Raw genomic sequence first — 176791 nt, forward strand, 5'->3', positions numbered from 1 at the left:
CACCAACAGATACAAATCCAGTTGCGCCAGTGACACCTGATAATAATGGAGGTTCTGGTCAAGATGCACCAACACCAGCTACTCCAACTCCAAATGCAGATCAGGTAGATACTAAGACTACTATGGATAATGGAGCTAAATCAAATGATTCTCAAAATGTATTGCCAAATACAGGAACAGAATCAAATGCGACTCTTGCATCTCTAGGACTTCTTGGACTATTGAGTGGATTTGGACTTGTAGCTCGCAAGAAAAAAGAAGACTAAAAAATTAGTCAGATGAACATTCATTCTGTGGTATTTTATGACAAAGTAGATTGGTTCTGGGAATCGTGTTAGTCATAAAATAAAAAGAATGATTAGATAAAGAAAGCGAACAATGCTAGGATTTTGTTAAACGGAATTCTAAGTATTGTTCGCTTTTTATGGTATAATAATTACTATGCAGAAAAAACCAACGTCAGCCTATGTGCACATCCCATTTTGTACCCAGATTTGTTATTATTGTGACTTTTCAAAGGTCTTCATCAAGAATCAGCCGGTAGATATCTATTTGGAACATCTGTTAGAAGAGTTTCGTTCTTATGATATTCAAAAGTTGCGAACCCTCTACATCGGTGGTGGGACACCGACAGCCTTGTCAGCTTCACAACTAGAGGTGTTGTTGAAGGGCTTGACTAAAAACTTGGACTTGTCTGCCTTGGAGGAGTTGACCATTGAAGCCAATCCAGGTGACTTGGATGCGGATAAGATAGCTGTGTTGAAGAACTCAGCTGTCAATCGTGTTTCGCTAGGCGTGCAGACCTTTGATGACAAGATGCTGAAAAAGATTGGGCGCAGTCATTTGGTGAAGGATATTTATGAAAATATCGACCGTCTGAAACTGGCTGGTTTTGACAATATTTCTATTGATTTGATTTATGCACTGCCTGGTCAGACAATGGAGCAGGTCAAGGAAAATGTGGCTAAGGCCATTGGGCTGGATATTCCCCATATGAGTTTGTATAGCTTGATTTTAGAAAATCATACGGTCTTTATGAATCGTATGCGACGAGGGAAATTACCTCTGCCTAAGGAAGAACTGGAAGCTGAGATGTTTGAGTACATCATCGCAGCGCTGGAGCGAGCTGGTTTTGAACATTATGAGATTTCTAATTTCTCCAAACCTGGTTTTGAAAGTCGCCACAATCTCATGTACTGGGACAATGCTGAATACTATGGCATCGGTGCTGGGGCATCTGGTTATGTTAATGGAGTGCGCTATAAAAACCATGGTCCCATTCGTCATTATCTCAGTGCGGTTGAGGAAGGCAATGCTCGTATCACAGAGGAGCACTTGAGTCAAAAAGAGCAAATGGAAGAAGAAATGTTCTTGGGACTTCGCAAGAAATCAGGAGTCTCCATGGTGCGATTTGAGGAAAAATTTGGACGGTCTTTCGATGGACTTTATGGAGAAATTGTCAAGGACTTGGTTCAACAAGGTCTCATGCAAATAGAGGGTGACCGAGTTCGTATGACAAAGAGAGGTCTCTTTTTGGGAGACACCGTAGCAGAACGATTTATTTTGGAGTAGGATGATGGGCTTAACTTATCAAATGAAAATGAAAATTCCTTTTGATATGGCTGATATGAACGGTCATATCAAGCTTCCAGATGTGATTTTGCTATCCCTGCAAGTTTCAGGGATGCAGTCTATTGAACTGGGAGTTAGTGATAAGACTATTTTGGAAGAGCATAATCTGGTCTGGATTATCACAGATTATGATATTGAGGTGGTTCGTTTGCCTCATTTTGCGGAAGAAATCACCATCGAAACGGAAGCTTTGAGCTACAATCGACTCTTTTGCTATCGTCGCTTTACCATTTATGATGAATCAGGGCAGGAGCTTATCCATATGATGGCGACCTTTGTTCTCATGGACCGAGACAGTCGAAAAGTTCATGCTGTCGAACCTGAGATTGTGGCTCCTTACCAGTCTGAATTTAATAAAAAGCTCATCCGTGGACCAAAGTATGAGACTTTGGAAGAGCCAATCAGCAAGGATTACCATGTTCGTTTTTACGACTTGGATATGAATGGCCATGTCAATAACAGTAAATACTTGGACTGGATTTTTGAGGTCATGGGAGCGGACTTTTTGACCCAATATATTCCCAAGAAAATCAATCTCAAGTATGTCAAGGAAGTTCGACCAGGTGGGGTGATTACATCGTCTGTTGAACGGACTGGACTGGAAAGCAAGCATGAGATTACAAGCGACGGGGCTACCAATGCCCAAGCTATCATCACTTGGCAAGAAATAAAAAAGGATTAGGGAAAATAGATGAAATATAAAGGCTATTTAATTGATTTAGACGGAACTATTTATAAGGGGAAAGACAGAATCCCAGCTGGAGAGGCTTTTGTCCATGAATTGCAAAAGCGGGACATTCCCTATCTCTTTGTGACCAACAATACAACCCGCACTCCAGAGAGTGTTCAGGAGATGTTGGCTCAGAATTTTAATATCGATACGCCCCTATCGACTGTCTACACAGCGACTTTGGCGACTATCGACTATATGAACGACTTGGGGCTTGAAAAGACGGTCTATGTCATCGGAGAATCAGGCCTCAAGGAAGCCATCAAGGCGGCTGGTTATGTCGAAGACAAGGAAAATCCTGCCTATGTAGTAGTAGGATTGGACTGGCAAGTCGACTATGAAAAATTTGCGACAGCAACTCTGGCTATCCAAAAGGGTGCTCATTTTATCGGAACCAATCCTGACCTTAACATTCCAACAGAACGCGGTCTTTTGCCAGGTGCTGGTTCACTGATTACCCTTCTTGAAGTGGCAACACGAGTGAAGCCTGTTTATATAGGAAAACCAAATGCCATCATTATGGATAAGGCGGTTGGGCACTTAGGTTTGGAACGTGAAGAATTAATCATGGTTGGGGACAACTACCTGACTGATATCCGAGCAGGGATTGACAATGGCATTCCAACGCTCTTGGTGACGACAGGTTTTACCAAGGCAGAAGAAGTGGCAGACCTGCCAATCGCACCGACTCATGTGGTTTCTAGCCTTGCGGAGTGGAACTTTGATGAAAACTAAACTGACCTTTTGGAGCTCTATGCTCTTTCTCCTCTCTCTTTCTATCCTTCTGACCATTTATTTGGCTTGGATTTTTTATCCGCTGGAAATTCAGTGGTTAAGTTTAACGGATCGGGTCTATTTAAAATCAGAAACCATTCAATACAACTTTCATATCTTGATGAATTATCTGACCAATCCTTTTAGTCAGGTCCTAGAGATGCCAGATTTTCGTTCGTCAGCAGCTGGTCTGCACCATTTCGCAGTGGTCAAGAATCTCTTTCATTTGGTTCAGCTAGTTGCCCTAGTTACCCTGCCAAGCTTCTATTTCTTTGTCAAAGGGATTGTGAAAAAGGGCTTCTTGTCTCTATTTAGTAAAGGGCTTTTGGCTCTAGTGGTTTTGCCTTTACTGATTGGGCTTGGAGGAGTGTTGATTGGTTTTGACCAATTCTTTACTCTTTTCCATCAAATTCTCTTTGTGGGAGATGATACCTGGCTTTTTGACCCAGCCAAGGATCCTGTTATACTGATTTTGCCAGAGACCTTCTTCCTTCATGCCTTCCTCCTCTTTTTTGCCCTCTATGAAAGCTTCTTTGGCTATCTTTATCTAAAAAGTCGTAGGAAGTGAAACGAAAGATGTTCTTATTTCACATGTATAAATTAGGTGTGTGATTCGAAACTATCGTTAAGAGTGAATTAACTAATTCAGAAATGTATTAATCGTTCGCAAACAGTCTATTTTTCTGGAAAAATAGGCTTTTTTTCTAAAAATCTCTAGTCAAGCGCTTTATTTTTTTGTATAATAGAGGTAGCAAAGTATAGATAAGAAGAGAAAAGCATGATTACACTATTTCTATCACCGAGCTGTACTTCATGTCGTAAGGCAAAGGCCTGGCTAGAAAAACATAAGGTGCCCTTTGAGGAACACAATATTATGACCAGTCCCTTAACAAGAAAAGAATTGCAACACATCCTTTCCTTGACCGAAAATGGTACTGATGACATTATTTCAACTCGTTCAAAAATTTTTCAAAAATTAGATATTGATGTAGAAAGTATTTCGGTATCAGAATTGCTTCATTTGATTGAGCAGTATCCTAGTCTTTTGCGTCGTCCCATTATTATTGATGCCAAACGTATGCAAATCGGTTTTAATGAAGATGAGATTCGTGCTTTTCTCCCTCGTAGTTATCGTAAGCAAGAACTAAAAGAAGCAAGAATGAGAGCTGGTATTAGTTAATGAACAAACAGTATAGTTACCCACTAGATTTGTCGTGGAGCACTGAAGAACTTGCTTCAGTGCTTTCTTTTTTTAATGATGTTGAAGCTGCCTATGAGGGCAAGGTAGAGGCTAAAAAGTTACTGGACTCCTATAAAGGATTCAAGGCGGTCGTGCCAAGTAAGAGCGAAGAAAAACGTTTGGGACGAGAATTTGAAACAGTTAGTGGCTATTCGCTTTACCGAGCGGTTCAGGCTGCCAAGGAAAAAGGGGAAGGAAAGATTTCTCTTGGAAAGTAAATTTGAATTTGCCAAAGAGCTTATCAAGAAGGCGGGCCAGTACATCCTTGACCATATGCAGGAAGACTTGTGTGTTGAGACTAAGACCTCTCCAACAGATTTGGTGACCAGACTGGACAAGGAAGTTCAGGAACTCTTGGTTGGTGAAATTCTATCCCGTTATCCTGAGGATAAGATTTGTGCTGAAGAAGGTTGTCTGAGAGCTTCGATTCAAGAGGGCAAGGTTTGGGTCATTGATCCCATTGATGGTACCAATAACTTTGTCGCCCAGAAGGAAGATTTTGCTGTTATGATGGCTTATTTTGAAAATGGTCAAGGACAGTTTGGTCTGATTTATGATGTGGTCAAAGGGGATTGTTATCACGGTGGTGGGGAATTTCCAGTTTGTCTAAATGATAGGCCCCTAGCTCCTTTTAAAACTAAACAACTTGGAGATTTTCTCATTGCAGGGAATAGTGGGATGTTGGAAACCAATGAATGGGGCTTGGCTGATTTGAGTCGAGCTGTACTCGGTGTACGTGTCTATGGGAGTGCGGCCATTAGTTTTGCCAAGATTTTGTCAGGACATTTGTTGACCTATGTCACCTATCTGCAACCATGGGATTATGCTGCGGCTAGTATTTTAGGGGAAAGTCTGGGCTATCAGGTTGTGACCCTATCTGGTCAACCGCTTGATTTTCAAACCAGACAGCCGGTCATGATGCTACCTCTTGAGATGCAGGAGGAAATTCAGTCCTATATTTACGAAAGGAAAAGAACTTAAATGCAATTTCCAGAAGGATTTGTTGAAAAATATGAAGAGATACTAGGAGATGAGGCAAGAGATTTTCTTGCCTCTTTTGAGGAGGAAGCGGTTTCGGCCTTTCGGGTCAATCCTTTAAAAGAAGCGCCAGTTTCCTTTCCTGATGCTATTCCTCAAACCCCTTGGGGCCACTATGGTAAGGTTTCAGGGAAATCGCCTGAGCATGCTACAGGCTTGGTTTATTCGCAAGAACCTGCTGCTCAGATGGTTGCTCAGGTAGCCCAGCCCAGTCCTGGTATGAAGGTTTTGGACTTGGCAGCTGCACCGGGTGGTAAATCAACTCAATTAGCAGCCTATCTAGCAGGGGAGGGTCTTCTCGTTTCCAATGAAATTTCAAGCAAACGGGCTAAGATTTTAGTAGAAAACATGGAGCGCTTTGGAGCGACAAATGTTGTGGTGACCAATGAATCTGCTGACCGCTTGGCCAAGGTTTTTAAGGGCTATTTTGACCTCATTGTCCTTGATGCCCCTTGCTCAGGGGAAGGGATGTTCCGTAAGCAACCAGATGCTATGGACTATTGGAGCTTAGATTATCCGAGTCAATGTGCTAGCTTGCAAAGAGAAATTCTGGAAGATGCAGTAACCATGCTAGCTGAAGGTGGTCGCTTGGTTTATTCAACCTGTACCTGGGCACCTGAGGAAAACGAAGAGATTGTCAATTGGTTGCTGGAAGAGTATGATTTTGACTTGTTACCAGTAGAGCATATCAATGGAATGGTAGCTGGTATTGACCTCCCAGAAACGGCTCGGATGTATCCTCATCATTTTAAGGGAGAGGGGCAATTTGTAGCCCATTTACAATTTAAAGGTGACAATCCAGCTCCTAAATTTAAGGCAAGTAAGAGTAACCTCAGCCGTGAACAAGTTACCTTGTGGCAGGAATTTGCCCAAAAACATTTGCAGGTCAATCTAAGGGGTATCTTGCAGACTTTTGGTGACCAACTTTATCTCTTGCCAGAACTCTTGCCAGATCTAGGGAAGCTCAAGATTGCTCGCAATGGCCTGCATCTGGGTACTTTTAAGAAGAAACGTTTTGAACCTAGTTTTGCTCTTGGTCTAGCCTTGAAACCGAGTCAGGTCAAGCAGTCGGTTGAAATTGACCAAGAAGCGTTTGTAAAGTATGTGGCTGGAGAAACCGTTCAGCTGGCGGAAAGTCTGCCAAATGGTTGGTACCAAGTTTTGGTTCAGGGCAATGGTTTGGGCTTTGCAAAGGTGACTGGAAATGTTTTGAAAAATTATTTTCCAAAAGGCCTCAGATTCAAGTGAAAATGCTAGTCAAAGTAGCTTGTCTATGTTATAGTGGAAGTATGGATTTTTTTCAAATTGTCTTTCATTTTAAGTCAAAATTGGTGGAGATGATAACTGAGTAAATTTCAAGTAAAACCAAGCTCAGAACTTCAGTTGGTTCCCAATTTTCAAAAGAAAAACATAAATAAATAGTTGAAAAAATTCACAGCATTCACCATTATTTTCAAGGAGAAAAACAGTGAAAAAAAGGAAAAAACTCGCTCTATCCCTTGCGGCTCTTTTGCTGGCAGGTTCTTTGGCGGGATGTGCTAGCTGGATTGATCGTGGAGAATCCATGACAGCTGTTGGCTCAACGGCTCTTCAGCCCTTGGTCGAAGCAGCAGCAGATGAATTCGGCTCTCTGCACGTTGGAAAAACAGTCAACGTCCAAGGTGGAGGATCTGGTACAGGTTTGTCTCAGGTTCAGTCTGGAGCCGTTGATGTAGGAAATTCAGACGTATTTGCCGAGGAAAAAGACGGTATCAACGCTTCTGCTCTAGTGGACCACAAGGTTGCTGTTGCAGGCTTGGCGGTGATTGTGAACAAGGAAGTTGACGTTGAAAATCTGACAACTGAACAACTCCGTAGCATCTTCACAGGTCAAGTGACCAACTGGAAAGAGGTTGGGGGGAAAGACCTAGCCATTTCTATTATCAACCGTGCGGCAAGTTCTGGTTCGCGTGCAACCTTTGATAGTGTTGTCATGGATGGCCAATCTGCCGTGCAGAGTCAAGAACAGGATTCAAATGGGATGGTCAAAAACATTGTTTCTCAGACACCAGGAGCCATTTCTTACCTAGCCTTTGCCTATGTGGATGACTCAGTTAAACGCATGAAATTGAACGGCTATGAGCCGATTGCAGAAAATGTTACAACCAATAACTGGCCTCTGTGGTCTTATGAACACATGTATACCCTAGGTCAGCCCAATGAATTGGTGGCAGAATTTCTCAACTTTGTCCTCTCAGATGAAGCGCAAAGCGGAATCGTTAAGGGAATGGGCTATATTTCTGTCAAGGAAATGAAGGTTGAAAAAGATGCTGTAGGAACGGTAACAGCACTAGAAGGGAGTCAATAATGAATCAAGAAGAATTAGCTAAAAAATTACTTTCTCCCTCAAAGAACTCTCGTCTAGAGAAACTAGGAAAAGGCTTGACTTTTGCCTGTCTGTCTTTGATTGTCATCATTGTGGCTATGATTTTGATTTTCGTAGCTCAAAAAGGTTTGTCGACCTTCTTTGTCAATGGAGTCAATATCTTTGATTTCCTTTTTGGCCAAACTTGGAATCCTTCAGGGAAACAATTTGGTGCTCTTCCCATGATTTTGGGTTCCTTTATTGTCACAATCCTATCAGCCCTTATCGCAACTCCTTTTGCCATTGGGGCGGCAGTCTTTATGACGGAAGTCTCACCAAAAGGTGCTAGAATCTTGCAACCAGCCATTGAATTGCTGGTCGGGATTCCTTCAGTCGTGTATGGATTTATTGGTTTGCAGGTCGTAGTCCCCTTTGTACGTAGTGTCTTTGGTGGAACTGGTTTTGGAATTTTATCAGGGATTTTCGTTCTCTTTGTCATGATTTTACCGACGGTAACCTTTATGACAACCGATAGCTTGCGTGCGGTGCCTCGTCACTACCGCGAAGCTAGTTTGGCTATGGGGGCTACTCGTTGGCAAACCATCTGGCGCGTGACCTTAAAGGCAGCACGTTCAGGGATTTTTACAGCAGTAGTCTTTGGGATGGCGCGTGCCTTTGGCGAGGCCTTGGCCATTCAGATGGTAGTTGGAAACTCAGCCGTTGTCCCAACTTCATTGACAACACCTGCTGCGACCTTGACCTCTGTGTTGACCATGGGTATCGGAAATACCGTTATGGGTACAGTTGATAATAACGTACTTTGGTCACTGGCCTTAGTCTTGCTTTTAATGAGTTTGGCCTTCAACAGTGTGATTAAATTGATTACGAAAGAAAGAGGAAAGAAAAACTATGCACGCTAAGAAATTAGATAAAATTGCAACAGCTGTCCTCTACTCAATTGCAGGAATTATCGTTGCCATCTTGGCATCCTTGATTCTCTATATCTTGGTTCGTGGTTTGCCCCACATCTCTTGGTCTTTCTTGACTGGCAAATCATCTTCTTACCAAGCAGGCGGAGGGATTGGAATTCAGCTTTATAATTCCTTCTTCCTCTTGGTCATCACCTTGATTATCTCTGTTCCCTTGTCTATGGGAGCTGGGATTTTCCTAGCTGAATATGCTAAAAAAGGTCCTGTGACCAATTTTGTCAGAACCTGTATTGAAATCTTATCTTCACTGCCATCAGTGGTTGTGGGTCTCTTTGGTTACTTGATCTTTGTAGTTCAGTTTGAGTATGGATTTTCAATCATTTCAGGTGCCTTGGCCTTGACGGTCTTTAACCTGCCTCAGATGACGCGTAATGTTGAGGACAGCTTGAAACACGTTCACCATACGCAACGTGAGGCTGGTCTGGCCCTTGGAATTTCTCGTTGGGAGACAGTTGTCCATGTGGTTATTCCAGAAGCCCTTCCAGGTATTGTGACGGGAGTTGTCTTGGCTTCTGGTCGTATCTTTGGTGAGGCTGCGGCTCTTATCTATACAGCAGGACAATCCGCTCCAGCCCTTGACTGGTCTAACTGGAATATTCTCAGTGTGACCAGCCCAATCTCTATCTTCCGTCAAGCAGAAACCTTGGCTGTCCACATCTGGAAGGTCAATAGTGAAGGAACCATTCCAGATGGAACTATCGTATCAGCAGGTTCTGCAGCCGTGCTCCTTATCTTTATCCTCATCTTTAACTTTGGAGCCCGTAAACTCGGAAGCTATCTACATAAGAAATTAACCGCTGCCTAAAGGAGAAGCCATGTCAAAATATAATTGGGATGAAAAGCATATCATCACCTTTCCTGAAGAGAAAGTGGCCCTCTCTACTAAGGATTTACATGTTTACTACGGTAAAAATGAATCCATCAAGGGCATCGATATGCAATTTGAAAAAAATAAAATTACAGCCTTAATTGGCCCTTCTGGTTCAGGGAAATCAACCTACCTTCGCAGTCTCAACCGTATGAATGATACCATTGATATTGCCAAGGTAACAGGTCAAATCCTCTACCAAGGGATTGATGTCAACCGTCCAGAAATCAACGTTTATGAAATGCGTAAGCACATCGGAATGGTCTTCCAACGCCCAAATCCTTTTGCCAAGTCTATCTATCGCAATATCACTTTTGCCCATGAACGTGCAGGGGTTAAGGACAAGCAAGTCTTGGATGAAATTGTAGAAACCTCTCTTCGTCAAGCTGCCCTTTGGGACCAGGTCAAAGACGATTTGCACAAGTCAGCCTTGACTCTATCTGGTGGTCAGCAGCAACGTCTTTGTATCGCGCGTGCTATCTCTGTTAAACCAGATATTCTCTTGATGGATGAGCCGGCGTCAGCTTTGGATCCGATTGCGACAGCCCAGCTGGAAGAAACCATGTTGGAATTGAAGAAGGACTTTACTATCATCATCGTGACCCACAGTATGCAGCAGGCTGCGCGTGCTAGTGATTACACAGGATTTTTCTACTTGGGTGACTTGATCGAGTACGATAAGACCTCTAATATTTTCCAAAATGCCAAACTACAGTCAACCAATGACTACGTAACAGGACACTTTGGATAGAAAGGAAACAGTATGACAGAAGCGATTTTACAGGTATCAGACCTGTCCGTTTACTACAATCAAAAAAAGGCCTTGAATAGTGTTTCCCTATCTTTCCAACCTAAGGAAATTACAGCCTTGATTGGTCCATCTGGATCAGGGAAATCAACCCTCCTCAAGGCTATCAACCGCATGGGGGATCTCAATCCAGAAGTGACCACAACTGGTTCGGTGGTTTACAACGGCCACAACATCTACAGCCCACGTACAGATACAGTTGAATTGCGGAAGGAAATCGGTATGGTTTTCCAACAACCAAACCCTTTCCCTATGTCTATCTATGAAAATGTTGTTTACGGGCTTCGTATCAATGGAGTGAAGGACAAGCAAGTTCTGGATGAAGCGGTAGAAAAAGCCCTACAACGAGCTTCTATCTGGGATGAGGTTAAGGATCGCCTGCATGATTCAGCTATCGGGCTTTCAGGTGGACAACAACAACGTGTTTGTGTTGCCCGTGTCTTGGCAACCAGTCCTAAAATCATTCTCTTGGATGAACCGACTTCAGCCTTGGACCCTATCTCTGCTGGTAAGATTGAGGAAACCTTGTATGGTCTAAAAGATAAATACACCATGCTCTTGGTTACGCGTTCTATGCAACAAGCCTCTCGTATCTCTGATAAGACAGGATTTTTCCTAGATGGAGATTTGATTGAGTTTAACGATACCAAGAAGATGTTCCTCAACCCACAACACAAGGAAACAGAAGATTATATTTCAGGAAAATTTGGATAAGGAGATAAATGATGTTACGTTCTCAATTTGAAGAAGATTTAGAGAAATTGCACAACCAGTTCTACGCTATGGGACAAGAAGTGCTATCCCAAATCAATCGTACGGTGCGTGCCTTTGTTACGCATGACCGTGATTTGGCCAAGGAAGTCATCGAAGACGATGCAGAAGTAAACGAATACGAAGTGAAATTGGAGAAGAAATCATTTGAAATGATTGCCCTCCAACAACCGGTTTCTCAGGACTTGCGTACTGTTTTGACAGTATTGAAGGCTGTATCTGACTTGGAACGTATGGGTGACCATGCCGTTTCCATTGCCAAAGCGGCAATTCGTATGAAAGGGGAGCAACGCATCCCAGCTGTTGAAGAAGAAATCAAGAGAATGGGCCGCGATGTCAAGAACTTCGTTGAAGCAGCCCTTGAACTCTATCTCAATGGTTCAGTAGACCAGGCCTATGAAGTAGCAGCCATGGATGAAAAAATCAACCATTACTTTGATAGCATTCGTGATTTGGCTACAGAAGAAATCAAGAAAAATCCAGATGCCATCGTTACAGGCCGTGATTACTTCCAAGTGATTGCCTTTTTGGAACGTATTGGAGACTATGCAAAAAATATCTGTGAATGGGTTGTTTACTTTGAAACAGGTAAGATTGTCGAACTATAAAATAGGTTCATTCTGTATAAAAAGGAGCTTGTAATCAACTGGAAGCTCCTTTTCTTGAATGAAAAAAATATTTTTAAGATAAAAATTCAAAAAATACTTGACAAGCATCTTGAATAGCGTTATAATTATACAAAATTAACAGAGAGGTTGTTTATTTATGAAATCAAAAAAATGGATATTTGTTTTATGTAGTTTTCTTGCAAGTTTCTTCTTAGTAGCTTGCCAGTCGGGTTCTAATGGTTCTCAGTCAGCTGTTGAGGCCATTAAGCAAAAGGGGAAATTAGTTGTGGCGACTAGTCCTGACTATGCACCTTTTGAATTCCAATCCTTAGTTGACGGAAAAAACCAGGTAGTCGGTGCGGATATTGATATGGCCCAAGCTATCGCTGATGAACTTGGGGTGAAGTTGGAAATTTCAAGCATGAGTTTTGACAATGTCTTGACCAGTCTTCAAACTGGGAAGGCTGACCTAGCAGTTGCGGGAATTAGCGCTACTGACGAGAGAAAAGAAGTCTTTGATTTTTCAATCCCTTACTATGAAAACAAGATTAGTTTCTTGGTTCGTAAAGCTGATGTAGAAAAATACAAGGATTTAACTAGCCTTGAAAGTGCTAATATTGCGGCTCAAAAAGGGACTGTTCCAGAATCAATGGTCAAGGAACAATTGCCAAAAGCTCAGCTGACTTCCCTAACCAATATGGGTGAAGCTGTTAATGAATTACAGGCTGGAAAAGTAGATGCTGTTCACATGGATGAGCCTGTTGCCCTTAGCTATGCTGCTAAAAATGCTGACCTAGCTGTCGCAACTGTCAGCTTGAAGATGAAGGACGGCGAAGCCAATGCAGTTGCTCTTAGAAAAAATAGTGCTGATTTGAAAGAAGTGGTGGACAAAGTCATCCAAAAACTCAAGGATGACGGTACCTACCAAAGCTATCTTGAAAAGGCAGCAAGCCTAACAGAAGTTGAACAATAAGAAAAAAGCAGAGTTGGAAGTCAGTCCAATTCTGCTTTTAAATAGTTTAAAACCTTTTCCAGATTGTCTAAGGACACCTTGGCAAATTGATAAGGGCAGGTATCCAAGTAAGCCTCCTCAAAGAAGTCCAATTTCAGCTGACTGTGTTTGAGGCTGGCGATTTTAGGATACTGTCTCAGGTCTAGCAATAAACCATCATGAAGCGGAAAGTGAGGAAGGGGACAAGGTGTTTTAGTTAAGCTTTCCTCAAGTTGTTTTTGGTAGGTTTCCTGATTGGACAAGCGAGCCAGACGGTTTTTCTCAAACAGTTGACTGTCAATATAGAGTGACAGGGCCTTTTGCATGATGAGGTTGCTATCGTAGTCTAGGATATTTTTGTAGGCCACAAAGGCTTCTTTGATAGCATTTGGCAGGATGAGTGCTGTTATCCGCAGGGCTGGAAAGAGGCTGGTTGAGAAGGACTTGATATAAATGACGCGCTCCTCTGTATCTAGATAGTGGAAGGTCTGGCCCTTCTTGGAGTCCAAATCCCCCAGATAGTCGTCCTCTACAATATAAACACCATACTTAGCTGCTAAGTCAAGAATAGCCCGTTTGTCCTGCTCTGAATAGGAATGCCCCAGAGGATAGTGAAAACGAGGAATGGTATAGAAAAACTTAATTTTTCCTGTTTTGAAGTGTCGCTCCAGCTCCTTCAAGTCAATCCCATCAATGCCTCGTTCAATCGTTTGATAGTCCAAGCCCTGAGCAATCAAGAGGCGATTCATCCGATGGTAGGTCGGCTGTTCTACCAAGATTTCCTTGGCTTGGCTAGGAAAGGAAATTTGAGAGAGGATAAACAAGGCTTGTTGGGTTCCAGAAGTCAGTACAAGTTGATCAGCCTTGCAGTAGAGAGCTTGGTCAAAGAGGAGTTGGTGAATGGATTGTCTTAAGTCTTCTAATCCTTCTTGGTTGTCATAGTAGTTGAAGAGGTAGTTTTCCCGGCCAACCAAGGTTTCATTGATACAGAGTCGGAAATCGTCATAGGCACTGGCATGTTCGTCCGTAACCTCAATTTCTAGGTCCTGGTGTTGCCCTTGTTCTAGGACATAGTAGCCACTCTGGGGCTTGGCATAGAGGTATTGTTCGTGTCGTAATTCCAGCAGGGCGCGTTGAATAGTGTCCTTGCTACAGTGAAAGTCAAGGCTCAGTTGACGGATAGAAGGCAGGCGACTTCCCGTCGGAAAACGTCCAGACTCGATACCATTTTTCAGATAGGAAACGACCTCTTGGTACTTGCTTTGTTTCTTCATTCCAGACCTCCCTTGATTTTGTTACATTGTACCCTTTTTTTTCCTTCTTGGCAATGTCTAGAGTGTTTCTCTCGTTCACATCTAGTGGCAAATGTGGTATACTTAGGAGTGAGATTTACAGAATAACAGACAAGAAAGTGAATGGATAAGAACGTGCAGGAACCAGTGAAATTATTTCAATACAATACCCTTGGAGCCTTGATGGCCGGCCTTTATGGTGGTACCATGACAGTGGGAGAATTGCTAGAGCATGGTGACCTTGGTTTGGGGACCTTGGATTCCATTGATGGGGAATTGATTGTCTTGGATGGCAAGGCTTATCAGGCCAAAGGATCAGGAGAGCAACCGGAAATTGTAGAAGTGTCACCAGATGCCCTTATTCCTTACGCAGCAGTAGTACCGCATCAGGCAGAAGTTATTTTCCGCCAGCGCTTTGAGATGACGGACAAGGAATTGGAAGAGCGAATCGAGTCTTATTATGATGGGGAAAATCTTTTCCGCTCTATCAAGATTCGGGGGGAATTTTCGCATATGCATGTGCGCATGATTCCCAAGTCGACACCAGATACCAAGTTTGCTGATGTCGCAACCCATCAACCTGAATATAGTCGTGACAATGTGGCGGGAACCATCGTTGGTTTCTGGACGCCAGAGATTTTCCATGGGGTTAGTGTGGCAGGCTACCATCTGCACTTCATCTCAGATGATTTGACCTTCGGTGGGCATGTCATGGACTTTGTCATCAAGGAAGGGATTATCGAGGTGGGAGCTGTTGACCAATTGGATCAACGTTTCCCAGTCCAAGACCGTCAATACTTGTTTGCTAAGTTCAATGTTGACGAGATGAAAAAAGATATTGAAAAGGCAGAATAGGAGAAGAAAATGACCATTCATATTATCATTACCATGGTACTGTTGCTGGCTTTCTTGATAGGAAGCATTTGGTATGCCAAAAAGAAATACCAGATTAATCTAGCTGTCTTGGGCTTGGGGGCTGTAGCCTTCTTTGTTTCTTCGCAGATTTTGGAAAAATTGGTGCATATCTTGGTTTTGCATCCTCAAAAAGACGGCAGTACTGCCCTCTTGCAAGATCATCCGCTTGTCTATATCATCTATGGCCTAGTCATGGCAGCATTTTTTGAGGAAACAGCACGTCTTATTTTCTTCAAATGGTTGGAGAAAAAGAGAAGTTTGGAAAAGGCAGACGCCTTGGCCTATGGGTTAGGGCATGGTGGCTTGGAGTTGATTTTCCTAGGTCTTACTAGTTTGCTTAATCTCTACTTCGTTCTCTCAGCAGTTCAAACGCAGGATCCACAGGTCATGCAATTACTGTCTGAAAATATGTTGAAAACTATTCAGTCGCTATCAGTCTGGCAGATTTATTTGCTTGCTTTTGAGCGAATCTTGGCGCTAGGTTTCCAATTACTCTTGACTGTTTGGGTTTATCAAGCTGTTCGTCAGAAGAAATGGATTTATCTCCTAGCAGCTTATGGCCTACACGCCTTCTTTGACCTGGCACCATCTCTAGTCCAAGTTGGCTGGCTGACAAATCCAGCCTTGGTTGAAGTGGTCCTAGCACTGGAGCTCGTTCTGGTTGCCTATGGAACAAAGGCAATCTTTTGTAAAAAATCATAAAAAGAGGGGAAACCTCTTTTTTGTTTAAAATAAGCCCAAGATTTTTTTAGGGTCGTCAAATGGTCTTAAAAATGGTATAATGGAATGAATTTTGTAAAAGGAAGAGTGACATGTCTGTAAGAGAAAAAATGCTTGAAATCTTAGAAGGAATTGATATCCGTTTTAAGGAACCCTTGCATAGCTATAGTTATACAAAAGTAGGTGGAGAGGCCGATTATTTGGTCTTTCCACGAAATCGTTTTGAGTTGGCGCGCGTTGTTAAATTTGCCAATCAAGAAAATATTCCTTGGATGGTTCTTGGCAATGCCAGCAACATCATTGTTCGTGACGGTGGGATTCGTGGATTTGTCATCTTGTGTGACAAGCTCAATAACGTTTCCGTTGATGGCTATACCATTGAAGCAGAAGCAGGGGCTAACTTGATTGAAACAACTCGCATTGCCCTCCGTCATAGTTTGACCGGCTTTGAGTTTGCTTGTGGCATTCCTGGAAGTGTTGGTGGTGCTGTCTTTATGAATGCAGGTGCCTATGGTGGTGAGATTGCCCACATCTTGCAGTCTTGTAAGGTCTTGACCAAGGATGGAGAAATCGAAACCCTGTCTGCTAAAGACTTGGCTTTTGGTTACCGTCATTCAGCCATTCAGGAGTCTGGTGCAGTTGTCTTGTCAGCTAAATTTGCCCTAGCCCCAGGAACCCATCAGGTTATCAAGCAGGAAATGGACCGTTTGACGCACCTACGCGAACTCAAGCAACCTTTGGAATATCCATCTTGTGGTTCGGTCTTTAAGCGTCCAGTAGGGCATTTTGCAGGTCAATTAATTTCAGAAGCTGGCTTGAAAGGCTATCGTATCGGTGGCGTAGAAGTGTCAGAAAAGCACGCAGGATTTATGATCAATGTTGCAGATGGAACGGCTAAAGACTACGAAGACTTGATTGAGTCTGTTATCGAAAAAGTCAAGGAACACTCAGGTATCACGCTTGAAAGAGAAGTCCGTATCTTAGGTGAAAGCAAGTAGGAAGCTTTAGCTAAAAAGCTGCTGCTATGTCATGGAAAGGGGGTGAAAGCCTATCGTTAGTGCAGAAGAATGTAGGCAGTTCAATCTCCTACACGAGGTAGTGGCGGCCTGACAGAGCCCTGATCTGTTAATCTATGAAAAAGAAGGAATAAATGACAATTGAAAAAACCAATTATTGAATTCAAAAACGTCTCAAAAGTTTTTGAAGACAGCAACACCAAGGTTCTCAAAGATATCAACTTTGAGTTGGAAGAAGGGAAATTTTATACCCTTTTAGGCGCATCTGGTTCAGGGAAATCAACCATCCTAAACATCATTGCAGGTTTACTGGATGCGACGACAGGAGATATCATGCTAGACGGTGTCCGCATCAATGATATCCCAACCAACAAGCGAGACGTCCATACGGTCTTCCAATCCTATGCCTTGTTTCCACATATGAATGTGTTTGAAAATGTTGCCTTTCCGCTCCGCTTGCGCAAGATTGACAAGAAAGAAATCGAGAAACGCGTAGCGGAAGTTCTCAAGATGGTTCAGTTGGAAGGGTATGAAAAACGTTCCATCCGCAAACTTTCTGGAGGACAACGTCAGCGTGTGGCAATTGCCCGTGCCATCATCAATCAACCCCGTGTGGTTTTGTTGGACGAGCCTCTGTCAGCGCTGGACTTGAAATTAAGAACAGACATGCAGTACGAATTGCGGGAACTGCAACAACGATTGGGCATTACCTTTGTCTTTGTTACTCACGATCAGGAAGAAGCTCTTGCCATGAGTGACTGGATTTTCGTCATGAATGATGGCGAGATTGTCCAGTCTGGAACACCTGTGGACATCTACGATGAGCCGATTAACCATTTTGTTGCGACCTTTATCGGTGAGTCAAATATCTTGCCAGGAACCATGATTGAGGACTACTTGGTTGAGTTTAACGGCAAACGCTTTGAAGCGGTTGATGGGGGGATGAAGCCAAATGAACCTGTTGAGGTCGTGATTCGTCCAGAGGACTTGCGCATTACCCTTCCTGAAGAAGGCAAGCTCCAAGTTAAGGTCGATACCCAGCTCTTCCGTGGAGTTCACTATGAAATTATCGCCTATGACGAACTTGGGAATGAATGGATGATCCACTCAACCCGTAAGGCCATTGTTGGTGAGGAAATCGGTCTGGACTTTGAACCAGAAGACATCCATATCATGCGTCTCAACGAAACCGAAGAAGAGTTCGATGCTCGTATCGAAGAATACGTGGAAATTGAAGAGCAAGAAGCAGGTCTGATCAATGCAATCGAGGAGGAAAGAGATGAAGAAAACAAGATCTAAACTCTTTGTAGTGCCCTACATGCTCTGGATTGCCCTCTTTGTCCTGGCACCCTTGGTCTTGATTTTCGGTCAATCCTTTTTCAACATCGAAGGCCAGTTCAGTTTAGAAAATTATAAGTCCTACTTTGCGTCACAAAACTTGACCTACCTAAAAATGAGCTTTAACTCTGTGCTTTATGCAGGAATTGTGACCTTTGTGACCTTGCTTATCAGCTATCCAACAGCCCTCTTTTTGACCCGTCTCAAGCACCGTCAACTCTGGCTTATGCTGATTATCCTGCCTACTTGGATCAATTTGCTCCTTAAAGCCTATGCTTTTATCGGGATTTTTGGTCAGAATGGCTCTATTAACCAATTCTTGGAATTTATCGGAATCGGCTCACAACAGTTGCTCTTTACCGATTTCTCCTTTATCTTTGTTGCAAGTTACATCGAGCTTCCCTTTATGATTTTGCCCATTTTCAATGTCCTGGACGATATGGACAACAATCTCATCAATGCCAGCTATGACCTCGGTGCGACCAAGTGGGAGACTTTCCGTCATGTCATCTTCCCTCTGTCTATGAACGGAGTGAGAAGTGGAGTTCAGTCTGTCTTTATTCCTAGCTTGAGTCTCTTCATGCTGACCCGTTTGATTGGTGGGAATCGCGTTATTACGCTGGGAACGGCTATTGAACAGAACTTCCTGACAAATGACAACTACGGTATGGGTTCAACCATTGGTGTGATTCTCATCCTGACCATGTTCATCACCATGTGGGTGACCAAGGAAAGGAGAGAACGATGAAAAAATTTGCCAACCTTTATCTGGGACTGATCTTTCTTGTCCTCTACCTGCCTATCTTTTACCTGATTGGTTATGCCTTTAATGCAGGAAATGACATGAATAGCTTTACAGGCTTTAGCTTGAGTCATTTTAAAACCATGTTTGGCGATGGTCGCCTCATGTTGATTGTGACTCAGACCTTTTTCTTGGCCTTTTTATCAGCCTTGATTGCGACCATTATCGGGACTTTCGGTGCTATTTACATCTACCAGTCTCGTAAGAAATACCAAGAAGCCTTTCTTTCACTCAATAATATCCTCATGGTTGCGCCTGACGTTATGATTGGTGCTAGCTTCTTGATTCTCTTTACTCAACTCAAGTTTTCACTTGGCTTTTTGACTGTTCTATCTAGTCACGTGGCCTTCTCCATTCCTATTGTGGTCTTGATGGTCTTGCCTCGTCTCAAGGAAATGAACGGTGACATGATTCATGCGGCCTATGACTTGGGAGCCAGTCAATTTCAGATGTTCAAGGAAATCATGCTTCCTTACCTGACTCCGTCTATCATTGCAGGTTATTTCATGGCCTTCACCTATTCGCTAGACGACTTTGCTGTGACCTTCTTTGTAACGGGAAATGGCTTTTCAACCCTGTCAGTCGAGATTTACTCTCGTGCTCGCAAGGGGATTTCGCTAGAGATCAATGCCCTGTCTGCCCTCGTCTTTCTCTTTAGTATTATCCTAGTTGTTGGATATTACTTTATCTCACGTGAGAAGGAGGAGTAAACATGAAAAAACTCTATTCATTTTTAGCAGGAATTGTAGCCATTATCCTGGTCTTGTGGGGAATTGCGACGCATCTCGATAGCAAAATAAATAGCCGAGATAGTCAAAAACTGGTTATCTACAACTGGGGAGACTATATTGATCCAGAACTCTTGGAGCAATTCACAGAAGAAACAGGAATCCAAGTCCAGTATGAGACCTTTGACTCCAACGAAGCCATGTATACCAAGATCAAGCAGGGTGGAACGACCTACGATATTGCCATCCCTAGTGAATACATGATTAACAAGATGAAGGACGAAGACCTCTTGGTACCGCTTGACTATTCAAAACTTGAAGGTCTTGAAAATATCGGACCAGAGTTCCTCAACCAGTCCTTTGACCCAGGCAATAAATTCTCCATCCCTTACTTCTGGGGAACCTTGGGAATTGTCTACAATGAAACCATGGTAGATGAAGCGCCTGAGCATTGGGATGACCTCTGGAAGCCAGAGTATAAGAACTCTATCATGCTCTTTGATGGGGCGCGTGAGGTACTGGGACTAGGCCTCAATTCGCTAGGCTACAGCCTCAACTCCAAGGATACCCAGCAGTTGGAAGAGACAGTGGACAAGCTTTACAAGCTCACTCCAAATATCAAGGCTATCGTTGCCGACGAGATGAAGGGCTACATGATTCAGAACAACGCTGCAATCGGCGTGACCTTCTCTGGTGAAGCCAGCCAAATGCTAGAAAAAAATGAAAATCTACGCTATGTAGTACCGACTGAGGCCAGCAACCTTTGGTTTGACAATATGGTCATTCCCAAAACAGTCAAAAACCAAGATGCAGCCTATGCCTTTATCAACTTTATGTTGAAACCTGAAAATGCTCTCAAAAATGCGGAGTATGTTGGCTATTCAACACCAAACCTACCAGCTAAGGAATTGCTCCCAGAGGAGAAAAAAGAAGACAAGGCCTTTTATCCAGATGCTGAAACCATGAAACACCTAGAAGTTTATGAGAAATTTGACCATAAATGGACAGGAAAATATAGCGACCTCTTCCTACAGTTTAAAATGTATCGGAAGTAGGAGTTAGCAATCACGAAACGAATCAGTTAAGCTGGTTCGTTTTCTTAATAGAAGGCAATTTTTGTAACTGTATGTTTTTCTATGGTAGTTGCTTATTTGCTTGCCCAGTAGTATACTAAGTTTAACCTTACAGAGAGCGGTAACAAATAATGAAAGTGTCTACTTTTTTCAAAAAAAGTTTCTGGCCAACCTTTTTGACTGTTCAGCAAACATATATACTATTTTATCTAAAGGATGGTTTGGATTGACAATACCTAACAACTGAGTCTATATATTTGGTGATAGGAAACTTTATATTTGCAAATATTTGCGTAGCTATATTTAGCAATTCGAAACTTTGGGATAAAAGTTGGGATAAAAAGAAAAATGGCAGTAAGAAAAAATATATCCTGAAAAAGTAATCTGAGATGTAGGGAATGGGTCTGATTCAACGGAGACGATTCCCAGTTGACGCAAGCTTAAAAAAACGTTATAATAAGAAAGTTGAGAATTGATTTTCACTTGTCTTAGTCCAGAGAAATGGCGGTGCTGCGAGCCATCTAAGCTAGGAAGTCATGCTACTCAATTTAACAATTGCATAAGAACAAGAGAATGACAAGTTCATTGAATGAAGGTGGTACCGCGGTTTTTCGCCCTTCGTGATATGAACTTGTCTTTTGATTTTTGGAGGTGTTGATGAAAACATTTCTTGTCAAACAAAAGTTTCGTCTTGGAGGCGAACGCTTCGCTATCAAGGATGACAGGGGAGAAATCGCCTATCAGGTAGAGGGATCATTTTTTAAGATTCCCAAAACTTTTACTATCTATGATGCGGCTGGTGAACAAGTTAGTCAGATCAGTAAAGAAATCTTGACCTTGCTTCCTCGTTTTGAGATTCAGCTTCGGGATGGCTCGAGTTTTGTCATTCGCAAGAAGTTGACCTTCTGGCGAGATAAGTATGAGTTTGATAATCTAGGTCTTCGTATCGAGGGCAGTATCTGGGATTTGAATTTCAAATTGCTGGATGATCGCGATCAGTTGATTGCGGAAATTAAGAAGGAACTCTTCCATCTGACCTCTACCTATAGCGTAACGGTTCTTGAGGATGCTTATGCAGACCTAGTCATTTCTCTCTGTGTCGCGATTGACTATGTGGAAATGCTGGAAAGCCAATCACATTAAACAAGTAAATAAGGAGACAATATGAAACAACTATCTAGTGCACAAGTACGCCAAATGTGGCTTGATTTCTGGGCAACCAAAGGTCACTCAGTAGAACCATCAGTGAGCTTGGTTCCTGTAAATGACCCAACTCTTTTGTGGATCAACTCTGGGGTAGCAACCCTTAAGAAATACTTTGACGGAACCATTATCCCTGAAAATCCACGTATTACCAATGCTCAAAAGGCTATCCGTACCAACGACATCGAGAACGTAGGGAAGACTGCACGTCACCATACCATGTTTGAAATGTTGGGGAACTTCTCTATCGGAGATTACTTCCGTGACGAAGCGATCACTTGGGCTTATGAGCTTTTGACAAGCCCAGAATGGTTTGATTTCCCAGCTGAAAAACTTTACATGACCTACTATCCAGACGATAAAGATTCATACAACCGTTGGATTGAAGTGGGAGTGGACCCAAGTCACTTGATTCCAATCGAGGATAACTTCTGGGAAATCGGTGCTGGACCTTCTGGACCAGATACAGAAATCTTCTTTGACCGTGGTGAAGCCTTTGACCCGGAAAATATCGGTCTTCGCCTGCTTGCAGAAGATATCGAAAACGACCGTTATATCGAAATCTGGAACATCGTTTTGTCACAATTTAACGCAGATCCTGCTGTTCCTCGTAGCGAATACAAGGAATTGCCACACAAGAACATTGATACGGGCGCTGGTTTGGAGCGTTTGGTGGCGGTTATCCAAGGGGCTAAGACAAACTTTGAAACAGACCTATTCATGCCTATCATTCGTGAAGTGGAGAAATTGTCTGGTAAGGTTTATGACCAAGATGGCGATAACATGAGCTTTAAGGTTATCGCTGACCACATCCGTTCTCTTTCGTTTGCCATCGGTGATGGTGCCCTTCCAGGAAATGAAGGTCGTGGTTATGTCCTTCGTCGTCTCCTTCGTCGTGCGTCTATGCATGGTCAAAAATTGGGTATCAACGAGCCTTTCCTTTACAAACTCGTTCCAACTGTTGGAAAAATCATGGAAAGCTACTACCCAGAAGTGCTTGAAAAACGTGACTTTATTGAGAAAATCGTGAAGAGCGAGGAAGAATCATTTGCCCGTACCCTTCACTCAGGTCAACACTTTGCCCAAGGCATCGTAGCTGACTTGAAAGAAAAAGGTCAATCTGTCATTGCTGGTTCAGATGTCTTCAAGCTTTATGACACTTATGGATTCCCAGTTGAATTGACTGAAGAAATCGCTGAAGAAGCTGATATGACTGTGGACCGTGAAGGTTTTGAAGCAGCCATGAAAGAACAGCAAGAACGCGCGCGTGCATCAGCTGTTAAAGGTGGTTCAATGGGTATGCAAAATGAAACCCTTCAAAACATCACAGTAGAAAGTGTCTTCAACTACAATGCTAGCCAATTGTCTTCTAAATTGGTGGCTATCGTGGCTGACAATGCAGAAGTAGAAGCTGTGTCAGAAGGAATTGCCTCTCTTATCTTTGCGGAAACGCCATTCTACGCTGAAATGGGTGGACAGGTAGCTGACCACGGTCAAATCTTGGATGCTGCAGGAAACCTTGTGGCTACTGTGACCAATGTTCAAAAAGCACCAAACGGACAAGCCCTTCACACTGTTGAAGTCCATGCACCACTTGCTTTGAACCAAGAATATACCTTGGCAATTGATACAAATCGTCGTCACCGTGTCATGAAAAACCACACTGCGACTCACTTGCTTCACGCTGCTCTTCACAACATCCTTGGAAACCACGCAACACAAGCAGGATCTCTTAACGAAGTTGAATTCCTTAGATTTGACTTTACCCACTTCCAAGCTGTAACTGCTGAAGAATTGCGTGCCATTGAGCAGCAAGTCAACGAAAAAATCTGGGAAGCTCTTGAGGTTAAGACAGTTGAAACTGATATTGACACTGCCAAAGAAATGGGAGCTATGGCTCTCTTTGGTGAGAAATACGGCAAGGAAGTCCGTGTTGTTACTATCGGTGACTACTCTATCGAGCTTTGTGGTGGTACCCACGTTGGCAACACTTCTGAAATTGGTCTCTTCAAGATTGTCAAAGAAGAAGGGATCGGTTCAGGAACTCGCCGTATCTTGGCAGTGACTGGTAAGGAAGCCTTTGAAGCCTACCGTGAACAAGAAGATGCTCTTAAAGCAGTCGCAGCAACCTTGAAAGCACCTCAACTTAAAGAAGTACCTCACAAGGTAGAAGGACTTCAAGAACAACTTCGTCAATTGCAAAAAGAAAATGCTGAGTTGAAAGAAAAAGCCGCAGCTGCAGCTGCAGGCGACATCTTCAAGGATGTGAAGGAAGTCAACGGTCACCGTTACATTGCTAGTCAAGTGTCTGTATCAGATGCCGGTGCCCTTCGTACCTTTGCAGATAATTGGAAACAAAAAGACTACTCTGATCTTCTTGTTCTAGTTGCCGCTATCGGTGACAAAGTCAATGTCCTTGTAGCAAGCAAGACAAAAGACCTTCATGCAGGAAACCTTGTCAAAGAATTAGCACCAATCGTCGATGGACGTGGTGGTGGTAAACCAGACATGGCCATGGCAGGAGGAAGCAACCAAGCTAAAATCCAAGAATTGTTGGATGCAGTAGCAGGTAAATTGTAATCAAGTAATACTCTTCGAAAATCTCTTCAAACAACGTCAGCTTCGCCTTGGATTTTATATGAGACTGACTTCGTCAGTCTTATCTACAACCTCAAAGCAGTGCTTTGAGCAACCTGCGGCTAGCTTCCTAGTTTGCTCTTTGATTTTCATTGAGTATAAAGATCTATCCATTTGGGTAGGTCTTTTTTTGACTACAAAAAAGCCAAATCCGATTGGATCTGGCTTGAATATTATGAACTATTAAATAGTATTGGCTGCCCAGACACTTACCGAAGCAGCTGAGACTGGGAATTGTCCATAACCTTCCTCATCAATTATAACTTGACCTTGGTGGTTTTCAAGTAAATCTACAAAGGTTTGGTTAGCCCATTCTTGGCCGACAAACATTGACTTGCTGTTTTCTTGGTCATTTGAGATAAGGACTGCGATTGGGGATTGATTTTCAGCACCTGAACGTACCCAACCGATACAGTTAGGGTCATCAAAGTAGTCATTTTGTTCTCCATAGGCCAAATTTTTTCGGATGGCTAGGAGGCGGTCAAGGACTTCTTTGAAATCTTGTTGAGCATATTGCCCTGAAATTCCATAGTAGTCGCCGTAAAAGACACATGGAAGGCCATTTTGGCGTAACAGAATGAGGGCATAGGCTGCTGGTTTGAACCATTCTTCAACAGTAGACTCAAGAGCCTGACCACGTTGGGTATCGTGGTTGTCGACAAAGGTTACAGCCTTGTAAGGTTTGAGTTCAACCAAGCTATCTGTAAAAATACCACGAAGGTCATAGTTGGAACCTGCTCGGCTAGCATCAAAGAGATTCTGGTGGAGACGAACATCGACAAGGTCAAAGCGTTCTTCCGTTTTTTCAAGATAGTCCAGATTGGCTTCCTTGTCTGGATTCCAAAATTCACCAAAAACATAGAAATCCTCACCGTATTTTTCCTTCATATCGCGGATAAAATTGCTCATGAAGAAAGAGTCAATGTGCTTAACGGCATCCAAACGGAAACCAGCAATACTAGTCGTCTCCATGAACCAGTCAGCCCAGTCATAGATATTTTGGATGACTTCAGGATGCTTAAAGTCTAGGTCGGCATACATGAGGTAGTCGTAGTTACCGTTTTCGTTATCGACCAATTCCTCGTTGGCCCAGCCCTTATTGTCCCCTTGGATCAGATAAATCCCAGACTTACGGCGTTTGGCATCGTAGTCTGTACCGGTGAAGTGGTACCAGTGCCAGTGGAAGTCATTGTAGGTATCTTGGCGACCATCGAAGGTAAAGCTAGTCCAGCCATTGATGGTGAAGGGTTCTCCAAGTTCAACTGTACGGTCTACAGGATCCACTTCAATAACCTGAAAAGCTTCCATGTGATCGGCCGCAGCCTTGTGATTGAGTACCACATCGGCCATAGGCTGGATTCCCTGTGCTTTTAGGGTTTGAATAGCTTGAAGATAGTCTTCTTTAAAACCATACTTGGTGCGGACAGTACCTTTTTGGTTAAACTCACCAAGGTCAAATAGGTCATAGACCCCATAACCTACATCTTTTTCATTGGTAGCCTTGAAAGCTGGTGGCATCCAGACGTGGCTGATACCGAGATCAGCTAGGTGTGGAGCATCTTCAGCCAGACGCGTCCAGTGCTGACCATCGTGGGGCAGATACCATTCAAAGTATTGCATGAGTGTTTGATTTTGCATGATGTTTCCTCTTACTTGTCAATCTTGTTCTTTATTCTATCATAAAGTATTGGTTAGCGCCAACGTTTGCATAAAATAGAAGGAAACTATTTTAACTACTTAAAATAAAGTATTGATTTTTTTGTATCAAAGTGCTAGTATAATAGTATGTAATATAGATAAAGATAGGAGTCATCCCATGATTGAATTTCAAAATGTTAGTAAGTTGTATGGTGATAAAGAGGCTTTGAGCAATCTCAATCTGCAGATTGAAAATGGGGAGATTATGGGCTTGATTGGCCATAATGGGGCTGGAAAATCGACCACTATAAAATCCCTAGTCAGTATCATTTCACCCAGCAGTGGTCGTATTTTGGTAGACGGTCAGGAGTTATCGGAAAATCGCTTGGCTATTAAACGAAAGATTGGCTACGTAGCAGACTCGCCTGACTTATTTTTACGCTTAACAGCCAATGAATTCTGGGAATTGATTGCTTCATCCTATGATCTGACTAGCTCTGACTTGGAGACTAGTCTAGCTAGGCTATTGAACGTTTTTGATTTTGCTGAAAATCGTTATCAGGTTATTGAAACCCTTTCTCACGGAATGCGTCAGAAAGTCTTTGTCATCGGAGCACTCTTGTCTGATCCTGATATTTGGGTTTTGGACGAACCCTTGACTGGTTTGGATCCCCAGGCTGCCTTTGATTTGAAGCAAATGATGAAGGAACATGCACAAAAAGGCAAGACAGTTTTGTTTTCAACCCATGTCCTAGAGGTAGCTGAGCAAGTCTGTGATCGGATTGCTATTTTGAAAAAGGGGCATTTGATCTATTGTGGTAAGGTAGAGGACTTGAGAAAAGACCACCCAGACCAGTCTTTGGAAAGTATCTACCTTAGCCTTGCTGGTAGAAAAGAGGAGGTTTCAGATGCGTCTCAAGGTCATTAAAAAATTAGTTGATATCAATATCCTCTATTCATCTCAAGAAGCTAATCTGGCTAACCTACGAAAGAAGCAAGCTAAGAATCCTGGGAAAAAAGTAAATGTTTCCGCTAGAGTCCTAAGTTCTTACATTTTTTCTAGTCTCTTGATGCTTTTCATGTTTATAAATATAGCCTTTCGTTTTCCTTTTGATGAAATGCCAAGTTTTTTTAGTAGCATGGTTGCTATTTTACTGGTGCTTGCCTTTTCAACTTCTTTCACTGCATTTTACAATGTCTTTTATGAGAGTAAGGATTTGGTATCGTATAGGCCCTATGCCTTTAAAGAATCAGAGATTATAATTGCTAAAGGACTGTCTGTTCTCTTGCCAGCTCTAGCTGGAATTGTACCAATCCTAGCTTATTTTCTAGTCCTCTATATTAGGCTAGCTCCTTCTCTTTGGCTGGGCTTGCCTTTGATGCTGCTGTCCTTGGCCTTATTATTTGTCTCTGTTACTTTAGTGATGGTAGTGGCAGTACATTTCTTGGCTCAGACTACGGTCTTCAGAAAGTATCAGTCTATTTTTTCGAATGTGATGATTGGGATAGGGGTTCTCATACCTTTAATATTTGTCCTCTTTCTACAGTCGACTTTTGGAAGTATTGTTGACAAAGTTAGAGACATTCCATTTCTCCTTTATCCTCTTCATATCTTTTACAAAATAGCAGTGGCTCCTTTTTCGACAGAAGCCATCCTGGGTCTACTCGCTTGGATAGGACTAACTCTCTTCCTACTTTACCTGACCAAAAAGAAGGTTCTTCCTCATTTTTATGACGTGATTCTGCTTAACAGTGAGGAGAAGGTCAAGAAAGAACGTCGCAATAAGGAGAGAATTTCAACTACTAATAAAAAGGGCTTTTTCCGTATGGTTTTACGCTACCACCTCACCCTCTTGGGACAGGGAACTGGCGTGATTACAGTGCTTTTTACAAGTGCCTTTCTTCCTTATCTCATGATGATCGGTCTGATTTCCAAAATTCGAGATTCTCAGATAGTTCCAGACATTCATCCTCCATACTGGTTACCCTTGTTTTTTATAGCTCTCTTTATAGCAGTTGTCAATAACAATATCACCAGCCTGCATTCAATTGCCTTGTCCTTGGAGAGGGAAAATGTTGATTTTCTGAAGAGTTTACCCTTTGACTTTGCTCGTTATGTGAAAGTGAAATTTTGGATTATATTTGCTGTCCAGTCCTTTTTACCAGTTCTGACTTTACTTGGCCTTTCTCTATATCTAGGCTTGCCCATCCTTTCGATGATTTATCTTCTTGTAGTCTGGATCCTTGCCAGTGTCATCCTTTCTTGCCACCATTACCTTAAGGACGTGAAAAATTTGTCAACAAATTGGAGTAACATTACGGACTTGGTGAACCGTTCAAATCGTATAGTCGCAATTGTTTTGATTTTTATTTATAGTGCAATCTTAATGGCCCTTGTAATAGGGAGCTTATTCTTGGTTCGCTCTCTCGCCCCTGTCCTTGCCATCAGCTTGGGAGTAGGAGTTCTTATCCTCTTGCTTGCTCTTGCTATTTTTGGCTATCATTACTACCTGTCACGCATATTGACAGAAATAGAAAAAAGATGAGCTAGTTGGTCGCTTGCTTGATAAATTTTATAAAAAGAAATGAGGCTGAGCAAAAAATCACTTCTAACTAGCAAAAAAACGAGCATTTCCGTAGATGGAGATACTCGTTTTTCTATGCCATTTTTCTTATCATAAAAACAAAACGACTAGAAATTTATAACAATGTATAAATCCTACAGCATCAATTGCTTAAATTTAGGATTAGATCTTATCTATGATGTTTTGAAGATTAATGGAGCTTGAGATGTTTGCTATTTATGGATAGCATACAAAATCATTGTTACTGGCGAGCTCTCTCATACTTCGGGGTTTGCCTTTCATCTAGTTATTCTTATAAAAATCCGTTTTATACTCAATGAAAAACAAAAATCAAACTAGGAAGCTAGCCTCAGGTTGCTCAAAACATCGCTTTGGGGTTGCAGATAAAGCTGACGTGGTTTGAAGAGTATTAGACTAATTTCCACTTTGGTCAGGCAAATGGAAGTTACTTTGAGAAGTTACCCTGAAATAATTCCTATTTGTAAAACTCTGATAAGTCTTGGCTGATTTGATAGAAATGTGGTATAATTTTCCTTATGGAAAAGATTATCATTACAGCAACTGCTGAAAGTATTGAACAAGTTAAACAACTGCTCGAAGCTGGCGTAGACCGTATCTATGTCGGTGAGAAAGATTTTGGCCTTCGTCTGCCAACAACCTTTAGTTATGACCAATTGCGTGAAATCGCTAAGCTGGTTCATGATGCTGGTAAGGAATTGATCGTTGCAGTCAATGCCCTTATGCACCAAGATATGATGGACCGTATCAAGCCCTTCCTCGATTTCTTGGAAGAAATCAAGACAGATTACATTACGATTGGGGATGCAGGTGTCTTTTACGTAGTCAACCGCGATGGTTATTCCTTTAAGACCATCTACGATGCTTCAACCATGGTAACTAGCAGTCGCCAGATTAACTTCTGGGGACAAAAGGCTGGCGCATCTGAGGCTGTTTTGGCGCGTGAAATTCCATCAGCTGAACTTTTCAAAATGCCAGAGATTTTGGAAATTCCTGCTGAAGTGTTGGTTTACGGTGCTAGTGTTATTCACCATTCAAAGCGTCCGCTCTTACAAAATTACTATAACTTTACGCATATAGATGATGAAAAGACTCGCAAGCGTGACCTCTTCTTGGCAGAACCAAGTGACCCAGAGAGCCACTATTCCATTTTTGAAGACAATCATGGTACCCACATCTTTGCCAACAATGACCTTGATTTGATGACCAAATTGACAGAATTGGTGGAGCATGGTTTCACTCACTGGAAACTAGAAGGTCTCTACACTCCTGGTCAGAACTTTGTTGAGATTGCAAAACTCTTTATCCAAGCGCGTAGCTTGATTCAAGAGGGAAACTTTAGCCATGACCAAGCCTTCTTGCTGGATGAAGAAGTTCGTAAACTTCACCCTAAAAACCGATTCCTTGATACAGGATTCTATGACTACGATCCTGATATGGTTAAATAAAGTAAATGATTCATTGAGAGAAGGAAAATTTAAAATTTCTTCTCTCAATTTTTCTTGTTTCCTCACCATTTTCAAAAATCAGCAGGCTAGGATGCTCGACTTACTGAGATTTTTAAGAAAAGTAACCTTCTTGAGTTTGAAAATTATCCCATGTTTGCAGGTGCCAAATGACCCTTTTTTTGGTATAATTTTTTATAATGAAAACGATTGGTAATCGCTATGTTGTGGTTGATTTAGAGGCAACTAGCACAGGTAGTAAGGCTAAAATTATCCAAGTGGGAATTGTCGTGATTGAGGACGGAAAAATCGTCGATCACTATTCGACGGATGTCAATCCACACGAACCTCTGGATGCTCATATTAAAGAATTGACAGGGCTAACTGACCAACGTCTGGCGCAAGCACCTGATTTTTCGCAAGTTGCTAGAAAAATCTTTGACTTGGTGGAGGATGGGATTTTTGTAGCCCATAATGTTCAGTTTGATGCTAATCTCTTGGCGGAAAATTTATTTTTTGAAGGTTATGAGCTAAGAAATCCTCGTGTTGATACGGTGGAATTGGCCCAGGTTTTTTTCCCAGAAATGGAAAAATATAGTTTGCCGATATTGTGTCGAGAATTAGGAATTCCTCTAAAGCACGCCCACACAGCCCTTTCAGATGCCCAAGCTACAGCGGAATTACTCCTTTTTCTTCGAGAAAAGATAGCCCAGCTCCCTAAAGGTCTCTTGGAACGCTTGCTGGAAATGGCTGACGCTCTCTTATATGAGTCCTATCTGGTTATTGAAGAAATTTATCGAAACCAATCTATCCTGAGTTCTCCAGACTTGGTCGAAGTTCAAGGACTGTATTTCAAGAAACCTGCAGCTCCTCTGAAGTCACGAAAGCTATCTCAAGACTTTTCTAAAAATATTTCTCTGTTGAATCTTGAAGTGAGGGAGGAGCAAGAAAATTTTGCTAAAGAGGTTGGCTTGCTATTGAAAGATGAGCCTGTCTCATTAATTCAAGCGCCGACAGGGATTGGGAAAACCTATGGCTATCTCTTACCCGCTTTGTCCCAAGTGGAAAATCGTCAGATTGTCCTTAGCGTTCCGACAAAGATTCTTCAAAATCAAATCATGGAAGAAGAAGGTAAACGTCTTAAAGAGGTGTTCCATACAGATATTCATTCTTTAAAGGGACCACAAAATTACCTGAAGTTGGATGCTTTTTATCGTTCCTTGCAGGAAAATGATGAAAATCGCTTATTTAGACGTTTTAAAATGCAACTCTTGGTCTGGTTGACAGAGACAGAAACTGGGGATTTGGATGAAATCGGCCAACTCTACCGCTACCAACATTTTCTGACAGACCTTCGTCATGATGGGAATTTATCTTCTAAAAGCTTATTTGTGACGGAAGATTTCTGGAAACGTAGTCAAGAAAGGGCAAAGGTCTGTAAGCTTTTAGTGACCAATCATGCCTATCTAGTAACCAGACTTGAAGATAATCCTGAATTTGTCAGCGACCGTTTATTGATTATTGATGAAGTCCAAAAAGTTTTGTTAGCTCTAGAAAATCTGCTTCAACAGACCTACGATATCCAGTCTATTATTGCTTTAGTTGATAAGGCTTTAGTGGAAGAAGAAAACAGGGTCCAGCAACGAATACTAGAAAGTATTCGCTTTGAGTGTCTCTACTTGATAGAACAATTTCAGTCTGGAAAATCTAAGAAGAGTATCTTGGATTCTCTTGCCAATCTCCACCAGTATTTTTCAGAATTAGAGGTAGAAGGCTTTGAGGAATTGGTTCGCTATTTTACTGCTGAAGGTGATTACTGGCTTGAAGCAACTGAAACTAGTCAGAAGAAAATTCAGATTTCTTCTACAAAATCAGGTCGAATCCTTCTATCTTCCTTAGTGCCAAATTCATGTCAAGTCTTGGGAGTGTCGGCCACTCTTGAGATCAGTCAAAGAGTTTCTTTGGCAGACCTTTTAGGTTACCCTGAAGCCAAATTTGTCAAGATTGAAGCTGGTAAAAAACAGGATCAAGAAGTGGTCTTGGTCAAAGATTTCCCTCTAGTAACAGAAACTTCCTTAGAAGTCTATGCCAAAGAGGTAGCTGATTTGCTAATGAATGTTCAAGCTTTCCAGCAACCAATTTTGGTTCTCTTTACTGCCAAAGACATGCTTCTAGCAGTATCGGATTTACTTCCAGTTAGCCATCTGGCCCAGTATAAAAATGGCGATGTTCATCAACTGAAGAAACGCTTTGAAAAAGGAGAACAACAAATCTTGCTTGGTGCAGCAAGTTTCTGGGAGGGAGTTGATTTTTCAAGTCATCCTTTTGTGATTCAAGTTGTACCAAGACTTCCTTTCCAAAATCCTCAAGATCCCTTGACGAAAAAGATTAATCAGGAATTGAATCAAGAAGGGAAAAATGCCTTTTATGATTATCAATTGCCGATGGCTATTATTCGTTTAAAACAGGCTTTGGGAAGAAGTATGAGACGTGAACACCAACGTTCCTTAACCCTCATTCTGGATAGAAGAATCGTCGGAAAACGATATGGCAAGCAAATAGTGACTTCTCTAGCAAAAGAAGCGACTGTTAAAACCGTCTCTCGATCCGAAGTTGATGAGGCTGTTGATAAATTTTTAAATGAACTTTGATAAATAGTATTGTATGAAAGTATAAGGTTAGTATATATGAAACGTTCTCTCGACTCTAGAGTCGATTATAGTTTGCTATTGCCAGTATTTTTTTTACTGGTTATTGGCGTGGTGGCTATCTATATAGCTGTTAGTCATGATTATCCAAACAATATTCTGCCCATTCTAGGGCAGCAGGTCGCCTGGATCGCCTTGGGGCTTGTGATTGGTTTTGTGGTCATGCTTTTTAATACAGAATTTCTTTGGAAGGTGACCCCCTTTCTGTATATTTTAGGCTTGGGACTTATGGTCTTGCCGATTGTCTTTTATAATCCAAGCTTAGTTGCATCAACGGGTGCCAAAAACTGGGTATCAATAAATGGAATTACCCTATTCCAACCATCAGAATTTATGAAGATATCCTATATCCTCATGTTGGCTCGTGTGATTGTCCAATTTACAAAAAAACATAAGGAATGGAGACGCACAGTTCCACTGGACTTTTTGTTAATTTTTTGGATGATTCTCTTTACCATTCCAGTCTTAGTTCTTTTGGCACTTCAAAGTGACTTAGGAACTGCCTTGGTTTTTGTAGCTATTTTCTCAGGAATCGTTTTATTATCAGGGGTTTCTTGGAAAATTATTATCCCAGTATTTGTGACTGCTGTAACAGGTATTGTTGGTTTCTTAGCCATTTTTATCAGTAAGGACGGCCGGGCTTTTCTCCATCAACTGGGAATGCCGACCTACCAAATCAACCGTATTTTGGCTTGGCTTAATACATTTGATTTTGCCCAAACAACCACTTATCAGCAGGCTCAAGGACAGATTGCCATTGGGAGTGGTGGCTTATTTGGTCAAGGTTTTAATGCTTCTAATTTGCTTATTCCAGTTAGAGAGTCGGATATGATTTTCACGGTCATTGCAGAAGATTTTGGATTTATTGGCTCTGTTCTTGTTATTGCCCTTTATCTCATGCTGATTTACCGTATGTTAAAGATTACTCTTAAATCAAATAACCAGTTCTACACCTATATTTCCACAGGTTTGATTATGATGTTGCTCTTCCATATCTTTGAGAATATCGGTGCTGTTACTGGCTTGCTTCCTTTGACTGGGATTCCTCTGCCTTTTATTTCGCAAGGGGGATCGGCTATTATCAGTAACTTGATCGGTGTTGGCTTGCTTTTATCGATGAGTTATCAAACCAATCTAGCTGAAGAAAAGAGTGGAAAAGTCCCTTTCAAACGGAAAAAGGTTGTTTTAAAACGAATCAAATAAGGAGAAAATCATGGTTAAAGTAGCAGTTATGTTAGCTCAGGGCTTTGAAGAAATTGAAGCTTTGACAGTTGTGGATGTTTTGCGTCGGGCAAATATCACTTGTGATATGGTTGGTTTTGAAGAACAAGTGACGGGTTCACATGCAATCCAAGTAAGAGCAGATCGTGTCTTTGATGGTGATTTATCAGACTATGACATGATTGTCCTTCCTGGAGGGATGCCTGGTTCTGCACATTTGCGTGACAATCAGGCCTTGATTCAAGAGTTGCAACGCTTCGAACGGGAAGGGAAGAAACTAGCAGCCATTTGTGCGGCACCAATTGCCCTTAATCAAGCAGGGCTATTGAAAAACAAGGAATACACTTGTTATGACGGTGTTCAAGAGCAAATCCTTGATGGTCACTACGTCAAGGAAACAGTAGTGGTAGATGGTCACTTGACAACCAGTCGAGGTCCCTCTACAGCCCTTGCCTTTGCCTATGAGTTGGTGGAGCAATTAGGAGGAGACGCAGAGACTTTACGAACAGGAATGCTCTATCGAGATGTCTTTGGTAAAAATCAGTAAAACGGGAGTCAAACTCTCGTTTTTTTATGCTGAAAACTCAGAGAAATCATCGCTTTTTTAAGGAAAAAATGGTATAATGAAAGCTATGAAATATCACGATTATATCTGGGATTTAGGTGGCACTTTACTGGATAATTATGAAGCTTCAACAGCTGCATTTGTTGAAACTTTAGCGCTGTATGGTATCAGAAAAGACCATGACAGTGTCTATCAAGCTTTAAAGGTTTCTACTGATTTTGCGATTAAGACATTCGCTCCCGACTTAGAGCATTTTTTAGAAAAATACAAGGAAAATGAAGCCAGAGAGCTTGAACACCCGATTTTGTTTGATGGAGTTTCTGACTTATTAGCAGACATTTCAAATCAAGGTGGGCGTCATTTTTTGGTTTCTCATCGAAATGATCAGGTCTTGGAAATTTTAGAAAAAACCTCTATAGCAACCTATTTTACAGAAGTAGTCACTTCTAGCTCAGGTTTTAAGAGAAAGCCAAATCCTGAGTCCATGATTTATTTAAGAGAAAAGTATCAGATTAGCTCTGGTCTTGTTATTGGTGATCGGCCGATTGATATTAAAGCAGGGCAAGCCGCTGGACTGGATACCCACTTGTTTACCAGTATCGTGAATTTAAGACAAGTATTAGACATGTAAGAAAAAGGAATAAGATGACAGAAGAAATCAAAAATCTGCAGGCACAGAATTATGATGCCAGTCAAATTCAAGTTTTAGAGGGCTTAGAGGCTGTTCGTATGCGTCCAGGGATGTATATCGGGTCAACCTCAAAAGAAGGTCTTCATCATCTAGTCTGGGAAATCGTTGATAACTCAATTGACGAGGCCTTGGCAGGATTTGCCAGCCATATTCAAGTCTTTATTGAGCCAGATAATTCAATCACTGTTGTCGATGATGGGCGTGGTATCCCAGTCGATATTCAGGAAAAAACAGGCCGACCTGCCGTTGAGACAGTCTTTACGGTTCTTCATGCTGGAGGAAAATTTGGCGGTGGCGGCTACAAGGTCTCAGGTGGTCTTCACGGAGTGGGGTCTTCAGTAGTTAATGCTCTTTCCACTCAGTTAGATGTTCATGTCCACAAAAACGGTAAAATTCATTACCAAGAATACCGTCGTGGTCATGTTGTTGCAGACCTTGAGGTGGTTGGAGATACGGATAAAACGGGAACAACAGTTCACTTCACACCAGACCCAGAAATCTTCACTGAAACAACAACCTTTGATTTTGATAAATTAAATAAGCGTATTCAAGAATTGGCCTTTCTAAATCGTGGTCTTCAAATTTCAATCACAGATAAGCGTGAAGGTTTGGAACAAACCAAGCATTACCACTATGAAGGTGGGATTGCTAGTTATGTTGAATATATCAACGAGAACAAGGATGTAATCTTTGATACACCAATCTATACAGACGGTGAGATGGATGATATCACAGTTGAGGTAGCCATGCAGTACACAACTGGTTACCATGAAAATGTCATGAGTTTCGCCAATAATATTCATACACATGAAGGTGGAACGCATGAACAAGGTTTCCGTACAGCCTTGACACGTGTTATCAACGATTATGCTCGTAAAAATAAGTTACTGAAAGACAATGAGGACAACCTAACAGGGGAAGATGTTCGCGAAGGCTTAACTGCAGTTATCTCAGTTAAACACCCAAATCCACAGTTTGAAGGACAAACTAAGACCAAACTGGGGAATAGCGAAGTGGTCAAGATTACCAATCGCCTCTTCAGTGATGCCTTCTCTGATTTTCTTATGGAAAATCCACAGATTGCCAAACGTATCGTGGAAAAAGGAATTTTGGCTGCCAAGGCTCGTGTGGCTGCCAAGCGTGCGCGTGAAGTTACTCGTAAAAAATCTGGTTTGGAAATTTCCAACCTTCCAGGGAAACTAGCAGACTGTTCTTCTAACAATCCTGCTGAAACAGAACTCTTCATCGTCGAAGGAGACTCAGCTGGTGGATCAGCCAAATCTGGTCGTAACCGTGAATTTCAGGCAATTCTTCCAATCCGCGGTAAGATTTTGAACGTTGAAAAGGCAAGTATGGATAAGATTCTAGCTAACGAAGAAATTCGTAGTCTTTTTACAGCGATGGGAACAGGATTTGGGGCAGAATTTGATGTTTCGAAAGCCCGTTACCAAAAACTCGTTTTGATGACCGATGCCGATGTCGATGGAGCCCACATTCGTACCCTTCTTTTGACCTTGATTTATCGTTATATGAAACCAATCCTAGAAGCTGGTTATGTTTATATCGCCCAACCACCAATCTATGGTGTCAAGGTTGGAAGCGAGATTAAAGAATACATCCAGCCAGGTGCAGATCAAGAAATCAAACTCCAAGAGGCCTTGGCCCGCCACAGTGAAGGACGTGCCAAACCAACTATTCAGCGTTATAAAGGTCTGGGTGAAATGGATGACCACCAATTGTGGGAAACAACCATGGATCCGGAACATCGCTTGATGGCCAGAGTTTCTGTGGATGATGCGGCTGAAGCAGATAAAATCTTTGATATGTTGATGGGGGATAGAGTAGAACCTCGTCGTGAGTTTATCGAAGAAAATGCTGTCTATAGTACACTTGATGTCTAAAAAATCGGGAGAAGTAGTTCCCTTGGTCTAAAAAATATGATATAATCATTACGATTGTTTCAAGTACAAAAGGAGTTTAATATGTCTGTTAGACTAGTAATTTATTTGATAATTGCAGTTGCAGTTTTATTGGTCATTGCTTATGCTATCGCAATCTATGTAAGGAAACGCAATGAAAGTAAACTAGCAATTTTAGAAGAGAAAAAAGAAGAACTGTACAATCTTCCAGTTAATGATGAAGTTGAAGCTGTAAAAAATATGCACTTGATTGGACAAAGTCAGGTGACTTTCCGTGAATGGAATCAAAAATGGGTTGATTTATCTCTTAATTCTTTTGCCGATATCGAAAATAATCTTTTCGAGGCAGAAGGCTACAATAACTCATTCCGTTTTTTCAAAGCGAGTCATCAAATTGATCAAATCGAGAGTCAAATTACCTTGATTGAAGAAGATATTGCGGCAATTCGCAACGCCTTGGCAGATTTGGAGAAACAAGAGTCTAAAAATAGTGGACGTGTTCTTCATACCTTGGACTTGTTTGAAGAGTTGCAACACCGAGTTGCTGATAATTCTGAAGAATATGGCCAAGGTTTATCTGAAATTGAAAAACAATTGGAAAATATCCAATCGGAGTTTTCTCAGTTTGTAACTTTAAATTCGTCAGGTGACCCAGTAGAAGCTGCTGTGATTTTGGATAATGCTGAAAATCATATCTTGGCTTTAACGCATATTGTTGATCGTATACCAGCAATTGTAGCAACATTATCTAAAGACCTACCTGATCAACTGGAAGATTTAGAAGATGGTTACCGTAAGCTTTTAGATGCTAATTATCATTTTGCTGAAACGGATATTGAAGCGCGTTTCCAACTGCTTTATGAAGCTCTCAAGAAAAATCAAGAGAATATTGCGAAACTAGAATTGGATAATGCAGAGTACGAAAATACTCAAATCCAAGAAGAGATTAATGCACTTTATGATATCTTTACAAGAGAAATTGCGGCACAGAAAGTAGTAGAAGGTTTAGTAGCAACACTTCCTACTTATCTTCAACACATGAAGGAAAATAATGCTTTATTGATAGAAGATATTGAGCGTTTGAGTAAAAGTTATTTACTTTCTGAGTCAGATGCAAGTCATGTTCGTCGTTTACAGTCCGAATTAGAAAGCTTTGAGACTGCTATTATTGAGGCAACTTCAAATCAAGATGAACCAACTCAAGCATATTCAATTCTTGAAGAAAATCTTGAATCTTTACAGGAAAATCTTAAAGAGATTGAAGACGAACAGATTGCAGTTAGTGAGCGTCTTGCACGAATTGAAAAAGATGATATCAATGCACGTCAAAAGGCAAATGTATATGTTAATCGTCTCCATACCATCAAGAGATATATGGAAAAACGGAACCTACCTGGTATTCCACAAACTTTCTTGAAGTTATTCTTTACAGCAAGTAATAATACGGAAGATCTAATGGCTGAATTAGAGCAAAACTTAGTCAATATAGAATCAGTTAACCGTATTCTTGAAATTGCAACGAATGATATGGAAGCTTTAGAAACGGAAACTTATAATATTGTTCAGTATGCAACCTTGACAGAACAACTCTTACAATATTCTAACCGTTACCGCTCATTTGATGAGCGCATTCAAGAAGCCTTTAATGAAGCTTTGGACATTTTTGAGAAAGAATTTGATTACCACGCTTCATTTGACAAGATTTCTCAAGCATTGGAAGTGGCAGAGCCTGGTGTAACCAACCGCTTTGTTACCTCGTATGAGAAAACACGTGAAACGATTCGTTTTTAATAAAAGAAAAAGATTTGATTGTGTGAGAAGCAGAATCAAATCTTTTTTATTATTTGTCTATAAAATCTGGCTCTTTGTCAACTGTAGTGGGTTGAAGAAAAGTTAAGATCTAGAAAGGACGAAATTTGTCCTTTCTTTTTTGATATTGAGAGCGATAAAAATTCGTTTTTTGAAGTTTTCAAAGTTCCGAAATCCAAAGGCATTTCGTTTGATAAGTTTAACGAGATTATTGGTCGCTTCCAATTTGGCGTTGGAATAGGGTAGTTGAAGGGCGTTGACAATCTTCTCTTTATCCTTTAGAAAGGTTTTAAAGACAGTCTGAAAAAGAGGATGAACCTGCTTTATATTGTCCTCAATAAGTCCGAAGAATTTTTCAGGTTCCTTGTTCTGAAAGTGAAAAAGCAAGAGTTGATAGAGATGGTAGTGGTGTTTCAACTCATCTGAATAGCTCAAAAGCTTGTCTAGAATCTCTTTATTCGTTAAATGCATACGAAAAGTAGGGCGATAAAATCGTTTATCACTCAGTTTATGACTATCTTGTTGAATGAGTTTCCAGTAGCGTTTGATGGCCTTGTATTCATGGGATTTTCGCTCAAATTGATTCATGATTTGGACACGTACACGACTCATAGCACGGCTGAGATGTTGGACAATGTGAAAGCGGTCGAGAACGATTTTAGCGTTAGGAAAAAGTTTACTGGCAATATCGTAGTAAGGGCTAAACATATCCATCGTAATGATTTTCACCTGACAACGAACAGCTCGCTCGTAGCGCAGAAAGTGATTTCGGATGATAGCCTGTGTTCTGCCTTCAAGAACAGTGATGATGTTGAGATTATCAAAATCTTGTGCAATGAAACTCATCTTTCCCTTAGTAAAGGCATACTCGTCCCAGGACATAATCTCAGGAAGACGAGAAAAATCATGCTTAAAGTGGAAATCATTGAGCTTTCGAATGACAGTTGAAGTTGAAATGGAAAGCTGATGGGCAATATCGGTCATAGAAGTCTTTTCAATCAGCTTTTGCGCAATCTTTTGGTTGATAATACGAGGAATCTGATGATTCTTCTTGACGAGAGAGGTTTCGGCGACCATCATTTTCGAGCAATGATAGCACTTGAATCGACGCTTTTTCAGGAGGATTCTAGTAGGCATACCAGTCGTTTTGAGGTAAGGAATCTTAGACGGTTTTTGAAAGTCATATTTTTTCATTTGACTTCCACAATAAGGACAAGATGGAGCATCGTAGTCCAGTCTAGCGATGATTTCTTTGTGTGTATCCCTATTGATGATATCTATAAATTGGATATTAGGGTCTTTGATATCGAGTAGTTTTGTGATAAAATGTAATTGTTCCATATGATTCTTTCTAATGAGTTGTTTGATCGCTTTTCATTATAGGTCATATGGGACTTTTTTTCGACACAAAAAAGGCTCCATAATATCCATAGGGGGTTACCCACTACAAATATTATAGAGCCTAAAATCTTGTATGATAAGATCTCAAGATAAAAAATTGGAGACAATTTAAAAAGCAAGTCAGAACCTATGTTTGGTCTATAAGGTTCAATAGCTTTCTAATCTCTCCAAAATTTTATTTGATTGGAATCGAAATCCCAATTAATTTTTCTGAGTAGAGGGTTTTGATATTGGCCTCATCAATAGAGTCCTTATCAATTTTACGTTTCAAGAAAAATTCTTGGATGGCTTCGATTTCAGTTTCTCGAATAGCACGGTGTTTATTTGAGATGAGGATTTCATAGTGAAGCGGAGCTTGGGTAAAAATAACATCTGTATTTCCAGCAGAATAGACCTCAACAAGAGTTGCATCTGTACTCTCTAGCTGGCTTTTTACAAGTTGCGAGTGTGAGTTTGTCGTATTGATAAGCTTCATAACATTTCCTCCGATTTTCTAATACTATTATAGCACTTTTTGAATAAAGTCGCTTGATTTAGTCAATCTTATGCTGTTTTTTCCAAGATTGAATGGCCCATTTATGGCTACCACGTTTGAGGTTCTCAATAGCCTCGTCAATAGGGAACCAGGCAATATGATTAAAGTCTTCTAGTGGCTTTTGCACTTCTTTGAAAGAAGTCGCTTCATAGAGGTAAGCAGGATTGTAGTAGTAGGTGTCACGGTGACGAGAGTAGAAATATTCGTCAGCTTGTCCGTAATAGGTACCAATTTCAGCTGTGAAACCAAGCTCTTCAATCAATTCACGCTTTAAGGCTTCCTGATGATTTTCACCTGCTTCAATTTCGCCACCTGGTAAGAACCAAGCACCATTAGGAGCTTGAACTAAAACTATTTGTTTTTGTTCAGCGTCAGGGATAACTGCATACACTCCATAGCGTGCAACATAGTCTGTATTCGCTTTTTTTTCTCCGAAAGTTGGGTTTGCCATTGCATTTTCCTCATTATCTAGTATCGTTATTATTATCATAATGGACAAAGGGCAAGCTGTCAAGAAATTACAGTTATTTTAGTAAAAAAGAAGCAGAAAATTTTCATTTTCTACTTCTTTTCTATAGTATTTATTTTTCTGTCTCAGAAGTTTTAACTTCTGCTTTTTTGGCAGATTTGATTTGAATCTTGCCCTTGCTGGTCATAACTGCCTTTAGGTCTTTTTCACTTGGATTTTCAAGGTAGTAGTCAGTGATTGCGTCTTCAATATAGTCTTGAATAGTACGACGAAGTGGGCGTGCTCCCATTTTTGGATCATAACCGAGGTCAACTAATTTTTCCTTGACCTTGTCAGTTACATCTAAATGAATGTTGTTGCTAGAGAGGCGCTTGTTAACGTCTGCTAGCATAAGCTCGACAATCTGAAGGAGGTTATCCTTGCTGAGAGCCTTAAATTCGATAATACCATCAAAACGGTTCATAAACTCTGGGCTAAAGAAGTTACCGAGTTCACCGAGAACAGAATTGGTACGTCCTTCTCTAGCAGCACCAAAACCAACGCTGGCTTCAGCCTTACCTGTCCCTGCATTTGAGGTCATGATAATGATGGCATCCTTGAAGCTAACGGTACGTCCTTGCCCATCTGTCAAACGACCATCGTCCAAGACCTGGAGGAACATGTGCATAACATCTGGATGGGCTTTCTCTACTTCATCCAAGAGAATAAGAGAATATGGATTGCGGCGAACTTTTTCAGTTAATTGCCCAGCCTCATCGTAGCCAACATAACCTGGAGGGGCGCCGACCAACTTAGCCACGCTGTGTTTTTCCATGTATTCGCTCATGTCAAAGCGTATCATACTGTCAGCAGAACCAAAGAGTTCAATGGCTAGTTGTTTGGAAAGTTCTGTCTTACCGACGCCAGTTGGTCCGACGAAGAGGAAGCTTCCGATTGGGCGGTTAGGCGTACCGAGACCGACACGATTACGGCGAATAGCCTTAGCGATCTTATCGACAGCATCGTCTTGCCCAATAACATGAGACTTGAGGTCTTCAGCTAGATGGATAAGTTGAGATTGTTCTTTCTCTTTCAAATCGCCAACAGGAATATTGGTTTTCTGCTCGATAATGTGCTCAATGGTTTTCTCACTGATGATAGGAGTATCTTGGTCTGTGACCTTTTTCTTTTGCATTTCCTTATACTTGGCAATCTGGTCGCGGAAATAGGCGGCCTTCTCAAAATCTTCTTCTCGTGTAGCTTGAGATTTTAGATTTTCAGCCTCAATCAAGCGTTGATCAATGACTTTAGGATCCACAAAATTTAAGGTCAAGTTCATTTTAGAACCAGCTTCATCTAGGAGGTCAATGGCCTTGTCAGGCAAGAAGCGATCTTGGATGTAGCGATTGGAAAGAGTTGCAGCTGCTTCAATTGCAGCATCGGTATACTGAACGTGGTGGTAGTCTTCGTATTTCTTTTGAATTCCTTTGAGGATAGTGATTGTTTCTTCCACTGTTGGTTCATCGACTTTGACAGGCTGCATACGACGCTCTAGGGCTGCATCCTTTTCAATGATACGGTATTCATTGAGGGTAGTAGCGCCGACCAGTTGCAGTTCCCCACGAGCAAGGGCTGGCTTGAGGATATTTCCTGCATCCATATTGCCATCGCCTGCAGAACCAGCACCGACAATTTCATGGATTTCATCGATAAAGAGGATGATGTCCTCACGTTTGCGAATTTCTTCCATGAGTTTTTGCATGCGTTCTTCAAATTGTCCACGGATACCCGTTCCTTGAACCAAGCTAACCACATCCAGACGGATGACTTGTTTGCCTTGTAGTTTATGGGGAACGTCGCCATCAACGATTTTCTGAGCTAGACCTTCGACAACGGCTGTTTTTCCGACACCTGGTTCACCGATAAGAACAGGATTATTCTTAGTTCTGCGATTGAGAATTTCGATGACACGAATAATCTCATCATCGCGTCCAATAACGGGGTCGATATCACCACGACGAGCAATCTCAGTTACATTGATACCAAATTCTTCCAGCAGGCCTTTTTCTTGGCTTGGAGGCGGAGTTTGAGAAGATCCACGATTTTGGGAACCATAACCACCGTTTCCACCGTAACCTCCACCTGATTGGGTTGGGGGAGTAGGAGGAGTGTTGTTAGAAGGTCTGAAATTGTTTAGGTCGTTGAAGAAATCACCAAAAGGATCAAAGTCACGATTGTTCAAATCTGTCATGCCTTTAAAGAGACTATTGTTAGGATCTGTCTTGATAATCTTATAGCAGTTTTGACAGAGGTCAATTTGTTTTTGTTTTCCATTGAGATTGGTGTAAAGATGAATTGTTGAGTCGTTAATTTTACAGTTTTGACAAAGCATACATCTACCTCATTTCTTTCTTTAGCCTGACCTGTTCAAAGGTCAAAAATAGTCAAATTTCTATACTCTCATTATAACAGGATTGGGGTGTAAAGCAAGTAAAAAGATTGCAGCTTTGAGAAGTTGTTACAATAAAAATTTTTATGAATTTGGACTATAAAAAAAATCCTATTTGTGAGACAAAAAGGATTTTGGTTAGACATGCAGGGACAATCCCAGCTTGTTTTACATTAGTAGAGGAGTTCGTAAATCTCCATTGCAATCAAGTCAATGCTATCAAAAGTATAAGTTTCGCGAGCTTCTACATCACGAAGGGTAAAGATTGAGCCGTTTTCTTCATCATGGCTGTATGCAACTTCTGCAACAACAACTCCTTCGCGTTCAAAATTACGTTTTAAATTTCCGCCGTCTTTTGCCATTGCTTCAAGGCGGTTGATGATTCTAACCAAATGTGATTCCATTTTGATTCTCCTTCATTTCTTATCGTTACTATTTTACCATAAAGGAGGCCAACTTGACTAGAAAAAACTAAGATTTCTCGCTAATTCTGCTAGTTTAAAGATTTTTAAATAAATTGGATAAAAGATTTGAATTTTAATTCAATACATGTTATAATCATACAGTACTCTATTTTAGAAAGCAGTGTGACTATGAATTTTTCTTTTTTACCTAAGTATTTACCTTATTTTAACTATGGGGCTGTTGTGACGGTTCTCATTTCTATCTGTGTTGTCTTTTTGGGAACTATTTTGGGGGTTGTCTTGGCTTTTGGGCAACGATCAAAGTTTAAACCGCTTGTTTGGCTCGCCAACTTGTACGTTTGGATTTTCCGTGGGACGCCAATGATGGTTCAGATTATGATTGCCTTTGCCCTTATGCACATCAATGCTCCGACTATTCAGGTTGGAATTTTGGGTGTTGACCTTTCTCGTCTGATTCCAGGGATTTTGATTATCTCTATGAACAGTGGTGCTTATGTTTCTGAGACTGTTCGTGCTGGGATTAATGCAGTTCCTAAGGGTCAGTTAGAGGCGGCCTATTCTTTAGGGATTCGTCCTAAAAATGCGATGCGCTATGTGATTTTGCCACAAGCTATCAAAAATATTTTGCCAGCATTGGGAAACGAATTTATCACTATTATCAAGGATAGTTCCCTCTTATCAGCTATTGGTGTTATGGAGTTGTGGAATGGGGCTACAACAGTTTCTACAACAACCTATCTACCTCTGACTCCACTTTTATTTGCAGCCTTTTACTACTTGATTATGACTTCTATTTTGACCGTAGCCTTGAAAGCTTTTGAAAAACGTATGGGACAAGGAGATAAGAAATAATGACAGAAACCTTGATAAAAATTGAAAATTTACATAAATCATTTGGAAAGAATGAAGTATTGAAGGGCATCAACCTCGAGATTAAAAGAGGAGAAGTTGTCGTTATCATCGGTCCTTCGGGGAGCGGGAAATCTACCTTGCTTCGCTCTATGAATTTGTTGGAAGAAGCAACTAAAGGGAAGGTTATCTTTGAGGGAGTCGATATTACAGACAAGAAGAATGACCTCTTTGCCATGCGTGAGAAGATGGGCATGGTTTTTCAACAATTCAATCTCTTTCCTAATATGACTGTGATGGAAAATATCACCTTGTCACCTATCAAGACCAAAGGTGAGAGCAAGGCTGTTGCTGAGAAGAGAGCCCAAGAGCTTTTGGAAAAAGTTGGTTTGCCAGATAAGGCAGATGCTTATCCACAGAGTTTGTCAGGTGGGCAGCAGCAACGGATTGCCATCGCGCGTGGGTTGGCCATGGAACCTGATGTTTTGCTCTTTGACGAGCCGACTTCAGCTCTGGACCCTGAGATGGTTGGAGAAGTTCTAGCTGTTATGCAAGACCTTGCCAAGTCAGGAATGACTATGGTTATCGTAACACATGAAATGGGATTTGCGCGTGAGGTGGCAGATCGTGTCATCTTTATGGCAGACGGTGTGGTTGTTGAAGATGGGACACCTGAGCAGATTTTTGAACAAACCCAAGAACAACGGACTAAAGACTTCTTGAGTAAGGTTTTATAATCTATTTTAAAATTTCAAGACAAGATTAGTAAAAAGCTCGACCAGAGCTTTTTCTTATAGTTTGAAACTATAGGATTGCCTAGGAAAGAAGTGTTAGAGGGTGCTGGCAGTTTTTGGTATAATGGAAGATATTTGAAAGAAAAGAGAAGTGATATGACACAGATTATTGATGGGAAAGCTTTAGCGGCCAAATTGCAGGGGCAGTTGACTGAAAAGACTGCAAAATTAAAGGAAGAAACAGGTCTAGTGCCTGGTTTGGTAGTGATTTTGGTTGGGGACAACCCTGCCAGCCAAGTCTATGTTCGCAACAAGGAGAGGTCAGCTCTTGCGGCTGGTTTCCGTAGCGAAGTAGTGCGAGTTCCAGAAACCATTACTCAAGAGGAATTGTTAGACTTGATTGGTAAATATAATCAGGATCCAGCTTGGCATGGGATTTTGGTTCAGTTACCTTTACCCAAACATATCGATGAAGAAGCGGTTTTGTTGGCTATTGATCCTGAAAAGGACGTAGATGGTTTCCATCCGTTAAACATGGGGCGTCTTTGGTCTGGTCATCCAGTCATGATTCCTTCAACACCTGCAGGAATTATGGAAATGTTTCATGAATACGGGATTGACTTGGAAGGTAAAAATGCGGTCGTCATCGGTCGTTCCAATATCGTCGGAAAACCGATGGCTCAGCTTCTTTTGGCCAAAAATGCGACAGTAACCTTGACTCATTCACGGACTCATAATCTTGCCAAGGTGGCTGCTAAAGCAGATATTCTTGTAGTAGCAATCGGCCGTGCAAAATTTGTGACTGCTGACTTTGTCAAACCTGGAGCAGTTGTTATTGACGTTGGGATGAACCGAGATGAAAATGGTAAGCTTTGTGGGGATGTGGATTATGAGGCAGTTGCACCACTTGCTAGCCATATCACGCCAGTCCCTGGAGGTGTCGGTCCTATGACCATTACCATGCTGATGGAGCAAACCTATCAGGCAGCACTTCGGACATTGGATAGAAAATAATAGAAACATTCGCTGAAGAGAGTGTATTCTCTATAGCTATATCTAAAATGACAGAAATGAATATTCAATTTTAGATATAAGATTACAAAAGGAGGTCTGCGCCTCCTTTTTGTTGTATAATAAATGCGAGAGGAAAAAAGATGAGAGTGATTGAGCAAACCTTACTAGAAAAAGTCATTATTGAACGTTCTCGTACCAGTCATAAAGGAGACTATGGCCGTCTGCTGTTGCTTGGTGGGACGTATCCTTATGGTGGTGCTATCATCATGGCTGCTTTGGCGGCTGTTAAAAGCGGTGCAGGATTGGTGACTGTTGGAACAGATAGGGAAAATATCCCAGCTTTGCACAGTCATTTACCTGAGGCTATGGCCTTTTCTCTTCAAGACCAGCAACTGTTAAAAGAGCAGTTGGAGAAGGCAGAAGTGGTCTTAGTGGGGCCTGGTTTACGAGACGATGCTTTTGGAGAAGATCTAGTAAAACAAGTCTTTGTTAATTTAAGCAAAAATCAGATTTTGATTGTAGATGGTGGTGCCCTGACCATTCTTGCTAGAACAAGTCGGTCATTTCCGTTTAACCAGCTTATCCTAACTCCCCACCAAAAGGAGTGGGAAAAACTGTCTGGAATTACGATTGAAAAGCAAAACGAAGCTACAACAGCTAGTGCCCTGACTTCTTTCCCTCAAGGAACAATTTTGGTGGAGAAAGGTCCAGCTACTCGTATTTGGCAAGCTGGCCAATCTGATTATTACCAGTTACATGTTGGCGGTCCCTATCAGGCGACTGGGGGAATGGGAGATACTCTGGCTGGGATGATTGCAGGATTTGCAGGCCAATTCCGACAGGCCAGTCTCTACGAGCGTGTAACCGTAGCGACTCATCTTCATTCAGCCATAGCCCAAGAATTAGCTCAAGAACATTATATGGTCTTGCCAACGGAAATTAGTAATTGTCTTCCTAAAGTAATGAATAAAATATCTCAAAAAAGACTGGGATAAAATTCAATTTTAGGAGAAAACGAAGTAAATATTACCACAATAAAACGCATAATATCAAGTTTTTTAATACCTGATACTATGCGTTTTTGACTTTAAAGACTTTTTGGTCTGTTTCTATTTTGGAGCAATCTTTTGCTCAGTATGTTTTATAATTTCTCGTTGATAAATCGGATAAACTGATTCCACCAAACTTTTAAGAAGAAGGCTTTTTCAACTTTCTTTTCTGCTACCATTTCGAAACTAGGACGTTCTGTGGTAATGTAACCTTGACCAATCAAATCCTTGTCTTCGTAAGTCAAATGGCCAACCACTGTTCCCGCTTCAAGTGGTGCGGGGATTGCTTTAGAATCAGGTGTGAATTGAATAGATTGGGAAGATTGATTCCCACCACGTTCAATTAGATAGATATCCTCTGGGGCCACTGCAGTGACCGTATCTTCTTTTCCATCTTGTACAGGGACTTTGCTATCTTGATAGGCATCGCCTTGCTGAACGACTTTGCGAAGTGTAAATGTAGAAGAAATATAATCCATTAGGGAAGATGTAGCTGTAAAACGAGAGTAAGGATTATTATCTTGATGATCTGCATTCAAAACAACTGTGATAACCCTCATGCCTTTTTCGACAGTAGTACCAACAAAAGACTCTCCAGCCTTATCTGTTGTTCCTGTTTTCAGTCCATCAAAACCACCACGGTAAGCAGGCATACCTTCTAACATGTAGTTGGTTGAAGTGATTGTCATTCCAGCAAAAGTAGAAGAAGGTTTTTTGGTAATTTCTAAGACTTGTGGGTATTTTTTGATGAGGTTACGAGCAACGATAGCAACATCATAAGCACTGAGCTTATTTTCATCATCTTTATTAGACCCTGGGTAAATGTTATCTCCGAGAGTTTCGTTATTCAGACCAGTTGTATTGACAACAGTGGCATCTTTGATTCCCCATTCCAAGAGTTTTGCTCGCATCATATCAACGAAGTTTTTTTCTGAGCCAGCAATTTTCTCAGCTAGGGCAATAGCGGCGCTGTTGGCACTAGATACCAAAGTTGCTTCAAGCAACTCTTCGACAGTATAATTACGGGCCTCCATAGGAACATTACTGGCTTCAGAATTTGTCGTCAATTGATAAGGATAATCAGAAATATCTACTGGGGTGGATAGTGTGATACTTCCATTTTCGAGTGCTTCATAGACCAGGTAAACGGTAAGCAGTTTTGTTATAGAAGCAATTTCGACAGGTTGAGTTGCATCTTTCTCATAGAGAATTTTACCAGTATTGGCCTCAACAGCAATCGCATGTTTAGCAGCAATATTAAAATCTTGGGCAGCAACAGTAGATGCTGATCCAATAAGGGATAGACTTAAGAGAGTTAAAATGATTTTTTTCATAGTAAGTTTATTCTAACATAAAGAAAAAAATATTCCCAGTTTCATGATAGAAGAAAGAAGCTTTTTTGAAAGTGTGGTAAAATAGATGAATGGAGGTAGCTCATGTTTCGTAAGAATAAATTATTTTTTTGGACCAGTGAAATTTTATTATTAACAATCATTTTTTATTTATGGAGAGAGATGGGGGCGATTATCACGCCTTTTGTAAGCGTAGCAAACACCATCATGATTCCTTTTCTTCTAGGTGGTTTTTTATATTATTTGACCAATCCTATTGTAAATTTTTTACAAAAATATTTCAAAATTAATCGTATCATTGGTATTCTACTAACCTTGTGTGCCTTGGTGTGGGGCCTTGTCATTGGGGTAGTCTATCTCTTACCGATTTTGGTTAATCAGTTGACCAGCTTGATTGCGACTAGCCAGACTATCTACAGTCGTTTACAAGATTTGATTATGGATTTATCTACTTATCCAGCCTTTCAAAATTTGGATATTCAAGCGACTATTCAACAATTAAATCTATCCTATGTAGATATTTTACAAAATATCCTAAATAGCGTTACCAATAGTGTCGGAAGTGTTCTATCAGCTCTCTTTAGTACCGTTTTGATTATTATTATGACCCCTGTGTTTTTGGTTTATTTTTTGTTAGATGGTAACAAATTTTTGCCGATGCTTGAGCGCACTGTTTTAAAGAGAGATAAGTTGCATATTGCAGGTCTTTTAAAGAATTTGAATGCAACAATTGCTCGCTATATTAGCGGAGTCGCAATTGATGCCATTATTATCGGTTGTTTGGCCTTTATCGGATATAGCGTGATTGGTTTGAAATACGCTTTGGTTTTCGCCATCTTTTCAGGATTGGCCAATCTCATTCCTTATGTGGGACCAAGTATTGGCTTGATTCCGATGATTATTGCCAATGTCTTTACGGATCCTCATAGAATGCTAATTGCAGTTGTTTACATGCTAATCATTCAACAAGTGGATGGCAATATCCTCTACCCTCGAATCGTTGGTGGCGTGATGAAAGTCCATCCAATAACAATTTTAGTATTACTTTTGTTATCAAGCAATATCTATGGGGTCATTGGCATGATTGTCGCAGTACCAACCTATTCTATCTTAAAAGAAATTTCTAAGTTCTTATCACGTTTGTATGAAAACCATAAAACAATGAAAGAACGAGAAAGAGAATTAGCTAAGTAAAAGTCAGGAAATTCCTGATTTTTCTTTTTCTTTAGGTAAATTATAGAAGTAGAAGTGCCATTTAGATTGGCCTATTAAGAATAATTCACAAAAACTTTGTAAAACACTTGCAATTTAGCTGAAATTTGATAAAATAGTAAGGAAAGTTAGACTGTATTGCCTACTGTCTATCTATAAAATATATTTTATTGGAGGCTTTTACTCAAATGGCAAAAGAAAAATACGATCGTAGTAAACCACACGTTAACATTGGTACTATCGGACACGTTGACCACGGTAAAACTACCCTAACTGCAGCTATCACAACTGTTTTGGCACGTCGCTTGCCTTCATCAGTTAACCAACCTAAAGACTATGCGTCTATCGATGCTGCTCCAGAAGAACGCGAACGCGGTATCACTATCAACACTGCGCACGTTGAGTACGAAACTGAAAAACGTCACTACGCTCACATCGATGCTCCAGGACACGCGGACTACGTTAAAAACATGATCACTGGTGCCGCTCAAATGGACGGAGCTATCCTTGTAGTAGCTTCAACTGACGGACCAATGCCACAAACTCGTGAGCACATCCTTCTTTCACGTCAGGTTGGTGTTAAACACCTTATCGTCTTCATGAACAAAGTTGACTTGGTTGACGACGAAGAATTGCTTGAATTGGTTGAAATGGAAATCCGTGACCTATTGTCAGAATACGACTTCCCAGGTGACGATCTTCCAGTTATCCAAGGTTCAGCTCTTAAAGCCCTTGAAGGTGACACTAAATACGAAGACATCGTTATGGAATTGATGAACACAGTTGATGAGTACATCCCAGAACCAGAACGTGACACTGACAAACCATTGCTTCTTCCAGTCGAAGACGTATTCTCAATCACTGGACGTGGTACAGTTGCTTCAGGACGTATCGACCGTGGTATCGTTAAAGTCAACGACGAAATCGAAATCGTTGGTATCAAAGAAGAAACTCAAAAAGCAGTTGTTACTGGTGTTGAAATGTTCCGTAAACAACTTGACGAAGGTCTTGCCGGAGATAACGTAGGTGTCCTTCTTCGTGGTGTTCAACGTGATGAAATCGAACGTGGACAAGTTATTGCTAAACCAGGTTCAATCAACCCACACACTAAATTTAAAGGTGAAGTCTACATCCTTACTAAAGAAGAAGGTGGACGTCACACTCCATTCTTCAACAACTACCGTCCACAATTCTACTTCCGTACTACTGACGTTACAGGTTCAATCGAACTTCCAGCAGGTACTGAAATGGTAATGCCTGGTGATAACGTGACAATCGACGTTGAGTTGATCCACCCAATCGCCGTAGAACAAGGTACTACATTCTCTATCCGTGAGGGTGGACGTACTGTTGGTTCAGGTATGGTTACAGAAATCGAAGCTTAATTCGATTTAGTTCCCAGAAGAACAATTATTTAAGTCAGACACTAAAAGAATCTTGCTTTGCAAGGTTCTTTTTTATGTGACTATTAGTCCGTCTCGCTCGGTTAGGTGCGAGACAAAAAAACCACCCGCTATGCGTGTGTGCGTCGAAGGTTATACCAAAAAAACTCCGAACGCGATACAATAAAGGTGTTCAAGCCAATTGTAAAGCGAAAGGAGAAAAATATGGCACAAAAGGCTCATAGTTTATCGCACACAAAGTGGCACTGTAAGTATCACATTGTGTTCACCCCTAAGTATAGACGAAAAGTTATCTATAATCAATATCGAAGTAGTTTAGGAGAAATATTTCATCGTTTGTGTAGTTATAAAGGAGTTGAAATTATCGAGGGTCACTTAATGCCAGACCATGTACATATGTTAGTAAGTATTCCACCAAGGATAAGTATTTCGAGTTTCATGGGCTATTTAAAAGGAAGAAGTTCACTCATGATGTTTGATAAACACGCCAACCTCAAGTACAAGTTTGGGAATCGGCATTTCTGGGCGGAAGGTTATTATGTAAGTACGGTGGGACTCAATGAAGCCACAATTAAGAAATATATTCAAGAACAGGAAAAGCATGATATAGCACTAGATAAATTAAGTGTAAAAGAATATGAGAATCCCTTTAGAGATAGTGGTAAGTAATACTAAAGCCTCTTTGAGAGGCAAGTGACGAGTCAAGAGCAATAAGGCTTGAACAAAGTGAAAGCCAGCGTCTTTAGGCGCTGGCTGGTAATTTGGGCTTATAGCCCTGGGACAAACCACCCGTTTGACGGGTGGTCATGATTTTCTACAGGATAATGGTTGGTCCGTAGAGACTTATACTCTTCGAAAACCAAAGAGCAAACTAGGAAGCTAGCCGAAGGATGCTCAAAACACTGTTTTGAGGTTGCAGATAGAACTGACGAAGTCAGCTCAAAACATGTTTTTGAGGTTGTAGATAAGACTGACGAAGTCAGTAATCATATATACCGCAAGGCGAAGCTGACGCGGTTTGAAGAGATTTTCGAAGAGTATAAAATTGAATTGCTTATAAAAAAGCTCTATACATCTGATGTGCATAGAGCAATGGGGATTATTTGATATAGAGTTCTTGGTTTTTCAAGACAATTTCACGGACACTTGCAAACTTCTTAAGTTTTTTGAGTTCTTCAGGATGGGTTACGAGAGTGATAACATAACCTTCCTTGCCCATACGGCCAGTACGGCCAGCACGGTGAGTGTAGGTTTCAATATCTCTAGGAACATCAAAGTTTACGACGCATTCTAGGCTATCGATATCAATTCCACGAGCCAAAAGGTCAGTTGCAAGAAGCAGGGTTAGTTGCTTGTCTTTAAACTTTTCTAAGATGACTTTTCTAAATTTGACATTGACATCACTAGCAAGGGAAACAGCCAAGATATCCCGATACTGTAGTTTTTCTTCTGAACTTCCAAGGTCTGATAGGCTGTTAAAGAAGACCAGACCACGGAAATCCTCTACATGAGCCAGTTTTCGTAGTATATCCACTCGGTGACGTTGATCTACCTGCATGTAGAAGTGCTGGATGTTGTCCAATTTTTGGTCAGAAAGATCAATGGTACATGTGTTAGGCGCAATCTTCTTTTGGTCAAACTTGGTTGTCGCACTCATATAGACAAGTTGGTGGTCACGAGGTGCGTAGTGAGTAATTTTCTCGACAAAGTGTATCTGAGAATCATCTAGCAATTGGTCAAATTCATCTAGAATGATGGTTTCCACATTCATCATCTTGATTTTTTTCAATTTAATTAGTTCAAAGATACGGCCAGGGGTTCCAATCAGAATTTCTGGTCCTTTTTTTAGGCGTTCAATCTGGCGTTTCTGACTCGAACCTGATAAGAAGAGTTGGGCAGTTAAGCCGATAGCTTCAGCCCACGTTTTACATACATCAAAAATCTGTCCAGCAAGCTCTGTATTTGGTGCTAGAATCAAGAGTTGTTGGGCTTTTTTCTTTTGTAGTCTGAGAAGACTTGGTAGAAGGTAAGCTAGGGTCTTACCAGTTCCTGTTGAGCTCACTCCTAGGAGGTTTTCTCCAGCAAGAAGGGGCTCAAATAGTTGAGTTTGAATGGGGGTGAATTCTTGGAAACCGAGTTGGTCACTCAGTTCTTGCCATTCAGTCGGTAGTTTGTTTTTCATTTTTCTGCCTCAAATCTAATGCCAGCAGTCTGGCGCATGGTAAATAGTAGTTCATGAACAGAACTTGCATCTTCCAGCCAAGTTTGGTAGAGATTCAGATCTGGTTGCTGGATCATGTGTGCAAATGCATCGACTTCCTCAGTCATCGTATGGGGAGCTTGTTGGATAGGGAGCTGGATTTGATTTCCTTGGTGGTCGGTAAAAATAGCTGAGCGAACATGCTCAATTGTGTTGAGCGTCAGGGTTCCATCTGTCGTATAAATCTCGCAAGGAAGATTGGAAGTGATGTTTTTCCCAGCCTTGATATGAACTTGAAAGTCTGGGTAGAAGAGGATACCGTCTCCATTTAGGTCCATGCTATTGTCAAGCTGTTGTCCTTGATAGGTCGCGTCCTCAGCTTTCCCAAAAAGACGAACGGCAGCGTAGAGAGGATAAATCCCCAAATCCATGAGAGCACCGCCAGCAAAACGATCTGAGAAGACATTTGGTGTTTCCCCAGCCAATAAGTTAGGCATTTTGGAAGAATACTTGGCATAGTTGAAATCTGCTCCCAAAATTTGTTTGTCTGCTAAAAAGTTTTTGATGATAGTGAAAGCTTTTTCATGGTAGTTCCGTGCCGCTTCGAATATAAAACAGTGATTTTTCTCAGCTGTGTGAATCAAATCTAGCCATTCTTGTGGCTGAGTGACGGCTGGCTTTTCAAGAATGACATGTTTACTTGCAGACAATGCAGCTTTTGCCTGAGCAAAATGCAAGGAGTTTGGGCTAGCAATATAGACCACATCAAAGGAGCTCTTGAAGAAGTCCTCTACTTGATCAAAGAGTTGGATATTCTGGTAGCGAGAAGCAAAGGTTGCCGCAGTTTCTAGTTTTCTAGAATAGACTGCGACCAGCTGGTATTTTCCACTGGCATGGGCTGCCTCTATAAAGCGATGGCTGATAGCGCCAGTGCCGATGACACCTAATTTAAGCATAGATACTCCTTTTCCGATTTCAAATCCTTCTTTCATTATAACATAGATAGACGTGACTATCCAACAGAGGGTAAAAAATTTCAAATAAGCTACTAGGTCTTTTCCAAAGAAAGTGGTACAATAATAAGATGAGTAAATGAAATAGGAGGGAAAATGAGGTTATTGCCTATAAGAAAAATATCACGTCAGTCTAAGAGGCTAGCGCTTTTTTTGACTTTTTGTGCAGGATATGTAGACGCCTATACTTTTATTGTGCGAGGGAACACTCTTGTCGCTGGACAAACTGGGAATGTAGTCTTTCTTTCAGTAGGTCTGATTCAACACAATGTGTCAGATGCCAGTGCCAAAGTAATGACATTGCTAGCTTTTATGATGGGGGTCTTTTTATTAACTGTTTATAAGGAAAAATTGAGAATTGTGAAAAAGCCTATTCTGTCACTGATTCCTTTGGCAATCTTATCAATCATTATTGGTTCTGTGCCACAAACTGTAGATAATATCTATCTAGTACCGCCCTTGGCCTTCTGTATGGGATTGGTGACAACTGCTTTTGGAGAAGTGTCGGGTATTGCCTATAATAACGCTTTTATGACAGGGAATATCAAACGAACCATGCTGGCTTTTGGAGATTATTTCCGAACCAAGCACACACCATTTTTACGTGAAGGGATTATCTTTGTAAGCCTGCTTAGTAGTTTTGTACTTGGCGTTGTCTTTTCAGCCTATTTGACGATTTTCTATAATGAAAAGACTATTCTTGGTGTTCCTATTATGATGAGTATTTTTTACCTCAGCATGCTTTTTGCCTCGTGGCGGAAAAAAGTAAAAGAAAAAGCTTCATTTTAGGTGTTATTACTTGTAAGAAAATAGGAGATATGCTATACTTTAAGAGTTGACTATGCACGTTCCTGTGCAACCGCACGAACATCGTTGCTCTAAGAGGTTCGTCCCACGATGCTAGGCGAGTCTTCACAAAAAATTCGGGGAAACCCATAAAAATCATAGGAGGTGCATAATGAGCACATACGCAATTATCAAAACTGGCGGAAAACAAGTTAAAGTTGAAGTTGGTCAAGCAGTTTACGTTGAAAAATTGAACGTTGAAGCTGGTCAAGAAGTTACTTTTAACGAAGTTGTTCTTGTTGGTGGTGAAAACACTGTTGTCGGAACTCCACTTGTTGCTGGAGCTACTGTAGTTGGAACTGTTGAAAAACAAGGAAAACAAAAGAAAGTTGTTACTTACAAGTACAAACCTAAAAAAGGTAGCCACCGTAAACAAGGTCACCGTCAACCATATACAAAAGTTGTCATCAACGCAATTAACGCTTAATTTTAAGGAGAACACATGATACAAGCAGTCTTTGAGAGAGCCGAAGATGGCGAGCTGAGGAGTGCGGAAATTACTGGACACGCCGAGAGTGGCGAATACGGCTTTGATGTCGTGTGTGCATCGGTTTCTACGCTTGCCATTAACTTTATCAATTCTATTGAGAAATTTGCAGGCTATGAACCAATCCTAGAATTAAACGAAGATGAAGGTGGCTATCTGATGGTTGAAATTCCAAAAGATCTTCCTTCACACCAGAGAGAAATGACCCAGTTATTCTTTGAATCATTTTTCTTGGGTATGGCAAACTTATCGGAGAACTCTTCAGAGTTCGTCCAAACCAGAGTTATCACAGAAAACTAACACGGAGGAAAACATTATGTTAAAAATGACTCTTAACAACTTGCAACTTTTCGCCCACAAAAAAGGTGGAGGTTCTACATCAAACGGACGTGATTCACAAGCAAAACGTCTTGGAGCTAAAGCAGCTGACGGACAAACTGTAACAGGTGGATCAATCCTTTACCGTCAACGTGGTACACACATCTACCCAGGTGTAAACGTTGGACGTGGTGGAGATGATACTTTGTTCGCTAAAGTTGAAGGCGTAGTACGCTTTGAACGTAAAGGACGCGATAAAAAACAAGTTTCTGTTTACCCAATCGCTAAATAAAAAGGTCCAGTGAACCTTTTTATCCCGAGCCTTGAAATATAAAGGCGAGGAAGCTAGAAGTGGCATTAAATAAGGCTTTCCGAGTTTTCGGAGAGCCTATTTTTTATTTTGATACCCATGATTTTTTCGTTCTTAGTGTAGATGAATTTTATGAGTGACATTATTTTTCTTCGATGGAAAACTTCTAAAATATGGTATAATGAAAAGATAAAGAAGTTGGGGGTAGAAGATGAACATTCAACAATTACGCTATGTTGTGGCTATTGCCAATAGCGGTACTTTCCGTGAAGCTGCTGAAAAGATGTATGTTAGTCAGCCGAGTCTGTCTATTTCTGTTCGTGATTTGGAAAAAGAGTTGGGCTTTAAGATTTTCCGTCGGACCAGCTCAGGGACTTTCTTGACTCGTCGTGGTATGGAATTTTATGAAAAAGCGCAAGAATTGGTTAAAGGATTTGATATTTTTCAAAATCAGTATGCCAATCCTGAGGAAGAAAAGGATGAATTTTCCATTGCTAGTCAGCACTATGACTTCTTGCCACCAACCATTACGGCCTTTTCAGAGCGCTATCCTGATTATAAGAACTTTCGTATTTTTGAATCAACTACTGTTCAAATTTTAGATGAAGTAGCGCAAGGGCATAGTGAGATTGGGATTATCTACCTCAACAATCAAAATAAAAAAGGTATTATGCAACGGGTTGAAAAGCTAGGTCTGGAGGTCATTGAATTGATTTCCTTCCATACCCACATTTATCTCCGCGAGGGGCATCCTTTGGCTCAGAAAGAGGAATTGGTTATGGAGGATTTAGCTGATCTACCAACGGTTCGTTTCACTCAAGAGAAAGATGAGTACCTTTATTATTCAGAGAACTTTGTTGATACCAGTGCGAGCTCGCAGATGTTCAATGTGACAGACCGTGCTACTTTGAATGGTATTTTGGAGCGGACGGACGCTTATGCAACAGGTTCCGGATTTTTAGATAGTGACAGTGTCAATGGGATTACAGTCATTCGTCTCAAGGATAACCTAGATAATCGCATGGTCTATGTAAAACGTGAAGAAGTGGAGCTGAGTCAAGCTGGGACTCTCTTTGTAGAAGTCATGCAAGAATATTTTAATCAGAAGAGGAAATCATGAAAAAAAGAGGAATAGTGGCAGTCATTGTACTACTTTTGATTGGGCTTGATCAGTTGGTAAAATCCTATATCGTCCAGCAGATTCCACTGGGTGAAGTACGCTCTTGGATTCCCAATTTCGTTAGTTTGACCTACCTGCAAAATCGAGGTGCAGCCTTTTCTATCTTACAAGATCAGCAGTTGTTATTCGCTGTCATTACCCTGGTTGTCGTGGTAGGTGCCATTTGGTATCTACATAAACACATGGAGGACTCATTCTGGATGGTCTTGGGTTTGACCTTGATTATCGCAGGTGGTCTTGGAAACTTTATTGACAGGGTAAGTCAGGGCTTTGTTGTGGATATGTTTCACTTGGACTTTATCAATTTTGCAATTTTCAATGTGGCAGATAGCTATCTGACTGTTGGAGTGATTATTTTATTGATTGCAATGCTAAAAGAGGAAATAAATGGAAATTAAAATTGAAACTGGTGGCCTGCGTTTAGATAAGGCTTTGTCGGATTTGACTGAATTATCACGCAGTCTCGCGAATGAACAAATCAAATCAGGTCAGGTCTTGGTCAATGACCAAGTCAAGAAAGCTAAATACACTGTCCAAGAGGGTGATGTCGTCACTTACCATGTGCCAGAACCAGAGGTCTTAGAGTATGTGGCTGAGGATATTCCGCTAGAGATCATCTACCAAGATGAGGATGTGGCCGTCGTTAACAAACCTCAGGGGATGGTGGTGCATCCGAGTGCTGGTCATACCAGTGGAACCCTAGTAAATGCCCTCATGTATCATATTAAGGACTTGTCTGGTATCAACGGGGTTCTGCGTCCGGGAATTGTTCACCGTATTGACAAGGACACGTCAGGTCTTCTTATGATAGCTAAAAATGATGAGGCCCATCTAGCACTTGCCCAAGAACTCAAGGATAAAAAGTCTCTCCGAAAATATTGGGCGATTGTTCATGGAAATCTACCCAATGATCGTGGTGTGATTGAAGCGCCGATTGGCCGGAGTGAAAAAGACCGTAAGAAACAGGCTGTGACTGCTAAAGGAAAGCCTGCAGTGACCCGTTTCCACGTCTTGGAACGCTTTGGTGATTATAGCTTGGTAGAGTTGCAGCTGGAGACAGGGCGTACCCATCAAATCCGTGTCCACATGGCTTATATTGGCCATCCAGTTGCTGGTGATGAAGTCTATGGACCACGCAAGACTCTGAAAGGGCATGGGCAATTTCTTCATGCCAAGACTCTGGGTTTTACTCATCCGAGAACAGGTGAGACCTTGGAATTTACAGCAGATATCCCAGAGATATTTAAGGAAACATTAGAGAAATTGAGAAAGTAACAATGAAAAAGAAATTGATTAGTTTAGCACTTGCAGGCACTTTTTTAAGTTTATCATGGTATGGGAATGTTCAAGCTCAATAAAGTTCAGGAAATAAAATCCACTTTATAAATGTTCATGAAGGTGGAAGTGATGCGATTATTCTTGAAAGCAATGGACATTTTGCCATGGTGGATACAGGAGAAGATTATGATTTCCCAGATGGAAGTGATTCTCGTTATCCATGGAGACAGGGTATCAATACCACTTATAAGCATGTTCTGACAGACCGTGTTTTTCGTCATTTGAAGGAATTGGGTGTCCAAAAGCTTGATTTTATTTTGGTTACCCATACCCACAGCGATCATATTGGAAATGTTGATGAATTACTGTCTACCTATCCAGTTGACCGAGTCTATCTTAAGAAATATAGTGATAATCGTATTACTAAGCCTGAACGTCTTTGGGATAATCTGTATGGCTATGATAAGGTTTTACAGACTGCTGCTGAAAAAGGTGTTTCAGTTATTCAAAACATCACACAAGGAGATGCTCATTTTCAGTTTGGGGACATGGATATTCAGCTCTATAACTATGAAAATGAAACCGATTCATCAGGTGAATTAAAGAAAATTTGGGATGACAATTCCAATTCCTTGATTAGCGTGGTGAAAGTCAATGGCAAGAAAATTTACCTTGGAGGCGACTTAGATAATGTTCATGGAGCAGAAGACAAGTATGGTCCTCTTATTGGAAAAGTTGATTTGATGAAGTTTAATCATCATTTAGATACAAAGAATTCTAATACAAAAAGTTTTATAAGAAATTTGTCTCCTGAGATAATTGTTCAAACTTCTTCCTCACCAATTGGTTCGTATGATAGCGGTCAAGAAATAAATAGGGAATATATTAGCTGGCTTGAATCAATGGGAATTCAACATATAAACGCAGCCAGCAAAGACTATGATGCGACAGTTTTTGATATTCGACAAGACGGATTTGTCAATATTTCAACCTCCTACAAGCCGATTCCAAGTTTTCAAGCTGGCTGGCATAAGAGTGCTTATGGAAACTGGTGGTATCAAGCACCTGATTCTACAGGAGAGTATGCTGTCGGTTGGAATGAAATCGAAGGTGAATGGTATTATTTTAATCAGAGGGGAATCCTGTTATATAATCAATGGAAAAAATGGAACAATCGTTGGTTTTATTTGACAGACTCTGGTGCTGCTGCAAAAAATTGGAAGAAAATCGCTGGAATCTGGTATTATTTTAACAAAGAAAACCAGATGGAAACTGGTTGGATTCAAGATAAAGAACAGTGGTATTATTTGGATTTTGACGGCTCTATGAAGACAGGTTGGCTTCAATATAAGGGGCAATGGTATTACTTTGCTCAATCAGGGGAAATGAAAACGGGTTGGGTAAAAGATAAAGAAACCTGGTACTATATGGATTCTACTGGTATCATGAAGACAGGTGAGATAGAAGTTGCTGGTCATCATTACTATCTAGAAGATTCAGGAGCTATGAAGCAAGGTTGGCTTAAAAAGGCAAACGATTGGTATTTCTACAAGACAGACGGTTCACGAGCTGTGGGTTGGATCAAAGACAAGGATAAATGGTACTTCTTGAAAGAAAATGGTCAATTACTTGTGAATGGTAAGACACCAGAAGGCTATACTGTTGATTCAAATGGTGCCTGGTTAGTGGATGTTCCAGTAGAGAAAACTGCTACAACTAAAGTTACAAGTAATTTAGAAACAAAAGAATCCAGTGAAGTAGTGAAAAAAGATCTTGAAAATAAAGTAACGACTCAGAACGAAAGTGTTACAAGTTCTTCAACTAGTCAAGATTTGACTTCAGTAATTTCGCAAAGCTCTGAAACGAGTGCAAACAAATCGAAATCAGAACAGTAGTAAAAAAGAAGGTTTTAGAGCCTTCTTTTTCCTATCAACTCTTTTCTATTTCCTGTTATTCATGTTATAATGGATAAATATGAAGAATCGGAGTGAGACTATGAAATACAAACGGATTGTCTTTAAGGTGGGAACTTCTTCTCTGACAAATGAGGATGGAAGTTTATCACGTAGTAAGGTAAAGGGTATTACCCAGCAGTTGGCTATGCTGCACGAGGCTGGTCATGAATTGATTTTGGTGTCTTCAGGTGCCATTGCTGCAGGTTTTGGAGCCTTAGGATTTAAAAAGCGTCCGACTAAGATTGCTGATAAACAGGCTTCAGCAGCGGTAGGGCAAGGACTTTTGTTGGAAGAATACACGACCAATCTTCTCTTGCGCCAAATCGTTTCTGCACAAATCTTGCTGACCCAGGACGACTTTGTGGATAAGCGTCGTTATAAAAATGCCCATCAAGCTTTGTCAGTTCTACTTAGCCGTGGGGCGATTCCTATCATTAATGAGAATGATAGTGTTGTTATTGATGAGCTCAAGGTGGGTGACAATGACACTCTTAGTGCCCAGGTAGCGGCCATGGTCCAAGCAGACCTTTTGGTTCTCTTGACAGATGTGGACGGTCTCTATACTGGAAATCCTAATTCAGATCCAACAGCTAAGCGCTTGGAACGAATCGAGACCATTAATCGTGAGATTATTGATATGGCTGGTGGAGCTGGCTCGTCAAATGGAACTGGGGGCATGCTAACAAAAATCAAGGCTGCAACTATTGCGACAGAATCGGGTGTTCCTGTTTATATCTGCTCATCCTTGAAGGCAGATGCCATGATTGAGGCGGCTGAGGAGACCAAGGATGGTTCCTACTTTGTTGCGCAAGAGAAGGGACTTCGTACCCAAAAACAATGGCTGGCCTTTTATGCTCAGAGTCAAGGTTCTATTTGGGTTGATAAAGGGGCTGCAGAAGCTCTCTCTCAACATGGCAAGAGTCTCCTTTTATCTGGTGTTGTTGAAGCAGAAGGCGCCTTTTCTTACGGTGATATCGTGACAGTATTTGACAAGGAAAGTGGAAAATCACTTGGAAAAGGGCGCGTGCAATTTGGGGCATCTGCTTTGGAGGATATGTTGCGTTCTCAAAAAGCCAAGGGTGTCTTGATTCACCGTGATGACTGGATTTCCATTACGCCTGAAATCCAACTACTCTTTACAGAATTTTAGAGGTAAACTATGGTAAGTACACAAGAACAATTTGAACAGGTACAGGCTGTTAAAAAATCGATCAACACAGCTAGTGAAGAGGTGAAAAACCAAGCCTTGCTAGCCATGGCTGATCACTTAGTGGCTGCTACAGAGGAGATTTTAGCGGCTAATGCCCTCGATATGGAAGCGACCAAGGGTAAAATCTCAGATGTGATGCTGGATCGTCTTTATTTGGATGCAAGTCGTATAGAAGCGATGGCAACTGGGATTCGTGAAATGATTGCTTTACCAGATCCAATCGGTGAAGTTTTAGAAACCAATCAGCTTGAAAATGGTTTGTTTATCACAAAGAAACGTGTAGCTATGGGAGTTATTGGTATCATCTATGAAAGTCGTCCAAATGTGACGTCTGACGCGGCTGCTTTGGCTCTCAAGAGTGGGAATGCGGTTGTTCTTCGTAGTGGGAAGGATGCCTATCAAACAGCTCATGCTATTGTCACAGCCTTGAAAAAGGGCTTGGAGACGACTACCATTCATCCAGATGTGATTCAGCTGGTGGAAGATACCAGCCGAGAAAGCAGCTATGCTATGATGAAGGCAAAGGGCTATCTAGACCTTCTCATCCCTCGTGGAGGAGCTGGTTTGATCAATGCAGTGGTTGAGAATGCTATCGTACCTGTTATTGAGACGGGGACTGGGATTGTCCATGTCTATGTTGATAAGGATGCAGATGAAGACAAGGCTCTGTCTATCATCAACAATGCCAAAACCAGTCGTCCTTCTGTCTGCAATGCCATGGAGGTTCTACTTGTTCATGAAGACAAAGCAGCAAGCTTCCTTCCTCGCTTGGAGCAAGTTCTAGTTGCAGAGCGTAAAGAAGCTGGGTTGGAACCAATTCAATTCCGCTTGGATGAAAAAGCAAGTCAGTTTCTTTCAGGTCAAGCAGCTGAAACCCAAGACTTTGACACCGAGTTTTTAGACTATATCTTAGCAGTTAAGGTCGTGAGCAGTTTAGAAGAAGCGATTGCCCATATTGAAGCCCACAGTACCCATCATTCGGATGCTATTGTGACGGAAAATGCTGAAGCTGCAGCATACTTTACAGATCAGGTGGACTCTGCAGCGGTTTATGTCAATGCCTCAACTCGTTTCACCGATGGAGGTCAATTTGGTCTTGGTTGTGAAATGGGGATTTCTACTCAGAAATTGCACGCGCGTGGTCCAATGGGCTTGAAAGAGTTGACCAGCTACAAGTATGTGGTTGCTGGTGATGGGCAGATAAGGGAGTAAGAGATGAAGATTGGATTTATCGGTTTGGGGAATATGGGAGCTAGTTTGGCCAAGGCTGTTTTGCAGGCCAAGACGGGTGCTCAGATTCTCCTTGCCAATCGTAGTCAAGCTAAGGTAGATGCTTTCATTGCAGACTTTGGTGGTCAGGCTTCCACCAATGACGAAATCTTTGCAGAAGCAGATGTGATTTTTCTAGGTGTTAAACCAGCCCAGTTCTCAGACTTGCTTTCTCAATGTCAGACCATTCTTGAAAAACGAGAGAGTCTTCTTTTGATTTCCATGGCAGCTGGATTGACTTTAGAAAAACTAGCAAGTCTTATCCCAAATCAACACAGAATTATTCGTATGATGCCAAATACTCCTGCTTCTATCGGTCAAGGAGTGATTAGCTATGCCTTGTCTCCTAATTGCAGGGTTGAGGACAGTGAGCTCTTTTGTCAGCTTTTAACTAAGGCTGGTCTCTTGGTTGAACTAGGAGAAGGCTTAATCGACGCAGCGACAGGTCTTGCAGGCTGTGGACCGGCTTTTGTCTATCTCTTTATTGAGGCCTTGGCAGATGCAGGTGTTCAGACAGGATTGCCACGAGAAATAGCTTTAAAAATGGCAGCACAAACTGTGGTAGGAGCTGGGCAATTGGTCCTTGAAAGTCAGCAACATCCTGGGGTCTTAAAAGATCAAGTTTGTAGCCCAGGTGGTTCGACTATCGCTGGTGTAGCAAGCCTAGAAGCGCATGCTTTTCGAGGAACGGTCATGGATGCAGTTGGTCAAGCATATAGACGAACACAAGAATTAGGTAAATAAGAGGTGGATGTGTCTGCCTCTTTTATGGTGGTTGAAATGAGAAGACAAAAAGATTGTCACAAACCCCTATTTTTTTGATAGAATAGAAGTAGTAAAAAAGAAATGAGTTAGACATGTCAATAGGATTTTTAGTCTCTCTTGAGGGACCAGAGGGAGCAGGAAAGACCAGTGTTTTAGAGGCTCTGCTACCAATTTTAGAGGAAAAAGGAGTAGAGGTGCTGACGACCCGTGAACCTGGCGGAGTCTTGATTGGAGAGAAGATTCGGGAAGTAATTTTGGATCCAAGTCATACTCAGATGGATGCGAAGACAGAGTTGCTTCTTTATATTGCTAGTCGCAGACAGCACTTGGTGGAAAAAGTTCTTCCAGCACTTGAAGCTGGTAAGTTGGTCATTATGGATCGTTTCATTGATAGTTCCGTTGCCTATCAGGGATTTGGTCGTGGCTTGGATATTGACGCCATTGATTGGCTCAATCACTTTGCGACAGATGGCCTTAAACCCGATTTGACACTCTATTTTGACATCGAGGTGGAAGAAGGACTGGCTCGCATTGCTGCTAATAGTGACCGCGAGGTCAATCGTTTGGACTTGGAAGGGTTGGACTTGCATAAAAAAGTCCGTCAAGGTTACCTTTCTCTTCTGGACAAAGAAGGAAATCGCATTGTCAAGATTGATGCTAGTCTCCCTTTGGAGCAGGTTGTGGAAACTACCAAGGCTGTCTTGTTTGACAGAATGGGCTTGACAAGATGAAACAAGATCAACTAAAGGCTTGGCAGCCAGATCAGTTTGACCGCTTTGTCCGTATCCTAGAACAAGACCAGCTCAATCATGCCTACCTCTTTTCAGGTTTCTTTGGAAGCTTGGAAATGGCGCAATTTTTAGCTAAGAGCCTCTTTTGTACAGATAAAGTAGGTGTTTTACCATGTGAGAAATGCCGAAATTGTAAGCTGATTGAACAGGGAGAATTTCCCGATGTTACCTTGATTAAGCCAGTCAATCAGGTCATCAAGACAGAACGCATTCGAGAATTGGTGGGGCAGTTTTCCCAAGCAGGGATTGAAAGCCAACAACAGGTCTTTATTATCGAGCAAGCTGAGAAAATGCATCCTAACGCAGCCAATTCTCTGCTCAAGGTCATCGAAGAACCCCAGAGTGAGGTTTATATTTTCTTCTTGACTAGCGATGAGGAAAAGATGTTGCCGACCATCCGTAGTCGAACGCAAATTTTTCACTTTAAAAAGCAAGAAGAGAAGCTCATCTTGCTCTTAGAACAAATGGGGTTGGTTAAGAAAAAAGCGACTCTCCTAGCTCAGTTTAGTCAATCACGAGCTGAAGCAGAAAAGTTGGCCAATCAGGCAAGTTTTTGGACTCTGGTCGATGAAAGTGAACGCCTGCTGACTTGGTCAGTAGCTAAGAAAAAAGAAAGTTATCTTCAAGTTGCCAAATTAGCTAGTTTGGCAGATGACAAGGAAAAACAAGATCAGATTTTACGGATTCTTGAAGTCCTCTGTGGGCAAGATATCCTACAAGCAAGAGTAAGAGTGATTCTACAAGATTTGCTAGAAGCTAGAAAAATGTGGCAAGCTAATGTCAGCTTTCAAAATGCCATGGAATATCTGGTCTTGAAAGAAATATAAACTAAAAAATGAATGATAAAGAAAGGAAAGGGCTGTTTTATGGACAAAAAAGAATTATTTGACGCGCTGGATGATTTTTCTCAACAGTTATTGGTGACCTTGGCCGACGTGGAAGCCATCAAGAAAAATCTCAAGAGCCTGGTAGAGGAAAATACAGCTCTTCGCTTGGAAAATTCTAAGTTGCGCGAACGCTTGGGTGAGGTGGAAGCAGATGCTCCCGTCAAGGCTAAACATGTTCGCGAAAGTGTCCGTCGCATTTACCGTGATGGATTTCACGTTTGTAATGATTTTTATGGACAACGTCGGGAGCAGGACGAAGAATGTATGTTCTGTGATGAGTTGTTATACAGGGAGTAGGCATGCAGATTCAAAAAAGTTTTAAGGGGCAGTCTCCCTATGGTAAGCTGTATCTAGTGGCAACGCCGATTGGCAATCTAGATGATATGACCTTTCGAGCTATTCAGACCTTGAAAGAAGTGGACTGGATTGCTGCTGAGGACACGCGCAATACTGGTCTTTTGCTCAAGCATTTTGATATTTCCACCAAGCAGATTAGTTTTCATGAGCACAATGCCAAGGAAAAAATTCCTGATTTGATTGGTTTCCTGAAAGCAGGACAAAGTATTGCTCAGGTATCCGATGCAGGTCTACCTAGCATCTCGGACCCTGGACATGATTTGGTCAAAGTAGCGATTGAGGAAGAAATTGCAGTTGTCACTGTTCCAGGTGCCTCTGCAGGAATTTCTGCCTTGATTGCCAGTGGTTTAGCACCGCAGCCGCATATCTTTTACGGCTTTTTACCGAGAAAATCAGGCCAGCAAAAGCAATTTTTCGACTCAAAAAAAGATTATCCTGAAACTCAAATTTTCTATGAATCGCCTCATCGTGTGGCAGATACGTTGGAAAATATGCTAGAAGTCTACGGTGACCGCTCGGTGGTCTTGGTCAGGGAATTGACCAAAATCTATGAAGAATACCAAAGAGGTACCATTTCTGAGCTATTAGAAAGCATTGCTGAAACGCCACTCAAGGGCGAATGCCTTCTCATTGTTGAAGGTGCCAGCCAGGATGTGGAGGAAAAGGGCGAGGAGGACTTGTTCTTAGAAATCCAAGCCCGCATCCAGCAAGGTATGAAGAAAAATCAAGCTATCAAGGAAGTAGCTAAGATTTACCAGTGGAATAAAAGCCAACTCTACGCTGCCTACCACGATTGGGAAGAAAATCAAGAAAATGACTAAACAGGGAAGTTTGCCTTCTTCCCTTTTTTTGTTATACTAGTAGAAGAAAAAATTAGAAAGATTTGTGGGAGTGAAAAAGTCCGGGGTACTTTTTCAGCCTGAGCCAAGAAACTCGGAAGCGAGTAAGTTCGGTTGGCTTTTTCAGCCTGAGCCAAGAAATTCGAAAGCGAGGAAAGTCCTGTAGACTTTTTCAGTCTGAGCCAAGAAACTCGAAAGCGAGGAAAGTCCTGTGGACTTTTTCAGCCTGAGCCAGGAAATTCGAAAGCGAGGAAAGTTCGGTTGGCTTTTTCAATGTGAAGCTTGTCTTTACACTCCCAAAGAGGTATTAGTGTCGTGTCTCAATCTTATATCAATGTTATCGGTGCTGGTTTGGCAGGTTCTGAAGCAGCCTACCAAATTGCAGAACGTGGTATTCCAGTTAAACTTTATGAAATGCGTGGTGTCAAGTCAACACCTCAACACAAAACAGACAATTTTGCAGAGTTAGTTTGTTCTAATTCTCTTCGTGGAGATGCTCTGACAAATGCAGTTGGTCTTCTCAAGGAAGAAATGCGTCGCTTGGGTTCTGTTATTTTGGAATCTGCTGAGGCTACACGTGTTCCTGCAGGTGGTGCGCTTGCGGTGGACCGAGATGGTTTCTCTCAGATGGTAACTGAGAAAGTGGCCAACCACCCTTTGATTGAAGTGGTTCGTGATGAAATTACAGAATTGCCGACAGATGTTATTACGGTTGTCGCTACTGGTCCTTTGACTAGCGATGCCTTGGCTGAAAAGATTCATGCCCTTAATGACGGCGATGGCTTCTATTTCTACGATGCGGCAGCGCCTATTATCGATGTCAATACTATCGATATGAGCAAGGTTTATCTCAAATCTCGTTATGATAAGGGAGAAGCGGCCTATCTCAACGCTCCCATGACCAAGCAGGAGTTTATGGATTTCCATGAAGCCTTGGTCAATGCGGAAGAAGCTCCGCTTAATTCTTTCGAAAAAGAAAAGTATTTTGAAGGCTGTATGCCTATCGAAGTCATGGCCAAACGAGGTATTAAAACCATGCTTTATGGCCCTATGAAACCAGTGGGGCTTGAGTATCCGGACGACTACACAGGACCTCGTGATGGAGAATTCAAAACACCTTATGCGGTTGTGCAACTGCGTCAGGACAATGCAGCTGGTAGCCTCTACAATATCGTCGGTTTCCAGACCCACCTCAAATGGGGAGAACAAAAGCGTGTCTTCCAAATGATTCCAGGTCTTGAAAATGCTGAGTTTGTTCGTTATGGTGTTATGCACCGCAATTCTTATATGGATTCACCAAATCTTCTTGAACAGACTTACCGTTCTAAGAAACAACCAAATCTCTTCTTTGCTGGTCAGATGACGGGTGTGGAAGGCTATGTTGAGTCCGCAGCGTCAGGCTTAGTTGCGGGAATTAACGCGGCTCGTCTCTTCAAGGGAGAAAGCGAGGCTATTTTCCCAGAAACAACAGCGATTGGAAGCTTAGCTCATTACATCACCCATGCTGACAGCAAACATTTCCAACCAATGAATGTCAATTTTGGAATCATCAAGGAGTTGGAAGGCGAGCGTATTCGTGATAAGAAGGCTCGTTATGAAAAAATTGCAGAGCGTGCTCTTTCTGACTTAGAGGAATTTTTGACTGTCTAATTTTTTTGAAAGAATTGCTCATGATACTATAAAAATCTTAGAAATTGTGATAAAATAGGTAGGATAAAAGAAGGAGAGTGAAAATGGCGAATCCCAAGTATAAACGTATTTTAATCAAGTTATCAGGTGAAGCCCTTGCCGGAGAACGTGGCGTAGGGATTGATATCCAAACAGTTCAAACAATCGCAAAAGAGATTCAAGAAGTTCATAGCTTAGGTATCGAAATTGCCCTTGTTATTGGTGGAGGAAATCTCTGGCGTGGAGAACCTGCAGCAGAAGCAGGTATGGACCGCGTTCAGGCAGATTACACAGGAATGCTTGGGACTGTTATGAATGCTCTTGTGATGGCAGATTCATTGCAACAAGTTGGTGTCGATACGCGTGTACAAACAGCTATTGCCATGCAACAAGTGGCAGAGCCTTACGTACGTGGACGTGCCCTTCGTCATCTTGAAAAAGGCCGTATCGTTATCTTTGGTGCCGGAATTGGTTCACCTTACTTCTCAACAGATACAACAGCGGCCCTTCGTGCGGCTGAAATCGAAGCGGATGCCATCCTTATGGCTAAAAATGGCGTAGATGGTGTTTACAATGCCGATCCTAAGAAAGACAAGACAGCCGTTAAGTTTGAAGAATTGACCCACCGTGACGTTATCAATAAAGGTCTTCGTATCATGGACTCAACAGCTTCAACCCTCTCAATGGATAACGACATTGACTTGGTTGTCTTTAACATGAACCAACCAGGCAACATCAAACGTGTCGTATTTGGTGAAAATATCGGAACAACAGTTTCAAATAATATCGAAGAAAAGGAATAAGAAAGATTATGGCTAACGCAATTATTGAAAAAGCTAAAGAGAGAATGACCCAGTCTCACCAATCACTTGCTCGTGAATTTGGTGGTATCCGTGCAGGCCGTGCCAATGCAAGTTTGCTTGACCGTGTACATGTAGAATACTATGGAGTCGAAACTCCTCTTAACCAAATCGCTTCAATTACGATTCCAGAAGCGCGTGTTTTGTTGGTGACACCATTTGACAAGTCTTCATTGAAAGACATCGAACGTGCCTTGAATGCCTCTGATCTTGGTATCACACCAGCTAACGATGGTTCTGTTATTCGTTTGGTTATCCCTGCTCTCACAGAAGAAACCCGTCGTGACCTTGCTAAAGAAGTGAAGAAGGTCGGAGAAAATGCTAAAGTGGCTGTCCGCAATATCCGTCGTGATGCTATGGACGAAGCTAAGAAACAAGAAAAAGCAAAAGAAATCACTGAAGACGAACTGAAGACTCTTGAAAAAGACATTCAAAAAGTAACAGACGATGCTGTTAAACACATCGATGACATGACTGCCAACAAAGAAAAAGAACTTTTGGAAGTCTAAAAATAAACAGAAAAACTCAGTTGGCATTGCTGGCTGAGTTTTATTCGAAAGAAGGAAATATGAATACAAATCTTGCAAGTTTTATCGTTGGACTGATCATCGATGAAAACGACCGTTTTTACTTTGTGCAAAAGGATGGTCAAACCTATGCTCTTGCTAAGGAAGAAGGTCAACATACAGTAGGGGATACGGTCAAAGGTTTTGCCTACACGGATATGAAGCAAAAACTCCGCCTGACAACCATAGAAGTGACTGCCACTCAGGACCAATTTGGTTGGGGAACTGTAACGGAAGTTCGTAAAGACTTGGGTGTCTTTGTGGATACAGGACTTCCTGACAAGGAAATCGTTGTGTCACTCGATATTCTCCCTGAACTCAAGGAACTCTGGCCTAAGAAGGGCGACCAACTCTATATTCGCCTCGAAGTGGACAAGAAAGATCGTATCTGGGGCCTCTTGGCTTATCAAGAAGACTTTCAACGTCTAGCTCGTCCTGCCTACAACAACATGCAGAACCAAAACTGGCCAGCCATTGTTTACCGTCTCAAGTTGTCAGGAACTTTTGTCTACCTACCAGAAAATAACATGCTTGGCTTTATCCATCCTAGCGAGCGCTATGCAGAGCCACGTTTGGGGCAAGTCTTAGATGCGCGTGTTATTGGGTTCCGTGAAGTGGACCGTACCTTGAACCTTTCCCTTAAACCACGTTCTTTTGAGATGTTGGAAAATGATGCTCAGATGATTTTAACCTACTTGGAAAGCAATGGCGGTTTCATGACCTTAAATGATAAGTCATCTCCAGACGACATCAAGGCTACCTTTGGTATTTCTAAAGGTCAGTTTAAAAAGGCACTTGGTGGCTTGATGAAGGCTGGCAAAATCAAGCAAGACCAGTTTGGGACAGAGTTGATTTAGGGTGGCATATGAGAAAATCATTTTACACTTGGCTCATGACTGAGCGCAATCCTAAAAGTAATAGTCCTAAAGCTATCTTGGCAGACCTCGCTTTTGAGGAGTCAGCCTTCCCAAAACACACAGATGATTTTGATGAGGTGAGTCGCTTTTTAGAGGAGCATGCCAGTTTCTCTTTTAACCTAGGAGACTTTGACGCCATCTGGCAAGAATACTTAGAACACTAGTATGATTCACTGGGTTTGGGCTAGTAATTTCTCCGCCCCTTTGCTATAATAAAAAGAAATAAAAGGATTAGAGAGGTTCTTTATTTGAAGGAACATTCAATTGACATTCAACTGAGTCATCCAGATGACCTGTTTCATCTTTTTGGTTCCAATGAGCGCCATCTTCGTTTGATGGAAGAAGAGCTCGATGTGGTGATTCATGCTCGTACGGAGATTGTCCAGGTTTTGGGAGAAGGGACTGCCTGTGAGGAAGCCCGTCAGGTTATCCAAGCTCTCATGGTCTTGGTAAATCGTGGGATGACTGTCGGTACACCAGATGTGGTGACTGCGATTAGCATGGTCAAAAACGATGAAATCGACAAGTTTGTCGCCCTTTACGAAGAAGAAATTATCAAGGACAATACAGGGAAGCCTATCCGTGTCAAAACACTGGGTCAAAAACTTTATGTGGACAGTGTCAAACAGCATGATGTGACCTTTGGAATCGGACCTGCAGGAACAGGGAAGACCTTCCTTGCAGTGACCTTGGCAGTGACTGCACTTAAACGTGGGCAAGTCAAACGAATTATCTTGACACGTCCAGCGGTGGAAGCAGGAGAGAGTCTAGGTTTTCTTCCGGGTGATCTTAAGGAGAAAGTGGATCCTTACCTTCGACCTGTTTATGATGCCTTGTATCAGATTCTGGGAAAAGACCAGACGACTCGTCTCATGGAGCGTGAAATTATCGAGATTGCGCCCCTTGCCTATATGCGTGGACGAACCTTGGATGATGCCTTTGTCATTCTCGATGAGGCCCAAAATACGACCATCATGCAGATGAAGATGTTTTTGACGCGTTTAGGCTTTAATTCTAAGATGATTGTCAATGGAGATATTAGTCAGATTGACCTGCCACGCAATGTCAAGTCCGGTTTGATTGATGCTCAAGAAAAACTCAAGAACATCCATCAGATTGACTTTGTTCATTTTTCAGCCAAGGATGTGGTTCGCCATCCTGTTGTCGCTCAGATTATCCGAGCTTATGAACCAGCTCCAGTTAAAAAAGAAGAGAGTGAAGAATTAGAGTCTCAACCTCTATCTGAAGAATAGTTATTTTGTACTTAAAATTATCTCAATACTAAGTATAAATTTGCTTTTTAAATATTTCATTCAATATCCTTATCTTAATTAGAAACTTTTCAAGTGGTGGAATCCTATGGAATCAATTTTTGTAAAATTTGCCCAGTATCCGTATATAGAAACCGAGCATTTATTGCTTAGACCTGTAACCTTGGATGATGCGGAAGCTATGTTTGAGTATGCCTCAGACAGAGAAAATACGCGCTACACTTTTCCAACAAATCAAAGTTTGGAAGAAACCAAGAATAACATTGCTCAGTTCTACTTGGCCAATCCCTTGGGACGCTGGGGAATCGAACTAAAAAGTAATGGTGAATTTATCGGAACTATTGATTTGCACAAGATTGATCCTGCTCTTAAGAAGGCGGCTATTGGCTACATTATTAATAAAAAGTATTGGAATCAAGGATTAACGACAGAAGCCAATCGTGCCGTGATTGAGCTGGCTTTTGAGAAGATTGGAATGAACAAGTTGACCGCCCTTCACGATAAGGATAATCCCGCATCTGGCAAGGTCATGGAGAAATCAGGCATGCGCTTTTCCCATGAAGAACCATATGCTTGTATGGACCAGCATGAAGAAGACCGAATCGTTACAAGAGTTCATTATGTCTTGACCAAGGAAGACTATTTTGCAAATAAATAAGCAGTTGAAAAGAAATTTTCGACTGTTTTTTCTTCCTCTTACGAATAATCTAAGAGAGGAGAAAATATGGAAGCAATTATCGAAAAAATCAAAGAGTATAAAATCATTGTCATCTGTACTGGTCTGGGCTTGCTTGTAGGAGGATTTTTCCTGCTAAAGCCAGCTCCACACACACCTGTCAAAGAAACGAATTTGCAGGTAGAAGTTGCAGCTGTTTCCAAGGATTCATTAACCGAAAAGGAAGTGAAGAAGGAAGAAAAGGAAGAACCCCTTGAACAAGATCTAATCACAGTAGATGTGAAAGGTGCTGTCAAATCACCAGGGATTTATGATTTACCAGTTGGAAGTCGGGTCAATGATGCTGTGCAGAAAGCTGGTGGCTTGACAGAGCAAGCAGACAGCAAGTCGCTCAATCTAGCTCAGAAAGTCAGTGATGAGGCTCTGGTTTACGTTCCCACTAAGGGAGAAGAAGCAACTAGTCAACAGTTTGGTTCGGGGACGGATTCTTCGACAAGCAAGGAAAAGAAGGTCAATCTCAACAAGGCCAGTCTGGAAGAACTCAAGCAGGTCAAAGGCTTGGGAGGAAAACGAGCCCAGGATATTATCGATCATCGTGAGACGAATGGCAAATTTAAGTCGGTTGATGAACTCAAGAAAGTCTCTGGTATTGGAGCCAAGACCATAGAAAAGTTAAAAGACTATGTTACAGTGGATTAAGAAGTTCCCCATTCCTCTAATTTACCTGAGTTTCCTGTTACTTTGGCTTTACTACGCTATTTTCTCAGCATCCTATCTTGCTTTGTTGGGCTTTGTTTTTCTGCTAGTCTGTCTTTTTATCCAATTTCCTTGGAAATCTGCTGGAAAAGTTCTAGTAATTTGTGGAGTCTTTGGATTTTGGTTTGTTTTTCAAAATTGGCAACAGAGTCAAGCGAGTCAAAATCTGTCGGATTCTGTTGAAATTGTACGGATTTTGCCTGACACTATTAAGGTTAATGGTGATAGTTTGTCCTTTCGTGGCAAGTCTGATGGACGCATTTTTCAAGTCTATTATAAACTCCAGTCCGAGGAGGAGAAAGAACAATTTCAAGCTTTAACAGATCTTCATGACTTGGAACTAGAAGGAAAACTTTCGGAGCCAGAAGGGCAGAGAAATTTTGGTGGCTTTGACTATCAAACCTATCTGAAGACTCAAGGAATTTACCAGATTCTCAATATCAAAAAAATCCAGTCACTTCAAAAGGTTGGCAGTTTGGATATAGGTGAAAATCTGTCCAGTGTACGCCGAAAGGCTGTAGTTTGGATTAAGATGCACTTTCCAGACCCTATGCGCAATTACATGACAGGACTCTTGCTAGGACATCTGGATACAGACTTTGAGGAGATGAATGAGCTTTATTCCAGTTTAGGAATTATCCACCTTTTTGCTTTGTCTGGTATGCAGGTAGGATTTTTCATGGATGGCTTTAAGAAACTTCTCTTGCGATTGGGCTTGACCCAAGAAAGGTTGAAATGGCTGACTTATCCCTTTTCCCTTATCTATGCAGGGCTGACAGGATTTTCAGCATCAGTCATTCGCAGTCTCTTGCAGAAGCTACTAGCTCAACATGGGGTTAAGGGCTTGGATAATTTTGCCTTGACGGTGTTTGTACTCTTTATTATCATGCCCAACTTTTTCCTGACTGCAGGAGGAGTTTTGTCCTGCGCTTATGCTTTTATCCTGACCATGACCAGCAAAGAAGAGGAGGGGCTTAAGGCTATTGTCAGAGAAAGTCTGGTTATTTCTTTGGGAATATTACCCATTCTATCCTTTTATTTTGCGGAATTTCAGCCTTGGTCCATCCTTTTGACCTTTGTCTTTTCCTTTCTATTTGATTTTGTCTTCTTACCGCTCTTGTCTATCTTATTTGCCCTTTCCTTTCTCTATCCAGTCATTCAGCTTAATTTTATTTTTGAATGGTTGGAGGGGATGATTCGCTTGGTATCACAGGTGGCAAGTAGGCCTCTAGTCTTTGGACAACCCAATGCATGGCTTTTAATTTTATTGTTAATTTCCTTGGCTTTGGTCTATGATTTGAGGAAAAACATTAAAAGGTTAACGGTATTGAGCTTATTGATTACCGGTCTCTTTTTCCTGACCAAGCATCCACTGGAAAATGAAATTACCATGCTGGATGTGGGGCAAGGCGAAAGTATTTTCCTACGTGATGTAACTGGGAAAACCATTCTCATAGATGTAGGTGGTAAGGCAGAATCTGATAAGAAAATCGAAAAATGGCAAGAAAAGGCGACGACCAGCAATGCTCAGCGAAGCTTGATACCCTATCTTAAAAGTCGCGGAGTAGCCAAGATTGACCAGCTGATTTTGACAAATATGGACAAGGAACATGTTGGAGATTTGTTGGAGGTGACCAAGGCTTTCCATGTAGGAGAAATTTTAGTGTCCAAAGGCAGTTTGAAACAGAAGGAATTTGTGGCAGAACTACAAGCGACCCAAACTAAGGTGCGCAGTGTGACAATGGGAGAGAACTTGCCAATTTTTGGAAGTCAGTTAGAAGTCCTATCTCCAAGGAAAATAGGAAATGGAGGTTATGAAGATTCCCTGGTTCTGTATGGAAAACTTTTGGATAAGCACTTTCTCTTCACAGGAAATTTGGAGGAGAAAGGAGAGAAGGAATTGCTGAAGCACTATCCAGACTTGGAAGTGGATGTTTTGAAAGCTGGTCAACATGGCAATAAAAAATCATCAAGTTCAGCCTTGCTAGAAAAACTCACACCAGAGTTTACTCTCATTTCAGTTGGAAAGAACAATCGAACGAAACTCCCCCATCAAGAAACCTTGACTCGACTGGAAGGTATCAATAGTAAAGTTTACCGAACTGACCAGCAGGGAGCTATACGCTTTAAAGGGTGGAATAGTTGGAAAATCGAAAGCGTTCGATAGGAAGGATAAATACTATATATTAGTAAAATAAACTAAAAATCTGTTGCATAATAATAATAAAAGCGATATAATGAAAGCGTCTTCAATATTAATGATATAAAACCATTAAAAATTAGTAAAAACCATTTAATTAGTTAGTTTATGATCTATTGGTCTTTTTTAGTCCAGTGTATCTGCTTTGACAGTCACTAAAAGTTATAGGTATTATTGGAATACCTACAATAAGTCTAGTATGAATTGCCAGAGATATAACTATATTAATCCCCTGTTATGGTATCGTTATGACAGCTATTTTGAGTATAAAGTTGGCGGAGGCTGGAAGTACAATCGTTATGAGGTACTAAACTACTTCAGTGGAGGCTATTAATCCCTAAAGAGTGATAAAAAGGAGGGCTAGGTATGTTGCAACTTACTCATGTGACCTTAAAAACGCGACAAGTCATCTTACAAGATGTTGATTTTACATTTGAAAAGGGTAGGATTTATGGTATTCTTGCTATCAATGGCTCTGGAAAGACGACACTGTTCCGCGCCATTAGCAATTTAATTCCTATAACTAGTGGAAATATTGTAGCCCCTCCTTCTTTGTTTTATTATGAGAGTATTGAATGGCTGGATGAAAATTTAAGTGGGATGGACTATCTTCGCCTCATAAAAAACATCTGGAAGTCAGACCTAAACTTGAGGGATGAAATTGATTACTGGGAAATGTCTGACTATATCAGTCTTCCCATTCGCAAGTATTCCTTAGGCATGAAGCAACGCTTGGTGATTGCCATGTATTTCCTCAGTCAGGCGAAATGCTGGCTTATGGATGAGATTACAAATGGCTTAGATGAGTATTATCGACAGAAGTTTTTTGATAGGCTGGCACAAATCGATAGACAAGAACAGCTGGTTCTTTTAAGTTCCCACTATAAGGAAGAGTTGCTTGATGTCTGCGATAGAGTAGTAACCATTCATCAGGGGCAAATAGAAGAGGTTTAGTTTATGAAAGATGTTAGTCTATTTTTATTGAAAAAAGTTTTCAAAAGTCGCTTAAACTGGATTATCTTAGCTTTATTTGTATCTGGACTCGGTGTTACCTTTTATTTAAATAGTCGGACTGCAAACTCACACAGCTTGGAGAGCGAGTTGGAAACCAGTCTTGTAAAAGATGAGAGAATCATCAATGAATATGAAGAGAAACTCTCCCAAATATCTGATACCAGCTCGGAGGAATATCAGATTGCTAAAAATAATTTAGACGGGCAAAAAAATCTTTCGACTCAAAAGACAGAAATTCTGACTTTATTAAAAGAAGGGCGATGGAAAGAAGCCTACTATTTGCAGTGGCAAGATGAAGAGAAGAATTATGAAATGATATCAAATAACCCGACTATTAGCTCTGACTTTAAAATGGCGGTTGACCGCCAACGAAAGATTTACCAAGCCCTGTATCCCTTGAACATAAAAGCACATACTTTGGAGTTTCCGACCCACGGGATTGATCAGATTATCTGGATTTTAGAGGCTATCATCCCAACCTTGTTTGTGATTGCTATTATTTTTATGCTAACGCAACTATTTGCAGAAAGATATCAAAATCATCTGGACACAGCTCAGTTATATCCTTTTTCAAAAGTGGCATTTGCCATGTCCTCCCTTGGAGTTGGAGTGGGCTATGTAACTGTGCTGTTTATCGGAATCAGCGGATTTTCTTTTCTAGTGGGAAGTCTGATAAGTGGTTTTGGACAGTTAGATTATCCCTACCCGATTTATAGCTTAGTGAATCAAGAGGTAACTATTGGAAAGATACAAGATATGTTATTTCCTGGCTTGTTATTAGCTTTCTTAGCCTTTATCGTCATTGTGGAAGTAGTGTACTTGATTGCTTACTTTTTCAAGCAAAAAATGCCTGTCCTCTTTCTTTCACTCATTGGAATTGTTGGCTTATTGTTTAGCATCCAAACAATTCAGCCTCTTCAAAGGATTGCACATCTGATTCCCTTTACTTACTTGCGTTCAGTAGATATTTTGTCTGGAAGATTACCTAAGCAGATTGATAATGTCAATCTGAATTGGGGTATGGGGCTAGTCTTACTTCCTTGCCTGATTATCCTTTTGTTAGTGGGGATTCTATTTATCGAAAGATGGGGAAGTTCACGTAAAAAGGAAGTTTTTAATAGATTCTAGCTTTCCTATACAGAAAATGAGAAAAAACTAACATAGAGAGGGAATCACCTTGGTTCTCTCTTTTTGATGCGGAAACCAAGACAAAATACAAACACAAACTTTTCAAAAAAATAACTTTTTATCTTGACAAGGGCTAGAAAACTTGGTATCATATAAAAGTTGAGAAAAGCAGAAGTGAGAGCTTCTCGCCTTGTGACATTAAGTTGCCTGGCCCTACGGATGAAAAGTTTCTAAGAAACGCTATCATAACGTGCGGGCTTGTATTATTACAAGTCCGCTATTGTTTTTCTCTAATAAAACAAAAGAGGTGAAAACCATAGCAAAGCAAGACTTATTCATCAATGATGAGATTCGTGTACGTGAAGTTCGCTTGATTGGTCTTGAAGGAGAACAGCTAGGCATCAAGCCACTCAGTGAAGCGCAAGCTTTGGCTGATAACGCTAATGTTGACCTAGTATTGATTCAACCCCAAGCCAAACCGCCTGTTGCAAAAATTATGGACTACGGTAAGTTCAAATTTGAGTACCAGAAGAAGCAAAAAGAACAACGTAAAAAACAAAGTGTTGTTACTGTGAAAGAAGTTCGTCTAAGTCCAACGATTGACAAGGGTGACTTTGATACAAAACTTCGCAATGCACGCAAATTCCTTGAAAAAGGAAATAAAGTTAAGGTATCTATTCGCTTTAAGGGTCGTATGATTACCCATAAAGAGATTGGTGCAAAAGTTTTAGCCGAGTTTGCTGAAGCAACTCAAGATATTGCCATCATCGAACAACGTGCTAAAATGGATGGACGTCAAATGTTCATGCAATTGGCGCCAGCGACTGACAAAAAATAATTGTCAGAAAGTTAAATAAAGGAGAAAAAATCATGCCAAAACAAAAAACACACCGCGCATCAGCTAAACGTTTCAAACGTACAGGTTCTGGTGGACTTAAACGTTTCCGTGCTTACACTTCTCACCGTTTCCACGGAAAAACTAAGAAACAACGTCGTCATCTTCGTAAAGCATCTATGGTGCATTCAGGAGATTACAAACGTATCAAAGCAATGCTTACTCGCTTGAAATAATAGCTTGACTGTAAGTAAACAATTCTAGGAAATATTTGGAGGAAATAAAACATGGCACGTGTTAAAGGTGGCGTTGTATCACGCAAACGTCGTAAACGTATTCTTAAATTAGCAAAAGGTTACTATGGAGCTAAACACATCTTGTTCCGTACTGCAAAAGAACAAGTAATGAACTCTTACTACTATGCATACCGTGACCGTCGTCAGAAAAAACGTGACTTCCGCAAATTGTGGATCACTCGTATCAATGCGGCAGCTCGTATGAACGGACTTTCATACTCACAATTGATGCATGGTTTGAAATTGGCTGAGATCGAAGTTAACCGTAAAATGCTTGCTGACTTGGCTGTTAACGATGCAGCAGCTTTCACAGCTCTTGCAGATGCAGCTAAAGCAAAGCTTGGTAAATAATAACAGATAAGACTGGAACAGGATTGTCCCAGTCTTTTTAAAAATAAAGGAGAAAATATGGCTTCAAAAATGCTACACACTTGCTTACGCGTAGAAAATCTTGAAAAATCAATTGCATTTTATCAAGATGCTTTTGGTTTTAAAGAATTGCGTCGCAGAGATTTTCCAGATCATGCCTTCACGATTGTCTATCTAGGACTTGAAGGTGACGACTATGAGTTGGAATTGACTTATAACTACGATCACGGTCCTTATGTGGTAGGAGATGGGTTTGCCCATATCGCCCTCAGTACACCTGATCTTGAAGCGCTTCATCAAGAGCACAGTGCAAAAGGATATGAAGTGACTGAGCCAAATGGTCTACCAGGAACTGCACCAAACTATTACTTTGTCAAAGACCCTGATGGCTACAAGGTAGAAATCATTCGTGAAAAATAATCTTGTGAAGTCAAGTAGAATCTTCGTTTTCTACTTGACTTTTTTTAGCTGAAAGAGTATACTAGTAAAAATTTAACCTTTAAGGGGAGTCCAGAGAGACTCACAAGGTGTCAGATAAAAGAATAGTACAATTTTCTAGAGGAGACTTTTTGAGTGTGCTCTCTTGTCTTGTACGATTTTAACTGAGGCCTTGCACTAGCAAGGTCTTTTCTTTGTCTGGACCCCTTAAAATTTAAGGAGGAAAAGTCATGAATCCCACATGTAAGAAACGTTTGGGTGCAATTCGTTTGGAAACCATGAAGGTGGTCGCACAAGAGGAAATCGCGCCAGCAATCTTTGAATTAGTCCTAGAAGGAGAAATGGTTGAAGCCATGCGAGCAGGCCAATTTCTTCATCTGCGTGTGCCTGATGACGCCCATCTTTTGCGTCGTCCTATTTCAATTTCGTCTATTGATAAGGTTAAGAAGCAGTGTCATCTCATTTACCGGATTGAGGGAGCTGGGACAGCTATTTTTTCAACCTTAACTCAGGGAGATACTCTTGATGTGATGGGGCCTCAGGGGAATGGTTTTGACTTGTCTGACCTAGATGAGCAGAGCCAGGTTCTCCTTGTTGGTGGGGGGATTGGTGTTCCGCCCTTGCTTGAAGTGGCCAAGGAATTGCATGCGCGTGGTGTGAAAGTAGTGACAGTCCTCGGTTTTGCTAATAAGGATGCTGTTATTTTAGAGGCGGAATTGGCCCAATATGGGCAGGTCTTTGTAACGACAGATGATGGTTCTTATGGTATCAAGGGAAATGTTTCCGTTGTTATCAAGGATTTAGACAATCAATTTGATGCTGTTTACTCATGTGGGGCTCCTGGAATGATGAAGTATATCAATCAAACCTTTTATGACCACCCAAGAGCCTATCTATCTCTGGAATCTCGTATGGCTTGTGGGATGGGGGCCTGCTATGCCTGTGTCCTAAAAGTGCCAGAAAGCGAGACGGTCAGCCAACGCGTCTGTGAAGATGGCCCTGTTTTCCGCACAGGAACAGTTGTATTATAAGGAGAAAATTATGACTAGAAATCGTTTACAAGTTTCTCTACCTGGTTTGGATTTGAAAAATCCCATTATTCCAGCATCAGGCTGTTTTGGTTTTGGCCAAGAGTATGCCAAGTACTATGATTTAGACCTTTTAGGTTCTATTATGATCAAGGCGACAACCCTTGAACCACGCTTTGGCAATCCAACTCCAAGGGTAGCAGAGACACCTGCTGGTATGCTCAATGCAATCGGTTTGCAAAATCCTGGTTTGGAAGTTGTTTTGGCTGAAAAGTTACCTTGGCTAGAAAGAGAGTATCCAAACCTTCCCATTATCGCCAATGTAGCTGGTTTTTCAAAACAAGAGTATGCAGCTGTTTCTCATGGGATTTCCAAGGCAGCTAATGTAAAGGCTATCGAGCTCAATATTTCTTGTCCCAATGTTGACCACTGTAATCACGGACTTTTGATTGGTCAAGGCCCAGATTTGGCTTATGATGTGGTGAAAGCAGCTGTGGAAGCCTCTGATGTGCCAGTTTATGTCAAACTAACCCCTAGTGTGACCGATATTGTCACTGTTGCAAAAGCTGCAGAAGATGCAGGGGCAAGTGGTTTAACCATGATCAATACTCTAGTTGGAATGCGCTTTGACCTCAAAACTAGAAAACCAATCTTGGCCAATGGAACAGGTGGAATGTCTGGTCCAGCAGTATTTCCAGTAGCCCTCAAACTCATCCGCCAAGTCGCCCAAACCACAGACCTGCCAATCATTGGAATGGGGGGAGTGGATTCAGCTGAAGCTGCCCTAGAAATGTATCTGTCTGGAGCATCTGCAATCGGAGTTGGAACAGCCAACTTTACCAATCCTTATGCCTGTCCTGATATCATCGAAAATTTACCAAAAGTCATGGACAAATACGGCATTAGCAGTCTAGAAAATCTACGCAAGGAAGTAAAAGAGTCTTTGAGGTAAACTGCAATCAATCTGTTATAAATTTTTTAATGATTAGTAAGTAAACAAGCTAAAAATCCTGATTTCAAGTCGAATCAGGATTTTTTCATGGATACAATTTTTTCGGGGTCTGGTGTGACACGGAGGGTCTTTTGTCCTGTGTAAGTGACAAAACCAGGTTTGCCACCAGTTGGTTTGTTGAGTTTCTTGACTTCAATCATATCTACCTGAACCAGATTTGACAGGCGACCTTGAGAGAAGTAGGCGGCTAGCTCTGCCGCGTCTGTTTTGACTTCATCAGATGGGTCAAGATTGCCTGAGATGACAACGTGGCTTCCAGGAATGTCCTTGGCATGGAACCAAAGTTCTTCCTTGCGGGCCATTTTAAAGGTTAGCTCCTCATTTTGCAGGTTATTGCGTCCGACATAGATGATGGTTTTGCCATCGCTGGCCAGATATTGTTCTGGTTTTTTGCGTTTCTGGATTTTTTCTCGCTGTCTTCTGCGGATAAAGCCGGTTTGGATCAATTCTTCACGGATTTCAGCGATTTCTTCTAGTCCAGCTTGGTTGAGGACGGTCTCGACACTTTCCAGATAGAGAATGGTTGCCTTGGTTTCTTCAATCAGATCAGTCAAGTATTTGACAGCTTCTTTGAGTTTCTGATAACGTTTGAAATAGCGTTGGGCATTCTGGTTGGGAGTCAAGGCCTTATCAAGCGCAATGGTGATAGGTTGGTTAGTATAGTAGTTGTCTAGGATAACCTGGTCTTGGTCGTTAGGCACTTGATGGAGGAAGGTTGTTAGCAATTCCCCTTTTTGGCGAAATTCCTCCGCATTGTCTGTTGCCAGCAACTCTTTTTCTTGTTTTTTCAGCTTATGACGATTTTTTTGAAGTTCATTTTCAACACGACGAATCAGTTCACTGGCTTGCTGTTTGACGCGGTCCCGTTCAGCCTTGTCCTTATAGTAGGTATCCAATAAATCAGAAAGATTAGTAAAAGGCTCTCCCACCTGATTAGTAAAAGGAACTGGACTGAAGGAAGTCTCTGTCAAGCAAGGCTTGGTTTCTTGATTGAAAAAGTTTCGGAAAGTGGACAGTTTATCACTAACTAGAATGTTTTCCAATTCATTTGCCGTGTCGCGTCCTAAACCTTGAAAGAGGTTTTGAAGATTTTTAGCTGTCGTTTCCTGTGTTTGCAGGATTTCAAAGAGTTTCTCGTCCTTGACCGTGAAAGGATTGAGCGAGTCCGTGCTTGGCGGAGCGATATAGGTCGATCCAGGCAACAAGGTGCGGTAGCTATTTTGTGAAAAGCCGACGTGTTTAATAACTTCGAGGATTTTATGACTGCTTTTATCAACCAGTAGAATGTTACTGTGTTTACCCATGATTTCGATAATCAAGGTAGCCTGAATATGGTCTCCAATCTCGTTTTTATTGGAAACTGTAATTTCCACAATACGATCATTTTCCACTTGCTCAATAGACTCAATCAGGGCCCCCTGCAAATACTTTCTCAAAACCATGATAAAGGTAGAAGGTTGGGCTGGATTTTCAAAAGTCGTTTGGGTCAGCTGAATGCGTCCAAAAACTGGATGGGCAGAAAGGAGCAGGCGATGACTTTGGCGATTGCTACGGATTTGCAAGACCAACTCTTGTTCAAAAGGCTGATTGATTTTCTGAATGCGACCATTCACTAACTCTCTTCGCAATTCCTCAACCATGTGGTGTAAAAAAAATCCGTCAAATGACATCGTTCTCTCCTTGTGATTGTATTCCATAGTATTATATCAAAAAGGTAGAATAAAATCATGGAAATGTGGTATAATAAAGCCAAGTAAAGAGAAACGAGAAGCACATGTATATTGAAATGGTAGATGAAACTGGTCAAGTTTCAAAAGAAATGTTGCAACAAACCCAAGAAATTTTGGAATTTGCAGCCCAAAAATTAGGAAAAGAAGACAAGGAGATGGCAGTTACCTTTGTTACTAATGAACGTAGTCATGAACTTAATCTTGAGTACCGTGACACAGATCGTCCGACAGATGTTATCAGCCTTGAGTATAAACCAGAATTGGAAATTGCCTTTGACGAAGAGGATTTACTTGAAAATCCAGAATTGGCAGAGATGATGTCTGAGTTTGATGCCTATATTGGGGAACTTTTCATCTCTATCGATAAGGCACATGAGCAGGCCGAGGAATATGGCCATAGCTTTGAGCGTGAGATGGGCTTCTTGGCAGTACACGGCTTTTTACATATCAACGGCTATGATCACTACACTCCGGAAGAAGAAGCGGAGATGTTCGGTTTACAAGAAGAAATTTTGACAGCCTATGGACTCACAAGACAATAAACGAAAATGGAAAAATCGTGACCTGATATCCAGTTTAGAATTTGCCCTCACAGGGATTTTTACTGCCATCAAGGAAGAACGCAATATGCGAAAACATGCAGTGACGGCTCTTGTAGTCATTCTTGCAGGTTTTGTTTTTCAGGTGTCACGAATCGAATGGCTCTTTCTCCTATTGAGCATTTTCTTGGTAGTAGCCTTTGAAATTATCAACTCTGCTATTGAAAATGTGGTGGATTTGGCCAGTCACTATCACTTTTCCATGCTGGCTAAAAATGCCAAGGATATGGCGGCTGGCGCGGTATTAGTGGTCTCTCTTTTCGCAGCCTTAACAGGCGCATTGATTTTTCTCCCACGAATCTGGGATTTATTATTTTAAACAGTAAGAGGAAATTATGACTTTTAAATCAGGCTTTGTAGCCATTTTAGGACGTCCCAACGTTGGGAAGTCAACCTTTTTAAACCACGTCATGGGGCAAAAGATTGCCATCATGAGTGACAAGGCGCAGACAACGCGCAACAAAATCATGGGAATTTACACGACTGATAAGGAGCAAATTGTCTTTATCGACACACCAGGGATTCACAAACCTAAAACTGCCCTTGGAGATTTCATGGTCGAATCCGCCTACAGCACCCTTCGTGAAGTGGATACTGTTCTTTTTATGGTGCCTGCTGATGAAGCGCGTGGTAAGGGAGATGATATGATTATCGAGCGCCTTAAGGCTGCCAAGGTTCCTGTGATTTTGGTGGTGAACAAGATTGATAAGGTTCATCCAGACCAGCTTTTGTCTCAGATTGATGATTTTCGTAATCAGATGGACTTTAAGGAAATCGTTCCAATCTCAGCTCTTCAAGGGAATAACGTCTCTCGTCTAGTGGATATTTTGAGTGAAAATCTGGACGAAGGTTTCCAATATTTCCCGTCTGATCAAATCACAGACCATCCAGAACGATTCTTGGTTTCGGAAATGGTTCGCGAGAAAGTCTTGCACCTAACTCGTGAAGAGATTCCGCATTCTGTTGCAGTTGTTGTGGATTCTATGAAACGAGATAAAGAGACAGACAAGGTTCACATTCGTGCAACTATCATGGTTGAGCGCGATAGTCAGAAAGGAATTATCATCGGTAAAGGTGGCGCTATGCTTAAGAAAATTGGTAGCATGGCCCGTCGTGATATTGAACTCATGCTAGGAGACAAGGTCTTTTTAGAAACCTGGGTCAAGGTCAAGAAAAACTGGCGCGATAAAAAGCTAGATTTGGCTGACTTTGGCTATAATGAAAAAGAATACTAAGTAGAGGTGGGCTCATGCCTGCTTCTTGTTTTTACAGAAGGAGGACTTATGCCTGAATTACCTGAGGTTGAAACCATTCGACGTGGCTTGGAAAAATTGATTTTGGGAAAGAAGATTTCGAGTATAGAAATTCGCTATCCCAAGATGATTAAGACGGATTTGGACGAATTTCAAAAGGAAGTGCCTGGTCAGATTATTGAGTCAATGGAACGTCGGGGCAAGTATTTGCTTTTTTACCTGACAGACAAGGTCTTGATTTCCCATTTGCGGATGGAGGGCAAGTATTTTTACTATCCGGACCAGGTTCCTGAACGCAAGCATGCCCATGTTTTCTTCCAATTTGAGGATGGTGGCACGCTTGTTTATGAGGATGTTCGCAAGTTTGGTACTATGGAACTCTTGGCTCCTGACCTTTTAGATGCCTACTTTATTTCTAAAAAATTAGGTCCTGAACCAAGCAAACAAGACTTTGATTTACAGGTCTTTCAAGCTGCCCTTGCCAAGTCCAAAAAGCCTATCAAATCCCATCTCCTAGACCAGACCTTGGTAGCTGGACTTGGCAATATCTATGTGGATGAGGTTCTCTGGCGAGCTCAGGTTCATCCAGCTAGACCTTCCCAGACCTTGACAGCAGAAGAAGCGACTGCCATTCATGACCAGACCATTGCTGTTTTGAGTCAGGCTGTTGAAAAAGGCGGCTCCACCATTCGGACCTATACCAATGCCTTTGGGGAAGATGGAACTATGCAAGATTTTCATCAGGTCTATGACAAGGCTGGTCAAGAATGTTCGCGTTGCGGCACCATCATTGAGAAAATCCAACTAGGCGGACGAGGCACCCACTTTTGTCCAAACTGTCAAAGGAGGGACTGATGGGAAAAATCATTGGAATCACAGGAGGAATTGCCTCTGGTAAGTCAACCGTGACAAATTTTCTAAGAAAGCAAGGCTTTCAAGTGGTGGATGCCGACGCGGTTGTCCACCAACTACAGAGACCTGGTGGTCGTCTGTTTGAGGCTCTAGTACAGCATTTTGGGCAAGAAATCATCCTTGAAAACGGAGAACTTAATCGCCCTCTCCTTGCTAGTCTTATCTTTTCAAATACTGAAGAACAGGAATGGTCTAAGCAAATCCAAGGAGAGATTATTCGTGAAGAGTTGGCTACTTTGAGAGACCAGTTGGCTCAGACAGGAGAGATTTTTTTCATGGATATTCCCCTGCTTTTTGAGCAGGACTACAGCGCTTGGTTTGATGAGACTTGGTTGGTCTATGTGGACCGAGATGTCCAAGTAGAACGCTTAATGAAAAGGGACCACTTGTCCAAAGATGAAGCTGAATCTCGTCTGGCAGCCCAGTGGCCTTTAGAAAAAAAGAAAGATTTAGCCAGCCATATTCTTGACAACAATGGCAATCAGGACCAGCTTCTCACTCAGGTGCGTATCCTCCTCGAGGGAGGTAAGCAAGATGACAGAAATTAACTGGAAAGATAATCTGCGCATTGCCTGGTTTGGTAATTTTCTGACAGGAGCCAGTATTTCTTTGGTTGTGCCTTTTATGCCCATCTTTGTGGAAAATCTGGGTGTAAGAAGTAATCAAGCTGCTTTTTATGCAGGTGTAGCTATTTCTGTCTCTGCCATTTCTGCGGCACTTTTCTCTCCTATCTGGGGCATCCTTGCTGATAAATACGGTCGAAAACCCATGATGATTCGTGCTGGTCTGGCCATGACTATCACTATGGGAGGCTTGGCCTTTGTGCCAAATATTTATTGGCTAATCTTTCTTCGTTTATTAAACGGTGTATTTGCAGGATTTGTTCCTAATGCAACTGCTTTGATAGCTAGTCAGGTTCCCAAGGAAAAATCAGGCTCTGCCTTAGGTACTTTGTCTACAGGCGTAGTTGCAGGTACTCTAACTGGTCCCTTTATTGGTGGCTTTATCGCAGAATTATTTGGCATTCGTACTGTCTTTTTACTGGTTGGTAGTTTTCTATTTTTAGCTGCTATTTTGACTATTTGCTTTATCAAGGAAGATTTTCAACCAGTAGCCAAGGAAAAGGTCATTCCAACAAAGGAATTGTTTACATCAGTTAAATATCCCTATCTCTTGGTTAACCTCTTTTTGACCAGTTTTGTCATCCAATTTTCAGCCCAATCAATCGGTCCTATCTTAGCTCTGTATGTGCGCGACTTAGGCCAGACAGAGAATCTTCTTTTTGTCTCTGGTTTGATTGTATCCAGTATGGGCTTTTCCAGCATGATGAGTGCAGGTATTATGGGCAAGCTAGGTGACAAAGTGGGCAATCATCGTCTCTTGGTTGTCGCTCAGTTTTATTCAGTCATCATCTATCTCCTCTGTGCTAATGCCTCTAGCCCCCTTCAACTAGGACTCTATCGTTTCCTCTTTGGATTGGGAACCGGTGCCCTGATTCCCGGAGTTAATGCCCTTCTCAGCAAGATGACGCCCAAAGCTGGTATTTCGAGGGTCTTTGCCTTTAATCAGGTATTCTTTTATCTGGGCGGTGTCGTTGGTCCCATGGCAGGTTCTGCAGTAGCAGGTCAATTTGGCTACCATGCAGTCTTTTATGCGACAAGCCTTTGTGTTGCCTTTAGTTGTCTCTTTAACCTGCTTCAATTTCGAACATTATTAAAAGTAAAGGAAATCTAGTGCGAGTAAAAATTAATCTCAAATGCTCCTCTTGTGGCAGTATCAATTACCTAACTAGTAAAAATTCAAAAACCCATCCAGACAAGATCGAGGTTTTAAAGTATTGTCCCAAGGAAAGAAAAGTAACCCTACATCTTGAATCTAAGTAGATTTTATGGTAAAATAATAGGGATTTTAAGGAGTTTGATATGTATAACCTATTATTAACCATTTTATTAGTATTATCTGTTGTGATTGTGATTGCGATTTTCATGCAACCAACCAAAAACCAATCCAGCAATGTATTTGATGCCAGCTCAGGTGATTTGTTTGAACGCAGTAAAGCACGCGGTTTTGAAGCTGTAATGCAGCGTTTGACAGGGATTTTAGTCTTTTTCTGGCTAGCCATTGCCTTAGCATTGACGGTATTATCAAGTAGATAAGAAAATAATGGGCAGGACTAGGTCTTTGCCTCTTTTTATTTTTAAAGGATGTTTGAGAAGGTTTTACAGTAAAAGAAAATTAAAAAATCTAGAAAGAAAATATGAAAGATAGAATAAAAGAATATTTGAAAGATAAGGGAAAGGTAACGGTCAATGACTTGGCTCAGGCTTTGGGAAAAGACGGTTCCAAGGATTTTCGTGAGTTGATTAAAACCTTGTCCCTAATGGAAAGAAAGCACCAGATACGCTTTGAGGAAGATGGCAGTCTGACCTTGGAAGTCAAGAAAAAACACGAGATTACTCTCAAGGGGATTTTTCATGCTCATAAAAATGGCTTTGGCTTTGTTAGTCTGGAAGACGAGGAGGACGACCTTTTTGTAGGAAAAAACGATGTCAACTATGCTATTGATGGTGATACCGTTGAGGTCGTCATCAAGAAAGTCGCTGACCGCAATAAGGGAACAGCAGCCGAAGCCAAAATTATTGATATCTTAGAACACAGTTTGACAACTGTTGTTGGCCAAATCGTTTTAGATCAGGAAAAGCCTAAGTATGCTGGCTACATTCGTTCAAAAAATCAGAAAATCAGTCAACCAATCTATGTTAAGAAACCAGCCCTAAAACTAGAGGGAACAGAAGTTCTTAAGGTCTTTATCGACAAATACCCAAGCAAGAAACATGATTTCTTTGTCGCTAGTGTCCTCGATGTGGTAGGGCATTCAACGGATGTCGGAATCGATGTTCTTGAGGTTTTGGAGTCTATGGACATTGTCTCAGAATTTCCAGAGGCTGTTGTCAAGGAGGCAGAAAGTGTGCCTGATGCTCCATCACAAAAGGATATGGAAGGTCGTCTGGACTTGAGAGATGAGATTACCTTCACCATTGATGGCGCGGATGCCAAGGACTTGGACGATGCGGTGCATATTAAGGCCTTGAAAAATGGAAATCTGGAGCTTGGTGTTCACATCGCAGATGTTTCCTACTATGTGACCGAGGGTTCTGCCCTGGACAAGGAAGCCCTTAACCGCGCGACTTCAGTCTATGTAACAGACCGAGTGGTTCCAATGCTTCCAGAACGACTGTCAAATGGTATCTGCTCCCTCAATCCCCAAGTTGACCGCCTGACCCAGTCTGCCATTATGGAGATTGATAAACATGGTCGTGTGATCAATTACACCATTACACAAACGGTTATCAAGACAAGCTTCAGGATGACCTACAGTGATGTCAATGATATCCTAGCTGGTGACGAGGAAAAGAGACAAGAATATCAGAAAATTGTTCCAAGTATCGAACTCATGGCCAAGCTTCATGACACTTTAGAAAACATGCGAGTGAAACGCGGAGCCCTCAATTTTGATACCAATGAAGCCAAGATTTTAGTGGATAAACAAGGTAAGCCTGTTGATATCGTTCTTCGTCAGCGTGGTGTTGCCGAGCGCATGATTGAGTCCTTCATGTTGATGGCCAACGAAACAGTGGCTGAGCATTTTAGCAAGCTGGATTTGCCTTTTATCTATCGAATTCACGAGGAGCCTAAGGCTGAAAAGATTCAGAAGTTTATTGATTATGCTTCGAGTTTTGGCTTGCGCATTTATGGGACTGCCAGTGAGATTAGCCAGGATGCCCTCCAAGACATCATGCGTACTGTTGAGGGAGAACCTTATGCAGATGTATTGTCCATGATGCTTCTGCGCTCCATGCAGCAGGCTCGCTATTCGGAGCACAATCACGGCCACTATGGACTAGCTGCTGACTATTATACTCACTTTACCAGTCCGATTCGTCGTTATCCAGACCTTCTTGTTCACCGTATGATTCGTGATTACGGCCGTTCTAAGGAAATAGCAGAGCATTTTGAGCAAGTGATTCCAGAGATTGCGACCCAGTCTTCCAACCGTGAACGTCGTGCCATTGAGGCTGAGCGTGAAGTCGAAGCCATGAAAAAGGCTGAGTTCATGGAAGAATACGTGGGTGAAGAGTACGATGCGGTTGTGTCAAGTATTGTCAAGTTTGGTCTCTTTGTCGAATTGCCAAACACAGTTGAAGGCTTGATTCACATCACTAATCTACCTGAATTTTATCATTTCAATGAGCGTGATTTGACCCTGCGTGGGGAGAAATCAGGTATAACATTCCGTGTAGGACAACAGATTCGCATTCGAGTTGAAAGAGCGGATAAGATGACTGGTGAAATCGACTTCTCTTATATTCCAAGTGAGTTTGATGTGATTGAAAAAGGCTTGAAACAGTCTAATCGTAGTGACAGAGGGCGTGGTTCCAGTCGTCGTTCAGATAAGAAGGAAGACAAGAGAAAATCAGGACGCTCAAATGATAAGCGCAAGCATTTACAAAAAGACAAGAAGAAAAAAGGAAAGAAACCTTTTTACAAGGAAGTAGCTAAGAAAGGAGCCAAGCATGGCAAAGGGCGAGGGAAAGGTCGTCGCACAAAATAAAAAGGCGCGCCACGACTATACAATCGTAGATACGCTAGAGGCAGGAATGATCCTGACTGGAACTGAAATCAAGAGTGTGCGAGCTGCTCGAATCAATCTCAAGGACGGCTTTGCCCAAGTAAAAAATGGGGAAGTCTGGCTGAGCAATGTTCATATCGCGCCATACGAAGAGGGCAATATCTGGAACCAGGAACCAGAACGTCGTCGAAAACTCCTGCTCCATAAGAAGCAAATACAAAAGTTGGAACAAGAGACCAAAGGGACAGGAATGACGCTGGTTCCCCTTAAGGTCTATATTAAAGATGGTTATGCCAAGCTCCTTTTAGGCCTAGCTAAAGGGAAGCATGACTACGACAAACGAGAGTCAATCAAGCAACGTGAACAAAACCGTGACATCGCGCGTGTTATGAAAGCTGTTAATCAGCGATAAAAAGAGGAATTGGAAATGGAAAAATTAGTTGCCTATAAACGTATGCCCTTGTGGAATAAAGAAACCATGCCAGAGGCGGTTCAGCAAAAGCACAATACCAAGATTGGGACTTGGGGCAAGATTACTGTTGTAAAAGGAGCCCTCAAGTTTATTGAATTGACCGAAGAAGGAGAAGTTCTAGCTGAACACCTCTTTGAAGCAGGAGCAGACAATCCAATGGCGCAACCTCAAGCATGGCACCGAGTGGAGGCTGTAACAGACGATGTAGAATGGTATTTGGAATTTTATTGTAAACCTGTGGATTATTTCCTTAAGAAATACAATACTAATCCTGTTCATTCAGAGGTCCTAGAGGCTATGCAGACAGTAAAACCAGGGAAAGCCTTGGATTTGGGCTGTGGTCAGGGGCGTAATTCCCTCTTTCTAGCCCAGCAAGGTTTTGATGTGACAGCTGTGGATCAAAATGAACTGGCCCTTGAAATCTTGCAAAGCATTGTGGAGCAGGAAGATTTGGATATGCCTGTTGGTCTTTATGATATCAATTCAGCCAGCATTGGGCAAGCTTATGATTTCATCGTATCGACAGTTGTTTTGATGTTTTTGCAAGCAGACCGCATTCCTGAAATTATCAAAAATATGCAGGAGAAAACCACTGTTGGTGGCTATAATCTTATTGTCTGTGCCATGGACACGGAGGATTATCCTTGCTCAGTGAACTTCCCATTCACATTTAAAGAGGGAGAATTGGCTGAATACTACAAGGATTGGGAGTTGGTCAAGTACAATGAAAATCCTGGTCATCTTCACCGTCGCGATAAGAATGGCAATCGCATTCAACTACGCTTTGCGACCATGCTAGCTAAGAAAATCAAGTAAACACACATGAAGATTAGGAAATTTCCTGATCTTTTTTCTTTTTTACGAATAATATAGAAAAGGAGGGAAATCATGTTTGTTGCGAGAAATGCTAGGGGACAATTGGTAAATGTGCTAGAGGATAAGCTCGAGAAGCAAGCATACACCTGCCCAGCTTGTGGAGGTCAGCTCCGTTTGCGGCAAGGACCAAGTGTCCGAACCCATTTTGCCCATAAATCTTTAAAAGACTGTGATTTTTCATTTGAAAATGAAAGCCCAGAACACTTGGCAAATAAGGAAGTCCTCTATAACTGGTTGAAAACAGAGGCTGAGGTGCAATTAGAATACCCGTTTCCAGAACTTAAACAGATTGCGGATGTATTTGTAAATGGCAATCTAGTTCTAGAAGTTCAGTGTAGTCCCTTGCCTCAAAAAATTCTTAAGGAGCGTAGTGAGGGTTATCGTAGTCAGGGTTACCAAGTACTGTGGTTGCTGGGAGAAAAACTTTGGCTCAAGGAGCGGTTGACTCGTCTACAAGAAGGTTTTCTCTATTTCAGTCAAAACATGGGATTTTATGTTTGGGAAGTAGACAAGGGAAAACAGGTTTTAAGGCTTAAATATCTCATCCACCAAGATCTCCGTGGCAAACTCCATTATCAGATTAAGGAATTTCCCTATGGTCACGGTAGTCTACTGGAGATATTACGTTTTCCCTATAAGAAACAAAAAATATCTCATTTTACAGTTTTTCAAGATAAGGACATCTGTCGCTATATCTGGCAACAACTGTATTATCAAAATCCCATTTGGATGAAAGAACAAGCAGAAGCCTATCAAAAGGGAGAGAATATCCTGACTTATGAGCTAAAAGCATGGTATCCCCAAATTAGACCACTAGTGGGCAAATTTTTCCAGATTGAACAAGACTTGAATAGCTATTATCAGCATTTTTACACCTATTATCAAGAAAATCCTCAAAATGATTGGCAAAAGCTTTATCCACCAGCCTTTTATCAGCAATATTTCTTGAAAAATATGGTAGAATAGAAAGGATGGAGGAATCTAATGGTATTACAAAGAAATGAAATAAATGAAAAAGATACATGGGATCTATCAACGATCTATCCAACTGATCAGGCTTGGGAAGAAGCCTTAAAAGATTTAACAGAACAATTGGAGACAGTAGCCCAGTATGAAGGCCATCTCCTAGATAGTGCGGATAGCCTACTCGAAATCACTGAATTTTCTCTTGAGATGGAACGCCAGATGGAGAAGCTTTACGTTTATGCTCATATGAAGAACGATCAGGACACGCGTGAAGCCAAGTACCAAGAGTACTATGCCAAGGCCATGACTCTCTATAGCCAGCTAGACCAAGCCTTTTCATTCTATGAGCCTGAATTTATGGAAATTAGCGAAAAGCAGTATGCTGACTTTTTAGAAGCTCAACCAAAATTGCAGGTTTATCAACACTATTTTGACAAGCTTTTACAAGGCAAGGATCACGTTCTTTCACAACGCGAAGAAGAATTATTGGCTGGCGCTGGAGAAATCTTTGGTTCGGCAAGTGAAACCTTCGCTATCTTGGACAATGCGGATATTGTTTTCCCTTATGTTCTTGACGATGATGGTAAGGAAGTGCAGCTCTCTCATGGAACTTACACACGTTTGATGGAGTCTAAAAATCGTGAGGTGCGCCGTGGTGCCTATCAAGCCCTTTATGCGACTTACGAACAATTCCAACATACTTATGCCAAAACCTTGCAAACCAATGTTAAGGTGCAAAACTACCGAGCAAAAGTTCGCAACTATAAGAGTGCTCGTCATGCAGCCCTAGCGGCGAATTTTGTTCCAGAGAGTGTTTATGACAATTTGGTAGCAGCAGTTCGCAAGCATTTGCCCCTCTTGCATCGTTACCTTGAGCTTCGTTCAAAGATTTTGGGGATTTCAGACCTCAAGATGTACGATGTCTACACACCGCTTTCATCTGTTGAATACAGTTTTACCTACCAAGAAGCCTTGAAAAAGGCAGAAGATGCCTTGGCAGTCTTGGGTGAGGATTACTTGAGCCGTGTTAAACGTGCCTTCAGTGAGCGTTGGATTGATGTTTACGAAAATCAAGGCAAGCGTTCAGGTGCCTATTCTGGTGGTTCTTACGATACCAATGCCTTTATGCTCCTCAACTGGCAGGACAATCTAGACAATCTTTTTACACTTGTTCATGAAACAGGACACAGTATGCATTCAAGCTATACGCGTGAAACTCAGCCTTATGTTTACGGAGATTATTCTATCTTCTTGGCTGAAATTGCCTCAACTACCAATGAAAATATCTTGACGGAGAAATTATTGGAAGAAGTGGAAGACGACGCAACGCGCTTTGCTATTCTCAATAACTTCCTAGATGGTTTCCGTGGAACAGTTTTCCGCCAAACTCAATTTGCCGAGTTTGAACACGCTATTCACCAAGCGGATCAAAATGGGGAAGTCTTGACAAGCGATTTCCTAAATAAACTCTACGCAAACTTGAACCAAGAGTATTATGGTTTGAGTAAGGAAGACAATCCTGAAATCCAATACGAGTGGGCCCGCATCCCACACTTCTACTATAACTATTATGTATATCAATATTCAACAGGCTTTGCGGCCGCCTCAGCCCTGGCTGAAAAAATTGTCCATGGTAGTCAAGAAGACCGTGAGCGCTATATCGACTACCTCAAGGCAGGTAAATCTGACTATCCACTTAATGTCATGAGAAAAGCTGGTGTTGATATGGAGAAGGAAGACTATCTCAACGATGCCTTTGCAGTCTTTGAACGTCGTTTGAATGAGTTTGAAGCCCTTGTTGAAAAATTGGGATTGGCATAAGATGGTTGAATCGTATAGTAAAAATGCTAACCATAACATGCGTCGTCCTGTTGTCAAAGAAGAAATTGTTGACTTGATGCGCCAGCGTCAAAAGCAAATCACAGGATCCCTGAAAGAATTGGAAGACTTTGCTCGTAAGGAAAATATTCCCATCATCCCCCATGAAACGGTAGCTTATTTCCGTTTTCTCATGGAAACTATGCAACCTAAAAATATTCTGGAAATTGGGACGGCTATCGGTTTTTCAGCCCTCTTGATGGCGGAACATGCTCCAAAGTCCAAAATTACAACCATTGACCGCAATCCAGAAATGATTGGTTTTGCCAAGGAAAATTTTGCCCAGTTTGACAGTCGTAAGCAAATCACGCTTTTAGAAGGAGATGCGGTAGATGTCTTATCTACCTTGACAGAGTCTTATGATTTTGTCTTTATGGATTCTGCTAAGTCTAAATACATCGTCTTTCTGCCAGAGATCCTCAAACACTTGGAAGTTGGTGGAGTGGTTGTCTTGGATGATATTTTCCAAGGTGGTGATGTTGCCAAGGATATCATGGAAGTTCGTCGAGGTCAGCGAACCATTTACAGAGGACTTCAAAGACTGTTTGATGCAACCTTAGACAATCCAGGACTCACAGCAACATTAGTACCTCTGGGGGACGGAATTCTCATGCTTCGTAAAAATGTAGCAGATGTTCAACTGCCTGAAAGCGAATGATTTTCAGAAAAATTTAAGAAAATATAGTAAAATAGATAGGGTAACACTTATCTCAAAGGAGTAGACATGAAGAAAAAACTATTGGCAGGTGCCATTACACTATTATCAGTAGCAACTTTAGCAGCTTGTTCGAAAGGTTCAGAAGGAGCAGACCTTATCAGCATGAAAGGAGATGTTATCACTGAACATCAGTTTTATGAGCAAGTGAAAAGTAATCCTTCAGCCCAACAAGTCTTGTTGAACTTGACCATCCAAAAAGTATTTGAGAAACAATACGGTTCAGAAGTAGATGAAAAAGAAGTCAACGACACTATTGCAGAAGAAGAAAAACAATATGGTGAGAACTACCAACGTGTCTTGTCACAAGCAGGAATGACCCTTGAAACACGTAAAGCTCAAATTCGTACAAGTAAATTAGTTGAGTTGGCAGTTAAAAAAGCAGCAGAAGCTGAATTGACAGATGATGCTTATAAGAAGGCCTTTGACGAGTACACTCCAGATGTAACGGCTCAAATCATCCGTTTGGACAATGAAGACAAGGCCAAAGAAATTCTTGAAAAAGCCAAAGCTAGTGATGCAGACTTTGCTCAATTAGCCAAAGATAATTCAACAGATGAGAAAACGAAAGCGAATGGTGGAGAAATCACCTTTGATTCTGCTTCAACAGAAGTACCAGAACAAGTTAAAAAAGCTGCTTTTGCTTTAGATGTAAATGGTGTTTCTGATGTCATCACAGCCACTGGCACACAAGCCTACAGCAGCCAATATTACATTGTAAAAGTCACTAAGAAAACAGAAAAATCATCTAATATCGATAACTACAAAGAAAAATTAAAAACTGTTATCTTGACTCAAAAACAAAATGATTCAACATTTGTTCAAAGTATTATCGGAAAAGAATTGCAAGCAGCCAATATCAAGGTTAAAGACCAAGCCTTCCAAAATATCTTTACCCAATATATCGGTGGTGGAGATTCAAGCTCAAGCAGTTCATCAAAAGAATAAAACAGAAAAGGGCCAAGTGCTCTTTTTCTTATGACAAAAATGGTCTATCTGATGGATAAGAGTTTTTTTCTTTCGGAAAAAATGGTATAATAGCAATCAAAACTAGAAAACAAACGGAATTTGGGAAGCAATTGTGTTGTTCTCATTAGATTGGTGATACTATGAAGATTAGTAAGAGGCACCTATTAAACTATTCTATTCTAGTTCCTTACTTACTGTTATCTATTTTGGGCTTGATTGTGGTTTATTCGACAACCAGTGCTATTTTAATTCAAGAAGGCCAAAGTGCACTGCAATTGGTCCGAAGTCAGGGACTATTTTGGATATTTAGTTTGATACTGATTGCCTTGATATATAAGTTGAAACTGAATTTTTTAAGAAACGAACGTCTTTTATTTATCGTTATGTTCGTTGAGCTGATTCTATTAGCTTTGGCTCGTTTGATTGGTATTCCGGTCAATGGAGCCTATGGCTGGATTTCAGTAGGACCTTTGACTATTCAGCCAGCCGAATATTTGAAAATTATTATTATTTGGTATTTAGCAAACAGATTTTCCAAACAACAAGAGGATATCGCTATTTATGACTTCCAAGTTTTGACACAAAATCAGTGGCTTCCTCGTGCTTTTAATGATTGGCGTTTTGTCCTCTTTGTACTGATTGGCAGCCTTGCTATTTTCCCAGATTTGGGGAATGCTACTATTCTAGCATTGGTAGCTTTGATTATGTATACAGTTAGTGGAATCGCTTATAGATGGTTTCTTGCTTTTTTTGGAATTTTAGTTGGAATTTCTGCCTTATCCTTATCACTTATTTCTTTTATAGGAGTTGATAAGTTTTCAAAAGTTCCAGTATTTGGATATGTAGCCAAGCGTTTCAGTGCTTATTTTAATCCCTTTGCTGATTTGGCAGGAGCAGGCCACCAACTTGCAAATTCCTACTTTGCCATGGTCAATGGTGGTTGGTTTGGTCTAGGTTTAGGAAATTCAATCGAAAAACGTGGCTATCTACCAGAAGCCCATACAGACTTTGTATTTTCAATTGTCATTGAAGAGTTTGGATTTGTGGGTGCCAGCTTGATTTTAGCACTTGTCTTTTTCCTCATTTTGCGAATTATCCTAGTAGGAATTCGTGCTAAGAATCCCTTTAATTCCATGATGGCGATTGGAGTTGGGGGGATGATGTTGGTACAGGTCTTTGTTAATATCGGTGGAATTTCTGGTATTATTCCTTCAACAGGGGTTACCTTCCCCTTCTTATCGCAAGGAGGGAACAGTCTCCTAGTCTTATCTGTAGCCATCGCCTTTGTCTTAAATATTGATGCAAGTGAAAAACGTGCCCAATTGTATGAGGAGTTAGAAGCTCACTCATCAAACTATATGTAGAGCTGATAGTGGAAAGGATTGCCTATGTCTCTTCAAAAATTAGAAAACTATAGTAATAAAGCTGTCGTGCAAGAAGAAGTATTGATTTTAACAGAATTGTTAGAAGATATTACTAAAAATATGCTTGCTCCAGAAACTTTTGAAAAAATCATGCAGTTGAAGGAATTATCAACTCAAGAAGATTATCAAGGCTTGAACCAATTGGTTACTAGCCTTACAAATGATGAAATGGCTTATATTTCACGCTATTTCTCTATCTTGCCTCTCTTGATTAATATTTCAGAAGACGTGGATTTGGCCTATGAAATCAACCATCAAAATAATATAGATCAAGATTATCTTGGTAAATTATCAGCAACGATTAAAATGGTTGCAGAAAAAGAAAATGCGGTTGAAATTTTAGAACATTTGAATGTTGTCCCTGTTTTGACAGCCCATCCAACACAAGTGCAACGTAAGAGTATGCTGGATTTGACTAACCATATCCACACCCTCTTGCGTAAGTACCGTGATGTGAAATTAGGCTTGATTAATAAGGAAAAATGGCATAATGATCTCCGTCGTTACATTGAGATTATCATGCAGACAGACATGATTCGTGAAAAGAAATTGAAAGTTACCAATGAAATCACGAATGTTATGGAATACTACAATAGTTCATTCCTGAAAGCTGTTCCTCATTTGACTGCTGAGTACAAGCGCCTGGCTAAAAAACATGGCTTGGAGTTGAAACATCCTAAACCAATTACCATGGGAATGTGGATTGGTGGAGACCGTGATGGGAATCCCTTTGTTACAGCAGATACCTTGAAACAATCTGCCATGACTCAGTGTGAAGTCATCATGAACTACTATGATGAAAAGATTTACCAACTTTATCGTGAATTCTCTCTCTCAACAAGTATTGTCAATGTCAGCAAGCAAGTCAGAGAAATGGCTCGCCAATCCAAGGATAACTCAATCTACCGTGAAAAAGAGCTTTACCGCCGTGCCTTGTTTGATATTCAATCAAAAATCCAAGCGACAAAAGCTTATCTGATTGAAGATAAGGAAGTTGGGGCTCGCTATGAAACGGCCAATGATTTTTATAAGGACTTAATTACCATTCGTGATTCCCTCTTGGAAAATAAGGGTGAAGCACTGATTTCTGGTGATTTTGTTGAGTTGATCCAGGCAGTTGAAATTTTTGGTTTCTATTTGGCATCTATTGACATGCGCCAAGATTCTAGTGTTCATGAGGCCTGCGTAGCTGAACTTTTGAAATCAGCAGGAATTCATTCGCGTTATAGCGAACTAAGTGAAGAAGAAAAATGCCAGCTTCTCTTGAAAGAATTAGAAGAAGATCCACGTATTCTTTCTGCCACTCACGTTGAAAAATCAGAGTTACTTGAAAAAGAATTGGCCATCTTTAAAGCTGCTCGTAAGTTGAAAGATAAGTTGGGTGATGATGTTATTCGTCAAACCATTATTTCACATGCAACCAGCGTATCAGATATGTTGGAATTGGCTATCTTGCTAAAAGAAGTAGGGTTAGTTGATAAAGAAAGAGCCCGTGTCCAAATCGTTCCTCTCTTTGAAACAATTGAGGACTTGGACCACTCAGAAGAAACTATGAGAGAATACCTTTCTCTTCCTCTTGCTAAGAAATGGATTGCTTCACGTAATAACTACCAAGAAATCATGCTTGGTTACTCTGATAGTAATAAAGATGGTGGCTACCTATCATCATGTTGGACCCTCTACAAGGCTCAACAACAATTGACTGCTATTGGAGATGAATTTGGCGTTAAGGTTACCTTCTTCCATGGCCGTGGTGGGACTGTCGGTCGTGGTGGTGGACCAACCTATGAAGCCATCACCTCCCAACCGCTCAAGTCAATCAAGGATCGTATCCGTTTGACGGAGCAGGGTGAAGTAATTGGCAATAAATACGGTAATAAAGATGCGGCCTACTATAATCTTGAAATGCTAGTATCTGCAGCCATTAACCGTATGATTACGCAGAAGAAGAGCGATACCAATACATCAAATCGTTATGAAGCCATTATGGACCAAGTAGTGGACCGTAGTTATGATATCTACCGTGATTTAGTCTTTGGTAATGACCATTTCTATGATTATTTCTTCGAGTCAAGTCCAATCAAGGCTATTTCAAGCTTTAATATTGGTTCTCGTCCAGCAGCTCGTAAGACGATTACTGAAATCGGTGGTTTGCGTGCCATCCCTTGGGTATTCTCATGGTCACAGAGTCGTGTTATGTTCCCTGGATGGTACGGGGTTGGTTCAAGCTTCAAGGAATTTATTGATAAAAATCCAGAGAATATTGCTATTTTACGAGATATGTACCAAAATTGGCCTTTCTTCCAATCGCTTCTTTCAAATGTTGATATGGTTTTGTCAAAATCAAATATGAATATTGCTTTTGAATATGCTAAACTTTGTGAAGACGAGCAAGTTAAGGCCATCTATGAGACTATTTTAAATGAATGGCAAGTTACTAAGAACGTTATCTTGGCTATTGAAGGACATGACGAACTCTTAGCTGACAATCCATATCTAAAAGCTAGTCTGGATTACCGTATGCCTTACTTTAATATTCTCAACTATATTCAGTTAGAGTTGATTAAACGCCAACGTCGTGGAGAATTGTCCAGTGATCAAGAACGATTGATTCATATCACCATCAACGGAATTGCGACAGGCTTGCGTAATTCAGGCTAATCATTTTCAAAAGTGAAGATCAAAAAAATTCTCAAAGAGTCTTGACAAGTAGTTTAAAAATGATATAATTTAACCATTCAGAAAAGTAATCATACAAACTTTTTAGAGAGTCTGTGGTAGCTGAAAACAGATAAGTGGTGATGATGAAAATTGGGCTGAATGTTATTTAGAATTTGAAATCATAAAAATTCGGTGAGCACACCTTACAGTGCATCTCGTTATTGCGAGACAGAGCGATAGGGAAATTCCCTATAATTGAGGTGGTACCGCGCATCGACGTCCTCACACAAGTTTTTTGTGTGAGGACTTTTTTGATGGAGGTTAGTATGGAAAGAAAACGATGGCGTCGCTTGTTTATACTCAATGAAAATCAAAAAGCAAACTAGGAAGCTAGCCGCAGGTTGCTCAAAGCACTGCTTTGAGGTTGTGGATAGAACTGACGAAGTCAGTAACCATAGCTACGGTAAGGTGAAGCTGACGTGGTTTGAAGAGATTTTCGAAGAGTATTAGATAAGTGAAGTATTTTAAAGGAATTAAAAAGGAGAAATAAAATGAAAAATAAACGTTTAATTGGAATTATTGCTGCATTAGCAGTCTTAGTAACAGGAAGCTTGATTTATTCTTCAATGAATAAATCAGAAGCTCAGAATAATAAGAATGAAAAGAAAGTTGCCAAAGTTGGTGTTCTTCAGTTTGTGAGCCATCCATCTCTTGATTTGATTTATAAAGGGATCCAAGATGGGCTTGCAGAAGAAGGTTATAAAGATGACCAGTTGAAGATCGACTTTATGAACTCAGAAGGTGACCAAAGTAAGGTTGCGACAATGAGTAAACAATTGGTTGCAAATGGAAATGACCTTGTGGTTGGTATTGCGACACCAGCTGCTCAAGGTTTGGCTAGTGCCACAAAAGACCTACCGGTTATCATGGCTGCTATTACAGACCCAATTGGTGCTAACTTGGTCAAAGATTTGAAAAAACCAGGTGGCAACATTACAGGGGTATCTGACCACAATCCAGCTCAACAACAAGTTGAACTCATCAAAGCTTTGACACCGAATGTGAAAACAATCGGAGCTCTTTACTCAAGTAGCGAAGACAATTCAAAAACACAGGTCGAAGAATTTAAGGCTTATGCTGAAAAAGCAGGTCTGACAGTGGAAACATTTGCAGTTCCTTCAACAAATGAAATTGCCTCAACTGTCACTGTTATGACTAGCAAGGTAGATGCTATTTGGGTTCCAATTGATAACACCATTGCATCAGGATTTCCAACGGTTGTCTCTAGCAATCAAAGTTCTAAGAAACCAATTTATCCAAGTGCGACAGCTATGGTAGAAGTAGGTGGTTTGGCATCCGTTGTAGTTGACCAACATGACCTTGGTGTGGCAACTGGAAAAATGATTGCGCAAGTCTTGAAAGGTGCGAAACCAGCTGATACTCCAGTCAATGTCTTTTCAACTGGTAAGTCAGTCATCAATAAAAAAATAGCACAAGAACTAGGTATTACGATTCCTGAGTCTGTTCTCAAAGAAGCAGGACAAGTCATCGAATAAATAAGGAAGGGAGGAGGAGACTCTTCCCATTTTTTAAAAAGATGAATATAGAAAGGATTAAATAAAATATGATTGTTTCCATTATTTCTCAAGGATTTGTCTGGGCTATTTTAGGTCTGGGAATCTTTATGACATTTAGGATTTTAAACTTTCCAGATATGACGACAGAAGGTTCCTTCCCTCTTGGGGGAGCTGTTGCTGTCACTTTGATAACCAAAGGTGTGAACCCCTTTTTAGCGACACTTGTTGCTATTGGAGCCGGTTGTTTGGCTGGAATGGCAGCAGGCCTTCTTTATACAAAAGGGAAGATCCCCACTTTGCTCTCAGGGATTTTGGTGATGACTTCTTGTCACTCAATCATGCTCTTGATTATGGGACGTGCGAATTTAGGCCTGCTTGGAACCAAGCAAATTCAGGATGTTTTGCCTTTTGATTCAGACTTGAACCAACTCTTGACAGGTCTTATCTTTGTCAGTCTTGTCATTGCTCTCATGCTCTTTTTCTTGGACACCAAACTCGGACAAGCCTATATTGCTACAGGTGACAATCCTGATATGGCTAGAAGTTTCGGGATTCATACTGGACGCATGGAGCTTATGGGCTTGGTCTTATCAAATGGTGTGATTGCCCTTGCAGGAGCTCTCATTGCCCAGCAAGAAGGCTATGCCGATGTATCTAGAGGAATCGGGGTTATCGTTGTGGGGCTTGCAAGTTTGATTATTGGAGAAGTTATCTTCAAGAGTTTGAGCTTGGCAGAACGTCTAGTTACCATCGTTGTAGGTTCTATCGCTTATCAATTCTTAGTGTGGGCAGTTATTGCGCTTGGCTTTAATACAAGTTACCTTCGTTTATACAGTGCCTTGATTTTAGCAGTCTGTCTCATGATTCCAACATTTAAGCAAACAATCTTGAAAGGAGCCAAATTAAGCAAATGACAGCAATTGTAGAATTAAAAAATGCAACCAAAGTCGTTAAAAATGGCTTTGATGAAGAAAAGATTATTTTAAATGATGTTTCCTTAGAAATTTTTGAACAGGATTTCATCACGATTTTAGGTGGAAATGGTGCTGGGAAATCAACTCTCTTTAACACTATTGCAGGAACCTTGTCATTAACCAGTGGAACCATCCGTATTTTGGGTGAAGATGTTACTAAGTTTTCACCAGAGAAGCGGGCTAAGTATCTGTCTCGAGTCTTCCAAGATCCAAAGATGGGGACAGCTCCTCGTATGACAGTGGCAGAGAATCTCTTGATTGCCAAGTTTCGTGGTGAAAAGCGTGAACTATTTCCACGACGCTTGACTAGTTATAAGGATGAGTTTCAGACAACAATTGAAAAAGTAGGAAATGGTCTTGAGAAACACTTGAATACACCGATTGAGTTTTTATCAGGTGGTCAAAGACAAGCCTTGAGTCTCTTGATGGCAACCTTGAAGCGACCTGAATTACTCTTGCTAGACGAGCATACTGCAGCTCTTGATCCAAAGACCAGTGTTTCCCTCATGGAATTGACAGATGAATTTGTCAAGAAAGATCAGTTGACAACTCTTATGATTACTCATCACATGGAAGATGCTCTCAAATATGGCAATCGTTTAATTGTCATGAAAGAAGGACGAATTATTCAAGATTTGAACCAAGAAGAAAAAGCAAAAATGAAAATCTCTGATTATTATCAACTCTTTGAATAAAGTAGGGAAAATGCGTGAAATGGTTTACTTTTTTTCTGAAATAAAGTATACTATATAAAGTAAACTATGATAACATGGAGGTATTGTGTATGGTTGACAAACAAGTCATTGAAGAAATCAAAAACAATGCCAACATTGTGGAAGTCATAGGAGATGTGATTTCTTTACAAAAGGCAGGACGGAACTATCTAGGGCTCTGTCCTTTTCATGGTGAAAAAACACCTTCTTTCAACGTTGTAGAGGACAAGCAGTTTTACCACTGTTTTGGTTGTGGTCGCTCAGGTGACGTCTTTAAGTTCATCGAGGAGTACCAAGGGGTTCCCTTTATGGAGGCTGTCCAAATCTTAGGTCAGCGTGTCGGGATAGAGATGGAAAAACCGCTTTATAGTGAACAGAAGCCAGCTTCACCCCACCAAGCTCTTTATGATATGCACGAAGATGCTGCCAAATTTTATCATGCTATTCTCATGACAACGACCATGGGGGAAGAGGCCAGAAACTACCTTTATCAGCGTGGTTTGACAGATGAAGTGCTAAAGCATTTTCGGATTGGTTTAGCACCTCCAGAACGAAACTATCTCTATCAACGTTTGTCTGGTCAGTATCGTGATGAGGATTTTCTAGATTCAGGGCTATTTTACCTATCAGATGCCAATCAATTTGTAGACACTTTTCACAATCGGATTATGTTTCCCCTGACAAATGATCAGGGAAAGGTCATTGCCTTCTCAGGTCGTATCTGGCAGAAAACGGATTCACAAACTTCTAAGTATAAAAATAGCCGATCGACTGCAATTTTTAACAAAAGTTACGAATTATATCATATGGATAGGGCAAAAAAATCTTCTGGAAAAGCCAGTGAGATTTATCTGATGGAAGGATTCATGGATGTTATCGCAGCCTATCGGGCTGGAATCGAAAATGCTGTGGCGTCCATGGGAACAGCCTTGAGTCGCGAGCATGTTGAGCATCTAAAAAGGTTAACCAAGAAGTTGGTTCTTGTTTACGATGGCGATAAGGCTGGGCAAGCTGCGACATTGAAAGCGCTGGACGAAATTGGTGAGATGCCTGTGCAGATCATCAGCATGCCTGATAACTTGGATCCAGATGAGTATCTACAAAAAAATGGTCCAGAAGACTTGGCCTATCTATTAACGAAAACTCGTATTAGTCCGATTGAGTTTTACATTCACCAGTACAAGCCTGAAAATAGTGAAAATCTACAGGCTCAGATTGAGTTTATTGAAAAAATAGCTCCCTTGATTGTTCAAGAAAAGTCCATCACTGCTCAAAACAGCTATATTCATATTTTAGCTGACAGTCTGGTGTCCTTTGATTATGCCCAGATTGAGCAGATTATTAATGAGAGTCGTCAGGCGCAAAGGCAGAATCGCATGGAAGGAATTTCCAGACCGACGCCAATCACCATGCCTGTCACCAAGCAGTTATCGGCTATTATGAGGGCAGAAGCCCATCTACTTTATAGAATGATGGAATCCCCTCTTGTTTTGAATGATTACCGATTGCGGGAAGACTTTTCATTTGATACACCTGAATTTCAGGTCTTATATGACTTGCTTGGTCAGTATGGCAATCTTCCTCCAGAAGTTCTAGCAGAACAGACAGAGGAAGTTGAAAGAGCTTGGTACCAAGTTTTAGCTCAGGATTTACCTGCTGAGATGTCACCGCAGGAACTTAGTGAAGTAGAGATGACTCGAAACAAGGCTCTCTTGAATCAGGACAATATGAGAATCAAAAAGAAGGTGCAGGAAGCTAGCCATGTAGGAGATACAGACACAGCCTTAGAAGAATTGGAACGTTTAATTTCCCAAAAGAGAAGAATGGAGTAATAATGGCAACAAAACAAAAAGAAGTAACAACATTTGACGTACAAGTAGCAGAATTTATCCGTAATCATAAGCAAAAAGGGACAGCAACAGACGATGAAATCAATGCTAGTCTTGTCGTTCCTTTTACCTTGGACGCTGATGGAATTGAAGATCTCTTGCAACGGATTCAGGATGCAGGAATTTCTATCACAGATAACGAAGGAAATCCAAGTGCGCGTGTTCTTAGCACTGAAGAAGAACCAGAACTCAGCGATGAGGACTTGATTGGTTCAACTTCTGCTAAGGTTAATGACCCTGTCCGTATGTACTTGAAAGAAATCGGGGTCGTTCCTCTCTTGACCAATGAAGAGGAAAAAGAATTGGCACTAGCAGTTGAAGCTGGTGATATCGAAGCCAAACAACGTCTTGCGGAAGCCAACCTTCGTTTGGTTGTTTCTATTGCCAAACGCTATGTTGGCCGTGGTATGCAGTTCCTTGACTTGATTCAAGAAGGGAATATGGGCTTGATGAAGGCGGTTGACAAGTTTGACTATTCTAAAGGGTTCAAGTTCTCAACTTATGCAACTTGGTGGATTCGTCAGGCTATCACTCGTGCTATTGCGGACCAAGCTCGTACCATCCGTATCCCAGTTCACATGGTTGAAACCATCAATAAATTGGTTCGTGAACAGCGTAACCTCCTTCAAGAATTGGGTCAAGACCCAACACCAGAACAAATCGCTGAACGTATGGATATGACACCTGATAAGGTTCGTGAAATCTTGAAGATTGCCCAAGAACCAGTATCTCTTGAAACTCCTATTGGTGAAGAGGATGATAGCCACCTTGGGGACTTTATCGAAGATGAAGTGATTGAAAATCCAGTGGACTATACAACTCGTATCGTCTTGCGTGAGCAGTTGGATGAGGTCTTGGATACTCTTACAGACCGTGAAGAAAATGTTTTGCGTCTGCGTTTTGGGCTTGATGATGGTAAAATGCGTACCCTTGAAGATGTGGGTAAAGTATTTAACGTAACCCGTGAGCGTATCCGTCAGATTGAAGCAAAGGCTTTGAGAAAACTACGCCAACCAAGTCGTAGTAAACCGCTTCGTGATTTTATTGAAGACTAAGAGTGAGGATGAATATGGCTTATACAGAAGAGCAAATTGAAAATATCAAAACACGAATTTTATCAGCCTTGGAAGAAGTTATTGACCCTGAGTTGGGAATCGATATTGTCAATCTTGGTTTGATCTATGAGATTCGTTTTGACGGCGACACAGGACAAACAGAGATTGATATGACGTTGACAACCATGGGTTGTCCCTTGGCAGATCTTTTGACGGATCAGATTTATGATGCTATGACAGAGGTTCCAGAAGTAACGGATACTGAGGTTAAATTAGTCTGGTATCCAGCCTGGACTGTTGAAAAAATGAGTCGCTATGCACGCATTGCCCTAGGCATTAAGTAAACATATAAAAGCATGTGAGAGATTATTGGAAGAGCGAGGAAATTTCCCCCTCTTTTCCTCTAGTCTCTCCTTTCTTTTGCTGATTTTATTCAAAGAAAATGATATAATAGTAGTTATGGAAAAAAAGAAATTACGCATCAATATGTTGAGTTCAAGTGAGAAAGTAGCAGGACAAGGAGTTTCAGGTGCCTACCGTGAATTAGTTCGTCTTCTTCACCGAGATGCAAAGGACCAATTGATTGTTACAGAAAATCTTCCAATCGAGGCAGATGTGACTCACTTTCATACCATTGATTTCCCCTATTATTTATCAACATTCCAAAAGAAACGCTCAGGAAGGAAAATTGGCTATGTGCATTTCTTACCTGATACACTTGAGGGAAGTTTGAAAATTCCATTTTTCTTAAAGGGAATTGTGAAACGCTATGTATTTTCTTTTTACAACCGGATGGAGCACTTGGTTGTGGTAAACCCGATGTTTATTGAGGATTTGGTGGCAGCTGGTATTCCACGTGAAAAAGTGACCTATATTCCTAACTTTGTCAACAAGGAAAAATGGCATCCTCTTCCGCAAGAAGAGATAGTCAGACTGCGAACAGAGCTAGGTCTTAGTGATAATCAGTTTATCGTAGTAGGTGCTGGTCAAGTTCAGAAACGTAAAGGGATTGATGACTTTATCCGTCTGGCTGAGGAATTGCCGCAGATTACCTTTATCTGGGCTGGTGGTTTCTCTTTTGGTGGTATGACAGATGGTTATGAACGCTACAAGAAAATGATGGAAAATCCCCCTAAAAATTTGATTTTTCCAGGTATTGTATCGCCAGAGCGGATGCGCGAATTGTATGCCCTAGCGGACCTTTTCTTATTGCCTAGTTATAATGAGCTCTTCCCTATGACGATTTTAGAGGCTGCTAGTTGTGAGGCTCCTATTATGCTACGTGATTTGGATCTTTATAAGGTGATTTTAGAGGGAAATTATCGGGCGACAGCAGATAGAGAAGAGATGAAAGAGGCTATTTTAGAATATCAAGCAAATCCTGCTGCCTTGAAAGACCTCAAAGAAAAAGCTAAGAATATTTCCAGAGAGTATTCAGAAGAGCATCTGTTACAAATCTGGTTGGACTTTTATGAGAAACAAGCTGCTTTAGGGAGAAAGTAAAAAGTGAGGTAATCTATGCGAATTGGTTTATTTACAGATACCTATTTTCCTCAGGTTTCTGGTGTTGCGACCAGTATTCGAACCTTGAAAACAGAACTTGAAAAGCAGGGACATGCTGTTTTTATCTTTACGACGACAGATAAGGATGTCAATCGTTACGAAGATTGGCAAATCATCCGCATTCCAAGTGTTCCCTTTTTTGCTTTTAAGGATCGCCGCTTTGCCTATCGAGGATTCAGCAAGGCGCTTGAAATTGCCAAACAATATCAGCTAGATATTATCCACACTCAGACAGAATTTTCTCTTGGCCTGTTGGGGATTTGGATTGCGCGTGAATTGAAGATTCCAGTCATCCATACCTATCACACTCAATACGAAGACTATGTCCACTATATTGCTAAGGGGATGTTGATTCGTCCGAGTATGGTCAAGTACTTGGTTAGAGGTTTCTTGCATGATGTAGATGGGGTTATTTGCCCGAGTGAGATTGTCCGTGACTTGTTATCTGACTATAAGGTCAAGGTGGAAAAGAGAGTTATTCCAACTGGTATTGAATTAGCCAAGTTTGAACGTCCAGAAATCAAGCAAGAAAATCTGAAAGAACTGCGTACTAAACTAGGGATTCAAGATGATGAAAAGATGTTGCTTAGCCTTTCCAGAATTTCCTATGAAAAAAATATTCAAGCAGTACTAGCAGCCTTTGCAGAAGTTCTGAAAGAAGAAGACAAGGTTAAACTGGTGGTATCTGGGGATGGTCCTTATCTGGATGACCTCAAAGAGCAAGCCCAGAAACTAGAGATTCAAGACTCTGTTGTCTTTACAGGGATGATTGCTCCTAGTGAGACAGCTCTTTACTATAAGGCGGCGGATTTCTTCATCTCGGCATCGACAAGTGAAACCCAAGGCTTGACCTACTTGGAAAGCTTAGCTAGTGGGACTCCTGTAATTGCACATGGAAATCCTTATCTGGACAATCTGATCAATGGCAAGATGTTTGGAACCTTGTATTACGGTGAACATGATTTGGCTGGTGCTATTTTGGAAGCCCTGATTGCAACACCAGACATGAATGAGCATACTTTATCAGAGAAGTTGTACGAGATTTCAGCTGAGAACTTTGGAAAACGGGTGCATGAGTTTTATCTTGACGCTATTATTTCAAATAATTTCCAGAAAGATTTAGCCAAAGATGATACGGTCAGCCAGCGTATCTTTAAGACAGTTTTGTATCTACCGCAAAAGGTGGTCGCTGTGCCTGTAAAAGGCTCTAGACGCATGCTGAGGGCTTCAAAAACACAGTTAATCAGCATCAGAGATTATTGGAAAGACCATGAAGAATAGAAAGAGGAATAGCTATGAAAAAACAATTAATGAGAAGCAGTCGTGATAAAAAGATTGCTGGTGTTTGTGCTGGAGTGGCCCATTATCTAGATATGGATCCAACTATCGTTCGAGTCATTTGGGGTGTCCTTGCTTGCTGTTACGGAGCGGGAGTTCTAGCTTATATCATTTTATGGATTATCGCACCTGTAGCAAGTGACTATTGAAAACTAGCTCAATTCATGCTAAGATAATAGAAAATAGAATGCAACGAAGGAGAGAAAAATGGCATTTGGAGATAATGGAAATCGTAAAAAAACTATGTTTGAGAAAATAACCTTGTTTATCGTGATTATCATGCTAGTAGCAAGTTTATTGGGAATTTTTGCAACTGCAATTGGTGCCCTTAGTAATCTATAGAATAGATTCAAGAAAATTTAGTGACTGGGATTTCCCAGCCCTTTTTTAAAGTGAGAAGAAAAAATGAGTATGTTTTTAGATACAGCCAAGATTAAGGTCAAGGCTGGTAATGGTGGTGATGGCATGGTTGCCTTTCGCCGTGAAAAATATGTCCCTAATGGCGGTCCTTGGGGCGGTGATGGTGGTCGTGGAGGCAATGTCGTCTTCGTTGTAGACGAAGGACTACGTACTCTCATGGATTTCCGCTATAACCGTCATTTCAAGGCTGATTCTGGTGAAAAAGGAATGACCAAAGGGATGCATGGTCGTGGTGCAGAGGATCTCAGAGTTCGTGTTCCACAAGGTACGACTGTGCGTGATGCGGAAACTGGCAAGGTCTTGACAGATTTGATTGAACATGGTCAAGAATTTATCGTTGCCCACGGTGGTCGTGGTGGACGTGGAAACATCCGATTTGCGACACCAAAAAATCCTGCACCTGAAATCTCTGAAAATGGAGAACCAGGTCAGGAACGTGAGTTACAATTGGAACTAAAAATCCTTGCAGATGTTGGTTTAGTGGGCTTCCCATCTGTTGGGAAATCAACCCTTTTAAGTGTTATCACATCTGCTAAACCTAAAATTGGTGCCTACCACTTTACGACCATTGTGCCAAATTTAGGTATGGTTCGTACTCAATCAGGTGACTCCTTTGCAGTAGCTGATTTACCAGGTTTGATTGAAGGTGCTAGTCAAGGTGTTGGTTTGGGAACCCAGTTCCTCCGCCATATCGAGCGTACACGTGTCATCCTTCACATCGTTGATATGTCAGCTAGCGAAGGACGTGATCCATATGAGGACTACCTAGCGATCAATAAAGAGCTGGAGTCATACAATCTTCGCCTCATGGAGCGTCCACAGATTATTGTAGCCAATAAGATGGATATGCCTGAAAGTCAGGAAAATCTTGAAGAATTCAAGAAGAAATTAGCTGAAAATTACGATGAATTTGAAGAGCTACCAGCTATTTTCCCAATATCTGGTTTGACCAAGCAAGGTCTGGCTACACTTTTGGATGCTACAGCTGAATTGTTAGATAAGACACCAGAATTCTTACTATACGACGAGTCAGATATGGAAGAAGAAGCTTACTATGGCTTTGACGAGGAAGAGAAAGCATTTGAAATTAGTCGTGATGATGATGCAACATGGGTGCTTTCTGGTGAAAAACTCATGAAACTCTTCAATATGACCAACTTTGATCGTGACGAATCAGTCATGAAATTTGCCCGTCAATTACGTGGTATGGGTGTTGATGAAGCCCTTCGTGCGCGTGGTGCTAAAGATGGTGACTTGGTCCGCATTGGTAAATTTGAGTTTGAATTTGTAGACTAGGAGATTGGTATGGGAGATAAACCGATATCTTTCCGAGATGCGGATGGCAATTTTGTTTCCGCCGCAGACGTTTGGAATGAAAAGAAATTGGAAGAACTATTTAATCGTCTCAATCCAAATCGTGCCTTGAGATTGGCACGAACTAAAAAAGACAATCCATCTTAAATACGTAAGATAAAACTCCAATTATCAGTCAAGTTAACTGTAACAAATAGAAGCTAAGATCGAGAAAGGGCAAAATTTGTCCTTTCTTTTCACTTATAAATTATAATATATTGAAATGGAATATAAACAAATAGACTAGGAAATTCAAATTAAATGACTAACAAGGCTTTATAAGTCGTGTTGTCCTATTCTAGCTTCAAGACATTGTATTTTTTCTATTGAAAAAGAATTTTTTTACAAAAATAGTTGGTTATTTAGTTTATTTATGCTATAATAGGAGCAATTATTTTTAGGAGGTGTCAGCATGTCTTATTTGTTTGAGATATTACCGAGTTTATTGAGCGGTGCAAGCATGACTTTACAGGTTTTTGTGCTGGTCTTGATTTTTTCTATTCCCTTGGGCGTTTTGATTGCCTTTGCCTTGCAAGTCCATTGGAAGCTCCTCCATCATCTGATTAACATTTATATCTGGATCATGCGAGGCACACCCTTGCTCTTGCAGTTGATCTTTATCTATTATGTGCTCCCAAGTATTGGGATCCGTTTGGACCGTCTTCCTGCGGCTATCATTGCCTTTGTTCTCAATTATGCGGCTTACTTTGCTGAAATCTTCCGTGGTGGGATTGATACTATCCCTAAAGGTCAATATGAGGCTGCTAAGGTCTTGAAGTTTACTCCCTTTGCCACAGTTCGCTACATTATTTTGCCTCAGGTAACCAAGATTGTTCTTCCTAGTGTCTTTAATGAAGTCATGAGTTTGGTCAAGGATACTTCTCTGGTCTATGCTCTAGGAATTTCAGATCTTATCTTGGCTAGTCGAACAGCTGCCAACCGTGACGCTAGCCTGGTTCCCATGTTCTTGGCAGGAGCCATTTACTTGATTTTGATTGGGATTGTGACCATTCTTGCCAAAAAAGTTGAGAAGAAGTACAGTTACTATAGATAGGAGGCTGCAATGTTAGAATTACGAAATATCAATAAGGGATTTGGTGAAAAGCAAATTTTATCTAATTTCAGTCTAAACATTCCTGAAAAGCAAATCCTAGCTATCGTTGGACCTTCTGGTGGAGGTAAAACAACTCTCTTACGTATGCTTGCGGGTCTTGAAACCATTGATTCAGGGCAAATCTTTTATAATGGAGAACCTTTAGAACTGGATGAATTGGAGAAGCGGAATTTATTGGGATTTGTATTCCAAGATTTTCAACTTTTCCCTCATTTATCAGTTCTAGATAATTTGACTTTATCACCTGTGAAAACTATGGGAATGAAGCAGGAAGAGGCTGAGAAGAAGGCGCGTGGACTCTTGGAACAGTTAGGACTAGCAGGGCACGCAGATGCCTATCCTTTCTCATTATCTGGTGGGCAAAAGCAGCGGGTGGCCTTGGCGCGTGCTATGATGATTGACCCAGAAATCATTGGCTACGATGAACCGACTTCGGCCCTAGATCCAGAATTACGCTTGGAAGTGGAAAAACTGATCTTGCAAAATAGGGAACTTGGGATGACGCAGATTGTGGTTACCCACGATTTACAATTCGCTGAAAATATCGCGGATCAGATTCTCAAGGTTGAGCCCAAGTAGGAGGTGCCAATGACTAATAAGAAAATTACTTTAGTATTGGTTTCACTCCTGACTCTCTTTTTAACAGCTTGTACTCAGAAGGCTAGTGATCCAAAGCAAGATAACTGGAATAAGTATCAAGAGCAAGGTAGTATAACCATTGGTTTTGACAATACCTTTGTACCCATGGGATTTGAAGAAAAGAATGGCCAATATACAGGATTTGATATTGACTTAGCACAAGCAGTTTCTGAAAAATTAGGTTTTAAGGTTCAATTTCAACCAATCGACTGGGATATGAAGGAGACGGAACTGCAAAATGGGACTATTGATGCCATCTGGAATGGTTATTCTGCCACTAATGAACGCCGAGAGAAAGTTGCCTTTAGCATTCCATATATGGAAAATCAGCAAGTTCTGGTTGCGAAGAAAAGCCAGCAAATTCATTCAGTAGAGGAGATGAAGGATAAGGCCTTGGGTGCCCAAGCTGGGTCCTCTGGTTATCTTGACTTTGAGGCCCAGCCAGATTTATTGAAAAATCGTGTCAAAGACCAGAAGGCCAATCAGTACCAGAGTTTTAATGAGGCCTTGATTGACTTAAAGAATGATCGGATTGATGCCTTGTTGATTGACCGAGTGTATGCTAATTACTATCTTCAGTCTGAGGGGATATTAAATGACTATAATGTCTTTTCGGCTGGATTTGAAAGTGAATCCTTTGCAGTCGGAGTTAGACCAGCTGACAAAAGATTACTACAAGCTTTAAACCAAGCCTTTATTGAACTATACCAAGAAGGAAAGTTCCAGGAAATCAGCCAAAAATGGTTTGGAGAAGATGTAGCAACCAAAGAAGTGAAAAGTAGAGATTGAGTTTTTACTCAGTCTTTTTTTTTGCATCAAAAAATCCTCTGGCAAGAACCAGAGGATAAGAATTTATTTCATTGTTGGGAAGAGCAATACGTCACGGATAGTAGTTGTATCAGTGAGAAGCATGCAGAGACGGTCGATACCGATTCCCAAACCACCTGTTGGAGGCATACCGTATTCAAGAGCCTCAATGTAGTCGTAGTCGATACCTGTCGCTTCATCGTCACCAAGTTCTTTAGCTTTAGCTTGGGCTTCAAAACGGCTAAGTTGATCGATTGGATCGTTGAGCTCAGTAAAGGCATTACCGTACTCCTTAGTCATGATGAAGAGCTCGAAACGGTCAGTAAAGCGTTGGTCTTCAGGATTTTTCTTAGCTAGTGGAGATACAGCTACTGGATGTCCATAGACAAAGGTTGGTTGGATTAAGGTTTCTTCAACAAACTCTTCAAAGAAGGCATTGATGATGTGGCCAACTTCAGTGTAGTGTTTCTCAACTGGAACTTTCTTCTCAGCAGCGATAGCTTTAGCTTCTTCCAAAGTCATGTCTTGCCAGAAATCTACACCAGTAATTTCTTTGATAGCATCCACCATGTGAACACGTTTAAATGGTTCATTGATTTTGATTTCAGTACCTTGGTAGTTGACTGGACCATCGCCTTTAACTGATTTAGCAGCATGTTGGATAATGCCTTCCGTCAAGTCCATGATATCTTGGAAGTCTGCATAAGCTTGGTAAACTTCGATAGAAGTAAACTCAGGGTTATGAGTAGCGTCCATTCCTTCGTTACGGAAGATACGGCCAATTTCATAGACGCGTTCCATACCACCGACGATAAGGCGTTTCAAGTGAAGCTCAGTCGCGATACGAAGCACCATGTCAATGTTTTGGGCATTGTGGTGGGTGATAAATGGACGGGCAGCCGCACCACCAGCTTCGTTGTGAAGAACAGGTGTTTCCACTTCAAGGAAACCTTTTTGGTCAAGGTAACGACGGATTTCAGAAATGATTTTTGAACGAGTGACAAAACGCTCGAAGCTTTCACGGTTCGAAATCAAGTCAAGGTAACGTTTACGGTAAATTGTTTCAACGTCTGTCAAACCATGGAATTTCTCTGGAAGTGGACGAAGTGCTTTAGACAAGTGAGTGATGTGAGTCGCCTTGATAGAGAGTTCTCCCATATCAGTACGCATTACTTCACCTTCGACACCAAGGAAGTCACCAAGGTCTGCTTTTTTGAAGATTTCATAGTTTTCTTCACCGACAGCATCCTTACGAACGTAAATCTGGATTTGACCTTCGCGGTCTTGAAGGTGGGCAAAACCTACTTTACCTTTACCACGTTTGGTTACCAAGCGTCCTGCGATAGTAGCTGTTTCGTTTTTATCGTGTAATTGTTCTTTATCGAGGTCAGCATATTTATCTTTTAATTCTTGTGAATTTGCAGTGCGTTCAAAGCGTTTTCCGAAAGGATCAATTCCTTGTTCACGGAGTGCAGCCATTTTTTCACGGCGAACGATCTGCTGGTCATTTAGTTCTTCCATATGTTCTGTTGACATGGGATCCTCCTAGTTTTACTCAAAATTGAATACGATGAGTCATTTTTGCGATACTCCCATTTTATCATAAATAAGCAAGAAATTCACGGATAATCTTTCAAAACTAAAAAGAACTTGACGCTAAAATCAAGTTCTGTTATTGATAGGAAGTATCATTCCAAGTATCGAGAGTGAATGTTTCAAAATCATGGGTTTCTAGAATGGTTAGGCTGGCATTTGCTAGACCGCCATCTTTACGAAGAAGTGGTTCTTTATAACCTAGAAGAGTACGAAGACTGGCAGTAAGATTAGCACCGTGACCGACAATTAGAATACGCTCAGCAGGACTATCTTTTAATGATTTGATAAATTGGATGGTCCGTTGCGTGGTGCTATAGAGGGATTCAGCTCTGAACATTTGAGTGTCAAACTTGGCAAGATTAGATCGGAAAGCCTGGATTTGTTGCGGGTAAATAGCTTCCAAGGTTGCAATTTTCAAACCTTCTAACTTCCCAAGTTGCCATTCACGGAGATTAGGGACACTTTTTAAAGGACAGGACACCTTGAGTTGACTTTGGATAATCTCGGCAGATCTGATCGCTCGAGGTAAATCACTTGAATAAATCTGATTAAAAGGAATTTCCTTGAGATACTGGCCAAGTTGTTTTAGGGTTTCAATGGATTCAGGAAGAAGGGGGGAATCTCCACTAGCACCTTGAAAACGACCTTCTTGGTTCCAGACAGTACGACCGTGGCGGACAAAGTAGAGTTTCATTACTTGCTGTCCTCCAAGATATCTGCAAAGTCAGCTTTTACAAAGTTAGCCAAGTCTTGTGGCGCGACGATAATGCTGTGACCGACCTCGCCTGCAGAGACAATCATTTGATCCAAGTCTAGGGCGTTTTTATCGATAAAAATGGGGTAATTGTGTTTCTGACGAATTCCGACAGGATTATTAGCTCCATGAATGTAACCTGTTGTTTTTTCCAAGTCCTTTTGTGGAATCATGCTCACTTTTTTATTGCCAGAAATTTTGGCTAGTTTCTTTTCCGACAAGTGTTGAGTGATAGGGACAATTCCGATAATCGGTCCTGTCTTGTCTCCTAAAAGAGCCAAGGTTTTGAAAATCTGATTTCGTTCATAACCTTGAGGAAGCTCTCCTTCCAGGGCATTGATTTGAATCCCCTGATGTGGGATACCTGCTTTAGACAGAATTTGTTCTACCAATGTTTTTTTGATTTTAACTTTTTTTGCCATTATTTATACTTATCCTCCAATTGGCTCATCCAAATACCAAGCCAGATTCCCAGTGCAAAGAAGAAGGCGATGATGACATACCCAACAAGAGAAAGGCCAGTGTATTGGATACTTTCAGCGTTTCCTGCATTTGGAATCAAGATCAAAAGAGTACTTGATAAGACGATTCCGATGATGAAATGATAGACGCGTGAGTGGTAGTTGTTTAAGGCATAATCCATCAATTTTGAAAAAATGATGAGAGTTGCACCTGCCCCGATTCCAATCGGGAAGAAAGTTCCCAAGAGGTCAAAGGTTTTAAAACCTGTCAACATAGGAGCATAGAGGCCCAAAATCAAAAGTAGATTTGATGGGCTGAGGCCAGGTACCAATACACCAAGAGCCAGCAGTGCACCAGCTAGGACGAAATTAAGAAAGCTAGCACTTAAGGTTCCAACGACAAAATTTAAGGCATAGAGACCTAGTCCAGAAATGATAAAGGTTGTCCAGAACCAAGCCAAATCAATCTTGTCTCTGTCAGATTCTCGAGTTGATTCTTTGAGGAGGCTAGGAACCGTACCAATGATGGCACCCGCAAAGCTCCATAAGACAAAGACCTGATAATTTTCAAGCAGGTATTCAATCGGGTAAGAAAATAGGCCAATTCCCAGAAGCATACCGATGGCAACTGGAATAAAGTACAAAACATTTTCTTTAAAGTCTTTAAAAGGGTGGGCAAGAAAGCCAATCATCCGTTCATAAATTCCTAAGATTGCTGCTAGAACCCCTCCGGAAATTCCCGGTAAGATAAATCCAAGAGCAATCACAATCCCTTTAATAATGCGCGCTAACCATGAGAGCATATAGTTCCTCCAACTATTTCTATTTCAAAAAATCCTTACTATATTGTATCACAATCAAACACAAAAAGAAAAAGCAAATGATAAACAAATGCTTTTAAGGTTTTAAAAAGATTTTTCTAAAGGTTTCTTCTTTGTTTTTTAAGGGAGAGATAACGTTGATATCCAAATCGTGGTCAAAGCCGGCAATTTTTCCTTTAGATGTGTATTGGTGAATATCATAATCTAAGTCAGTTTTAGGACTGCTCTCCAAAAATCCTGAGTTAGAGCCGTAGGACGGAATCCAAACAGAGGTAAACTTGCCTGTATCAATACTATGTTCTTCCATGAAATAGACCCCAACGTAGATTCCGATGTTTTTAGCACCTAGTGATGCTAGTTTTGCTCGAAAGGCTTCAACACCCTCGTTCATATTGGACATGGTTTTGTCTTCTACGTCTAGCCAGTAGTAACTAGGGCTGTAAGGAGAGGCTGCATTGTAGAAAACCTCAGCGGCTTTTTCCATTTCTTGGACACTTTTTCCAGCTACATAAGCGTAGACAGCAACTGGGACATTCCGCTTTTGAAGTTCAGTGATATGACTCTTATAGGCCTTGTCTATTCCATTGATAAAGGAAGCATCATTTTCTTTTGTCGTTTGAGCACCACTGTGAACACGAACAATAGCGCCTGAAATATTTTGTGAGAGGGCGTCGTAGTTGATTTCCTCAGGACGCTGCCAGCCAGAGAGGTCAATAATCGGTTTGTCTAAGTGTTTCAAAGCCTGTGCTTCAATCTGTGCTATATTGGATTTTGTTTTAAACGATTGGTTGTCATTAAGTGGGCGATTGATGATTAAAATGAAAATTATAATCCCAAAAAAACTAAATAAAATAAGTGGATGAATTTGTTTTCTCATATCTCATAATTTTACCCTAAAAATGAAAAAAAATCAAAAAAAATGGGTTAAGGAAAGGACTTTGGAGCATTTTTTCATTCAAGGGCGCGGAATGATTTGAAATATGGTATAATAAAAGGGAATTTCTAGAGAAAAGAGAAGATTATGTCAAATTATGCCATTATTTTAGCAGCGGGTAAAGGGACTCGCATGAAATCTGATTTGCCAAAAGTTTTGCACAAGGTTGCGGGTATTTCTATGTTGGAACATGTTTTCCGTAGTGTGGGAGCTATCCAACCTGAAAAGACAGTCACAGTTGTCGGACACAAGGCGGAATTGGTTGAAGAGGTCTTGGCTGGACAGACAGAATTTGTGACTCAATCTGAACAGTTAGGGACTGGTCATGCGGTTATGATGACAGAGCCTATCTTAGAAGGTTTGTCAGGTCACACCTTGGTCATTGCAGGAGATACTCCTTTAATCACAGGTGAAAGCTTGAAAAACTTGATTGATTTCCACATCAATCATAAAAATGTGGCCACTATCTTGACTGCTGAAACAGATAATCCTTTTGGCTATGGGCGAATTGTACGTAATGACAATGCTGAGGTTCTTCGCATTGTTGAGCAGAAGGATGCTACAGATTTTGAAAAGCAAATCAAGGAAATCAATACTGGAACATATGTCTTTGACAACGAGCGTTTGTTTGAGGCTTTGAAAAATATCAATACCAATAATGCTCAAGGTGAATACTATATTACAGATGTCATTGGCATTTTCCGTGAAGCTGGTGAAAAAGTTGGCGCTTATACTTTGAAAGATTTTGATGAAAGTCTTGGTGTAAATGACCGTGTGGCTCTTGCGACAGCTGAGTCAGTTATGCGTCGTCGCATCAATCATCAACACATGGTCAATGGTGTTAGCTTTGTCAATCCAGAGGCAACTTATATTGATATTGATGTTAAGATTGCTCCTGAAGTTCAAATCGAAGCCAATGTTACCTTGAAAGGGCAAACGAAAATTGGTGCTGAGACTGTTTTGACAAATGGAACGTATGTAGTGGATAGCACTATCGGAGCAGGAGCTGTCATTACCAATTCTATGATTGAGGAAAGTAGTGTTGCAGACGGTGTGACAGTCGGACCTTATGCCCACATTCGTCCAGGTTCAAGTATCGCTAGCCAAGCACATATTGGAAATTTTGTTGAGGTAAAAGGGTCTTCAATCGGTGAGAATACCAAGGCTGGTCATTTGACTTATATCGGAAACTGTGAAGTGGGTAGCCATGTTAATTTTGGTGCAGGAACCATTACAGTCAACTATGACGGCAAAAACAAATACAAGACAGTCATTGGCAACAATGTCTTTGTTGGTTCAAATTCAACCATTATTGCGCCAGTTGAGTTAGGTGACAATTCCCTCGTTGGAGCTGGTTCAACTATTACTAAAGACGTGCCAGCAGATGCGATTGCGATTGGTCGCGGTCGTCAGGTCAATAAAGACGAATATGCAACACGTCTTCCTCACCATCCTAAGAATCAGTAGGAGCTTATCATGGAATTTGAAGAAAAAACACTTAGCAGAAAAGAAATCTATCAAGGACCAATATTTAAACTGGTACAAGATCAGGTTGAATTGCCAGAAGGCAAGGGAACTGCCCAACGTGATTTGATTTTCCACAATGGAGCTGTCTGTGTTTTAGCTGTAACCGATGAACAAAAACTCATCTTGGTCAAGCAGTACCGTAAGGCTATCGAGGCTGTCTCTTACGAAATTCCAGCTGGAAAATTGGAAGTAGGAGAAAATATAGACCCTGTAGCAGCAGCCCTTCGTGAATTAGAGGAAGAAACAGCCTATACAGGGAAGTTAGAACTTTTGTATGACTTTTATTCAGCTATTGGCTTTTGTAATGAAAAGTTAAAACTATACCTAGCGAGTGACTTGACAAAGGTTGAAAATCCGCGTCCTCAGGATGAAGATGAAACCTTGGAAGTCCTTGAAGTGAGCTTAGAAGAAGCCAAGGAATTAATCCAATCAGGTCATATCTGTGATGCCAAGACAATTATGGCTGTTCAATATTGGGAATTGCACAAAAAATAGAGGAGGTCAGTATGGGTAAACCTTTATTAACGGATGAAATGATTGAAAGAGCTAATAGAGGCGAAAAAATTTCAGGTCCCCCTTTGCTAGATGATAATGAGGAGACCAAGATTTTACCAACCTCTTCTTCCCGTTTTGGTTATGCCAATCCTAAGGAACATGGTTTTAGCCAGGAAACCTTGAAGATTCAGGTCGAACCGTCTATTCATAAAAGCCGTCGCATTGAAAATACCAAGAGAAATGTCTTCAATTCTAAGTTGAATAAGATTTTATTTGCAGTCATCTTTCTCTTGATTTTGCTTGTTTTAGCAATGAAACTTTTGTAATCGAAAAGGAAGTGAAATGAAAATAGGAATTATTGCGGCTATGCCAGAAGAACTGGCTTATCTGGTTCAGCATTTAGACAATGCCCAAGAGCAAGTTGTTTTGGGGAATACTTATCATACAGGAACCATTGCCTCGCATGAAGTCGTTCTTGTAGAAAGTGGAATTGGTAAGGTCATGTCTGCTATGAGTGTGGCGATTTTGGCTGATCATTTTCAAGTGGATGCTCTTATTAATACGGGTTCAGCTGGGGCAGTAGCAGAAGGTATCGCTGTTGGGGATGTCGTGATTGCTGACAAATTAGCCTATCATGATGTGGATGTCACAGCTTTTGGTTATGCTTATGGACAAATGGCGCAACAACCACTTTATTTCGAATCAGATAAAACCTTTGTCACTAAAATCCAAGAGAGTTTATCTCAACTGGATCAAAACTGGCATCTTGGTTTGATTGCTACAGGAGATAGTTTTGTTGCAGGAAATGATAAGATAGAAGCGATTAAGTCTCATTTCCCAGATGTTTTAGCCGTGGAGATGGAGGGGGCAGCGATTGCTCAGGCAGCGCATGCCCTTAATCTTCCAGTTTTAGTTATCCGAGCTATGAGTGACAATGCCAACCATGAAGCAAACATCTCTTTTGATGAGTTTATTATCGAAGCTGGACGTCGCTCTGCCCAAGTCTTATTAGCCTTTTTGAAGGCTTTAGATTAAGCGGAAATTTGACAGTTTATCTAGCTTATGATAAGATTTAAATAAAGAAAAGCTAGAAAACGTTTCAGAGGATATTATGAGTATTGAAATGACCGTCAGTGAGATTGCAGAGGTCTTAGGATTATCTCGCCAAGCAATCAATAACCGTGTCAAAGAATTACCAGAAGAAGACACAGATAAAAATGACAAAGGGGTAACAGTCGTTACCAGAAGTGGCTTGATTAAGCTAGAAGAAATCTATAAAAAAACGATTTTTGAAGATGAGCCTGTCAGTGAAGATGTCAAGCAACGTGAACTGATGGAGATTCTGGTTGATGAGAAGAATGCAGAAATTCTTCGTCTCTATGAACAATTAAAAGCCAAGGATCGTCAGTTATCAGAAAAAGACGAGCAGATGCGCATCAAAGACCGTCAGATTGCTGAGAAAGACAAACAACTTGATCAGCAGCAACAATTGACCCTTCAAGCCATGAAGGATCAAGAAAATCTTAAGCTAGAGCTGGACCAAGCAAAAGAAGAAGTCCAATCCACTAAGAAAGGCTTTTTTGCTCGTTTATTTGGAGGATAATCAAGGAGCTGTTTAGGTTAAATGCTAACCTGATGGCTTCTTTTATTTGTGAATAGTATAGTTGCTCAAAATGAATAAGAAGATAGACAGTAGAGGAGAAGGATAGAATGGAACGATTAGAAGATTACATTGCTTTTGACTTAGAATTTAATCAGCACGAAGGACAAACACACTTGATTCAAGTATCAGCAGTGCGTTTTAGAGATGGTCAGGAAATCGACGCCTATGATTCCTATGTCCATACTAGTGTGCCTCTAAAGAGTTTTATCAATGGATTGACAGGGATTACAGCTGAGACCTTAAAAGATGCTCCACCAGTGGAGAAAGTTATCAAAGATTTCCAAGAGTTTGTGGGTTCTTTACCCATGGTTGGATACAATGCCGCTAAAAGTGATTTGCCTATTCTAGCAGAGCATGGTTTAGATTATAGCCAGCAGTACAAGGTAGATTTGTATGATGAAGCCTTTGAACGTCGGAGTTCGGATTTACATGGTATTGCCAATCTCAAATTGCAAACTGTTGCCTCATTTCTTGGATTTCAAGGTCAGTCTCATAATAGCTTGGAGGATGCTCGTATGACGGCGCGTGTTTACGAGTTCTTCTTAGAGTCAGATCAAGCTAGAGAATTATTAGGGACAGAAAGTAGTCTTTCAAACAATCCTTTTGGAGGCTTGGACTTGTCTCAATTATTTGACTAGGAGTGACTATGAAACCTGAAAAACCTAAAAATCTAGGTTTTAAGCAGATATACTTTAATCTAGATAAAATTCTCTTTCTCTTTTTCTTGATATTCATGATGATTGAGTTTGTCTGGTTACCACTTAATTCTTGGATTGCTGGACTTTTACTCCGTCAGACAGGTTATCTCTTTCTTTCATACAATAATATTTTTGCCATTATAAAAGGGTCGCCATTTGTTAGTCTTGCTTTATTTGTTCTGGTAATCGTTAATTTACTGATCGCCTATTACCAGATAGGACTTCTCTTTATCGGAGCTCGACACCTCCTCTATCACGAAAGGAGGACCTTGCTGGAGTACAGTCGCAAGGTCTTTCGCCAAAGTTTCTTATTTATGAGACAAGTGACGATTTCCAAAATGGCCTTTATCTTCTTTTATGTCATGATGCTCTTTCCATTGATTCGAAAGATTTTAAAGATTTATTACCTCAATAAAATTGTCATTCCGGACTTTATTGTTGATTATGTGGAAGACAAGTATTGGCTTGTAGGTATAGTGGTTACTATTCTGGCTTTACTTCTGTTTTATATTTCAGTGCGTTTCATGTTTGCCCTATCTCAGCTTTTATTTGAGAAAAAAACAGTCAAAGAAGCAGTCAGATACAGTCTAGAGAAGACAAGAAAGTACTCCTGGTTTTATATCTGGAACTTACTTTGGATTATCGTTAAAACGTATCTATTTTTCATTCTTCTCTTGATTCCAATTTTAGCAAGTCAGGCACTGATGGATGGTTTGACCCATAGGGAATCTCTTGTGCTGGGAATTATCAACTTTGTCTTGATTAAGAATTTCCACTATATGGCCTTGACTTACTTTCTCATTAAGTTTGTTTCCTTTTTGACAGGGGAGGAATTAGAAATCACACCAAGGAGAAAGAAAGACCACTGGATGAGATGGGGAGTGATGGGCTGTGCTTGTATCTTTTTCGCTCTTGAGGGTTATGTTTATTTAGAAGCTCCAGTTTCACATAAACCTTTAATTATCTCTCATCGCGGTGTTTCAGATAAAAATGGTGTTCAAAATACCGTTCAATCACTAGAAAAAACCGCTCAGTTATCTCCAGATTTCGTTGAGACAGATGTTCAGGAAACAAAAGATGGCCAGTTTGTCATGATGCATGATGCCAATATCAAGAATCTGACAGGAGTTAATGCCAATCCTCAGGATCTAACTTTGGATGAATTAACCAAACTTGATATTTCTGAAAATGGCTATCATACCAAGGTATCTAGTTTTGATGACTACCTTAACAAAGCCAATGAATTGCATCAGAAACTTCTTATTGAGATTAAAACCAGTCGAAAAGATAGCCCAGATATGATGAAACGATTTATGGAAAAATATGGCACGGTTCTTAAGCAGAATGGTCACCAAATGCAATCTTTAGACTACCATGTGATTGACCAGGTGTTGGCCTATGACTCACAAATTCCAGTTTATTTCATCCTACCTTACAATAGTATTTTCCCAAGAACTAAGGCTACAGGTTATACCATGGAGTATTCAACTTTAGATGAAAATTTTGTCAACAAGCTTTGGAATACCGATCAGAAATTGTACGTGTGGACCATCAATAGTTCAGAGTCTTTTGATAAATCTGTTCAGCTAGGAGCAGATGGCATGATAACAGATGACTTGGAAATGATTCAAGATCAAGTTACCATTGCCGAAGAAGACCCAGAGTATACTGAATTGCTTTTCAAACAGGCCATGGAATTCTTTAATTTTTAGTAAGCAAAAAGAGGTTGAGCAAAAAATCACCTCTAAAATATCAAAAAAACGAGCGATGTATCAGTTGGATATGCTCGTTTTATTATGCCATGGTTTATAATTGATACCCAATGAAAATCAAAGAGCAAACTAGGAAGCTAGCCGTAGGTTGCTCAAAGTACAACTTTGAGGTTGCAGATAAAACTGACGAAGTCAGTAACATACGTACGGTAAGGTGATGCTGACGTGGTTTGAAGAGATTTTCGAAGAGTATGAAATAAGAATAAAACAGGAAGTAATGCCTATGAAGTGGTTGAACTAGGTTATTTATGTCAGATGTAAAAGGGTTACTAACTTCTGCGTGAAGAAGGCTTTTGAATTTATGTCAAACAGAAAATGGATGTTTTCCCTTTTGGGGCAGATGAGAGAGTATTTTTGGCATGTGCAGAGTTTATGTTAGAAATAAATAAACTGTCATAACATCGCTAGGATTCATCTTTATGAGTATGAATCTCACAAAATTGGTCAAGAATCTAGCATCTAAAACATCAATTATACAAAAACACAGTTTCTCTTTAGCTTGATTGTGGTCAAGACAGAAGTTACTGCGCAGTTTTATTTTTTGAGTTGATTTTTCTTAGATCATGTGCTTACTGAGGATTGCTTTTATTTTCTGAAGTTGGCGGATTGACCTGTTTTTCGTTTTCAGTAGCAGGTTTACTTGGAGTAGGAGCAGGAGTAGAAGAATCCTGAGTTGATGTTTTCTGCTCTTCTTTTTTCTCTTCCTTGACGCTAGATTTTGGCGTTTCTTCTTGTTGTGTTTTTTCTTGAGAGGTGTGATTTTCCTTATTGGGACTAGTATTTTCCTTAGGGGATTCTTTTTGAATTTCTTTGACAATAGTTGTCGTCTGGCTTGTCGTAGGTTCTTTTTTAGTATTTTTGTTATTATCCAAGGCGTTCATGATAGTGATACTTGCGGTAATCAAGCCAAGGATACTAGCGATTGTAGCAACGGTTTTTTGAAAAATCGTGAAGCCTTTTTTGATGTGTTCTGTTTTTGGTTTTGAAGTTCTACGATAATTAGACATACATTCTCTCCTTTAATTAAAACTTATTATACCGCATTTCTTTAAAAAAATCTTAAAAAAAGAGGAATTGCCCTTTCTTGTCGCAGGCTCCGTTTCATGATACAATAGAAGAAGTGATTTTAGAAAGCGTGAGAAAACATGATTTACTTTGATAATTCGGCGACGACCAAGCCCTATCCTGAAGCACTTGAAACTTATATGCAGGTCGCTTCAAAAATTTTAGGAAATCCATCTAGTCTCCATCGTTTGGGAGACCAGGCAACACGAATTTTAGATGCTTCCCGTCAACAGATTGCAGATTTAATCGGTAAGAAAAGTGATGAAATCTTCTTTACATCTGGTGGAACAGAAGGTGATAACTGGGTTATCAAGGGTGTGGCCTTTGAAAAAGCCCAGTTTGGAAAGCACATCATTGTATCATCCATTGAACATCCGGCAGTCAAAGAGTCAGCCCTCTGGTTAAAAAGTCAAGGATTTGAAGTGGATTTTGCTCCAGTTGATAACAAAGGATTTGTGGATGTTGAGGCGCTAGCAGATTTGATACGACCAGATACGACCCTCGTTTCCATCATGGCAGTTAACAATGAAATTGGCTCGATTCAACCTATTCAAGCTATTTCAGAACTGTTGGCAGATAAGCCAACTATTTCCTTCCACGTTGATGCGGTTCAAGCACTTGCTAAGATTCCAACTGAAAAATATCTGACAGAACGAGTGGATTTCGCGACCTTCTCTAGTCACAAGTTCCACGGGGTTCGAGGTGTTGGTTTTGTCTATATCAAGTCTGGCAAGAAGATTACGCCTCTCTTGACAGGTGGTGGTCAGGAACGTGATTACCGTTCGACAACTGAAAATGTGGCAGGGATTGCAGCGACAGCCAAGGCTCTCCGCTTGTCTATGGAAAAGCTAGATATCTTTACTAGTAAGACTGGACAGATGAAGACAGTGATTCGTCAAGCCCTTCTGGATTATCCAGATATTTTTGTCTTCTCGGATGAGGAAGACTTCGCACCTCATATCCTGACTTTTGGAATCAAGGATGTTCGTGGAGAAGTCATCGTTCACGCCTTTGAAGACTATGATATTTTCATCTCAACAACCTCTGCTTGTTCGTCCAAGGCTGGGAAACCTGCAGGAACTTTGATTGCCATGGGAGTGGACAAGGATAAGGCCCAGTCAGCTGTGCGTCTTAGCCTAGACCTTGAAAATGATATGAGTCAGGTCGAGCAGTTTTTGACCAAGCTAAAATTAATTTACAATCAAACTAGAAAAGTAAGATAGGAGCATTTATGCAGTATTCAGAAATTATGATTCGCTATGGAGAATTGTCAACCAAACACAAAAATCGTATGCGTTTCATCAATAAACTTCGTAATAATATTTCAGACGTTTTGTCTATCTATCCCCAAGTTAAGGTAACCGCAGATCGCGACCGTGCCCACGCTTACCTCAATGGAGCTGATTACACCGCAGTAGCAGAATCTCTCAAACAAGTATTTGGAATTCAAAACTTCTCTCCCGTTTATAAAGTCGAAAAGTCTGTGGAAGTTCTTAAGTCTGCTGTCCAAGAGATTATGAAAGAAACTTACAAGGAAGGGATGACCTTTAAAATCACTGGAAAGCGTAGCGACCACACCTTTGAACTTGATAGTCGTGAACTCAATCAAACTCTTGGTAGTGCTGTCTTCAAGGCTATCCCAAACGTGAAAGCTCAGATGAAAAATCCAGATATTAATCTTCAGGTTGAGATTCGTGAGGAAGCGGCTTATATTTCCTATGAAACCTTTCGTGGAGCAGGAGGATTACCTGTGGGAAGTTCTGGTAAAGGCATGCTCATGTTGTCAGGAGGAATTGATTCACCTGTGGCGGGTTATCTAGCTCTTAAACGAGGGGTAGATATTGAGGCAGTTCACTTTGCCAGCCCACCTTACACGAGTCCTGGTGCTCTTAAAAAAGCCCAAGATTTGACTCGTAAATTAACCAAGTTTGGGGGCAATATCCAGTTTATTGAAGTACCTTTCACAGAGATTCAAGAGGAAATCAAGGCTAAAGCGCCAGAAGCCTATCTTATGACCTTGACACGCCGTTTTATGATGCGAATTACTGACCGTATTCGTGAGGTACGAAATGGTTTGGTTATCATCAATGGGGAAAGTCTTGGTCAAGTAGCTAGCCAGACCTTGGAAAGCATGCAGACTATCAACGCTGTGACCAGCACTCCAGTCATTCGTCCTGTGGTCACCATGGACAAGTTGGAAATCATTGACATCGCCCAAGTAATCGATACCTTTGATATTTCTATCCAGCCTTTTGAAGACTGCTGTACGATTTTTGCACCTGACCGTCCTAAGACCAATCCTAAGATTAAAAATGCAGAGCAGTATGAAAAACGGATGGATGTTAAGGGCCTAGTTGAGAGAGCAGTGGCAGGGATTATGATTACTGAGATTACACCGCAGGTTGAAAAAGATGAAGTCGATGACTTGATTGACAATCTCCTCTAATCAGAAAATCCAAAAGAATTTAGAAAAATAAATGAAAAAGTTAGTTTTTAATCCAAAAATGGAAGCAAAGCTAACTTTTTTTCTATAATTGTGATATAATGAGATAAAATTTTGAATATAGAGAGTTTTCTGACAATGAATCAATCCTACTTTTATTTAAAAATGAAAGAACACAAACTCAAGGTTCCTTATACTGGTAAGGAGCGCCGTGTGCGTGTTCTTCTGCCTAAAGATTATGAAAAAGACACGGATCGTTCCTATCCTGTGGTTTACTTTCATGACGGGCAAAATGTCTTTTATAGTAAAGAATCCTTTATTGGTCATTCATGGAAGATTATCCCAGCTATTAAGCGTAATCCTGATATCAGTCGCATGATTGTCGTTGCCATTGACAATGATGGTATGGGGCGGATGAATGAGTATGCGGCTTGGAAGTTCCAAGAATCTCCTATTCCAGGCCAGCAGTTTGGCGGTAAGGGTGTGGAGTATGCCGAGTTTGTCATGGAAGTGGTCAAGCCTTTTATCGATGAGACCTACCGTACAAAAGCTGATCGCCAGCATACGGCTATGATTGGTTCCTCTCTAGGTGGCAATATTACCCAGTTTATCGGTTTGGAATACCAAGACCAAATTGGTTGTCTAGGTGTCTTTTCATCTGCAAACTGGCTCCACCAAGAATCCTTTAACCGCTATATCGGTCGCCAGAAACTATCTCCTGACCAGCGCATCTTTATCTATGTGGGAACAGAAGAAGCGGATGATACAGACAAGACCCTGATGGCTGGTAATATCAAACAAGCCTATATCGACTCGTCGCTTCGCTATTACCATGATTTGATAGCAGGGGGAGTTCATCTGGATAACCTTGTCTTGAAAGTTCAGTCTGGTGCCATCCATAGTGAAATCCCTTGGTCGGAGAATTTACCAGACTGTCTGAGATTTTTTGCAGAGAAATGGTAAGTTAGAAAAGGAGAAAGCCAATGCATATTGAAAACCTTAGCCACTGGAGTGGCAATCTTAACCGTGAAATGTACCTTAATCGTTATGGACATGCTGGGATTCCAGTTGTGGTTTTTGCTTCATCAGGTGGTAGTCACAATGAATACTATGATTTTGGCATGATTGATGCTTGTGCTTCCTTTATAGAGGAAGGTCGTGTCCAGTTCTTTACCCTATCTAGTGTTGACAGTGAGAGCTGGTTGGCTACTTGGAAAAATGCTCATGACCAAGCGGAAATGCACCGTGCTTACGAACGTTATGTGATTGAGGAGGCCATTCCTTTTATCAAGCACAAGACAGGTTGGTTTGATGGCATGATGACGACAGGTTGCTCCATGGGAGCCTATCATGCACTCAATTTCTTCCTCCAGCATCCAGATGTTTTTACCAAGGTGATAGCTCTTAGTGGTGTTTACGACGCACGTTTCTTTGTCGGCGATTACTACAACGATGATGCTATTTACCAAAACTCGCCAGTAGATTATATCTGGAATCAGAACGACGGCTGGTTTATTGACCATTACCGTCAGGCAGAGATTGTGCTTTGTACGGGGCTTGGTGCTTGGGAACAAGACGGTCTACCGTCTTTCTACAAGCTCAAAGAAGCCTTTGAGCAGAAACAAATTCCAGCCTGGTTTGCTGAATGGGGACATGATGTCGCTCACGACTGGGAATGGTGGCGCAAACAAATGCCTTATTTCCTTGGAAATCTCTATTTATAAAAGGAGTTACCTATGAATTACCTTGTTATTTCTCCCTACTATCCGCAAAATTTTCAACAGTTTACAATTGAGCTAGCTAATAAAGGCATCACAGTCTTGGGAATTGGCCAAGAACCTTACGAACAATTGGATGAACCTTTACGCAATAGCCTGACCGAGTATTTCCGTGTAGATAACCTTGAGAACATAGATGAAGTCAAATGTGCAGCTGCTTTTCTCTTTTATAAACATGGCCCAATTGATCGCATCGAGTCTCATAATGAATACTGGCTTGAGCTGGATGCAACACTCAGAGAACAATTCAATGTCTTTGGTGCCAAACCAGAGGATCTCAAAAAGACGAAATTTAAGTCTGAAATGAAGAAACTCTTTAAAAAAGCAGGTGTCCCTGTGGTACCTGGAGCTGTTATCAAGACGGAAGCAGATGTTGATCAATCTGTGAAAGAAATCGGCCTTCCAATGATTGCCAAACCTGATAATGGAGTGGGCGCAGCGGCCACCTTCAAGCTTGAGACAGAAGACGATATCAATCACTTCAAGGCTGAATGGGACCATTCGACCGTTTATTTCTTTGAGAAATTTGTCACGTCTAGTGAAATCTGTACCTTTGATGGTCTTGTGGACAAGGATGGTAAAATCGTCTTTTCAACGACCTTTGACTACGCCTATACACCACTTGATCTCATGATTTACAAGATGGATAATTCCTACTATGTGCTCAAGGATATGGATCCTAAACTGCGCAAATATGGTGAAGCGATTGTTAAGGAATTTGGTATGAAAGAACGTTTCTTCCATATTGAGTTCTTCCGCGAGGGGGACGATTATATCGCTCTTGAGTACAATAACCGTCCTGCAGGTGGTTTTACCATTGATGTTTATAACTTTGCTCATTCTTTGGACCTTTATAGTGGCTACGCAGCTATTGTCGCAGGAGAAGAGTTCCCAGCGTCAGAGTTTGAACCTCAGTATTGTTTGGCTACTTCTCGCCGTGCAAATGCCCACTATGTTTATTCTGAGGAGGAATTGCTTGCCAAATATAGTCAGCAGTTCAAGGTTAAAAAAATCATGCCAGCGGCCTTTGCGGAACTTCAAGGAGATTACCTGTATATGTTGACAACTCCGAGTCAACAAGAAATGGAGCAAATGATTGCAGATTTTGGACAACGTCAGGCTTAAGGGACTATAGGGTTAGGGAAAATGACTTTCTTAATCCTTTTGTTTTTTATGAGAAACACAGCAGATTGAAACAAGAATAGGACGAAACAGCCTCGTAAAGAGGCTGGGACAAAAAGATTTTGATTTTAGGAATTCTTTATTATAAATTTTTAAAATCGATAGATTAGGAAAAAAGCGAACAAGACAAAATTCTGAATGTCAGATAACTCATTTTGTTCGCTTTTTATATTTAAGGTTAGACTTTTGTCCCAAACTCTTTTGAGGTGCTTTTTGATATGAGCCTAGGTTTTCTCAGTAAGATTGTACTCAGGTGAGTGGGGAGGAATAAGAAATAAAGCTACTTTTTCTGGGGCTTGTTCATAGTAGGTATGATTCTTTTTTTCGAGTGTAGCCCATAGCTTTGAGAGCATAGTGGATTGAAATAAGATGTGAACAAAGTGATTGAGAAAGTCAATTTTTTCTAGAAATATTTTAGCAACCGTAATGTACTACTCTAGATTCAATACGCTATAGTTGGATGACAGTCAAATTCAGAAGCTATTTCAGTCAAATAAACGTCTGGATTGTCAGTAAGATAGTTTTTAAGTCTATCTCTATCAACTTTTCTTGGTTTTGTTCCTTTTACTTGATGGTTTAGATCACCTATTTTCTCTTTTAGATAATGGGATTGCGTGAGATTTGGAAAACGTGTGATGCTTCTGTTATACTACCTGTTCGCTTACAATAGGCGAGAGTTTTTTTACGTAAATCTATTGAATATGGCATAAGATGACTGCACAACATTGTGTACTATCTTTAGTTCATTTTGTCATATCTCTGTCGAAACAGATTACTAATATTAATGCACGGGCTCTATGTATATCAAAAACAAGTTCAGTTATTGAACAGATTGCATCAAACGATATAGAAGAATAATTTGAGTTTTTTATGTAATTTTTATATAGGATTCATTACGACAGATACCTTAGATTCTTTTTATTGAAGAAATTTTCTGAAAATTACAAAATATGCTTGCTATTTTAGAAAAATAGTGTAGAATAAAAGAAATAGGTTTTTAGAATAAGGAGTGGAATATGACAGTAACGATTGATTGGGAAAATCTCGGTTTTTCCTATATGAAATTACCTTATCGCTATATTGCTCATTTTAAAAATGGACAATGGAATCAAGGAGAGCTTACAGAGGATGCAACTTTGCATATTTCAGAGTCTTCTCCAAGTCTCCACTACGGACAACAAGCATTTGAAGGATTGAAAGCTTATCGTACTAAGGATGGTAGTATTCAACTTTTCCGTCCTGATGAAAATGCTAAACGCCTGCAACGTACTTGTGACCGTCTCTTGATGCCACAAGTTCCAACAGAAATGTTTGTAGAAGCTTGTAAGGCAGTTGTCCGCGCGAATGAAGAATACGTACCACCATATGGCACAGGTGGAACCCTTTATCTTCGTCCCCTTTTAATTGGTGTTGGAGATATTATCGGGGTAAAACCAGCGGAGGAATACATTTTCACCATCTTTGCTATGCCAGTTGGGAATTACTTTAAGGGTGGTTTGGTTCCAACTAACTTCTTGATTCAGGATGAATACGACCGTGCTGCTCCAAATGGTACAGGCGCGGCTAAGGTTGGTGGGAACTATGCTGCCAGTCTCTTGCCAGGGAAATTGGCTAAATCACGCCATTTCTCAGATGTTATCTACCTAGACCCTTCAACTCATACAAAGATTGAAGAAGTCGGTTCAGCTAACTTCTTTGGAATTACAGCTGACAATGAATTTGTAACACCATTGAGTCCATCTATCTTGCCATCTATTACCAAATATTCTTTGCTTTATTTGGCAGAACATCGCTTGGGCTTAACTCCTGTTGAGGGGGATGTTCCAATTGATAACCTGGATCGTTTTGTAGAGGCAGGTGCTTGTGGTACAGCAGCGGTTATTTCTCCAATTGGAGGTATTCAACACGGTGATGATTTCCATATATTCTATAGTGAAACAGAAGTAGGTCCTGTGACTCGTAAACTCTATGATGAATTGACTGGTATTCAGTTTGGTGATATTGAAGCGCCAGAAGGATGGATTGTAAAAGTAGATTAAAATAAACAAAAGGAGATTTTTATGAAATCGAAAAAGTGGCTCTTAACAGCAGGAGTGGTCCTGAGCACAACAGCTTTTTTAGTAGCTTGTGGAAAAGCTGATAAAGAAGCAGATGCACCGACAACATTTTCATATGTCTATGCAGTAGATCCAGCATCTTTGGACTATAGTATAGCGACTCGTACATCTACAACAGATGTCATCGGGAACGTGGTTGATGGCTTGATGGAAAACGACCAGTACGGAAATGTTATTCCTTCCTTGGCTGAGGATTGGTCTGTGTCAAAAGATGGTTTGACTTATACCTACAAACTTCGTAAAGGAGTTAAATGGTACACTTCTGAAGGTGAAGAATATGCAGAAGTAACAGCCCATGACTTTGTAGCAGGATTGAAACACGTAGCTGACGGTAAGTCAGACGGTGTCTCTCTCATCCAAAATTCAATCAAGGGTTTGGATGCCTACATGACTGGTGAGACGAACGATTTCTCTACAGTTGGTGTCAAGGCCTTGGATGATTACACAGTCGAATATACCCTAAACAAACCAGAAAGTTTCTGGAACTCTAAAGTTACAACAGCGACGATGTTGCCTGTAAATGAAGAGTTTTTGAAGGCATCAGGCAAAGATTATGGAGCAGTTACTCCAGCAGGGATTCTCTACAATGGTCCTTATATCTTGAAGACCTTGACTTCTAAATCGTTGATTGAATACGAGAAAAATCCAAACTACTGGGATAAAGAAAAGGTAAAAATTGAGAAGATTAAATTGACCTACTACGATGGTTCAGATCAGGAATCCTTGATTCGTAGCTTCTCTTCAGGTGCCTATACGACAGCTCGTCTCTTCCCAAGTAGCTCAAACTTTGCTTCAACTTTGGAACAATACGGAGATAAAATTACTTATAGCCCACAGGACTCAAGTAGCTATTACTTCACATTTAACGTAAATCGTCAGTCATACAATAAAACTGCGAAAACAAGTGAAGAGCAAAAGACTTCTACTAAAGAAGCTATGCTGAATAAGGACTTCCGTCAGGCTATTAACTTTGCCTTCAACCGTCATTCATATGCTGCTCAGCTAAATGGTGAAGACGGTGCGGACAAGATTATTCGTAACAGTCTCGTTCCTGACAACTTTGTACAAGCAGGTGGTAAGAACTTTGGCCAAATCGCCCAAGCAGAGTTGGTGAACTATGGTGACCAATGGAAAGGCGTTGAGCTAGTTGATGGTAAGGATTCTATCTACAACCCTGACAAGGCTAAAGCTGCCTTTGAAAAAGCTAAGAAAGACCTAGAATCTAAAGGGGTAACCTTCCCAATTCATTTGGATGTCCCAGTTGAACAGACAGATACCATCGCCGTTCAACAAAGCAACTCTTTCAAACAGTCTATCGAATCAACTCTTGGTGCTGAAAATGTTGTCATAGATGTTCTTCAAATGACAGATAATGAAAAAGAGACAATCACTTCTCAAGCGCGTGTTCCTTCTCAAAAAGACTATGATTTGAACAGTACAGGATGGGCTCCAAGCTACCAAGACCCAGCATCTTATTTAACTATCATGGATCCTAAATCAGGTTCTGCTATGAAACACCTTTGGTATTACTAAAGGAAAAGATAAGGATGTTGTAGCTAAGATTGGTTTGGATCAGTATAAGAAATTATTAGATGATGCGGATTCAGAAACTACTAATCTTGAAGAACGCTATGAAAAATATGCCAAGGCTCAAGCTTGGTTGACAGATAGTTCATTATTGATGCCAACAGCCTCATCTGGTGGTTCTCCAGTTGTAAGTAATGTTGTGCCATTCTCAAAACCATACTCACAAGTTGGTATTAAGGGTGACCCATATATCTTTAAAGGTATGAAATTGCAAAAAGATATCGTTACAACCAAAGAATATGAAGAAGCACTGAAAAAATGGCAAAAAGAAAAATTGGAATCAAACGGTAAATACCAAAAAGAACTAGAAAAACACATTAAATAAAGCAGAAAACTCTATATCAGACTTGGAATGATATAGAGTTTTTTCTTGCTAGTTTTAGGATTTTCTTGTAAAATAGAAAAAGTGAAGAGAGGTATGAAATGAGTAAGAAAGATAAAAAAATCGAAATTCAAGTAGCAGATGCAAAAGTTAATGTTGGTAAAGATAGTTTTGAAGGTTATACATTGACTATCGGTAAAAGAGTTATCGGAGAAATTGCCGAATTAGACGGACAATTTGCCATCATAAAGAATGGGAATGTCGATAGTTTTTATAAAAAATTGGAAAAAGCTGTGGAAATTTTGATTGAAAATTATAATTTAGCAAAATAAGTCTTGTTTTTTTGAAATTTTCATGATATAATAGTCCATGTTGATTGTAGGAGAGATAGCGAAGAGGCTAAACGCGGCGGACTGTAAATCCGCTCCTTCGGGTTCGGGGGTTCGAATCCCTCTCTCTCCATTTCATCAATGGGGTATAGCCAAGCGGTAAGGCAAGGGACTTTGACTCCCTCATGCGTTGGTTCGAATCCAGCTACCCCAGTTCTTAGGTAATGATCAAGATAAAAAGCAAAATATCTTAGGGTATTTTATTTTTATAATTGAAAGACGTGAACGATATGAACATGTCCTTGCGGGTGCTTAGGAAAAAAATTATAAGTATGTCAAGTTTAAGAAAAACTTGATTGTTGGAGGATTTTTTAGATGAACGAATTTGAAGATTTGCTAAATAGCGTTAGCCAAGTTGAGACTGGTGATGTTGTTAGTGCTGAAGTATTGACAGTTGATGCGACTCAAGCTAACGTTGCAATCTCTGGAACTGGTGTTGAAGGTGTCTTGACTCTTCGCGAATTGACAAACGATCGCGATGCAGATATCAATGACTTTGTTAAAGTAGGAGAAGTATTGGATGTTCTTGTACTTCGTCAAGTAGTTGGTAAAGATACTGATACAGTTACATACCTTGTATCTAAAAAACGCCTTGAAGCTCGCAAAGCATGGGACAAACTTGTTGGTCGCGAAGAAGAAGTTGTTACTGTTAAAGGAACTCGTGCCGTTAAAGGTGGACTTTCAGTAGAATTTGAAGGTGTTCGTGGATTTATCCCAGCTTCAATGTTGGATACTCGTTTCGTACGTAACACTGAGCGTTTTGTAGGTCAAGAATTTGATGCTAAAATCAAAGAAGTTGACGCTAAAGAAAACCGCTTCATCCTTTCACGTCGTGAAGTTGTTGAAGCAGCTACAGCAGCAGCTCGCGCTGAAGTATTCGGTAAATTGGCTGTTGGTGATGTAGTAACTGGTAAAGTTGCACGTATCACAAGCTTCGGTGCTTTCATCGACCTTGGTGGTGTTGACGGATTGGTTCACTTGACTGAATTGTCACATGAACGTAACGTATCACCAAAATCAGTTGTAACTGTTGGTGAAGAAATTGAAGTGAAAATCCTTGATCTTAACGAAGAAGAAGGACGTGTATCACTTTCACTTAAAGCAACAACACCTGGACCATGGGATGGCGTTGAGCAAAAATTGGCTAAAGGTGATGTAGTAGAAGGAACAGTTAAACGTTTGACTGACTTCGGTGCATTTGTTGAAGTATTGCCAGGTATCGATGGACTTGTTCACGTATCACAAATTTCACACAAACGTATTGAAAATCCAAAAGAAGCTCTTAAAGTTGGTCAAGAAGTTCAAGTTAAAGTTCTTGAAGTTAACGCAGATGCAGAGCGCGTATCACTTTCTATCAAAGCTCTTGAAGAGCGTCCAGCTCAAGAAGAAGGACAAAAAGAAGAAAAACGTGCTCCACGTCCACGTCGTCCAAAACGTCAAGAAAAACGTGATTTCGAACTTCCAGAAACACAAACAGGATTCTCAATGGCTGACTTGTTCGGTGATATCGAACTTTAATTAAATTGAAAATTCACAAAATCCTTTGTTTACTAAACAAGGGATTTTTCTTTTGTCTGTAAGCCTTTTTTGATATAATAGTTCTATGTTAGAATCAGAAAAACAATCACGTTATCAAATGTTAAATGAAGAGCTCTCTTTTTTATTGGAAGGTGAAAGTAATGTTTTGGCTAATCTTTCCAACTCCAGTGCTCTTTTAAAATCACGTTTTCCTAATACCGTATTTGCAGGCTTCTATTTGTTCGATGGAGAGGAATTGATTTTAGGTCCCTTCCAAGGTGGTGTTTCCTGCATCCGTATTGCGCTAGGCAAGGGTGTTTGTGGTGAGGCAGCTCACTTTCAGGAAACTGTTCTGGTTGGAGATGTGACGACCTATCCTAACTATATTTCTTGTGATAGTCGTGCTAAAAGTGAAATTTGTGCCGATGATAAAGAATGGTCAATTACTTGGAGTTCTGGATCTGGATTCTTCAGAGATTGATGATTATGATGCTATGGATAGAGATTATTTGGAACAATTTGTCGCTATTTTGCTTGAAAAGACAGAATGGGACTTTACAATGTTTGGGGAGAAAGCCTAATGTATCAAGCACTTTATCGAAAATATAGAAGTCAAAACTTCTCCCAGTTGGTTGGACAGGAAGTTGTGGCTAAGACTCTTAAACAAGCTGTGGAGCAAGAAAAAATAAGTCACGCTTATCTTTTTTCTGGTCCTCGTGGAACGGGAAAAACCAGTGTAGCTAAGATTTTTGCCAAGGCTATGAACTGTCCAAATCAAGTGGGTGGGGAACCTTGTAATAACTGCTATATTTGTCAAGCAGTGACGGACGGTAGTTTAGAAGATGTCATTGAAATGGATGCGGCCTCTAATAATGGGGTAGATGAAATCCGTGAAATTCGTGATAAATCTACTTATGCCCCTAGTCTTGCCCGTTATAAGGTCTATATCATAGACGAGGTTCACATGCTGTCTACAGGGGCTTTTAATGCCCTCCTAAAGACGCTGGAAGAGCCAACACAGAATGTGGTCTTTATTTTGGCCACTACTGAATTGCACAAGATTCCTGCCACTATCTTATCCCGTGTGCAACGTTTTGAGTTTAAATCGATTAAGACACAGGATATTAAGGAACATATCCACTATATTTTAGAAAAAGAAAATATCAGTTCTGAACCAGAGGCTGTGGAAATTATCGCAAGACGGGCTGAAGGTGGGATGCGGGATGCCTTGTCTATTTTGGATCAAGCCCTGAGTTTGACACAGGGAAATGAGTTGACGACTGCTATCTCTGAAGAAATTACAGGAACTATTAGTCTGTCAGCCTTGGATGATTATGTGGCTGCCTTATCTCAGCAGGATGTTCCCAAAGCCTTAGCTTGCTTAAATCTTCTCTTTGAGAATGGTAAGAGCATGACTCGTTTTGTGACCGACCTTTTGCACTATTTAAGAGATTTGTTAATTGTTCAAACATGGGGAGAAAACACTCATCATAGTCCAGTCTTTGTGGAGAATTTGGCAATTCATCAAGAAAATTTGTTTGAAATGATTCGTTTGGCGACAGTTAGTTTAGCAGATATTAAGTCTAGTTTGCAACCCAAGATTTATGCTGAGATGATGACTATTCGGTTGGCGGAGGTTAAGCCTGAACCAGCTCTTTCAGGGGCGGTTGAAAGTGAAATTTCTGCATTGAGACAGGAAGTTGCGCGTCTTAAGCAAGAACTAGCAAATGTAGGAACTATACCCAAGCCAACTAGTCCAGCACCTAGTCGCCCAGCAACAGGCAAGACAGTCTATCGTGTAGATCGCAATAAAGTTCAATCTATCTTACAAGAGGCCGTTGAAAATCCTGATTTAGCACGTCAAAACCTGATTCGTTTGCAGAATGCCTGGGGAGAGGTGATTGAAAGTCTAGGTGGCCCTGATAAGGCTCTGTTAGTTGGATCTCAACCTGTTGCGGCCAATGAACACCACGCTATTCTTGCTTTTGAGTCTAACTTCAATGCTGGTCAAACCATGAAACGAGACAATCTTAACACCATGTTTGGCAACATCCTCAGTCAGGCAGCAGGTTTTTCACCTGAGATTTTAGCCATTTCCATGGAGGAATGGAAAGAAGTTCGCGCAGCCTTTTCAGCTAAAGCTAAATCTTCTCAAGCTGAAAAAGAAGCAGAAGAAAGTCTGATACCAGAAGGATTTGAATTTTTGGCTGATAAAGTGAAGGTAGAGGAAGACTAAAGAAAGATTTCATGATACAATAAGTTTATGAATAGACAACAATTTATTATCATCGCGCTGTTTACAGCTGCTGAGACCTATTTTTTCAATGAAGCTTGGATGACTGGTCGTTATATTATGGCAGCCTTTTGGGCTATTTTGCTCTTTAGAAATTTTCGAGTTAGTTATTTGATGGGCAAGATTGTAGATATCATTGATCAGCATTTGAAAGGAAAAGACTAGTCCTCAGCTTCTAGACAAAATCAAAGCCTTTTAGGCTTTTTTTTGTTATACTATAAAAGTATATTTATTGACCTTTTACCGTATTTTCTAGGGAAATTAAGTATGTTTCTAGTAAGTACTGTAAAGGCCTTGAAAAAGAAAGGAACTATCATGTCAGTATTAGAGATCAAAGATCTTCACGTTGAGATTGAAGGAAAAGAAATTTTAAAAGGGGTTAACCTGACCCTGAAAACAGGCGAAATCGCCGCTATCATGGGGCCAAATGGTACTGGTAAATCGACTCTTTCTGCCGCTATCATGGGAAATCCAAACTATGAAGTTACCAAAGGTGAAGTCTTGCTTGACGGCGTAAACATCCTTGAATTGGAAGTTGACGAGCGTGCGCGTATGGGACTTTTCCTTGCTATGCAATACCCATCAGAAATTCCTGGTATTACTAACGCTGAGTTTCTTCGTGCAGCCATGAATGCTGGTAAAGAAGATGATGAAAAGATTTCAGTTCGTGAGTTTATTACTAAACTAGACGAGAAGATGGAATTGCTCAACATGAAAGAAGAAATGGCAGAGCGTTACCTCAACGAAGGTTTCTCTGGTGGTGAGAAAAAACGTAATGAAATTCTTCAACTCTTGATGTTGGAACCAACATTTGCCCTTTTGGACGAGATTGACTCTGGTCTTGATATTGATGCCCTTAAAGTTGTGTCTAAAGGTGTCAATGCCATGCGTGGTGAAGGTTTTGGTGCTATGATCATCACTCACTACCAACGTCTTTTGAACTACATTACACCTGATGTGGTACACGTCATGATGGAAGGTCGTGTTGTCCTTTCTGGTGGTCCAGAATTGGCTGCGCGTTTGGAGCGTGAAGGATACGCAAAACTAGCTGAAGAACTTGGCTACGACTACAAGGAAGAATTGTAATTCCCTCGTATCTTTTAGGAGAAATAAATGACTAAAGAAAATATTAAACTTTTTTCAGAAATGCACGCTGAACCAAGCTGGTTGGCTGACCTCCGTCAAAAAGCTTTTGATAAGATTGAGAGCCTAGAATTACCAGTCATTGAGCGTGTCAAATTCCACCGTTGGAATCTGGGTGATGGAACGATTACAGAAAGTGAACCATCAGCAAATGTTCCAGATTTCACAGCTCTAGATAACCACTTGAAGTTGGTCCAAGTAGGAACTCAAACTGTTTTTGAGCAAACTCCAGTTGAGTTAGCTGAACAGGGTGTTGTCTTTACAGACTTCCACTCAGCTTTAGAAGAGATTCCAGAGCTTATTGAAGAATTCTTCATGTCATCTGTTAAGTATGACGATGACAAGCTGGCAGCCTATCATACAGCTTATTTCAATAGTGGTGCTGTTCTCTACATTCCAGATAACGTAGAAATCACAGAACCAATCGAAGGCGTTTTCTACCAAGACAGCGATAGCGATGTGCCGCTTAACAAGCATATTATGATTATCGCTGGTAAAAATTCTAAGATTAGTTATCTTGAACGTCTAGAGTCACGAGGTGGAGGTAGTGCAAAAGCAACTGCCAATATCACAGTTGAAGTGATTGCTCGTTCTGGTGCGCAAGTGAAGTTTGCGGCTATTGACCGTCTAGGTGAAAACGTCACTGCCTACATTAGCCGTCGTGGTAAATTAGGCAACGATGCAAGTATTGACTGGGCAATCGGTGTCATGAACGAAGGAAATGTCGTTGCTGATTTTGATAGTGACTTGATTGGTAATGGTAGCCATGCAGATCTTAAAGTAGTAGCTCTTTCAAGTGGCCGTCAGGTACAAGGGATTGATACCCGAGTAACTAACTATGGTTGCAACTCAATCGGAAATATCCTGCAACATGGGGTTATTCTTGAAAAAGCAACTTTGACTTTCAATGGTATTGGCCACATCATCAAAGGTGCTAAAGGAGCAGATGCGCAACAAGAAAGTCGTGTTCTCATGCTTTCAGACCAAGCTCGTTCAGATGCCAATCCAATTCTTTTGATTGATGAAAATGACGTAACTGCAGGGCACGCAGCTTCTATCGGTCAGGTAGATCCAGAAGACATGTACTACCTCATGAGCCGTGGCTTGGATAAGGCAACTGCAGAACGTTTGGTTGTCCGTGGTTTCCTTGGATCTGTTATAGTGGAGATTCCAGTCAAGGAAGTTCGTGATGAAATGATTGCGACTATCGAAGAAAAATTGTCAAAACGCTAAGGGGTAGCCTATGTTAGATGTAGAAGCTATTCGCAAGGATTTTCCAATTTTAGACCAGATTGTCAACGATGAACAATTGGTCTATTTGGACAATGCTGCGACGACACAAAAACCACTAGCAGTTCTGGAGACGATTAACCGCTACTATGAACAGGATAATGCCAATGTTCACCGAGGTGTTCATACCTTGGCTGAAAGGGCGACAGCTTCTTATGAGGCCGCTCGTGAAACCATTCGTAAGTTTATCAATGCAGGGTCTACAAAGGAAGTTCTCTTTACTAGAGGAACGACAACAAGCCTGAACTGGGTGGCGCGCTTTGCAGAGGAAGTCTTGACTGAGGGAGACAAAGTTTTGATTTCTGTCATGGAACATCATTCCAATATCATTCCTTGGCAAGAAGCTTGCCGTAAGACTGGGGCAGAGCTTGTCTATGTCTATCTCAAGGACGGATCTCTGGATATGGATGATTTGCGAGTTAAATTGACTGATAGAGTCAAGTTTGTCTCCCTAGCTCACGCCTCAAATGTTCTTGGTGTGGTCAATCCAATCAAAGAAATCACTCAATTGGCCCACCAAGTTGGTGCCATCATGGTGGTGGATGGAGCACAATCTACACCTCATATGAAGATAGATGTTCAGGACTTGGATGTGGACTTCTTTGCCTTTTCAGGTCACAAGATGGCGGGTCCAACTGGTATCGGTGTTCTTTACGGTAAAGAAAAGTATCTGGAACAAATGTCCCCAGTAGAATTTGGCGGCGAGATGATTGATTTCGTCTACGAGCAATCTGCTAGTTGGAAGGAATTGCCTTGGAAATTTGAGGCTGGAACACCAAATATGGCAGGTGCTATAGGACTTGCTGCCGCAGTAGATTATCTTGAAAAGATTGGTATGGATGCGATTGAAGCCCATGAACAAGAATTGATTGCATACGTCTATCCAAAACTGCAGGCGATTGAAGGATTGACTATTTACGGTTCTCAGGACTTGGCTCAACGTTCAGGTGTCATTGCCTTTAACCTAGGTGAACTTCATCCGCACGACCTTGCGACTGCTTTGGATTATGAAGGAGTGGCTGTTCGAGCGGGTCACCACTGTGCCCAACCCTTGCTCCAGTATTTGGATGTTCCAGCAACAGCTCGTGCAAGTTTTTATATCTACAATACCAAGGCTGACTGCGACAAGCTAGTCGATGCCTTACAAAAGACAAAGGAGTTTTTCAATGGCACTTTCTAAACTAGATAGCCTTTATATGGCAGTGGTAGCGGACCATTCGAAAAATCCACATCACCAAGGGAAGTTGGATGATGCTGAGCAAATCAGTCTCAACAATCCAACCTGTGGGGATGTGATCAACCTCTCTGTTAAGTTTGATGCAGAGGATCGTTTGGAAGATATCGCTTTTCTAAACTCAGGTTGCACCATCTCGACTGCCTCTGCAAGCATGATGACGGACGCAGTTTTAGGAAAAACCAAACAAGAAATCTTAGAACTGGCGACTATTTTTTCTGAAATGGTTCAAGGGCAAAAAGATGACAGACAAGATAGTCTTGGTGATGCTGCTTTCTTGTCAGGTGTTGCCAAATTCCCTCAACGAATCAAGTGTGCAACCCTAGCTTGGAACGCCCTCAAGAAAACAATTGAAAATCAAGAAAACAAGTAAGGCAAGTTTCTTTTGTCTTATGAATCAGTAGAAATGAAGAATGAAAGAAAGGATATTATGGCTGAAGAAAGAGTAGAACCAAAACCAATTGACCTTGGTGAATATAAATTTGGTTTCCATGATGATGTAGAGCCTGTCCTATCGACAGGAAAAGGATTGAACGAAGATGTCATTCGTGAACTATCAGCTGCTAAGGGAGAACCTGAGTGGATGTTAGAATTCCGTTTGAAGTCTTATGAAACCTTCAAAAAAATGCCCATGCAAACTTGGGGAGCGGACTTGTCTGAGATTGACTTTGATGACTTGATTTATTACCAAAAACCATCTGATAAGCCAGCCCGTTCTTGGGATGAAGTTCCCGAAAAAATCAAAGAAACCTTTGAACGTATCGGGATTCCTGAAGCTGAGCGTGCCTATCTAGCAGGTGCCTCTGCCCAGTACGAGTCAGAAGTGGTTTACCACAACATGAAGGAAGAGTTCCAGAAATTGGGGATTATCTTTACAGATACGGATTCTGCCCTCAAGGAATACCCAGACTTGTTTAAACAATACTTTGCTAAGTTGGTACCGCCAACAGATAACAAATTGGCTGCCCTTAACTCAGCAGTATGGTCTGGTGGAACCTTTATCTACGTACCAAAAGGGGTCAAGGTAGATATTCCACTTCAAACTTACTTCCGTATCAACAACGAGAATACAGGTCAGTTTGAACGTACCTTGATTATCGTTGATGAGGGAGCAAGTGTCCACTACGTTGAAGGATGTACAGCGCCAACTTATTCAAGTAACAGTTTGCATGCTGCCATCGTAGAAATCTTTGCCTTGGATGGTGCTTATATGCGTTATACAACCATCCAAAACTGGTCTGATAACGTCTATAACTTGGTGACAAAGCGTGCTAGGGCTCAAAAGGATGCCACTGTTGAGTGGATTGATGGAAACTTGGGTGCTAAAACAACTATGAAATACCCATCTGTTTACCTTGATGGAGAAGGGGCGCGTGGTACTATGCTCTCTATCGCCTTTGCTAATGCTGGACAACACCAAGACACGGGTGCTAAGATGATCCACAATGCTCCACATACTAGCTCGTCTATTGTGTCTAAATCCATCGCTAAAGGCGGAGGAAAGGTTGACTACCGTGGACAGGTCACCTTTAACAAGAACTCTAAGAAATCTGTTTCCCACATTGAATGTGATACCATTATCATGGATGACTTGTCAGCATCAGATACTATTCCATTTAATGAAATTCATAACTCGCAAGTTGCTTTGGAACACGAAGCTAAGGTCTCTAAGATTTCAGAAGAACAACTCTATTACCTCATGAGCCGTGGTTTATCAGAGTCTGAGGCAACTGAGATGATTGTCATGGGATTTGTAGAGCCTTTCACAAAAGAGCTTCCAATGGAATATGCCGTTGAGCTTAACCGCTTGATTAGCTACGAAATGGAAGGATCAGTTGGGTAAAATTTGATTTTAGATTTACCCAAAATCAAGGACTTTGAAGATGAACTTGTAACAAAAAGAGACTGAGAAAAAATATTTTAAGAACAGAAAACGCATGATATCAGTACACAAAAACTTGATATTATGCGTTTTATTGTGGGAAGATTTATTGCATTCTCTCATGAAATGGAGGTTTTTTCCTAAGCGCTTTTGATTTTTGATATATTTTTGTGAGGACGAAGTAAGACTATATATAAAATAGTCAGTTCAAGCCATGATATAGTTGCTTAGTTTTAAATAAGAATATTATAATAAAGCTATGGTATATAGTACAGATTTTAAAAAAGGAGTATTAGATTACATCAAAGAAGGACATAGCCATGTCGAGGCAACTAAAGTTTTTGATGTTGGCGTCAGAACTCTCTTCACGTGGGAAAAGAAAGACGTGAACAAGGACACTTAGAGCGGAAAAAGCGAGTCGTCAAAAAGCGAAAGATTCCTTTAGGGGAATTGAAAGCTTTTGTAGAGGCTCATCCAGACGCTTTTTTACGGGAAATTGCGGCACATTTTGATTGTGTTGTTCCTTCAGTATGGGCAGCTTTAAAGCAGATTAAGGACACTAGAAAGTCGCTGAGTTTCTTGATATTTTGGATAACCTAAAAGATTTATCAGTCGTATATATTGACGAAATGGGAATCGACCGCTACCTCTATCGTCCTTATGCACGGGCTCCTGGAGTGGAGAAAGTCTATGAAAAGATTAGCGGACGGCATTTTGAGCGGACTTCAATTGTTGCAGGACAAGTAAACAGAGAGTTTATAGCTCCCATGATTTACAAGGAAAGTATGACGAGGGATTTCTTTGTGGAGTGGTTCAAAACGCAGCTCTTGCCTGCTTTGAAGACACCTCATGTCATTGTCATGGACAATGCTAGTTTTCATCCCAAGATAGACACTTTTTCTTACCTCTACCACCTTATTCCCCAGATTTGAATCCTATTGAGCAAGCTTGGGCTATCTTGAAAAAGAAAGTGACGGATTTATTAAGGGAAGTTCCAAATATTTTTGAATGTTTGAAGTGCTTTTTTAAAACTAAATGACTATAATTATAAAATGCTTATTGATTTTGATTTAAAATGAGTCAAAAAGCCGTTGCACAACGGTTTTTTGTTATAATTAAATGAAGAATGTAGAATAAAAGGAGAAAAACATGACATTTGAAGAAATCCTGCCTGGGTTAAAGGCTAAGAAAAAATATGTTCGTACTGGTTGGGGAGGTGCTGAAAACTATGTCCAACTCTTTGACACTATTGAACAAAACGGGGTTGCACTTGAAGTGACACCTTATTTCCTAATCAATGTGTCTGGAGAAGGAGAAGGTTTTTCCATGTGGAGCCCGACACCTTGTGATGTTTTGGCGACGGATTGGGTAGAAGTGCATGACTAAGCGTGTATTGATTACAGGAGTGAGTTCAGGGATTGGCCTAGCACAAGCTCGCCTCTTTTTAGAGAATGGCTTTCAAGTTTATGGAGTTGACCAAGGTGAAAATCCACTCTTAGAGGGTGATTTCCACTTTTTTCAGAGAGATTTGACCTTGGACTTGGAGCCTATTTTTGACTGGTGTCCTCAGGTAGATATTTTGTGCAATACTGCTGGAGTTTTGGATGATTACAAACCACTGTTGGAACAATCAGCGCAGGAAATTCAAGAAATTTTTGAAATTAACTACGTTACTCCAGTAGAGTTGACTCGCTATTATTTGACCAAAATGTTGGAGAATAAAAAAGGATCCATTATCAATATGTGTTCCATTGCTTCAAATCTAGCAGGAGGTGGTGGTCACGCCTATACTTCATCTAAGCATGCTTTGGCTGGATTTACCAAGCAGTTGGCTCTAGACTATGCTGAAACTGGGATTCAGGTCTTTGGTATCGCTCCAGGAGCAGTCAAGACAGCTATGACCGCTGCAGACTTTGAGCCAGGTGGTTTAGCGGACTGGGTGGCTAGTGAAACACCAATCAAGCGCTGGATTGATCCAGAGGAAGTAGCAGAGATTAGCCTTTTCTTAGCAAGTGGAAAAGCAAGCGCCATGCAAGGACAAATCTTGAGAATAGATGGTGGCTGGTCTTTGAAGTAGGAGGATCTGATGGAAATCAAAAGACACTTTGGAGTCTACGCTGTTTGCTTTGAAAATGGGAAGTTACTCTGCATTGAAAAAACGAGAGGTCCTTATCAACATCGGTATGATCTACCCGGTGGTAGCCAGGAAGTAGGTGAAGGACTGACGGAAACGCTGACTAGAGAAGTTATGGAAGAGACGGGATTTACTGTTAGAAACTACTCTAATCCTCGAATCTACGATGTTTTCGTCAGGGAAGAGTTAAAAAACTTTATGGTTCACCATGTCATGGCCTTGTATGATGTTGAAATGAATGAGAGTGCACCTCAAGTTACGATTTCGGAAGCTGTGTCTGATGGTGCGAATGATTCACTTGGATATATTTGGATGAATATTCAAGAGATCACAGAAGAAAATGCATCGCCACTAGTCTTGAAGGTTAAGTCTGAATTATTAGGGTTTCCAGAACTGGGCAATACTTCTTACATGAATTGGAAGGTGAATAATGAGAAACCAACTTGCCCTTAGTGGCGAAAAACTTGATGAAAAAGTTTACCCACAACTATTTCATCATGTTGGCATGATTCGTGGGGAATATTTGTTGAGAGAGCTCAATCAAAATATCCTATTACCAAGTTGTCAGGAATTTGTGAAAGATTATCTTGATACTATCTGCTCCTTGTACTCAGATGAGGAGATCTGGTATCGTTTTTCTGAATTAACGAATACAGAAGCTAATTGTCTAAAGGGGACTAAAGAGTATTTTGATGAAAATCATCCCTTATTTGGATATAGAGGAACTAGGCGTTTGCTGGCGTGTCCGGATGAATTTCAGGCTGAAGCACATGTCGTTACAGAAGTTTATCAAACCAATCCAAATCTATCTGTTATCTTTCCTTTTGTCAATGATGCTGAGCAGTTAAAGCAAGCTATCACAGTATTGCGTCAGCAGGGTTTTACTGGGAAAGTTGGCACGATGATTGAATTACCGTCAGCGTATTTCGACTTGGACAGGATACTGGAAACGGGCATTTCAAAGATTGTAGTTGGAATGAATGATTTGACTTCTTTTGTTTTTGCGACTGTGAGAAACAGTCAATGGCATGATATGGAAAATCCAATTATGTTAGATATGTTGAGACAGATGCAGGATAAAGCAAGGACGAAAAAGATTGACTTTGCTGTAGCAGGATATCTGAATGTTTCTTTCATACAAAAAATGAATCAGATGGGTATCGAATGCAATATCCACTATAGTTCTATTCCAGAGATATTTGATTTAGAAATTGGCTATCCAGACCATCTCAAACATATAAAAGAAGAAAGTAAGAAATTACAAAGGAGCGCCCATGACACCGCAAGAAATGTGGAATGCCTACAAGAAAATTAACCCCTCTATAGGAGATGAAATCGATGCTTGGGCTTTTGGAGTGGAACCAGACCTTTTAGCAGATTTGGTTTTAAGAGGCGAAAAGACTGCAACAGCTTCAGCCTACGACCTCTATGCACTAGAAGCCGAGTCTCTTCCTCAAGAAGGAACTTTTGATGTCATTTTAGATAGTCAAAATCAGGCTGTCTGTATTGTCGAAATTACAAAGGTTTCTGTCCAGCCCTTCAATCAAGTTTCTGCTCAACATGCCTATAAGGAAGGTGAGGGAGACAAATCACTTACCTATTGGCGTCAGGTTCATGAGGATTTTTTCACAGACTGTTTGGGTGAAGCAGGACTGACTTTTACACCTGAAAGCAAGGTTGTTTTAGAAGAATTTCGCAAGGTCTACCCACTGTAGACTGTTAGACGGAAGAAAGTTTTGGAAATCGCCGTCCAATCCTTTTTTCTCCAGCAAAACATGATATAATAAGTTTGTTTGAAGAAGAGCAGCAGCTCTTAAACTTAGAATAGGAGAAAATTATGCAAGCAGTTGAACATTTTATTAAGCAATTTGTTCCTGAACATTATGATTTATTTTTAGACTTGAGTCGTGAGACCAAGACGTTTTCAGGGAAAGTGACCATCACTGGGCAAGCACAGAGTGACAGCATTTCCCTTCATCAAAAAGACTTGGAAATCGCTTCTGTAGAAGTTGCAGGGGAAGCTCGCCCATTTACAGTTGACCATGAAAATGAAGCCCTTCATATCGAATTGGCTGAGGCTGGTCAAGTTGAAGTGCTTCTTGCCTTTTCTGGTAAAATCACAGATAACATGACAGGGATTTACCCTTCATACTACACAGTTGATGGAGTCAAGAAGGAAGTCTTGTCTACTCAGTTCGAGAGCCATTTCGCGCGCGAAGCCTTCCCCTGTGTGGATGAGCCTGAAGCCAAGGCAACTTTTGACCTTTCTCTTCGTTTTGACCAAGCAGAAGGTGAATTGGCCTTGTCAAACATGCCTGAGATTGATGTTGAAAACCGTAAAGAAACAGGTATCTGGAAGTTTGAGACAACACCTCGCATGTCATCTTACTTGTTAGCTTTTGTCGCTGGTGATTTGCAAGGTGTGACCGCTAAAACGAAAAACGGTACCCTCGTAGGTGTCTACTCAACCAAAGCCCATCCACTATCTAACCTTGATTTCTCACTAGATATTGCCGTTCGCTCAATCGAATTTTACGAAGATTACTACGGAGTCAAGTATCCAATCCCTCAATCTCTCCACATCGCCCTTCCTGACTTCTCAGCTGGTGCGATGGAAAACTGGGGTCTTGTGACCTACCGTGAAGTTTACTTGGTTGTCGATGAAAACTCTACATTTGCCAGCCGTCAACAAGTTGCCCTTGTTGTGGCACATGAATTGGCCCACCAATGGTTTGGTAACCTCGTAACTATGAAATGGTGGGATGACCTTTGGCTCAATGAAAGCTTTGCTAACATGATGGAGTACGTCTGTGTGGATGCTATTGAACCAAGCTGGAACATCTTTGAAGATTTCCAAACAGGTGGTGTTCCGTCTGCATTGAAACGTGACGCGACTGATGGCGTACAGTCTGTTCACGTTGAAGTCAAACACCCAGATGAAATCAATACGCTTTTTGACGGGGCTATCGTCTATGCCAAAGGAAGCCGTCTCATGCACATGCTTCGCCGTTGGCTAGGAGATGCTGATTTCGCTAAAGGTTTGCATGCCTACTTTGAAAAACACCAATACAGTAATACAATTGGTCGTGACCTTTGGGATGCCCTTGGTAAAGCGTCAGGACGTGATGTCGCAGCCTTCATGGATTCTTGGTTGGAACAACCTGGTTACCCAGTTCTTACTGTCAAAGTTGAAAATGATGTCTTGAAGATTTCACAAAAACAATTCTTCATCGGTGAGCACGAAGACAAGAACCGCCTCTGGGTAGTGCCACTCAACAGCAACTGGAAAGGCTTGCCAGATACACTCGAAACTGAAAGTATTGAAATCCCTGGCTACGCAGCTCTTCTTGCTGAAAACAAAACAGCTCTTCGCCTCAACACTGAAAATACAGCTCACTACATTACAGACTATCAAGGAGATTTGCTAGATGCTGTTCTTGCAGACCTAGTTGAGCTTGATAACACAAGTAAACTGCAAATCGTCCAAGAACGTCGCTTGCTTGCTGAAGCAGGGCACATTTCTTATGCTGATTTGCTTCCAGTCCTTGATAAACTTGCTAAGGAAGAATCTTACCTTGTCGTTTCAGCTGTTTCTCAAGTAATTTCTGCTCTTGAGCGCTTTATCGATGAAGGAACAGAAGCTGAAAGAGCCTTCAAAGCCTTGGTTGCTAAATTGGCTCGTCACAACTATAACCGTCTTGGTTTTGAAGCTAAAGACGGAGAATCAGATGAGGATGAATTGGTTCGTCAGTTAGCCATTTCTATGATGATTCGCTCAAATGATGCAGAAGCTAGCCAAGTCGCTAGCCAAATCTTCGCAGCCCACAAGGAGAATCTTGCAGGACTCCCAGCAGCTATTCGCTCACAAGTCCTGATTAATGAGATGAAACATCATGAGACTAAAGACTTGTTAGCAGTTTATCTTGATACTTATACGCACGCAACAGATGCTGTCTTTAAACGTCAGTTGGCAGCAGCTCTTGCCTATAGTAAAGATGCGGACAATATCCAAACCTTGATTGCTTCTTGGAAGGACAAATTTGTGGTCAAACCACAAGACTTATCAGCTTGGTACTTCCAGTTCTTAAACCATCAAGCAACTCAGGAAACAGCATGGTCTTGGGCTCGTGAAAACTGGGCTTGGATTAAGGCAGCTCTTGGTGGAGATATGAGCTTTGATAGCTTTGTTATCCTTCCTGCTCATGTATTTAAGACAGAGCAACGCTTGGCGGAATACAAGGAATTCTTTGAACCACAGCTTTCTGATCTTACTCTAAGCCGTAATATCGGCATGGGAATCAAGGAAATTGCTGCGCGTGTTGACTTGATTAACCGTGAAAAAGCTGCAGTTGAAGCAGTTGTTCTTCAATACGGAAATGCATAAATAAGCCTAAAATAAAAAGAAAACTCAGCTATCTCATGTAAAATGCAGAGAGTTGAGTTTTTTTTAAGGCAAATTTGGTATAATGGTTTTAATAAGGAGGAGTTTCTCATGATAAAAATCTTATTAGTTGAGGATGACCTAGGCCTATCAAATTCAGTATTTGACTTTTTAGACGATTTTGCGGATGTCATGCAGGTATTTGATGGAGAAGAAGGTCTCTACGAAGCTGAAAGTGGCGTCTATGACTTGATTTTGCTGGATTTGATGTTGCCAGAAAAAAATGGTTTCCAAGTCTTGAAAGAATTGCGTGAAAAGGGAATTACGACACCAGTTCTGATTATGACTGCCAAGGAAAGTTTGGATGACAAGGGACATGGATTTGAATTGGGAGCAGATGATTACCTGACCAAGCCTTTCTACCTAGAAGAACTCAAAATGCGGATTCAAGCGCTTCTCAAACGTTCAGGTAAGTTTAATGAAAATACGCTATCTTATGGAGATATTCTCATCAATTTATCAACCAATACCGTTAAGGTTGAAGATACTCCTGTCGAATTGCTGGGGAAAGAGTTCGATTTACTGGTTTATTTCCTTCAAAATCAAAATGTTATTTTGCCTAAGACTCAGATTTTTGATCGTCTATGGGGATTTGATAGTGACACAACGATTTCAGTTGTCGAAGTCTATGTTTCAAAAGTCCGTAAGAAATTAAAAGGAACCACTTTTGCAGAGAATTTGCAAACCTTGCGTAGTGTTGGGTATATTTTAAAAGATGTTCAGTAAACTAAAAAAAACATGGTATGCGGATGACTTTAGTTATTTTATTCGCAACTTTGGTGTCTTCACTCTGATTTTCTCCACCATGACTCTGATTATTTTGCAGGTCATGCACTCGAGTCTCTATACTTCGGTGGATGATAAGCTTCATGGCTTGAGCAACAATCCTCAGGCAGTTATTCAGTTGGCGGTAAATAGGGCGACGGAAGAGATTAAAGATTTGGAGAATGCTGCTACAGATACTAGCAAGACTGATGTAAAACCCAATGTCAGTTCCAATACAGAAGTCATTCTTTTTGATAAGAATTTTACCCAGCTCCTTTCTGGAAATCGATTTTTGGGATTGGATAAGATTAAGTTAGAGAAAAAAGAACTAGGCCATATCTATCAGATTCAGGTTTTTAATAGCTATGGACAGGAAGAAATCTATCGCATGATTTTGATGGAAACGAATATCAGTTCGGTTTCAACCAATATCAAGTATGCTGCTGTCTTGATTAATACCAGTCAGTTGGAGCAGGCCAGTCAAAAGCATGAGCAATTGATTGTCGTTGTGATGGCTAGTTTCTGGATTTTGTCTTTACTTGCCAGTCTCTATCTAGCTAGGGTCAGTGTTAGGCCTCTGCTTGAGAGCATGCAGAAGCAACAGTCTTTTGTGGAAAATGCCAGTCATGAGTTACGAACTCCACTTGCAGTTTTGCAAAATCGCTTAGAGACCCTTTTCCGTAAGCCGGAAGCTACCATTATGGATGTGAGCGAAAGTATTGCCTCTAGTTTGGAAGAAGTCCGAAATATGCGTTTTTTGACAACAAATTTGTTGAATTTAGCTCGTAGAGATGATGGGATTAAGCCGGAATTTGGAGAAGTTCCAACTAGCTTTTTTAATACAACTTTCACAAACTATGAGATGATTGCTTCTGAAAATGACCGTGTCTTCCGTTTTGAAAATCGTATCCATCGAACGATTGTCACAGATCAGCTCCTTTTGAAACAACTGATGACCATCCTATTTGATAATGCTGTCAAGTATACTGAAGAAGATGGTGAAATTGATTTTGTGATTTCAGCGACTGACCGTAATCTGTATTTACTTGTTTCTGATAACGGAGTTGGTATTTCGACAGAAGATAAGAAGAAAATTTTTGACCGCTTTTATCGAGTGGACAAGGCTAGAACTCGTCAAAAAGGTGGCTTTGGTTTAGGATTATCCCTAGCCAAGCAAATTGTAGATGCCTTAAAAGGAACCATTACTGTTAAAGATAATAAACCAAAGGGAACAATCTTTGAAGTGAAAATAGCCATCCACACACCATCTAAAAAGAAAAAATAAAAATATCGCTCCATATGGGGCGATATTTTGGATTATGTGACTTTCAGTCCGTCTCGCTAAGTCAGGTGTGAGACAGGCAAAACACCCGTTTTAGGGGTGGTCATGATTTTTTTATGACATAAAAATCTTGACAGATAAACTTAAAAAATGTAAACTATTTACTGGTTAATTAATTGGTTAAATAACCAATTTAGAAAACTATTTAATCAAGTAAAGGAAGTTAAGAAAAAGCTTCATCATTTATTGAAATGAGGGATTTATGAAATTCAGTAAAAAGTATATAGCAGCTGGATCAGCTGTTATCGTATCCTTGAGTCTTTGTGCTTATGCATTGAACCAGCATCGATCGCAGGAAAATAAGGACAATAATCGTGTTTCTTATGTGGATGGTAGTCAGTCAAGTCAGAAAAGTGAAAACCTGACACCAGATCAGGTTAGCCAAAAAGAAGGGATTCAGGCTGAGCAAATTGTCATCAAAATTACAGATCAGGGCTATGTGACGTCACACGGTGACCACTATCATTACTATAATGGGAAAGTTCCTTATGATGCCCTCTTTAGTGAAGAACTCTTGATGAAGGATCCAAACTACAAACTTAAGGATGGAGATATTGTCAATGAGGTCAAGGGTGGTTATATCATCAAGGTCGATGGAAAATATTATGTCTACCTGAAAGATGTAGCTCATGCTGATAATATTCGAACTAAAGATGAAATCAATCGTCAAAAACAAGAACATGTCAAAGATAATGAGAAGGTCAGCTCTGATGTTGCTGTAGCAAGGTCTCAGGGACGCTATACGACAGATGATGGTTATGTCTTTAATCCAGCCGATATTATCGAAGATACTGGTGATGCTTATATCGTTCCTCATGGAGGTCATTATCACTATATTCCAAAAAGTGATTTATCTGCCAGTGAGTTAGCAGCAGCGAAAGCTCATCTAGCGGGCAAAAATACGCAACCGAGTCAGTTAAGCTATTCTTCAACAGCTAGTGACAATACTACGCAAGCAATAGAGCAAGGATCAACTAGCACGTCAGAAAGTAAGACTGAAAATCTCCAAAGTCTTTTGAAAGAACTCTATGATTCACCTAGCGACCAACGTTACAGTGAATCAGATGGTCTGGTCTTTGACCCTGCTAAGATTATCAGTCGTACACCAAATGGAGTTGCGATTCCGCACGGCGACCATTATCACTTTATTCCTTACAGCAAGCTCTCTCCTTTAGAAGAAAAGATTGCTAGAATGGTGCCTATCGGTGGAACTGGTTCTACGGTCTCTACAAATGAAAAACCTCATGAAGTAGCGTCTAGTATAGGAAGTCTTCCAAGTAATTCATCTACTTTGAATCATGCCTCATTACTTACAAATAAGCCTAACTCTTCAACATCTGATGGCTATATCTTTAATCCAAAAGATATCGTTGAAGAAACAGCCACAGCTTATATCGTCAGACATGGTGACCATTTCCATTACATTCCGAAATCAAATCAAATTGGGCAACCGACTCTTCCAAATAATGGTCTAACAACACCTTCGCCATCTCTTCCAGTCAATCCTAGTGTTTCACATGAGGAACATGAAGAAGGTGGACACGGCTTTGATGCCAATCGTATTATTGCGGAAGATGAAGCAGGATTTATCATGAGTCATGGTGATCATAATCATTACTTCTTCAAGAAGGACTTGTCAGCAGAGCAAATTAAGGCAGCGCAAGAACACTTGAAAGGTGCAAATACAGCAACACCAAATCCAGCTCATGATGACGATCACGATGACGATCATGATGAAGATGCACATGGTCATCACCATGAAGACCATGATCACGGTTTTGATGCCAATCGTGTCATCAGTGAGGATGAGCAAGGTTTTGTCATGAGTCACGACGACCACAATCATTACTTCTTCAAGAAAGATTTGACTGCTGATCAAATTAAGGCAGCTCAGGATCATTTGAAAACACATCATGATGCAGAGCCTGTAAAACCTCTTGCTAAAACGGTAGAGTCTTTCTCAAGAGATGCTAGCGATGAAGAAAAGATTGCTTATATTTCTAAGACCTACGGCGTTCCACTTGAAGCGATTAGAATTTCAAACGGATTCTTTGTCTTTGGAAATCCAGACCAAGCCTACGATCCGACTCATATCCATCCCTACGCTGTTCGTAAGGAACACGTTCGGATTCCTCTTCAAACTGGGAATCCAGAACTTGATTTCCTAAATGAACTCTATACCACTGCTTTGCGAGATGGTGTGTCTCCTTATAGTTTACAGGTAGAAAATGGTAGTTTTGTGATTCCTCATGGCGACCATAATCACTACATCAAGGTTCAAACTAAAGGCTATGAAGTGGCTTTGAAAAACAAGATTCCAGCCCTACAACCCAACTATCAACCTGGAGCTTTTGATGAGAAGGAAGTTTTGGCAAAAGTAGACCAACTTCTAGCTGAAAGCAGAAACATCTATAAAGACAAGCCTATCGAACAAAGACAGATTGAGTTAGCCTTAGGTCAGTTTATTGAGAACATGAAGAAACTGGCAACTAACTCTACAGCAGGTTATCTTGCAACACTGGATCTCTTTGATAAGCAATATATCCATATTGATGAAAGTGTCAAACCTGTTGAAACAAGCGCTCTAGATAAGAAATATCAGGCCTTGATTGATAAAATCAATACACTGGATACAGACTCTTATGGACTTCCAAAGAAAGATCTTCTCCTTCGACTCCAAGAATCTAAATTGGCTAAAGATGAGGCTGGTTTAGCAGCGGTTGAATCACAACTTCAAGCTCTTCAAGACTTTAATGATCGAACAGGTGTTACAACTGTAGAATACATCAAGTATTTCTACGAACACGTAAATGACGGTCGTTTGAGTGATGAACTTCGAAACAAAGTAGCTCAGTTGACTTGGACTTTGTATCAATCTCAATCCTTCCTTAAGGCAGCAGAATTGAACAAATTATTCCCAAGTATCTATCAGGCAAAACAAGAAGTGGAAGAAGCTTTGAAAGCTCAGCCAACTACTGCGAAATCAAGTCAGACAGTTCTAGATACTGAAAAAGTTGATAATCAAAGTGCCAAGACAGCTATTTATGGCTTCTTGAAAGAATTGTATGGAGACTTTATGCCTGAAGAGCATGTCAATCATGTCAGCAAGGAAGAAGTAGAAAGTCTTTTGAGCAAGGCAACTCAACTCTTAGAGCAAATCCAAGAAGAAGGAATCAGACAATCCTTGGCAGAAGAAGTAGAAAATCTCAAAGCTGCTACAAACAAGGCTGATGCAGACTTGGATGAAGTAAATAGTCAGGTGAAAGATGTCTTGACTCGTATCGCTAGCGCCCTTCAACAAGAAAAGGAAAATGCTGAGCAAGATCCTCAGACACTTGTACTCTATCAAAAACTCTACGATATTCTTATGTCGCTTCATGCTTATTTAGAAAACAATAAGGGTTCTGATGCAGACTTTGATAAGGTGGATGCATTACTAGATCAACTTTCTGCTAAGAGTAAAGATAAGGCTGCTTTACTTGAATTGACAAAAGCTATTCTGATCTTGAATCAAGAAATCAAGTCAAAATCAAGCGCGAGTGAAGAAGCAAGTCCAGCAACAAATGCTGAGGCAAATGGTGATAACACCAGTGCTGAGAACCAACCAAATGTAGCTACAGAATCTAACAGTGAAACTGCTAGCGACGAAAATAAACCAAGCAACGCAACAGATTCTAAACCTGCTGAATCAGTTCCAGAAAAGGAAACAAAAGAATCTCCAATAAGTACTGGAAATCAAGAAAAACCAGTAGAATAAAAAAGTTTGTGGTCGTAGATCTAGGAGATTTTCCCATTCAAGGCTGTTTCCTATTTCTCATTGTAATTATAAACCATGGCAAGATAAGAAAACGAGCATTTCCAACTGAGGAGGTGCTCGTTTTTTGATAGTTAGAAGTAGTTTTTATCCGTCTATTTAGAGTTGATTACAAGAAATTATTGACTTGAATGTGGATATAAGATTTATTCACTGATTATAATGTTTAAATAGCACTCCAAAGCAAAAAATTATCCTCATGAGTATGAATCTTATAAATTAACTACCTCCAGACCGTGCTCTGTTAAGTGATAGATGATTGAACAGACCTCTTTTAAGAAACGACGGTCATGGGAAACAGTGATGAGACCGCCTGGATAGGTGGCAAAGAGTTTTCTGATTTGGGGTTGAGAAGTTGGAGAAAAGTTTCGTGTAGGTTCATCCAGAAGTAGAAAGTTTGGTTTGCGCAAGACTAAATCCAAAAGCAGGAGTTTTCCCTGTTGTCCGCCAGATAAGGAGTGAATTTGATGCTGCATTTCTGGATAACTGAAATTGAGACTGGCTAAGTGAGATTGGATTTTCTGTAGTTCCTCTTTTTCTCCAGTTTTGCTGAGGTAGGCTATTGGTGATAAATCCAATTGCAGTTTTTTGTGGTAATCTTGTGGCATAAAACCAAGCGAAATTTCTCTTTTTTGACTTAGCAGTTGTTGAAACTTGGCTAGCAGAGTCGATTTCCCAATACCATTTGGGCCAATGATACCGATTTTTTCTTGGCCACGGACAGTTAGTTGTAGTTTTTGAACCAAAATTCGCTCGCCGATGGACAAATTTTCTTTTTCCAGTTGGATTAAGACTTTAGAAGCCGGTAATGGCTGTATATCTGAGAAGAAAAGTCTGATTTCTTCCTCTTCAAGTGGTTTTTGGGTCATGGACTGAGCTGTCTTTTCAAAGCGTTTTTCTTGAGAGAGAACATTTTTCATTTTTTTAGCCAATAGGCGACCTGCTGTACTGTCTTTGGTAGCTCGAAGCGCAGTTTCTACATTTTGCTTGACTCGGCGATGCTTTTCCATGGTTTTATCGTAGGCTCTTTGGTCGTTGGCTGCTTGCTGGCTTTGTCTGGCAAAATTAGCCTTTCTCTGGTCGCTATAGCTATCATAGTCTAAATGCTCTACTAACGTTTCAGCTTCTTTTCGGTGCTTGACCAGTCGCAAGTGGACAATAGTGTCTGCCGTTTCAGAAAGAAAATCCTCATCATGGGAAATGAAAATAACAGTTTGCCTAATCTTGCGAATCTGACCTTTTAGCCAATCAACTGTTTCAAAGTCCAGGTCATTTGAAGGTTCATCTAAAAATAAAATCTCAAAGGGTTTGGCTAACTCATGGATGAGCTGAATTTTCAAAGCTTCGCCACCGGAGAGGCTCCCGATCTCTTGGTCGCTTGCGAAACGATTGCTATCAAAATGCAACTCCTCAGCTAAACGATATAGGATACTGTAGTCTAAATCAAGAGGATCCAAAAAGAAGTAGTCATGTAGAGTCCTATTTTTCAGCTCCTCGGGGAGTTTTTGAGGAATGTAGGCTATTGATTGATAATCAGATTGAATGTCTCCCCTGATAGTAAAATCAGGCAAAGCTTCCCCTATTAAAGTTTTAAGCAAGGTTGATTTGCCATTTCCTTCTTCCCCAATAATAGCTACCTTTTCCTCATCCTGGATGGTCATGCTTAGATCAGAGACAAGGTCTCGTAAATCTTTGTTTTGTGTGATGGTCAGGTGATTGATTTTTATCATATTGTTGCCCTTTCTAGAATGTCGATAGTGCATAACAAAAAGCTCTACTTTATCTAGTAGAGCCCAAAGTCACTGTCAAAACTCTATTATCCTCGTTGAAAGACTCGTCAAACTAGCTTGGAGTTGCCTAACCCAACCCAAGAGGAGCATAGCTTTCTAGTTTTTTGATTTTCAATGGGGACAAGATACTAGAAAATCTAGTATGAAAAGAGCCACAAAAAGAGACAAAAACAAGATCTACTAAATAAAGGTTCTTTATTTGATAGACTTAGTTGTTCATGTCTCCCTTACCTCCGAGTATTAGTATCTTTATCGTATAACTTTCAGGAAATTTTGTCAACAGAAAACTGGAAATTCTATGCTCTAAAATCCGTGTGGTAAGCATTAGTAATGAGTTCTTTGTCTTCCATGTGAGCATTCTCCTTGCTCTGATGTAGTATAGCACTAAAAAATAAAAACAGCATAGTAAATATGTTGAAAATCGAAATTTAATTACAAAGTTTGGTGGGCTGATTTGTAGGCTTTTCATGGTATAATCAAGAGAGTAAATCTTTATGGAGGAAGTATGAAATTAAATATTCAAGAAATTCGTAAGCAGTCTGAAGGCTTGCACTTTGAACAAACGTTAGACCTAGCCGCAGACCTGCGTGCACGTAATCAAGAAATTTTAGATGTAAAAAATATCCTTGCAGTTGGGAAAGTACAGTACGAAGACCGTATGTATTTCTTAGATTATCAACTATCTTATACCATTGTTCTTGCTTCAAGTCGCAGTATGGATCCAGTTGAGTTAGTTGAATCTTATCCAGTAACGGAAGTTTTCATGGAAGGTGCAACTAACCAACTAGATCAGGAAGTTTTAGACGATGATTTGGTCTTGCCTATCGAAAATGGAGAACTTGACCTTGCTGAGAGCGTGTCAGACAATATCCTACTAAACATTCCTATCAAGGTTTTGACGGCTGAAGAAGAGGCTGGTCAAGGATTTGTTTCAGGAAATGACTGGCAAATCATGACAGAGGAAGAATACCAGGCCCAACAAGCAGTTAAGAAAGAAGAAAACAGTCCTTTTGCTGGCTTACAAGGACTATTTGATGGAGACGAATAATGGTCTTGTCAAAAAAACGTGCACGAAAGGTGCTAGAAGAAATCATTGCTCTTTTTCCAGATGCCAAGCCTAGTCTTGATTTCACCAATCATTTTGAACTCTTAGTTGCGGTCATGTTGTCAGCCCAGACGACGGATGCAGCGGTAAATAAGGTCACACCAGGTCTCTTTGCTGCCTTTCCAACTCCACAAGCCATGTCTGTAGCGACAGAGAGTGAGATTGCCTCACACATTTCTCGTTTGGGATTGTATCGGAATAAGGCTAAATTCCTTAAAAAATGTGCCCAACAGTTACTAGACGATTTTGACGGTCAAGTGCCTCAGACTCGAGAAGAATTAGAAAGTCTAGCAGGTGTTGGTCGCAAGACAGCCAATGTTGTCATGAGTGTAGGATTTGGGATTCCAGCTTTTGCAGTGGATACTCATGTGGAGCGTATTTGCAAACACCATGATATTGTCAAAAAATCAGCGACACCGCTTGAGGTGGAAAAGAGGGTTATGGATATTTTGCCACCTGAAAAATGGTTAGCAGCTCATCAGGCCATGATTTATTTCGGACGGGCTATCTGCCATCCTAAAAATCCAGAGTGTGACCAGTACCCACAGTTATATGATTTTAGCAATTTGTAAGATAGGGTTTCAAAAGTTTTTGCTTGATTTTAGTCTTGCTTTGTGCTATAGTATTTTATAACTAAATATTCCTTTAAACCTGTCCCGTGAGGCAGGCAAGGAGCGCGATAAAGTAGTAGGGTGAAGTCTATACTGTTTGCAGTAGGGCTCGCTTGGCTATACATTTCAAGTCTCCTTGTTTAAGGAGACTTTTCTTTTTGGAGGTTTGTCATGAAGACAAAAGAAGTTGTAGACGAATTGACCGTCAAACGAGCGATTACGCGTATTACTTATGAGATTATCGAACGCAACAAAGATTTGAATAAAATCGTCTTGGCTGGTATTAAAACTCGCGGTGTCTTTATCGCCCACCGAATCCAAGAACGTTTGGAGCAGTTAGAAAATCTTTCAGTTCCTGTTGTGGAATTGGATACTAAACCTTTCCGTGATGATGTTAAAAGTGGAGAAGATACTTCTTTGGTTTCTGTCGATGTGACAGACCGCGAAGTTATCTTGGTGGACGATGTGCTTTATACAGGCCGTACTATCCGTGCTGCTATTGATAATATTGTAGGTCATGGTCGTCCTGCGCGCGTGAGTTTAGCGGTTCTAGTCGATCGTGGACATAGAGAATTGCCAATCCGTCCAGATTACGTTGGGAAAAATATCCCAACTAGTCGTTCTGAAGAAATCATCGTAGAGATGGCAGAACTTGATGGCCAAGACAGAGTTCTGATTACTGAAGAAGCTTAGAAAGCTAAAGGAGTAGCCATGTCAGAAAATCAACAAGCATTGAACCATGTGGTGTCCATGGAAGACCTCACTGTCGATCAAGTGATGAAATTGATCAAGCGAGGAATTGAGTTTAAAAATGGAGCTCAGCTTCCCTACGAGGACCATCCGATTGTCTCCAATCTTTTCTTTGAGGATTCTACACGGACGCATAAGTCCTTTGAAGTAGCAGAGATTAAACTGGGATTGGAGCGACTTGACTTTGATGTTAAGACTAGTTCAGTCAATAAGGGTGAGACACTTTATGATACCATCCTGACTCTGTCTGCTTTAGGAGTTGATGTCTGTGTGATTCGCCACCCAGAGGTTGACTACTACAGAGAGTTAATTGCTAGTCCCACGATTACGACTTCCATCATCAATGGTGGAGATGGTTCGGGCCAACACCCTAGCCAAAGCTTGCTGGATTTGATGACCATTTATGAGGAATTTGGTCACTTTGAGGGTCTCAAGGTTGCGATTGCAGGTGACTTGGACCACTCACGTGTTGCCAAATCCAATATGCAGATTTTGAAACGCTTGGGAGCTGAACTTTATTTTGCTGGACCTGAGGAATGGAGAAGTCAAGAGTTTGCAGACTATGGACAGTTTGCAACCATTGATGAAATCATTGATCAGGTGGATGTCATGATGTTTCTTCGTGTGCAACATGAACGCCATGATAGTGGAGCTGTCTTTTCCAAAGAAGACTACCATGCCCAACATGGCTTGACTCAAGAACGTTATGACCGTTTGAAAGAAACAGCAATCCTTATGCACCCAGCTCCAGTCAATCGTGATGTAGAAATCGCAGACCACTTGGTTGAAGCACCAAAATCACGGATTGTCCAACAAATGACCAATGGTGTCTTTGTTCGAATGGCAATCTTAGAATCCGTACTGGCGAGTAGAAACGCCAACTAAAACACAAGACGTTAAAAGACGCCAGTGAGCGTCCACGAGAGGTGAAAATATGACAAAAAGACTTCTAGTATTAGAAGATGGCACAGTTTTTGAAGGCAAGGCCTTCGGAGCAGATATTGATGTAACAGGCGAAATCGTCTTTAATACAGGTATGACTGGCTACCAAGAATCCATTACAGACCAGTCTTATAATGGACAAATCTTGACCTTTACTTATCCTTTGGTGGGAAATTATGGAATTAACCGTGATGATTACGAATCCATTATTCCAACTTGTAAGGGAGTCGTTGTTTTCGAAGAGGCGCGTAGAGCAAGTAATTGGCGCAATCAAATGACGCTGGATGAATTTTTGAAAGCAAAGAAAATTCCAGGTATTTCAGGAATTGATACGCGTGCCCTTACCAAGATTATCCGTAAGCATGGTACTATGCGTGCAACCTTGACCCATGTTGGGGACAGTATGGACCATGTGACGGACCAGCTCCAAGCAACAGTTTTGCCGACAGATAATATCAAACAGGTTTCTACTAAAACGTCTTATCCAGCTCCAGGAGTTGGTTTGAGCGTGGTGCTAGTGGACTTTGGTCTCAAGCACTCAATCCTACGTGAACTTTCTAAGCGTAACTGTAACGTGACGGTTGTTCCTTATTCGACAACGGCTGAAGAAATTCTCCATCTCAATCCTGACGGAGTTATGTTGTCAAATGGTCCAGGTAACCCAGAAGATGTTCCACAGGCACTGGATATGATTCGCGGTGTACAAGGAAAAATTCCAATCTTTGGTATCTGTATGGGGCACCAACTCTTTGCAATGGCAAACGGGGCTAAGACCTATAAGATGAAATTTGGACACCGTGGATTCAACCATGCGGTACGTGAAATTGCTACAGGACGTGTGGATTTTACAAGTCAAAACCATGGTTATGCAGTTAGTCGTGAGGATTTGCCAGAACACTTGATTATCACCCACGAAGAAATCAATGACAAGTCAGTTGAAGGTGTGCGTCACAGATACCAACCTGCTTTCTCTGTTCAATATCACCCAGATGCAGCCCCTGGTCCACACGACGCTAGCTACCTATTTGACGAGTTTATCGAGATGATGGAAGCTTTTAAACAATCGAACTAAGAACGAGTAAAAGCTCGTCGGAGAATTTATTTAATTGAACACGGACGGAAAGCTCGGAATTTAGAGAAACCAATTTGGATTGTCAATCCTTCCTTGGTTTCCTAAAATTCAATCGCTTTCTATTCGTCCTTTGTATCTTATTTAATGTCGCTCTGTGAGGCGACGAATAGAAAGGCAGGTCGTTTCTTTTAGTCGCTATCAGGCGAACTAAAAACTCCCTGCACTAGATTTTTTACCGAAAAGTATCGTTTCGCTAAAAAATCGTCGGAGAATTTATTTAATGGCAACCTGAGAGTTGCCAAATAGAAAGGAGAAGATACATTGTTCGCGGAAGTGAACACGCCCTAAGAACTATGTGAAAAAGATAAACATCGTCTTGACGCTGAAGGCGTCTGCACCGAGTTTCCTATTTTCACTTTGTTCTTTACGGGCTTTGTATCATAAACTATGCCTAAACGTACTGATATTCAAAAAATTATGGTGATTGGTTCTGGTCCGATTATTATTGGTCAGGCTGCTGAGTTTGACTACGCTGGGACCCAGGCTTGCTTGTCCTTGAAAGAGGAAGGTTATGAGGTTGTCTTGGTTAACTCAAACCCTGCCACCATCATGACGGACAAGGAGATTGCGGACAAGGTTTATATTGAACCGATTACACTTGAGTTTGTGACACGTATTCTTCGTAAGGAACGTCCAGATGCCTTACTACCAACACTCGGTGGTCAGACAGGTCTCAACATGGCCATGGAATTATCTAAAAATGGTATTTTAGATGAACTTGGTGTTGAACTTCTGGGAACTAAATTATCTGCCATTGACCAAGCGGAGGATCGTGACCTATTTAAACAATTGATGGAAGAATTGGAGCAACCAATTCCTGAATCTGAAATTGTTAATACAGTAGAAGAAGCAGTTGCCTTTGCAGCAACAATTGGCTACCCAGTCATCGTTCGTCCAGCCTTTACCCTTGGTGGTACTGGTGGTGGTATGTGTGCCAACGAGGAAGAATTGCGTGAAATCGCTGAAAATGGTTTGAAATTGTCACCTGTTACCCAGTGTTTGATTGAACGTTCCATTGCCGGTTTCAAGGAAATCGAATACGAAGTGATGCGTGACTCAGCTGACAATGCTTTGGTTGTTTGTAACATGGAAAACTTTGACCCAGTTGGGATTCACACAGGGGATTCCATCGTATTTGCCCCTGCCCAAACCATGTCAGATTATGAAAACCAAATGCTTCGTGACGCAAGCTTGAGCATCATTCGTGCCCTTAAGATTGAAGGGGGATGTAACGTTCAGTTAGCTCTTGATCCACACAGCTTCAAGTACTATGTCATCGAAGTAAACCCTCGTGTATCGCGTTCGTCAGCCCTGGCATCTAAGGCGACAGGATATCCGATTGCTAAGTTGGCTGCCAAGATTGCAGTAGGTTTGACCTTGGATGAAGTTATCAACCCAGTTACAGGTTCAACCTATGCCATGTTTGAGCCTGCCCTTGACTATGTGGTTGCCAAGATTCCTCGTTTCCCATTTGACAAGTTTGAAAAAGGTGAGCGCCGTCTTGGTACCCAGATGAAGGCCACTGGAGAAGTCATGGCGATTGGTCGTAACATCGAGGAATCTCTTCTTAAGGCTTGCCGCTCCCTTGAAATTGGGGTGCACCACAATGAAATGCCTGAACTTGCAGCAGTTTCTGATGATTCCTTGATTGAAAAAGTAGTCAAAGCCCAGGATGACCGTCTCTTCTACGTATCAGAAGCCATTCGCCGTGGTTACACACCAGAAGAAATTGCTGAATTGACTAAGATTGATATATTCTATCTGGATAAACTCTTGCATATCTTTGAAATTGAGCAAGAATTGGGTGCCTATCCACAAGATCTAGAAGTCTTGAAAACAGCTAAACTTAATGGCTTCTCAGACCGTAAGATTGCTGAACTATGGGAAACTACAGCTGACCAAGTTCGCCAGCTTCGCTTGGAAAACAAGATTGTCCCAGTCTACAAGATGGTAGATACTTGTGCGGCAGAATTTGACTCTGAAACACCATACTTCTATTCAACCTATGGTTGGGAAAACGAGTCTATCAAGTCTGATAAAGAATCTGTACTTGTCCTAGGTTCTGGTCCAATCCGTATCGGTCAAGGGGTCGAGTTTGACTATGCAACGGTTCACTCTGTTAAGGCTATCCAGGCTGCTGGTTATGAAGCTATTATCATGAACTCAAACCCAGAGACTGTTTCAACAGACTTCTCTGTATCAGATAAGCTTTACTTTGAGCCATTGACATTCGAAGATGTTATGAACGTCATTGACTTGGAGCAACCAAAAGGTGTTATCGTTCAGTTCGGTGGTCAAACAGCTATCAACCTTGCGGAGCCATTGGCAAAAGCAGGTGTGACTATCCTTGGTACACAGGTCGCTGACCTAGACCGTGCCGAAGACCGTGACCTCTTCGAGCAAGCCCTTAAAGACCTGGATATTCCACAGCCACCAGGACAAACGGCTACCAATGAAGAAGAAGCAGTTCTTGCAGCTCGCAAGATTGGCTTCCCAGTTCTTGTCCGCCCATCTTATGTACTTGGTGGACGTGCCATGGAAATCGTTGAAAACGAAGAAGACCTTCGTTCTTATATGCGTACAGCGGTTAAGGCTAGTCCTGACCATCCAGTCCTTGTAGACTCTTATATCGTTGGACAAGAGTGTGAAGTTGATGCCATTTCAGACGGCGAAAATGTTCTCATTCCTGGTATCATGGAGCATATCGAACGTGCCGGTGTCCACTCAGGTGACTCAATGGCCGTTTACCCACCACAAACCTTGTCGCAAAAGGTGCAAGAAACAATCGCAGACTATACTAAACGCCTAGCAATCGGTCTTAACTGCCTTGGAATGATGAACATCCAGTTTGTCATCAAGGATGAAAAAGTCTATGTTATTGAGGTCAATCCACGTGCCAGCCGTACGGTTCCATTTCTTTCTAAAGTGACCAATATCCCTATGGCTCAGGTAGCGACCAAGCTCATTCTTGGTCAAAAACTTGAAGAACTTGGCTACCAAGATGGACTTTACCCTGAAAGCACTCGCGTTCATATCAAGGCACCTGTCTTCTCCTTTACCAAACTAGCTAAGGTAGACAGCTTACTTGGTCCTGAAATGAAGTCAACAGGGGAAGTTATGGGTTCTGATACGACTTTGGAAAAAGCTCTCTATAAGGCCTTTGAAGCTTCTTACCTCCACTTGCCAACTTTTGGTAACGTTGTATTTACCATCGCTGATGAGGCAAAAGAAGAAGCCTTGGACTTAGCTCGTCGTTTCCAAAATATTGGATATGGAATCCTCGCGACAGAAGGGACAGCAGCCTTCTTTGCTAGTCATGGATTGCAAGCCCAATCTGTTGGTAAGATTGGTGATGACGATAAGGATATTCCAAGTTTTGTTCGCAAAGGAAGAATTCAAGCTATTATTAACACAGTTGGAACCAAACGAACTGCAGACGAAGATGGTGAGCAGATTCGCCGTTCAGCCATTGAACACGGAGTGCCCCTCTTCACAGCCCTAGATACAGCTAATGCCATGCTTAAAGTATTGGAAAGCCGTAGTTTTGTCACAGAAGCGATTTAGTTGAGAAATATTTTCACGGTTAAAAAGCCAGCGTCAGAAAACGCTGGTTTTTACGATATTAGTGCAGGCTATTCAACTATCAGTTCTTCACTCAAGAATGATGATGAATTGTGATACAATAAGAATAAATTGGGAATGGCTTATGATGTTAATCGTTCCCCTTTTTTGTAATTCTAGTATATCAGAGTCAATATATATTTGCATGCTACTCCCTTTTGAAAAAATGGCTATTTCAGGTGAAAAAAACGACATTTCAGATTTTCTGTTCCAGAAATAGCTATCGCTATGATATAATTATTTTATGATTATTACTATTCCTATAAAAAACCAAAAAGATATTGGCACACCATCTGATTCAGTCGTTGTTCTCGGCTATTTTGATGGTATACACAAGGGGCATCAAGAATTATTTCGTGTTGCCAATAAGGCTGCGAGAAAAGATTTATTACCTATCGTCGTTATGACCTTTAATGAATCTCCAAAGATCGCTTTAGAGCCCTATCATCCTGATCTGTTTTTGCATATTTTGAACCCTGCTGAACGTGAGAGGAAACTAAAGCGTGAAGGCGTAGAAGAATTATATCTCCTTGATTTTAGTAGTCAATTTGCTAGTCTCACGGCAGAAGAATTTTTTGCAACCTATATCAAAGCTATGAATGCCAAAATTATTGTTGCAGGTTTTGATTATACATTTGGTTCTGACACAAAAACGGCAGAAGATTTAAAGGATTACTTTGATGGAGAAGTTATTATTGTCCCACCTGTAGAAGATGAGAAAGGAAAGATTAGTTCAACTCGTATCCGTCAAGCTATTTTAGACGGAAATGTGAAAGAAGCAGAGGAACTTTTGGGGGCACCGCTTCCATCCAGAGGGATGGTGGTTCATGGTAATGCTCGTGGTCGTACGATTGGTTATCCAACAGCGAATTTGGTGCTTTTAGACCGTACTTATATGCCGGCAGATGGCGTTTATGTCGTTGATGTTGAGATTCAAAGGCAGAAGTATCGTGCTATGGCTAGTGTCGGGAAAAATGTGACCTTTGATGGAGAAGAAGCACGTTTTGAAGTCAATATTTTTGATTTTAATCAAGATATTTATGGTGAAACCGTCATGGTTTATTGGCTTGATCGCATTCGAGATATGACCAAATTTGACTCAGTTGACCAATTAGTGGATCAGTTAAAGGCAGATGAAGAAGTTGCTCGGAATTGGTCTTAAGAGTTTGGGTAATTAAAAAAGAGGTTGTTTGTAACCCAAAAGATAGATGAATAAGTCTAACTTTTGAGGTCACTACACTACCTCTTTTTATTCTTTTTCAAAGGTGAATCCTTCTCCAAGGATTTCATGGGCTTCTGTAATAGTTATAAAGGCTTGAGGATCGATTCGATGAATCATTTCCTTCATTTTCACAATCTCATTTCTACCGACAATACAGTAAATGATTTTCAAATTTTCTTTACTATAGTAGCCTTGACCAGAAATAAAAGTAACTCCTCTTCCTAAGTCATCATTAATCGCTTTAGCAAGTTGGTCGGGACGTTTTGTGATAATCATAAAACCTTTACCAGCATAGCCACCTTCGCCAATCAAATCAATGACACGAGAAACGATAAAATCAAATAAGAGCGTGTAGGAAACCAATCTCAAGTCCTTGAAGATTAGGAGAATGAGCATGAGAATACAAAAATCTAAGATAAAGAGCAGTTTCCCCATGGATATATGAGTGTATTTATTGAGAATACGAGCTAGAATATCAGTTCCGCCCGTTGTACCTCCAGCATTAAAGATAATTCCAAGACCAATTCCCAATAGAATTCCCGCTATAAGTGCAGTAATCAGTAAATCACCTTGAAGATCAATATGAAGGGGAATACGCTCAAAAAAAGCCAACCAAGCTGACAAAGCTAAGGTTCCAAGCAAACTAGAATAGAGAGATTTTGCTCCAAATATTTTCCAAGCTAGTATGAAAAGGGGAATGTTAATCAGCAAGTTCATGAGCGAAACAGGGATTTTAAAAAGATAAAAGGTGATGAGGGTAATACCTGTCGCCCCTCCTTCAAAGAGATGATGGGGAACTACAAAATAAGTCAGTCCAAAAGCATAAATAGCAGCACCTAGTAAAATGGTTAAAATGGGGTAAATTTTTTTAATCATAGGACACCTCTTTTCTTATAAGTTGATTATATCAAATTTTTACGGAAAATTTGATTGACTCCATTAGGATTTTTAATCTTTTTTTGATATAATTAAAAGTAAGAAAACCAATCTGAATCCTAAAATAGAAAGATTGATACTATGACAAAAATTAAGATTGTAACCGATTCATCTGTTACTATTGAACCAGAACTAGTAAAGCAATTAGATATTACGGTAGTTCCACTATCTGTAATGATTGATAATGTTGTTTATTCTGATGCTGATTTGAAAGAAGAAGGTAAATTTCTTCAGTTGATGCAAGCAAGTAAGAATCTTCCTAAGACAAGTCAACCGCCTGTAGGTGTCTTCGCTGAAGTTTTTGAAGACCTATGCAAAGATGGTAGCCAGATTCTTGCTATTCATATGTCTCATGCTCTTTCGGGAACTGTAGAAGCAGCACGCCAAGGTGCCAGCCTATCTACTGCCGACGTGACAGTTGTTGATAGTTCCTTCACTGACCAAGCCTTGAAATTCCAAGTTGTTGAGGCTGCGAAATTAGCACAAGAAGGCAAAGATATGGCGGAAATTTTATCTCACGTTGAAGAGGTAAAAAAACATACGGAGCTCTATATTGGTGTTTCTACTCTAGAAAATCTAGTAAAAGGTGGACGAATTGGCCGTGTAACTGGATTGTTGAGCTCCCTTCTCAATATCCGTGTTGTCATGCAGATGAAAGACCATGAATTGCAACCAATCGTTAAGGGGCGTGGAGCTAAAACCTTTAAAAAATGGTTGGATGAGTTGACAACATCTCTCTCTGAACGTTCTGTAGCAGAGATTGGAATTTCATATTCAGGTAGTGATGACTTGGCGAGAGAAATGAAAGAAAGTTTACAAGCCTATGTTGAAAAACCAATTTCTGTTTTAGAAACCGGTTCTATTATTCAGACTCATACAGGCGAGAATGCGTGGGCTATTTTGGTACGTTACCATTCCTAAAAAAATAAAGAAAATGCGAATAAACAGCGTTTTTAACTTGACCTATAAGGAATTTTAGGATATGATTATATTTGTTAATTAGAAATTAATTTGGAGGAATCATTAACATGGCAAACAAACAAGATTTGATCGCTAAAGTAGCAGAAGCTACAGAATTGACTAAGAAAGACTCAGCAGCAGCAGTTGAAGCTGTATTTTCAGCAGTAGCTGACTACCTTGCAGCTGGTGAAAAAGTTCAATTGATCGGTTTTGGTAACTTTGAAGTTCGTGAGCGTGCTGCACGTAAAGGTCGCAACCCACAAACTGGTAAAGAAATCACAATTGCAGCTTCTAAAGTTCCAGCATTCAAAGCTGGTAAAGCTCTTAAAGACGCTGTTAAATAATCAGCCTTTAAAAAGCCTATTGTATCAAGCTTTCTAGCTTGGTCAGTAGGCTTTTTTTGTGTATAGGGGGCAAAAAAGGGGCAAAACATTATTTTCCCTTTGTTACTTGTTTTAGGATGATATCAATCTGCGTTCTCATTGTTTTATAAGAGTGATGAGTTTTTATTGTTTATCCGTAGGATGATCGACTATTTTAAATAATACTGTATTTCTAGCTTATACTCTTCTAAAATCTCTTCAAACCACGTCAGCTTCACCTTGGATTATATATGTGACTGACTTCGTCAGTCTTATCTACAACCTCAAAGCAGTGCTTTGAGCAACCTGTAGCTAGCTTCCTAGTTTGCTCTTTGATTTTCATTGAGTATTATTTGTCTCAAAATCAAACCTTGAAAGTGGATAATAACCTTCTCCGATACTTTATTGATTTTCAGCTGAAGTCATATTAAAAATATTTAAGTAGAAAGAAAAGTCATATACTGTCTATTGAGAATATTATAAATCAGATACAAAGACAGGTGAAACCTTCTGTGTTATACTAGAGATATGTTAGATTTGAAAGAATACGGTATTGTCATGTGGCCGGAGGAGAAAATCATTTCTTTCCGTGAGAAACTTCTCGCTTGGTATGATGAAAACAAAAGAGATTTACCTTGGAGGAGAAGTAAAAATCCTTATCATATCTGGGTGTCTGAAATTATGCTCCAGCAGACCAGGGTGGATACGGTTATTCCTTACTATGAAAGATTCTTGGACTGGTTTCCAACAGTAGAAAGTTTGGCGAATGCGCCTGAAGAACGTTTGTTGAAGGCTTGGGAGGGACTGGGATATTATTCTCGAGTTCGTAATATGCAGGCTGCAGCCCAGCAGATTATGATTGACTTTGGTAGTCAATTTCCAAACACCTATGAAGGAATTTCCAGTTTGAAAGGGATTGGTCCTTACACCGCAGGCGCGATTTCCAGTATTGCTTTTAACTTGTCTGAGCCAGCTGTAGATGGTAATGTTATGCGTGTTTTGGCCCGTCTGTTCGAAGTCAACCATGATATTGGGATTCCAAGTAATCGCAAAATTTTTCAGGCAATGATGGAAATCTTGATTGATCCAGAAAGGCCTGGTGACTTTAATCAAGCTTTGATGGACTTAGGATCTGATATTGAGGCGCCAGTTAATCCTAGGCCAGAAGAGAGTCCAATTAAGAACTTCAGTGCGGCATATCAGAATGGCACAATGGACCGTTATCCAATTAAGGCTCCCAAGAAAAAGCCTGTCCCAATTTATCTAAAAGCACTAGTTGTGAAAAATGCTCAGGGGCAATTTCTACTTGAAAAAAATGAGAGTGAAAAGTTGTTGGCAGGATTTTGGCATTTTCCCTTGATAGAAGTAGATGAGTTTTCGCAAGAAGAGCAGTTTGACCTCTTCCATCAGGTTGCAGAAGAAAGTGTGAACTTTGGTCCCAGTCCAGAGGAGAGTTTTCAGCAGGACTATGACTTAGATGTTGATTGGCTCGATGTTTATTTTGAGACTGTCAAGCATGTCTTTAGCCATCGAAAGTGGAATGTACAGATTGTAGCAGGTCAGGTGAGTGACTTTCATGATTTTTCAGATAGGGAAGTTCGCTGGCTTTCACCAGAAGAGTTCAAGGATGTTCCACTTGCCAAACCCCAACAAAAAATCTGGCAGGCTTATGCACAATCCAACTTAGACAGTAGCAAAGACTAGCTATTGTGTCTTCTTGCTATTTTTTTGGTATAATAGTAGAGAAAAAGGTGAACATATGAAAAAAATATTAATTGTAGATGATGAAAAACCAATCTCAGATATTATCAAGTTTAATATGACCAAGGAAGGTTACGAGGTTGTAACCGCTTTTAATGGTCGTGAAGCGCTAGAGCAATTTGAAGCAGAGCAGCCAGATATTATTATTCTGGATTTGATGCTTCCAGAAATTGATGGTTTAGAAGTTGCTAAGACTATTCGCAAGACAAGTAGTGTACCTATTATCATGCTTTCAGCTAAAGACAGCGAATTTGATAAGGTTATTGGTTTAGAGCTTGGGGCGGATGACTATGTAACCAAACCCTTCTCAAATCGTGAGTTGCAGGCGCGTGTCAAAGCTCTCCTTCGTCGCACGGACTTGGCTTCTGTAGATAATCAAGAATCAGATGAAAATAAAACTCAACCCTTGCAAATTGGGGACTTGGAGATTGTTCCAGATGCCTATGTTGCTAAGAAATACGGTGAAGAACTAGACTTAACTCACCGTGAATTTGAGCTTTTGTATCACTTGGCTTCTCATATCGGTCAAGTAATTACGCGTGAACACTTGCTTGAAACGGTCTGGGGGTATGATTATTTCGGAGATGTTCGAACAGTTGACGTAACCATCAGACGTTTGCGTGAGAAGATAGAAGATACACCAAGTCGTCCTGAATATATCCTAACACGTCGCGGTGTTGGTTATTATATGAGAAATAATGATTAAACTAATTAAAGATACAGTTTTAACCAGTGATTTTATCTTTATCCTCATTCTACTTGGCTTTATTTTAGTAGTGACCTTACTTTTGCTAGAAAATCGTCGGGATAATGTTCGGTTGAAGCAAATCAATCAAAAAGTTAAGGACCTGATTGCAGGAGATTATTCTCAGGTATTGGATATGCAGGGAAGCTCTGAAATCACTAATATTACCAATAATCTCAATGATTTATCAGAAGTAATTCGTTTAACCCAAGAAAATCTGGAACAAGAGAGTAAACGATTACATAGTATACTCTCTTATATGACAGACGGAGTCCTTGCGACCAATCGTCGTGGCAAGATTACCATGATTAATGACATGGCTAAGAAACAGTTAGGTGTTCAGAAAGAAGACGTTCTCAACAAGAGTATCCTAGAGTTGCTTAAGATTGAAGATGAGTATGAACTTCGTGATTTAATTACCCAAATTCCTGAACTCATCATTGATTCTCAGGATGCTAATGGTGAGTATCTGAGCCTTCGTGTTCGCTTTGCCTTGATTCGTCGAGAGTCTGGCTTTATTTCAGGTTTGGTGGCTGTTTTGCACGATACGACTGAGCAGGAGAAGGAAGAACGCGAACGAAGACTCTTTGTTTCCAACGTTAGTCATGAGTTACGGACACCCTTAACCAGTGTTAAATCCTATCTTGAAGCCTTGGATGAGGGAGCTTTGTGTGAAACCGTAGCACCAGACTTTATCAAGGTATCTCTAGATGAAACCAACCGTATGATGCGAATGGTGACGGATCTCCTCCATCTCTCACGGATTGATAATGCGACCAGTCACCTAGATGTGGAACTGATTAACTTTACTGCCTTTATTACCTTTATCCTCAACCGTTTTGATCAGATAAGAGGTCAGGATGAAGATAAGAAATACGAACTGGTGAGAGATTACCCAATTACCTCGGTATGGATTGAAATTGATACAGACAAGATGACACAGGTGATTGATAATATTCTCAACAATGCCATCAAGTATTCGCCAGATGGTGGGAAAATCACAGTGACTATGAAGACGACTGATGATCAGATGATTTTGTCTATCTCTGACCAAGGTTTGGGTATTCCTAAACAGGATTTACCACGTATTTTTGACCGTTTTTATCGTGTGGATCGTGCTAGAAGTCGTGCCCAGGGTGGAACAGGTCTGGGACTGTCTATTGCCAAAGAAATTATCAAACAGCATAAAGGCTTTATTTGGGCCAAGAGTGAATACGGTAAGGGATCAACCTTTACCATTGTGCTCCCTTATGATAAGGATGCAGTGAAAGAAGAAGTATGGGAGGACGAAGTAGAAGACTAGAATGAGTGAAACAGGCTTTAAATACAGTATTTTAGCGTCGGGTTCCAGTGGAAATTCCTTTTATCTGGAAACCCCAAAAAAGAAACTTTTAGTGGATGCAGGCTTATCTGGTAAGAAAATCACCAGCCTACTTGCTGAAATTAATCGCAAGCCCGAAGACTTGGATGCCATCTTGATTACCCATGAGCATTCAGATCATATCCATGGAGTAGGCGTTTTGGCTCGCAAGTATGGTATGGATCTTTACGCCAATGAAAAGACCTGGCAGGCTATGGAAAACAGCAAGTATCTTGGCAAGGTAGACTCTTCGCAAAAGCATATCTTTGAGATGGGCAAAACCAAAACCTTTGGAGATATTGACATCGAGAGTTTTGGCGTAAGCCATGATGCAGTCGCACCGCAGTTCTATCGCTTTATGAAGGATGACAAGAGTTTTGTCCTTTTGACAGATACAGGTTATGTCAGTGACCGTATGGCAGGGATTGTCGAAAATGCAGATGGCTATCTTATCGAGTCCAACCATGATGTAGAGATTTTACGAGCAGGTTCTTATGCTTGGCGACTCAAACAACGAATCCTATCGGATCTGGGTCACCTTTCTAATGAAGATGGTGCCGAAGCCATGATTCGGACGCTAGGAAATCGCACTAAGAAAATCTATCTTGGTCACTTGTCTAAGGAAAACAATATCAAGGAGCTAGCTCACATGACCATGGTCAATCAGCTAGCACAAGCTGATCTGGGAGTCGGAGTAGACTTTAAGGTTTATGATACCTCACCAGATACCGCAACACCATTGACAGATATATAAAAAGAAGGCGGGGGCCTTCTTTTTTAT

The 176791-nt window shown here is 40.8% G+C and carries 170 protein-coding genes, 2 tRNA genes, 8 pseudogenes and 3 other annotated features; of the genes and pseudogenes, 159 read left to right on the forward strand and 21 right to left on the reverse strand.

The genetic code is table 11. The annotated features are described in order from the left end of the window. The 16 genes from SMSK564_RS04690 to SMSK564_RS04755 all read left to right on the forward strand — a co-directional run. Positions 1-266: LPXTG cell wall anchor domain-containing protein (locus SMSK564_RS04690; protein ID WP_000299221.1), on the forward strand; the 266-nt coding region annotated here is incomplete at its 5' end. A gap of 175 nt (positions 267-441) precedes the next feature. Further along, complete coding sequence (gene hemW / locus SMSK564_RS04695) at positions 442-1572, forward strand: radical SAM family heme chaperone HemW (protein ID WP_001170057.1); 1131 nt, start codon at positions 442-444, stop codon at positions 1570-1572. Between the two features lie 4 nt (positions 1573-1576). Next, entirely contained in the window at positions 1577-2314 is a 738-nt protein-coding gene (locus SMSK564_RS04700) for an acyl-[acyl-carrier-protein] thioesterase (RefSeq protein ID WP_000524804.1), read from the forward strand. A 9-nt stretch (positions 2315-2323) separates the two neighbouring features. Further along, complete coding sequence (locus tag SMSK564_RS04705; RefSeq protein ID WP_000875449.1) at positions 2324-3097, forward strand: TIGR01457 family HAD-type hydrolase; 774 nt, start codon at positions 2324-2326, stop codon at positions 3095-3097. Further along, complete coding sequence (locus SMSK564_RS04710) at positions 3087-3704, forward strand: TIGR01906 family membrane protein (RefSeq protein ID WP_000850642.1); 618 nt, start codon at positions 3087-3089, stop codon at positions 3702-3704. The genes SMSK564_RS04705 and SMSK564_RS04710 overlap by 11 nt, the downstream gene beginning before the upstream one ends. Before the next feature lie 210 nt (positions 3705-3914). Next, entirely contained in the window at positions 3915-4316 is a 402-nt protein-coding gene (locus SMSK564_RS0102045; RefSeq protein ID WP_000631254.1) for a Spx/MgsR family RNA polymerase-binding regulatory protein, read from the forward strand. After that, positions 4316-4594, forward strand: coding sequence for a UPF0223 family protein (locus SMSK564_RS0102050; protein ID WP_001041974.1), 279 nt, complete (start codon positions 4316-4318; stop codon positions 4592-4594). The genes SMSK564_RS0102045 and SMSK564_RS0102050 overlap by 1 nt, the downstream gene beginning before the upstream one ends. Next, entirely contained in the window at positions 4584-5357 is a 774-nt protein-coding gene (locus tag SMSK564_RS04715; protein ID WP_000444025.1) for an inositol monophosphatase family protein, read from the forward strand. Before SMSK564_RS0102050 ends, SMSK564_RS04715 begins: the two co-directional genes overlap by 11 nt. Further along, entirely contained in the window at positions 5358-6662 is a 1305-nt protein-coding gene (locus SMSK564_RS04720; protein ID WP_001160253.1) for an RsmF rRNA methyltransferase first C-terminal domain-containing protein, read from the forward strand. It abuts the gene before it with no gap. Positions 6663-6882: 220 nt separating this feature from the next. Next, a complete protein-coding gene (locus SMSK564_RS04725) occupies positions 6883-7761 on the forward strand; it encodes a phosphate ABC transporter substrate-binding protein PstS family protein (RefSeq protein WP_000746326.1) in 879 nt (292 codons plus the stop codon). Next, on the forward strand, positions 7761-8678 hold the full coding sequence (gene pstC / locus SMSK564_RS04730; protein WP_001070903.1) for a phosphate ABC transporter permease subunit PstC: 918 nt from the start codon (positions 7761-7763) through the stop codon (positions 8676-8678). The genes SMSK564_RS04725 and pstC overlap by 1 nt, the downstream gene beginning before the upstream one ends. Next, complete coding sequence (gene pstA / locus SMSK564_RS04735) at positions 8668-9552, forward strand: phosphate ABC transporter permease PstA (protein WP_000543046.1); 885 nt, start codon at positions 8668-8670, stop codon at positions 9550-9552. Before pstC ends, pstA begins: the two co-directional genes overlap by 11 nt. Before the next feature lie 10 nt (positions 9553-9562). Continuing rightward, positions 9563-10366, forward strand: coding sequence for a phosphate ABC transporter ATP-binding protein PstB (gene pstB / locus SMSK564_RS04740; protein ID WP_000049848.1), 804 nt, complete (start codon positions 9563-9565; stop codon positions 10364-10366). A gap of 12 nt (positions 10367-10378) precedes the next feature. Then, positions 10379-11137, forward strand: a complete 759-nt coding sequence (gene pstB / locus SMSK564_RS04745; protein ID WP_000133484.1) for a phosphate ABC transporter ATP-binding protein PstB — start codon at positions 10379-10381, stop codon at positions 11135-11137. A gap of 11 nt (positions 11138-11148) precedes the next feature. Next, entirely contained in the window at positions 11149-11802 is a 654-nt protein-coding gene (gene phoU / locus SMSK564_RS04750) for a phosphate signaling complex protein PhoU (RefSeq protein WP_000946458.1), read from the forward strand. A 157-nt stretch (positions 11803-11959) separates the two neighbouring features. Beyond that, a complete protein-coding gene (locus SMSK564_RS04755) occupies positions 11960-12775 on the forward strand; it encodes an ABC transporter substrate-binding protein (protein WP_000837374.1) in 816 nt (271 codons plus the stop codon). A gap of 20 nt (positions 12776-12795) precedes the next feature. Here the strand turns inward: SMSK564_RS04755 and SMSK564_RS04760 are convergent, their stop codons facing one another. Then, the gene (locus tag SMSK564_RS04760; protein ID WP_000744847.1) at positions 12796-14067 is read right to left on the reverse strand and encodes an aminotransferase-like domain-containing protein; all 1272 of its coding nucleotides are present in this window, start codon (positions 14065-14067) and stop codon (positions 12796-12798) included. A 141-nt stretch (positions 14068-14208) separates the two neighbouring features. Between SMSK564_RS04760 and budA the strand changes: the two genes are divergently transcribed. The 10 genes and pseudogenes from budA (at position 14209) to alaS (ending at position 24460) form a co-directional block, all read left to right on the forward strand. Next, entirely contained in the window at positions 14209-14940 is a 732-nt protein-coding gene (gene budA, locus SMSK564_RS04765; RefSeq protein WP_000360311.1) for an acetolactate decarboxylase, read from the forward strand. A gap of 9 nt (positions 14941-14949) precedes the next feature. Further along, positions 14950-15702, forward strand: coding sequence for a YhfC family intramembrane metalloprotease (locus tag SMSK564_RS04770; RefSeq protein ID WP_000152240.1), 753 nt, complete (start codon positions 14950-14952; stop codon positions 15700-15702). Between the two features lie 110 nt (positions 15703-15812). Beyond that, positions 15813-16718: a UDP-N-acetylmuramate dehydrogenase gene (gene murB / locus SMSK564_RS04775; RefSeq protein WP_000116175.1), complete on the forward strand. Its 906-nt coding sequence runs from the start codon at positions 15813-15815 to the stop codon at positions 16716-16718. A gap of 159 nt (positions 16719-16877) precedes the next feature. After that, the gene (locus SMSK564_RS04780; protein ID WP_000742908.1) at positions 16878-18035 is read left to right on the forward strand and encodes an ABC transporter ATP-binding protein; all 1158 of its coding nucleotides are present in this window, start codon (positions 16878-16880) and stop codon (positions 18033-18035) included. After that, the gene (locus SMSK564_RS04785; protein ID WP_000753657.1) at positions 18016-18822 is read left to right on the forward strand and encodes an ABC transporter permease; all 807 of its coding nucleotides are present in this window, start codon (positions 18016-18018) and stop codon (positions 18820-18822) included. The genes SMSK564_RS04780 and SMSK564_RS04785 overlap by 20 nt, the downstream gene beginning before the upstream one ends. Further along, entirely contained in the window at positions 18819-19586 is a 768-nt protein-coding gene (locus SMSK564_RS04790; protein ID WP_000712725.1) for an ABC transporter permease, read from the forward strand. Before SMSK564_RS04785 ends, SMSK564_RS04790 begins: the two co-directional genes overlap by 4 nt. A gap of 2 nt (positions 19587-19588) precedes the next feature. Beyond that, positions 19589-20659 (forward strand): ABC transporter substrate-binding protein, encoded by a 1071-nt coding sequence (locus SMSK564_RS04795; RefSeq protein ID WP_000737956.1) that lies wholly within the window; start codon positions 19589-19591, stop codon positions 20657-20659. Between the two features lie 149 nt (positions 20660-20808). Beyond that, positions 20809-21060 (forward strand): annotated as a pseudogene (locus SMSK564_RS04800) (hypothetical protein). Between the two features lie 274 nt (positions 21061-21334). Beyond that, positions 21335-21820 (forward strand): LURP-one-related/scramblase family protein, encoded by a 486-nt coding sequence (locus tag SMSK564_RS04805; RefSeq protein ID WP_000847062.1) that lies wholly within the window; start codon positions 21335-21337, stop codon positions 21818-21820. A gap of 21 nt (positions 21821-21841) precedes the next feature. Beyond that, positions 21842-24460, forward strand: coding sequence for an alanine--tRNA ligase (gene alaS / locus SMSK564_RS04810; protein WP_000811760.1), 2619 nt, complete (start codon positions 21842-21844; stop codon positions 24458-24460). Between the two features lie 240 nt (positions 24461-24700). Here the strand turns inward: alaS and SMSK564_RS04820 are convergent, their stop codons facing one another. Then, positions 24701-26155: an alpha-amylase gene (locus SMSK564_RS04820; RefSeq protein ID WP_001181040.1), complete on the reverse strand. Its 1455-nt coding sequence runs from the start codon at positions 26153-26155 to the stop codon at positions 24701-24703. 178 nt (positions 26156-26333) lie between these two features. On the opposite strand from SMSK564_RS04820, the gene SMSK564_RS04825 reads away from it, so the two are divergent. The 9 genes from SMSK564_RS04825 to ezrA all read left to right on the forward strand — a co-directional run bounded on the left by SMSK564_RS04825 (position 26334) and on the right by ezrA (position 39098). Further along, positions 26334-27083: an ABC transporter ATP-binding protein gene (locus SMSK564_RS04825; protein WP_000569205.1), complete on the forward strand. Its 750-nt coding sequence runs from the start codon at positions 26334-26336 to the stop codon at positions 27081-27083. Next, positions 27064-28701: a hypothetical protein gene (locus tag SMSK564_RS04830; protein WP_001237561.1), complete on the forward strand. Its 1638-nt coding sequence runs from the start codon at positions 27064-27066 to the stop codon at positions 28699-28701. The genes SMSK564_RS04825 and SMSK564_RS04830 overlap by 20 nt, the downstream gene beginning before the upstream one ends. 575 nt (positions 28702-29276) lie before the next feature. Continuing rightward, a complete protein-coding gene (locus SMSK564_RS04835) occupies positions 29277-30206 on the forward strand; it encodes a peptidase U32 family protein (RefSeq protein WP_000411191.1) in 930 nt (309 codons plus the stop codon). A gap of 197 nt (positions 30207-30403) precedes the next feature. Further along, a complete protein-coding gene (locus SMSK564_RS04840; RefSeq protein WP_000848726.1) occupies positions 30404-32854 on the forward strand; it encodes a bifunctional DnaQ family exonuclease/ATP-dependent helicase in 2451 nt (816 codons plus the stop codon). A 36-nt stretch (positions 32855-32890) separates the two neighbouring features. Beyond that, positions 32891-34114, forward strand: a complete 1224-nt coding sequence (locus tag SMSK564_RS04845) for an FtsW/RodA/SpoVE family cell cycle protein (RefSeq protein WP_000830664.1) — start codon at positions 32891-32893, stop codon at positions 34112-34114. 10 nt (positions 34115-34124) lie between these two features. After that, on the forward strand, positions 34125-34679 hold the full coding sequence (locus SMSK564_RS04850) for a DJ-1 family glyoxalase III (protein WP_000241405.1): 555 nt from the start codon (positions 34125-34127) through the stop codon (positions 34677-34679). An 85-nt stretch (positions 34680-34764) separates the two neighbouring features. Continuing rightward, a complete protein-coding gene (locus tag SMSK564_RS04855; protein ID WP_025170890.1) occupies positions 34765-35328 on the forward strand; it encodes an HAD family hydrolase in 564 nt (187 codons plus the stop codon). Between the two features lie 14 nt (positions 35329-35342). After that, positions 35343-37289, forward strand: a complete 1947-nt coding sequence (gyrB, locus tag SMSK564_RS04860; protein ID WP_000134061.1) for a DNA topoisomerase (ATP-hydrolyzing) subunit B — start codon at positions 35343-35345, stop codon at positions 37287-37289. Between the two features lie 81 nt (positions 37290-37370). After that, on the forward strand, positions 37371-39098 hold the full coding sequence (gene ezrA, locus SMSK564_RS04865) for a septation ring formation regulator EzrA (RefSeq protein ID WP_000116261.1): 1728 nt from the start codon (positions 37371-37373) through the stop codon (positions 39096-39098). A gap of 102 nt (positions 39099-39200) precedes the next feature. On the opposite strand, the gene SMSK564_RS04870 is transcribed toward ezrA, so the two are convergent. The 5 genes from SMSK564_RS04870 to SMSK564_RS04890 all read right to left on the reverse strand — a co-directional run bounded on the left by SMSK564_RS04870 (position 39201) and on the right by SMSK564_RS04890 (position 44353). Next, a complete protein-coding gene (locus tag SMSK564_RS04870; RefSeq protein ID WP_000436304.1) occupies positions 39201-40457 on the reverse strand; it encodes an ISL3 family transposase in 1257 nt (418 codons plus the stop codon). A gap of 235 nt (positions 40458-40692) precedes the next feature. Continuing rightward, on the reverse strand, positions 40693-40992 hold the full coding sequence (locus tag SMSK564_RS04875; protein ID WP_000767197.1) for a DUF1827 family protein: 300 nt from the start codon (positions 40990-40992) through the stop codon (positions 40693-40695). A 58-nt stretch (positions 40993-41050) separates the two neighbouring features. Then, positions 41051-41503, reverse strand: coding sequence for an NUDIX hydrolase (locus SMSK564_RS04880; RefSeq protein ID WP_000013079.1), 453 nt, complete (start codon positions 41501-41503; stop codon positions 41051-41053). A gap of 130 nt (positions 41504-41633) precedes the next feature. Beyond that, a complete protein-coding gene (locus tag SMSK564_RS04885) occupies positions 41634-43892 on the reverse strand; it encodes an ATP-dependent Clp protease ATP-binding subunit (RefSeq protein ID WP_000882505.1) in 2259 nt (752 codons plus the stop codon). A 230-nt stretch (positions 43893-44122) separates the two neighbouring features. Beyond that, positions 44123-44353: a DUF1797 family protein gene (locus tag SMSK564_RS04890; protein WP_000443570.1), complete on the reverse strand. Its 231-nt coding sequence runs from the start codon at positions 44351-44353 to the stop codon at positions 44123-44125. A 189-nt stretch (positions 44354-44542) separates the two neighbouring features. On the opposite strand from SMSK564_RS04890, the gene SMSK564_RS04895 reads away from it, so the two are divergent. The 4 genes from SMSK564_RS04895 (at position 44543) to SMSK564_RS04910 (ending at position 47966) form a co-directional block, all read left to right on the forward strand. Then, a complete protein-coding gene (locus SMSK564_RS04895; RefSeq protein ID WP_001011642.1) occupies positions 44543-45226 on the forward strand; it encodes an amino acid ABC transporter permease in 684 nt (227 codons plus the stop codon). Next, positions 45226-45960 carry an amino acid ABC transporter ATP-binding protein gene (locus tag SMSK564_RS04900; RefSeq protein WP_000140954.1) on the forward strand — a complete coding sequence of 245 codons (735 nt, stop codon included), beginning with the start codon at positions 45226-45228 and terminating at the stop codon, positions 45958-45960. The genes SMSK564_RS04895 and SMSK564_RS04900 overlap by 1 nt, the downstream gene beginning before the upstream one ends. A gap of 153 nt (positions 45961-46113) precedes the next feature. Beyond that, positions 46114-46971, forward strand: coding sequence for a bifunctional methylenetetrahydrofolate dehydrogenase/methenyltetrahydrofolate cyclohydrolase (locus SMSK564_RS04905; protein ID WP_000192107.1), 858 nt, complete (start codon positions 46114-46116; stop codon positions 46969-46971). Between the two features lie 140 nt (positions 46972-47111). Further along, positions 47112-47966 (forward strand): NAD(P)H-hydrate dehydratase, encoded by an 855-nt coding sequence (locus SMSK564_RS04910; RefSeq protein WP_001263818.1) that lies wholly within the window; start codon positions 47112-47114, stop codon positions 47964-47966. A 146-nt stretch (positions 47967-48112) separates the two neighbouring features. On the opposite strand, the gene pbp3 is transcribed toward SMSK564_RS04910, so the two are convergent. Next, positions 48113-49354 carry a D-alanyl-D-alanine carboxypeptidase PBP3 gene (gene pbp3, locus SMSK564_RS04915; protein ID WP_000720652.1) on the reverse strand — a complete coding sequence of 414 codons (1242 nt, stop codon included), beginning with the start codon at positions 49352-49354 and terminating at the stop codon, positions 48113-48115. A 102-nt stretch (positions 49355-49456) separates the two neighbouring features. Between pbp3 and SMSK564_RS04920 the strand changes: the two genes are divergently transcribed. The 4 genes from SMSK564_RS04920 (at position 49457) to SMSK564_RS0102055 (ending at position 53094) form a co-directional block, all read left to right on the forward strand. Then, a complete protein-coding gene (locus tag SMSK564_RS04920; RefSeq protein WP_000488877.1) occupies positions 49457-50566 on the forward strand; it encodes an AI-2E family transporter in 1110 nt (369 codons plus the stop codon). 206 nt (positions 50567-50772) lie between these two features. Then, positions 50773-51969, forward strand: coding sequence for an elongation factor Tu (tuf, locus tag SMSK564_RS04925; RefSeq protein WP_001040726.1), 1197 nt, complete (start codon positions 50773-50775; stop codon positions 51967-51969). Between the two features lie 222 nt (positions 51970-52191). Then, entirely contained in the window at positions 52192-52656 is a 465-nt protein-coding gene (tnpA, locus tag SMSK564_RS04930; RefSeq protein ID WP_000057428.1) for an IS200/IS605 family transposase, read from the forward strand. Between the two features lie 159 nt (positions 52657-52815). Next, positions 52816-53094, forward strand: a complete 279-nt coding sequence (locus SMSK564_RS0102055; RefSeq protein WP_000252212.1) for a hypothetical protein — start codon at positions 52816-52818, stop codon at positions 53092-53094. Here the strand turns inward: SMSK564_RS0102055 and SMSK564_RS04935 are convergent. Both SMSK564_RS04935 and SMSK564_RS04940 read right to left on the reverse strand, forming a co-directional pair. Further along, positions 53087-54169 (reverse strand): DEAD/DEAH box helicase, encoded by a 1083-nt coding sequence (locus SMSK564_RS04935; RefSeq protein ID WP_000791757.1) that lies wholly within the window; start codon positions 54167-54169, stop codon positions 53087-53089. The two genes, SMSK564_RS0102055 and SMSK564_RS04935, sit on opposite strands and share 8 nt — an antisense overlap. Further along, complete coding sequence (locus SMSK564_RS04940; protein WP_000915915.1) at positions 54166-55143, reverse strand: Gfo/Idh/MocA family protein; 978 nt, start codon at positions 55141-55143, stop codon at positions 54166-54168. Before SMSK564_RS04940 ends, SMSK564_RS04935 begins: the two co-directional genes overlap by 4 nt. A 153-nt stretch (positions 55144-55296) precedes the next feature. Between SMSK564_RS04940 and SMSK564_RS04945 the strand changes: the two genes are divergently transcribed. The 4 genes from SMSK564_RS04945 to rpmA all read left to right on the forward strand — a co-directional run bounded on the left by SMSK564_RS04945 (position 55297) and on the right by rpmA (position 57143). Next, a complete protein-coding gene (locus SMSK564_RS04945) occupies positions 55297-55989 on the forward strand; it encodes a YoaK family protein (RefSeq protein WP_001238353.1) in 693 nt (230 codons plus the stop codon). Between the two features lie 58 nt (positions 55990-56047). Then, positions 56048-56122 (forward strand) — a sequence feature (ribosomal protein L21 leader region). Positions 56123-56158: 36 nt separating this feature from the next. Next, positions 56159-56473: a 50S ribosomal protein L21 gene (rplU, locus tag SMSK564_RS04950; protein ID WP_000109141.1), complete on the forward strand. Its 315-nt coding sequence runs from the start codon at positions 56159-56161 to the stop codon at positions 56471-56473. A 15-nt stretch (positions 56474-56488) separates the two neighbouring features. Next, positions 56489-56833, forward strand: coding sequence for a ribosomal-processing cysteine protease Prp (locus SMSK564_RS04955; RefSeq protein WP_000613694.1), 345 nt, complete (start codon positions 56489-56491; stop codon positions 56831-56833). Positions 56834-56849: 16 nt separating this feature from the next. Beyond that, positions 56850-57143, forward strand: a complete 294-nt coding sequence (gene rpmA / locus SMSK564_RS04960) for a 50S ribosomal protein L27 (RefSeq protein WP_000916509.1) — start codon at positions 56850-56852, stop codon at positions 57141-57143. Between the two features lie 165 nt (positions 57144-57308). On the opposite strand, the pseudogene SMSK564_RS13590 reads toward rpmA, so the two are convergent. After that, positions 57309-57380: pseudogene (locus tag SMSK564_RS13590) on the reverse strand (AraC family transcriptional regulator); the annotation flags it as partial. Between SMSK564_RS13590 and SMSK564_RS04965 the strand changes: the two are divergent. The 29 genes and pseudogenes from SMSK564_RS04965 to SMSK564_RS05105 all read left to right on the forward strand — a co-directional run bounded on the left by SMSK564_RS04965 (position 57373) and on the right by SMSK564_RS05105 (position 82666). Beyond that, positions 57373-58281 (forward strand): LysR family transcriptional regulator, encoded by a 909-nt coding sequence (locus SMSK564_RS04965; RefSeq protein ID WP_001025697.1) that lies wholly within the window; start codon positions 57373-57375, stop codon positions 58279-58281. The pseudogene SMSK564_RS13590 and the gene SMSK564_RS04965 sit on opposite strands and share 8 nt — an antisense overlap. Continuing rightward, positions 58278-58739, forward strand: a complete 462-nt coding sequence (lspA, locus tag SMSK564_RS04970) for a signal peptidase II (RefSeq protein ID WP_000745686.1) — start codon at positions 58278-58280, stop codon at positions 58737-58739. The genes SMSK564_RS04965 and lspA overlap by 4 nt, the downstream gene beginning before the upstream one ends. Beyond that, positions 58729-59616 (forward strand): RluA family pseudouridine synthase, encoded by an 888-nt coding sequence (locus SMSK564_RS04975; RefSeq protein ID WP_000403206.1) that lies wholly within the window; start codon positions 58729-58731, stop codon positions 59614-59616. Before lspA ends, SMSK564_RS04975 begins: the two co-directional genes overlap by 11 nt. A 2-nt stretch (positions 59617-59618) precedes the next feature. After that, positions 59619-61514: pseudogene (locus tag SMSK564_RS04980) on the forward strand (MBL fold metallo-hydrolase). A gap of 100 nt (positions 61515-61614) precedes the next feature. Continuing rightward, complete coding sequence (gene proB / locus SMSK564_RS04985) at positions 61615-62724, forward strand: glutamate 5-kinase (RefSeq protein WP_000875757.1); 1110 nt, start codon at positions 61615-61617, stop codon at positions 62722-62724. A 9-nt stretch (positions 62725-62733) separates the two neighbouring features. Then, on the forward strand, positions 62734-63996 hold the full coding sequence (locus tag SMSK564_RS04990) for a glutamate-5-semialdehyde dehydrogenase (protein ID WP_000255280.1): 1263 nt from the start codon (positions 62734-62736) through the stop codon (positions 63994-63996). 3 nt (positions 63997-63999) lie between these two features. Next, complete coding sequence (gene proC, locus SMSK564_RS04995) at positions 64000-64797, forward strand: pyrroline-5-carboxylate reductase (protein ID WP_000689670.1); 798 nt, start codon at positions 64000-64002, stop codon at positions 64795-64797. A gap of 113 nt (positions 64798-64910) precedes the next feature. Next, on the forward strand, positions 64911-65549 hold the full coding sequence (gene tmk / locus SMSK564_RS05000) for a dTMP kinase (protein ID WP_000021953.1): 639 nt from the start codon (positions 64911-64913) through the stop codon (positions 65547-65549). After that, positions 65546-66436, forward strand: coding sequence for a DNA polymerase III subunit delta' (locus SMSK564_RS05005; protein ID WP_000806727.1), 891 nt, complete (start codon positions 65546-65548; stop codon positions 66434-66436). Before tmk ends, SMSK564_RS05005 begins: the two co-directional genes overlap by 4 nt. A gap of 39 nt (positions 66437-66475) precedes the next feature. Then, positions 66476-66793 carry a DNA replication initiation control protein YabA gene (yabA, locus tag SMSK564_RS05010; RefSeq protein WP_000358228.1) on the forward strand — a complete coding sequence of 106 codons (318 nt, stop codon included), beginning with the start codon at positions 66476-66478 and terminating at the stop codon, positions 66791-66793. Between the two features lie 2 nt (positions 66794-66795). Further along, complete coding sequence (rsmI, locus tag SMSK564_RS05015) at positions 66796-67674, forward strand: 16S rRNA (cytidine(1402)-2'-O)-methyltransferase (RefSeq protein ID WP_001166887.1); 879 nt, start codon at positions 66796-66798, stop codon at positions 67672-67674. Positions 67675-68007: 333 nt separating this feature from the next. Next, on the forward strand, positions 68008-69342 hold the full coding sequence (gene trmFO / locus SMSK564_RS05020; protein ID WP_000083709.1) for a methylenetetrahydrofolate--tRNA-(uracil(54)-C(5))-methyltransferase (FADH(2)-oxidizing) TrmFO: 1335 nt from the start codon (positions 68008-68010) through the stop codon (positions 69340-69342). A gap of 83 nt (positions 69343-69425) precedes the next feature. Then, positions 69426-70163, forward strand: coding sequence for a UMP kinase (gene pyrH / locus SMSK564_RS05025; RefSeq protein WP_000002996.1), 738 nt, complete (start codon positions 69426-69428; stop codon positions 70161-70163). Positions 70164-70171: 8 nt separating this feature from the next. After that, positions 70172-70729: a ribosome recycling factor gene (frr, locus tag SMSK564_RS05030; protein WP_001262225.1), complete on the forward strand. Its 558-nt coding sequence runs from the start codon at positions 70172-70174 to the stop codon at positions 70727-70729. Between the two features lie 59 nt (positions 70730-70788). After that, complete coding sequence (cvfB, locus tag SMSK564_RS05035; RefSeq protein WP_001095435.1) at positions 70789-71643, forward strand: RNA-binding virulence regulatory protein CvfB; 855 nt, start codon at positions 70789-70791, stop codon at positions 71641-71643. Between the two features lie 8 nt (positions 71644-71651). Next, on the forward strand, positions 71652-71867 hold the full coding sequence (locus tag SMSK564_RS05040) for a YozE family protein (RefSeq protein WP_001232084.1): 216 nt from the start codon (positions 71652-71654) through the stop codon (positions 71865-71867). 84 nt (positions 71868-71951) lie between these two features. Then, positions 71952-72956 carry a PhoH family protein gene (locus SMSK564_RS05045; RefSeq protein WP_000658204.1) on the forward strand — a complete coding sequence of 335 codons (1005 nt, stop codon included), beginning with the start codon at positions 71952-71954 and terminating at the stop codon, positions 72954-72956. A 106-nt stretch (positions 72957-73062) separates the two neighbouring features. Further along, positions 73063-73632: a GNAT family N-acetyltransferase gene (locus SMSK564_RS05050; protein WP_000443764.1), complete on the forward strand. Its 570-nt coding sequence runs from the start codon at positions 73063-73065 to the stop codon at positions 73630-73632. Positions 73633-73698: 66 nt separating this feature from the next. Next, positions 73699-74349, forward strand: a complete 651-nt coding sequence (locus SMSK564_RS05055; protein WP_000387327.1) for a helix-hairpin-helix domain-containing protein — start codon at positions 73699-73701, stop codon at positions 74347-74349. Continuing rightward, on the forward strand, positions 74333-76573 hold the full coding sequence (locus SMSK564_RS05060; protein ID WP_000942372.1) for a DNA internalization-related competence protein ComEC/Rec2: 2241 nt from the start codon (positions 74333-74335) through the stop codon (positions 76571-76573). Before SMSK564_RS05055 ends, SMSK564_RS05060 begins: the two co-directional genes overlap by 17 nt. A 178-nt stretch (positions 76574-76751) precedes the next feature. Further along, positions 76752-76940, forward strand: a complete 189-nt coding sequence (locus SMSK564_RS13925) for a hypothetical protein (protein ID WP_033630761.1) — start codon at positions 76752-76754, stop codon at positions 76938-76940. Between the two features lie 32 nt (positions 76941-76972). Then, positions 76973-77560, forward strand: a complete 588-nt coding sequence (locus tag SMSK564_RS05070) for an ATP-binding cassette domain-containing protein (protein WP_000939893.1) — start codon at positions 76973-76975, stop codon at positions 77558-77560. A gap of 3 nt (positions 77561-77563) precedes the next feature. Next, complete coding sequence (locus SMSK564_RS05075; RefSeq protein ID WP_000655926.1) at positions 77564-78748, forward strand: hypothetical protein; 1185 nt, start codon at positions 77564-77566, stop codon at positions 78746-78748. A 160-nt stretch (positions 78749-78908) separates the two neighbouring features. Continuing rightward, positions 78909-79040 (forward strand) — a sequence feature (ribosomal protein L20 leader region). Positions 79041-79055: 15 nt separating this feature from the next. Beyond that, positions 79056-79586: a translation initiation factor IF-3 gene (gene infC, locus SMSK564_RS05080; protein WP_000848180.1), complete on the forward strand. Its 531-nt coding sequence runs from the start codon at positions 79056-79058 to the stop codon at positions 79584-79586. Between the two features lie 32 nt (positions 79587-79618). Then, positions 79619-79819: a 50S ribosomal protein L35 gene (gene rpmI, locus SMSK564_RS05085; RefSeq protein WP_001125943.1), complete on the forward strand. Its 201-nt coding sequence runs from the start codon at positions 79619-79621 to the stop codon at positions 79817-79819. Between the two features lie 51 nt (positions 79820-79870). Continuing rightward, the gene (gene rplT, locus SMSK564_RS05090; protein ID WP_000124834.1) at positions 79871-80230 is read left to right on the forward strand and encodes a 50S ribosomal protein L20; all 360 of its coding nucleotides are present in this window, start codon (positions 79871-79873) and stop codon (positions 80228-80230) included. Positions 80231-80287: 57 nt separating this feature from the next. Next, on the forward strand, positions 80288-80668 hold the full coding sequence (gene gloA, locus SMSK564_RS05095; protein ID WP_000157152.1) for a lactoylglutathione lyase: 381 nt from the start codon (positions 80288-80290) through the stop codon (positions 80666-80668). A 248-nt stretch (positions 80669-80916) separates the two neighbouring features. Then, positions 80917-81717, forward strand: a complete 801-nt coding sequence (locus SMSK564_RS05100) for a dihydroorotate dehydrogenase electron transfer subunit (RefSeq protein ID WP_001070085.1) — start codon at positions 80917-80919, stop codon at positions 81715-81717. Beyond that, positions 81680-82666: a dihydroorotate dehydrogenase gene (locus tag SMSK564_RS05105; RefSeq protein ID WP_176602629.1), complete on the forward strand. Its 987-nt coding sequence runs from the start codon at positions 81680-81682 to the stop codon at positions 82664-82666. The genes SMSK564_RS05100 and SMSK564_RS05105 overlap by 38 nt, the downstream gene beginning before the upstream one ends. A 74-nt stretch (positions 82667-82740) precedes the next feature. On the opposite strand, the gene pavA is transcribed toward SMSK564_RS05105, so the two are convergent. Beyond that, positions 82741-84396, reverse strand: a complete 1656-nt coding sequence (gene pavA, locus SMSK564_RS05110; protein ID WP_000006743.1) for an Rqc2 family fibronectin-binding protein PavA — start codon at positions 84394-84396, stop codon at positions 82741-82743. A 104-nt stretch (positions 84397-84500) separates the two neighbouring features. Here pavA and ybeY point away from each other — a divergent pair, with 104 nt between their 5' ends. The 33 genes from ybeY to SMSK564_RS05270 all read left to right on the forward strand — a co-directional run bounded on the left by ybeY (position 84501) and on the right by SMSK564_RS05270 (position 115235). Then, positions 84501-84998 (forward strand): rRNA maturation RNase YbeY, encoded by a 498-nt coding sequence (gene ybeY / locus SMSK564_RS05115; protein WP_000275156.1) that lies wholly within the window; start codon positions 84501-84503, stop codon positions 84996-84998. After that, positions 84979-85374 (forward strand): diacylglycerol kinase family protein, encoded by a 396-nt coding sequence (locus SMSK564_RS05120; protein ID WP_000378166.1) that lies wholly within the window; start codon positions 84979-84981, stop codon positions 85372-85374. The genes ybeY and SMSK564_RS05120 overlap by 20 nt, the downstream gene beginning before the upstream one ends. A gap of 16 nt (positions 85375-85390) precedes the next feature. Next, positions 85391-86290, forward strand: a complete 900-nt coding sequence (gene era / locus SMSK564_RS05125) for a GTPase Era (protein WP_000143267.1) — start codon at positions 85391-85393, stop codon at positions 86288-86290. 48 nt (positions 86291-86338) lie between these two features. Beyond that, positions 86339-87163 (forward strand): DNA-formamidopyrimidine glycosylase, encoded by an 825-nt coding sequence (mutM, locus tag SMSK564_RS05130; RefSeq protein WP_001114504.1) that lies wholly within the window; start codon positions 86339-86341, stop codon positions 87161-87163. Continuing rightward, complete coding sequence (gene coaE, locus SMSK564_RS05135; protein WP_000516182.1) at positions 87163-87768, forward strand: dephospho-CoA kinase; 606 nt, start codon at positions 87163-87165, stop codon at positions 87766-87768. Before mutM ends, coaE begins: the two co-directional genes overlap by 1 nt. Then, positions 87755-88954: a multidrug efflux MFS transporter PmrA gene (locus SMSK564_RS05140; RefSeq protein WP_000136153.1), complete on the forward strand. Its 1200-nt coding sequence runs from the start codon at positions 87755-87757 to the stop codon at positions 88952-88954. The genes coaE and SMSK564_RS05140 overlap by 14 nt, the downstream gene beginning before the upstream one ends. Beyond that, positions 88954-89103 (forward strand): 50S ribosomal protein L33, encoded by a 150-nt coding sequence (gene rpmG / locus SMSK564_RS05145; RefSeq protein ID WP_001809104.1) that lies wholly within the window; start codon positions 88954-88956, stop codon positions 89101-89103. Before SMSK564_RS05140 ends, rpmG begins: the two co-directional genes overlap by 1 nt. A 39-nt stretch (positions 89104-89142) precedes the next feature. Then, on the forward strand, positions 89143-89376 hold the full coding sequence (gene secG, locus SMSK564_RS05150; protein ID WP_000282517.1) for a preprotein translocase subunit SecG: 234 nt from the start codon (positions 89143-89145) through the stop codon (positions 89374-89376). Positions 89377-89477: 101 nt separating this feature from the next. Then, complete coding sequence (rnr, locus tag SMSK564_RS05155) at positions 89478-91832, forward strand: ribonuclease R (protein ID WP_000654868.1); 2355 nt, start codon at positions 89478-89480, stop codon at positions 91830-91832. Continuing rightward, on the forward strand, positions 91795-92262 hold the full coding sequence (gene smpB, locus SMSK564_RS05160) for an SsrA-binding protein SmpB (protein WP_001051745.1): 468 nt from the start codon (positions 91795-91797) through the stop codon (positions 92260-92262). Before rnr ends, smpB begins: the two co-directional genes overlap by 38 nt. A gap of 15 nt (positions 92263-92277) precedes the next feature. Next, on the forward strand, positions 92278-93138 hold the full coding sequence (gene tehB, locus SMSK564_RS05165; RefSeq protein WP_000413752.1) for an SAM-dependent methyltransferase TehB: 861 nt from the start codon (positions 92278-92280) through the stop codon (positions 93136-93138). 72 nt (positions 93139-93210) lie between these two features. Then, entirely contained in the window at positions 93211-94164 is a 954-nt protein-coding gene (locus SMSK564_RS05170; RefSeq protein WP_000495925.1) for a competence protein CoiA, read from the forward strand. Positions 94165-94182: 18 nt separating this feature from the next. Further along, positions 94183-95985, forward strand: coding sequence for an oligoendopeptidase F (gene pepF / locus SMSK564_RS05175; RefSeq protein ID WP_000244150.1), 1803 nt, complete (start codon positions 94183-94185; stop codon positions 95983-95985). A gap of 1 nt (position 95986) precedes the next feature. Beyond that, a complete protein-coding gene (locus tag SMSK564_RS05180; protein WP_029690293.1) occupies positions 95987-96700 on the forward strand; it encodes an O-methyltransferase in 714 nt (237 codons plus the stop codon). 66 nt (positions 96701-96766) lie between these two features. Continuing rightward, the gene (gene prsA / locus SMSK564_RS05185) at positions 96767-97705 is read left to right on the forward strand and encodes a peptidylprolyl isomerase PrsA (RefSeq protein ID WP_000727948.1); all 939 of its coding nucleotides are present in this window, start codon (positions 96767-96769) and stop codon (positions 97703-97705) included. Positions 97706-97866: 161 nt separating this feature from the next. After that, positions 97867-99090, forward strand: coding sequence for a cell division peptidoglycan polymerase FtsW (ftsW, locus tag SMSK564_RS05190; RefSeq protein WP_000703375.1), 1224 nt, complete (start codon positions 97867-97869; stop codon positions 99088-99090). A gap of 24 nt (positions 99091-99114) precedes the next feature. Beyond that, a complete protein-coding gene (gene ppc, locus SMSK564_RS05195) occupies positions 99115-101811 on the forward strand; it encodes a phosphoenolpyruvate carboxylase (RefSeq protein WP_000058176.1) in 2697 nt (898 codons plus the stop codon). A 69-nt stretch (positions 101812-101880) separates the two neighbouring features. Next, positions 101881-102098 (forward strand) — a binding site (T-box leader). Between the two features lie 76 nt (positions 102099-102174). Beyond that, complete coding sequence (locus SMSK564_RS13595) at positions 102175-102321, forward strand: hypothetical protein (RefSeq protein ID WP_000694302.1); 147 nt, start codon at positions 102175-102177, stop codon at positions 102319-102321. A 41-nt stretch (positions 102322-102362) separates the two neighbouring features. Then, entirely contained in the window at positions 102363-103367 is a 1005-nt protein-coding gene (gene trpX, locus SMSK564_RS05200) for a tryptophan ABC transporter substrate-binding protein (RefSeq protein WP_000792170.1), read from the forward strand. 68 nt (positions 103368-103435) lie between these two features. After that, positions 103436-104302 carry an ABC transporter permease gene (locus tag SMSK564_RS05205; RefSeq protein WP_000637231.1) on the forward strand — a complete coding sequence of 289 codons (867 nt, stop codon included), beginning with the start codon at positions 103436-103438 and terminating at the stop codon, positions 104300-104302. After that, the gene (locus SMSK564_RS05210) at positions 104299-105057 is read left to right on the forward strand and encodes an ABC transporter ATP-binding protein (RefSeq protein WP_000125435.1); all 759 of its coding nucleotides are present in this window, start codon (positions 104299-104301) and stop codon (positions 105055-105057) included. Before SMSK564_RS05205 ends, SMSK564_RS05210 begins: the two co-directional genes overlap by 4 nt. Before the next feature lie 89 nt (positions 105058-105146). Beyond that, on the forward strand, positions 105147-106907 hold the full coding sequence (dnaG, locus tag SMSK564_RS05215; RefSeq protein ID WP_000227868.1) for a DNA primase: 1761 nt from the start codon (positions 105147-105149) through the stop codon (positions 106905-106907). A 2-nt stretch (positions 106908-106909) separates the two neighbouring features. Continuing rightward, on the forward strand, positions 106910-108019 hold the full coding sequence (gene rpoD / locus SMSK564_RS05220; RefSeq protein ID WP_000201907.1) for an RNA polymerase sigma factor RpoD: 1110 nt from the start codon (positions 106910-106912) through the stop codon (positions 108017-108019). Positions 108020-108033: 14 nt separating this feature from the next. Next, positions 108034-108363: a metal-sulfur cluster assembly factor gene (locus tag SMSK564_RS05225; RefSeq protein ID WP_000331925.1), complete on the forward strand. Its 330-nt coding sequence runs from the start codon at positions 108034-108036 to the stop codon at positions 108361-108363. Positions 108364-108478: 115 nt separating this feature from the next. Further along, complete coding sequence (cpoA, locus tag SMSK564_RS05230) at positions 108479-109522, forward strand: alpha-galactosylglucosyldiacylglycerol synthase (protein ID WP_000412286.1); 1044 nt, start codon at positions 108479-108481, stop codon at positions 109520-109522. 15 nt (positions 109523-109537) lie between these two features. After that, on the forward strand, positions 109538-110863 hold the full coding sequence (locus SMSK564_RS05235) for a glycosyltransferase family 4 protein (RefSeq protein WP_001219438.1): 1326 nt from the start codon (positions 109538-109540) through the stop codon (positions 110861-110863). 29 nt (positions 110864-110892) lie between these two features. Next, positions 110893-111069, forward strand: a complete 177-nt coding sequence (locus SMSK564_RS05240) for a PspC domain-containing protein (protein WP_025170891.1) — start codon at positions 110893-110895, stop codon at positions 111067-111069. 58 nt (positions 111070-111127) lie between these two features. Next, the gene (locus tag SMSK564_RS05245; RefSeq protein WP_000863859.1) at positions 111128-111262 is read left to right on the forward strand and encodes a DUF4044 domain-containing protein; all 135 of its coding nucleotides are present in this window, start codon (positions 111128-111130) and stop codon (positions 111260-111262) included. A gap of 63 nt (positions 111263-111325) precedes the next feature. Next, entirely contained in the window at positions 111326-112636 is a 1311-nt protein-coding gene (gene obgE, locus SMSK564_RS05250; RefSeq protein WP_033630762.1) for a GTPase ObgE, read from the forward strand. A 9-nt stretch (positions 112637-112645) separates the two neighbouring features. Beyond that, positions 112646-112801, forward strand: a complete 156-nt coding sequence (locus SMSK564_RS05255; RefSeq protein WP_000502580.1) for a hypothetical protein — start codon at positions 112646-112648, stop codon at positions 112799-112801. A gap of 304 nt (positions 112802-113105) precedes the next feature. Further along, the gene (locus SMSK564_RS05260; RefSeq protein ID WP_000120843.1) at positions 113106-113747 is read left to right on the forward strand and encodes an amino acid ABC transporter permease; all 642 of its coding nucleotides are present in this window, start codon (positions 113106-113108) and stop codon (positions 113745-113747) included. Positions 113748-113756: 9 nt separating this feature from the next. Further along, the gene (locus SMSK564_RS05265; RefSeq protein ID WP_000891754.1) at positions 113757-114386 is read left to right on the forward strand and encodes an amino acid ABC transporter ATP-binding protein; all 630 of its coding nucleotides are present in this window, start codon (positions 113757-113759) and stop codon (positions 114384-114386) included. Positions 114387-114395: 9 nt separating this feature from the next. Continuing rightward, entirely contained in the window at positions 114396-115235 is an 840-nt protein-coding gene (locus tag SMSK564_RS05270) for an amino acid ABC transporter substrate-binding protein (RefSeq protein ID WP_000182497.1), read from the forward strand. A 63-nt stretch (positions 115236-115298) separates the two neighbouring features. Here the strand turns inward: SMSK564_RS05270 and lysS are convergent, their stop codons facing one another. The 5 genes from lysS to SMSK564_RS05290 all read right to left on the reverse strand — a co-directional run bounded on the left by lysS (position 115299) and on the right by SMSK564_RS05290 (position 119762). Then, positions 115299-116789 carry a lysine--tRNA ligase gene (gene lysS, locus SMSK564_RS05275; protein ID WP_000102452.1) on the reverse strand — a complete coding sequence of 497 codons (1491 nt, stop codon included), beginning with the start codon at positions 116787-116789 and terminating at the stop codon, positions 115299-115301. A gap of 136 nt (positions 116790-116925) precedes the next feature. Next, a complete protein-coding gene (locus SMSK564_RS05280) occupies positions 116926-117543 on the reverse strand; it encodes a histidine phosphatase family protein (RefSeq protein ID WP_000780835.1) in 618 nt (205 codons plus the stop codon). Next, positions 117543-118025: an aminoacyl-tRNA deacylase gene (locus tag SMSK564_RS0102065; RefSeq protein WP_001085900.1), complete on the reverse strand. Its 483-nt coding sequence runs from the start codon at positions 118023-118025 to the stop codon at positions 117543-117545. Before SMSK564_RS0102065 ends, SMSK564_RS05280 begins: the two co-directional genes overlap by 1 nt. Next, a complete protein-coding gene (locus SMSK564_RS05285; RefSeq protein ID WP_000954103.1) occupies positions 118025-118867 on the reverse strand; it encodes a DUF368 domain-containing protein in 843 nt (280 codons plus the stop codon). The genes SMSK564_RS0102065 and SMSK564_RS05285 overlap by 1 nt, the downstream gene beginning before the upstream one ends. Before the next feature lie 94 nt (positions 118868-118961). After that, positions 118962-119762, reverse strand: coding sequence for a GH25 family lysozyme (locus SMSK564_RS05290; protein ID WP_001231220.1), 801 nt, complete (start codon positions 119760-119762; stop codon positions 118962-118964). Between the two features lie 144 nt (positions 119763-119906). Between SMSK564_RS05290 and glmU the strand changes: the two genes are divergently transcribed. From glmU to SMSK564_RS13600, 8 genes and pseudogenes are all read left to right on the forward strand, one after another. Then, a complete protein-coding gene (glmU, locus tag SMSK564_RS05295) occupies positions 119907-121286 on the forward strand; it encodes a bifunctional UDP-N-acetylglucosamine diphosphorylase/glucosamine-1-phosphate N-acetyltransferase GlmU (protein ID WP_000073745.1) in 1380 nt (459 codons plus the stop codon). A 9-nt stretch (positions 121287-121295) separates the two neighbouring features. Further along, the gene (locus SMSK564_RS05300; RefSeq protein WP_000393808.1) at positions 121296-121841 is read left to right on the forward strand and encodes an NUDIX hydrolase; all 546 of its coding nucleotides are present in this window, start codon (positions 121296-121298) and stop codon (positions 121839-121841) included. Positions 121842-121852: 11 nt separating this feature from the next. Continuing rightward, positions 121853-122167: a cell wall synthase accessory phosphoprotein MacP gene (gene macP, locus SMSK564_RS05305; RefSeq protein WP_000517866.1), complete on the forward strand. Its 315-nt coding sequence runs from the start codon at positions 121853-121855 to the stop codon at positions 122165-122167. A gap of 16 nt (positions 122168-122183) precedes the next feature. Further along, the gene (locus SMSK564_RS05310; RefSeq protein WP_000689779.1) at positions 122184-122876 is read left to right on the forward strand and encodes a 5'-methylthioadenosine/adenosylhomocysteine nucleosidase; all 693 of its coding nucleotides are present in this window, start codon (positions 122184-122186) and stop codon (positions 122874-122876) included. A 76-nt stretch (positions 122877-122952) separates the two neighbouring features. Next, the gene (gene rocS, locus SMSK564_RS05315) at positions 122953-123444 is read left to right on the forward strand and encodes a chromosome segregation protein RocS (protein ID WP_000021242.1); all 492 of its coding nucleotides are present in this window, start codon (positions 122953-122955) and stop codon (positions 123442-123444) included. Between the two features lie 107 nt (positions 123445-123551). Then, positions 123552-124142, forward strand: coding sequence for a 3'-5' exonuclease (locus SMSK564_RS05320; RefSeq protein ID WP_000440245.1), 591 nt, complete (start codon positions 123552-123554; stop codon positions 124140-124142). Between the two features lie 8 nt (positions 124143-124150). Next, positions 124151-125914, forward strand: a complete 1764-nt coding sequence (locus SMSK564_RS05325) for a glycerophosphoryl diester phosphodiesterase membrane domain-containing protein (RefSeq protein ID WP_000801739.1) — start codon at positions 124151-124153, stop codon at positions 125912-125914. 357 nt (positions 125915-126271) lie between these two features. Next, positions 126272-126524: pseudogene (locus SMSK564_RS13600) on the forward strand (IS5/IS1182 family transposase); the annotation flags it as partial. Between the two features lie 19 nt (positions 126525-126543). On the opposite strand, the gene SMSK564_RS05335 reads toward SMSK564_RS13600, so the two are convergent. Beyond that, positions 126544-126981 (reverse strand): DUF6556 family protein, encoded by a 438-nt coding sequence (locus SMSK564_RS05335; protein WP_000073906.1) that lies wholly within the window; start codon positions 126979-126981, stop codon positions 126544-126546. Between the two features lie 138 nt (positions 126982-127119). On the opposite strand from SMSK564_RS05335, the gene SMSK564_RS05340 reads away from it, so the two are divergent. From SMSK564_RS05340 to SMSK564_RS05360, 5 genes are all read left to right on the forward strand, one after another. After that, entirely contained in the window at positions 127120-128262 is a 1143-nt protein-coding gene (locus SMSK564_RS05340) for a cysteine desulfurase family protein (RefSeq protein WP_000638917.1), read from the forward strand. 8 nt (positions 128263-128270) lie between these two features. Beyond that, a complete protein-coding gene (thiI, locus tag SMSK564_RS05345; protein WP_001200097.1) occupies positions 128271-129485 on the forward strand; it encodes a tRNA uracil 4-sulfurtransferase ThiI in 1215 nt (404 codons plus the stop codon). Between the two features lie 135 nt (positions 129486-129620). After that, entirely contained in the window at positions 129621-130445 is an 825-nt protein-coding gene (locus SMSK564_RS05350) for an alpha/beta hydrolase (protein ID WP_001076718.1), read from the forward strand. A gap of 20 nt (positions 130446-130465) precedes the next feature. Then, on the forward strand, positions 130466-131206 hold the full coding sequence (locus SMSK564_RS05355) for an esterase family protein (RefSeq protein WP_000546812.1): 741 nt from the start codon (positions 130466-130468) through the stop codon (positions 131204-131206). Between the two features lie 12 nt (positions 131207-131218). Beyond that, entirely contained in the window at positions 131219-132385 is a 1167-nt protein-coding gene (locus tag SMSK564_RS05360; protein WP_001108603.1) for an ATP-grasp domain-containing protein, read from the forward strand. A gap of 326 nt (positions 132386-132711) precedes the next feature. Here SMSK564_RS05360 and SMSK564_RS12605 read toward each other — a convergent pair. Beyond that, a pseudogene (locus tag SMSK564_RS12605) lies at positions 132712-133150 on the reverse strand (IS630 transposase-related protein); the annotation flags it as partial. A 308-nt stretch (positions 133151-133458) separates the two neighbouring features. Here SMSK564_RS12605 and SMSK564_RS05375 point away from each other — a divergent pair. The 24 genes and pseudogenes from SMSK564_RS05375 to SMSK564_RS05485 all read left to right on the forward strand — a co-directional run bounded on the left by SMSK564_RS05375 (position 133459) and on the right by SMSK564_RS05485 (position 158656). Continuing rightward, complete coding sequence (locus SMSK564_RS05375) at positions 133459-134481, forward strand: branched-chain amino acid aminotransferase (protein ID WP_000219003.1); 1023 nt, start codon at positions 133459-133461, stop codon at positions 134479-134481. A 21-nt stretch (positions 134482-134502) separates the two neighbouring features. Continuing rightward, positions 134503-136471, forward strand: a pseudogene (locus SMSK564_RS05380) (peptide ABC transporter substrate-binding protein). 98 nt (positions 136472-136569) lie between these two features. Beyond that, on the forward strand, positions 136570-136800 hold the full coding sequence (locus SMSK564_RS05385; protein ID WP_000037117.1) for a DUF2969 domain-containing protein: 231 nt from the start codon (positions 136570-136572) through the stop codon (positions 136798-136800). Positions 136801-136849: 49 nt separating this feature from the next. Continuing rightward, positions 136850-136930: transfer RNA gene (locus SMSK564_RS0102075), tRNA-Tyr, on the forward strand. Positions 136931-136939: 9 nt separating this feature from the next. After that, positions 136940-137011, forward strand: a tRNA-Gln gene (locus SMSK564_RS0102080). A 161-nt stretch (positions 137012-137172) separates the two neighbouring features. After that, positions 137173-138375 (forward strand): 30S ribosomal protein S1, encoded by a 1203-nt coding sequence (gene rpsA, locus SMSK564_RS05390; protein ID WP_001001632.1) that lies wholly within the window; start codon positions 137173-137175, stop codon positions 138373-138375. A gap of 85 nt (positions 138376-138460) precedes the next feature. Then, positions 138461-138956 (forward strand): annotated as a pseudogene (locus tag SMSK564_RS05395) (GAF domain-containing protein). Beyond that, positions 138956-140611 (forward strand): DNA polymerase III subunit gamma/tau, encoded by a 1656-nt coding sequence (gene dnaX, locus SMSK564_RS05400; RefSeq protein ID WP_000283780.1) that lies wholly within the window; start codon positions 138956-138958, stop codon positions 140609-140611. Before SMSK564_RS05395 ends, dnaX begins: the two are co-directional and overlap by 1 nt. Before the next feature lie 27 nt (positions 140612-140638). Further along, on the forward strand, positions 140639-140833 hold the full coding sequence (locus SMSK564_RS0102090) for a DUF3272 domain-containing protein (RefSeq protein WP_001081601.1): 195 nt from the start codon (positions 140639-140641) through the stop codon (positions 140831-140833). Between the two features lie 150 nt (positions 140834-140983). Continuing rightward, positions 140984-141754 carry a Fe-S cluster assembly ATPase SufC gene (gene sufC / locus SMSK564_RS05405; RefSeq protein ID WP_004236241.1) on the forward strand — a complete coding sequence of 257 codons (771 nt, stop codon included), beginning with the start codon at positions 140984-140986 and terminating at the stop codon, positions 141752-141754. 27 nt (positions 141755-141781) lie between these two features. Beyond that, a complete protein-coding gene (gene sufD / locus SMSK564_RS05410; protein WP_000159661.1) occupies positions 141782-143044 on the forward strand; it encodes a Fe-S cluster assembly protein SufD in 1263 nt (420 codons plus the stop codon). Positions 143045-143054: 10 nt separating this feature from the next. Next, complete coding sequence (locus SMSK564_RS05415) at positions 143055-144281, forward strand: cysteine desulfurase (protein ID WP_000887739.1); 1227 nt, start codon at positions 143055-143057, stop codon at positions 144279-144281. Further along, positions 144268-144708 (forward strand): Fe-S cluster assembly sulfur transfer protein SufU, encoded by a 441-nt coding sequence (sufU, locus tag SMSK564_RS05420; protein ID WP_001218459.1) that lies wholly within the window; start codon positions 144268-144270, stop codon positions 144706-144708. The genes SMSK564_RS05415 and sufU overlap by 14 nt, the downstream gene beginning before the upstream one ends. A gap of 57 nt (positions 144709-144765) precedes the next feature. Continuing rightward, positions 144766-146178 carry a Fe-S cluster assembly protein SufB gene (sufB, locus tag SMSK564_RS05425; RefSeq protein ID WP_004236244.1) on the forward strand — a complete coding sequence of 471 codons (1413 nt, stop codon included), beginning with the start codon at positions 144766-144768 and terminating at the stop codon, positions 146176-146178. 298 nt (positions 146179-146476) lie between these two features. Further along, positions 146477-147256: pseudogene (locus SMSK564_RS13535) on the forward strand (IS630 family transposase). Between the two features lie 110 nt (positions 147257-147366). Next, complete coding sequence (locus SMSK564_RS05445; protein WP_000141913.1) at positions 147367-147603, forward strand: DUF2829 domain-containing protein; 237 nt, start codon at positions 147367-147369, stop codon at positions 147601-147603. Further along, the gene (locus SMSK564_RS05450; protein ID WP_000167121.1) at positions 147596-148294 is read left to right on the forward strand and encodes a 3-oxoacyl-ACP reductase; all 699 of its coding nucleotides are present in this window, start codon (positions 147596-147598) and stop codon (positions 148292-148294) included. The genes SMSK564_RS05445 and SMSK564_RS05450 overlap by 8 nt, the downstream gene beginning before the upstream one ends. A 9-nt stretch (positions 148295-148303) precedes the next feature. Further along, entirely contained in the window at positions 148304-148804 is a 501-nt protein-coding gene (locus SMSK564_RS05455) for an NUDIX hydrolase (protein WP_000403935.1), read from the forward strand. Next, complete coding sequence (locus SMSK564_RS05460) at positions 148782-149666, forward strand: putative PEP-binding protein (RefSeq protein WP_001245836.1); 885 nt, start codon at positions 148782-148784, stop codon at positions 149664-149666. The genes SMSK564_RS05455 and SMSK564_RS05460 overlap by 23 nt, the downstream gene beginning before the upstream one ends. After that, positions 149626-150066 (forward strand): ASCH domain-containing protein, encoded by a 441-nt coding sequence (locus tag SMSK564_RS05465; protein ID WP_000188807.1) that lies wholly within the window; start codon positions 149626-149628, stop codon positions 150064-150066. Before SMSK564_RS05460 ends, SMSK564_RS05465 begins: the two co-directional genes overlap by 41 nt. 122 nt (positions 150067-150188) lie before the next feature. Next, positions 150189-152735, forward strand: coding sequence for a M1 family metallopeptidase (locus tag SMSK564_RS05470; RefSeq protein WP_001149126.1), 2547 nt, complete (start codon positions 150189-150191; stop codon positions 152733-152735). Between the two features lie 108 nt (positions 152736-152843). Beyond that, positions 152844-153518, forward strand: a complete 675-nt coding sequence (gene ciaR, locus SMSK564_RS05475) for a two-component system response regulator CiaR (protein WP_000590627.1) — start codon at positions 152844-152846, stop codon at positions 153516-153518. After that, positions 153508-154842 (forward strand): two-component system sensor histidine kinase CiaH, encoded by a 1335-nt coding sequence (gene ciaH / locus SMSK564_RS05480; RefSeq protein ID WP_000491803.1) that lies wholly within the window; start codon positions 153508-153510, stop codon positions 154840-154842. The genes ciaR and ciaH overlap by 11 nt, the downstream gene beginning before the upstream one ends. A 259-nt stretch (positions 154843-155101) precedes the next feature. Next, the gene (locus SMSK564_RS05485) at positions 155102-158656 is read left to right on the forward strand and encodes a pneumococcal-type histidine triad protein (RefSeq protein ID WP_000672567.1); all 3555 of its coding nucleotides are present in this window, start codon (positions 155102-155104) and stop codon (positions 158654-158656) included. A 269-nt stretch (positions 158657-158925) separates the two neighbouring features. Here SMSK564_RS05485 and SMSK564_RS05490 read toward each other — a convergent pair whose 3' ends face one another. Beyond that, a complete protein-coding gene (locus SMSK564_RS05490) occupies positions 158926-160476 on the reverse strand; it encodes an ATP-binding cassette domain-containing protein (RefSeq protein ID WP_025170892.1) in 1551 nt (516 codons plus the stop codon). Positions 160477-161008: 532 nt separating this feature from the next. On the opposite strand from SMSK564_RS05490, the gene SMSK564_RS05495 reads away from it, so the two are divergent. The 7 genes from SMSK564_RS05495 (at position 161009) to SMSK564_RS05525 (ending at position 169826) form a co-directional block, all read left to right on the forward strand. Continuing rightward, on the forward strand, positions 161009-161551 hold the full coding sequence (locus tag SMSK564_RS05495; RefSeq protein ID WP_000773214.1) for a YceD family protein: 543 nt from the start codon (positions 161009-161011) through the stop codon (positions 161549-161551). Beyond that, complete coding sequence (gene nth / locus SMSK564_RS05500) at positions 161551-162180, forward strand: endonuclease III (RefSeq protein WP_000244454.1); 630 nt, start codon at positions 161551-161553, stop codon at positions 162178-162180. The genes SMSK564_RS05495 and nth overlap by 1 nt, the downstream gene beginning before the upstream one ends. 210 nt (positions 162181-162390) lie before the next feature. Then, the gene (pyrR, locus tag SMSK564_RS05505; RefSeq protein ID WP_000850023.1) at positions 162391-162912 is read left to right on the forward strand and encodes a bifunctional pyr operon transcriptional regulator/uracil phosphoribosyltransferase PyrR; all 522 of its coding nucleotides are present in this window, start codon (positions 162391-162393) and stop codon (positions 162910-162912) included. Positions 162913-162930: 18 nt separating this feature from the next. After that, positions 162931-163854, forward strand: a complete 924-nt coding sequence (locus tag SMSK564_RS05510) for an aspartate carbamoyltransferase catalytic subunit (protein ID WP_001293841.1) — start codon at positions 162931-162933, stop codon at positions 163852-163854. Between the two features lie 49 nt (positions 163855-163903). Further along, a complete protein-coding gene (locus SMSK564_RS05515; protein ID WP_000166853.1) occupies positions 163904-164983 on the forward strand; it encodes a carbamoyl phosphate synthase small subunit in 1080 nt (359 codons plus the stop codon). A gap of 447 nt (positions 164984-165430) precedes the next feature. Continuing rightward, positions 165431-168607 carry a carbamoyl-phosphate synthase large subunit gene (gene carB, locus SMSK564_RS05520; RefSeq protein WP_001126420.1) on the forward strand — a complete coding sequence of 1059 codons (3177 nt, stop codon included), beginning with the start codon at positions 165431-165433 and terminating at the stop codon, positions 168605-168607. A gap of 301 nt (positions 168608-168908) precedes the next feature. Further along, positions 168909-169826 (forward strand): bifunctional riboflavin kinase/FAD synthetase, encoded by a 918-nt coding sequence (locus SMSK564_RS05525; protein ID WP_000587440.1) that lies wholly within the window; start codon positions 168909-168911, stop codon positions 169824-169826. An 87-nt stretch (positions 169827-169913) separates the two neighbouring features. Here SMSK564_RS05525 and SMSK564_RS05530 read toward each other — a convergent pair whose 3' ends face one another. Beyond that, positions 169914-170762, reverse strand: a complete 849-nt coding sequence (locus SMSK564_RS05530) for a YitT family protein (protein WP_000592063.1) — start codon at positions 170760-170762, stop codon at positions 169914-169916. 141 nt (positions 170763-170903) lie between these two features. Between SMSK564_RS05530 and SMSK564_RS05535 the strand changes: the two genes are divergently transcribed. From SMSK564_RS05535 to SMSK564_RS05565, 6 genes are all read left to right on the forward strand, one after another. Further along, complete coding sequence (locus SMSK564_RS05535; protein ID WP_000161408.1) at positions 170904-171743, forward strand: DegV family protein; 840 nt, start codon at positions 170904-170906, stop codon at positions 171741-171743. A gap of 107 nt (positions 171744-171850) precedes the next feature. Next, entirely contained in the window at positions 171851-172126 is a 276-nt protein-coding gene (locus tag SMSK564_RS05540; RefSeq protein ID WP_001284642.1) for an HU family DNA-binding protein, read from the forward strand. Positions 172127-172672: 546 nt separating this feature from the next. After that, the gene (gene mutY, locus SMSK564_RS05550) at positions 172673-173848 is read left to right on the forward strand and encodes an A/G-specific adenine glycosylase (protein ID WP_000886128.1); all 1176 of its coding nucleotides are present in this window, start codon (positions 172673-172675) and stop codon (positions 173846-173848) included. Positions 173849-173903: 55 nt separating this feature from the next. Further along, the gene (yycF, locus tag SMSK564_RS05555) at positions 173904-174611 is read left to right on the forward strand and encodes a response regulator YycF (protein WP_000722071.1); all 708 of its coding nucleotides are present in this window, start codon (positions 173904-173906) and stop codon (positions 174609-174611) included. Continuing rightward, the gene (gene vicK, locus SMSK564_RS05560; RefSeq protein ID WP_000593406.1) at positions 174604-175953 is read left to right on the forward strand and encodes a cell wall metabolism sensor histidine kinase VicK; all 1350 of its coding nucleotides are present in this window, start codon (positions 174604-174606) and stop codon (positions 175951-175953) included. The genes yycF and vicK overlap by 8 nt, the downstream gene beginning before the upstream one ends. 1 nt (position 175954) lies before the next feature. Further along, entirely contained in the window at positions 175955-176764 is an 810-nt protein-coding gene (locus tag SMSK564_RS05565) for an MBL fold metallo-hydrolase (RefSeq protein ID WP_000004961.1), read from the forward strand. The last annotated feature ends 27 nt before the right edge of the window (positions 176765-176791 follow it).

The organism is Streptococcus mitis SK564 (genome assembly GCF_000148525.1).
GTDB classification, from domain to species: Bacteria; Bacillota; Bacilli; order Lactobacillales; family Streptococcaceae; genus Streptococcus; species Streptococcus mitis_H.

Excerpts from the sequence above, each read along its gene's own strand:
- pavA (WP_000006743.1), bottom strand. The coding sequence starts at position 84,396 with ATGTCATTTGACGGATTTTTTTTACACCACATGGTTGAGGAATTGCGA.
- SMSK564_RS04820 (WP_001181040.1), bottom strand. The coding sequence starts at position 26,155 with ATGCAAAATCAAACACTCATGCAATACTTTGAATGGTATCTGCCCCAC.
- SMSK564_RS05375 (WP_000219003.1), top strand. The coding sequence starts at position 133,459 with ATGACAGTAACGATTGATTGGGAAAATCTCGGTTTTTCCTATATGAAA.
- cpoA (WP_000412286.1), top strand. The coding sequence starts at position 108,479 with ATGGAAAAAAAGAAATTACGCATCAATATGTTGAGTTCAAGTGAGAAA.
- tuf (WP_001040726.1), top strand. The coding sequence starts at position 50,773 with ATGGCAAAAGAAAAATACGATCGTAGTAAACCACACGTTAACATTGGT.
- SMSK564_RS04805 (WP_000847062.1), top strand. The coding sequence starts at position 21,335 with ATGAAAACATTTCTTGTCAAACAAAAGTTTCGTCTTGGAGGCGAACGC.
- SMSK564_RS05320 (WP_000440245.1), top strand. The coding sequence starts at position 123,552 with ATGGAACGATTAGAAGATTACATTGCTTTTGACTTAGAATTTAATCAG.
- SMSK564_RS05340 (WP_000638917.1), top strand. The coding sequence starts at position 127,120 with ATGATTTACTTTGATAATTCGGCGACGACCAAGCCCTATCCTGAAGCA.
- SMSK564_RS05260 (WP_000120843.1), top strand. The coding sequence starts at position 113,106 with ATGTCTTATTTGTTTGAGATATTACCGAGTTTATTGAGCGGTGCAAGC.
- SMSK564_RS05540 (WP_001284642.1), top strand. The coding sequence starts at position 171,851 with ATGGCAAACAAACAAGATTTGATCGCTAAAGTAGCAGAAGCTACAGAA.
- SMSK564_RS05445 (WP_000141913.1), top strand. The coding sequence starts at position 147,367 with ATGACATTTGAAGAAATCCTGCCTGGGTTAAAGGCTAAGAAAAAATAT.
- frr (WP_001262225.1), top strand. The coding sequence starts at position 70,172 with ATGGCTAACGCAATTATTGAAAAAGCTAAAGAGAGAATGACCCAGTCT.
- coaE (WP_000516182.1), top strand. The coding sequence starts at position 87,163 with ATGGGAAAAATCATTGGAATCACAGGAGGAATTGCCTCTGGTAAGTCA.
- SMSK564_RS05055 (WP_000387327.1), top strand. The coding sequence starts at position 73,699 with ATGGAAGCAATTATCGAAAAAATCAAAGAGTATAAAATCATTGTCATC.
- SMSK564_RS0102045 (WP_000631254.1), top strand. The coding sequence starts at position 3,915 with ATGATTACACTATTTCTATCACCGAGCTGTACTTCATGTCGTAAGGCA.
- carB (WP_001126420.1), top strand. The coding sequence starts at position 165,431 with ATGCCTAAACGTACTGATATTCAAAAAATTATGGTGATTGGTTCTGGT.
- SMSK564_RS04955 (WP_000613694.1), top strand. The coding sequence starts at position 56,489 with ATGATACAAGCAGTCTTTGAGAGAGCCGAAGATGGCGAGCTGAGGAGT.
- secG (WP_000282517.1), top strand. The coding sequence starts at position 89,143 with ATGTATAACCTATTATTAACCATTTTATTAGTATTATCTGTTGTGATT.
- macP (WP_000517866.1), top strand. The coding sequence starts at position 121,853 with ATGGGTAAACCTTTATTAACGGATGAAATGATTGAAAGAGCTAATAGA.
- SMSK564_RS05530 (WP_000592063.1), bottom strand. The coding sequence starts at position 170,762 with ATGATTAAAAAAATTTACCCCATTTTAACCATTTTACTAGGTGCTGCT.
- SMSK564_RS05450 (WP_000167121.1), top strand. The coding sequence starts at position 147,596 with ATGACTAAGCGTGTATTGATTACAGGAGTGAGTTCAGGGATTGGCCTA.
- mutM (WP_001114504.1), top strand. The coding sequence starts at position 86,339 with ATGCCTGAATTACCTGAGGTTGAAACCATTCGACGTGGCTTGGAAAAA.
- ezrA (WP_000116261.1), top strand. The coding sequence starts at position 37,371 with ATGTCTGTTAGACTAGTAATTTATTTGATAATTGCAGTTGCAGTTTTA.
- SMSK564_RS05070 (WP_000939893.1), top strand. The coding sequence starts at position 76,973 with ATGTTGCAACTTACTCATGTGACCTTAAAAACGCGACAAGTCATCTTA.
- SMSK564_RS05100 (WP_001070085.1), top strand. The coding sequence starts at position 80,917 with ATGAATCCCACATGTAAGAAACGTTTGGGTGCAATTCGTTTGGAAACC.
- SMSK564_RS04965 (WP_001025697.1), top strand. The coding sequence starts at position 57,373 with ATGAACATTCAACAATTACGCTATGTTGTGGCTATTGCCAATAGCGGT.
- SMSK564_RS05280 (WP_000780835.1), bottom strand. The coding sequence starts at position 117,543 with ATGAAACTCTACTTTGTCCGCCACGGTCGTACTGTCTGGAACCAAGAA.
- SMSK564_RS05310 (WP_000689779.1), top strand. The coding sequence starts at position 122,184 with ATGAAAATAGGAATTATTGCGGCTATGCCAGAAGAACTGGCTTATCTG.
- SMSK564_RS04790 (WP_000712725.1), top strand. The coding sequence starts at position 18,819 with ATGAAAAAATTTGCCAACCTTTATCTGGGACTGATCTTTCTTGTCCTC.
- proB (WP_000875757.1), top strand. The coding sequence starts at position 61,615 with ATGAAATACAAACGGATTGTCTTTAAGGTGGGAACTTCTTCTCTGACA.
- SMSK564_RS0102090 (WP_001081601.1), top strand. The coding sequence starts at position 140,639 with ATGAATAGACAACAATTTATTATCATCGCGCTGTTTACAGCTGCTGAG.
- SMSK564_RS05385 (WP_000037117.1), top strand. The coding sequence starts at position 136,570 with ATGAGTAAGAAAGATAAAAAAATCGAAATTCAAGTAGCAGATGCAAAA.
- SMSK564_RS05290 (WP_001231220.1), bottom strand. The coding sequence starts at position 119,762 with ATGAGAAAACAAATTCATCCACTTATTTTATTTAGTTTTTTTGGGATT.
- sufD (WP_000159661.1), top strand. The coding sequence starts at position 141,782 with ATGACTAAAGAAAATATTAAACTTTTTTCAGAAATGCACGCTGAACCA.
- SMSK564_RS05120 (WP_000378166.1), top strand. The coding sequence starts at position 84,979 with ATGGACTCACAAGACAATAAACGAAAATGGAAAAATCGTGACCTGATA.
- SMSK564_RS05210 (WP_000125435.1), top strand. The coding sequence starts at position 104,299 with ATGACAGCAATTGTAGAATTAAAAAATGCAACCAAAGTCGTTAAAAAT.
- SMSK564_RS05060 (WP_000942372.1), top strand. The coding sequence starts at position 74,333 with ATGTTACAGTGGATTAAGAAGTTCCCCATTCCTCTAATTTACCTGAGT.
- tmk (WP_000021953.1), top strand. The coding sequence starts at position 64,911 with ATGTCAATAGGATTTTTAGTCTCTCTTGAGGGACCAGAGGGAGCAGGA.
- rpoD (WP_000201907.1), top strand. The coding sequence starts at position 106,910 with ATGGCAACAAAACAAAAAGAAGTAACAACATTTGACGTACAAGTAGCA.
- era (WP_000143267.1), top strand. The coding sequence starts at position 85,391 with ATGACTTTTAAATCAGGCTTTGTAGCCATTTTAGGACGTCCCAACGTT.
- SMSK564_RS05510 (WP_001293841.1), top strand. The coding sequence starts at position 162,931 with ATGTCAGAAAATCAACAAGCATTGAACCATGTGGTGTCCATGGAAGAC.
- sufB (WP_004236244.1), top strand. The coding sequence starts at position 144,766 with ATGGCTGAAGAAAGAGTAGAACCAAAACCAATTGACCTTGGTGAATAT.
- pstB (WP_000049848.1), top strand. The coding sequence starts at position 9,563 with ATGTCAAAATATAATTGGGATGAAAAGCATATCATCACCTTTCCTGAA.
- SMSK564_RS04880 (WP_000013079.1), bottom strand. The coding sequence starts at position 41,503 with ATGGCAAACCCAACTTTCGGAGAAAAAAAAGCGAATACAGACTATGTT.
- pyrR (WP_000850023.1), top strand. The coding sequence starts at position 162,391 with ATGAAGACAAAAGAAGTTGTAGACGAATTGACCGTCAAACGAGCGATT.
- SMSK564_RS04710 (WP_000850642.1), top strand. The coding sequence starts at position 3,087 with ATGAAAACTAAACTGACCTTTTGGAGCTCTATGCTCTTTCTCCTCTCT.
- SMSK564_RS05285 (WP_000954103.1), bottom strand. The coding sequence starts at position 118,867 with ATGCTCTCATGGTTAGCGCGCATTATTAAAGGGATTGTGATTGCTCTT.
- pstB (WP_000133484.1), top strand. The coding sequence starts at position 10,379 with ATGACAGAAGCGATTTTACAGGTATCAGACCTGTCCGTTTACTACAAT.
- SMSK564_RS04850 (WP_000241405.1), top strand. The coding sequence starts at position 34,125 with ATGGTTAAAGTAGCAGTTATGTTAGCTCAGGGCTTTGAAGAAATTGAA.
- budA (WP_000360311.1), top strand. The coding sequence starts at position 14,209 with ATGGATAAGAACGTGCAGGAACCAGTGAAATTATTTCAATACAATACC.
- SMSK564_RS05335 (WP_000073906.1), bottom strand. The coding sequence starts at position 126,981 with ATGTCTAATTATCGTAGAACTTCAAAACCAAAAACAGAACACATCAAA.
- SMSK564_RS05485 (WP_000672567.1), top strand. The coding sequence starts at position 155,102 with ATGAAATTCAGTAAAAAGTATATAGCAGCTGGATCAGCTGTTATCGTA.
- SMSK564_RS05515 (WP_000166853.1), top strand. The coding sequence starts at position 163,904 with ATGACAAAAAGACTTCTAGTATTAGAAGATGGCACAGTTTTTGAAGGC.
- ppc (WP_000058176.1), top strand. The coding sequence starts at position 99,115 with ATGTCTCTTCAAAAATTAGAAAACTATAGTAATAAAGCTGTCGTGCAA.
- SMSK564_RS05355 (WP_000546812.1), top strand. The coding sequence starts at position 130,466 with ATGCATATTGAAAACCTTAGCCACTGGAGTGGCAATCTTAACCGTGAA.
- SMSK564_RS04840 (WP_000848726.1), top strand. The coding sequence starts at position 30,404 with ATGAAAACGATTGGTAATCGCTATGTTGTGGTTGATTTAGAGGCAACT.
- SMSK564_RS05470 (WP_001149126.1), top strand. The coding sequence starts at position 150,189 with ATGCAAGCAGTTGAACATTTTATTAAGCAATTTGTTCCTGAACATTAT.
- rnr (WP_000654868.1), top strand. The coding sequence starts at position 89,478 with ATGAAAGATAGAATAAAAGAATATTTGAAAGATAAGGGAAAGGTAACG.
- tnpA (WP_000057428.1), top strand. The coding sequence starts at position 52,192 with ATGGCACAAAAGGCTCATAGTTTATCGCACACAAAGTGGCACTGTAAG.
- rpmI (WP_001125943.1), top strand. The coding sequence starts at position 79,619 with ATGCCAAAACAAAAAACACACCGCGCATCAGCTAAACGTTTCAAACGT.
- smpB (WP_001051745.1), top strand. The coding sequence starts at position 91,795 with ATGGCAAAGGGCGAGGGAAAGGTCGTCGCACAAAATAAAAAGGCGCGC.
- SMSK564_RS05415 (WP_000887739.1), top strand. The coding sequence starts at position 143,055 with ATGTTAGATGTAGAAGCTATTCGCAAGGATTTTCCAATTTTAGACCAG.
- SMSK564_RS13595 (WP_000694302.1), top strand. The coding sequence starts at position 102,175 with ATGAAAATCAAAAAGCAAACTAGGAAGCTAGCCGCAGGTTGCTCAAAG.
- SMSK564_RS04795 (WP_000737956.1), top strand. The coding sequence starts at position 19,589 with ATGAAAAAACTCTATTCATTTTTAGCAGGAATTGTAGCCATTATCCTG.
- SMSK564_RS05140 (WP_000136153.1), top strand. The coding sequence starts at position 87,755 with ATGACAGAAATTAACTGGAAAGATAATCTGCGCATTGCCTGGTTTGGT.
- SMSK564_RS04705 (WP_000875449.1), top strand. The coding sequence starts at position 2,324 with ATGAAATATAAAGGCTATTTAATTGATTTAGACGGAACTATTTATAAG.
- SMSK564_RS05300 (WP_000393808.1), top strand. The coding sequence starts at position 121,296 with ATGGAATTTGAAGAAAAAACACTTAGCAGAAAAGAAATCTATCAAGGA.
- SMSK564_RS04855 (WP_025170890.1), top strand. The coding sequence starts at position 34,765 with ATGAAATATCACGATTATATCTGGGATTTAGGTGGCACTTTACTGGAT.
- SMSK564_RS05235 (WP_001219438.1), top strand. The coding sequence starts at position 109,538 with ATGCGAATTGGTTTATTTACAGATACCTATTTTCCTCAGGTTTCTGGT.
- pstA (WP_000543046.1), top strand. The coding sequence starts at position 8,668 with ATGCACGCTAAGAAATTAGATAAAATTGCAACAGCTGTCCTCTACTCA.
- mutY (WP_000886128.1), top strand. The coding sequence starts at position 172,673 with ATGTTAGATTTGAAAGAATACGGTATTGTCATGTGGCCGGAGGAGAAA.
- rpsA (WP_001001632.1), top strand. The coding sequence starts at position 137,173 with ATGAACGAATTTGAAGATTTGCTAAATAGCGTTAGCCAAGTTGAGACT.
- SMSK564_RS04845 (WP_000830664.1), top strand. The coding sequence starts at position 32,891 with ATGAAACGTTCTCTCGACTCTAGAGTCGATTATAGTTTGCTATTGCCA.
- pbp3 (WP_000720652.1), bottom strand. The coding sequence starts at position 49,354 with ATGAAAAAAATCATTTTAACTCTCTTAAGTCTATCCCTTATTGGATCA.
- prsA (WP_000727948.1), top strand. The coding sequence starts at position 96,767 with ATGAAGAAAAAACTATTGGCAGGTGCCATTACACTATTATCAGTAGCA.
- SMSK564_RS05460 (WP_001245836.1), top strand. The coding sequence starts at position 148,782 with ATGAGAAACCAACTTGCCCTTAGTGGCGAAAAACTTGATGAAAAAGTT.
- SMSK564_RS04830 (WP_001237561.1), top strand. The coding sequence starts at position 27,064 with ATGCGTCTCAAGGTCATTAAAAAATTAGTTGATATCAATATCCTCTAT.
- SMSK564_RS05255 (WP_000502580.1), top strand. The coding sequence starts at position 112,646 with ATGGGAGATAAACCGATATCTTTCCGAGATGCGGATGGCAATTTTGTT.
- SMSK564_RS04945 (WP_001238353.1), top strand. The coding sequence starts at position 55,297 with ATGAGGTTATTGCCTATAAGAAAAATATCACGTCAGTCTAAGAGGCTA.
- SMSK564_RS05455 (WP_000403935.1), top strand. The coding sequence starts at position 148,304 with ATGGAAATCAAAAGACACTTTGGAGTCTACGCTGTTTGCTTTGAAAAT.
- SMSK564_RS05040 (WP_001232084.1), top strand. The coding sequence starts at position 71,652 with ATGAGAAAATCATTTTACACTTGGCTCATGACTGAGCGCAATCCTAAA.
- SMSK564_RS05270 (WP_000182497.1), top strand. The coding sequence starts at position 114,396 with ATGACTAATAAGAAAATTACTTTAGTATTGGTTTCACTCCTGACTCTC.
- SMSK564_RS05490 (WP_025170892.1), bottom strand. The coding sequence starts at position 160,476 with ATGCACTATCGACATTCTAGAAAGGGCAACAATATGATAAAAATCAAT.
- trpX (WP_000792170.1), top strand. The coding sequence starts at position 102,363 with ATGAAAAATAAACGTTTAATTGGAATTATTGCTGCATTAGCAGTCTTA.
- proC (WP_000689670.1), top strand. The coding sequence starts at position 64,000 with ATGAAGATTGGATTTATCGGTTTGGGGAATATGGGAGCTAGTTTGGCC.
- SMSK564_RS05495 (WP_000773214.1), top strand. The coding sequence starts at position 161,009 with ATGAAATTAAATATTCAAGAAATTCGTAAGCAGTCTGAAGGCTTGCAC.
- thiI (WP_001200097.1), top strand. The coding sequence starts at position 128,271 with ATGCAGTATTCAGAAATTATGATTCGCTATGGAGAATTGTCAACCAAA.
- SMSK564_RS05360 (WP_001108603.1), top strand. The coding sequence starts at position 131,219 with ATGAATTACCTTGTTATTTCTCCCTACTATCCGCAAAATTTTCAACAG.
- alaS (WP_000811760.1), top strand. The coding sequence starts at position 21,842 with ATGAAACAACTATCTAGTGCACAAGTACGCCAAATGTGGCTTGATTTC.
- SMSK564_RS04760 (WP_000744847.1), bottom strand. The coding sequence starts at position 14,067 with ATGAAGAAACAAAGCAAGTACCAAGAGGTCGTTTCCTATCTGAAAAAT.
- SMSK564_RS05170 (WP_000495925.1), top strand. The coding sequence starts at position 93,211 with ATGTTTGTTGCGAGAAATGCTAGGGGACAATTGGTAAATGTGCTAGAG.
- phoU (WP_000946458.1), top strand. The coding sequence starts at position 11,149 with ATGTTACGTTCTCAATTTGAAGAAGATTTAGAGAAATTGCACAACCAG.
- SMSK564_RS04910 (WP_001263818.1), top strand. The coding sequence starts at position 47,112 with ATGAGAGTGATTGAGCAAACCTTACTAGAAAAAGTCATTATTGAACGT.
- SMSK564_RS04755 (WP_000837374.1), top strand. The coding sequence starts at position 11,960 with ATGAAATCAAAAAAATGGATATTTGTTTTATGTAGTTTTCTTGCAAGT.
- ciaH (WP_000491803.1), top strand. The coding sequence starts at position 153,508 with ATGTTCAGTAAACTAAAAAAAACATGGTATGCGGATGACTTTAGTTAT.
- SMSK564_RS05465 (WP_000188807.1), top strand. The coding sequence starts at position 149,626 with ATGACACCGCAAGAAATGTGGAATGCCTACAAGAAAATTAACCCCTCT.
- SMSK564_RS05265 (WP_000891754.1), top strand. The coding sequence starts at position 113,757 with ATGTTAGAATTACGAAATATCAATAAGGGATTTGGTGAAAAGCAAATT.
- dnaX (WP_000283780.1), top strand. The coding sequence starts at position 138,956 with ATGTATCAAGCACTTTATCGAAAATATAGAAGTCAAAACTTCTCCCAG.
- SMSK564_RS05105 (WP_176602629.1), top strand. The coding sequence starts at position 81,680 with ATGGCCCTGTTTTCCGCACAGGAACAGTTGTATTATAAGGAGAAAATT.
- SMSK564_RS04700 (WP_000524804.1), top strand. The coding sequence starts at position 1,577 with ATGGGCTTAACTTATCAAATGAAAATGAAAATTCCTTTTGATATGGCT.
- SMSK564_RS04890 (WP_000443570.1), bottom strand. The coding sequence starts at position 44,353 with ATGGAATCACATTTGGTTAGAATCATCAACCGCCTTGAAGCAATGGCA.
- pstC (WP_001070903.1), top strand. The coding sequence starts at position 7,761 with ATGAATCAAGAAGAATTAGCTAAAAAATTACTTTCTCCCTCAAAGAAC.
- rsmI (WP_001166887.1), top strand. The coding sequence starts at position 66,796 with ATGCAGATTCAAAAAAGTTTTAAGGGGCAGTCTCCCTATGGTAAGCTG.
- SMSK564_RS05350 (WP_001076718.1), top strand. The coding sequence starts at position 129,621 with ATGAATCAATCCTACTTTTATTTAAAAATGAAAGAACACAAACTCAAG.
- nth (WP_000244454.1), top strand. The coding sequence starts at position 161,551 with ATGGTCTTGTCAAAAAAACGTGCACGAAAGGTGCTAGAAGAAATCATT.
- SMSK564_RS0102050 (WP_001041974.1), top strand. The coding sequence starts at position 4,316 with ATGAACAAACAGTATAGTTACCCACTAGATTTGTCGTGGAGCACTGAA.
- rpmA (WP_000916509.1), top strand. The coding sequence starts at position 56,850 with ATGTTAAAAATGACTCTTAACAACTTGCAACTTTTCGCCCACAAAAAA.
- SMSK564_RS05240 (WP_025170891.1), top strand. The coding sequence starts at position 110,893 with ATGAGAAGCAGTCGTGATAAAAAGATTGCTGGTGTTTGTGCTGGAGTG.
- SMSK564_RS05050 (WP_000443764.1), top strand. The coding sequence starts at position 73,063 with ATGGAATCAATTTTTGTAAAATTTGCCCAGTATCCGTATATAGAAACC.
- ciaR (WP_000590627.1), top strand. The coding sequence starts at position 152,844 with ATGATAAAAATCTTATTAGTTGAGGATGACCTAGGCCTATCAAATTCA.
- rocS (WP_000021242.1), top strand. The coding sequence starts at position 122,953 with ATGAGTATTGAAATGACCGTCAGTGAGATTGCAGAGGTCTTAGGATTA.
- SMSK564_RS05525 (WP_000587440.1), top strand. The coding sequence starts at position 168,909 with ATGATTATTACTATTCCTATAAAAAACCAAAAAGATATTGGCACACCA.
- SMSK564_RS04835 (WP_000411191.1), top strand. The coding sequence starts at position 29,277 with ATGGAAAAGATTATCATTACAGCAACTGCTGAAAGTATTGAACAAGTT.
- SMSK564_RS05205 (WP_000637231.1), top strand. The coding sequence starts at position 103,436 with ATGATTGTTTCCATTATTTCTCAAGGATTTGTCTGGGCTATTTTAGGT.
- SMSK564_RS04900 (WP_000140954.1), top strand. The coding sequence starts at position 45,226 with ATGACAGAAACCTTGATAAAAATTGAAAATTTACATAAATCATTTGGA.
- obgE (WP_033630762.1), top strand. The coding sequence starts at position 111,326 with ATGAGTATGTTTTTAGATACAGCCAAGATTAAGGTCAAGGCTGGTAAT.
- ybeY (WP_000275156.1), top strand. The coding sequence starts at position 84,501 with ATGTATATTGAAATGGTAGATGAAACTGGTCAAGTTTCAAAAGAAATG.
- SMSK564_RS04935 (WP_000791757.1), bottom strand. The coding sequence starts at position 54,169 with ATGAAAAACAAACTACCGACTGAATGGCAAGAACTGAGTGACCAACTC.
- gloA (WP_000157152.1), top strand. The coding sequence starts at position 80,288 with ATGGCTTCAAAAATGCTACACACTTGCTTACGCGTAGAAAATCTTGAA.
- rplT (WP_000124834.1), top strand. The coding sequence starts at position 79,871 with ATGGCACGTGTTAAAGGTGGCGTTGTATCACGCAAACGTCGTAAACGT.
- pyrH (WP_000002996.1), top strand. The coding sequence starts at position 69,426 with ATGGCGAATCCCAAGTATAAACGTATTTTAATCAAGTTATCAGGTGAA.
- hemW (WP_001170057.1), top strand. The coding sequence starts at position 442 with ATGCAGAAAAAACCAACGTCAGCCTATGTGCACATCCCATTTTGTACC.
- gyrB (WP_000134061.1), top strand. The coding sequence starts at position 35,343 with ATGACAGAAGAAATCAAAAATCTGCAGGCACAGAATTATGATGCCAGT.
- SMSK564_RS05075 (WP_000655926.1), top strand. The coding sequence starts at position 77,564 with ATGAAAGATGTTAGTCTATTTTTATTGAAAAAAGTTTTCAAAAGTCGC.
- dnaG (WP_000227868.1), top strand. The coding sequence starts at position 105,147 with ATGGTTGACAAACAAGTCATTGAAGAAATCAAAAACAATGCCAACATT.
- yycF (WP_000722071.1), top strand. The coding sequence starts at position 173,904 with ATGAAAAAAATATTAATTGTAGATGATGAAAAACCAATCTCAGATATT.
- SMSK564_RS04920 (WP_000488877.1), top strand. The coding sequence starts at position 49,457 with ATGTTTCGTAAGAATAAATTATTTTTTTGGACCAGTGAAATTTTATTA.
- ftsW (WP_000703375.1), top strand. The coding sequence starts at position 97,867 with ATGAAGATTAGTAAGAGGCACCTATTAAACTATTCTATTCTAGTTCCT.
- SMSK564_RS04785 (WP_000753657.1), top strand. The coding sequence starts at position 18,016 with ATGAAGAAAACAAGATCTAAACTCTTTGTAGTGCCCTACATGCTCTGG.
- murB (WP_000116175.1), top strand. The coding sequence starts at position 15,813 with ATGTCTGTAAGAGAAAAAATGCTTGAAATCTTAGAAGGAATTGATATC.
- SMSK564_RS04975 (WP_000403206.1), top strand. The coding sequence starts at position 58,729 with ATGGAAATTAAAATTGAAACTGGTGGCCTGCGTTTAGATAAGGCTTTG.
- lysS (WP_000102452.1), bottom strand. The coding sequence starts at position 116,789 with ATGTCAACAGAACATATGGAAGAACTAAATGACCAGCAGATCGTTCGC.
- SMSK564_RS04720 (WP_001160253.1), top strand. The coding sequence starts at position 5,358 with ATGCAATTTCCAGAAGGATTTGTTGAAAAATATGAAGAGATACTAGGA.
- SMSK564_RS04990 (WP_000255280.1), top strand. The coding sequence starts at position 62,734 with ATGGTAAGTACACAAGAACAATTTGAACAGGTACAGGCTGTTAAAAAA.
- glmU (WP_000073745.1), top strand. The coding sequence starts at position 119,907 with ATGTCAAATTATGCCATTATTTTAGCAGCGGGTAAAGGGACTCGCATG.
- SMSK564_RS04895 (WP_001011642.1), top strand. The coding sequence starts at position 44,543 with ATGAATTTTTCTTTTTTACCTAAGTATTTACCTTATTTTAACTATGGG.
- SMSK564_RS04940 (WP_000915915.1), bottom strand. The coding sequence starts at position 55,143 with ATGCTTAAATTAGGTGTCATCGGCACTGGCGCTATCAGCCATCGCTTT.
- yabA (WP_000358228.1), top strand. The coding sequence starts at position 66,476 with ATGGACAAAAAAGAATTATTTGACGCGCTGGATGATTTTTCTCAACAG.
- SMSK564_RS0102065 (WP_001085900.1), bottom strand. The coding sequence starts at position 118,025 with ATGGCAAAAAAAGTTAAAATCAAAAAAACATTGGTAGAACAAATTCTG.
- SMSK564_RS04885 (WP_000882505.1), bottom strand. The coding sequence starts at position 43,892 with ATGCTTTGTCAAAACTGTAAAATTAACGACTCAACAATTCATCTTTAC.
- SMSK564_RS04905 (WP_000192107.1), top strand. The coding sequence starts at position 46,114 with ATGACACAGATTATTGATGGGAAAGCTTTAGCGGCCAAATTGCAGGGG.
- SMSK564_RS04770 (WP_000152240.1), top strand. The coding sequence starts at position 14,950 with ATGACCATTCATATTATCATTACCATGGTACTGTTGCTGGCTTTCTTG.
- SMSK564_RS04875 (WP_000767197.1), bottom strand. The coding sequence starts at position 40,992 with ATGAAGCTTATCAATACGACAAACTCACACTCGCAACTTGTAAAAAGC.
- SMSK564_RS04870 (WP_000436304.1), bottom strand. The coding sequence starts at position 40,457 with ATGGAACAATTACATTTTATCACAAAACTACTCGATATCAAAGACCCT.
- SMSK564_RS05180 (WP_029690293.1), top strand. The coding sequence starts at position 95,987 with ATGGTTGAATCGTATAGTAAAAATGCTAACCATAACATGCGTCGTCCT.
- SMSK564_RS05005 (WP_000806727.1), top strand. The coding sequence starts at position 65,546 with ATGAAACAAGATCAACTAAAGGCTTGGCAGCCAGATCAGTTTGACCGC.
- tehB (WP_000413752.1), top strand. The coding sequence starts at position 92,278 with ATGGAAAAATTAGTTGCCTATAAACGTATGCCCTTGTGGAATAAAGAA.
- SMSK564_RS05245 (WP_000863859.1), top strand. The coding sequence starts at position 111,128 with ATGGCATTTGGAGATAATGGAAATCGTAAAAAAACTATGTTTGAGAAA.
- SMSK564_RS05565 (WP_000004961.1), top strand. The coding sequence starts at position 175,955 with ATGAGTGAAACAGGCTTTAAATACAGTATTTTAGCGTCGGGTTCCAGT.
- SMSK564_RS05535 (WP_000161408.1), top strand. The coding sequence starts at position 170,904 with ATGACAAAAATTAAGATTGTAACCGATTCATCTGTTACTATTGAACCA.
- sufC (WP_004236241.1), top strand. The coding sequence starts at position 140,984 with ATGTCAGTATTAGAGATCAAAGATCTTCACGTTGAGATTGAAGGAAAA.
- SMSK564_RS05325 (WP_000801739.1), top strand. The coding sequence starts at position 124,151 with ATGAAACCTGAAAAACCTAAAAATCTAGGTTTTAAGCAGATATACTTT.
- vicK (WP_000593406.1), top strand. The coding sequence starts at position 174,604 with ATGATTAAACTAATTAAAGATACAGTTTTAACCAGTGATTTTATCTTT.
- sufU (WP_001218459.1), top strand. The coding sequence starts at position 144,268 with ATGGCACTTTCTAAACTAGATAGCCTTTATATGGCAGTGGTAGCGGAC.
- SMSK564_RS05225 (WP_000331925.1), top strand. The coding sequence starts at position 108,034 with ATGGCTTATACAGAAGAGCAAATTGAAAATATCAAAACACGAATTTTA.
- pepF (WP_000244150.1), top strand. The coding sequence starts at position 94,183 with ATGGTATTACAAAGAAATGAAATAAATGAAAAAGATACATGGGATCTA.
- lspA (WP_000745686.1), top strand. The coding sequence starts at position 58,278 with ATGAAAAAAAGAGGAATAGTGGCAGTCATTGTACTACTTTTGATTGGG.
- cvfB (WP_001095435.1), top strand. The coding sequence starts at position 70,789 with ATGAATACAAATCTTGCAAGTTTTATCGTTGGACTGATCATCGATGAA.
- SMSK564_RS04825 (WP_000569205.1), top strand. The coding sequence starts at position 26,334 with ATGATTGAATTTCAAAATGTTAGTAAGTTGTATGGTGATAAAGAGGCT.
- rplU (WP_000109141.1), top strand. The coding sequence starts at position 56,159 with ATGAGCACATACGCAATTATCAAAACTGGCGGAAAACAAGTTAAAGTT.